The 199,396-nt window shown below is 61.0% G+C and carries 176 protein-coding genes, 2 tRNA genes and 2 pseudogenes; 86 read left to right on the forward strand and 94 right to left on the reverse strand.

All coding sequences use genetic code 11. From position 1 onward, the window contains the following. Positions 1–371: 371 nt before the first annotated feature. From IEX85_RS02155 to IEX85_RS02165, 3 genes are read left to right on the forward strand one after another with little or no spacing between them, the layout of a single operon-like run. Positions 372–1,523, forward strand: coding sequence for an efflux RND transporter periplasmic adaptor subunit (locus IEX85_RS02155; RefSeq protein WP_188857785.1), 1,152 nt, complete (start codon positions 372–374; stop codon positions 1,521–1,523). Between the two features lie 28 nt (positions 1,524–1,551). Continuing rightward, entirely contained in the window at positions 1,552–4,695 is a 3,144-nt protein-coding gene (locus IEX85_RS02160; protein WP_188857787.1) for an efflux RND transporter permease subunit, read from the forward strand. Then, complete coding sequence (locus IEX85_RS02165; protein ID WP_188857789.1) at positions 4,692–6,116, forward strand: efflux transporter outer membrane subunit; 1,425 nt, start codon at positions 4,692–4,694, stop codon at positions 6,114–6,116. Before IEX85_RS02160 ends, IEX85_RS02165 begins: the two co-directional genes overlap by 4 nt. 59 nt (positions 6,117–6,175) lie before the next feature. Here IEX85_RS02165 and gap read toward each other — a convergent pair whose 3' ends face one another. Next, the gene (gene gap, locus IEX85_RS02170; RefSeq protein ID WP_188857795.1) at positions 6,176–7,180 is read right to left on the reverse strand and encodes a type I glyceraldehyde-3-phosphate dehydrogenase; all 1,005 of its coding nucleotides are present in this window, start codon (positions 7,178–7,180) and stop codon (positions 6,176–6,178) included. A 152-nt stretch (positions 7,181–7,332) separates the two neighbouring features. Between gap and IEX85_RS02175 the strand changes: the two genes are divergently transcribed. The 8 genes from IEX85_RS02175 (at position 7,333) to IEX85_RS02210 (ending at position 13,867) form a co-directional block, all read left to right on the forward strand. Further along, positions 7,333–7,406, forward strand: a tRNA-Cys gene (locus IEX85_RS02175). A 185-nt stretch (positions 7,407–7,591) separates the two neighbouring features. Beyond that, on the forward strand, positions 7,592–8,347 hold the full coding sequence (locus IEX85_RS02180; protein WP_188857797.1) for a DNA-binding protein: 756 nt from the start codon (positions 7,592–7,594) through the stop codon (positions 8,345–8,347). A 75-nt stretch (positions 8,348–8,422) separates the two neighbouring features. Continuing rightward, entirely contained in the window at positions 8,423–8,896 is a 474-nt protein-coding gene (locus tag IEX85_RS02185) for a response regulator (protein ID WP_188857799.1), read from the forward strand. A 35-nt stretch (positions 8,897–8,931) separates the two neighbouring features. Continuing rightward, complete coding sequence (locus IEX85_RS02190) at positions 8,932–9,597, forward strand: response regulator (RefSeq protein WP_188857801.1); 666 nt, start codon at positions 8,932–8,934, stop codon at positions 9,595–9,597. Between the two features lie 120 nt (positions 9,598–9,717). Next, positions 9,718–9,999, forward strand: a complete 282-nt coding sequence (locus tag IEX85_RS02195; RefSeq protein ID WP_188857802.1) for a hypothetical protein — start codon at positions 9,718–9,720, stop codon at positions 9,997–9,999. A 149-nt stretch (positions 10,000–10,148) separates the two neighbouring features. After that, the gene (locus IEX85_RS02200; RefSeq protein WP_188857804.1) at positions 10,149–10,556 is read left to right on the forward strand and encodes a ketosteroid isomerase-related protein; all 408 of its coding nucleotides are present in this window, start codon (positions 10,149–10,151) and stop codon (positions 10,554–10,556) included. A gap of 94 nt (positions 10,557–10,650) precedes the next feature. Beyond that, entirely contained in the window at positions 10,651–12,699 is a 2,049-nt protein-coding gene (locus IEX85_RS02205) for a UvrD-helicase domain-containing protein (protein WP_188857806.1), read from the forward strand. A gap of 268 nt (positions 12,700–12,967) precedes the next feature. Next, positions 12,968–13,867, forward strand: coding sequence for a hypothetical protein (locus tag IEX85_RS02210; protein ID WP_188857808.1), 900 nt, complete (start codon positions 12,968–12,970; stop codon positions 13,865–13,867). Between the two features lie 9 nt (positions 13,868–13,876). Here the strand turns inward: IEX85_RS02210 and IEX85_RS02215 are convergent, their stop codons facing one another. The 3 genes from IEX85_RS02215 to IEX85_RS02225 form a co-directional block, all read right to left on the reverse strand. Beyond that, positions 13,877–15,157, reverse strand: coding sequence for an NAD(P)/FAD-dependent oxidoreductase (locus tag IEX85_RS02215; RefSeq protein WP_188857809.1), 1,281 nt, complete (start codon positions 15,155–15,157; stop codon positions 13,877–13,879). A 64-nt stretch (positions 15,158–15,221) separates the two neighbouring features. Continuing rightward, the gene (locus tag IEX85_RS02220; protein ID WP_188857811.1) at positions 15,222–16,688 is read right to left on the reverse strand and encodes a Na+/H+ antiporter NhaC family protein; all 1,467 of its coding nucleotides are present in this window, start codon (positions 16,686–16,688) and stop codon (positions 15,222–15,224) included. Between the two features lie 118 nt (positions 16,689–16,806). Beyond that, entirely contained in the window at positions 16,807–18,165 is a 1,359-nt protein-coding gene (locus tag IEX85_RS02225; protein ID WP_188857813.1) for a glutamine synthetase family protein, read from the reverse strand. Positions 18,166–18,554: 389 nt separating this feature from the next. On the opposite strand from IEX85_RS02225, the gene IEX85_RS02230 reads away from it, so the two are divergent. Further along, on the forward strand, positions 18,555–19,097 hold the full coding sequence (locus tag IEX85_RS02230; protein ID WP_188857815.1) for a cupin domain-containing protein: 543 nt from the start codon (positions 18,555–18,557) through the stop codon (positions 19,095–19,097). Positions 19,098–19,301: 204 nt separating this feature from the next. On the opposite strand, the gene IEX85_RS02235 is transcribed toward IEX85_RS02230, so the two are convergent. Then, positions 19,302–20,618: an ABC transporter substrate-binding protein gene (locus IEX85_RS02235; RefSeq protein WP_188857817.1), complete on the reverse strand. Its 1,317-nt coding sequence runs from the start codon at positions 20,616–20,618 to the stop codon at positions 19,302–19,304. A gap of 96 nt (positions 20,619–20,714) precedes the next feature. Here IEX85_RS02235 and IEX85_RS02240 point away from each other — a divergent pair, with 96 nt between their 5' ends. From IEX85_RS02240 to IEX85_RS02255, 4 genes are read left to right on the forward strand one after another with little or no spacing between them, the layout of a single operon-like run. Next, on the forward strand, positions 20,715–22,523 hold the full coding sequence (locus IEX85_RS02240; RefSeq protein WP_188857819.1) for an adenylate/guanylate cyclase domain-containing protein: 1,809 nt from the start codon (positions 20,715–20,717) through the stop codon (positions 22,521–22,523). Beyond that, the gene (locus tag IEX85_RS02245; protein WP_188857820.1) at positions 22,511–23,641 is read left to right on the forward strand and encodes an ABC transporter substrate-binding protein; all 1,131 of its coding nucleotides are present in this window, start codon (positions 22,511–22,513) and stop codon (positions 23,639–23,641) included. Before IEX85_RS02240 ends, IEX85_RS02245 begins: the two co-directional genes overlap by 13 nt. A 43-nt stretch (positions 23,642–23,684) precedes the next feature. Continuing rightward, positions 23,685–26,975, forward strand: coding sequence for an efflux RND transporter permease subunit (locus IEX85_RS02250; protein ID WP_188857822.1), 3,291 nt, complete (start codon positions 23,685–23,687; stop codon positions 26,973–26,975). After that, the gene (locus IEX85_RS02255) at positions 26,972–28,036 is read left to right on the forward strand and encodes an efflux RND transporter periplasmic adaptor subunit (protein WP_188857824.1); all 1,065 of its coding nucleotides are present in this window, start codon (positions 26,972–26,974) and stop codon (positions 28,034–28,036) included. Before IEX85_RS02250 ends, IEX85_RS02255 begins: the two co-directional genes overlap by 4 nt. Positions 28,037–28,078: 42 nt before the next feature. On the opposite strand, the gene IEX85_RS02260 is transcribed toward IEX85_RS02255, so the two are convergent. From IEX85_RS02260 to IEX85_RS02275, 4 genes are all read right to left on the reverse strand, one after another. After that, entirely contained in the window at positions 28,079–30,292 is a 2,214-nt protein-coding gene (locus tag IEX85_RS02260; RefSeq protein ID WP_188857826.1) for a dehydrogenase E1 component subunit alpha/beta, read from the reverse strand. Between the two features lie 111 nt (positions 30,293–30,403). Next, entirely contained in the window at positions 30,404–30,682 is a 279-nt protein-coding gene (locus tag IEX85_RS02265; RefSeq protein WP_188857827.1) for a hypothetical protein, read from the reverse strand. A gap of 361 nt (positions 30,683–31,043) precedes the next feature. Next, on the reverse strand, positions 31,044–31,232 hold the full coding sequence (locus IEX85_RS02270; RefSeq protein WP_188857829.1) for a hypothetical protein: 189 nt from the start codon (positions 31,230–31,232) through the stop codon (positions 31,044–31,046). 264 nt (positions 31,233–31,496) lie between these two features. Then, entirely contained in the window at positions 31,497–31,712 is a 216-nt protein-coding gene (locus IEX85_RS02275; protein ID WP_188857831.1) for an RSP_7527 family protein, read from the reverse strand. A 328-nt stretch (positions 31,713–32,040) separates the two neighbouring features. Here IEX85_RS02275 and IEX85_RS02280 point away from each other — a divergent pair, with 328 nt between their 5' ends. The 5 genes from IEX85_RS02280 to IEX85_RS02300 are packed head-to-tail and all read left to right on the forward strand — an operon-like array spanning position 32,041 to position 37,384. After that, positions 32,041–33,186, forward strand: coding sequence for an AI-2E family transporter (locus tag IEX85_RS02280; RefSeq protein ID WP_188857832.1), 1,146 nt, complete (start codon positions 32,041–32,043; stop codon positions 33,184–33,186). A gap of 6 nt (positions 33,187–33,192) precedes the next feature. Continuing rightward, on the forward strand, positions 33,193–34,758 hold the full coding sequence (locus IEX85_RS02285) for an efflux transporter outer membrane subunit (protein ID WP_229721752.1): 1,566 nt from the start codon (positions 33,193–33,195) through the stop codon (positions 34,756–34,758). Then, positions 34,748–35,890 (forward strand): HlyD family secretion protein, encoded by a 1,143-nt coding sequence (locus IEX85_RS02290; RefSeq protein WP_188857834.1) that lies wholly within the window; start codon positions 34,748–34,750, stop codon positions 35,888–35,890. Before IEX85_RS02285 ends, IEX85_RS02290 begins: the two co-directional genes overlap by 11 nt. Beyond that, positions 35,880–36,947 (forward strand): DUF2955 domain-containing protein, encoded by a 1,068-nt coding sequence (locus IEX85_RS02295; protein WP_229721753.1) that lies wholly within the window; start codon positions 35,880–35,882, stop codon positions 36,945–36,947. The genes IEX85_RS02290 and IEX85_RS02295 overlap by 11 nt, the downstream gene beginning before the upstream one ends. Next, complete coding sequence (locus IEX85_RS02300) at positions 36,941–37,384, forward strand: ion channel (RefSeq protein ID WP_188857837.1); 444 nt, start codon at positions 36,941–36,943, stop codon at positions 37,382–37,384. The genes IEX85_RS02295 and IEX85_RS02300 overlap by 7 nt, the downstream gene beginning before the upstream one ends. Positions 37,385–37,497: 113 nt before the next feature. On the opposite strand, the gene IEX85_RS02305 is transcribed toward IEX85_RS02300, so the two are convergent. The 5 genes from IEX85_RS02305 to IEX85_RS02325 form a co-directional block, all read right to left on the reverse strand. Continuing rightward, on the reverse strand, positions 37,498–37,914 hold the full coding sequence (locus tag IEX85_RS02305; RefSeq protein WP_188857839.1) for a hypothetical protein: 417 nt from the start codon (positions 37,912–37,914) through the stop codon (positions 37,498–37,500). A 96-nt stretch (positions 37,915–38,010) separates the two neighbouring features. After that, positions 38,011–39,198, reverse strand: coding sequence for a GAK system CofD-like protein (locus tag IEX85_RS02310; RefSeq protein WP_188857841.1), 1,188 nt, complete (start codon positions 39,196–39,198; stop codon positions 38,011–38,013). 115 nt (positions 39,199–39,313) lie between these two features. After that, the gene (locus IEX85_RS02315; RefSeq protein ID WP_188857843.1) at positions 39,314–40,423 is read right to left on the reverse strand and encodes an ATP-binding protein; all 1,110 of its coding nucleotides are present in this window, start codon (positions 40,421–40,423) and stop codon (positions 39,314–39,316) included. 101 nt (positions 40,424–40,524) lie between these two features. Beyond that, positions 40,525–41,301 carry a M48 family metalloprotease gene (locus tag IEX85_RS02320; protein ID WP_188857845.1) on the reverse strand — a complete coding sequence of 259 codons (777 nt, stop codon included), beginning with the start codon at positions 41,299–41,301 and terminating at the stop codon, positions 40,525–40,527. An 85-nt stretch (positions 41,302–41,386) separates the two neighbouring features. Beyond that, positions 41,387–42,604 carry an MFS transporter gene (locus IEX85_RS02325; RefSeq protein ID WP_188857847.1) on the reverse strand — a complete coding sequence of 406 codons (1,218 nt, stop codon included), beginning with the start codon at positions 42,602–42,604 and terminating at the stop codon, positions 41,387–41,389. Positions 42,605–42,853: 249 nt separating this feature from the next. On the opposite strand from IEX85_RS02325, the gene IEX85_RS02330 reads away from it, so the two are divergent. Continuing rightward, complete coding sequence (locus IEX85_RS02330; protein ID WP_188857849.1) at positions 42,854–43,117, forward strand: hypothetical protein; 264 nt, start codon at positions 42,854–42,856, stop codon at positions 43,115–43,117. Positions 43,118–43,209: 92 nt separating this feature from the next. Here the strand turns inward: IEX85_RS02330 and IEX85_RS02335 are convergent, their stop codons facing one another. From IEX85_RS02335 to IEX85_RS02345, 3 genes are all read right to left on the reverse strand, one after another. Further along, positions 43,210–43,353, reverse strand: coding sequence for a hypothetical protein (locus IEX85_RS02335; RefSeq protein WP_188857851.1), 144 nt, complete (start codon positions 43,351–43,353; stop codon positions 43,210–43,212). Positions 43,354–43,703: 350 nt separating this feature from the next. Beyond that, positions 43,704–44,135 (reverse strand): RNA polymerase-binding protein DksA, encoded by a 432-nt coding sequence (gene dksA, locus IEX85_RS02340; RefSeq protein WP_188857859.1) that lies wholly within the window; start codon positions 44,133–44,135, stop codon positions 43,704–43,706. A 104-nt stretch (positions 44,136–44,239) separates the two neighbouring features. After that, on the reverse strand, positions 44,240–44,515 hold the full coding sequence (locus IEX85_RS02345; protein WP_188857861.1) for a hypothetical protein: 276 nt from the start codon (positions 44,513–44,515) through the stop codon (positions 44,240–44,242). A 103-nt stretch (positions 44,516–44,618) separates the two neighbouring features. On the opposite strand from IEX85_RS02345, the gene IEX85_RS02350 reads away from it, so the two are divergent. The 5 genes from IEX85_RS02350 (at position 44,619) to IEX85_RS02370 (ending at position 48,544) form a co-directional block, all read left to right on the forward strand. Next, complete coding sequence (locus IEX85_RS02350; RefSeq protein ID WP_188857863.1) at positions 44,619–44,795, forward strand: hypothetical protein; 177 nt, start codon at positions 44,619–44,621, stop codon at positions 44,793–44,795. A 15-nt stretch (positions 44,796–44,810) separates the two neighbouring features. Further along, positions 44,811–45,044, forward strand: a complete 234-nt coding sequence (locus tag IEX85_RS02355) for a hypothetical protein (RefSeq protein ID WP_188857865.1) — start codon at positions 44,811–44,813, stop codon at positions 45,042–45,044. 316 nt (positions 45,045–45,360) lie between these two features. Continuing rightward, positions 45,361–45,666, forward strand: a complete 306-nt coding sequence (locus IEX85_RS02360) for a type II toxin-antitoxin system HigB family toxin (RefSeq protein ID WP_188857867.1) — start codon at positions 45,361–45,363, stop codon at positions 45,664–45,666. 86 nt (positions 45,667–45,752) lie between these two features. After that, positions 45,753–46,124, forward strand: a complete 372-nt coding sequence (locus IEX85_RS02365; RefSeq protein ID WP_188857869.1) for a helix-turn-helix domain-containing protein — start codon at positions 45,753–45,755, stop codon at positions 46,122–46,124. A 41-nt stretch (positions 46,125–46,165) separates the two neighbouring features. Next, positions 46,166–48,544, forward strand: a complete 2,379-nt coding sequence (locus IEX85_RS02370; RefSeq protein ID WP_188857871.1) for a TOTE conflict system archaeo-eukaryotic primase domain-containing protein — start codon at positions 46,166–46,168, stop codon at positions 48,542–48,544. Between the two features lie 134 nt (positions 48,545–48,678). Here IEX85_RS02370 and IEX85_RS02375 read toward each other — a convergent pair whose 3' ends face one another. The 4 genes from IEX85_RS02375 to umuD all read right to left on the reverse strand — a co-directional run bounded on the left by IEX85_RS02375 (position 48,679) and on the right by umuD (position 52,199). Next, the gene (locus IEX85_RS02375) at positions 48,679–49,947 is read right to left on the reverse strand and encodes a HipA domain-containing protein (protein ID WP_188857873.1); all 1,269 of its coding nucleotides are present in this window, start codon (positions 49,945–49,947) and stop codon (positions 48,679–48,681) included. An 11-nt stretch (positions 49,948–49,958) separates the two neighbouring features. Next, on the reverse strand, positions 49,959–50,219 hold the full coding sequence (locus IEX85_RS02380; protein ID WP_188857875.1) for a helix-turn-helix domain-containing protein: 261 nt from the start codon (positions 50,217–50,219) through the stop codon (positions 49,959–49,961). 498 nt (positions 50,220–50,717) lie between these two features. Continuing rightward, positions 50,718–51,770: a Y-family DNA polymerase gene (locus tag IEX85_RS24180; protein ID WP_308425617.1), complete on the reverse strand. Its 1,053-nt coding sequence runs from the start codon at positions 51,768–51,770 to the stop codon at positions 50,718–50,720. Between the two features lie 3 nt (positions 51,771–51,773). Continuing rightward, on the reverse strand, positions 51,774–52,199 hold the full coding sequence (gene umuD / locus IEX85_RS02390) for a translesion error-prone DNA polymerase V autoproteolytic subunit (RefSeq protein ID WP_188857877.1): 426 nt from the start codon (positions 52,197–52,199) through the stop codon (positions 51,774–51,776). Between the two features lie 545 nt (positions 52,200–52,744). Here umuD and IEX85_RS02395 point away from each other — a divergent pair. From IEX85_RS02395 to drt3b, 5 genes are all read left to right on the forward strand, one after another. Continuing rightward, complete coding sequence (locus IEX85_RS02395; RefSeq protein ID WP_188857879.1) at positions 52,745–55,162, forward strand: tellurite resistance TerB family protein; 2,418 nt, start codon at positions 52,745–52,747, stop codon at positions 55,160–55,162. Then, positions 55,162–56,481, forward strand: a complete 1,320-nt coding sequence (locus IEX85_RS02400) for an ATP-binding protein (protein ID WP_188857881.1) — start codon at positions 55,162–55,164, stop codon at positions 56,479–56,481. Before IEX85_RS02395 ends, IEX85_RS02400 begins: the two co-directional genes overlap by 1 nt. Then, entirely contained in the window at positions 56,482–58,674 is a 2,193-nt protein-coding gene (locus IEX85_RS02405) for a DEAD/DEAH box helicase (protein ID WP_188857882.1), read from the forward strand. 944 nt (positions 58,675–59,618) lie between these two features. Continuing rightward, complete coding sequence (gene drt3a / locus IEX85_RS02410) at positions 59,619–60,800, forward strand: antiviral reverse transcriptase Drt3a (protein WP_188857884.1); 1,182 nt, start codon at positions 59,619–59,621, stop codon at positions 60,798–60,800. Continuing rightward, positions 60,793–62,736: an antiviral reverse transcriptase Drt3b gene (drt3b, locus tag IEX85_RS02415; protein WP_188857886.1), complete on the forward strand. Its 1,944-nt coding sequence runs from the start codon at positions 60,793–60,795 to the stop codon at positions 62,734–62,736. The genes drt3a and drt3b overlap by 8 nt, the downstream gene beginning before the upstream one ends. A gap of 555 nt (positions 62,737–63,291) precedes the next feature. On the opposite strand, the gene IEX85_RS02420 is transcribed toward drt3b, so the two are convergent. Further along, complete coding sequence (locus IEX85_RS02420) at positions 63,292–63,804, reverse strand: hypothetical protein (protein ID WP_188857888.1); 513 nt, start codon at positions 63,802–63,804, stop codon at positions 63,292–63,294. A gap of 558 nt (positions 63,805–64,362) precedes the next feature. Between IEX85_RS02420 and IEX85_RS02425 the strand changes: the two genes are divergently transcribed. After that, the gene (locus tag IEX85_RS02425; RefSeq protein ID WP_188857890.1) at positions 64,363–64,767 is read left to right on the forward strand and encodes a hypothetical protein; all 405 of its coding nucleotides are present in this window, start codon (positions 64,363–64,365) and stop codon (positions 64,765–64,767) included. A 236-nt stretch (positions 64,768–65,003) separates the two neighbouring features. Here the strand turns inward: IEX85_RS02425 and IEX85_RS02430 are convergent, their stop codons facing one another. Beyond that, on the reverse strand, positions 65,004–65,495 hold the full coding sequence (locus IEX85_RS02430; RefSeq protein ID WP_188857891.1) for a DUF2938 domain-containing protein: 492 nt from the start codon (positions 65,493–65,495) through the stop codon (positions 65,004–65,006). Positions 65,496–65,571: 76 nt separating this feature from the next. On the opposite strand from IEX85_RS02430, the gene IEX85_RS02435 reads away from it, so the two are divergent. Both IEX85_RS02435 and IEX85_RS02440 read left to right on the forward strand, forming a co-directional pair. After that, positions 65,572–66,021: a helix-turn-helix domain-containing protein gene (locus IEX85_RS02435; RefSeq protein WP_188857893.1), complete on the forward strand. Its 450-nt coding sequence runs from the start codon at positions 65,572–65,574 to the stop codon at positions 66,019–66,021. 160 nt (positions 66,022–66,181) lie between these two features. Further along, entirely contained in the window at positions 66,182–66,508 is a 327-nt protein-coding gene (locus IEX85_RS02440) for an MFS transporter (RefSeq protein WP_188857895.1), read from the forward strand. Between the two features lie 96 nt (positions 66,509–66,604). Here IEX85_RS02440 and IEX85_RS02445 read toward each other — a convergent pair whose 3' ends face one another. Further along, positions 66,605–67,486 carry a competence protein CoiA family protein gene (locus tag IEX85_RS02445; RefSeq protein WP_188857897.1) on the reverse strand — a complete coding sequence of 294 codons (882 nt, stop codon included), beginning with the start codon at positions 67,484–67,486 and terminating at the stop codon, positions 66,605–66,607. A 106-nt stretch (positions 67,487–67,592) separates the two neighbouring features. Between IEX85_RS02445 and IEX85_RS02450 the strand changes: the two genes are divergently transcribed. The 4 genes from IEX85_RS02450 to IEX85_RS02465 all read left to right on the forward strand — a co-directional run bounded on the left by IEX85_RS02450 (position 67,593) and on the right by IEX85_RS02465 (position 70,741). Then, on the forward strand, positions 67,593–68,705 hold the full coding sequence (locus IEX85_RS02450; protein WP_188857899.1) for a hypothetical protein: 1,113 nt from the start codon (positions 67,593–67,595) through the stop codon (positions 68,703–68,705). Between the two features lie 273 nt (positions 68,706–68,978). Further along, entirely contained in the window at positions 68,979–69,707 is a 729-nt protein-coding gene (locus IEX85_RS02455) for an HNH endonuclease family protein (RefSeq protein ID WP_229721754.1), read from the forward strand. A 19-nt stretch (positions 69,708–69,726) separates the two neighbouring features. Then, entirely contained in the window at positions 69,727–69,861 is a 135-nt protein-coding gene (locus IEX85_RS02460; protein WP_505717482.1) for a hypothetical protein, read from the forward strand. Positions 69,862–70,177: 316 nt separating this feature from the next. Beyond that, positions 70,178–70,741 (forward strand): DUF6933 domain-containing protein, encoded by a 564-nt coding sequence (locus tag IEX85_RS02465; protein WP_188857903.1) that lies wholly within the window; start codon positions 70,178–70,180, stop codon positions 70,739–70,741. 399 nt (positions 70,742–71,140) lie between these two features. Here the strand turns inward: IEX85_RS02465 and IEX85_RS02470 are convergent, their stop codons facing one another. The 6 genes from IEX85_RS02470 to IEX85_RS02495 form a co-directional block, all read right to left on the reverse strand. Further along, complete coding sequence (locus IEX85_RS02470) at positions 71,141–72,433, reverse strand: tyrosine-type recombinase/integrase (protein WP_229721755.1); 1,293 nt, start codon at positions 72,431–72,433, stop codon at positions 71,141–71,143. A 94-nt stretch (positions 72,434–72,527) separates the two neighbouring features. Next, the gene (locus IEX85_RS02475; protein WP_188857905.1) at positions 72,528–73,424 is read right to left on the reverse strand and encodes a S8/S53 family peptidase; all 897 of its coding nucleotides are present in this window, start codon (positions 73,422–73,424) and stop codon (positions 72,528–72,530) included. A gap of 96 nt (positions 73,425–73,520) precedes the next feature. Continuing rightward, on the reverse strand, positions 73,521–74,579 hold the full coding sequence (locus IEX85_RS02480; RefSeq protein WP_188857907.1) for an AraC family transcriptional regulator: 1,059 nt from the start codon (positions 74,577–74,579) through the stop codon (positions 73,521–73,523). 145 nt (positions 74,580–74,724) lie between these two features. Next, positions 74,725–75,108, reverse strand: a complete 384-nt coding sequence (locus IEX85_RS02485; RefSeq protein WP_188857909.1) for a hypothetical protein — start codon at positions 75,106–75,108, stop codon at positions 74,725–74,727. A gap of 90 nt (positions 75,109–75,198) precedes the next feature. After that, positions 75,199–75,807, reverse strand: coding sequence for an OmpW/AlkL family protein (locus IEX85_RS02490; protein ID WP_188857911.1), 609 nt, complete (start codon positions 75,805–75,807; stop codon positions 75,199–75,201). Positions 75,808–75,936: 129 nt separating this feature from the next. Further along, positions 75,937–77,367, reverse strand: a complete 1,431-nt coding sequence (locus tag IEX85_RS02495) for an FAD-binding oxidoreductase (RefSeq protein ID WP_188857913.1) — start codon at positions 77,365–77,367, stop codon at positions 75,937–75,939. Between the two features lie 220 nt (positions 77,368–77,587). Between IEX85_RS02495 and IEX85_RS02500 the strand changes: the two genes are divergently transcribed. Beyond that, the gene (locus IEX85_RS02500) at positions 77,588–77,827 is read left to right on the forward strand and encodes a hypothetical protein (RefSeq protein ID WP_188857915.1); all 240 of its coding nucleotides are present in this window, start codon (positions 77,588–77,590) and stop codon (positions 77,825–77,827) included. Positions 77,828–78,095: 268 nt separating this feature from the next. On the opposite strand, the gene nagA is transcribed toward IEX85_RS02500, so the two are convergent. Together nagA and IEX85_RS02510 are read right to left on the reverse strand one after the other, a co-directional pair. Beyond that, entirely contained in the window at positions 78,096–79,262 is a 1,167-nt protein-coding gene (gene nagA / locus IEX85_RS02505) for an N-acetylglucosamine-6-phosphate deacetylase (protein ID WP_308425618.1), read from the reverse strand. Further along, complete coding sequence (locus IEX85_RS02510; RefSeq protein ID WP_188857917.1) at positions 79,259–80,149, reverse strand: glucosamine kinase nucleotide-binding domain-containing protein; 891 nt, start codon at positions 80,147–80,149, stop codon at positions 79,259–79,261. Before IEX85_RS02510 ends, nagA begins: the two co-directional genes overlap by 4 nt. A gap of 204 nt (positions 80,150–80,353) precedes the next feature. Between IEX85_RS02510 and IEX85_RS02515 the strand changes: the two genes are divergently transcribed. Next, on the forward strand, positions 80,354–81,202 hold the full coding sequence (locus IEX85_RS02515) for an SDR family NAD(P)-dependent oxidoreductase (protein ID WP_188857919.1): 849 nt from the start codon (positions 80,354–80,356) through the stop codon (positions 81,200–81,202). Positions 81,203–81,314: 112 nt separating this feature from the next. Here the strand turns inward: IEX85_RS02515 and IEX85_RS02520 are convergent, their stop codons facing one another. The 3 genes from IEX85_RS02520 to panP all read right to left on the reverse strand — a co-directional run bounded on the left by IEX85_RS02520 (position 81,315) and on the right by panP (position 87,767). Next, the gene (locus tag IEX85_RS02520; protein WP_188857921.1) at positions 81,315–83,681 is read right to left on the reverse strand and encodes an Ig-like domain-containing protein; all 2,367 of its coding nucleotides are present in this window, start codon (positions 83,679–83,681) and stop codon (positions 81,315–81,317) included. 276 nt (positions 83,682–83,957) lie between these two features. After that, on the reverse strand, positions 83,958–85,853 hold the full coding sequence (locus IEX85_RS02525) for a propionyl-CoA synthetase (RefSeq protein ID WP_188857922.1): 1,896 nt from the start codon (positions 85,851–85,853) through the stop codon (positions 83,958–83,960). 264 nt (positions 85,854–86,117) lie between these two features. After that, positions 86,118–87,767, reverse strand: a complete 1,650-nt coding sequence (panP, locus tag IEX85_RS02530; protein WP_188857924.1) for a pyridoxal-dependent aspartate 1-decarboxylase PanP — start codon at positions 87,765–87,767, stop codon at positions 86,118–86,120. Positions 87,768–87,988: 221 nt separating this feature from the next. Between panP and metH the strand changes: the two genes are divergently transcribed. After that, positions 87,989–91,723: a methionine synthase gene (metH, locus tag IEX85_RS02535; RefSeq protein ID WP_188857932.1), complete on the forward strand. Its 3,735-nt coding sequence runs from the start codon at positions 87,989–87,991 to the stop codon at positions 91,721–91,723. 213 nt (positions 91,724–91,936) lie between these two features. On the opposite strand, the gene IEX85_RS02540 is transcribed toward metH, so the two are convergent. The 5 genes from IEX85_RS02540 to IEX85_RS02560 form a co-directional block, all read right to left on the reverse strand. Next, positions 91,937–93,877 (reverse strand): aconitate hydratase, encoded by a 1,941-nt coding sequence (locus IEX85_RS02540; protein WP_188857934.1) that lies wholly within the window; start codon positions 93,875–93,877, stop codon positions 91,937–91,939. 69 nt (positions 93,878–93,946) lie between these two features. Then, on the reverse strand, positions 93,947–96,157 hold the full coding sequence (locus IEX85_RS02545; protein ID WP_188857936.1) for an acyl-CoA dehydrogenase: 2,211 nt from the start codon (positions 96,155–96,157) through the stop codon (positions 93,947–93,949). Positions 96,158–96,241: 84 nt separating this feature from the next. Beyond that, a complete protein-coding gene (locus IEX85_RS02550) occupies positions 96,242–98,377 on the reverse strand; it encodes a TRAP transporter permease (RefSeq protein WP_188857938.1) in 2,136 nt (711 codons plus the stop codon). Positions 98,378–98,649: 272 nt separating this feature from the next. Then, entirely contained in the window at positions 98,650–99,678 is a 1,029-nt protein-coding gene (locus IEX85_RS02555; RefSeq protein ID WP_229721756.1) for a TAXI family TRAP transporter solute-binding subunit, read from the reverse strand. 246 nt (positions 99,679–99,924) lie between these two features. Beyond that, on the reverse strand, positions 99,925–102,843 hold the full coding sequence (locus IEX85_RS02560) for an insulinase family protein (RefSeq protein WP_188857942.1): 2,919 nt from the start codon (positions 102,841–102,843) through the stop codon (positions 99,925–99,927). 390 nt (positions 102,844–103,233) lie between these two features. On the opposite strand from IEX85_RS02560, the gene IEX85_RS02565 reads away from it, so the two are divergent. After that, complete coding sequence (locus IEX85_RS02565; protein WP_188857944.1) at positions 103,234–103,689, forward strand: phasin family protein; 456 nt, start codon at positions 103,234–103,236, stop codon at positions 103,687–103,689. 97 nt (positions 103,690–103,786) lie between these two features. Here the strand turns inward: IEX85_RS02565 and IEX85_RS02570 are convergent, their stop codons facing one another. The 7 genes and pseudogenes from IEX85_RS02570 to IEX85_RS24285 form a co-directional block, all read right to left on the reverse strand. Beyond that, positions 103,787–105,016: a UbiH/UbiF/VisC/COQ6 family ubiquinone biosynthesis hydroxylase gene (locus tag IEX85_RS02570; protein ID WP_188857946.1), complete on the reverse strand. Its 1,230-nt coding sequence runs from the start codon at positions 105,014–105,016 to the stop codon at positions 103,787–103,789. A gap of 78 nt (positions 105,017–105,094) precedes the next feature. Continuing rightward, positions 105,095–106,369: a serine--tRNA ligase gene (gene serS / locus IEX85_RS02575; protein WP_188857948.1), complete on the reverse strand. Its 1,275-nt coding sequence runs from the start codon at positions 106,367–106,369 to the stop codon at positions 105,095–105,097. A 24-nt stretch (positions 106,370–106,393) separates the two neighbouring features. Continuing rightward, positions 106,394–106,765 (reverse strand): fluoride efflux transporter CrcB, encoded by a 372-nt coding sequence (gene crcB / locus IEX85_RS02580; RefSeq protein WP_188857950.1) that lies wholly within the window; start codon positions 106,763–106,765, stop codon positions 106,394–106,396. Next, complete coding sequence (locus IEX85_RS02585) at positions 106,765–108,117, reverse strand: replication-associated recombination protein A (RefSeq protein WP_188857952.1); 1,353 nt, start codon at positions 108,115–108,117, stop codon at positions 106,765–106,767. Before IEX85_RS02585 ends, crcB begins: the two co-directional genes overlap by 1 nt. Beyond that, positions 108,117–108,749 carry an outer membrane lipoprotein periplasmic chaperone LolA gene (lolA, locus tag IEX85_RS02590; protein ID WP_188857954.1) on the reverse strand — a complete coding sequence of 211 codons (633 nt, stop codon included), beginning with the start codon at positions 108,747–108,749 and terminating at the stop codon, positions 108,117–108,119. The genes IEX85_RS02585 and lolA overlap by 1 nt, the downstream gene beginning before the upstream one ends. A gap of 2 nt (positions 108,750–108,751) precedes the next feature. Continuing rightward, a pseudogene (locus IEX85_RS24280) lies at positions 108,752–110,251 on the reverse strand (DNA translocase FtsK); the annotation flags it as partial. Between the two features lie 714 nt (positions 110,252–110,965). Continuing rightward, positions 110,966–111,526: pseudogene (locus tag IEX85_RS24285) on the reverse strand (DNA translocase FtsK 4TM domain-containing protein); the annotation flags it as partial. 543 nt (positions 111,527–112,069) lie between these two features. Between IEX85_RS24285 and trxB the strand changes: the two are divergent. From trxB to infA, 4 genes are all read left to right on the forward strand, one after another. After that, positions 112,070–113,026: a thioredoxin-disulfide reductase gene (trxB, locus tag IEX85_RS02600; RefSeq protein WP_188857963.1), complete on the forward strand. Its 957-nt coding sequence runs from the start codon at positions 112,070–112,072 to the stop codon at positions 113,024–113,026. Between the two features lie 51 nt (positions 113,027–113,077). Next, positions 113,078–113,794 (forward strand): leucyl/phenylalanyl-tRNA--protein transferase, encoded by a 717-nt coding sequence (aat, locus tag IEX85_RS02605; RefSeq protein ID WP_188857965.1) that lies wholly within the window; start codon positions 113,078–113,080, stop codon positions 113,792–113,794. After that, a complete protein-coding gene (locus tag IEX85_RS02610) occupies positions 113,791–114,498 on the forward strand; it encodes an arginyltransferase (RefSeq protein WP_188857966.1) in 708 nt (235 codons plus the stop codon). Before aat ends, IEX85_RS02610 begins: the two co-directional genes overlap by 4 nt. A 195-nt stretch (positions 114,499–114,693) precedes the next feature. Then, a complete protein-coding gene (gene infA, locus IEX85_RS02615) occupies positions 114,694–114,912 on the forward strand; it encodes a translation initiation factor IF-1 (protein WP_106592099.1) in 219 nt (72 codons plus the stop codon). A gap of 376 nt (positions 114,913–115,288) precedes the next feature. On the opposite strand, the gene clpA is transcribed toward infA, so the two are convergent. Beyond that, the gene (gene clpA / locus IEX85_RS02620) at positions 115,289–117,559 is read right to left on the reverse strand and encodes an ATP-dependent Clp protease ATP-binding subunit ClpA (protein ID WP_188857968.1); all 2,271 of its coding nucleotides are present in this window, start codon (positions 117,557–117,559) and stop codon (positions 115,289–115,291) included. A 14-nt stretch (positions 117,560–117,573) separates the two neighbouring features. Beyond that, positions 117,574–117,912: an ATP-dependent Clp protease adapter ClpS gene (clpS, locus tag IEX85_RS02625; RefSeq protein ID WP_373290885.1), complete on the reverse strand. Its 339-nt coding sequence runs from the start codon at positions 117,910–117,912 to the stop codon at positions 117,574–117,576. A 313-nt stretch (positions 117,913–118,225) separates the two neighbouring features. On the opposite strand from clpS, the gene cspD reads away from it, so the two are divergent. Next, positions 118,226–118,438 carry a cold shock domain-containing protein CspD gene (gene cspD, locus IEX85_RS02630; RefSeq protein ID WP_188857971.1) on the forward strand — a complete coding sequence of 71 codons (213 nt, stop codon included), beginning with the start codon at positions 118,226–118,228 and terminating at the stop codon, positions 118,436–118,438. Between the two features lie 211 nt (positions 118,439–118,649). On the opposite strand, the gene icd is transcribed toward cspD, so the two are convergent. Then, complete coding sequence (gene icd, locus IEX85_RS02635; RefSeq protein WP_188857974.1) at positions 118,650–119,906, reverse strand: NADP-dependent isocitrate dehydrogenase; 1,257 nt, start codon at positions 119,904–119,906, stop codon at positions 118,650–118,652. A 145-nt stretch (positions 119,907–120,051) separates the two neighbouring features. On the opposite strand from icd, the gene IEX85_RS02640 reads away from it, so the two are divergent. Continuing rightward, a complete protein-coding gene (locus IEX85_RS02640) occupies positions 120,052–120,708 on the forward strand; it encodes a pseudouridine synthase (protein ID WP_188857976.1) in 657 nt (218 codons plus the stop codon). Between the two features lie 79 nt (positions 120,709–120,787). On the opposite strand, the gene moaE is transcribed toward IEX85_RS02640, so the two are convergent. Next, positions 120,788–121,240: a molybdopterin synthase catalytic subunit MoaE gene (moaE, locus tag IEX85_RS02645; protein WP_188857978.1), complete on the reverse strand. Its 453-nt coding sequence runs from the start codon at positions 121,238–121,240 to the stop codon at positions 120,788–120,790. A gap of 90 nt (positions 121,241–121,330) precedes the next feature. On the opposite strand from moaE, the gene IEX85_RS02650 reads away from it, so the two are divergent. From IEX85_RS02650 to IEX85_RS02680, 7 genes are all read left to right on the forward strand, one after another. Beyond that, on the forward strand, positions 121,331–121,798 hold the full coding sequence (locus tag IEX85_RS02650) for an NUDIX hydrolase (protein WP_188857980.1): 468 nt from the start codon (positions 121,331–121,333) through the stop codon (positions 121,796–121,798). After that, positions 121,795–122,925, forward strand: coding sequence for a tRNA 2-thiouridine(34) synthase MnmA (gene mnmA / locus IEX85_RS02655; RefSeq protein WP_188857982.1), 1,131 nt, complete (start codon positions 121,795–121,797; stop codon positions 122,923–122,925). Before IEX85_RS02650 ends, mnmA begins: the two co-directional genes overlap by 4 nt. A gap of 2 nt (positions 122,926–122,927) precedes the next feature. Then, on the forward strand, positions 122,928–123,605 hold the full coding sequence (gene hflD, locus IEX85_RS02660; RefSeq protein WP_188857983.1) for a high frequency lysogenization protein HflD: 678 nt from the start codon (positions 122,928–122,930) through the stop codon (positions 123,603–123,605). A 143-nt stretch (positions 123,606–123,748) separates the two neighbouring features. After that, the gene (purB, locus tag IEX85_RS02665) at positions 123,749–125,113 is read left to right on the forward strand and encodes an adenylosuccinate lyase (protein WP_188857985.1); all 1,365 of its coding nucleotides are present in this window, start codon (positions 123,749–123,751) and stop codon (positions 125,111–125,113) included. A gap of 285 nt (positions 125,114–125,398) precedes the next feature. Then, positions 125,399–126,127, forward strand: a complete 729-nt coding sequence (gene trmJ, locus IEX85_RS02670) for a tRNA (cytosine(32)/uridine(32)-2'-O)-methyltransferase TrmJ (protein ID WP_188857987.1) — start codon at positions 125,399–125,401, stop codon at positions 126,125–126,127. A gap of 78 nt (positions 126,128–126,205) precedes the next feature. After that, positions 126,206–126,457, forward strand: coding sequence for a hypothetical protein (locus IEX85_RS02675; protein ID WP_188857989.1), 252 nt, complete (start codon positions 126,206–126,208; stop codon positions 126,455–126,457). 60 nt (positions 126,458–126,517) lie between these two features. Continuing rightward, a complete protein-coding gene (locus IEX85_RS02680; protein WP_188857991.1) occupies positions 126,518–127,672 on the forward strand; it encodes a ribosomal protein uL16 3-hydroxylase in 1,155 nt (384 codons plus the stop codon). Between the two features lie 6 nt (positions 127,673–127,678). Here IEX85_RS02680 and IEX85_RS02685 read toward each other — a convergent pair whose 3' ends face one another. The 3 genes from IEX85_RS02685 to IEX85_RS02695 form a co-directional block, all read right to left on the reverse strand. Continuing rightward, a complete protein-coding gene (locus tag IEX85_RS02685) occupies positions 127,679–130,276 on the reverse strand; it encodes an EAL domain-containing protein (RefSeq protein ID WP_188857993.1) in 2,598 nt (865 codons plus the stop codon). Positions 130,277–130,435: 159 nt separating this feature from the next. Further along, a complete protein-coding gene (locus IEX85_RS02690; protein ID WP_188857995.1) occupies positions 130,436–131,794 on the reverse strand; it encodes an MBL fold metallo-hydrolase in 1,359 nt (452 codons plus the stop codon). A 38-nt stretch (positions 131,795–131,832) separates the two neighbouring features. Beyond that, positions 131,833–132,810 carry a D-2-hydroxyacid dehydrogenase family protein gene (locus IEX85_RS02695; protein ID WP_188857996.1) on the reverse strand — a complete coding sequence of 326 codons (978 nt, stop codon included), beginning with the start codon at positions 132,808–132,810 and terminating at the stop codon, positions 131,833–131,835. A gap of 59 nt (positions 132,811–132,869) precedes the next feature. Here IEX85_RS02695 and IEX85_RS02700 point away from each other — a divergent pair, with 59 nt between their 5' ends. Continuing rightward, positions 132,870–134,633: an ABC transporter transmembrane domain-containing protein gene (locus tag IEX85_RS02700; protein WP_188858004.1), complete on the forward strand. Its 1,764-nt coding sequence runs from the start codon at positions 132,870–132,872 to the stop codon at positions 134,631–134,633. Positions 134,634–134,753: 120 nt separating this feature from the next. On the opposite strand, the gene IEX85_RS02705 is transcribed toward IEX85_RS02700, so the two are convergent. Continuing rightward, positions 134,754–135,218, reverse strand: coding sequence for a ferritin-like domain-containing protein (locus IEX85_RS02705; protein ID WP_188858006.1), 465 nt, complete (start codon positions 135,216–135,218; stop codon positions 134,754–134,756). Positions 135,219–135,447: 229 nt separating this feature from the next. On the opposite strand from IEX85_RS02705, the gene IEX85_RS02710 reads away from it, so the two are divergent. After that, the gene (locus IEX85_RS02710) at positions 135,448–135,654 is read left to right on the forward strand and encodes an AbrB/MazE/SpoVT family DNA-binding domain-containing protein (protein ID WP_188858007.1); all 207 of its coding nucleotides are present in this window, start codon (positions 135,448–135,450) and stop codon (positions 135,652–135,654) included. 173 nt (positions 135,655–135,827) lie between these two features. Continuing rightward, a complete protein-coding gene (gene pbpG, locus IEX85_RS02715) occupies positions 135,828–136,724 on the forward strand; it encodes a D-alanyl-D-alanine endopeptidase (RefSeq protein ID WP_188858009.1) in 897 nt (298 codons plus the stop codon). A gap of 143 nt (positions 136,725–136,867) precedes the next feature. Here pbpG and pyrC read toward each other — a convergent pair whose 3' ends face one another. Beyond that, positions 136,868–137,914, reverse strand: coding sequence for a dihydroorotase (pyrC, locus tag IEX85_RS02720; protein WP_373290886.1), 1,047 nt, complete (start codon positions 137,912–137,914; stop codon positions 136,868–136,870). A 201-nt stretch (positions 137,915–138,115) separates the two neighbouring features. Next, entirely contained in the window at positions 138,116–138,727 is a 612-nt protein-coding gene (locus tag IEX85_RS02725) for a lytic transglycosylase domain-containing protein (RefSeq protein WP_229721758.1), read from the reverse strand. Between the two features lie 221 nt (positions 138,728–138,948). Between IEX85_RS02725 and IEX85_RS02730 the strand changes: the two genes are divergently transcribed. Together IEX85_RS02730 and IEX85_RS02735 are read left to right on the forward strand one after the other, a co-directional pair. Continuing rightward, positions 138,949–140,415, forward strand: a complete 1,467-nt coding sequence (locus tag IEX85_RS02730; RefSeq protein ID WP_188858019.1) for an SLC13 family permease — start codon at positions 138,949–138,951, stop codon at positions 140,413–140,415. A 66-nt stretch (positions 140,416–140,481) separates the two neighbouring features. Then, positions 140,482–140,955, forward strand: coding sequence for an aminoacyl-tRNA deacylase (locus IEX85_RS02735; protein WP_188858021.1), 474 nt, complete (start codon positions 140,482–140,484; stop codon positions 140,953–140,955). Positions 140,956–140,957: 2 nt separating this feature from the next. On the opposite strand, the gene IEX85_RS02740 is transcribed toward IEX85_RS02735, so the two are convergent. Beyond that, entirely contained in the window at positions 140,958–141,617 is a 660-nt protein-coding gene (locus tag IEX85_RS02740) for a TetR/AcrR family transcriptional regulator (RefSeq protein WP_188858023.1), read from the reverse strand. A gap of 164 nt (positions 141,618–141,781) precedes the next feature. On the opposite strand from IEX85_RS02740, the gene IEX85_RS02745 reads away from it, so the two are divergent. The 3 genes from IEX85_RS02745 (at position 141,782) to IEX85_RS02755 (ending at position 144,474) form a co-directional block, all read left to right on the forward strand. Further along, a complete protein-coding gene (locus tag IEX85_RS02745; RefSeq protein WP_188858025.1) occupies positions 141,782–142,435 on the forward strand; it encodes a phosphoribosyltransferase in 654 nt (217 codons plus the stop codon). A gap of 51 nt (positions 142,436–142,486) precedes the next feature. Beyond that, entirely contained in the window at positions 142,487–143,614 is a 1,128-nt protein-coding gene (locus IEX85_RS02750; protein ID WP_188858027.1) for an aminotransferase class V-fold PLP-dependent enzyme, read from the forward strand. Between the two features lie 173 nt (positions 143,615–143,787). Further along, a complete protein-coding gene (locus IEX85_RS02755; RefSeq protein WP_188858029.1) occupies positions 143,788–144,474 on the forward strand; it encodes a TetR/AcrR family transcriptional regulator in 687 nt (228 codons plus the stop codon). 14 nt (positions 144,475–144,488) lie between these two features. Here IEX85_RS02755 and IEX85_RS02760 read toward each other — a convergent pair whose 3' ends face one another. From IEX85_RS02760 to IEX85_RS02795, 8 genes are all read right to left on the reverse strand, one after another. After that, positions 144,489–144,698: a hypothetical protein gene (locus IEX85_RS02760; protein ID WP_188858031.1), complete on the reverse strand. Its 210-nt coding sequence runs from the start codon at positions 144,696–144,698 to the stop codon at positions 144,489–144,491. 409 nt (positions 144,699–145,107) lie between these two features. Beyond that, positions 145,108–145,887: a phasin family protein gene (locus tag IEX85_RS02765; RefSeq protein WP_188858033.1), complete on the reverse strand. Its 780-nt coding sequence runs from the start codon at positions 145,885–145,887 to the stop codon at positions 145,108–145,110. A 1,012-nt stretch (positions 145,888–146,899) separates the two neighbouring features. Then, complete coding sequence (locus IEX85_RS02770) at positions 146,900–148,414, reverse strand: PhnE/PtxC family ABC transporter permease (RefSeq protein ID WP_229721759.1); 1,515 nt, start codon at positions 148,412–148,414, stop codon at positions 146,900–146,902. Continuing rightward, a complete protein-coding gene (locus IEX85_RS02775; RefSeq protein WP_188858041.1) occupies positions 148,411–149,151 on the reverse strand; it encodes an ATP-binding cassette domain-containing protein in 741 nt (246 codons plus the stop codon). The genes IEX85_RS02770 and IEX85_RS02775 overlap by 4 nt, the downstream gene beginning before the upstream one ends. Then, positions 149,144–150,001: a putative selenate ABC transporter substrate-binding protein gene (locus tag IEX85_RS02780; protein ID WP_188858042.1), complete on the reverse strand. Its 858-nt coding sequence runs from the start codon at positions 149,999–150,001 to the stop codon at positions 149,144–149,146. Before IEX85_RS02780 ends, IEX85_RS02775 begins: the two co-directional genes overlap by 8 nt. Positions 150,002–150,020: 19 nt before the next feature. Beyond that, positions 150,021–151,127, reverse strand: coding sequence for a tRNA 2-selenouridine(34) synthase MnmH (mnmH, locus tag IEX85_RS02785; RefSeq protein WP_188858044.1), 1,107 nt, complete (start codon positions 151,125–151,127; stop codon positions 150,021–150,023). Further along, a complete protein-coding gene (gene selD / locus IEX85_RS02790) occupies positions 151,124–152,179 on the reverse strand; it encodes a selenide, water dikinase SelD (protein ID WP_188858046.1) in 1,056 nt (351 codons plus the stop codon). The genes mnmH and selD overlap by 4 nt, the downstream gene beginning before the upstream one ends. Before the next feature lie 155 nt (positions 152,180–152,334). After that, the gene (locus tag IEX85_RS02795) at positions 152,335–152,931 is read right to left on the reverse strand and encodes a glutathione binding-like protein (protein ID WP_188858048.1); all 597 of its coding nucleotides are present in this window, start codon (positions 152,929–152,931) and stop codon (positions 152,335–152,337) included. 196 nt (positions 152,932–153,127) lie between these two features. Between IEX85_RS02795 and IEX85_RS02800 the strand changes: the two genes are divergently transcribed. Beyond that, entirely contained in the window at positions 153,128–153,763 is a 636-nt protein-coding gene (locus IEX85_RS02800) for a DUF3047 domain-containing protein (RefSeq protein ID WP_188858049.1), read from the forward strand. A gap of 48 nt (positions 153,764–153,811) precedes the next feature. Here IEX85_RS02800 and IEX85_RS02805 read toward each other — a convergent pair whose 3' ends face one another. Both IEX85_RS02805 and IEX85_RS02810 read right to left on the reverse strand, forming a co-directional pair. Then, positions 153,812–154,273, reverse strand: a complete 462-nt coding sequence (locus IEX85_RS02805; protein ID WP_188858051.1) for a GNAT family N-acetyltransferase — start codon at positions 154,271–154,273, stop codon at positions 153,812–153,814. A gap of 12 nt (positions 154,274–154,285) precedes the next feature. Continuing rightward, entirely contained in the window at positions 154,286–155,239 is a 954-nt protein-coding gene (locus IEX85_RS02810; protein ID WP_188858058.1) for a type II secretion system F family protein, read from the reverse strand. Between the two features lie 139 nt (positions 155,240–155,378). Here IEX85_RS02810 and IEX85_RS02815 point away from each other — a divergent pair, with 139 nt between their 5' ends. Further along, entirely contained in the window at positions 155,379–156,008 is a 630-nt protein-coding gene (locus IEX85_RS02815) for an RT0821/Lpp0805 family surface protein (protein ID WP_188858060.1), read from the forward strand. A 151-nt stretch (positions 156,009–156,159) separates the two neighbouring features. On the opposite strand, the gene IEX85_RS02820 is transcribed toward IEX85_RS02815, so the two are convergent. From IEX85_RS02820 to ylqF, 5 genes are all read right to left on the reverse strand, one after another. Beyond that, entirely contained in the window at positions 156,160–156,729 is a 570-nt protein-coding gene (locus IEX85_RS02820; RefSeq protein WP_188858062.1) for a histidine phosphatase family protein, read from the reverse strand. A gap of 137 nt (positions 156,730–156,866) precedes the next feature. Next, positions 156,867–158,045 (reverse strand): BaiN/RdsA family NAD(P)/FAD-dependent oxidoreductase, encoded by a 1,179-nt coding sequence (locus IEX85_RS02825; protein ID WP_188858064.1) that lies wholly within the window; start codon positions 158,043–158,045, stop codon positions 156,867–156,869. Positions 158,046–158,104: 59 nt separating this feature from the next. Further along, positions 158,105–158,371 carry a CDGSH iron-sulfur domain-containing protein gene (locus IEX85_RS02830; protein WP_188858071.1) on the reverse strand — a complete coding sequence of 89 codons (267 nt, stop codon included), beginning with the start codon at positions 158,369–158,371 and terminating at the stop codon, positions 158,105–158,107. Between the two features lie 82 nt (positions 158,372–158,453). Continuing rightward, the gene (locus tag IEX85_RS02835) at positions 158,454–158,747 is read right to left on the reverse strand and encodes a hypothetical protein (protein WP_188858073.1); all 294 of its coding nucleotides are present in this window, start codon (positions 158,745–158,747) and stop codon (positions 158,454–158,456) included. Next, the gene (gene ylqF / locus IEX85_RS02840) at positions 158,744–159,655 is read right to left on the reverse strand and encodes a ribosome biogenesis GTPase YlqF (RefSeq protein ID WP_188858075.1); all 912 of its coding nucleotides are present in this window, start codon (positions 159,653–159,655) and stop codon (positions 158,744–158,746) included. Before ylqF ends, IEX85_RS02835 begins: the two co-directional genes overlap by 4 nt. Before the next feature lie 238 nt (positions 159,656–159,893). On the opposite strand from ylqF, the gene IEX85_RS02845 reads away from it, so the two are divergent. The 4 genes from IEX85_RS02845 (at position 159,894) to IEX85_RS02860 (ending at position 164,219) form a co-directional block, all read left to right on the forward strand. Beyond that, on the forward strand, positions 159,894–161,114 hold the full coding sequence (locus IEX85_RS02845) for an EAL and HDOD domain-containing protein (RefSeq protein WP_188858076.1): 1,221 nt from the start codon (positions 159,894–159,896) through the stop codon (positions 161,112–161,114). A gap of 78 nt (positions 161,115–161,192) precedes the next feature. Then, complete coding sequence (locus IEX85_RS02850) at positions 161,193–161,624, forward strand: MaoC family dehydratase (RefSeq protein WP_188858078.1); 432 nt, start codon at positions 161,193–161,195, stop codon at positions 161,622–161,624. Between the two features lie 11 nt (positions 161,625–161,635). After that, on the forward strand, positions 161,636–162,181 hold the full coding sequence (locus IEX85_RS02855) for a hydrolase (protein WP_188858080.1): 546 nt from the start codon (positions 161,636–161,638) through the stop codon (positions 162,179–162,181). An 85-nt stretch (positions 162,182–162,266) separates the two neighbouring features. Next, positions 162,267–164,219 (forward strand): acetoacetate--CoA ligase, encoded by a 1,953-nt coding sequence (locus IEX85_RS02860; RefSeq protein WP_188858082.1) that lies wholly within the window; start codon positions 162,267–162,269, stop codon positions 164,217–164,219. 22 nt (positions 164,220–164,241) lie between these two features. Here IEX85_RS02860 and dsbD read toward each other — a convergent pair whose 3' ends face one another. Further along, entirely contained in the window at positions 164,242–166,140 is a 1,899-nt protein-coding gene (gene dsbD, locus IEX85_RS02865; protein ID WP_188858084.1) for a protein-disulfide reductase DsbD, read from the reverse strand. A gap of 311 nt (positions 166,141–166,451) precedes the next feature. Here dsbD and IEX85_RS02870 point away from each other — a divergent pair, with 311 nt between their 5' ends. After that, the gene (locus IEX85_RS02870) at positions 166,452–167,519 is read left to right on the forward strand and encodes a 3-deoxy-7-phosphoheptulonate synthase (RefSeq protein WP_188858086.1); all 1,068 of its coding nucleotides are present in this window, start codon (positions 166,452–166,454) and stop codon (positions 167,517–167,519) included. A gap of 55 nt (positions 167,520–167,574) precedes the next feature. Here the strand turns inward: IEX85_RS02870 and IEX85_RS02875 are convergent, their stop codons facing one another. Genes IEX85_RS02875 through IEX85_RS02885 form a run of 3 tightly spaced genes read right to left on the reverse strand, consistent with a single transcriptional unit; the run spans position 167,575 to position 170,686 of the window. Further along, a complete protein-coding gene (locus IEX85_RS02875) occupies positions 167,575–168,810 on the reverse strand; it encodes an MDR family MFS transporter (protein ID WP_229721760.1) in 1,236 nt (411 codons plus the stop codon). Beyond that, the gene (locus tag IEX85_RS02880) at positions 168,807–169,631 is read right to left on the reverse strand and encodes an ABC transporter ATP-binding protein (protein ID WP_188858088.1); all 825 of its coding nucleotides are present in this window, start codon (positions 169,629–169,631) and stop codon (positions 168,807–168,809) included. Before IEX85_RS02880 ends, IEX85_RS02875 begins: the two co-directional genes overlap by 4 nt. Next, positions 169,631–170,686, reverse strand: a complete 1,056-nt coding sequence (locus tag IEX85_RS02885; protein ID WP_188858090.1) for a FecCD family ABC transporter permease — start codon at positions 170,684–170,686, stop codon at positions 169,631–169,633. Before IEX85_RS02885 ends, IEX85_RS02880 begins: the two co-directional genes overlap by 1 nt. Before the next feature lie 138 nt (positions 170,687–170,824). Between IEX85_RS02885 and IEX85_RS02890 the strand changes: the two genes are divergently transcribed. Beyond that, positions 170,825–171,907, forward strand: coding sequence for an ABC transporter substrate-binding protein (locus IEX85_RS02890; RefSeq protein WP_188858092.1), 1,083 nt, complete (start codon positions 170,825–170,827; stop codon positions 171,905–171,907). Between the two features lie 85 nt (positions 171,908–171,992). Here IEX85_RS02890 and IEX85_RS02895 read toward each other — a convergent pair whose 3' ends face one another. Together IEX85_RS02895 and IEX85_RS02900 are read right to left on the reverse strand one after the other, a co-directional pair. Continuing rightward, positions 171,993–172,139 (reverse strand): hypothetical protein, encoded by a 147-nt coding sequence (locus tag IEX85_RS02895; protein ID WP_188858094.1) that lies wholly within the window; start codon positions 172,137–172,139, stop codon positions 171,993–171,995. A gap of 206 nt (positions 172,140–172,345) precedes the next feature. After that, a complete protein-coding gene (locus tag IEX85_RS02900; protein ID WP_188858096.1) occupies positions 172,346–173,215 on the reverse strand; it encodes an NAD(P)-dependent oxidoreductase in 870 nt (289 codons plus the stop codon). A gap of 158 nt (positions 173,216–173,373) precedes the next feature. Between IEX85_RS02900 and IEX85_RS02905 the strand changes: the two genes are divergently transcribed. Beyond that, positions 173,374–173,862: a TlpA family protein disulfide reductase gene (locus IEX85_RS02905; RefSeq protein WP_188858098.1), complete on the forward strand. Its 489-nt coding sequence runs from the start codon at positions 173,374–173,376 to the stop codon at positions 173,860–173,862. A 236-nt stretch (positions 173,863–174,098) separates the two neighbouring features. Here the strand turns inward: IEX85_RS02905 and IEX85_RS02910 are convergent, their stop codons facing one another. The 7 genes from IEX85_RS02910 to IEX85_RS02940 all read right to left on the reverse strand — a co-directional run bounded on the left by IEX85_RS02910 (position 174,099) and on the right by IEX85_RS02940 (position 182,121). Then, entirely contained in the window at positions 174,099–175,274 is a 1,176-nt protein-coding gene (locus tag IEX85_RS02910; RefSeq protein WP_188858100.1) for an ABC transporter permease, read from the reverse strand. Then, positions 175,271–176,269, reverse strand: a complete 999-nt coding sequence (locus IEX85_RS02915) for an ABC transporter permease (RefSeq protein WP_188858101.1) — start codon at positions 176,267–176,269, stop codon at positions 175,271–175,273. Before IEX85_RS02915 ends, IEX85_RS02910 begins: the two co-directional genes overlap by 4 nt. Before the next feature lie 3 nt (positions 176,270–176,272). Continuing rightward, the gene (locus IEX85_RS02920; protein ID WP_188858103.1) at positions 176,273–178,180 is read right to left on the reverse strand and encodes an ABC transporter substrate-binding protein; all 1,908 of its coding nucleotides are present in this window, start codon (positions 178,178–178,180) and stop codon (positions 176,273–176,275) included. Further along, complete coding sequence (locus IEX85_RS02925; protein ID WP_188858105.1) at positions 178,177–180,054, reverse strand: ABC transporter ATP-binding protein; 1,878 nt, start codon at positions 180,052–180,054, stop codon at positions 178,177–178,179. Before IEX85_RS02925 ends, IEX85_RS02920 begins: the two co-directional genes overlap by 4 nt. Positions 180,055–180,186: 132 nt before the next feature. Next, positions 180,187–180,939, reverse strand: coding sequence for a 5'-methylthioadenosine/S-adenosylhomocysteine nucleosidase (mtnN, locus tag IEX85_RS02930; protein ID WP_188858106.1), 753 nt, complete (start codon positions 180,937–180,939; stop codon positions 180,187–180,189). Positions 180,940–181,193: 254 nt separating this feature from the next. Beyond that, entirely contained in the window at positions 181,194–181,931 is a 738-nt protein-coding gene (locus IEX85_RS02935; protein WP_188858108.1) for a pseudouridine synthase, read from the reverse strand. A 102-nt stretch (positions 181,932–182,033) separates the two neighbouring features. After that, positions 182,034–182,121 (reverse strand) — tRNA-Ser (locus IEX85_RS02940). A 241-nt stretch (positions 182,122–182,362) separates the two neighbouring features. Between IEX85_RS02940 and IEX85_RS02945 the strand changes: the two genes are divergently transcribed. The 7 genes from IEX85_RS02945 to IEX85_RS02975 all read left to right on the forward strand — a co-directional run bounded on the left by IEX85_RS02945 (position 182,363) and on the right by IEX85_RS02975 (position 186,677). Further along, entirely contained in the window at positions 182,363–183,037 is a 675-nt protein-coding gene (locus tag IEX85_RS02945) for a Bax inhibitor-1/YccA family protein (RefSeq protein WP_188858109.1), read from the forward strand. A 582-nt stretch (positions 183,038–183,619) separates the two neighbouring features. Continuing rightward, the gene (gene tusD / locus IEX85_RS02950) at positions 183,620–184,012 is read left to right on the forward strand and encodes a sulfurtransferase complex subunit TusD (RefSeq protein ID WP_188858111.1); all 393 of its coding nucleotides are present in this window, start codon (positions 183,620–183,622) and stop codon (positions 184,010–184,012) included. 1 nt (position 184,013) lies between these two features. Continuing rightward, positions 184,014–184,379: a sulfurtransferase complex subunit TusC gene (gene tusC / locus IEX85_RS02955; RefSeq protein WP_188858113.1), complete on the forward strand. Its 366-nt coding sequence runs from the start codon at positions 184,014–184,016 to the stop codon at positions 184,377–184,379. Position 184,380: 1 nt separating this feature from the next. Beyond that, complete coding sequence (tusB, locus tag IEX85_RS02960; protein ID WP_188858114.1) at positions 184,381–184,662, forward strand: sulfurtransferase complex subunit TusB; 282 nt, start codon at positions 184,381–184,383, stop codon at positions 184,660–184,662. A 2-nt stretch (positions 184,663–184,664) separates the two neighbouring features. Then, positions 184,665–185,000: a TusE/DsrC/DsvC family sulfur relay protein gene (locus tag IEX85_RS02965; RefSeq protein WP_188858116.1), complete on the forward strand. Its 336-nt coding sequence runs from the start codon at positions 184,665–184,667 to the stop codon at positions 184,998–185,000. Between the two features lie 6 nt (positions 185,001–185,006). Then, positions 185,007–185,939, forward strand: coding sequence for an NAD(P)-dependent oxidoreductase (locus IEX85_RS02970; RefSeq protein WP_188858118.1), 933 nt, complete (start codon positions 185,007–185,009; stop codon positions 185,937–185,939). 171 nt (positions 185,940–186,110) lie between these two features. Further along, on the forward strand, positions 186,111–186,677 hold the full coding sequence (locus IEX85_RS02975) for a chemotaxis protein CheW (protein WP_188858119.1): 567 nt from the start codon (positions 186,111–186,113) through the stop codon (positions 186,675–186,677). 19 nt (positions 186,678–186,696) lie between these two features. On the opposite strand, the gene IEX85_RS02980 is transcribed toward IEX85_RS02975, so the two are convergent. The 6 genes from IEX85_RS02980 to IEX85_RS03005 form a co-directional block, all read right to left on the reverse strand. After that, positions 186,697–187,116: a secondary thiamine-phosphate synthase enzyme YjbQ gene (locus IEX85_RS02980; RefSeq protein WP_188858121.1), complete on the reverse strand. Its 420-nt coding sequence runs from the start codon at positions 187,114–187,116 to the stop codon at positions 186,697–186,699. A 51-nt stretch (positions 187,117–187,167) separates the two neighbouring features. Further along, positions 187,168–187,497: a CUB domain-containing protein gene (locus IEX85_RS02985; protein WP_188858123.1), complete on the reverse strand. Its 330-nt coding sequence runs from the start codon at positions 187,495–187,497 to the stop codon at positions 187,168–187,170. Between the two features lie 272 nt (positions 187,498–187,769). Further along, on the reverse strand, positions 187,770–188,174 hold the full coding sequence (locus IEX85_RS02990; protein ID WP_188858124.1) for an H-NS histone family protein: 405 nt from the start codon (positions 188,172–188,174) through the stop codon (positions 187,770–187,772). 389 nt (positions 188,175–188,563) lie between these two features. Next, positions 188,564–189,103, reverse strand: a complete 540-nt coding sequence (locus IEX85_RS02995) for a YaeQ family protein (protein ID WP_188858126.1) — start codon at positions 189,101–189,103, stop codon at positions 188,564–188,566. A gap of 202 nt (positions 189,104–189,305) precedes the next feature. Beyond that, positions 189,306–189,770, reverse strand: a complete 465-nt coding sequence (locus tag IEX85_RS03000) for an aminoacyl-tRNA deacylase (protein WP_188858127.1) — start codon at positions 189,768–189,770, stop codon at positions 189,306–189,308. A gap of 74 nt (positions 189,771–189,844) precedes the next feature. Next, positions 189,845–191,170 carry a tetratricopeptide repeat protein gene (locus IEX85_RS03005; RefSeq protein WP_188858129.1) on the reverse strand — a complete coding sequence of 442 codons (1,326 nt, stop codon included), beginning with the start codon at positions 191,168–191,170 and terminating at the stop codon, positions 189,845–189,847. Between the two features lie 130 nt (positions 191,171–191,300). Here IEX85_RS03005 and IEX85_RS24120 point away from each other — a divergent pair, with 130 nt between their 5' ends. From IEX85_RS24120 to IEX85_RS03025, 5 genes are read left to right on the forward strand one after another with little or no spacing between them, the layout of a single operon-like run. After that, a complete protein-coding gene (locus IEX85_RS24120; protein ID WP_268238057.1) occupies positions 191,301–191,432 on the forward strand; it encodes a hypothetical protein in 132 nt (43 codons plus the stop codon). Between the two features lie 55 nt (positions 191,433–191,487). Then, entirely contained in the window at positions 191,488–191,799 is a 312-nt protein-coding gene (locus IEX85_RS03010; protein ID WP_188858131.1) for a BufA1 family periplasmic bufferin-type metallophore, read from the forward strand. A gap of 32 nt (positions 191,800–191,831) precedes the next feature. Next, positions 191,832–192,728, forward strand: coding sequence for an MNIO family bufferin maturase (bufB, locus tag IEX85_RS03015; protein ID WP_188858132.1), 897 nt, complete (start codon positions 191,832–191,834; stop codon positions 192,726–192,728). Beyond that, positions 192,725–193,495, forward strand: a complete 771-nt coding sequence (locus IEX85_RS03020) for an HvfC/BufC N-terminal domain-containing protein (RefSeq protein ID WP_229721761.1) — start codon at positions 192,725–192,727, stop codon at positions 193,493–193,495. Before bufB ends, IEX85_RS03020 begins: the two co-directional genes overlap by 4 nt. Beyond that, a complete protein-coding gene (locus IEX85_RS03025) occupies positions 193,495–193,986 on the forward strand; it encodes a DoxX family protein (protein WP_188858134.1) in 492 nt (163 codons plus the stop codon). The genes IEX85_RS03020 and IEX85_RS03025 overlap by 1 nt, the downstream gene beginning before the upstream one ends. Before the next feature lie 33 nt (positions 193,987–194,019). On the opposite strand, the gene IEX85_RS03030 is transcribed toward IEX85_RS03025, so the two are convergent. Both IEX85_RS03030 and IEX85_RS03035 read right to left on the reverse strand, forming a co-directional pair. Beyond that, positions 194,020–195,342 (reverse strand): hypothetical protein, encoded by a 1,323-nt coding sequence (locus IEX85_RS03030; RefSeq protein ID WP_188858136.1) that lies wholly within the window; start codon positions 195,340–195,342, stop codon positions 194,020–194,022. Positions 195,343–195,571: 229 nt separating this feature from the next. Beyond that, a complete protein-coding gene (locus tag IEX85_RS03035; RefSeq protein ID WP_188858137.1) occupies positions 195,572–195,895 on the reverse strand; it encodes a heavy metal-binding domain-containing protein in 324 nt (107 codons plus the stop codon). A 1,438-nt stretch (positions 195,896–197,333) separates the two neighbouring features. Here IEX85_RS03035 and IEX85_RS03040 point away from each other — a divergent pair. Then, positions 197,334–199,396: VCBS domain-containing protein (locus IEX85_RS03040; RefSeq protein ID WP_188858139.1), on the forward strand; the 2,063-nt coding region annotated here is incomplete at its 3' end.

Genomic DNA, 199,396 nt, shown 5'->3' on the forward strand with positions numbered 1-199,396 from the left:
TGGAAAAAGCCGGAAGGGCACAGCTCAGTGCACTGACCGGCATTGCATCCCTCATCTTCTTCTGAACGCAACCTAACGGCGCTGCCACTCTGGCGGCTGCTGTTCTAGTGCGTCGTTTTCCCACCTCTGCAAAGGTACGTTGTCGCGCTGGCGGCACCCGTCAGGTCCCAGCCATATCCGTTGTTGCATTCGTCAACCGAATTAAACTACACTGTGCAGTATATTATACACTGTACAGTGTAGTTTAATTCGGTGGCGTGCCACCGGAACCGGTCGGTTCTGGCGGCGTGTCTGCAACAACCATCCGGATGATCAGGTTCCGCCCGGGATTGCGGGCATGTCATCCCAATTCATTAACCAGTGGACGAACGATGAAACACAATCACGCCTCCGCCAGCCGGTCCGGCACCAGAAGGCACAACCGCTATGTACCGATGGGGCTTTTGCTGCTGGCCGGCTTGCTGGCAGGGTGCGAGCCGCAGGAGGTCACACAACAGGACCCGCTGGTACCGGTCAAGGCGATCAAGGTCGTACCGCAGGACGTCGAACTGCTGGATCAGTTCACTGGCGAGGTCAGCAGCGCGCAACAGATCGAACTGCGGGCCCGGGTATCGGGCGTGCTGGAACAGAAGCACTTTGCCGATGGCGCCATGGTGGAAGCCGGTCAACTGCTGTTCAGCCTCGACGACCGCGACTACAGGGCCCGACTGCAGAAGGCCAGGGCGGAGCTCTCCAGCGCCCGCAGCGATTACAACCGCGCCAGGCTCGACGTCGAGCGCTACAGGCCGCTGCTCAAGACCCAGGCCATCGCGCGCCGGGTATACGATAACGCCACCGCTGCGATGAACGCTGCCGCATCACAGGTCGAGAACGCCGAGGCGGCCGTCCGGCAGGCGGAGCTGTCGGTGGAGTACGCCGCGATCAGATCGCCGGTTTCCGGCCGCATCGGTGCCGCCGACGTCGATGTCGGAGACCTGGTCAATGCCAGTTCGACCCTGCTGGCCAGCGTGTCGACGGTTGACAGTTCCTGGATCTATTTCAGCGTCAGCGAAAGCAAGCTGCTGCAGTACGAACGGGTCCACGGTCGCATCGATATGGAGACCGGCGAACAAACCAGCGTGCAGCTGATTCTCGCCGACGGATCCCTTTACCCGTATCCCGGCCGCATCAACTTCGCCGACCGTGCGCTCAACGCCAGCACCGGCACCTTCCGTCTGCGTGCCGAGTTTCCGAACCCGGATGGCCTCCTGCGCCCGGGCATGTTCGCCCGTGTTCGCGTGGTGACCGAAGTCGCAAAAGACGTCATTGCCATCCCCGACAGGGCCCTGTCGCAGCTGCTGAACGACTACTTCGTGACGCTGGTGGAAGAGGGCGATGTCGCCCGGCAGGTCTCGGTGAAGCCGGGTCCGCGCCAGGACGGTCTCTGGATTATCGAACAGGGAATCGAAGCCGGCGACCGGGTCGTTATCGAAGGCATCCAGAAGGCGCGCGACGGTATGCGCCTTAAGGTCGAGCATCTCTGAGCCAGCCAAGCATCCGGAGTAATTTTCCATGGCACAGTTTTTCTTGCGACGGCCCGTTTTCGCGGTCGTCATCTCGGTTTTTCTGGTGCTGGCCGGCTCCCTGGTGATGCTCGGTCTGCCGGTGGCCCAGTTTCCCGATATCGCCCCGCCCACGGTGCAGATCAGCACCGCCTATCCCGGGGCCGATGCCGAAACCGTGACCGATTCCGTGGTCTCGCCGCTGGACTCCCAGATCAACGGCGTTACCGACATGCGCTATATCCGCGCGGTGGCAGGCAACGACGGCTCCGCCAGCATTCAGGTGACCTTCGCGCTGGAGCGCGACGCGGACATCGCCGCGGTGGAAACCCAGAACCGCGTCAGCCAGGTCACTTCCCGGCTGCCTTCGGAAGTCAACGATATCGGCGTCTCGGTAGCCAAGTCATCGCCCGATGTACTGATGTTCGCCACGGTGTTTTCGCCCGATGACAGCAAGGACCGTATCTTTCTCGACAACTACCTGAACAATTTCTGGGTCGACGAACTGAAGCGTATCCCCGGCGTCGGTGACCTGAAACTCTTCGGTTCCGAGTTCGGCATGCGCATCTGGCTGCGTCCCGACCGCATGGCGGCGCTCGGTCTCACCGCTTCGGATATCGTTGCGGCGGTACAGGAACAGAACAAGCAGGCCGCGGCCGGTCAGGTCGGCCAGCCGCCGGTGAAAACCGAAAGCGGATTCCAGTATTCGCTGTCGCTGAAAGGGCGGCTGGCGGATGTCGGCGAGTTCGAGGACATCATCCTGCGTGCCAACTCCGACGGCTCGCTGCTGCGGCTGAAGGATGTCGCCCGGATCGAACTCGGTGCCCGGGACTACAACATCTACGGCCGCTACAACGACAACGTCAGCACCGCCTTTGCGGTCTACCTGTCGCCGGGTGCCAATGCCATGGCGACCTCCGCTATGCTGCGCGACAAGATGGCCGAGCTCGCGATGGAACTGCCGCCGGGAGTCGACTATTCGGTGGTCTATGACACCTCGAATTTCGTCAAGGCTTCCATCGAGGAGGTTGTGCAAACCTTCATCGAAGCCCTGGTGCTGGTGACACTGGTGGTATTCCTGTTTCTGCAGAACTGGCGTGCCACGCTCATTCCGATGATCGCGGTACCGATCTCGCTGATCGCGACCTTTATCAGCTATCAGGTACTGGGGTTCTCGATTAATACGCTGTCGCTGTTCGGCATGGTGCTGGCGATCGGCATCGTCGTCGACGACGCAATCGTGGTGGTCGAAGCGGTAGAGGAAAAGATGACGGCGGAAGGTCTGTCGCCGTTCGACGCTACCGTCAAGGCCATGAAGGAAGTGTCCGGCGCGCTGATCGCGATGGCGCTGGTGCTGGCCGCGGTGTTCGTGCCGATGGCCTTCGTGCCCGGCGTGACCGGCCAGCTGTACAAGCAGTTCGCCCTGACCATCGCCGTATCGACGCTGTTCTCGGCGCTGGTGGCGCTGACCCTGTCGCCGGTGATGTGTGCCTTCATTCTCAAGGCCGGGCATGCCGGCAGCAACAGCCCGGGGCTGCTGCAGCGCTTCTTCGATCGCTTCAACCGCGGCTTCGATGCGCTGACACGCGGCTACCTGGGGATGACGCGATCGCTGGTCAATGGTCTCAAGCGGGTATTGCTGTTCCTCGCGGTCGTCGTTATCGGCATCTACGCGCTGGCCCGCATCACACCCACAGGGTTCGTGCCCGACGAGGACCAGGGCGCCTTCTTCGTACAGGCGCTGCTGCCGGAAGCGGCGACCACGACCCGGACCGAGGCACTGGTCGACGATCTCAGCAGCCAGCTGCAGCAATTGCCGGGCGTCGAGGGGGTACTGGGCATCACCGGCTTCGACCTGATCACCGGCGTGGCGGCGCCCAATGGCGGCCTGCTGGTCGTGCAGCTGGAGGACTGGGCCGAGCGACAGAATGCCGACGAACAGATCTCGGCGCTGCTGGCCCGGGCGCAGGCGATCGGGGCCGGGGCGGAAGAAGGTCTGGTGTTCGCCTTCAACCCGCCGGCACTGCCGGGCTACGGGTCGGTTTCGGGCGTATCGATGATGCTGCAGGCGCAGCGTGGCCAGTCTCCGGTCGAACTCGCGCAGGTAACCCAGGATTTTATCGCCGCGGCCAATGCCCGGCCGGAAATCGCCCAGCTCAGCACCACCTTCGCCGCGGCTACACCCAACTATCGCATCGAGGTGGATCGCGAAAAGATCAAGAAGTTGGGGATCCCGATCAGCGAGGTTTTCGACAGCATGCAGGTATTCCTCGGCAGCCTGCAGGTCAACGACTATACCCAGTTCGGCAAGAACTACCGCGTCAGCGTCCAGGCCGACAGTGAATTCCGCGAGGACATATCCACCCTGTCGCAGCTGCACGTGCGCAATGCCAAGGGGGAGATGGTACCGCTGGATACGCTGGTCAGCTACGAACAAAGCTCGGCGCCGCGCTTCGTGATGCGCTTCAACCTCTATCCGACCGCGGAACTGACCGGCACGCCGGCGCAGGGTTACAGCTCGGGTCAGGTACTGCAGGCACTGCAGGAAGTCGCCGGCGCCGAGCTGCCCAAGGGCTACGGCTTCGAGTGGTCGGGTCAGACGCGCGAAGAAGTCGAAACCGGCAATACCGGCACCTATGTGCTGTTGCTGTCGGTCGTAGTGGTGTTCCTGTTCCTGGCGGCACTCTACGAGAGCTGGAGCGTGCCCTTTGCAGTGATGATGGCGGTGCCCTTCGGACTGCTGGGGGTATTCGGCGGTCTGCTGGTGACCAGAATGGACTTCAACGTCTACGGCCAGATCGGTCTGGTGACCCTGGTGGGGCTGTCGGCGAAGAACGCCATCCTGATCGTCGAGTACGCCAAGATTCACTACGAACAGAAAGGCTACGCCCTGGTCGATGCGGCAATGGAGGCGGCGCGGCTGCGCCTGCGCCCGATTCTGATGACGTCCTTCGCCTTTATTCTCGGCGTGGTACCGCTGATGATCGCCAGCGGGGCGGGGAGTGCATCCAAGAACTCCGTCGGCACGGCGGTGTTCTTCGGCATGATGGCTGCGACAGTGTTCGGCGTGTTCTTCGTTCCCGCATTCTATGTGATGGTGCAGCGCCTGACCGAGCGCCTGAGCGGCAGAAAGCCGCAGGGAGGTGAAGGATGAAGCGCGCTCTGATGCTGTGCGCCGTGCTGGTGCTGGTCACCGGCTGTGCCGTCGGCCCCGACTACCGGCGTCCCGAACTCGGGACGCCCGACAGTTACCGTGCGCCGGTCGCTGCCGGCCAGACGGGATCGATCGCGAATATCGAATGGTTCGAGCTGTTTAACGACCCCTATCTGGAGCGGTTGATCCGAAGCGCGCTGGAGCAGAACACGGATCTGGGTATCGCGCTGGCGCGCCTCGAGGCGTCGAACGCCAGGCTGAGGGTCGCGCGCAGTGCCTTCGGGCCCGAATTACGCGGGACCCTGTCGCCCGGCTTCACGCCGGGCGAGGGTAACGATGCCGTATACAGCTCGGGTATCGGCATGTCCTGGGAGCTCGACGTGCTGGGCAAGATCCGCCGTGCCAGCGAAGCCGAACGGGCTGCGCTGCTGGCGACCGAAGACGGTACGCGCGCGGTGATGTCGTCACTCGTGGTGCAGGTGGCGCAGACCTGGTACAGCCTGCTGGCGCTCGACCAGGAGGCACGCGTCATCGAGCGCACGCTCGACAGCCAGCAGCGGTCGCTCGAGCTGGTCCGGGCCCAGCTTCAAAGCGGCGTATCCACCCAAGCCGAGGAGCAGCAGGCCACCGCCCAGCTGGCAGCGACCCGGGCGCAGCTGCCGAGGGTGCGCCAGCGCACCCTGGCGACCGAGAACGCACTGTCGATACTGCTGGGCCAGGCGCCGCAGTCGTTCATGGGTCGGCCGGCCATCGAGCCGCTGGCGCAGATCGACGACCGTGCGCTGAGGCTGGGCCTGCCGGTCGAGCTGCTCGAGCGCCGTCCCGATATTCGCGGGGCGGAACAGCAGCTCCACGCCGCCACGGCCAGGGTCGGCGTCGCCATCGCCAACCGTTTCCCGGTACCGACCATCGGGCTAACCGGCATCGTCGGGCGCTTGTCGACGGATTTCAGCGACATAGGGGGCGGCGGTGATTCCGTGAGCCTCGGCGGCTGGGGACCCTACGTCGACATCCCGATCGTCGACTGGGGACGGGCGAAAGGCAATGAGCAGGCGGCACGGGCCGGTGTGGAGCAGGCGCTGCTGGGTTATCGGGCGACGGTACTGAACGCCCTGCGGGAGGTATCCGATGCGGTCAATGCCTTCGTAAACGCGGGCGCGGTGATCGATTCGAACGCGGTCTACGCGAACGCCGCCGGCCGAAGCCTGCAACTGCAGCGTCAGCGCTTTGGCAGCGGTGTGGTGGGCTACCTCGAGGTACTCGACGCCGAACGCCAGCTGCTCAATGCCGAACTGGGACTTGCCCGGGCCAGGCTCGACCGTGTCATCGCCTATCTCGATCTGTACCGCGCGCTGGGCGGGGGCTGGAGCGACGCCGATCTCTCGGCTGCCAGGCTTTTGCGTGCGCCGGACCGCGGATAATGCCCTGACAGGTGCGTGCGCACCGGTGCCGGTACCGCGATACCGGCACCGCTGGCGTTTCACGCGCCCATGGCGCAGACCGCGGTATCGAGCATGCGGTTGGAGAAGCCCCACTCGTTGTCGTACCAGGCGAAGACCTTGACCATGTTGTCGAGGCTGCGGGTCTGGGTGCAGTCGAAAATGCAGGATGCGGGGTTGTGGTTGAAGTCGACCGATACCAGCGGCAGGTCGTTGCACTGCAATATGCCCTTCATCGGACCGGCTGCGGCCTCGCGCATCAGGCAGTTGATCTCGTCCGCCGTCACCGCACGGGCCGGCGTGAAGCTCAGGTCGACAAGAGACACGTTGATCGTCGGCACCCGTACCGCCATGCCGGTCAGTCTGCCGGCAAGTTCCGGCAGCACCAGACCCACGGCTTCGGCCGCGCCGGTCTTGGTCGGGATCATCGACTGCGTGGCGGAACGGGCCCGGTAGGGGTCCGGGTGATAGACGTCGGACAGATTCTGGTCGTTGGTGTAGGAATGAATGGTGGTCATCAGGCCTTCGACGATACCGACCTGCTGGTGCAGTATGCTGGCCATAGGCGCCAGGCAGTTGGTGGTGCAGGAGGCATTGGAGATAATTCGGTCCTCTGCTTTGAGCGAGCGGTGGTTGACGCCGTAGACAATGGTGGCGTCGGCGCCTTTGGCCGGCGCCGAGACGAGCACCTTGCGGGCCCCCCGGTCAAGGTGGACGGAGGCGGCGTCCCTGGCGGTGAATCGCCCGGTGCATTCGAGCACCAGGTCTATGTCCAGTTCGCTCCAGGGCAGCTTCCGTGCGTCTGGCTCGCTCAGGATCTCGATGGCATCGCCGGCGACGATCATCTGCCGTCCCTCGACCCGGACCGGGACACCGAAGGGCCCGTGCACCGAGTCGAAGCGCGTCAGGTGAGCGTTGATGGCGGCATCGCCGAGGTCGTTGATGGCGACCAGCTGAATCTGCTCCGTACGCCCCGACTCGTAGAGCGCCCGGAGAACATTGCGTCCGATCCGTCCGTATCCATTAATTGCTGCTCTGATGGCCATGCTGCTCTCTCCACTTCGCTATTGACCTGTGCAACCGGGGCTCCACCCCGGACTGCGCATTGCGTACAGGAAGTACGGTCACTTTTAGCATAGATGATTGCTCTGAACGGTTGACCCGACTCTGCATTGCTGTATGATGCTCGGCTCCTGAGGGCTGGATGGCAGAGTGGTCATGCAGCGGACTGCAACTCCGTGTACGCCGGTTCGATTCCGACTCCAGCCTCCATTCTCCCCCTGTCTGCGTTTTCACCGTTCCCCCCATGTCCCAAACTCCTGAAACTCGGCGAGTTCAGCGGGTCTATTTGTCATCTTTACAACGACGCCGATGCGACTTTTGGGTTATCCTGCTGTCTCGACCCGGCAGCTTGCCGGATTCCGAGTGTCTGTAATACGTATACTGTATCGTTTGATATGAAACCCGGATCCGATACCCGACAAAAAGTTTTCGTTGCCGCCGATCAGCTGCTGGAACAGGGGGTCCGTCCGACCCAGCAGAACGTTCGCGAACTGATCGGCAGCGGCAGTCTGACCACCATCAACAAAGCACTGGGCGACTGGTGGAAGACGTTGGGCGAGCGCATCAGCCGCCGCAACGACCACCCCGAGCTGCCGGAACCGGTGCTGTCCGCCGCGGGTAAACTCTGGGATCAGGCGCTGGCGTATGCCGAACAGCGCTTTGGTCAGCGGCTCGCCGAGGTCGAGCGTCAGCATCTCGGCCAGCTCGAACAGCTCAAGCACGAGGACCGGGCGCGCGGCGACGACGTGCGCCAGTTGCAGGAACAGAACGCCCGGCTGCTGGAGCGCAGCGAGCAACTGGCCGCGCAACTCGACGAATCCCAGCTCGAGCGTCTTCGCCTCGAAGAACGGCTCATACGCCTCACCGCCGAATACGAGGAAGCCGGTCGGCGCCTGAAGCAGCAGGAGCGTCTGCAGGCAGGTCAGGGCAGCGCCCGGGATGCCGAAGAGCTTCTCGATGCCCGTGTGCGTCTGCGCATCCAGGAGGAGGAGGTGCGTCGCCTGCAGACCAGCAACGATCGCCTGGCCGACGACAATGCCCAGTTAAGGCAGCAGCTTCAGGAACAGGAGCGCGCGTCGACGGCGCGCATCCACCAGCTCGAGCTGGAACTGGCGCGCCTGGAGATCCGGCGCGAGGCCCTGGCGCCCTAGAAGCCTGTCGGTCATTGTTGCCGGCCACGTCTTTCGCTAAGTTGTATTTTGATTTTTCGCTCTCGGGAAACACGCATGGATATTATCCTCGACAACGATGCCAGCTATGAACAGGTGGTCGAGGCGCTGAAGCGCTGCGGCGCCGAAGAAGCAGTCTGTTGCCGCACCGAAGCTCTGTTCGGTCTGGCCAAAAGCGCCCTGGTCAGGGAAAAGATCGCCGGGGTCACCATTCAGCTGCTTGACGCCGACGGCTACGCCATCCGGCAGGTCACCAGCCGCCGTCGCGACGAAAACGCCAGCCAGGGCGACGCTCTCAATGATCGTCAGGTCGCTGTGGTTAAGGCGCTGGAAAAGGTATTGGCTTATTGTCGCAAGGAGGGCGTGCAGCTGGTCGGCTACAGTGACGAACTGGTCGCGCTGCCCGCGCACGTCAAGCCGGAGGATATCGCTACGGCGTCGGCACGGGATATCGATACCCGGGGCGTCTATCGCGGCGCGGAAGCGCTGATGTTCGACCCGGGCTCGGACTTATGTAAGGTTCTAGGTTAGATTGATTTATTAAAGTTCTGAATTATGGGCCTTTTATGAGCGAAATTCGGGTGCTACTCGTTGACGACCATGCCGTGGTGCGGGATGGTTTTCAGCGCATACTGGAGTCGGATGAGCGTATTCGCATCATCGACAGCGCGAGCAACGGGCAGGAAGCCTTCGAGAAGTTTCGCACCTCCGAGCCCGATGTTGTGGTGCTGGACCTGACCATGCCGAATCACGATGGCGACCTTGACGGGTCCAGCATTTCAGGGGGCATGGAGGCCATCCGGCGGATTCTGGCCTACGACGGAAAGGCCCGCGTACTGGTGCTCAGCGGCTGCGAAACCAGGCCCTATCCAACCCAGGTGGTCGGCATCGGCGTCAGGGGGTATCTGACCAAGCACTGCGCGCCCGCGGAGCTGATCGAGGCGGTGGTGCGCATCGACAGCGGCGACAGTTACTACTCGCCGGTTATCCAGGAGCAGCTCGATCACCCGGAAAGCTGCGACGCATCGCCGGTCAACGTACTCAGCCCCCGGGAGCTGCAGATTTTCGTGCTGCTGGCGGAAGGCCTCCCGGTGAGTCGTGTGGCCGATCAGATGTTCCTGAGCCCCAAAACCGTGCATGCGCACCGCTCCAACATCAAGCGCAAGCTGGCGCTGCAGAGCAACTCCGAGATCGTTCACCTGGCATTGCGCCATGGTTTGATCGACCCCTGAGAACCCAAACCACGCCGACGTTGTCCATACTGTAGTCTGAGAAGGCAGTCGCCGGCGCGCGACGCTTCTCGGCGTGGCAATGCCCGGTGCCATTTATCCGGCCCACATCAGGACAAGCGAATGCATGAAATGGAAGCCTCCAGCGAAATGCTGCTGGAAAGCCATTTTATCTGGCATGAAATACGGGTTGGCGACCTGATCAGCCTGGAAGCCAATCTCGAAGACAAGGGCGAGGTGCTGCTGCATCGCGACAAGCCGTACCAGGTGCTGTCGAAGCTCGACCTGGCGCCCGGCAATCAGGTGTTTGTGGTGCAGTCCGACATCACCGGCGACCTGGTATACGTGCATCCTTTTCTCGTCGCCAGCTACGACAACAGCCACGAGCCCTCACCATTGATGTGAGTGGGATGACGTTGGAGTCACCACTCACCACTCACCATAACCACATGACGCAATTGCTGAACGGCAGGTCGCTCAGGGGCGCCCGAGCAGGGGCCCGGCCATGGTAGTCTCGGCGAACATTTTATCCCAACCGCACACGGAGCCACGGCATGCATGACGCTACCCGTCAGCTGATTCACGACTACTACGCGGCGTTCAACGCCGGTGACATGGACCGCTTTCTCGATCTTCTTACCGACGACGTCGTGCACGATATCAATCAGGGTGGCCGGGAAGTCGGCCGCGAAGCGTTCGCCGCTTTCATGACCCGGATGAACGACAGTTACCGCGAGCAACTGGTCGATATCGAGGTTATGGTCAACGACGACGGCACTCGCGCGGCGGCGGAGTTCGTGGTGCTGGGCAGCTACCTGAAATCGGACCCGGGCCTGCCCCCGGCGCGGGGGCAGCAATACCGCCTGCCAGCCGGTGCCTTCTTCGAGCTGCGTGACGGCAAGGTCGCCCGAATCAGCAACTACTACAACCTCGAGGACTGGATCCAACAGGTCAGCGCCTGAGGTTGCGTTCTGCCGCCCGAAGCCCTATAACGTTCCCAGCCCCGCTCACGGAAGCGCGGGCCGATCCATGAACGCCAGGGAGCGCGGCAGCCATTTGACCACTTCCAAACCCACCGCACGCATCAGCAGCCTGTTCGGACGGCGCCGGCTCGAACTCTGTAGCGACGGTCTGCGTATTCTCGACGCTGACAGCCGGCTGATCTCCTGGACCGAGCTGGCGCGTCAGGCGCAACTGGAGCCCGGGCTGCTGTTCAGGCACCTGAGACTGACGGGTGGCGATACGCGTCTGAACTGGCTGCCGCGCTGGCGCAGGCGCTTCTGGCGCCTGTATCGCCAGCAATTGCAGCTGCATTGCCGGCCGCTAATGGAGCGGGAGCTGCAGCATATCGAATCCGAACTGCAGCGGGTATATCCGCGCCAATCCCGCTGGCGGGCGCTCAGCGGTCGGGCGCAACAGGTGCTGCAACGCTTTCACGACCTCCCGTTCGACGACGATCCGCTGCTGCGACGCCTGCGCCTTGTCGCCGCGGCGGACGAGGGCCTGCTGGCGCGCTACCGGGAACACTTTGTCGAACAGCGCCAGAATCAGTTCCGCGATATTTTTGAAAAGGTTGAACGTCAGCCGCTGACCGAAGCGCAGCAGCGCGCCTGTATCGTCGATGATGATCGCAACCTGGTGCTGGCCGGCGCCGGCAGCGGCAAGACCAGCACCCTTATCGCCCGTACCGCCTATCTGGTCGCCAGCGGCCAGGCCAGACCCGACGAGATCTTGCTGCTGGCCTATGGCCGGGAAGCCGCAAGGGAGATGCGCGAGAGGTTGCAGCAGCGCCTGGGTATCGATGTCCCCGCCACGACTTTTCATGCGCTGGGCCAGCGCATCATCAAGACCGTCGACGGGGAAAGACCGGCTATCAGCAACCTCGCGTCCGAGGGGAGGGCGCTGGACCGCTGGGTTGCCGCGCAACTGGAAACGCTGCTCGTTGATCCGGGGTTCTGCCGCGATCTTGCGCATTACTGCAAGCATTTCCGCCGGCCGGCGGTCGATCTCGATGGCGTCGAAGAGCCTGAGGCGCTGCGTGCCCTGCTGAGCAAAACCCGGGTGCTGGACAGCCTTGCCGTACTGCTGACTCAGGCGCTGCGTCGCTATCGTACCGCCGCGCTGGACAGAGCGGCGCTCGAGGCAAGACTGGCTCAGAGTCCGCAACCGGACCATGCCCGGGCCACTATGGCGCTGCTGGAGCCATTGCTCGAGCGCTACAGCGATGCGCTCGCGGCCAGCGGAGAAATCGATTTCGACGACATGATTCGGCTCGCCTGCCAGGCCCTCGTGCAGGGGCGGTTCAGGCCGCGCTGGCGCTTTATCCTGGTCGACGAATTCCAGGATCTGTCAGCACCGCGCGCCGATCTGATCAGGGCACTGCTCGGCGCGGTGCCGGACGCGTCACTGTTCGCGGTGGGCGATGACTGGCAGTCGATCTATCGCTTCAGCGGCAGTGACCTGCGCCTGACAACCGATTTCGCCGCCTGTTTCGGCCCGGCGACCCTGAGTGCGCTGGACCTGACCTTTCGCTTCAACGACCGTATCAACGAGGTGGCCTCCGGCTTCGTGCTGCGCAATCCGTCCCAGCTTCCGAAAACACTGGCGACCCTCCGACACAGCGATGCGCCTGCGGTGACGCTGGTCGGCCATGTACGTGGCGAGGAGGATGCAGCGCTGACCGGGCTGCTCGGGGCACTGGCCCGCGAAGCGGCGCCGCAATCGAGGGTATTGCTGCTGTCGCGTCACCGTTTCCGTCTGCCGGAAGCCGACCGCCTGGCGATGCTCGCCCGCAGCTGTTCCGGGCTGCAGCTGGAGGCGCAGACCTGCCACGGCGCCAAAGGCCGGGAGGCCGATTACGTCATACTGCTGGGGCTCGATCAGGGCACCTGGGGCTTTCCCCAGGCGCAGTCCGAACAACCGTTGCTCGAGGCGTTGCTGGCACCGGCGGACCGCTTCGAGCACGCCGAGGAGCGCCGGCTGTTCTACGTCGCTCTGACGCGGGCAAGGTCGCATGTCTATCTGCTGTGCGATCGCGCCGCGCCGTCGGTCTTTGCCCGCGAACTGCTCGAGCAGGGGTATCCGGTCAATCGCGAAGGACTTTAGCCAGGCTTTGCAGGACCGGCGCCCCGCCGGGAAAAGGTTCCCGGGGTGCCGGATTGAACCGCCGCGGCGCGGTGCCTCTTGAGATTCATTGCGCGCCCAGACCATCCTGCCGGGGAATCAATTCGGCATTTGCCAACTCTAACGGCTGCACTGGCGAATCGTACGGATTCGTACAAAAATGAAGGAATACTGAGGTTACAGGAAGTACGTCCCGATGAATCACTGGTCAGGGCGCAGTCGACGGCGCAGGAGACCAGGGAGGTGGACCATGAACCCTGTTTGGGCGGCGCTGCTTGTCTGCTGCCTGATTACCACTCCAAAAGCGCTGGCCGAACTCCCGGTACAGCCCCCCGGTGCGGGCATTCACCCGCTGTGCTTCGTGCAGCTTTTTGCGGCGCTCAGAACCGAGGACCCGTTTCAGCCGGTGGCCTGCGATTCGCTGCCCGGCGGGCAGCCGGTCGAGATTTTGCCCGGCCAGGACGCCGCCGATCTGACCTATTCCTCGGAAATTTTCGGTGAAACCGGACGGACACGGGGCTTCGTCGCCTACACCGTCGCGGGACACTGGCCGAGCAGTAACAACGACAACCAGTGGACACTGTTCGAAGTCACCACCAACTACGGCGACGTCGGTCTTTACAGTTCTATCTGGCTGCTGATGCAGCCGGGCGATCGGCAGATTGTCGAGCCGTTGCTATACCTGCCCGGCGGCGATCGCTGCAATGACGGCGGGTTGCTGGTGTCGGAAGTGGCTTCGGACCGGCTGATTTTCATGTCGGCGGCGACGCCGTTTCGTCTGCTCAACCCCACCACCGATACGGACTGGCATCTGATCTCTCTGGGGCCTGGCGGTGAGCCGCGGCTCGAGAAAGGTCCGTTCATGGGCTGGCAGCCGGGCCGCGATGTCAGCGACGCGGCGACCGCCTGCGCCGGCCGGCTGGTCAAGTCCTACAACTTCAAGACCGATCGCCTCGATGTGCTGGGCGTGCATATCGACCGCCAGGCATTCCTCGATGCCCGCCAGGGCAGCAGGCAGGCCTGCATCAACGAGTGGCTCAAGCGCCAGCCCTTCGAACGCGCCGGTGCGCTCGAAGGACGCGTGCTGGACGTCGACCTCGATACCTGGAGCGAGATGCTGTCGAGCCTCGGCAGCGAATGCTCGGGCTGAGGAGAGCGGTCAGATTCCCAGTCGGTCGCGCAGGCTGTAGAACCAGGCGCCCATCGCGGTCAGGGGCACCCTGAACATACGTCCTCCCGGGAAAGGCATCTGCGGCAACCCGGCGAAAACGTCGAAACGTTCCGCCTGTCCGCTGATCGCCTCGCTGATCAGGCGCCCGGCCAGATGGGTACTGGCGATGCCGTGACCGCTGTAGCCCTGTGCGTAGTAGATATTGCTGCCGATACGGCCGAACTGGGGCAGGCGCATCAGCGTCAGCAGGAAGTTGCCGGTCCAGGCATAGTCCACTTTCACCCCCTGGAGCTCCGGGAAAGTCTTGAGCATGTTGGGTCGGATCAGATCCTCGATTCGGCTTGGATCCCGGGCGCCATAGGTCACGCCGCCGCCGTAAATCAGCCGGCCGTCGCCGGACAGGCGGAAATAGTCCAGCAGGTAGTTGCAGTCCTCGACGCAGTTGTCCCTGGGCAGCAGAGAGCGCTGAGTCTCCGGCGACAGCGGTTCGGTGGTGATGACCTGGGTGCCGCAGGGCATCGACCGCGAGGCCAGTTGCGGAATCAGCCCGCCAAGGTAGGCGTTGCCGGCCACCACGACGAAGTCCGCCGTGACGCTGCCGTTGGCGGTGTGCAGGCGCACCTTGTCGCCTTCCTCGACCCGCTCGACGGCGGAATCCTCGTAAATGACGCCACCGAGGCTTTCCAGTGCCGCCGCTTCGCCGAGCACCAGGTTGAGAGGATGGAAGTGGCCGCCACTGTGGTCGATCAGACCGCCGACGTAGCGGTTGGTGCCGACCCGGCCGCGGATCCCGGTTTCATCGAGCAGCTCCAGCTGTTCGTGACCGTGGGCTTCCCACAGTCGCTTCTTGGCTTCCAGCTCCCGCATCTGCTTATCGGTGCAGGCGGCGAAGATACCGCCGTCCTTGAGATCGCACTGAATGTCGTAACGGGCGACGAAATCGCGAATGACCCGACCGCCCTCGAACGCCATCTGCCCCATGGCGCGGGCGGTATCGCTGCCGTAATGCTGCTCGATGAAGTCGAGATCGCGGCTGTAGCTGTGCACGATCTGGCCGCCGTTGCGACCGGATGCGCCAAAGCCGATCCGGTTGGCCTCCAGCACGCGCACACGGTAGCCTTTTTGCGCCAGGTGCAGCGCACTGGAAAGTCCGGTGAAGCCTGCCCCGATTACACAGACGTCGGCGCTTTCGTGGCCCGTCAGCGCCGGACGCAGCCGGGTGTCGTTGGCGGAAGCGGCATAGTAGGAAGAGGTATGTTGCGTTGTCATCTTGAGTCTCGCCGGCAGCCCCGGAGGGCTGCCTCTTGAAATTGGAACTTGTGGATCGTCAGGCCTACGCGAAGCCCAGTATCAGAAAGCTCGCGATCGCAAGTACGCCGCCGAGCAATGCGTACGGCAACTGGGTGATGGCATGGCCCATGGTGGTGCAGCCGGACCCCTGGGAGGACAGCACCGTCGAGTCGCTGAAGAAGCAGGCGTGACTGCCGAAAGCAGAAGCCGACAGCAGTGCGCCGACGGTCAGCGGCATCGAGATATCGAGGCTCTGCGCCAGCGGTATCACGATCGGCAGGGAGACCACGAATACGCCCCAGCTGGAACCGGTGGCGAACACCACCGCTGCCATCAGGGTGAAGACCATGGCCGGCAGCAGCTCGGGGGACAGGTAGGGCGTCACCGACTCGATGATATAGGCGGTCATGCCCAGCTGGTCGTTGATTTCCTTGACCATGAAACCCGCGGCGACGACCGCGATCGGATACAGCATTACCTTGAAGCCATCCAGCATCGCATCGACCATCTGACCCAGGCTCTGAAGCCGCTGCCAGTAGTACAGCACCATGGTGAACAGCGACGCCACCAGCGCGCCCTTGAGCAGGTCGATCTCATAGTAGACGCTGGCGCCTACCAGCACGGCCATCGGCAGCAGGAAATTCAGCAGTCCGCGCAGTGCCGAGGTACGGGGCATCTGCCGGGTATCGAAGCCGTCCTGCGCTACGCCATCCGGAATCGTCTGACCGTTGCGCGCGCGCCGCTCGGCCGCCTTCATCGGGCCGATATCCGGTATCAGCCCCATCACCACCAGCCAGACGATCAGCAGCGCCGCCCAGCCATACGCCATGTACGGAATCGCATCGATATACAGCGACATGCCGCCACCCTCGGACACCGCATTGTTTTCCTCCAGCAGCGCGGCGAAGTAGACGGCCCAGGTCGAGACCGGTACCAGAATGCACACGGGAGCGGCGGTTGAGTCGACGACGTAGGCGAGCTTTTCGCGCGAGATGCGGTAGCGGTCGGTAAGGTTTTTCATCGATGCCGATACCGCCAGCGAATTGAGATAGTCATCGATGAACACCAGCAGGCCAAGCGCCGTGGTGCAGAGCAATGTCTGGCGGCCACTCTTGAGACGGCGTACCAGCAGCCCGCTGAAGCTCAGCACACTGCCGCCGCGCTCGAGCATATTGATGAGCCCGCCCATCATGCCGCAGACGAGAATGATCCAGGCGATGGTCTCGTCCATCATCACGCCCATTGAAAGGTCGCCAAGCCCCTGGATCAGATTGGACGGGTCGATCAGCAGCAGTCCGGCCACGACTCCGGTCAGTATCGATTCCAGCGGGCGCTTGCTGATGATCGCAACGATCAGAATCAACAGCGAGGGCAACAGGCTGATGGCGCCGTAGCCGTCATCGGCGGGGTGTTGCAGTGAGATATAACCGAAGCCCAGGGCCAGCAGGGCGCAGCAGAGCACCGGTTTCCATCGGGTGCTGCCGGTCAGCGCCATGGTAGTCGTTGTCATTGTCTTGCGTACTCCAGCTCTTTTATTGTTGGTATGCCTCCGGGCGGCAGCTGGCGCCCGGAGCAGGTGCAGACAGTCGGAAACCCCGGCGGACGTCAGTGGCGTCCGCCGCTGCCGGTCAGAGCGTCGACAGGTACCACTGGGTTTCCAGCTCGCTGACGTGGCGTTCGAACCGGCTCAGTTCGTCGGCCTTGCAGGCGTCGTAAAGATCGACGAAGTCGCGGCCGAGGTAGCTCGCCAGCGCCTCGTTCGCGCGGAAGGCTTCCAGCGCCTCCGACATTCGGATCGGCAGGCCGATCTCCTCGTCGGCGAAGGCGTTGCCCTCGGTCTCCGGCCCCGGCCGGCACTCGTTTTCCAGGCCGTAATGGATACCGGCCAGCAATGCCGCCATCACCAGGTAAGGGTTGGCGTCGGCGCCGGAGACGCGGTGCTCGATGCGGGTGGCTTCTTCCGGGCCTGCCGGAATACGTACCGCCACGGTACGGTTGTCGTAGCCCCAGTTAGGTGCGATAGGCACGTAGTAGCCCGGCTGCAGGCGGCGATAGGAATTGACGTTGGGGCAGAACAGCGCGACCGAGGCCGGCATCAGCGCCAGCAGACCGCCCACGGCCTGCTCGAGCAGGCGCTGATGCGCCGCGAACACATTCTTGCCGTTGTCGTCGACCAGGCTGATATGGATGTGCATGCCGTTGCCGGCCTCTTCCTCGTATGGTTTGGCCATGAACGAGGCTTCCATGCCGTGCTTGTCGGCTACGGCCTTGATGACGCGCTTGAGCAGCAGGGCGTTGTCGCAGGCGGCAATCGGATCGTCCTGATGCTTGAGGTTGATCTCGAACTGCCCCGGCGCGTTTTCGGCCACGGCGGTATCGGCCGGAATGCCCTGGGCGGCGGTATATTCTGCGATTTCTTCAAGCAGATTCGCGTAGTCGTCCAGGTTGTTGATCGAATACACCTGGGTATGCTCGTCACGCTTGCCGCTTTTCGGTGACAGCGGCGGCTGGGGGCGGCCGTCGGCGTCGCGCTGCTGGTCGAGCAGATAGAATTCAAGCTCCACCGCCACCACCGGCTTGTAACCCAGGGCGTCAAATTTTTTCAACACCCGCGCAAGCACGTGGCGCGGGTCGCCGAAGAACGGCGAACCGTCCTCCTCGTACATGTGCATCATCAACTGTGCCATCGGGCGGCGCTGCCAGGGCGCGATCTTCAGGGTGCCGGGCTCGGGATGGCAGGGAAAATCCGGCTCGCCGATCTCCAGGCCCAGGCCGCAGCTTTCGACGGTGGAACCTGTGATATCGAGGGAAAACAGGGAGGCGGGCAGGTTAACGCCGTGGGCATAGGCCTTGCTCAGGCTGTCGCGTTCGATTCGCTTGCCGCGTATGACACCGTTCAGGTCGGGGATCAGCAGGTCTACGGCTTCGACTTCGGGGTGTTCGCTTAAAAAAAGCTCGGCTTCATTGTTATGCATCTGGGAAGACATGGTCTTGTCCTTGGTTTTTTTTCTAACGTCAAAGACGCTGGTGCGGCCAACATCGGCCTAATTGCGTGTTTGTTATATCGAACAGTTTAGGCGTGAGCTTTCCCGGGGGTCAACCCCGTAATGATCAAATAAAACAACATAAATGCGCCCATTTACCCCCATGTAGGTATTTATGATTTTATATTCCACACAGATCCGCCTTGACCGGCACCATGTCGGATCACAGGCTGCCCCTGGCGCACCGATATGTCGCGAAATACTGATCACATGAGCGGCCACTCTGCGCATTTCGGGCTCCTGTTCGCGTTTTGCCGATCATGTCTTGATGTTATAGTGATCCGCGGCGTCACACGGACGATCAATATTCTCAACGCAGCAGGAGTTGCAGTGTGGATGTAGGGGATCGACTCAAGAAAATCCGTCAGATATACGGGTTTTCGCAACGGGAGCTGGCCAAAAGGGTCGGCATGACCAACAGCACCATTTCAATGATCGAGCAGAACCGCGTCAGTCCATCGGTCAGTTCACTCAAGAAGATCCTCGACGGCATCCCGATGTCGGTAACCGAGTTCTTTACCGCCGATTTCAGCGAGCACGACAAGGTCGTTTACCGGCCTGACGAGCTGATCGACATCGGCAGCGACGGCATCGAACTGAAGCTGGTGGGCAGCGTCGAGCAGAAATCCAACCTGGCACTGCTGATAGAAACCTACGCCCCCGGCGCCGATACCGGCACCGAAATGATGTCCCATGAGGGCGAGGAAGCCGGCACTGTCATAGAAGGCACCATCGAAGTCACCATCGGCGGCGAGGTACACAGCCTGAGCGCCGGCGACAGCTATTCGTTTTCGACCAAGATTCCGCACCGGTTTCGTAACCGCAGCAAGAAGGTCTGTCGCATCGTCAGCGCGCACACGCCGCCGACGTTTTGATGGTTAGCGGTTAGTGGATAGTAGTAAGGCGTCAAGCGTAAGGCGCGGTGGCCGACAGACCTGTAGGAGCTCGCTCCGCGAGCGAACCGAAGATTGGCAGCGTGCTGCAAGACTGTTCGCCCACAGAGTGGGCTCCTACGCCTGCGAACGGGTTTTGAAGTAACTGTTGACAGCGAACACCCGGCAATCACACTGATTCACGCCTCAAAGCCAGGGCGGGGCGATAAAGCGCTGGTCGGCGTAGCGGGGCGGCCAGATGATGCGCGCCTCGCCGTCCATCAACTGCGCCAGCGGGAAAAAAAAGCCTTCCATGAACGAGCCTGCCTGCACTTCGTTGGCGGACACGGTGTTTTCCATCGGCTCGCTGGCGAACTGGTAGCGATTCCAGACACCGCGGTACGGCAACCGGTATACGGTGCGAATCAGATCGTCGAGATCGAGGCTGGCGGTGGCGTTCAGAATCCGTATCGCCATGCGGGTGTAGTCGTAGTGAATGCCGGCGGCGGCGATGCTCGGCATGTCGCCGAACAGGTATCGATAACGCCTGACCCACCACTGCTGCCAGAGCGCCATCGGCATGGCGCTGTCCATGGCGATCACGTAGTTGGATGCCTCGCCTGTGGTCGCATACCAGTCGCGGCTCCAGCGCAGGCCGTGACCGACCAGCAGTGCCGGCACCTGATGCTCCCTGAACTGGCGGACGAAGGCGGTGGCCGCCTGTCCGTCGGTGGTGGACATCAACACCAGTGAGATCTTGTCACGCCGGTACGACTGCATCAGCTCGCCGAACTCCATCTGACCCGGACCGGTGAGCTGCGGCTGGGCAACGCTGAAGCCCGAGGACTGCAGACTGTCGAACAGCGCCTCGCCCCAACCCTGACCGTAGGCGGTGTTTTCCGCCATGATCGCGACACGGTCGTTGCGCGGTCGCCAGAGTCCCTGCCGACGAAGGTATCGCAGCGGTTCGCCATAACGGGCCCCCAGCAGCGCCGGCGTCGGCCAGCCCTTGAACCAGCCGCGATATTTTTGGTAGTCGCTGTTGATGCGCTCGGCGATTGACAGCGCCTCGCCGGCATGACCGAGGTGCATGACACCGTAGGGTGCTTCCGCATCCATTAGCGCCAGCGCCACGTCCGAGTGCCAGCCGCCGACGAACATTGCGGCATGATCACGGGTCAGCGCGCGTCGGACGGCGATCACCGCGCGTTCCGGATCCGACGCGCTGTCGACCCAGAGCGGCTGGATATCACGCCGTACGCCTTCAACCCTTGCCGGAATTTCACCTTCGTCGCGGGCATCCTTGAGGGCCATCAGTATGCCCTGACGTATCTCGAGGCCGGTATCCCGGGCCGGCCCCGAAAACGGGCCGACAAAGCCGATGTGCAGCGCCTGGGCGCCGATCTCGGCCGCCCCGGTCGCGGAGGATAACAGCAGTCCCGGGGCTGCACCGACGGCAAGCCGCAATAGCCGTCGCCGGCTCAGCGACGGGGAGGGAGGCCTCGCTTTTTCAGATTCATGCATCGCTGTTCCTCTTTCCAACAGCTTAGCAGGCTGTCGCAGACTGCCGGGAAGCGCTAACCTTTTAGCATTCCGTTAACTGCGAAAGGAAGCCGTAGCATGCAGCTACCCGGCCTGTCCCTGCTGAAACGGAGCCTCAAGGCCCGGATGACCGGCTATTTTTTGCTCGTGTCGCTGCCGGTTGCGGGCGCGCTGGCCGGGGCCTCCTATTGGCTGTCGGCCGGCACGCTCGAGCGCATGGCGATCGACCGTTTCGAGGTGATCGCCGATCATCGCGAGCAGGAGATCGATCGCTTCATTGCCGACCAGGCCGATATCATCCGCAAGATCGCCAATCTCGATAGCCTGCGCGATGGCGTCGCCAGACTGCTGGCGCTGCCCGAAGGCAGCCGGGAGTACGAAGCCGCTTACCTGGATATGGCCGACACCCTGTTCCGGTCGACCTTTCTGGATTATGGCTCGTCCGCGGCAACCGACATCACCGAACTGTTGCTGCTGCGCCAGGTCGGGGGCGAGGTGTTTTTCTCGACCAACCCCGACCATGAGCACCGCTATCACCTGAGCGACGCCTTTTTCGTCGTCGGGCGCGAACGCACCTACGTGCAGCCGGTGTACCCTGCCGCCGATACCGGGCTGCCAACGCTCACCATTTCGACGCCCCTGACCGGGCGCGACGGCAAGCCGCTCGGGGTACTGGCAGCCAATATCCGGGTGCCGGTACTGGTCGATATCGTCAGTGACCGCTCCGGACTCGGCACGACGGGCGAATCCTATCTGATCGATGCGCACAATCGCTTTCTCTCGGTGGCGCGGTTCGGTGACGAGGCGTTCCCAAGAGGTGCCCACAGCGAGGGCATAGACGCCGCCGTACAGGGGCATACCGGCGCCGGCCTGTATCGCAACTATGCCGGTCAGCGCGTCATCGGCAGCTATCGCTGGCTGCCCGAGCTGGGGCTTGCGCTGCTGACCGAAATCCGGGTCAGCGAGGCCCTGCGACCGGCAACCCGCCTTGGCTGGATGATTCTCGGCGTCGGATCGCTGGCGCTGGCGCTGCTGGCGGTTGGCATCTATCTGATCACCGCGCGGATCGCACGACCGATTCTGGAGGTCAGCGCCACGACCGAGCGTATTTCCGCCGGTGACCTGAGCCAGCGGGCGCCGATCATGACGGAAGACGAGACAGGTACCCTGGCGCGCAATTTCAACCGCATGATCGACCGTCTGCGCCAGACGCTGGACGACCTGGCCCGGGAACAGCAGGAGTCCGAGCGGCTGCTGCTGAACATCCTGCCTGGACCGATCGCCGAGCGCCTGAAGAAAGGCGAGGACAACATCGCCGACAGCTTCGCCGAAGTCACCATTCTGTTCGCCGATATCGTCAACTTCACACCGATGTCGGCAAGCCTCCCGGCGTCCCGGCTGGTCAGCCTGCTGAACGAGATTTTCTGCGAGTTCGACCGGCTCAGCGAAGTGCGCGGGCTGGAAAAGATCAAGACCATCGGCGATGCCTACATGGTCGGTGCCGGCCTGCCGGTGACGCGCGACGACCATGCCCGGGTCGTCGCCGAGTTCGCGCTCGACATGATCGACGCCATCCATGCCTTCAACCGGCGTCATGATGCCGATCTCGCGATGCGGATCGGCATCAACAGCGGTCCCGTGGTCGCCGGAGTCATCGGTACGCGCAAGTTCATCTACGATATCTGGGGCGACGCGGTCAATACCGCGGCCAGAATGGAGTCCCATGGCGTCGAGGGCTGCATTCAGGTGTCCGAGTCGACCTATCACTACCTGCAGGATCAGTTCCTGTTCGAGGACAGGGGCCTGATTCCGATCAAGGGCAAGGGACGGATGCATACCTATATCCTGAAGGGGCGCAGGCAACCGGAGGCCGAATGCGTGTCCTGAGATGGGCCGCGATAACGCTGTTGCTGTCAGCCTGCGGCGGCGAGCCGCAGCCGTTTCGCGTCGGACTGATTGCGCCGCTGAGCGGCGACCTTGCCGAAACCGGCCGTGCCACTGTCGATGCGGCGCAGCTGGCGGCAAAGCGGATCAACGACGCCGGCTCGCTGCGAATCGGCGGGCAGCCGACCCGCCTGGTACTGCGGGTCGAGGACAACCACGACAGTGCGGAAGCCAGCGTCGGCGCCGTGCTCAAGCTCGTCAACCAGGAGCGGGTCGCGGCAATTATCGGTCCCCAGGCCAGCCGCAACGCCATACCGGCGGCAGGCGCCGCCAATGACCTGTCAATCCCGCTGCTCAGCCCCGCCTCGACCCACCCCGACACCACACGCAATCGGCCCTGGGTATTTCGGGTTGCCTACACCGACGATTTCCAGGGGCGGGCGATCGCGCGCTTCGCACGGCGGGAGCTGGGGCTGCAGCGGGCCGCCGTGCTGTTCGACATCGCCAGCGCCTACAATCGCAATCTCGCCGCCGTGTTTCGCCACGAGTTCGAGGCCCTGGGCGGGCAGCTGGTCGCCTTTGAATCCTATACCCGCGACGCGCCCCGCGTGACCGCACAGCTGGGGCGCATCCGCGACAGCGGCGCCCAGGCGCTGTTTCTGCCGAACTATTACAACGAGGTCCCGGGCCAGGTGCGCCAGGCCCGGGAGCTGGGGCTGAATCCTGTCTGGCTGGGGAGCGACTCCTGGGCCACCATTCCGGCTGATCAGCTGACGGCGCTGGAAGGCGCCTATTTCAGCGCTGTTTACAGCCCCGACAGCGGTGATGAACAGGTCAGAGCTTTCGTCGACGCCTACCGCGCGGCTTACGGCCGCGATCCGGTCGATGTCGCGGCCCTGACCTACGATGCCGTCGGCCTCCTGGCGGCCGCGGCGGGCGCCGCAGACAGCGCGGGCCCTGCCGCGATCCGCAATGCCCTGGCGAAACTCGACGGCTATCAGGGTGTGACCGGAACCATTGCGTATACTGATTCGGGCGATCCGGTGAAGAGCGCCGTAGTGCTGCAGGTGCACGCCGGCGGCACGCGCCTGCGAACCCGGATCGAACCCGGCGATCAGTGATTACCGACAGGCACCTTCCGGGTTGAAACAGCAGGCCAGAACCATGCCGCCTTCACATCCGCTCGACAGACCGGTTCGCTTTGCCCTGAGGGGCGGCCTGCCGCTCATGATGCTGCTGCTGTCGCTGTGCGCCGGCGTGCTGGCACTGCAACTCACGCCCCGTGAGGAAGAGCCGCAGATCGTGGTGCCGATGGTCGATGTGCTGGTGGAGGCGCCCGGGCTCAGCGCCCGCCAGGTGGAACGGCAGGTAACGGTGCCGCTGGAAAAGCTGCTGACGCAGATTCCCGGTGTCGAGCACCTTTATTCGACCAGTCAGCAGGGCTTTGCCTCGGCAACGCTGCGTTTCCACGTCGGCGAAGACCGCGAGGTTTCGATCCTCAACACCTACAACAAGTTGTACAGCAACCAGGACCGGGTCCCGCCCATCGTCAGCCGCTGGCAGATCAGGCCGGTGGAGGTCGACGATGTGCCCATACTGATGCTGGGGCTCTGGAGCGATGATGCGCAACGCTACAGCGACTTCGAGCTGCGCCGGATGGCGGAGGAGGTCGCGATCCGGTTGCAGGGCATTGCCAGGACCAGCCAGGTCGAAGTGGTTGGCGGCCGTCCGCGCGTGTTGCAGGTGCACTTCGATCCGGAAAGTCTGGCGGCACGCAAGACCACGGCGCTCGATCTGGTCAATGCCCTGCAACTCTCGAACCGGCTGCTGCAGGCCGGCAACTGGACACTGAACAACGACAGCATTCTGCTCGAAAGTGGCGACTTTCTGCGCCGGCCGGATCAGCTCGCCAGCCTGGTGGTCAATGTGGTCGATGGGGCGCCGGTTTACCTTCGCGATGTCGCAACGCTGAGCGATGGCCCGGCTGAGCCGGACAGCTACAGCTGGATAGACTTCACCCCCCGGCACCCGGCCTATCGCCCGGATGCCCCGTACCGACCGCTGGTCACCCTCAGTGTCGCCAAGCAGCGCGGCAGCAATGCGGTGGGCGTGGCGCAGGCGGTGCATAGCCGTCTGGCGGCAATCCAGGCCGAACTGCTGCCGCCGCAGGTCCATCTGGAGGTACTGCGCGATTACGGTCGGACGGCCGACGCCAAGGTCGACAACCTGGTCTCGAGCCTCGCTTTCGCGGTACTGACGGTGGTGGTGTTCATCGGTGTATTCCTTGGCTGGCGTGCGGCGCTGGTGGTCGGGCTGGCGGTGCCCATCTGCTACGGCGTCACCCTGGCGCTGGACATGGCGTTCGGCTACACCATCAACCGCGTTACGCTGTTCGCGCTGATACTTTCGCTCGGGCTGCTGGTCGACGACCCCATCACCGGTATCGACAATATCGAGCGCTACCTCGAGCGGCGCAACGGCGGCATTGCCGATCGTATCGTCGGCGCCATGGCCGAAATCCGCGTCCCGCTGCTGATGTCGACGCTGACCATCGTACTGGCGTTCGCGCCGCTGGCATTCATCACCGGCATGATGGGGCCCTATATGGCGCCCATGGCATTCAACGTACCGGTCAGCGTTACGGTCAGCACTCTGGTGGCCTTCCTGGTGACGCCCTGGCTGGCGTCCAGGGTGCTGAAGCCGGCAGCGGTCAGAGACGACGCCGCTGCCGCCCCGGATGCCTACCGGCGGTTGCTGCAGCCGTTGCTGGCGAGCCGGCGGCGGGCGCGCTGGACCCTGCTGGTGCTGCTGTTGCTGTTCGTGCTGACCGCGCTGATGCCGCTTCTGCGCCTGGTGCCGCTCAAGCTTCTGCCGTTCGACAATCGCAATGAAGTCCAGGTATTGCTGGACATGCCCGAGGGCACCAGTCTGGAGCAGACCGCGGCGGTGACCGAGTCACTGGTGCAGCAGGTCAAGCGGCTGCCGGAGGTACGCGCTGTCGCCGCTTATGTCGGGGAGCCGTCGCCGATCGACTTCAACGGCATGGTGCGGCGCTACTATCAGCGTCAGGCGCCGAATCTGGCGGAACTGCGCCTGACGCTGGTCGACAAGTCCCGGCGTCTGCACCAGTCCCATGCGGTGGTGCTGCGGCTGCGCCAGCTGCTGGCGCCATTCGCCCATGACGGGCGCCTCGTGAAGGTGGTCGAAGTGCCACCCGGACCACCCGTGCTCAGTACCCTGGTGGCCGAAGTGTACGGCAGTGAGCTGGCGCCCTATGAGCTACAGCAGCAGGCAGCCAGGCAACTGATGGCCAGGCTCGGACGCGAGCCCCATGTCGTCGAGGTGGATTCCACCCTGGTCGCGGAGCAGTCGCGGTTGCGTTTCGTTACCGACAAGCAGAAGGCCGCGCTTTCGGGAATTGCCACCGACGACATCAACCAGACGCTGCGCCTGGCCAACGACGGTCTGGTCGCGTCCTGGCTCAACCTGCCTTCCGAGACTCGCCCGCTGCCGATCGAACTGCGGCTGGCGCAGGATCAGCGCGGCGCGCTCAGCGACTTTCAGCGCCTGCATCTCAAGGGCCGTCCGGGTTACGTCCAGCTGCAGGGGCCGGCCGGACTCGACAGCGCCCCCCAGCCGCTGGTCGCGCTCGGAGAGCTGGGGCAGTTCGAGCCGCTTGTCGCCGATGCGCCCATCCACCATAAGGACCTGCGGCCGGTGGTTTACGTCATGGCGGAGCTTAACGGCCGTACTCCGGCCGAGGTTATCGCCGACCTGGAGGCTGATCGCGGGGGCAGCGACATGGCACCGACGGACTGGCGGGCGCGCACCTTCCTGTCGCCGGGAGGCGGCGACAGCTGGTCGTTGCCGCCGGGCACCGAAGCGCTCTGGAGCGGCGAGGGCGAATGGCGCATCACGCTGCGGGTGTTCCGCGACATGGGGCTGGCATTTGCCTTCGCACTGGTGGCGATCTTCTTCGTGCTGCGGGTACAGACAGGCTCTGCAGCCCTTTCACTGATCATCATGTCGGCGATCCCGCTGACGGTGATCGGCATCATGCCGGGCTTCTGGTTGCTCAACCGCTTTGGCGAGCGCGTTATCGCCGGCGCGCCGGAACCGGTGCTGTTCACCGCCACAGCGATGATCGGCATGATCGCCCTGGCCGGCATAGTGGTGCGCAATTCGCTGATACTGGTCGAATTCATCAGTCAGGCCCGGTCCCGGGGGCTGGCGCTGCACGAGTCGTTGATACAGGCAGGCTCCGTGCGTATGCGGCCGGTGCTGCTGACTGCCGGCACAACCTTGCTTGGCAATCTCGTGATCACGCTTGATCCGGTGTTCAGCGGCCTGGCGCTTGCCATCATCTTCGGCATTATTGCCTCGACGCTGTTCACGTTGCTGGTGATCCCCATCGTCTATCTGCTGGTCTTCGACCGGCCGGAGGTCGCGTCATGATGCGCATCCGCATTCTGCTGCCGTTGCTGGCGCTGGTGTTCCTGGTTCTGATCGTGGCCTGGATGGCCGGCGTGTTCAGCGATCGTCTCGAGCCGGGCCTGGAATCCCTGCCGCAAAACACAGCGGGCGAAGGGGTCCCTGTGACGGTCGTTGAACAGCCTTTGTTCGAATCGGTGCCGGCGAGCGTCGGCGCCCGGGAGGCGACCGTCATTTCCTCGCGCATTCTTGCCCGCATCACGGCAATCGACGTGCGCTCCGGCGATGCGGTGAAACCCGGCCAGTTGCTGATCGAGCTGGAGCAGTCCGAGCTGCGCTCGCGCGAACTCCAGGCGCAGGAGCAGATACGGGCGGTCGACGCACGGCTGCAGGAGGCGGAGCAAAACCTCAAGCGCGCCCGCGAACTGATCGAGCGGGGCCTGCTGGCGCGGGCCGACCTGGACCGTGCGCGGGCGAATTACGACGCCCTGGTGGCCGAGAAAGCGCGGGCCGAGGAGGCGCTCGAAGAAGTGCGCACCGCAGTCGGCTACACCCGGATCCTTTCCCCGATCAGTGGCCGTGTGGTGGACCGCTTCGCCGAACCCGGCGATACCGCAACGCCGGGCGGCAAGCTGCTGTCACTTTACAACCCCCTGACGCTGCGCATCGAGGCCCAGGTGCGGGAGTCGCTGGCGCTCTCACTGGTCCCCGGGGCAAAACTCGGTGTCGAGATTCCTTCACTGGGTATCGAGCTTCCGGCAGTGCTGGATGAGCTGGTGCCGGCGGCGGATCCGGCGTCGCGCAGCTTCCTGGTGAAGGCGCAAATCGACTATGACAGCCGGCTGTTACCCGGGATGTATGCCCGCCTGCAGGTGCCGGCTGGGCACAGGCGCCAACTGCTGGTGCCGGCCGAGCGCATCGCCCGCGTCGGTCAGCTGAACCTGGTGTGGGTCGAAGTCGACGGCCGTGCGGAGCGGCGGCTGGTGCGACTTGGCCGCGAAACCGGGCTGGGGACATTCGAGGTCCTGGCAGGTCTCGAGCCGGACGACCGGCTGCTGCCGCCGCCGCTCGGGGACTTTCGGTAGAATGACCGCGCGTAGCAGGAAGCAAAACGGCGGCGTAACCCATCAATCGCTCCGTCCCAGCAACTCGAGCGCAGCAGCGATTATCGATGCCTTCGACGGCAGGGTTGCAGCGTACGCAGGCCCAAGAGGAATAAAGGAATCCTCGGCGCAGAGGCGGCGAAATGGCGGCAAGGGGGTGAGGCGCTCGCTGAACAGCGTCACCAGGGCTTCGCTCACCGAGCCGCTGCGCCGGCACTCGTCGACGATCAGCAGGTGCCGGCAATCCCTGACAGCCGCGACAATGGCGTCCCCGTTCAGCGGTGCCAGCCAGCGCAGGTCGATCAGCCGCAACGCCACGCCGTGCCGCCGTTCCAGCTCCCGCGCCGCCTGACAGCTGAGATAATGGCCGTTGCCATAGCTCAGAATCGCCAGTTCACGGCCATCTCCCCGGATACCCGGCTCGCCGAACGGGATAGGCGCCGCCTCCCGAACCCGGGGGTATTCAAAGCTCCAGAGACCGTCGCCTTCGCGGTGCAGATCGCGTGTCATATAGCGGGCAATCGGCTCGAGAAAGACCACCACACGCTGCTCCTCCCGCGCCAGCCGCACGCTTTCGCGCAGCATCGCCGCGGCGTCGCGACCGTTGCTTGGACAGGCCAGGATCAATCCGGGGATATCGCGAAACACGGCCAGGCTGTTGTCATTGTGGAAGTGGCCACCGAAACCGCGCTGGTAGCCAAGGCCTGCGATGCGAACCACCATCGGGTTGCTGAACTGCCCCCGGGAGAAAAACGGCAGCGTCGCCGCCTCGCCGCGCAGCTGGTCTTCGGCATTGTGTACGTAGGCCAGGAACTGGATCTCGGGGATCGGCACGAAACCGTTGTGGGCGGCACCGATCGCCAGCCCCAGGATACTCTGTTCGTCCAGCAGGGTATCGATGACCCGGTGTCGCCCGAACCGCTGCGATAACTTGCCGGTAACGTTGTAGACGCCACCCTTGATGCCGATATCCTCGCCCATCAGCAGTATTTCCGGATACTCGGCCATCAGTTCCGCGAGGGTCCAGTTGAGCAACCGGGCCATGGGCTGAGGCTCGCGCATCAGTACCCGGTCACGGGCAAACAGCTCCTCAAACCGAGATTCATCGACAACGCGGGCCGGAGCAGCCTGGCGCCTGGGCGGCAGCAGCGTGGACATGACATCGGCGGCATCGCGCAGGCTCTGTGGCTCGCCGAGCGAGCGGGCGCAGTCGTCGACGCGCGCCGCTACTTCGCGGTAACGGGCGACGACCTGCTGTGGCGACAGCAGACCAGAGTCGACCAGCAGGCGGGCGGAGTACAGCAGCGGATCCCGCGCTTCGGTGGCCTCGATCTCGGCCAGGCTGCGATAACCGGTTTCGGCATCGGAGCCGGCATGACCGAGCAGACGCACAGAGCCCATGTGCAGAAACACAGGCCGGTGGTGTACACGCGCCAGCCGTTCCGCTTCCTGGGCAGCCCGGTAGGTATCGACAAGATTGAGACCATCGCAGTAAAGGTAATGCAGTCCGGGGCGCTGTCCGAAGGCTGCGCGAATCCAGTCCGGGGGCGTCGGCGTGGAAATGCCGATGCCATTGTCCTCGCAAACGAAGATCAATGGCAGCGGCACCTGCTGGTGCGCGGCCCAGCAGGCACTGTTAATGGCGCCGAGGGCAGTGGAGTGATTGGCCGAGGCATCGCCAAAGCTGCAGACGATGAGACTGTCGGCCGGAAGCGGCGCGGCAAGAGAAAGCCTGCGCGCCAGCGGTATGCTGTAGGCGGCACCCAGCGCCTTGGGCAGATGCGAAGCCACGGTACTGGTCTGCGGCGGCACCGACAGCGACCGGCTCCCAAGCACCTTGTGACGACCGCCGGAGACGGGATCCTCACGCGAGGCCATGAACGACAGCAGCATGTCGGGCAGCGGATCCTGGCCTGCCTGAGAGGCTCGATGGATCAGAAAGGCGGCGTCACGGTAATGCAGGAACGCCATATCGGTGGGGCGCAAGGCCGCTGCGATGGCGGCGCTGCCTTCGTGACCGGCACTGCCGATGGTGTAGAACGATTGCCCCCGGGACTGAAGGCGGCGGGAGCAAAGGTCCAGATGGCGGCTGAGCAACTGACTGTCGAACAGCGCCAGCAAGGCCTCCGGCTCAAGCCCCGCCCCGGCCGGGGACAGGCTGGGGTCGACTGTGGGCAACTCCCGGGCCAGTACCCGGTGCTGAAAATTGGCGTCGACGATTTCCGCTCGGGTTTTCATGGCGATTCGTCTCGGGCTGATGTCCCAAGAGTATGGCCAGAATTCTGCGGCAACGCAGGTGACGGGCCCGAAAGCGCGCTCCGGTCGGGGCGTTCCCGGCTTTGAAAACTGTCAGTCGGCCACTACGGCTTCTTCGCCCTGGTTTTCCCTGAGCGCCGCCTGGAGCACTTCGATTTCTTCCTTGTCGAGCCACTCGTCGATCCATTCCCGGATATGGTTGCGCTTGTGCGGCGTTCTCGACCAGGCCTTGTATGCCTTGAGGTGCTCGGGGCAGACATGGGGCTCGCCATCGACGATGGACGAACAGTTGCACGGAAACAGCGAGTTGGTATCGAACTGATGGTCGATCCACTCGATCACGAATGCTTTCTGAGCCTTGCTGAACTTCATTTTCCGAACCGCTCCGCCAATGGGTTACAACAACGATTTCGCCACAGAAGTATGTCGCTTAAATGAAGATAGACAGAACTTGCGGAAACAGCCACAGCGAAACCTCCCGATGAGCGGGAAGCAGGGGCGGTCCTTTACCGCGAGGCGGACCGGAGTGGTGGGAAGCGCGAGCGGCACGGGGCTTTCAAGAACCCCGAACCGCGGGTTCCTCAGGCCTTCTTAAGCTTCTTCTTGAGCTTCTTCAGCTTGCTTTCGTGCTTGGCGATCTTGGCTTTTCGGGCCTTGATGTCTTTCTTGATTGCCTTGAGCTTGGCCATGTTACAGCCTCCTTGAGAAATGGGGTGTCAGTTTCCCGGCGTGCTCAGACGTTGTCGTTCGCATTTCCCGAACCCTGATCGTGTGAAGCCAGGAAGCGGCGTATAAACCGACGTACCTCACGAGCGGCACTGGTATCGAGTTCATCACAGAGGGCGACGAAACGGTCGCGTTCCTCTGAGTTAATGCGAATCACCAGCTGACTGTTCTTTTTTGCTCTATTTCGCTTATCCATGGATATGGGATCTCCCGTAAAGCAAAAAAGAACAACTGCAATGCCTATCGAGTGTACATCCAATGTATATACACAGAAACGTATAGGCCAGCATCGCTGACAGTTCCAGTCAGTTACCGAAATGTCATTAAACTGTCATTGAATGAATATGGCGGTTGCGTGGCTTGCAAGGGGGCAGCGGCAAAAAAGACAGGAAGAAAGCGGGAGAGGGGCGGGAGTTGTTATTGGAGCCGCCTTGGTCTCTCTGGGGAGGGATGGCCGTTATCAGGCGTGATGCAGACCGGACAGGCCAGCCGCGGCGGATTTCCTGCCGGTGAAAGCCGCCTTGATGCGGGCGGTGAGGGTCACGATGGCGCTGGAAATGTATTCGGCGCGCGCGGCTTCGGCCTTGAGGCGGATGATCTCGGTCTGCGGAAGAGCGGACAGGTCGATACGTTCGATAAGCGCTTCCAGGCCTGGATTCGATGCTTCGTTGCTCATGATGGTACTCCTTGATTTGGCGTTCATTGACGGTACCCATGATAGGGCCGATACCGCACTGCAGCAAACGACTTATACTTCATAATATGATGAACATTTCTCATCTTATATTTATTAAAGTGCCGCTATACGGGGCTTAATATCCATTTTGATGCAAATAAATCACCTTTGTGGTGCACGCCATACGACGCTACGCACCAAGAGCGCACAGCCCAAGGGCGGCCTGTCCCGTTGCGCCTCTGCAATTTTCATCCCGGAAGAGGGCCGATAGGCCGATTCTGTGCCTATTATTTAGCGTAATTCGTTGACTGCAGGGAGAACTGCTCGTATGCAACTGGACAGTGCCGAACTCAAGAAACTGGTCTCGCGGGACCTGATGGACATGTTTATCCGGCTCGGCGTGATCGTTTTGCTGCTGGTGCTGTGCGCCAGGATCTTCTCGCCCTTTGCCGGCCTGCTCACCTGGGCGCTGATACTCGCCGTCGCGCTCTATCCACTGCATCAACGAATGGCCAACGCGATGGGTGGGCGCCAGGGGCGCGCCTCGACGCTGATGGTACTGATCTTCGTGTTACTGCTGGTGGTACCCACCGCCATGCTCGGCACCTCCCTGGCCAACCATATCTTCGAGACGTATGCGGCGATCGAAAGCAAGACTCTGAGTATCAAACCGCCGGCGGAGGCCGTCGCCCAATGGCCGCTGATCGGCGAGCGGGTCTATCAGGCCTGGAGTTCGCTGTCCGCCGACATCCCGGCTTTCGTCGCCGCCCATCACGAACAGATCAGGGCCTACGCCAGAGCGGGGCTTTCCTTCGCCGGCGGCATCGCCGGTGATGTACTGCTGCTGCTGGGCGCGCTTATCGTGGCCGGCGTCATGATGGCCTACGCGGTGCCAGGCAGCGCGGCGATTGGACGCATCATCGGCCGCTTCGCCGGCCCCAAGGAAGGTCCGCGACTGCACAAACTCTCGACCGCGACCATTCGCTCGGTCGCGGTAGGCGTCGTCGGGGTGGCCTTTATCCAGGGCATCCTGATGGGGCTCGCCTTCCTGCTGGCCGGCATTCCGGCAGCCGGTTTCTGGGCCTTGGTGACCCTTATCTTCGGCATACTGCAGCTGCCCGGCCTGCTGATCGCCTTGCCCGCCATCGGTTATGTCTGGTCGTTGGGGGATGGCTCGACGGTGGCCAACGTCATATACACCGTGCTGATCCTCGGGGCCGCGCTGGCTGACAACTTCCTCAAACCCATGCTGCTCGGGCGCGGCGTCGAAGCACCAATGCCGATTATCCTGCTGGGTGCGCTCGGCGGCATGCTTGCGTCGGGCATCGTCGGCCTCTTCGTCGGGGCCACCCTGCTGGCGGTCGGTTACGTGGTCTTCATGGAATGGGTGCATTTCAGCGAAGAGCAGAAAGCCGCTCAGCAGCAGGCCCAGGATGAGCCCGCCACCCGGGCCCCGGACGATAGCGGAAACTGAGCCCTGATGCCCGGTATGCCGCTCAAGTGCCTGCGCCCCCTTGCGGTGCTGTCGACAACACTGCTGCTCGGCGCCTGTACCACGCTCGGCCCCGACTACCGGGAGCCCGAGGTGGAATGGCTGGCGCAGTGGCAGCCGGACCTGTACGGACAGGCCGTTGCGGCGCAACAGCAACCGTTCGAGCAACAACTGCAGTTCTGGTGGCGCCTGCTCGATGATCCGTTGCTTAATGATCTGATCGCCGAAGTTCAGGCCGCCAACCCGACGCTGCGAATCGCCGGTTTGCGAATACTGGAAAGCCGTGCCGCCCTCGGACGCGCCGGCGCCACCCGTTATCCGCAGCTGCAGGAATTGAGCGGCAATGCCGCCTACGTCGACAGCCGTCAGCATGGCGGCGCTCAGGATGTCGACCGCTCGTTCACCAGTTACGACACCGCTTTCAGCCTTGGCTGGGAGCTCGATTTCTGGGGCCGTTTCCGTCGCGGCATCGAATCCGCCGATGCGGCTTTCTTTGCCTCCGTCAGTAATTACCAGGACGTGCAGCTGTTGCTCAACGCCCAGCTGGTGGATCTTTACTTCAGGTACCGGACCACGCTGGCGCGCATCGACATCGCTCGCCGCAACAGCGAGATTCAGAAGCGCAGTTACGAGATCACCGAACGCATCTACCGCAGCGGGCAGGACTCGGAACTCGACCTGCAACAGGCCAAGACCCAGTACCTGGCGACCCTTTCGACTATCCCGGTACTCGAGGCCGCACTGATCAAGGTGCGCAACGCCATTGCCGTGCTGCTGGGACGTCCGCCCGGACCGCTACCCGAGCTGGCCGGGGCCAGGGCCTCGCTGCCGCTGCCGACCGCAGTTGACGTCGGTGCGGTGCCGGCGCGGCTGATGATGCGCCGTCCCGATATCCGCGCGGCGGCCTGGCAGGTGGCGGCGCAGTCGGCGCAGATCGGCATTGCCGAAGCCGACTACTACCCGTCGATATCACTGTTCGGCAGTCTGGACTGGTCCGGCAACAGTATCGACGGCAGCCCAAATACCGGCACCCTGGCGCTGGGTCCGGCATTCAGCTGGAACCTGTTCGATCACGGCCTGATCCGCAACAATGTTCGGCTCCAGGACGCGCGCCTGCAGCAGGCGATCGAAAACTTTCAGAACAGCGTGCTGCTGGCGGCAAAGGAGATCGACGATGCCGCCATCGACGTCGTCAAGACGGCGGAACGCCAGGCGGTGCTGCACGATTCGGTGGTGGCGGCGGAGCGCTCGCTGGAAATCGCCAATACGCTGTATCAGGAGGGTTATGCCGGATTTCAGCGCGTGCTGGACGCTCAGCGGGCGATGTTCTCCCAGGCCGAACGCGAGTTGCTGAATCAGGGCGATCACCTGAGCGCAGTTGTCGCGCTCTACCGCGCCCTCGGGGGCGGCTGGCAGCCGACGACGATCGACGACCTGATCCCGGCCCGGACCCGCGACACCATGGAAGAACGCACCGATTGGGGTGACATGCTGCGCGCGCCTCTGCCGCAGCAGATCGACAGCAGGACGAGCGAGACTTCAGATGAGCGATGACGAAAAACTGCCAGAAGAAGTGCAGCAGCAGGCGGCGGAGTCCGCCCCGGATCCCGCGCGCCCGGTGCGGCGCGGGGGCCTGGTGATCGGCCTGATCATCCTGGTCAGTCTTGTCTGGTACCTGCTGGCCGATCGCTACACGCCCTACACGGACCAGGCCCGGGTGCAGGGATACGTGGTCGGAGTCGCCCCCAAGGTCGGCGGCCTCGTCACCCAGGTCTGGGTCGACAACAACCAGCGCGTCGAGGCGGGGCAGCGACTGTTCGAGATCGACCCCTCGCAGTACCGCATCGCCCTGGAAAAGGCGCGCTCGGACCTCGAGAACGCGCGCAACCAGGTCGCCGCCGGGGATGCCGCGGTGGATGCGGCACGTGCCAGCCTTCGCGCGGCCACCGCCAACCGGCTCAAGGCCGAAAAGGATGTCACGCGCCTGACCCGGCTGCGCCAGCAGGATCCGGGTACCATCTCGGTACGGCGGCTCGAAGTCGCCCAGGCCACGCTGGAGCAGGCGAGGGCGCAGGTACAGGCCGCAGAAGCCGATATCCAGCGCGCCATCGAGTCCAAGGGGGGGGATGTCGATGAGATCAACGCCATTCTCAATACCGCCCGAACCGCTGTCGAGAAGGCCGAGCTGGATCTGGACAATACCACCGTGACCGCCGAAACCGACGGCATGGTCACGGACCTTCGCGCCGAGGTCGGCATCTTCGCAGGGGCCGGCAAGCCGGTCCTGACGATGATCGCGTTCGAGGACGTCTGGATCAGCGCCGAATTTACGGAGAACAATCTCGGTCACCTCTCGGCAGGCGACCCGGTGGAGATTCTGTTCGACGCCATGCCAGGCGAAGTGTTCGACGGCACCATTCGCAGTATCGGCGTCGGCGTCAGCGCCGGTCAGGCGCCGCCGGCGGGCACCCTGCCAACGATCCAGAACAGCCGCGACTGGCTGCGCCAGTCGCAGCGCTTTCCGGTGGTCGTCGAGTTCACCCTGACGGAGCGACCGGAGCTGCGCAGGCAGCTTCGGATCGGCGGCCAGGCCTCGGTCATCGCCTACAGCGAGGGGCACGGCCTGCTGTCGGTACTGGGGCGCCTCTACATCAGGCTGATGAGCTGGCTGTCCTATGCCTACTGACCGGCGCCGGCGCATGCCGGTGCAGAGCCGGCGCGTGTTCCGGCTCGCCTTCACCATGGCGCTGGCGCTGGCCTGGTCCTACGGCTCCGGCATGCCGTTGCCGTTTCTGGCGCCGATGTTTGTACTGATCCTGACGGCAAAGCCGTCTGCGCCGATGGGCGCCAAGGGGCTGCTGGCACTGATACTGCTGGTGTTGCTGACACTGGGAATCGGTCTGGTACTGGCGCCGATGCTCGACCAGTACAGACTCAGCGGGCTGTTGCTGATCGCCGTCGGGCTCTACGTCAGCAACCATCTGAGCATCAATCTTGGCAAGGGCGCGGTCGGCATGCTGCTGACGGTCGGTCTGACGATGATTCCGGCGGCCGGCTCCTTCAGCACCGCGCTGGCGCTGGCGGTGATCCAGGCACTGGTGTTCGGCATCGCCATGGCGGTGATCAGCAGCTGGCTGGTGTACCCCTTCTTTCCGGAAGACCCGCCGTCCGGCCCACCCCCGCCTGCCGCGCCGCGGCCGGATGTCACGGTCAATCGCTGGATCTCGCTGCGCGCTGCCCTGGTCGTGCTGCCGCCGTTCCTGCTGGCGCTGACCAACCCGTCGATGTACATGGCACTGATCATGAAGTCGGTCACCCTGGGGCAGCAGGCATCGCTGGTGACGGCACGCAGCGCCGGCCGGGAACTGCTCGGCTCAACCTTTGCCGCCGGCTGCTTTGCGATATTGCTGTGGGTGCTGCTGGACCTGGCGCCGACGCTCTGGTTCTATGCCGGCTGGATGCTGCTGTTCTTCATCTACTTTGCCGCCAAGCTCTACACTGTCTTCGCCAGCCGGTTCCCGCCGTCGTTCTGGCAGAACGTCATAACCACCATGCTCATTCTGCTGGGCTCGGCGGTCGAGGACAGCGCCAACGGACAGGATGTATACGCGGCGTTCGCGGTGCGTCTGGGGCTGTTCATCGCGGTGACCTTTTATGCCTGGCTGGCGATCGCGTTTCTCGAGTACCTGCGCGAGCGCCGCCGCCGAAGAGTGATGCCGGAAGGGGAGTTCGAGCGATGCTGATCAATCTGATGATGGGACTGCCGACCATGGTGTTCTGCCTGCTGATGCAGTCACTGCTGGTCATGGTCGTGGTGCGCTACTACGGGCGCCATCGCCACCAGATCGAGAATGACTCCTTTACCAGCAGCCTGATCGTGATCAATGTGGTGATGCTGCTGCTGGTGCTGGGCAACCTGGTGCAGGTGGCCATCTGGGCGCTGCTGTTCCTGTCGCTTGGCGAGTTCGAGGCATTCGCCGAAGCCTTCTATCATTCGGCGGTCAACTTCGCGACCCTCGGATACGGGGACTTCGTCATGTCCGAACGCCACAAGCTGCTTGGGCCGCTGCAGGCGATCAACGGCGTGCTGATGATCGGCGTGTCGACCGCGGCGCTGATGTCGGCGTTCCAGGACGCGATGAAGAAAACCCTGGAGGCGCGAAAGGGGGGAAGCGTTTAGACGACCAGCAAACAGGCCTCGGTGCCGGTCCCGTTGCCGGTGCAGCTTCGCTGCGCTCAGCCGCACCCTGCGCATACTGTTCAGGATCAACCGCCAACAGGGCCTGCAGAGGCTCAGTGATGACGCTGACCGGCCTTGATGCCGGCCTGTGCGAAGCCATTGTCGTCGGCGCTGAAGTAGCCCCGGTCCTCGCCGATGGCGACCAGCTCGTCCATGATGTAGGTCACCAGCAGAATATGCAGCAGCTCGTGGAAACAGAGGTGCTCGTACTCCCCGCGAACCGGCAGGATATCCGATAGCTCCATCGTCAGCAGCCCGTCCAGCTGCATGAAGGTCTCCAGCACCACGTATTTGACGCCGTAGACATCGTAAAGCTTGGTCAGGGTCTCGTTCAATACCCGCTCGACCCTCTGCTGTGCGCCCTGCACGTAGTCGTATTCGTGTTTCTGCGCAGAACTCTGCAATTTTTCCCAGTCGCTCAAAACGGATTGCTTGATGGCGGCAATGGCTTTGAGGATATCGGTATTCACTAGGCGCTCTCCACGAAAATCAGCGGCATCAGGGTGGACCATGATACCGGAATTGGCGCCGCTCCAACACTCGACAAGACGTATAGGCAGCAAGCCTCAGGCCAGGGACAACAGCGCCTCGACCAGGCGCTCGTTATCGTAGTGAGGGCCGGAGCGCGGGTCGATCAGCCTGAGATCGATCAGTTCGATGCCGAGCGAGGACAGCAGCTGCGCGGGAATACCGCCCGGGTAGCGACCGTGCCTGCTGTCGACGATGACGAAGTTGAGCAGATCGGCGGGCGCCGTCACGCCATCGCGACCCAGCGCCTCGAGCAGGGTGCGAATGCAGTCCTCCAGCGTCATGCCGATCTGCTCGGGGTCGTTTCCCTGATTGGGAATATAAACCTTGGGGCAATCATTGCGGGCGATCGCGCGTCCGACCCCCTCGGGTAAAAGATTCGCCACCAGGCTGGAGTAGAAGCTTCCCGGCGGATAGCAGATCAGATCGGCCTGCTGGATCAGCGTTCGATTGCCTTTGGGCAGCTGTGAGGTGGTCTCATCGGGCTTTTCCAGCGATTCGCACAGGCAGAGCCTGCGGATCCGTGAGGACACGGGTGCCACCTCCTTGCCGGTGAGGCGATGCTGGCCGATAACGGTACTGCCGTCTTCCAGCTCGGCTTTCAGGTGCAGATCGTCGTCGACGATGGCGCAGACGGTGCCCTGAACGTTGACCAGCTTGGAGAAGAGGAACAGGATCGGCTCAAGGTCGCGGTGGTGGTTGATGTATCCCCCGGAGAGCAGCAGGTTCCCGATACTGGCGCCTGACAGGTTGAACGCCTCCGGCATGGCATCCACGAAGTAGCCCAGGTGATTGCAGATCAGCCGGCGCATCGGTTGCGGGATCGCCCCGATCAGCGGGTCTTCGCCGCTCACCATCCGCTCCAGGCGGGCACGCAGCTCGCTGTCGGGCGGCTCGGATGGCAGACGGTAGCTGAAAAGCGCGAACACTTCCGGGTGTCCGAGCACGGTTTCATCCGCCAGGGCCATCAGGCGGCTGCGCAGGTCGCCGACCGCCGGCATCGAGAAGGCATCCCTCAGCTTGGCGGAACTGCCGCCGGAGTCGAAGGGGGTGACCAGATGAATGGAGTTGTGGGTGTAGTTTTTCAGCGTACGCGACAACCCGGTCAGTGCCGTGCCACCGCTGAAAAAGAGTATGCGCGGGCCCAGCTCCGGAATCTTTCGATAGCGGCTGACCTTGAGCGGATCCGGAATATTCAGACTGCGGCTCACGCGCACTTTCGGCATGGGAGATCCTCGGGGCTTTGCGACACGTCTCCAGATCGCAAGGTCCTGCAAGTTTAACTGTCACTATAGCGAATTAGGGTGCCCCAAAGGTACCGGGCACGCCTGCGCCGGCAGATTACCGCCGCTGGCGCAGATACTCGACGAAGCCTGCATTTTCGATCAGGTAATCGCTGCGGCCCATCTGCGAGATCAGGCGCTGGCGTTTCAGCTTCTTCAGCGACGCGGTTATGCCACTGACCTTCACCGACAGGCCGAATCGCTCCTTGATCAGCTTCAGTGTGTCCTCGGCGTAGAGCCGGTTGCAGCGCTCTCGAATCAGCGTCAGCACGGCCCTGTCGGTGGCATTGAGTTTCTGTACCAGCTGCTCGAAGCCGCCATCCAGCACCAGCTGGTCCTGCACCAGATCGGCCGCCTCGCGGACGCTGCACTGATTCATCACCAGATGCTGAATCAGCTTGCTGAGCCAGAACGGGGAATTGTCGAACTGACGCGTGAAAACGTCGGTGATCTCGCGTACGTCATAGTGCAGCTCGAAACGGGTCCGCAGTATGTCGCAACAATGACGCACCAGCTCCTCGCCCATGGCCGGAAACTCGACCATATACGCCGAGTTGTAGAACGGCATCTTGTCGTCGGCGAACATGGCCTGCATGCCGTTGCGCGAAGAGCCGGCATAGACCACGGGCAGCTTGTGGCCGTGAAGGTCAAAGGCGGTCCGGAGCGTGCCCTGCAGGGGATGGAAGGCCGGACTCTCGGCCAGGTGCTGAATTTCGTCGATGACCAGCAGCGGCCTGCAGTTTGGCGTTTCGACCAGCTGCGACAGCAGCTGACCGACATGGGTCAGAACACCGGGCGCGATGATCGGCAGCGGGCTGTTGAACTCGAACCCCATCTTGCCGATCAGGCTGTTGCCGACTTCGAGCTTCTTGACCTCGCTGGCCAGCACCGACTTGATGCGTTTGCGGTCCTTGAGGCCGGAGAGGGCCGCCTTCAGGGCTTCGATAATGGTCTCGTGCGGATGCTCGGGCGAGGCCCAGAGGTTGGCGTAGATCGGCAGATAGCCTTGTTCCAGGGCCAGCGGACAGAAATCCCGCAGCAGAAACTCGGTCTTGCCGACCCGCCGCACCCCCAGCAGCGCAATCCGGTTCATGATGCCCTGGGTTACGCCCTGGAGGTAGCGCTCGGCCAGTTCCCGGCGCGGATAGTGCCAATCGATAACGCTCACAAGCAGCCTCTTTTTCCATAATTTTACACGCCACGTAAAATTTTACGCGCTACGTATAAATATGGCAAAAAGAACCGCCTGCCGGAGATCGCAGACGCCGGTTATTCGCCACGCTCAAGCCGCCTGCGGATATTCTCGGCCCGCTCGCCGGCGCCGGGGTGGGTCGAGAGGAGGCTGCTTTGACTGCCGCCGAGCCCGGCCAGCTTCTCAAACCCGCTGACCAGCCCATCACGCGGTATGCCTCGCTCGCCCAGCAATTCGAAAGAGAAATTGTCGGCCTCTCGCTCCTGATACTGCGAGAACTGGGCGTTGACAAGCTGTTCGGCCAGATCGCCGATCTGGGAGCTCGACAATGCCACCGCGGTGGCATTGCCGGTCGCGGTGGCATTGCCGGTCGCGGCGATAGCGCCACGGGCGGCGGCGGTGGCGTAGGCGGTCTGCATCGCCTTGCGGGTATGACCCAGGGCCACGTGACCCAGCTCGTGCCCGAGCACGCCTTCGAGCTCGTTGTCGGTCATCAGGTCCATCAGGCCGCTGTAAACACGCACGCAACCATTGGCCATGGCCCAGGCATTCGGTTCGCTGTTCATGTAGACGCGGTAGTTGACGGCGGTTCCGTCGATCTGATGACCGAGCCGGTCGGCAATACCGGTCAGGCGCTTGCCGTACTTGCTGCTGACGTCGGCCAGCATATTATTGGCGTCCATCTGCGCACAGGTCTGGTTGGCGACGGTTTTTACCTGGGTATCGCTGAGCATATAGGACTGCGCGGCCAGCATGCCGGACTGCAGCATGGACTGCGACGACAGCGTCTGGCAACCGGCCAGCAGAGTGGCGCCGCAAAGCCCGATCATGGAGAAGGCGTTACGAATATGCATGAATCTCGTCCTTGTCGAAAAGCAGGGAAATCGCTGCCGAGTATACGCGTTTCAGACTGAACCTTGCATGTCCGGCTGACGGCAATCAAGCGCGCATATCCAGACGGTCGCGCCGGGCAAGGTCCGGGAACCAGCGCATCCACAGCGCCACCACGCCCAAGGTTCCGATCCCGCCGATCACAATCGCCGGCACGGCACCGACCCAGGCCGCGAGCACCCCCGATTCGAACTCGCCAAGCTGGTTCGAGGTGCTGATGAATATCGAGTTGACGGCGCTGACGCGGCCGCGCATCTCATCCGGCGTTTCGAGCTGCACCAGAGTGGAGCGGATCACCACGCTGACCATATCGGCCGCGCCCATCACCAGCAACGCCACTATGGACAGCCACAGCATTTCGGACAGCCCGAAGACGATCGTCATGGCGCCGAAAACCGCCACCGCGACGAACATCTTCGGCCCGACCCGGCGCCCGATCGGACGCCACGCCAGATACACCGACATCAGCACCGCACCGACCGCCGGGGCGCTGCGCAGTAACCCCAGTCCCCAGGGGCCGGTCTCGAGAATATCCCGGGCGACGATCGGCAGCAGTGCCGTGACGCTGCCCAGCAACACCGCGAACATATCCAGCGAAATGGAACCGAAAATCACCGGATTCCTCCAGGTGAAGCGCAGCCCGCCCAGAAGCGAATCGAGCGTGACCGGGCGCTTCTCGCGCCGGTCCTGCCGGTAACGCAGGTTGGCGAGAATCAGCGCCGAGAGCAGACAGCAAGCCGTACTGGTGCCATACAGCGCGCCGGCACCCAGGAGGTAGATAAGGCCGCCCAGAGCCGGGCCGACGATGGTGGTGGCCTCACGTCCTGACGCCGTCCAGGTCAGCGCCGGCGCCAGCAGATCGGCGCTGACAATATTGGGCACCATTGCCTGGGTCGCCGGCGCCTCGAAGGCCCGCGCCGTTCCCATCGCGATACAGCAGCCGTAAATGATCGCAGGCGTTATCAGACCCATGATGCTGGTAACCGCGAGCACCGCGATGGTCAGCGTCATGGCCGACCGGCACAACAGCAGGATCAGATGGCGGTCATGATTGTCGGCCACATGCCCGGCGTAGAACGTCAGAAGCAACTGGGGCAGATACCGCGCCAGACCAACCAGCCCCAGGCTGAGCGCACTGTCGGTAAGGTTGTAGATCTGCCAGCCAAGACCGACCAGCAGCATCTGGAACGCCAGCGAGAAAGCCATCTGACCTATCCAGAAGCGCATGAAAGAGCGGTGTTTGAGCAGCGAAGCATTCGACGTCATGGCAGTCCCTGGCAGCGTCGCCGGCGGTGCCGGGACTTGGGTGAAACGCAGTGGCCGTGAAAAGGGGGCTAAGGATAGGTCGCAGACGGCGCGGGGGCAACATTAACAATGTTCAGCCGTAACGGGCCAAAATATGACCGGGCTCAACCCCCTTTCGCGACAATTGATTAAACTGAAAGTGAAGAAGGAAAAAGCAACGGGACGGGAAGCCCCAGGGAAACCTTGGAAAATAAAAGGGGGAGGTGGATCATGTTAACCTATCAGGAATGCCTCGACATGTCGGGCTTGACCGAGGACGAGATCGAGGCGATCGCCGAACACGAACGGATGGATCCGATGATAGCGGCTGCGCTCGGGCAGTACCTTATCGTCAAAGACGACGAGGCACGTATCCGCACTATCATCTTGGACGATATCAAAAAAGCGGAGAAGGGAGGCAACGAAGCCCACGCCGAGGCCCTGCGAAAGGTACTGAAACACTTCCTCGCTACGCATCCGGATCGCAAGGACTGACGACGATGCTTTCCGAAACGCGCACCGGCGCGCCGCAAACCGACTTATGATGCGATGGCCCGGCCAGGTGCCGGGCCATCGACATAAAGCCCTTAACCGCCGGAGAGGTACAGATTCAAGTGCTCGGACGATGCAGGCTGCCAGCCATAGCCGTACAGGGTGCTGCCGACGGCAGCAACGCCGCTGGCAACCGCGAACAGCATGATCAGGACCAGTACCGGTATCATTATTTTCATTGTCGACCTCGTGTCCGGTTATCAGTAACCAGGCGATCCGACACCCCGGTCGCCTGGTCTGCATATGCTTCGATTGCGTCTGCACATGCATCAACTGCATCAGACGGACCAACAATAGCAGCCGCTTGATTCGATTGGACTTTGAGCGAATTTCCCGACAACAGCGAGTTGTACCTGTTCGGAAACGCCGACAAATTGTGTATCAAGGCCAGACGATACTGTCCGATAAACCGAACACCGGACCAGACTTGACCTATCGGGATAAGGACAGGCCGCCCCGGACATCCTGCCGCCTGGATGGCAACAGAACTCCGGTGGCGGTTTCACGCATCCTGGGGGGCTCAGGATCTCTAGCGCTGCGTGCGCTCCTTGATCTCCGCAATGTTCTTGCAATCCACGCAGAGGTCCGCAGTCGGCCTGGCTTCCAGGCGCCGGATACCGATCTCGATACCGCAGGTATCGCAATAGCCGTAATCCTCTTCGCGAATCCGCTCCAGGGTCTTGTCGATCTTGCGGATCAGTTTGCTCTCACGGTCACGGGTGCGAAGTTCAAGGTTCATCTCTTCCTGATGCGTGGCCCGGTCCAGCGGATCGGCATGGTTCATCGGTCCCTGCTGGAGGTGCCCGACGGTACCCGCGATCTCTTCCTGCAGCGCGGTGCGCCATTTCAGCAGGATCTGCCGGAAATGAGCGAGCTGCTCATCGTTCATGTAGTCTTCGTTTTCAGCGATGACGTAAGGGGTGAAGCTGATGTCACTGGACTGATTTGCGTTCTGTAGCATGTTAAACCACTGTTTTTCTGGTTTTTTTGAACGATCAGCGAAGCTACCAGAATTTACCCACCTGCGCCAGCGCTACCAGAGCGCCTTTGCCCCATGGGTCCGGGCTAGCGGCAAAACGTCTCGAGAAAGCGACTCTGGTCACTGCTGCAGTGGCCTTGCCGCGTGAACCGGCCAAAATAGTGCACCAACTCGTCAAAACAGCCGTCTGCTTTGCGGCAGAAGACCTTGCGCCCCCTGAGGCCCCCGGCGAACTGGGCATCCAGTCGATGAATGACATCCCCGGCGTCATCCGGGACCCTGAGATGGGCATCGTCGTCAACGTCAATCAGCACAAAGCGATCGTTTGCCTCGATGATCGAGTAGTCGGCATGCTCTAACATGATATGGCTCTCCGAAATACTCACACTCTAAAAGCATAGCCCCATAGCATAGCCACATTAACCGTGTGACAGTTTCCTTACCTGTGTGGCAAAGACAGGCAGGGTGAACAGCCAGAGCGAAGGCTTCCCAGGAAGCGTGCGCTGGTTCAACGACATGCTGATCAACGGCATGATAGAGATGGAATGCCCGCGGCCACACAAGGAGACGCTGAAGCTGCTTGAGCAGCTGCCAGCGCAGACCAAATGCTTGCGAAGAAAGTTAATTTTTGAATGTAACTAGCTGAAATTTAAGAGCATGGCGGTGAAATCAAAGTACTACATCGACTGGAATGTCGGCGGCTGGAACTGTGAGAAGAACGCCCGTAGCCGTGATGCGCTGGTGATTCTAGACCCGCAGCAGCAGTTGGTTGGCACGCCCTGGCGCGGCAACCTGCGAGCGACCATCCACGCTGCCATTGATGACCGGGATTGGATCGAGCGGCTTATTCACCTCGTGAGTTGTGTCCAGAAATATCCAGTTTTAAACTGAATTCTGGCCCTTTATAGATCAAAGACTTAACGGAATTTTTCCAGTTGGCAGCTGCTGACGTTTCCAGTTTAAACCTGAATTTTCCCGAAACGCCACATGAGGGGCTGCCCCCCTAATTTGATTTCCGTCCGTCGATTCAGCATGCGTAATAGGTAAAGATTATTGGCAGGTAGTAGGGGTGTCAATTTAATAGCTCCGGGTGCCAACGCCGACTCAATGCCGGCTCCTGAGTACAATCGCGCGGTGCTTTACCGGGTGTGTAGCTAACTCAATACTAGGGCTTGCCATAGTCCCATTTTGGGACTAGAGTTCGCCTATGAGAATCATCGCACTGTCGACATTGAAGTCCTTCTGGGAAGACAACCCTGCGTACGATGATGCCACGCAGCCGACGTTGGCGTGGTACAGGCACACACTGAAATCTGACTGGAGTTCACCCGCTGAGGTCAAGCAGGACTTCCGAAATGCCAGCATCCTCAAGGACGGGCGAGTGGTATTCAACATCGCCGGGAACAAGTACCGGTTGGTGGTCTGGATCAACTATGCCTACCGGGTGGTCTACATCCGCTTTATCGGCACTCATGCCCAGTACGACAAAATCGCCGGGAGCGATTTTGCATGAGCGCAGCGAGCCCGCCGGGTAAGTCCCAGGGACGGGACGAATAACAGATCGACGTCGAGACGATATAACGCCAGAGGTAACGGAAGATGGACATCAAACCGATCCGCACTGATGCCGACTACCGTGCGGCACTTAAAGAAATTGAAACGCTGATGATGGCGGAGCCAGGCACGCCCGAAGGTGAAAAGCTCGACGTCCTGGTCACGCTGGTCGAGGCTTACGAAAGTAAGCATTACCCCCTGGATTTGCCGGACCCGGTTGAAGCCATCAAGTTCGAGATGGAGCAGAAAGGCCTCACAGCAAAAGACCTGGAACCGATGATCGGCAAACGTAACCGTGTGTACGAGGTCCTTAACCACAAGCGTTCACTGACACTGAAAATGATCTGGAAGCTCCATCAGGAGCTCGGCATTCCAGCCGAGTCCTTGATTAAGCCGCCTTGCCAGCCCCATGCATAACGTAAAAAGGCGATCCGTCGTTGCGGTCGTCAGTTTTCTTCATGCCTGTATTTGATAGCCCTCCGACCGCACAGGATGAACTGAAAGCCATAGACAAGCGGCTAGCCGAGCTCGATGCCGAGAAGCAACGGCTGGTCCAGCGGAAGCAGGCGCTACTGCGGGCACATCCAGCCCATGCGCAGCTGATACTCAGCCCGGAACAAAAGGTCCAGTTGTTCCGCGATCTCTTCAGGGGTCGTACCGACGTGTTTGCCGTACGCTGGCAAAACGCCCAGGGGCGTCAAGGTTATTCCGTCGCCTGTCACAATGAATGGCTACCCGGCATTTGCAAGAAGCCGAAAGTCAAATGCGGTGACTGCGGCCATAAGCACTTCAAAACGCTCGATGAGCAGGCAGTATACGACCACTTGGCGGGAAAGCAGGTAGTTGGGCTCTATCCGTTATTGCCCGGGAGCCGCTGTCATCTACTGGCAGCGGACTTCGACAAGACGGGGTGGCAGGAGGCCGTTAAAGCGATGTCAAAAGTGTGCCATCAGGCGTCGATACCTCACGCAGTCGAAATATCGCGGTCCGGCAACGGAGCTCACCTCTGGATCTTTTTCTCTGAACCGGTGCTGGCCCAGGATGCGCGTCGTCTGGGCTTCACGCTTCTCGACAAGGCGATGGAAATCCATCCCGGTCTCTCATTCGACTCCTATGATCGGTTATTTCCCAATCAGGATCATATGCCGGAAGGTGGTTTCGGTAATTTGATCGCCTTACCGCTTCAGCACCAGGCGCGACGCCAGGGTAACAGCCAGTTCGTCGACGCCGATCTTCATGCGTACCCGGATCAGTGGCGCTTCCTGTCACAACTTGGTCGGCTGTCAGCTGACGATCTGTCCAGGTTGCTACGAGAGCTTGAGCCTGAACGTGCTGCGACGATTGACGAGCGCCCGCCCTGGGAACAAGGGCTACGTATTGACCATGGCCGAATTTACGGCTGCCCCGAGAGCGTCACGCTGACGTTGGCCAATCACATCTACATCAAACAGGACGCGATTCCGGCGCCCCTGATTGCAAGGCTGAAACGGCTCGCCAGCTTTTCGAATCCGGTGTTCTTCAAAACCCAGGCGCTTCGCTTTTCCACGCATGGCATACCGCGCTTTATCACCTGCGCTCGAATCGAGCAGGGGTACCTGTCACTCCCGCGCGGATGCCTGGATGATGTGAGAGACTTGCTAAAGGAGCAGCACATACAGATCGAAGTTGAAGATCATCGACACAGCGGTCAGCCACTTAACGACATGGCATTTCTGGGTGATTTGCGACCGGACCAGAGGCGAGCGGTCGAGGCAATGGCCGAGCACGATACCGGTATTCTGCATGCTCCCACGGCCTTCGGCAAAACGGTTACGGCGATCGGACTCATCGCCAAGCGTCGCGTGAACACCCTGATCCTGACCCACAGTCGTCAACTACTCGACCAGTGGAAAGAGCGCATCCAGTCATTCACCACCGGTGTGAATGTGGGAATCATCGGTGGCGGCAAGAAGAAGCCGACGGAAGAAATCGATATAGCGACGTACCAGAGCCTGATCGACAAGAAGGACAACACCGTCTCCGAATACGTTCAGCGATACGGTCAGGTCATCATCGACGAGTGCCACCATATCTCGGCACCGCGATATGAAATGTTGCTCAACGAAGTCCGGGCAAAGTACATAGCAGGTCTCACCGCGACACCGGACAGGCAGGATGGCCATCAGAAGATCATGTTCATGGTCGCCGGCCCCATCCGCCACAAGGTCAAAGCGGAGCAGGGTGCAAAATTCCAGCAAACGGTGCTTGTGAACCGACGCTATGATCAGCCTCCGGCCGAGCTGAGGCAGTCTGATGAGCGCCCGCATATCGCATCGGTCTATCGGTGGTTGGCGACAAACGAAGAGCGTAATGCAGCCATAGCCGAAGATGTCGTCACCGCAGTGGGATGCGGGCGCCATCCGCTGTTGCTGACCGAGCGGCGGGAGCATGCTGAAGCGTTGGCGCAGCTATTGGCGTCTAGAGGGCTCGAGGTCCTGGTATTGAGGGGCGCCATGCGCGCCACGGAACGCAAGCGTGCAAACGAGCAGCTGGCCTCGGCCCAAGTGGTCGTCGCCACGGGCAAGTACGTCGGTGAAGGCTTTGACCTGCCGCGACTGGATACGCTGTATCTCGCGCTACCCATCGCCTGGAAAGGTTCACTGGCGCAGTATGCCGGCCGTCTCCATCGGGCAGTGGAGGGAAAAGAGGCTGTCACGATCTATGACTACCTGGACTGCTCGTTACCGATGTTGCAGCGCATGTTCCAGAAGCGAGAGAAGGGGTATGCCGCGATGGGATATGACGTTAGATTTCCTGACCAGAACGACGTCAAAAAGACAATTGAGCTGGAGCTGTAAATAGCAGGCCTTCCTGGGTGAGGATTTATTCGATGAATCGTTCTAGGACGCTAACGATTTTTCCCTCTTGTACCGTCAGGCTATCATGTTCAAGGTTTCGACTTAGCTGTTCTCAGCAATGCTGGCTTTGGCGGCTAGCTTTCGAGTTGCCGAACTATGTCCTTCAATACGCCATGCTGGAACTGACGCAAATGGCGCAGTTCTCCTTGGCGTCCGGCACCTGGCAGGTTTTCCTTTTCCAGGCATTCGAGAAGCGTGCCCGTCACATCACCACTTTGTTTGATCATGTAGTTCACCGTGCGCTTGGCATAGGATAGGGACAGCTTCAGGGCATCCGCAAGCGCCAATACATCCGCCAGGCGAACATCACCCAGCCGCGTGGCACTACCCACCGCCCAGATCAAACGGGCATCGCCCCACTTGCCAGGCTGTTCGTACAGGGCTGTGCTGATCAGGTCGTAATGGGGCGCCAGATCAACAGCGGACGGCCCGGCAAAGAATGATAGGTTCTTCAAGTGATCATCGGTGTTGCCGATCAGCACGTTGAATAGCATCCACTGAAACAGCCGCTGGCGGGTACGGCCCTTGGTGCGGGACAGCTGCACCATCCGTTCCAGCGACGCTAGCGTGCACTGCTGATATTTGAAGGTGCGATCCAGTGACAGCAGCTGGCAACCATCGAGCACATGGCGACGGTAGAGCACCCCATTGTCGGACTGACGATCGAAGCGTTCGACCAGGTAAACCGGCTCCGGGACGTGCAGTACCCAGGTATCGGGAACGAGCAGACCCAGGCCCTTGGCCAGCTGCATCATGAACCACTCGTTGATGACCGTATGCGGATACTGCTCGGGATCGCTGTGCTCAGGCTTGAGAATATGCGTCGACGGTGTCGCTTCCTTGGGCTCAAACAGGGTGCCGTCACGATAGATCACCGGTAGCTTATGCTGCGCCCCGGCCAGGGACATGCGCTTGCTGGTGCCGGCTGAAAGGGCGATGTGGGGCAGGTGGCGAATACGGTTCGACAGTTCCTCGAACGGCAGCGGATGCTCCCCCAAAGTTGTCGGTACCTCGTCCTCATGAAGGAGCGTCAGGGCACCAGCGGATTCGGCGCCGTAATGCGTTAGCAGTCCGAAGGCATCCGCCTGGTCGAGCTTGGCATCCCGGGCCAGCAACGCCCGGGCATTTTCTTCTGGCAGAAGGTTGTCGAAGAACCACTGTACCGGGCGTTGGCTCGCACCGTCCTCGATGCGCCCGGACTCAATGGGCAGCTCCGGCGCCAGGTCGAAAGCGTTCCATTGCGGGTGGTATTCGAAATGCCATAGATTGCTGTACTCGCTGAGCGTCCCCACCTTGGCCTGGTTGCACCAGACGGTGAGCGAGCGTGTCTGAAGGTCTGCCATCGGTCCGTTCCTCACGCGTTATTGGTCAGCGATTCCTGCCACGCTTCTGCGACATCCTCGGGCAAGTCGAGGTGGACCTCGATACCCAGTTCCGCCAATAGCCTGAGGACGCGGCCGCACTCAACGGTCGGCTTGCCTTTCTCGACATCTCCGACGAACTTGTGGCTGCACTCAATCATGACGCCAAGATCATCCTGGCGGATGTGCTGGCGCTTTCGGGCCAGGCGGGCGATATGGCCGATCGCTTCGACATCTGTCACTTTGACTTTCATGGCACCTCCATTCGGAAAGAGTATAACTGTACGGTTATATTACTGCTGCTGTGCGTGGGATATCAAGCTACTATAACCGTTCGGTTAGTTTTTATCTGAACAATTGGCTATTTGATAAGAATATAACCGTTCGGTGATATGAGTTCCTCACCAACTCGTCGGCGTAACAGCGACGGTCATTGCGCTCATCACGGCGAAGAGCGCAAAGTTTCCGTCATCGTCATCGCCCGGACATTGGCCGCCTGAGACCGCCGTGAGCTGAGCCAGTGGTGGGAAAAGAGGCTGTCACGATTCACAAATCCGTGGGAAGACCAGCAGACTGAAACGTCACTTCTAAATTGCACCTTTTAGGGCTTTTTTCTCTATGGCGGCGCTAATCATGAGCGACCATACTGGGACCTGGAGAGGGTTCAGAGGGAACAGATGGCGGCGGATGAACGCCAGCGTCGGCACGGACAGTCAGCAACACAGCCCCTCGCACAGATGCCTCCGATAGCCTTAGTCAGTCTTCCTGCCGAAACTGAGTTCCTGAAGCTGATGGTAGTCCTCCAATACGATGGGGAAAGCCGCGGGATTTTTCCTTTCATCCTCATGGAGTGGCTCAGTGGGCACTTGCATCAGCTGTAATAGATAGATTGCTAACGCCCTGCGGGTCGGTATTTGCATGACTTCGTCATCAAAGCAGCGTTCCAACCTGACCATTGCTCGCTGCTCGGCAGAGAGAATCGGGTTCGTAATCAGTCTTAGCACAATCTCTTCATGCCAAAGCGAATCCTCGGACGCATCGATCAGTGGGGCTCCGTGCAATTCTCCACAGTGCAAAATACGCGCTAGCACAAAGTCACGAAACTCCCGGTTCCGCTCGCAGAAGGCCCGCACATGCCAGCGATACCCGCTTGATACCAATGTGTGGGGAGTTGCATCCGCCAGCTCAAGGGCTGTCCGAATTCCCACAGCATTCAGTCGAGGCGCTAACCGACGCCCGACTCCCCACAGTTCGTCGACGGGCGTAATTGCAAGCAGTCTCCGCTGTCGTTCAGAATCCGTCAGATCCACAACTCCACCTGTTTTCGGGTTGCGCTTCGCGGCGTGGTTCGCGAGCTTGGCCAGGGTTTTAGTCGGCGCGATCCCGACACATACCTGGATCCCAGTGTATTTCTGCACCTTGGTGCGTACCTGATGCCCGAATACGTCAAGCGCCGTACCGGCCGAAACCCCACCGAGGTCCAAGAATGCTTCGTCGATCGAATAGACCTCAACCCTGGGCGCCATCTGCTCTAGCAGACTCATAACACGGGCAGACATGTCACCGTATAGCGCGTAGTTTGATGAAAACGCCTGAATACCGTGCTCTCGGACCAGTTCCTGGATCTGGAAGAATGGCACCCCCATCTTGATACCTAGCGCCTTTGCTTCAGCGGAGCGAGCAACGACACAGCCGTCATTATTCGACAGGACGACGATGGGACGCCCCTTTAAATCCGGGCGAAACAGCCGCTCGCAGGAAGCGTAGAAGTTGTTGCAGTCCACCAGCGCAAACACACTTGGCATCGGTTACCTCAGCGCGTGAATGACGTTGGTCACAACACCGAAAATCTCCAGCTCGGATTCGTCCCTTAGCTCGATAGCCGAGTACGAGGCATTTGCCGCCTCAAGACGCAGAGAAGGCCGCAATGAAAGCCGCTTGACTGTGAACTCGCCATCGACACTCGCGATGACAATATCGCCGTGTACTGGGTCAAGCGAGCGGTCAACGATCAGGATGTCTCCCGAGAAGATTCCCGCCTCGATCATAGATTCGCCTTCAGCGCGCACGAAGAAGGTAGCGGCAGGGCGCTTGATGCAAAGCTCATTGAGATCCAGGCTTCGCTCAATGTAGTCCTGTGCAGGAGACGGGAAGCCAGCAGATACACGCTCGGCGAAGAGAGGGACCTCCAATGTCTTAGGTTCACCGCACCGTCCCAAAATTACTGCTGTCATATCAAAATCTCGAATACTGTATATATATACAGTATAGCGATCTCGCCAGGCGAGAATCCACCCTGACAACGTATCGGTCTTGCATTGAGAAGAAGCGAGGCGACTTGCGCACCTTCCATTTGGCTGTAATGTTGGCTAGTACGATAGGAAATCACACTGCGCCATGAAGGGAAAACGATGGCGGCCAAGAATCAAACAATGAACATGCAGGAGTTGCTGGTATTTGCCAAGCCGGTGGCCGCTCGACGCGCTCAGAGATGGTCTCAGCCTCTTTTTATCCGTCCGTGAAAATGGGGTAGCCCCCTCCACATATTTGGAGAAAGCAGAAATATCGGAAATAGCAGCAATTGCAATCAAAGGAAGTTAGGGTGACCGCAAGCGACCTGTGGCGGACATCAACTATACTAGCGGTTTGCCTTCGTCGGGATAGGAAATGAAGTGTCTAACCTAATTGACTGGTGCTAATCTGACCATGCTAATGTGATCTCAAGGAGCGAGCAGGTCAACGTTTAATAGCGTTACGCTATCAAGGAGTTTTGTAGTCTATGGAATGGATTATCGTTGCAGTCGTTCTCTATATCGTCTTCCAAGCTGCTCGCAAAAGTACGAAAAAGCAAACGGGCGGCCGAGCGAGTAGCTCACCAAAAACGGCTCGTAGCCGATCTGCTAAATCCTCTGGGATAACATTGACAGTCACGACTACCTCCAGCTTAGGCAGACCACGCAAAGATGATGTGTTAAGTGACTTTAAGCTGGTCGACACGCTCGACCAGGATATTGAAACACCGATTGCTGGACGTTGGATACCACTTGGGGATCCCGTCTCGATTGGAGGCTCGCTTATCAAGCGTGGTGGTTTCTACCTATGCGACACAAATAGTCTCAAGGGTAGCCGCAATGAACCTTCGCTGGTCGAGATTAACTCTCAGATAGTTGCCACAGATTACAGCTATGAAGATCCTGAGATAAGTTACTATCCTCGATTCTCTTCGCTGAATGCCCGGGCCAAAGGTGCATACATTACTTGGCTAGCGAGTAGTCGCGACGACCCGGACACGCCGATTACTTACGTATTTCTGTACTTCTATGGATTCGAGCGTAGATTTTTGGTTGACCACCTCAACGGCGAAAGACCGCTTGAAAAAGACGAATTACGTACATTGTTCAAAGAGCTAAACCGCCTCAAGGCCGTTTTTTCAAAGAACCGGTCGTTTAAGGGATATGTCTCCCGGCTTATGGATCTGATGATCGTGCTGGAGCCAGATCTGTTCGCCAACGTCAAACAGGCCTACATAAGCGGGCATAATTCACTGAGCCTTCGTTACCAAGTAGGGCTCTGTGCACTGAATAATACACCGGTAGGACCTGCGCTTGCGTACGGTTGGGCCCGCTATCATCCGAACTACTCCGTCCGAGCACCTGCTCGTCGTTGTGAAGACGCCTTCAAGTCACTCTTCAAAATCCGCTACCGAGAACAGTTCGGTGATGGTATTAAGGTAAAGGTCAATAAACGTCAACTTGAACTGCACTATCGGCCAGCCAGTGGGGCGTTACTTGGGGCTGACTTGCATTTGCCGCAGTTGAACGTACCGGATCCGTTTGAGCTAACAGGGCCACAACGGAAGCTGGAGGCCGTGGCTGAAGCCATCACGGAGGAGTTGGCGCCGCTGAGCCGGTATCTTGGCAAAGAAGGTCATCGGCCGGACGATATTGAGGCAAGCCTATTGCTGCCCAAGCCGCTACTCGAGCGAAGGCTACCACCTGCGCTCGCCAAAATTAGTACGGTCCTGAAAGCGCATGTCGAGACGCGTGACGAGATGTTACCGGTCGCTAGCCTTTGGAAACTAATGGGGAAGTCTGAGCCTGAGAAGCTGAACAAAGGGGAGCTAGAGCTCTTATCACGCACACTCGATAACCTGGACATAGGCTTCGCGCCAGACCCTCGCGTGCATCATGTGAAGCCGGACCCTAAAGGAAAAATCACACTTTTCCCTCAAGACGGTGCTGAGAAAACGGCGCTGACGCCATCGTTGCAAGAGTACGCTACAGTCGTGCGGCTTGGCACTATGGTCGCTGCACAAAATGGGGCTGAAGGCGAAGAAGCACGTGCTTTGAAGACCGTGATCGAGGAGAACGTGCACCTTAGCGGTGCTGACAAGAAATCGTTGCATGCATACCTGCGCTGGAGCTTGCAGGCACCAATCAACATGACTGGCGTCAAGAAGCGGATTGACAGTCTGGATCAGGAGCAGCGTGCGGTTCTGAGCAAACTCCTCATCGGAGTCGCCATGGCAGACGGACATGCCTCCATCGACGAGATACGGCAACTTGAGCGTATATACACAACGTTAGGCCTTGATAAAACTATGGTAACTCGAGACATCCATGAAGTTTCAAGTTACAGCGCTAAACAACGCGAGCAATCATCTTCTCCGACAACCTCGGTCTCGCCATTGGCACCAGCTGATGAACCGTCAGCCACGACAACAGTTGCCAAAGCGCTTTCTGGATTTATCTTAGACGAAGCGGTTTTGGCGCTACACGAGTCGGAGACGCGTCACGCCCAGTCACTTTTGGGCGACATTTTTGCCGATGACGCCGGTATACCAGAAGAGGTCGATGCGGAGCAGTCCCATGAGGAAACTCAAGAAGCTCTCGAGTATCCAGAGGTCGAGGAAACAGCATTAGAGGGGGGCGAACTTGAAGGAACTGAGGTTTTCAGTGGTCTTGACGTACCTCACCAGGCGTTGGCCGAAGACTTGATCTCCAGAATCAGTTGGCCACGCTCTGAGGTAGAGGCGCTAGCCTCGGCGCGAGGACTTATGACCGATGGTGCCCTTGAGGTGCTGAATGAATGGGCCTTCGACCAGTTTGATGCGCCGTTGATTGAAGACCAGGGCGATTTGATCGAGATAGACCAAGACACGCTCGATGAAATAAAAGCGGTAAGGGAGCAAGATTGATGACAACGAAGCGTATACGACCGAAAGAGCGAGAAGCGATCATCCAGTCATTGCGCTCCGGAGTCACGCCGAAGGTGGGTATCCAACACATCCAAGTTGGACGAATTCATGAAATCAGAGCCTTATACAGCGATATCGAACGGGTATCGGAGGGTGGCTCTGTCTTCCGGCTCATTATCGGTGATTACGGATCGGGGAAGACCTTCTTCCTGAGCGTGATTCGGCAGATCGCACTTGAGAAGAAGCTGGTCACCGTCAATGCAGACCTTGCGCCCGATCGCCGTATACACGCTTCTGACGGTCAGGCTCGTAACCTATATTCAGAGCTCATGCGTAACCTGGCTACTCGGAACAAGCCCGAAGGAAATGCACTTACGAGTGTGGTCGAGCGGTTCATTACCCAAGCTAGACAGCATGCCGACCAAGAAGGCAAGTCGGTGGATAGTGTCATCCAAAGCCGCCTTTCCGACCTGAACGAGTTGGTGGGTGGCTACGACTTCAGTAAGGTGATAGAGGCCTACTGGAGGGGACACGAAACGGACAATGAGTCGCTCAAAACTGCTGCCATCAGGTGGTTACGCGCGGAATACAGTACCAAGACCGAAGCTCGAAAGGACTTGGATGTCCGAAACATCATCTCTGACCACTCGTTCTATGACGCGTTAAAGCTGATGAGTCTTTTCGTGCGGCAAGCAGGATATGCCGGACTATTGGTCAATCTGGATGAGATGGTAAACCTATACAAGCTCAATAGTGGCCAGGCGCGTACCGCCAATTATGAGCAGATCCTGCGTATCTTGAATGATTGTCTCCAAGGCTCGGCTGAGTATCTCGGGTTTCTGCTGGGGGGGACACCTGAATTTCTATTGGACCCACGTCGTGGTCTATACAGCTATGAAGCACTTCAGTCTCGTTTGGCTGGGAATAGCTTCGCGAAGCAAGCCGGCGTCGTGGATTACTCTTCCCCAGCACTTCATTTAGCGAGCCTCACCCCTGAGGAGCTTTACATACTGCTGAAGAACCTTCGTCATGTATTTGCCGGGGGCGATGAAAGTGAATATTTAGTCGATGATCACGCGTTAGTAGCGTTCCTCAAGCATTGTAGCGAGACGATCGGAGAGGCCTACTTCCGTACACCGCGTAACACGATCAAGGCTTTCCTGGATCTCTTGGCGGTGTTGGAGCAGAACGATCACCTGGAATGGAAAAACCTACTCGGCAATGTAGCCATTGCGCCAGAAATGCCTTCAGGCATGCCCGAGTCAGATGAGCCCTTATCGATTTCAAGCGATGATGAGCTTGTGGGGTTCAAGCTCTAAATGAAACCGGAAGACCGACTTTCAGCAGGTGTGCAGCGCTGGATCTACCGGCAAGGGTGGAGATCTCTGCGCCCGGTCCAGGTAGAAGCCATTGAGCCGATCCAAGCGCGAGATCGCGACATTGTGATCAGCGCCTCTACGGCTGCTGGAAAAACTGAAGCATTCTTTTTACCAGCTATGAGCGTGGTGGATACAGAGCAGGATGGCTTCAGCATCATTTATATCAGTCCGCTGAAGGCGCTGATCAACGATCAGCATCGCCGACTCGAAATGTTGTCCGAGTTCACTGGTATCCCGGTAACCCCATGGCATGGCGATGTCTCTTCATCTTTGAAGGGAAAGGTTCGAAAGAGGCCAAAGGGGATTCTGTTGATCACGCCGGAGTCTCTCGAAGCAATGCTGATGCGCCATGTGGGGTGGTCTGAAGAAGCTTTTCGGCATTTACAATACTGTGTCATAGATGAGTATCACGCCTTTATCGGTACGGAGAGAGGCCAACAACTCGTATCACTGCTTGAACGAGTGCAGGCCTTGGTCCATGAAGTTGTGCCTCGTGTTGCTTTGAGTGCGACCTTGGGAGACCTGGCCACGGTTGTACAGACCTTAAGACCGGGGGCCGGAGTCCCGTGCCACATCATTGAGAGCAAAGGTACTCATTCCTCACTGATGTTCCGGCTTAAAGGCTATGAAGATCCTGAGATTGGCCCGCAGCCATCTAAGGATGTGTTGGAGAGGTTGGCGATTCCCAGAATCAACGGGGAAATTTTCAAGGTGTGCCGTGGCGGTTTCCATCTCATCTTTGCCAACAGCCGGCGCAACACTGAACTTCATGCCTCTTCATTGAGTGATATGTGCGAACAGGCTCATGTACCCAATGAGTTCTTTCCGCATCATGGGTCTCTATCCAAAGAGCATCGCGAATATGTTGAATCCCGAATGCAGAAAGGTGACCGGCCCACATCGACTATCTGCACAATGACCCTGGAACTGGGTATCGACATTGGGAAGGTGGATTCCATTATCCAGGTGGGTACACCACACTCGGTGTCCAGCCTACGCCAGCGGCTAGGTCGCTCTGGGCGGCGTGGCGGGCCAGCAGCATTGAGAATGCTGATTAAAGAATCGGAACTCTCCGCTAAGTCGACAATTCAGGACCGGCTTCGTCTTCACCTGTTCCAATCGATTGCACTCGTGCGCCTTCTACTGTTCAGCCGCTGGTATGAACCGCCGGACAGCACTCTCTACCACTTCTCGACACTTCTCCATCAGATCATGGCACTCATTGCGCAGTGGGGTGGTGTCAGAGCGGAGCAGCTTTACAAGCAGCTTTGTCGCCAGGGCCCCTTCGGTCGTGTATCCGTGACGCAGTTCACCCAACTACTTCGTCATATGGGCGAGACGGAACTGATCAGCCAGATGGGCAACGGCGAGCTGGTATTGGGACTGGCTGGCGAAAAGATGGTGGATGATTACCGCTTCTATGCGGCTTTCAAAACGCCAGAGGAGTTTCGGATTATTGCTAACGGCAAGACGCTGGGTACTCTAACCGCCAACGAACCGCTGATTGAAGGGCAGATGATTATCTTCAGTGGCAGGCGCTGGCGGGTCGACCATGTGGATACACAAGTACTGGCGGTGTATGTAAGTCAGTCTCGTCAGGGGCAACCACCTTTATTTGGTGGGAGCGGTGCGCCGGTGCATCGTCGCGTTCGAGAAGAGATGCTGGCGCTGTACCGGGAAGGACAATACACATTACCAGCCGGAGGCAGTGAGGTTGATTACCTAGATGATGAAGCCAAGCGCCTTTTTGAGCAGGGACTGGGGGCATTCCGGACGCTTAACTTAGCGGAAGACGTCCTTATTGAGGAGCGTGGCGCTACGTATGTTGTGCCCTGGCTTGGCGACAAGGAGTGCTACACACTTGCAGCTTGGCTTACTTCCCCGAGACAAGAGGTCGGCACTTTTGCCGGCATCATCGAGGTGCCTGGTATGACCAAGAAGCAGGTTGTTGATAGTTTCACTAGGTTCTCATATGCCACCATTACTGAGGCGAAGTTGGCGGAGCGTGTAGCAGATAAGCTGACGGAAAAATTCGATGAATGGCTACCTGAAGAGCTGCTCAATGAGGGGTACGGAGCAAAATTCTTTGATATTTCTGCAACGAAAGCTTGGATACAGGATTCGGTTTTTTAGGGGGCATGTAGCTTCGGAGTAGAGATTGTTCGGTGTTCCATATCAATCGGTAAATACGGCAAATATGTATGTATATGGAAAAGTGCGTAATTGACGTGATTGTTGAACTCAACTCTGATGACTGCTTAGTGCCCAAAGCGGACATTTCCTTTGTTGGAGTGAACAAGATAAAAGCTCTATGATGACCTCACGTTTTTTCTCTAGAACACTGGCAATTACGTCGAGTTTGTATAAGAATCAAACGGCCGCAGGAACAGATGAAGCTGACTTATCGTATGCCTCTTTGGTCGACTGATTGAAAGAAGGTATATTTTATAGAAGGAGAAAGATATCAATGGACGGATTTTTTATCCTTGTATTTCAGATAGTTACATATTTCCTATATAATCCGTTGAGGATTGTGTTGTATGCCTTTGGATAGGTAGTTTGAGATCGAAGACCTGATTAATGAGCTTTTAGCTATCAGGAAGATATCGGGCGTGAATTATGGATAAGATCCTAGATTTACATTACGAGCATAAGGCTGCTAATTTTCTACATGCAGCGTTGGCTGGTTGCTTTTGGGAAGTCCAATCGAAAAATCTAGGGATCGATAAGGAGAAGCTCGTGTCCATTTTTAGAGATATGTGTCGGCTTATTAATCAAGGTGACGCACATAGTAAGGAATATATGTGCGCCGAAGCAGTTATTTCTTCATGTATTAGAATAGTAAAATGTATATGCCTTAATGCTGAGGTGTCGTATACATTAATTCATGGTGGTTCTCGCGAAATAAATGCGTTAAGTCATTATGAAAATTCAGTGAAAAATTACGAACACATGAAGGAATTGAAAAAATGCTGACAAGGTTTTCAAAATCGCTCACGTCGCTCTCTGGGACCTAAAAAGCTTTGCTTATTTTGCCCTTTAACTGCAGTGTTAACTCTAATTGATAGACTGAGCCAATGCTAAAACAGGTTTTTGATAGAGAGCAACTTGCTAAAGTACTGACATCATCAGATGTTTGGCAGTGGGATTTATTATCTAGTTACGAAAATGTTGAAATAGCAGTAGATCACACTGTTCAATACTGGAAGTCAAATAACCTTACCTTATCCTCCTTAGAGAAAAGGACAGTAAAAGGCAAAACAGTCTTTATCCCGGCCAATATGGAAGATGCTTTTGCAATAAAACTACTCGATCGGTTTGTTAGAAGAATTTATAAAGTCAGGCAGTCGGATCGTAATCGAGTAGTAAGGCAGCTGAAAACGCTATTAAAAGACTCTGGAAATTATCATATCCTTCGATTGGATATAAAAGACTGTTATGAAGCCATACAGTTTGAAAATCTAATAGATAAGTTTGAGGATGATTTGATTCTCGCTCCAGAATGTATCAAATTGCTTAATGGTATTCTTGGTGATCTTTGGATTAATAATGGTATGCGAGGTTTGCCTAGAGGTTTGTCTATAAGCTCTACGCTTGCTGAGCTTTATTTAGAAGCGCTGGATAATAAAATAGCATCACATCCTGACGTGATATATAGCGCGAGATATGTCGATGATATCATTGTTCTAACACCAGCAGGTAAAGAAGTTGGAGTGCAGAGCGATGTTGAAGCCTTCATGAATGAAATGGGTCTAACCCTCAATAATAATACTAATAAGTACTATAGTGGCTCTTCAAACTCAGCAGAGTTTGATTACTTAGGTTATTCGATCAAGGTGGAGCCTAAAAGGGATAAGCCAAACGAAGTAGCTTTAAAAATCTCTCGTTCGAAGTTAAGCAAGCTTAAATCTAGGATTGCAATAAGCTTTTATGATTATAAAAAACAGAACAATATATCACTCTTAAAAAGAAGAATTGAATATCTTTGTATGCTTAAAACTGTACGAAAAGGTAAAAACGGAGATCTTTTAGCAGGCCTTGCTCACAACTATCAATATGTTACAGATAACTTTGAGTGTTTAAAGGCTCTTGATGGTTTTCTGTGCCAACAATTGGTCAACCCTAGGTTTGGGCTCAATCAACAAGAACAAGACAAAATCAAGAAAGTATCAATATATGGAAATGTAAAAAAGCGAAATGTAGGAAAGTTCAGCAAGAAGCAAACAGCTCTTATCGTACGGGTTTGGCAAAATGCCTGACATTATTAAAGTAGATACTAATGACAAATTAAGAACATTGCTAACTGATGTTCTTCCCTATGAGTTACCGCTATGGTTCTCTAATTTCACAATGTATCAAAGGTTTAGTACGTCAGTGCATATTAATGCATATAAGACTATATCGGGTCTAGATTTTGAAAGTGGAACTGGAGTCTATATTCCGTTAGATTACCTTATATGCAGAGGTGGTAACAAGACACCGCGTGCAATATCAATCATGCACCCAGTAGCTCAGTTGAAAGTTTGTGATTTTTATGATGAATACGATGATCTAATCGAATATTACTGTACAAAATCAAAATACTCTTTAAGACATCCTTATAGAAAATCAACCAAGTTCTACGGTAAAGCCCAGGAAGGATCAAAACTAGCGGATGGTGTTGAAAGTGCAGACGAAGAGCGAATTGTAGCAAGCTCCTACTTCAAATACAAAAAATATCCTTTCTTATATCGTTTTTTCGAGTCTTATGAGTATCATAAACTGGAAAAACAGTTTCACAGCATGCTTCAGGTTGACGTATCAAAATGTTTTCCGAGTATTTACACACATTCTATTGGATGGGCCGTAAAAAATAAGCGCTTGGCTAAAGCTAAGCCAAGGGCTCATGGGGATTTTGATGGGGAATTCGATAACTTAATGCAGCTCACAAATTATCGTGAGACTAACGGAATTATCATAGGGCCTGAAGTAAGTCGGATTTTTGCAGAAATTATATTGCAGAAGATCGATTTAAACTTAGTCGATAGAATGCTTCAAAACAAATATAAAATATCAAAAGACTATGATTTTAGACGTTATGTTGATGATTATTTTGTTTTCTTTCGATCAGAAGAAGTGAAAAAAAATTTCATAAAAGCACTAGAGTCTAGTCTTTTGGAATATAAGATGTATTTGAATGAGGCAAAAACTACAATAGCCTCTAGGCCTTTTGCAACTGACATATCTTTGGCTAAACATGCATTGAGTCATGCAGTAGGAGAGTTCTACAGTTCACGTTATAAAGAAAAGGACACAGACTCAGAATCTATTGTTCAATTAAGAAAGCCAAGTTCTAAAGCTAATAAGGCAATAGCTGAAATAAAAATGACTTTGGCTAATCACAAGGTTGAGTACAGTTCTATATCCAACTATCTCTTTAGTGCAATCACAAAGCGAATGCTTTCGTACTTGTCAAAAATAGAAGAAGTTGATTCAAAAGAAGAATTTCATTTAAATTGGTTATTAGTTGATCTGGATGTGCTGTTTTTTATTCATGCAATGGATATTCGGATAAGACCTACTGATAGATTGGCACGATTAATTCATGATCTGCTTGAAAGAACTTCGAATTGGTCGGAGAACTATAAGGAAATAATTCATAAAAAAGTTTTTGATCACGTTAAACAGGCAATAAATATATTTATTAATCATGCGAATGAAATGATTGGGCTTGAGACATTAAATCTCTTGATTATATTAACAATGCTTCCGTCTAAATATCAGTTGCCAGAGAATAAGCTAAAGGAGTACTTGGGTAGCTTGGAAAAGAGTTCAGAAACCAATGATTTCTATTTTCGTTGGATAACATTCATGCTATATATAGAAAGGAAGTCAGAGTATGATGAACTACGAGATGAACTTATTAAAGCAGCTGAAAACTACTTACTAAATAACGATCATATGTTTATCTCTTCTGAATATTTTATGTTATACTTTGATTACTTGGCTTGCCCGCACATCGATGAGGCAGTTAGAAGGGTGATAATGGGTGAAGTTAAAAATATCACCTTGGATAGCAAAAAAAAGTCAGTTCAGTTTAATGTAAATACGCAAAGCCAAATAGTGCTTAACAAAGACTTTATTGTTAGCTGGAGGGATCCTAAATATTTGAAAAATAGCCTAGAGAAAAAAGAGTATCTTTTTTCCTACAATTAGTTTATGTCGCCTGCCTCCGTAGGTTTCTGCACTCACTTCGGTGATTGTACGGGCTTTGGGAAACCTTAGCCACACACACGATGGGAGGTAGGCGGCACCAAAAAATACCAAGTTAACTTAGAATTCCGAGAAGGCTACGGGGTAGGTCTTGCCTTTTGCTCATTCTGCATCCTGTCGCTTTACGTCTACTTTGTGCCGGATGTGACGATCTTAGCTACCTCGAACATCCATCGGATAGTAGCTTGCGTACCATCCGAAAGCTGGCATCAGGTAGGGTACAAACGATAGCAAGATCCAAAGTGCACCGGGAGAGCGAAACGCCTACTTTCTGGCAATCAGTCACGAATCCTCTTTGAATTTAGTGGTGAAGTGTAGATGTTTACTTGGGGGCTTTCGATACGCTTAGCAGAATCATAAAAAGTGTCCACTTGAAAATAGATGGACGCTATCACCAGTGTATAGTAAGCGCCTGCGCAATATACGTTTTCCCGAGAGTTAAAATGCTCCTTTAGTGATGGCTCTTTCAAGAGCCGCCTGCGCTTGATCATTTAGCTTCTACACCGCAATCACTATTTCTGGCTTACACCAGTCAGCATGAAGCATCGCAACTATCTCACCACCTTTATCATTGTACCAATCGTGTATTTCCTGTACCAATTCTGGCCTGTTAGGTTCAACAATCCATACCTCGGGATTACAACGCTGGGCTGGAATTTTTGTGATGTCTAATATTAGTGACTTCCGTTTAGGGGTGTCTTGTTTTGGAGGCTTGTGACTCCAATGAAGCATTCTTAAATCGCCACCACCACCTGCAATGTGCCTTTTTCCTAATAACTCAGAAGGTCTATCGCCGGGTTCACCTATGCTACGCCATGGTGGTACTGGAATATGTAGATGGTTTTTACCGCTAGCATGGTAGCTAGTACGAAAGACTTTATTGTCATCTAAAGGTGAGGCAAATCGTGATCCCGTATATAAATCGAAGTTCCTAAGGGTCACATAGCGCATAGTCGCGTATTGTCCTTCCGCTGTCGCATAGACTCTTAACTCTGCCTTTATTCTTCCCATTCGCTAATCCTCAATTAAGCATACTTTTTGATAAGTATAGTCTGTAGAAAAAATAGGACGCGCCATTCTTTTTTATGCTCTACACCGCGACAACGGGATTTTACTTTTTAGCTCTGTCCGCTCTGTCCGCTTTGGCCGCTAGAGGCTTGTACCTTAATGCATGGCAAACAGGCAGGCGAAGGGGAGGAAGGCCGAGCCTATATACCTTGTAAACATACATGCAGTGACCTACCCTCGAGATTTAATCCAACTGCCCTCTAGCAATGTCGTTGGCTAGGTCTAGCAATACACGACGTGGCGGACTAGTTGTTGGCCTAAGGTGATAGACGCCAGCGACTCTAACGAGCAGGCTCGAGAATCAAGAGGACGGTAACTGGCAACCAACTGTTGGAGCACATCTCTCGATGTGTTGCTCTGTCCCTTCACAGCGGAACCAGCTGCCGACTCAGCATCCTAAGGTGTTAGCGCGTCACAGCTCTAGATAAAAACCTATGCTAAAATTATTAGCAACTGAAAAAATATAATGCTAATTAAATTTTATACATCTCGGTTATAGTTATGAAATATTTATTATTCTTAATGGTGGCGCCATTTACCTTGCTTTCTTATGGCGAGGAAGAAAAGTATGAGAATCTGTATATTGCGGTAGAGACTGATCCTGGTACTTATCCATGTATACTTACGGATTCAGTTATTTCAGGAAAAAGAAAATGGGAAGGTGTAAAAACAAAACCATTCAGCAATTCTGTTGTACGATGTGAATTCCATATACCTGAAGAAGAATTCCTAAAAACATACGAGGTCTGCTATTTTTCAGGGATAGTGTTATTGGACAATAACTTCACTTCGCACTTAAATTGCAGCTATAGGTATCCAAACTACTTTACGGCAGAGGTCGGGAAAGTAGATGAGTTGAAAGGAATTAACGGAATGACATGTCAATTCATTTGCAAGCTAAAGTAGTTTTAATTAGTGAGTGGACGAGCGGGGTCAGGTCTTGCCTTTTGCCTATCCTGTTTGCTCTAACCCAACGTCCGCTTTGTGCCGTTAGTCGACCTGGAGTTGATGTTGCAATTCGGTCTCTTTAATAACTGTTGGTCTGATGCGGGCTCCCTGTATCGTCGGGGCAGGTATTTGTTCCTGTATTACCTGCATACATGCCATCCATTCGATAAGTCGGCGGGTATAAAAGTAGTACTTTAAACCGGAAGCAAAAGGCGGATGACCCAGGCCGTCAGGTAGAGTCCGAGCCCGAAGACGGTATGGTTGAGCAGGCTCTGGAAGCGGGCGACATTGGGGCGGGGCGTACGGGATGCGGCGATGCCGGCACCCATACCGGGTTGCATCAGCAGAAAAGGTGCAGCAACGGTACCGATCCCGACGATCAGCGCGGGCCCGATCGACGGATGCGATATCCAGCCGGTTCCCCAGAAAATGGTCAGCAGCGTCGCGTACGCGATGCCTGTTAGGTAATGGGCGCTCCAGCCGATCAGCTGTTCGCCTTTTACTGCTGCGGACCGGGCGATGGCTTCGTGGCGAAAGCGGCCGTTGCGCATGTGACCGAGCCAGCGTCCAACCATACCGTAGTCGGCGGCAGGGATGCCGAACAGGCGGGCGCGGATGAGTCCCCACAGATCCATCACCAGGGTGGCGCCGATCCCGGTCAGCACGGTGAATGCCAGTACGTTCATGTTTCTCTCCGGTTTGTCCTGAGGTTGGCCTGATGCTAGCGTACAACTTCAAGTTAACTTTAAGTCAAGAGGCGTTATGGATATCGGCGAGGTGGCAAAACTGTCCGGCGTTCCGGCCTCGACATTACGCTACTACGAGGAGAAGTGCCTGATTCGTTCGGTGGGGCGGCGGGGGCTGCGCCGCCTGTTCAATGCCGGCGTGCTGGAGCGCCTGGCACTAATTGCACTGGGACGCTCGGCGGGATTCTCGCTGGACGAGATCGCCGGGATGCTGGGTACACAGGACGAGCTCCGGATAGATCGCCACCAGTTGAATGAAAAGGCCGACGAACTCGACGGGACTATTCGCCGGCTGACCGCGATGCGTGACGGTCTACGGCACGCCGCCGACTGCTCGGCGCCGAGTCACCTAGAGTGCCCGAGGTTCCGCCGCCTGATGGGGCTGGCGGCGGCCGGTGCTCTCGGGGACGGAAGCGATAGCAGGAAGGCTCGGGCACGGCGTCGTCGGTCGACCCCACCGGAGTGACCTGAGCGGCTAGCGTCAGGACAGTCTTCGTCTGCCGGCGTGTGGCGTGTGGTGGGTGGAGGGTGGAGGCAGACCTCTTTACCGGTCCGTCCGTCCGCGACGGATCCCCGCAATGCCGCTGAGGTCCTAAAATGCATCGTCGACGTCCCGGATCAGGCGATTGGCAATTGCTGTTACCGGAGTTAGCGAAGAGCGCACTGGCCAACCCGGCTTGACGCGGGTGGGCGTTTGGCTTGCCATCCTGGCCGCGCTGATGAGCAGCAGCCTGCCTTCTCCGCTATATGTGACTTATCAGATACAGTGGGGCCTCACCAGCTTCTGGGTCACTCTGCTGTTTGCTGTGTACGCAGTGGGCGTAATGGGTGGACTGATGCTAATGGTCCGGATCGGGGATCGGCTTGAGGATCGCCGATCCGCAATCGTCGCCGCGACCAGCCTGACGGCATCCAGTGCGCTCTACCCCTATTTCTTTACCGCTCGTAAGTAGAGGAATCGGGCACCGCCCCCCTTGTCGCGAGCCTGCTAGCACTGTGCTATGGGAGAGCAGGAGCCGTGTCATACGTACTCCTGCCGGTATCGTGATTTAGAATCGGACGTCTGTCACGAGGGCCTTCGGTGTGCCGTTTACAAGTTGGGTTTCAAACGTCAGCTCTGCCCATGCAGGCAGCGTTTGGCTTTCGAGGGTAGCAAGCAGTCTCTCCGTCAACTTGACTGGGATATTCTTCTGTTCGTACCCGCCGATAGCGTGTATCTGATAATTCTGACTGGGACGGTTCTCCAGCTCGACTAGAACATGGAGCGTCTGAAAGTCGAAGTTGGACTGATTCTTCCGAGAGTAACCACTGACCGCTTTGAATCCTACTACCAGATACTTGTCGTTCATCTTTGTGTCCTGCTGTTCGTCGTCGATAACCGTTACATCCGAGGCTTCCACCCATTCTCGAGGGGCTTCATAAAGTACTGCCTGGACCACGGACTCACGTGTCACCGAGCCACCCAGAAGAACCCCGGAGAGATCGATCTCCAGCATTAGCGCTTGGTTTTTGAGTACTCGCTCCTTTTTCTCGTCGTCAACTCCGTGCGTCACCTTGATCTCGATGTCAACCTCTTCCCCAGTGGCCTCGAGCACCGCACCCACATCAGCGATATAACCGAACCGGCGTCGTTCAACTGCTAAGTAGCAAAGCTGTCTGAGCTCATCGGTATCGGGCAACCTGACTTGCTTTTCTGTCATCAACACCTGCTTGCCAAGCAAATGGAGCGCTGTCTCAAGCCCTTTCCCACAGTTCTCCGCATTGTAGTGAGCAAAGTGGTGCTGCTTGATATCGCCCTTTTTCGCAATGAGTCGACCTCCGCAATGCGGACAGGAACATCCACAGTCGAGGCCACGCTCCACTTCATTGATGAACAAAAGTTGTCCATCTCGAAGCCCTACACTCAGGTCAATTTCGTCGTCTCTGCACATCATCTCGTTCCTCAGATTTATTTCGTTTTGTGCAGGACCATTGCAGCGGATAGCGTGCTAGGATTTCAGGGCCAAACATGGATGGAACGGTTAGGTGTGATTTTTTATGGATAAAAATCAATTAGATAACGCAATACGATGCGGCCAAGAGTTTCTAGCTTCCTACGCTGGACCGAAGGCCGGAACGCGGCCATACCAGCTTCTGGAGCGTCTGTTTGAGAATGCCACTCGTCGAACGGGGCCTGATACGTTTGAGTTCACCTGGAAGGACATTGCTGAGCCAGCTGACCATGAGGATGAAGGCAAGCAGTTGAAGAGGAATCTCTCTACTGCGATTCAACGCTGGGCTGGACATACCGATGCATTAAGCGAACTGGCGATTGATAGCGGTAGCTCCTGTATACCGGTCATAGAGCAGCTCACGCAGGGCGCAGGGGCTGGCATTATGAACCGCTATATCATTCGGACAGCGCCGGCCCGTAGTGATCTACAGTGCGATAAAGCCGACATTCCGGCTGGATATATTCGCTACACGCTGGAAATGGTGGATGGTCCAAACTGGGTCGGTAGATTGGTCAATGGCTTGGCGGCCAAAGGCTGGGTTTGGCGTTCAATGATCGGTACGATCGTAGCAGCAGTCACGTGCGCATGCTTTATGATCTATCTCGGGCTCTTAGCCCTCGTGTTGGAGAAAACTGCATTCGGCCTCATCAAGGCTCTGATCGACGTCCTAATAGTTCTAGCGGCGTTGTACTTTACATTTTCGCCGCTCTACTACTGCGTGACGCGCCGTATCATCAAGGCCTCCTTTCTCATGACTCCTCTTGATTTGCAAAGCACACAACTGGAGTACGTCGAGACTGGCCAGAAACATTCGAGCGGGCGGCCAATTCGGCAATTTCGTCTTGTTAGTTATTCGGCCACGTGTCAGCTGTGCAAAGCACGGGTTGAAATTGAGAACGGTCGATGGCGAATGTGGGGGCGCTTGGTGGGGCGTTGTGACTACAACCCTCAAGAGCATGTCTACAGTTTTGACTACACGACCCGGCTAGGGCGGCTGATCTACCCTGAGTACATCATGTTAGCTGATACCGGCTACTGCTCGAAGATAAATGATGAAAAGCTGCCGTCTGCCTCTTCGGCCAATGATACAAACTTCCGGGATAGCCAAGGTCTGACTGCTGAAGGGTGCGTGGCTGACGTACAGAACGGCGGATGAGCAAAGAGAGGCTCATTATCGGAATTTCGTTAAATCGGACGGGCCGGGCAGGGCGGACGCCAGGCTGGCGTGGTAGGCTGCCCAAAATCATCGTTTTGGGAGCCCGTTTTGACCCGGAATGCCTTGCCGGTGAAACTGATCGCAGGCGTAAAGAAGGCTCGGCGACGCCGGCGTCATCCCACGGCCGTCGGGTTGGTTGCGGTGCAGTCACGGCAATGCGGTGATAAGCCTTATCAAAGGGAATAGATCAGAAGCATGAAGACAGGAGGCCACTTGAAGGCAGCTTACGGTGTAACCGCAGTTTCAATTGCCATCGGCGCCTTTCTTATCGCGCCCACGGCGCTATCCGAGGTCATAAAAAAATCGTCCTCGGGTATCTGCCATTCAGCAGACAGCCCCTATTACGCGAAAACCAAGAATTTCACGGCCTTCAACACGCTGACGGCCTGCCTGGACAGCGGTGGGCGGATCCCGAAGGGGCAGAGACCACCGGTGCGCTCTACCCAGCCTGTAGCGGCCGGTACTAACTATGCCAGGGAGCGTTTCGGTCATGGCTGGGCTGATGTTGATGGAGACTGTCAGAACTCGCGCCAAGAGGCGCTGATTGCGCAGTCTACGGCGCCGGTGCGGTTCGCTAAATCTGATCAGTGCCGAGTGACCGCCGGCCGCTGGCATTCACCGTACTCCGGCGCAGTGATCCATGACGCATCGAAGATTGATATAGATCACGTGGTTCCCCTCAAATGGGCATGGGACCATGGCGCCAACAACTGGAGCCAGGACACTAGGGAAAGCTTTGCCAACAACCCGGCCAACCTATTCAGCGTTGAAGCATCAATGAACCGGCAGAAGGGCGCGAAGGGGCTTAATGAGTGGCTGCCACCTGCGAATCAGTGTCAGTACATCGCTCGATTCCTGCGGGTGATGAAGACCTATAAGCTGACACTCAGCGAGCAGGAGAGGCGGGACTACCAAGGTATCAGAACACAATGGTGCAGCTAGCACCCGAACTCTGACAGAGGTGCGCGAGATCACTGACAAGTGGCTCGTCGAATTCAACGAGGAGTGGCCTCATGAATCATTGGGCGACCTGACGCCTTGGGCCTTCCTGGCTCAACATAACGATCGGATGGACTCTAATAACCCCTGGCACTAAAACAGGGAGGTTTACATAGGGAGGTCAAATCTCAATAGCCCATGGACGTCAGCGACGCTATCGAACCAAGGCGGGAATCAAGCGGGCGGTAACCGGACGCCCTAAAGTGGGGGTGCTCGGTCTGTTAGCGCATCATCGATATGAGAAAACGCGGTACGTGCAGATACTCCGCAATCCAGTCGGTATGATTCTTACATGAGGGCTTCCTTGTGACGAACAGACAGCGACACTAGGCTATCAATTATATAGTTCTTGACACTTCCGATGAGCACCCGAATCCACAAAACCTCATAATACCAATAAGTTATATGACGTAATGAGAATCCACGTTACCAAAAAGCTCGCAGAGAAACTGAAGAAAGCAGGGCATGTCATTGCAGCAGAGCCTGCAGCGCCTGGCAGCTTGCTGGATGGCTGGCATTCTAATCTGGTCGTCATTCAACGCCGTAACTGCGTACTTTTTGTCCATGACCAGACGCGCTACGCAGCCGCGTTGATCGGGATGACTCTTAAAGACCTCAAACAGATTGATCGTTTGTTCGAGGATATCCTGATTAACAGCATGCTCAAACTCGGGTATCCAGCCGAACTCGTAGAACGAGCATCCAAATATCTGACGCCGCTGGAATTCGATACCCAATGTGATCGGTCTGTGCAAGGTACGCTGCGGGTCGCTGCGCTGGAACTGGAAGCCCAGTACTGGAACGGCAGCGATATCATGGAGATCGGGCCAATATTCAGTTTCGGCCTGGCTGACGGAGCAGCCACGCAGCACCAGAGACCTCAAAGAATCACGATACCTGTGGCCGAACAAAGAGATGCAAAAGCTGCTCGAGCAGTTTCCAGTTTAGGCCGGGCAACTGGCAACGGGCATTCATAAACGCGTCGATACACGTAGCAAAACAGCGTGCGGTACGTTGCGTTACGTGCCACTTATCCCGCAGAAAAGAAATCTTCGCGACTCTCCGCACCGGCAGGTGCCAGAACCGCAGAATCTCATCGTTAACTTGATTATGGGGTTTGAACCTGTTGCACGTGATAGCGCTAAAGCCCAGGGCGTACGAGGCCTGGAGGGAATCAAGCAACCATGAGATCGGATCTCATCCTTAACTTGAAATAACAACAACAGAAGCGATTGATCCATCTCGTCACATCCTTTATTTAACATAATATACATTATACGCATATCTATAATGTCGTATTTAAGGGGGCTTCAGGCGTGTTTGTACTTACGCCCAAAGCTGTCGAACTGGGCTTGCGGGCATCCGGGTGCCGAGGCCTAATCCGGGTTCGACAGGCGGTCCAGCGGTTTGCCGGCCGCCGACTCGTGACGCTCCGCCCGGCTGCTGTGCAGGTATTGCGATGTGGTCTCGATGCTGTCGTGCCCGGCGTCTGCCTGGACATGCGACAGCGGTCTGCCGTTGAAGTTGATGTCGTGGGAAATACCGGTGTGCCGGATGCTGTGCGGCGTCATGGCCCGCATTTCCCGGGCATCCTGCTCGAAACCGTCCCGCTCGGCCTCATCGGCGGCGCAGCCGATCACGTGCGAGATTTCGTCGCGCAGCTGGCGAATACCCAGATTGGCATTGAGTACACCGGCATCCCGTCCGCGCCCGGCAGCGCGGTGGCGTACGAATAATGGCGTGGTTTCATTGGGTGCCGGGAGATCACTGAGACCCAGATGGGCCCGATAGCGCTTTAATGCCTTCAGCAGCGCACGGGAAACCGCCACGGTACGCTTTTTTCCCCCTTTGCTCAGCGGTACGAAGTAGCCCCAGACACCGGTCTTGCGGTCGCGCCGAAACTGTCCCATGACAGGAGCGAAACCGGGCCGTGCGGCGACTTCGGAGATGCGCAGATAGCAGCCGTACATCAACGCGATCAGAAACCGGGTGCGCTCGTGTTCCTCGGGGGCTTCGGCGGCCAGACGATCAGCCGCGGACATTACATATGACCACTGCAGTTCGGTGAAGGCCTTCATGTCCTCCGCGTCATCCAGCGAACCCGGCTGGCCCGTTCTGAAGCGGTTATTACGGATCATCATCAGCGCCGGATTGCGCTCGGTGTACTCTTCCTGGATCAGGTAGCCAAAGAACGACGACAGTATCGCCAGCTTGGTTTTGAGGGCACGCTCGGTGATTCGGTACGGCTGCTCTTCGCCATCGATTCGCTTGCCAAGAAAGGGTCGCCAGTCCGGATTCGGCACCCGTTCGTCGAGTTGTTTGGAGTGCACGAACTGGGCGACATTGCGATATGCGATCAACCGGTTCGGTGGCGCCATACAGTAATCGACATAGGCACTGAGCTGACGCCGGCCCAGCTCGGCGACCGGTTGCCGTTCGACGTCGAAGCACCAGTGCAGAAAAGTGGTCAGTTCGCTGCGGTATGTCTTGTAGTTGTTTTCGCTGTGACGCTGCTCCAGCAGCCACCCGAGTGCATACTCGTAGATCAGCGCAGCATCCGCCACCGGACCGAGCATGACTTCGGCCAGGTACAGATTGACGTGAGGATTTCCATCCTCGACATGACGAAGCGAATCGAACAACGGCATCACCGGCGGCAGGTCGAGCATCGGAAACTTCCATTTATTCCAGGATGGATACCAATTAAATCATATAGTTACACCTATGTGCCGATAAATTGCGTTATCGGCATAGAAGACTGACTCAGGGCTGCTCCGCCTGCGCAAGACAGTGCCCTGCGGCGGCATCGCCAAGCAGTATCCGCTTCAGCGCCATAGGCGCTGCGAAGGAGGAACCTTTCAGCGGCGGCCAGGAGCGCTTCGGGTATTCCTTCCCGCTGACGACCGATAACGGGATATCGGCACAACCGTCGCCATTAATGTCGTAACCTTGCGGAATGCCGTCGGGATCGTCGATGCGCCTGGCAAAATACGCGGCCTGCTCGTGCCTGTCGACAAGCGCATTGTCACTGACAAAGTCGCCAAGCTCCGGCTCGAGGGCGCCGACGGTCACCACGCCCTGCGCGAAAGAGAACGTATTGACCATGCCGCGTCCGCCATTGCCGGCGATGGTGACGACCAGCACCCCCTGGCGCGAGAGCGTCTCCAGCTCATCGATAATCGCCAGCGTGCGACGCCAATCGCCGCCCTCCTCGGCCCACTGCCTCAGGCGCGACTTATAGCGCTCCCGCGCATCCGGTCGAAACGGCTCGTCGAAGGCACTGATCAGCGTTGACGACTCCCAGGCCAGAAGCACCGCATCAACGGACTGATGCGCCAGGCGGGCGCGTATCTCGCGCAGGTTGAGCAGTATGGCATCGAGAGGATGGATCCCCGCCGGGATCGGATAGAGCATAAAGGCGATATCGGGATGAGAGGCGATCAGACGCACCAGGTCGCCGTGGAAGTACGGCTCCCGGCGCCTGTCACTATCGACGTCCAGCAACCCGTACATCCAGAGCTGCACTTCCCTGTCCCGCTCACTTGCGAAGAATTCGGCAGGCGGGAAGAAGCGGTCGACGATCGCAACGCGTCGCGGCAGGCTCGCCACAGCCGGTTGCGCCGCCAGCAAAATAACAAGCAATAACAACAATGCAGGCATTGGCAGCACCCTGCCGGTCGTCCGGACCGACAGACTTCAGTATAGCCGCCGTATAACACGCACCCAGATTCGTACGAATAATACGCGATACGTATTCTAGGCGCCCTGCTCTATCGCTTCCTGCTGAGCGTCACGGTATGCGGCGGGCGTTACGCCGCTCCACTTTCGAAACGCCCGAACAAAGGCACTGGGTTCCGTAAATCCCAGCAAGGCAGCCACTTCCTGTACCGAGACATTGGGGTAGCTGAGGTATTCCTGGGCGGCATCGAAACGACTTTGATCCTTCAGGGCCTGATAGGTGGTCCCTTCCTTGTCGAGGTGCCGGCGCAGCGTGCGTGCCGACATATTGAGCGCTGACGCCACCTCCTGTATGGATGGCGGCGAGCGACTGAAGTCCCGGCCGATCAGGCCCTTGACCTGAGCGCTGACCGAGCGGTCGCCGTTGACCATCACCATCAGCTGATACGGCGCCGTACGCAAAAAGCTGCGCAGCGTCTCGGCGTTCTGCATCATCGGCATCGACAGCTGATCGGCCGGAAACGTGAGCCGGTTCTCCGATGCATTGAAATCGATCGGGCACTGGAACAGGTTCTGATAATCGCTGAGGTTGGGCTGCTCCGCGAAGGTGAAGCTGGCACGCAGCAATGGCAACCGGTAGCCGATCATCCAGCTCATGAAGTGGTGCCAGATTGATATCGATGAACGAATCACCGCCGGCGTTTCATTGGACACAACCCGGCGTACCGTATCGGCCGGCATTGAATTGAGCGCGACATAGTGAAAATAGGCTTTGTCGCCGTCGACCACGATCTCCGGCTTGACCCTCGGGCCTTTGCAGATCTCATAAAACTGGCTGCAACGTCGCACCGCGTCCCCGAGATTGGTGCAGGTAATCATCGCAAAGCACATCATGCGAAAGGTACCGGTTGGCAGGTTGCCGCCCGTAAGCAAGCCGAATGACTCGTCCTGAACCAGCCACATGACATGCTGGTATAGCAGATTGAACTGATCGGCCGGAAAGTCGCTACGCCCTTCAAGTTCGCTACGTGTCATGCCGACCGAACTGAGCAATGAGTCGAGGTTATATCCCTGTTGCTCGGCATGCAGCAGCAGGCTTTCGACGAAATCGATACTGACGGTCGCGGAACGGGACATGGGCGTAATTCAGATCAGGGGCAAGGAGATGCCGGTAACTGTTTGTTAGAAGTGAAAAATATAATAACCACTTCACGGACAAACACAGATTACCGGCTGCGGCAGGCGCTGTCATGCGTGACAGGACACCAACCTCGATTGCATCTTACTCCTGCATCATCGCCTGTAGCTGTTCCTTCTCCGCATCGCTTGGTGTATGCATCAGGTTGAGGAGTATCTGCGCCAGCGTTTTACTGTCCTCGCTGGAAGAGTCGCTTTCGACAATTTCCTGGAGGGCGGCGGCATCCTGGTCGGACACCTTGTGCTGAACGTTGGCGAGCGCGGAAGCGATCACTTTTTCGTCATCGCTGGCGCTGTCGCCGCCTGCGATCGCCTGCAGTGATGTTTTTTCTTCATCGGTGGGAAAATGATTGAGGCTGTAGAGCACGCTGGCAATGGTTTGGACTTCCTCGGTACCCGCCTGTCCAACGGGCGCCGTGAGTACTGAAAACGACAGTAGCAGCGCAAGACCAATGGCTTTCGGTTTCATCTATTGTCTCCCGGTCGGTGCTTGCCGGCCTTTCCGGCAAGCAACGCTGCAAGTATAGAGCCCGACCGGGAATCTGCTCTGAAAGCGATATCAGAAGCGGTAGCCAACACCTACCATGTACACCCAGGGATCGATTTCGACCGAGCCGATTTTGGCGCCATCCAGCTTGACATCGGTTTCGATGTCGATGTTCCAGACCGCGGCGTTCAACAGCCAATGCTGGTTGAACTGGTAATCGATACCGGCCTGCCAGGCAAGACCCCAGGAATCGTCGAGCTTGAGTTTGCCGAGGCTGGAGTCCTCGCTGAAGAAGGTGGTGTAGTTGATACCTACGCCGACGTATGGCTGAAGACCACCGAGATCGAGGTTCGGCAACCACTGCAGTGAAAGGGTCGGCGGCAGCTGGTCGGCATCGCCGATCTTGTTACCGCCCGCGGTGATATCGTGATTGAACGGCGTGGCCACGAGTAGCTCCAGAGCCACGCTGTCATTCAGCATATAGGCTGCGGTGATACCGAGCGCTTCGCCGTCATCGACGTCGGCGTCCAGCGCGTCCAGCACACCATGCGGGTTCGCATCCGGCTGTACCGAGGCATAACCGGCCCGCACAATCACATCGCCGGCATCGTAGGCCAGAGCATTACCGGAAACGCCGGCGAGACCGGCCACGGCCAAAACTGACAAAAGGTGCTTTTTCATTCTTCGACTCCCGAAAATGACTCCATGAATTTGTGGCGCCATTAAAGTTGCTTCCGGGAATCGAAACATTGATCTGAATCGTGTTTTGTCCGCAATCGGTTTTTCAGGTGGGGTTTCCGTTGCTCCAGGTCAGTTTTCGCTGCTGGGGTGGATATTCTGATTGATACGCAGCAGATTATCCGGATCGTAACGTTGTTTTAGCTGTATCAGGCGCCGCTGATTCGGGCCGTAGGCGGCTTCTACCCTGGCCTCCTCGTCCGCCGTCATAAAGTTCACATAGACACCGCCGGTCGCGTGTTCGGCAAGCGCGTCGAAAAGTCTTCTCGACCAGTCTTTGCAGACCTTGTCGTCATCCGCCGATTCCCAGCGGGCATGCATATTGATAACGAACTCTACATCCCGGTGCGGATAGGCGGTCGCCTGAGGCGCGCGTAAATTGATGACCCCGCCGAGCTGCCCGACGAAAATCTCGCAATGCTCGGACGGCAACATACCTGCGGCAGTGACCAGTTCGTCGATGACGGCGTCATTGAGTGCTCGGAAGTTGTGCGATTTCCAGTAGTTGCGCGCCCCGGGCGCAAGCAATGGGTCAAAGGTGGTTTGCCAGCCGGTGTAAGGCACGGGCCCCAGGTGCTCACCAAGGGGTGTACCGAAGTGACGCAGCGGCTCGATCAGCGCATCGGCTTCCTGACGTGCCCCGCTGTAGCAAACCGCCAACGCCAGCACCTCCCGGCCATGATCCGCGACTGACAGAAACGGCAGCGGCGGAGCCTTACGCAGAACACACCAGGCGCTGAGACAGTCCGGGGCTACGGCGGCATATTCGCGATACTGGCGCATCACGCTCGCGGCGTGCTCCAGCGGATACAGGACCAGACCGGCAACGACTTCGGGCTCGAACGGATGCAGCTTGAATTCGAAGCTGGTTACGATACCGAAATTGCCGCCACCGCCGCGCAGCGCCCAGAAAAGTTCCGGATGCTCATCTTCACTGGCATGCAGGCACTGGCCATCGGTACCGACAAGGTCGACCGACAGCAGGTTGTCAACGCTGAGACCAAAGCGGCGGGAGAGCCAGCCGAAACCGCCTCCGAGTGTCAATCCCGCAACACCGGTGGTGGAATTGATACCCAGCGGGGTCACCAGCCCGTGCGCCAGGGACTCTCGATCGAGGTCGCCCAGCAGGGCTCCGGCACCGACCTGTGCAACCTGTTTTTTCGGGTCGACTCGCACCCAGCGCATCGGCGAAAGGTCGATCATCAGGCCATCATCGCAAACGGCGTTACCGGCAACGTTGTGCCCGCCGCTTTTAACCGACAGCAGCAAGCCGTTTTCGCGCGCGAACTCCAGCGCGCAACGGACATCCTGCTGCACCACGCAACGGGCAATAAGTCCCGGGCGTCGGTCGATCATGGCATTCCAGACAGTCCGCGCCCAGTCATAGTGGGCGGAATCCGGGGTCAGCAATTCCCCTCTGAGCTCGGCCGCGAAGGTTTCGACAGCGGCTTCGGGAAGCATGGTGACTCCCCCATCCAGCCGCTTCAGGCTATAGTGAGACATGGAGGTCTCCGGTGTTGGTTTGCGATTGCCGTCCCTGCCCGTCCACAAGTCACGGGCCACAAACGAAGGGGATGGCGACGTTTCCGAAACAGCATGCCCCGGATACTGTTCTACAGCTTAGTCACAGAAACCGACAGGACACAGCCACAACCTGATCGGGCGAGGATCCAGCCCCGCAGGCACAACGTAAAAGGGACGTTCACTCAACGGAGGCAGCATCATGAAAGTTCAGTTGCTGGTCACCAAGACGGACTTTTCGGTGCCCAATATAGAGAGAGAATTCAGACACTTGGGGATAGGATATCAGGTCGATTATCTTGAGGATCATCCCGACCTGGTCGCCCGGCACAACATCCGGCACTCTCCAAACATTCTGATCGACGGCGAGATGGCGTTTCGTTATCACCCTACCGAGACCGAACTAAAGAAGTTCTTTTTCGAAAACAAGTTACGGCACTGATTCGTCACCGGACCCGTTCCGGCGCAACTCGCCGGAACGGGTATAAAGATCCTGGCGCCATTAGCCCGCAGCTCATACCGACATAAGCCGCCTCTGAGCATGCGTCCTCCCCCTCACCCGTCTAGCTGATTACAGATTTGGCACCAGTCTTCATAATGGTTGAAACGCTAGATAACGGTATAAATAAAATCTGCAGAATCATGTATCAGGGATATCGTATCGCGTTAGATATCAATAATATCAGTAGCTTATTTTACTTTCTAAATACTTAGCCTGATATAGGGAACGGCATAGCCGGGTCCGGTCTGCCGTCGATCCAGGTCTGCCGTACGTTCAGGCCTTCATCCAGCAGCACGAGGCTGGCGTCGTAGCCTGCCCGCACCCGTCCAAGGCGGGTCCCAAGCCCCAGAAACTCGGCCGGATAGCGTGATGCCATGCGCAGACTCTCCTCCAGCGGCAGGCCCAGCAGTTCGATACTGTTGCGCACTGCGCTGGCCATATCGAGATCCGACCCCGCCAGAACCCCTTCAGGGGAACTCACCTTGCCTCCCTCGCGTACGATCCGCTGTCCCAGCAGCTCGAATTCGTGGCCCCGGGCCCCTACGGTCTGAACCGCGTCGGTCACCATCATCATCTTGCCCGGCGCCTTGGCGCGAATGGCCACGCGCAAGGTTGCCGGGTGGACATGGTGGCCGTCGACGATAAGGCCGCACCAGCTGTCGTTATCGTCGAGTGCCGCGCCAACTGCACCGGGAGCGCGACTGGTCAGCGGTGACATGGCGTTGAACAGATGGGTAAAGCCCCGCAGCCCCTCTTCCAGCGCCGCGCCAATCTCGTCGAAGGTGGCCGCCGTATGACCCGCGGCCACCAGCACTCCTGCTTCATGCAGGCGCCGGATAAAACCCGGCGGTGTCACTTCGGGCGCCAACGTCACCAGAGTCACGCCGTCTCGGCCCAGACCGGTCAGCAAGTCCAGTGCGTCGGATTCGGGCTCGCGCAACACCGCCTCCGGGTGAATCCCGCTGCGCGCCCGATTGAGGTAAGGACCTTCAAGATGAATACCCAGCGCGCCGGGAACAGACTCGAGCGCCTCTCGCGCGGCCCTGATGGCCCGCTCCATCACTGCGCGGCGGTCGCTGATCAGGGTGGGCATAAAACCGGTGGTACCGAAACGGCGGTGGGCACGACCGATCGCGGCGATACCTTCGACATCCGGGCGGTCGTTAAACAGCACGCCGGCGCCACCGTTGACCTGGGTGTCGATAAATCCCGGCACCAGCAGGCCGCCGCCAAGATCGTAGGCCGGCAGTGCCGCGGGCACCGCTTGCTGCGGCAGCAGCGATTCGATGCTGCCGCCATCGATCAGCACCGCATGATCCTCGAGCATGCGTTCGCCGTCGAAAACCCGCCCACGGGTCAGTGCATAGCGCATCATTTCTGCCTCCCTGTTTCGAATCCACGCCGTGCCAGCAGCAGTGCTCCGTCCATGGCGTCGCCGGCGGCATCGACGAGGTGCGCGCGCTGCGCCGGTGACAGCCACGGCTCGATCGCAGCAGCGAGCCCGCCCATCAGGCAGATACGCTCCATGCCAAGCGCCAGCAGCCGTTCGACAAGGGCACCGGCCTCGCCTGCGCTCTGCCGGACCAGCCCCAGCGCCATCTCGTCGCCCGCATTCGCCTGCTCCAGCACCAGCGGCGCAAAGGCGCCGTAGTCGCCCGGCTGCGCCTGTTCCGACCAGTTCAGCAGCGCCAGGGGCGAATCATCGAATCGCGCCATCAGTGCTCGGCTGAGCGAGCCCGCCGCAATCACGCCTTCGTGGGCCAGCAATGACTGACGCACCGCGTTCAGCCCCAGCCAGGCGCCGCTGCCCTGATCCGATATCATGAACCCCCAACCGCCCACCGATAAAAAGCCGCCGTCGCGGTAGCCCAGAGCGCAGGATCCGGTTCCGAGAATCAGGATACCACCGTCGGCGCCGGCGTGAGCGCCCAGGCAGGCGGCGTGAGCATCGGTTTCGAGCACCACCCCCGCAAAAGGATTCGGGAAAGCCAGCACCTGGGATTTTCTCGCCTCATCGACCGCGCCAGCCAGGCCAAAACCGGCATAGATACGCGCCAGCACGCTGCGATCGAGCCCGGCGGCTCCGAGGGCCTGGCCGCAGGCCTGCAGAATGGACGCATAGGCCCTATCCACGCCAAGGCGAACGTTGGCGCTACCCGCCTGCCCCTCGCCAAGCACCCGGCCGTCAAGATCGGTCAGCCTGGCCCGGCAGGAGGTACCGCCACCATCGACTCCCAGCAAATAAAAATCCCGGTTTCCCATGCACAATCTCCCGTGAAAGGACGGATTGTAACCATTCACGCGGAGCGATGCCTGTATCGGTGGAATCAAGGGCCCTAAGTCCTGCTCGCGGCCATCATCATGGTTTCGACGCTGATTTCCCTGATCGCGGTGATGCGGCTATCCACGATTTACCTCTGACTCTGGTAGGATGGCCGCCTTCAGGATTCGCCAGGACAGATACGCATGGAGAAAAGCATACTGATCACCGGCTGCTCGAGCGGTATCGGCCATCATGCCGCGCTGGCATTGCGCGAGCGCGGTTACCGGGTGTTCGCCACGGCGCGCAAAAGCCAGGACGTTGCGCACCTCGAGGAACAGGGGTTCGAGTCCTGCCTGCTGGACCTCGACGATTCGGCGTCGATCGATGCCGCTCTCGCCTGGGTGCTCGCACAGACCGGCGGTACGCTCTATGCGCTGTTCAGCAACGGTGCCTACGGCCAACCCGGTGCCGTCGAGGATCTGAGCCGCGATGTGCTGCGGGCACAGTTCGAAACCAATCTGTTCGGCACGCACGAACTGACCTGCAAGGTGATTCCGGTCATGCGCCGGCAGGGTTACGGCCGTATCGTTCAGCACAGTTCCGTGCTGGGACTGGTCACCTTCAAGTACCGGGGCGCCTACAACGCTTCGAAATTCGCGCTCGAAGGGCTGACCGATACGCTCAGGCTCGAGCTCAGCGATACCAACATCCGGGTATCCCTGATCGATACCGGCCCGATCTTCAGCAAGTTCCGCGAAAATGCCTATCGCAAGTTTCGCGAGAATATCGATACCGTCAACAGTGCCCACCGCACGATCTATGAGGCGGTCGAACGACGCCTTGCGGCCAATGGCCCGCAGAAAAAGGACCCCTTTACCAAACGTCCCGAAGCCGTGCTGGAGAAGGTGGTGCTGGCGCTGGAGTCTCCCCGTCCCCGCCCGCGTTACTATGTGACGTCGTCGACGGTTCTGTTCGCCTACCTTCGACGCCTGCTGTCCAGCCGGGCGCTGGACCGACTGCTCAACGCGATTTCCGACCGCGAGAATCGGTAAGTTTGGTGAATGAGCAGGCGCGGCGCCCCTGCCGCGATCGCGACCCCGGACCGGTTCCGGTCCAGGGTCGAGCGCCGGCGTTACCGGCCTGCCTCAGACCTGGGACCTGGCATCAGCAGCCTTTCTTCGGATGGCATTTACCACCGCCTCCGGTGTCGCCACCGCCGTCACTGCCGCCGTTCGGACTCAGGCTGATGTTGACCGTGGCGGTTGCCGAGTGGCCGTTACCGTCGATAACGGTATAAGTAAAGCTGTCGCCGCCACGCTTGCTGCCGCTGCTGTAAACCAGCTGCAAACCGCCGTCCGACAGCACCACCGAACCCTTGCTGCCCTGAGTGAAACTGTCGATGATCAGCGTGTCCCCGTCCGGGTCGCTGTCGTTGGCCAGCACATCAATGGTCAGCGAGCTGTTGAGGGCGACATCGACGCTGTCATCCAGCGCCACCGGCGGGTCGTTCACTTCGTTGACGGTTACCGTGACCGTTGCCGGAGCTGAGTCGGCGTAGCCGTCGGTAACGGTATAAGTGAAGCTATCGACGCCGAAGAAGCCGTCCACCGGCGTGTACACCAGGCTGTCGCCACTCTGCGCTACGCTGCCGCTGCTTCCCTGCCCGAACGATTGGATGGCCAGCGCACCGCCATCCGGGTCGCTGTCGTTACCCAGCACGGCAATGGCGACAGCCTGGTTCTCGTCGGTGACGGCGCTGTCATCCGAAGCACTGGGGGCCTGGTTGGCCAGTGTCGTGGCGGAGCGAATGGCTGACCATGCGGTTTCGTTACCGGCCCCGTCCCTCGCCTTCACCTGGAAACCGTAGCTGGTATCCGGCTGCAGTGCGGTCGCACTGTAGGTGGTGCCGCTTTGCCAGCCACTGTCGCTGCAGCCGGGACCGGCAATCGCACACTGGAAGTAGTACTGCACGATCCCGGAATCGTCGGTCGCCGGATTCGCTTCCATATCGATCCGGCTGGCGCTTTGTGCCGTCGGCACGCTCGCCCACCAGCCAGCCTGATTCGGCGTCGGCGGTGTGGTATCGGCCATGGCCGGCTGCACCGTACCGGAAATAAAATACATGCCAAGGCTGCCGTAATCGCTGTAGGGGCTGTCAGCGTTGCCAACGCCGGTAACCGCCAGGTAATAGCGGCCGGCCGACAGGTAGGCGCCCATGATCTGCGCGATGGTCTCATCCTGCGGATCCGCGCCGGTGATCCAGTTGCCCTGTGCGTCAAAGAGGCTCAGCTCGATATCGAGGTTGGCGCCGCGCCGGCTGTCGCGGTAGAAGGCCTCCCAGGCCGGAATCGCATTGAAGCTGACGTAGCCCTCGGCGGTATCGAACCAGAAGTAATCGACATCGTCGCGGCTTTCGATCACACCCTTGTTGGCCGGATTGAGGTTGTGCGGGTCGATTTCCGGGAAAGTCACGTAGACGGTACCATCCGGGTCGATGTCCAGCGCCGTGGCGGTGCCGATGCTGTTACCGTGATCATCCTCGCGCAGGCCGAGCTTGCCGGTAATGATCGCCACATCGTCCTGGGTCTCGCTGGCGTCCGGGTATTCGCCCTTGCTCCACTGAGTGACGTTTTTCTGGTATCCCACGCCCATAATCGGCGCCCAGGATACGTAGCCTGTACCGTGACCGCTGTAGTAGCCCACGGAGGACGTCGCATCATGGTTGAGTCCCAGGTTGTGCCCGAACTCGTGACTGGCCGCCTCAGCCACATAGGGCGCAAAACCACCACCGAGGTTATCGAAATAGACCAGCGCGGGCTGATAATAGCTGTAGTAGGACGCGCCCCAGACGCCCACATAGGCCACGCCGCCAGCGCCCTGGGCCGGCATTGCAGCGCCATACTCGTCGGTGTCCTCGGTAATCAGCAGGTGCCCGGTGGTCGGACCGAAGCTGCCGGGATCCTCGGTGGTGACATCGATATCGAACGGCGCCATGTCCTCGGCGACGCGATGCCAGATTTCGGCGATGGCGGCTCTCTCGCTGGCACTGAAGCTTGCGGGATTGCCGTCGGTGTCGAAGGGGCGCGCGTACAGCGTACTGCCGCTCCAGGCCGTGCCGCTGATCTGATGACCGTCGAAATCAAGAAACACCACCTTGTCCGCACCGGGGCGGCTGTGCAGCACGAAGGTGTCCTCCGGCGCCACCGCCTGGGGCTCGAACGAACTGCTGCCGGACGCTCCATCGACCTCGTCGGGCAGGACGGTATCTTCGTAATAGATAGCCCCTTCTGCGTCGACGCGCAGGAATTCGTAGTCGACGGCCGGAATGTCGAACCGCTCCAGCCATTGCAGGGCCCGTTGCTGGGCCGGGTACGGCAGCCGCTCGATCTGACTCTTCAGCCGTCCGGGCGGCAAATGATCCGGGTTGCCATCGAAGCCGCTGCCCCCCGGTGCGGCCGCCACCTGGGCGCCTCCGGCCAGTAGCAGGGAGGCAAGACACCCGGCGAGCGGGGCTTTGCGTCTGCTGTTCATCCTGAAGTCTCCTTGCGTGTGCTGCCGCCGGAGGGCGGCATCGCTTTTCCTGGTGAGAGGTGTTCCGTATTTTCCGGCACTGCCGGATTCCGGCAACGTCCCCCGAATAATAGAACAATTACTCAACTATAAGTCGACCGGTGTTCACAAACCTTGACAGCCTGTCGCCCGAAAAAGGGGATAAATGCAGCGAGCCCCGCCGGTCAGGCAGGGCTCGGAGTCAGGAGCACTCATAAGGGGACTGCCGAACGGCAGCCTTTGCAATAGGCTGCGGCCTCAGCCCTTGCTGACCAGGCCGCGACGATCCAGCGCCGCTTCGATTTCGTCAAGGCTGGTCGGGTCATCAATGGTCGACGGGATGCTGTAGCTCTGGCCGTCGGCGATCTGACGCAGCAGCTTGCGCAGAATCTTGCCCGAGCGCGTCTTGGGCAGCCGCTGCACCACCAGCACTCGGCGGAAGCACGCAACCGCACCAATGGCATCGCGCACCCGGCCCACCAGCTCGGCCTCCAGATCGGCTTCGTTAACCTCGACGCCATCCTTGAGCAGCACCAGACCGACCGGCTGCTGCCCCTTGAGCGAGTCGGCGATGCCGATCACCGCGCATTCGGCGACCGCCGGGTGCCCGGCGACGACCTCCTCCATTTCACCGGTGGAAAGGCGGTGGCCGGCAACGTTGATGACATCGTCGGTGCGTCCCATGATGAACACATAGCCGTCCTCGTCGATATAGCCACCGTCGCCGGAGCAGTAGTAGCCGGGAAAGTCTCTGAGATAACCGCTGCGAAAACGTTCGAAGTCGCCCCAGACCGTCGGCAGGCATCCCGGCGGCAGTGGCAGTTTCAGCGCCACGCTGCCCTGCTCGCCGGCCGGCAGCGGCTTGCCTTCCGGATCGAGAATCTGCACGTTGAAGCCAGGAATGGGTACCGTTGCCGAACCCGGCTTGGGCTCGAAGGCTTCGATTCCCATCGGGTTGCCGCAGATGGCCCAGCCGGTTTCAGTCTGCCACCAGTGATCGACAACCGGCTTGCCGGTGACTTCCAGCGTCCAGTGGTAGGTCGGCGGATCGAGACGTTCGCCGGCCATGAAGATGGTCTTGAGCCTGGACAGGTCGTACCGCTCGAGCAGCTTGCCCTGCGGATCCTCCTTCTTGATGGCCCGGAAGGCTGTCGGCGCGGCGAACAGCGCCTTGACGCCGTAGTCGGCGCAGACACGCCAGAAGGCGCCGGCATCCGGCGTGCGTACCGGCTTGCCTTCGTAAACCAGGGTGGTGCAGCCGCTGAACAGCGGTGCGTAAACGATGTAGGAATGCCCCACCACCCAGCCGACATCGGACGCCGCCCAGAATACATCGCCCGGTTCCATGTCGTAGATGGCTTTCATCGAGTAGCGCAGCGCCACCGCATGACCACCGTTGTCACGCACCACACCCTTGGGCTTGCCGGTGGTGCCGGAGGTGTAGAGGATGTAGAGGGGGTCCGTTCCCTGAACCTTCACGCAGTCGGCGGGCTGCGCCTGCGCCACCGCCTCGTTCCAGTCCAGATCGCGGCCCGGCACCATCTGGGCGACGACCTGCGGGCGCTGATACACGACACAGCATTGCGGTTTGTGACTCGAACGCACGATGGCGTCGTCCAGCAGCGGCTTATACGGAATCAGCTTGTCGACCTCGATGCCGCAGGACGCCGTGACCACCACCTTCGGTTCGGCGTCCTCGATGCGTACCGCCAGCTCCGGCGCGGCAAAGCCGCCGAACACCACCGAGTGCACCGCACCGAGACGCGCCACGGCCAGCATCGCGATGACGGCCTGCGGGATCATCGGCATATAGATCACCACCCGGTCGCCCTTTTCGACGCCCTGCGCCCTGAGTACGCCGGCAAAGCGCGCCACCTCCTCGGTCAGCTCGAGGTAGCTGTAACGCGCAACGGTACCGGTGACCGGGGAGTCATAGATGATTGCGGTCTGGTCGCCGCGCCCCTGTTCGACATGAACGTCGAGCGCGAGGTAGGCGGTGTTGAGCTCGCCGTCGGCAAACCAGCGGTCGATACCGTTGTCATCCTTCGACAGCACCTGCCGAGGAGCCCGGTACCAATTCAACGCCCCTGCCTTGTCGGCCCAGAACGCTTGCGGGTTATCGATCGATTCTCGATATTCGGTCTGATAAGACATCTGAGGCCCCTTTATTGTTATCGCCTGTTTATCTGCGGGCCTAGGTATGATTGTTGACAGTTGGCCCTGAATCAAGAGCAACCTTAATCAAAAATGGCGGGTTTTTAACCTAGACGAAAGGCTAAAAGGGGTGTTTTTGTTGATCTGCAGCAACTGAGGCGCGGCCGGCGCTCGACAGATTGTCGACAATCTAATGATTTTAGGGACCTGTAAGGCCCGAGCCGCGCGCAGCCCCCTGCGCTCGCACAGAGCGCGCAGCCGGATTCACGCCACCGGAGAACCGAGCAGCCGGTTCAGCTCTATGACATCCTCGTGTTCGCCCATGCCCGCGATGATCTGCCGCTGCTCGTCGATAACGTCGCGCAGCACCTCGTCGGTGGTCAGGGGGTTGGCCAGTACCACGCGGAACACGGTGATGGCCTGGCGATGATAGCGCTCCGGCGTCAGCCGCGTACGGGAGACAAAGGCCTTGCCGTGTTCGCGCTGGGTCTTCTGCAGATGCCGGGTAATGCGATTGAGCGTTTCGTTGATGCGACGGCAGCTGTCGGCGTCGCCTTCGTTCAGCGCCTCGCGCGCCGCCGCCGGACACCAGCGATAGGTCAGGATATTGAGTTCGGGCTCTGTCACCAGCTCGAAGTCCTCGAGGGACTCGATGCGGTCGGCGAAGCGCCGCGCCAGATCGATGCCGTTGTCGATCAGCATGGCGTAGCCACGTTTGCCGATAATCTTCAGCGCCGAGTGTACCAGCATCGCCATGCCCGGACGGGAGCCCTCCAGCGTGGCGCTGCCAAGATCCTTGGAGCCCTCGCGGATAATGTACTGGGCGTGATGCTCGATGCTCTTCAGCGCCGCCGGGTCGCGGAACAGCACAAGCCCGACGCCCATGGGCACGTAGAGCTGCTTGTGGGCGTCTATAGTGACCGAATCGGCACGCTCGATACCCTTCAGGCGCTCACGGTAACGTTCGGAAAACAGCGTCGGGCCGCCCCAGGCACCATCGACATGAAAATGCAGACCCTCGGCGGCGGCGATGTCGGCCAGAGCGTCGAGGGGGTCTATATTGCCGGTTTCGGTGGTGCCCGCGACGCCCACCAGCGCAAAGGGGCGAATACCCCGTTGCCGCAGGCGGGTAATGGTGGCTTCGAGCGCATCCGGCCGGATGCGGTTGCTGTCGTCGGTTTCCACCGCGACGATCTGGTCGCGACCGATGCCGAGCACGTCCGCCGCCTTGGCCAGGGAGTAATGCCCCCGCTCCGATACCAGCACCGCGGCGCCTTCGCAGCCGTAGTGCCGCATTGCGGCATACATGCCGGCCTTCATGATGCCGGGAAAGTCGCCATCGGGACCGAATGCGCGGTTGCGCGCCGCCCACAGCGCGGTGATGTTGGCAACGGTGCCGCCGGAACAGAAAGCGCCGAGATGACGGTAACTGTCGTGCAGCCACTGGCCGTAGAATGCCTCGGGCTCGTCGTAGACCAGACGATGCAGCATGCCCAGCACCTGGCGTTCCAGCGGCGTGAAAGCCTTGGACGTTTCGGTTTTCACCAGGTTCTGGTTCAGCGCGATCATGATCTTCGACAACGGAATCATGAAATACGGCAGCGCCGACGTCATGTGGCCGACAAAGCTCGGCGAGGCGGTATGCACCGACTGCGCCACCACCTTGTCGAGCAGAAACTCGGTCTGTTCGGAGACGTAAACCGGTTGCTCGGGTATCAGGGTGTCGCTGAAATCGCGCTCGATTTCGACGAGGTCCGTCTCTTCGGCAACGATATGCTCCTGCAGAAAACCGGCAAGATTGGCCGATATGTCGTTTTCCAGTCGGCTCAGGGTAGACCCCGGCGCTTCCGGCACAGTGAAAATCCGCAGCAGATTTTCCATATTGACCTCGACAGCCTTCGCTTTCTTTTTCATCTGTTCCACCTTCTGCAACCACTGCGACTGCCGTCGCGGGCGTGCAGATTCTACCCGTTTTAGCGGGAAAATATCCCGCAGCACAGCAAATTTTCCCGCACTGCACAAATCCGACGGGGCCGCGACGTCTCTTCGGGCGCTATTTGCGGTTTTTTCAAGTGTCCTTGAAGAGCACTCAGGAAATCGGGCAAGTTTTTGATTTACAATAGCGGACTTCGTTTATGGATCGACACTGGACCGGGGCCGTACAGGTGACAGACAACAAGCGTTTCAAGACTCTGCAGGACACACTCGCCAACCGCATCATGATTATCGACGGCGGCATGGGCACCATGATCCAGCAGGCGAAACTCGAAGAGGCGGACTATCGCGGCGAACGCTTCGCCGACTGGCATACCGACGTCAAGGGCAACAACGACCTGCTGGTCCTCACCCGACCGGAGCTTATCGCCGACATTCACCGCCAGTACCTGAAGGCCGGCGCCGATATCGTCGAGACCAACACCTTCAATGCCACCCGTATCGCGATGGCCGACTACGAGATGGAGTCGCTGAACCACGAGATCAACCTCGAGGCCGCGCGCCTGGCCCGCAGGGCCTGTGACGAGGTGGCGGCCGAAACCGGGCAGCCGCGCTATGTCGCCGGCGTGCTGGGCCCGACCAACCGCACCTGCTCGATCTCGCCGGACGTCAACGATCCGGGCTTTCGCAACGTCAGCTTCGACGAGCTGGTCGACGCCTACCTGGAGTCGATCGACGGTCTGGTGCACGGCGGTTCCGATCTGATCCTGATCGAAACCATCTTCGACACCCTCAACGCCAAGGCGGCGATCTTCGCCGTCGAGCAGTACTTCGACGAGCACGATATCCGGCTGCCGGTCATGATCTCCGGCACCATCACCGACGCTTCGGGCCGCACCCTGTCGGGCCAGACCACCGAAGCGTTCTGGAACTCGGTACGCCACGCCCGGCCGATCTCCGTCGGCCTCAACTGCGCGCTGGGCCCCAAGGAGCTGCGCCAGTACGTCGAGGAGCTCTCCCGCATCGCCGAAACCCACGTCTCGGTGCACCCCAACGCCGGCCTGCCCAACGCCTTCGGCGAGTACGACGAGACGCCCGAGGAAATGGCCGTCGAGATCGCCGAGTGGGCCAACTCCGGTTTCATCAACCTGGTGGGCGGCTGCTGCGGCACCACACCCGAGCATATCCGCGCCATCCGCGAGGCGGTCGAGAAAGAGGCGCCGCGCGAGCTGCCCGACATCAAGCGCGAATGCCGCCTCTCCGGCCTCGAACCCATGAACATCGGCGAGGACACCCTGTTCGTCAACGTCGGCGAGCGCACCAACGTCACCGGCTCCGCGGTGTTCAAGCGTCTGATCAAGGAAGGCGACTACGAGACCGCGCTCGACGTCGCCCGCCAGCAGGTGGAGAACGGCGCCCAGGTCATCGACGTCAACATGGACGAGGGCATGCTCGACGCCGAAAAGGCGATGGTACGCTTTCTCAACCTGATCGCGTCGGAACCCGACATCTCCCGGGTGCCGATCATGATCGACTCCTCCAAGTGGGAGGTGCTCGAGGCAGGCCTCAAGTGCATTCAGGGCAAGGGTGTGGTGAACTCCATCTCGCTGAAGGAAGGCGAAGAGAAATTCATCGAGCAGGCGCGGCTGGTCCGTCGCTACGGCGCCGCGGTGATCGTGATGGCGTTCGACGAAACCGGCCAGGCCGACACCTTCCAGCGCAAGATCGAGATCTGCGAGCGCTCCTACAGGGTGCTGGTGGACAAGGTTGGCTTCGACCCCGAAGACATCATTTTCGACCCCAACATCTTCGCCGTCGCCACCGGTATCGAGGAGCACGACAACTACGCCGTCGACTTTATCGAGGCCACCGGCTGGATCAAGCAGCATCTGCCGTACGCCAAGATCTCCGGCGGCGTGTCCAACGTTTCCTTCTCGTTCCGCGGCAACAATCCGGTACGCGAGGCGATCCACTGCGTCTTCCTCTACCACGCCATCCAGAAAGGCATGGACATGGGTATCGTCAACGCCGGCCAGCTGGCGATCTACGACGACCTGCCCGAAGAGCTGCGCGAGCGCGTCGAGGACGTGATCCTCAACCGCCGCAGCGACGGCACCGAGCGGTTGCTGGAGGTCGCCGAGAAATACCGTGGCGACGGCGCGGCCGCCGAAGCGCCCGAAGCCCAGGAATGGCGCTCCTGGAGCGTCAACGAGCGTCTCGGCCATGCGCTGGTCAAGGGCATCACCGAGTTCATCGACCAGGACGTCGAAGAGGCGCGCCAGGCGCACGAACGCCCGCTGCAGGTGATCGAGGGCCCGCTGATGGACGGCATGAGCGTGGTCGGTGACCTGTTCGGCTCCGGCAAGATGTTCCTGCCGCAGGTGGTGAAATCCGCCCGTGTCATGAAGAAGGCGGTGGCCTACCTGATGCCCTTCATCGAGGAGGAGAAAGCCGACAACGCCAGCAGTTCCGCCGGCAAGGTGGTGATGGCGACGGTCAAGGGCGACGTCCACGATATCGGCAAGAACATCGTCGGCGTCGTGCTGCAGTGCAACAACTTCGAGGTCGTCGACCTCGGCGTCATGGTGGCGGCCGAGAAGATCCTGCAAACCGCTCGCGACGAAAACGCCGACCTGATCGGGCTGTCGGGTCTGATCACGCCATCACTGGACGAAATGGTCCACGTCGCCAAGGAAATGGAGCGCCAGGGCTTCGAGATCCCGCTGCTGATCGGCGGCGCCACCACCTCCAAGGCGCACACCGCCGTGAAGATCGAAAAGGGCTACAAGCGCGACCAGGTGGTACACGTGACCAACGCCTCGCGCGCCGTCGGCGTCGCCTCTGCCCTGCTCTCCAAGACCCGCAAGGCGGCTTTCGTCAGGGAGGTGCAGGAAGAATACGAGGCGATTCGCGAGCGTCACGCCGCACGTCAGAACGACAAGCGCCGCGTCTCGCTGCAGGCGGCCCGTGCCAACAAGTTCGCCATCGACTGGGACAGCTACACGCCGCCCAAACCGAAACAGCTCGGCATCCAGGTATTCGACGACTACGATCTGGCGGAGCTGGTCGACTATATCGACTGGACACCGTTCTTCCAGTCCTGGGAGCTGGCGGGCCGCTTCCCGCGCATTCTCGATGACGAGGTGGTCGGCGAGGAAGCCACCCGCCTTTACCACGACGCCCGCGCGATGCTCGCCCGCCTGGTCGACGAAAAGCTGCTGAAGGCCCGCGCCGTGATCGGTATCTTCCCGGCCAACAGCGTCGACGACGACGATATCGAGCTCTACACGGATGACTCGCGCAGCGAAGTGCTGATGCGACTGCACCATCTGCGGCAGCAGACCGAGAAGGTCGAAGGCAAGGCCAATATGTGCCTGACCGACTTTATCGCGCCCAAGGAAAGCGGCAAGCAGGATTACTACGGGGCTTTCGCGGTCACCGCCGGCATCGGCGTCGATGAGCTGGTGGCGAAATACGAAGCCGACCACGACGACTACAACAGCATCATGGTCAAGGCGCTGGCCGACCGCCTCGCCGAAGCCTTCGCCGAGCGCATGCATGCGCGCGTACGCCAGGAATTCTGGGGCTACGCCGCCGACGAGCAGCTCGACAACGAGGACCTGATCCGCGAGAAGTACAAAGGCATTCGCCCGGCGCCGGGCTACCCCGCCTGCCCGGATCACACCGAAAAGGGCCTGCTGTGGCAGCTGCTCGATGTCGACAACAAGGCCGGCATCAGCATCACCGAATCCTACGCCATGCTGCCGACGGCCGCGGTCAGCGGCTGGTACTTCAGCCACCCGCAGTCGCAGTACTTCGGCGTGGCGAAGATCGGCGAGGACCAGGTCGAGGACTATGCCAAGCGTACCGGTATGGAGAAACCGGTCGCCGAACGCTGGCTGGCGCCGAACCTCGGGTACGAGCCGGAGGAATAATGGTGGTGACGGCGCCGCGCAGAAGTGCCGGCGCCGGTCCTATGGCTGTGCGGCGCTCGAGCGCTTTTGTGGGAGCCGCGCCCCGCGGCGAAGCTTTTCACGGCGCTGGGCTGTTCGCGGCGCGGCGTCCCCGTCCAGCACAAGATGGGTTACGCCGCCTTACACTGCGTGCAGATCTACCGGCCGCTGTCTAGGGCGGCTCCACCCATCCTACTAGGCTTTCGCCTTCAACCAGTTGACCAGCCCACCGGCGAGGATCAGCTCGCACTGGCGCTGTGAAAGCGGGTGCGCCAGGTCGATTTCGCGATCATTGCCTTTGAGCCTGGCCTGGACCGCCTGTCCCGGCGCCAGCCTCTGCAGATTCTCCAGTACCAGCACATCACCCTGCGCCAGCCGGTCGTAATCGTCGCTATCGGAGAAGGTCAGCGGCAGCACACCGTAATTGATCAGGTTCTGCCAGTGAATCCGGGCGAAGCTTTTCGCCACCACCAGTCGCAGGCCCAGGTAGCGCGGTGCGATGGCGGCGTGTTCCCGGCTCGAGCCCTGGCCGTAGTTGCGCCCGGCGACAATGGCATGGCCGCCCCGCGCTTTCTCGTCACGGGCGCTGTCGACGTAACCGGGTGCCAGCGACTCGAATACGAAATCGGCAATCCTCGGCACGTTGCTGCGATACGGCAGCACCCGGGCCCCCGCCGGCATGATCTCGTCGGTCGAGATATCGTCACCGACCTTCAGCAACACCGGTACCTCGAGTCTGTCCGGCAGCGCCTCGAAATGCGGCAGTTCGACGATATTGGGCCCCGTCACCAGTTCGGCCCTGTCCGCGCCGTTGTCCCCGGGGGGCGCGACGAACTGCGTCGTGTCCAGACCGCTCCTGCCCGGCAGCTCGATGCGCGGGTACGGAATGCCGAGATTGCGCGGATCGGTGATGCAGCCACGCAGTGCCGATGCCGTCGCGGTTTCAGGACTGCAGAGCCAGACCCGGTCCTCCGGTGTGCCGGATCGCCCGGGGAAGTTGCGCGGTGTGGTGCGAAGGCTGTTCTGTCCGGTCGCCGGCGCCTGGCCCATGCCGATGCAGCCGTTGCAGCCGGCCTGGTGCAGCCTGGCGCCACTGGCCACCAGCCGCTCCAGGTCGCCGGAGCGGATCAGTCGCTGCAGCAGCGCCCGCGAACTGGGATTGATGTCGAAGGACACGCCAGCCGCCGCCTGCTGCCCCTCGGCCATGCGCGCCGCCATGGCGAAATCGCGAAAGCCGGGATTGGCGGACGAGCCAATGTAGGCCTGATAGATGGGCTCGCCCTCCACTTCCCTGACCGGCACCACCTTGCCCGGACTGGAGGGTCTGGCGATCAGCGGCTCGAGACTGCCAAGCTCGATGCGGTCCTGATGGTCGTAGTCGCAGCCCTGGTCCGCCGCCAGTGCCTGCCAGTCCGAATCCCGCCCTTCACTTGCGAGAAAGCGCCTGACCTCGGCATCCGACGGAAAAACACTGCTGGTGGCGCCCAGTTCCGCGCCCATATTGGCGATGACGTGGCGATCCATGGCGCTGAGGCCTTCCACCCCGGGGCCGTGATACTCGATGATGCGATTGACGCCGCCTTCGACGCCATGCCGGCGCAGCAGCTCCAGAATGACATCCTTGGCGCTGACCCAGTCGGGTAGCTCGCCGCTAAGCTCCACACCCCAGACCTCGGGCATCTGCAGCCACACCGGCTCCCCGGCCATCGCGGTGGCAACGTCAGCACCGCCGGCGCCGATTGCCAGCATTCCCAGGGCGCCAGCGGCCGGGGTATGGCTGTCCGAACCGATCAGCGTCTCGCCCGGCACGCCGAAGTAGAGCATGTGCAGCGGGTGACTGATACCGTTCCCGGGCCGGCTGAACCAGAGCCCGAAACGCTGCGCCGCGCTTTCGAGAAAGCGGTGATCGTCGGGATTGCGGTTGTCTTCCTGGATCAGGTTATGGTCGACGTACTGTACCGAAACCGAGGTCCTGACCCGCTCCAGGCCCATCGCCTCCAGCGTCAGCATCACCAGGGTGCCGGTCGCATCCTGACAAAGCGTCTGATCGAAGCGCATTGCCACCGGCTCGCCCGGATGCATCTCGCCGTCCACGCGGTGCGAGGCAATCAGCTTTTGCGTCAGATTGAGTGCCATGGGAGCCTCCGAAATTCCGTAAGCCCCCCGTTAGGCAACAGAGCGTCCTCGATGTTTCGTCGTTTTGGGTCAGAGCGAGTCGAAGGCATCGACTTCGATGGCAAGTGCCACCGCCGCGTCGGCGGCCTCAAGCTGCCCGGCCTCGGCCGCACTGACCAGGCCCTGCCGCAGCGCCTCGGACACCGAATCCACACCCGCGTGCCTGAGTCGCTGACGCAGAGGCTCGACCGCCAGCGTCTGCCGGAAAGCCTGCTCGACCCGGTCAACGCCGTCGTCGGGGTTGCCGTGAAAGATGCCGCCGGTCAGGCGCTCGCGCGCCGGGCCTTCGGTCATCAGCAGTTCGGCACAGGCGATGACCAGACTGTCGTCCGCGGGCTTCTGCCAGCGACCGAAGGGAAACAGTACCCGGCGAAACAGGAACGCCAGGGCGCGGGACGGGAAATTGCATATCACCGCATCGAAATGCTGTTCGATGCAGTGATAGCCCTGCTGCAGGCAGTAGCGCAGCAGCGGCCGCTCCTGTTCGGGTCTGCCGGCATCCTCGAAGCCCTTCAGCAGCATGCTCAGCAGATACAGCTCGCCGAGAATGTCCCCCAGTCGCGCCGACAGCATTTCGCGCCGTTTGAGCTCCCCGCCAAGCGACAGCAGGCACATTTCGCTGATCCAGGTCAGCCCGGCGGAGTAGCGGCTCAACTGCCGGTAGACAGGCTTGAGTTCGCCCGCCCCTTTGGGCGCCGCGGCGAAACGCCCGTAGCTCAGCCCATGTATCAGCGCACGGGCATAGGTGGCGCAAAAGAATTCCAGATGGTCCAGCAACAGCGCATCGAAACCGGCAAGCGCCGCCTCCTGGTCCTCATTCCGCGCCGCTTCGATCTCCTTGAGCAGAAAGGGGTGGCAGCGCACCGCGCCCTGCCCGAACACGATCAGACTTCGGGTAAGAATGTTCGCGCCCTCGACGGTGATCGCCACCGGGAGCGCGCGGAAAATGCCGCCGAGGTAGTTGTGAGGTCCGTCGCAGATCGCCTTGCCGCCATGAACATCCATGGCGTCGACGATGATTTCCCGCAGCCGCTGCGTGGCCTGCACCTTGAGCATCGCCGAGCACACGGCCGGATTGTGGCCATGGTCGAGCGCCTGCGCCGTCGCCCGCCGCGCCGCATCCAGCAGGTAGAGCTCGCCCGCCATACGCCCGAGCACTTCCTGAACGCCCTCGAATCGTCCGACAGGCAGACCGAACTGCTCCCGGATACGGGCATAGGCACCGGTCGTGCGACAGGCCAGCCGTGCGGCACCGACACTGAGCGACGGCAGGGAAACGCTGCGCCCGGCCGACAGCGCGCTCATCAGCATCACCCAACCGCGACCGACGCCGTCGCGCCCCCCGATGACCCAGTCCAGCGGCACGAACACATCCTGCCCCTCGTTGGGCCCGTTGAGAAACGCCTGCATCGCCGGATAATGGCGCCGGCCGATGCGCACGCCGGGGGTATCGGTGGGAATCAGCGCCAGGGTGATACCCGGGCAGGGTTCGTCGCCCAGCAGCCGATCGGGATCCTCGAGCTTGAACGCCAGCCCCATCAGCGTGGCCCTTGGCCCCAGGGTGATATAGCGCTTGCGCCAGTTGACGCGCATACCCAGCACAGGCTCGCCGAGGTAATCGCCCTCGCAGACCTGCCCCCGGTCCACCATCGACGCCGCATCGGAGCCCGCCTCGGGGCTCGTCAGCGCGAAACAGGGGATTTCGCGTCCGTCGGCGAGCCGCGGCAGATAGTGGTCCTTCTGCGCCTGCGTGCCGTATTCGAGCAGCAGTTCGCCGGGCCCGAGGGAGTTGGGCACCATCAGGGTCACAGCCACGGCGATACTGCGCGAAGCCACCCTGGCCACCACCTCGGAGTGCGCCTGCGCCGAAAAGCCCAGACCGCCATAGCTTGGCGGGATGATCATGCCGAAAAAGCCCCGGGCCGCGAGGAAATCCCAGATCTCATCCGGCACTGCCCGCTTCTCGAAGCTGATCTGCCAGTCGTCGATCATCGCGCAAAGCTGCTCCACCGGCCCGTCGATAAACGCCTGCTCGGTATCGCTCAGGCGCGTCGGGCCGCTGTCCAGCAGCCGCTGCCAGTCAGGCTTGCCGGACAGCAGCTCGGCGTCCCACCAAAGCCCTCCGGCTTCCAGCGCTTCGCGCTCGGTCTGCGAGATCGGCGGCATCAGCTTGCGCACGCGCCGCAGCAGCGGGCCACTGATATAACGCCGCCGCCACCGGCTCAAGGCGTTTGTGCTCATATTGCGCTCCCATCATTTCACCTCACCTAAGGATAGAGGCGAATAGCAGGTCGCGCGGATCGACCGGGAGCAGTAACCCCGCAGTCAGGCCGCAGGCGCTGCCTTGGCGATGCGTCGACTGTAGAGGAAGAGCACGACAAAGAGCGCAAGTCCGGCCAGATCGATCAGCAGGTTATGATGCGGCCACAGCATCGCCAGCGCGGCGATACCCGACAACAGCCGCAGCAACGGATTCAAACGCCCCTCCAGGAAGCCTTCCATAAAACCGACGAAGGCGTAGAGCCCGAATACGCCGAAGATGAAGACCCGCAGCACCTCTTCGGTACTGCCGCCGATCAGGTTGGTGTAGCCCAGCAGCAGCGGCACCACATAAAGCCCCTTGGCGATCTTCCAGGCGGTGAAGCCGGTGGCCATCGGCGGGGTCTTGGCGATGGCCGCGGCCGCAAATGCCGTCAGGCACACCGGCGGCGTGACGTTGGAATCCTGCGACAGCCAGAAGATGATCATGTGCGCCGACAGCAGCGCCATCGACAGCAGCGTCGGATCCAGCGCCTGACTCATCAGCTGACCGGTAAAGTCCTGTGGCACCTGCGCCAGCAGCGCCCGCGCCTCGGCCTCGGACATCGGCGAGGCCAGTGCCGTGACCTTTTCCGGGTCCACCAGCATGAAGATCATGCGTGCGGCCTCCGGCAAACCGCCGCTCATCATCAACTCGACCAGCCTGGTTTCGGCGATCAGGTTGTAGATCGCCGGCGCCGACAGCGTCGCCAGCACGATGTAGGCCGCGGTCACCGGCAGCCCCATACCGAGCACCAGTGACGCCAGCCCCACCAGCAGGATAGTGATCAGCAGGCTGCCGCCGGCCCAGTCGCTGACCATCAGCGAGAAGGTGTTGCCGATGCCGGTCATCGCCACCACGTTGACCACCAGCCCCACCGCCACCAGCAGCATCGCCGTGGTGGCCATGTTGCGCGCGCCCTGGGCCAGGGCGTCGCACACGGCCCTCGGTCCCATCGGGTTCTTCGACAGCCAGGACGCCACCACCACGGCAATGATGGAAACACCGGCGGCGTAGGTCGGCGTGAAGCCGTAGATCAGCAGCGCCACCAGCACGACCAGCGGCAGCAGGAAATGCCAGCCCTCCTTGAGCACCTCCTTCAGCGGCCGGGTTTCCAGCTCGACGGCATGGGCGTGGCTGCGCATCGCCTCGACGCGGACGTAAAAGCCCACCGAGAGGAAGTACATCAGCGCCGGCAGCGCCGAAAAGGCAATGATTTCGACGTAGGGTATCTGGGTATAGGACGCCATGATGAAGGCGCCCGCCCCCATCACCGGCGGCATCAGCTGCCCGCCTGTCGAGGCGGCGGCCTCGACGCCGGCCGCAAAGCGCGCGGGGAATCCCGCGCGGCGCATCAGCGGGATGGTGATGACGCCGGTGGACACCGTATTCGCCACCGAGGAACCGGACACCGACCCCATCAGTCCGGAGCCCAGCACCGCGACGAAGCCGGGACCGCCGACGAAGCGGCCGGCGGCGCAGCGCGACAGTTCGATGATGAAGTCGCCGGCGCCGGAACGCACCAGAAAGGCGCCGAACAGAATGAACATGAAGACGAAGGTCCAGGAGATCCGCGCGATCGAGCCGAACATGCCGTCCGAGCCGAAATAGGAGCGGTACAGCAGTGTCTCCAGGCTGAGGCCGGCGAAGCCGAACATGCCCTCGATATAGGGCCCCCACCAGAACACGTAGGTCATGGCGACGACGATCAGGCAGGGAATGAACCAGCCGGTGGTACGGCGCGCCATTTCCAGCGCCAGCAGAATCGCCAGTGCCGAAAAGAACCAGTCGGACGCCACGAAATTGACTCCGCGGTCGTAGAGGGCGTCTTCGTATCCGATCAGGTAGAGCGCGCAGGCGATCGCCGCCAGCCCCACAAGGATGTCGAATACCAGCACCGCCTTGCTGGTGGCGGCGCGGGCCCCCTTGATACCCGGAACCATCAGCGCGCAGATCAGCGCAAAACCGCCAAAGTGGATCGCCGAGACGTACAGCTCGGACCAGGTGCCAAGGGTATTGAAATAGATGTGCGCCAGCGAGAACAGCACGCCGGCCCAGTAGATGAAACGGCCGGGACCGGAGCCTTCCGGCCGCTGGACGAGTTCGAGGCTCTTGAGCTTGTCCGCGGTATCCCGATCGGTATCCAGGGGTTCGGTACTCATAGGTCTGTCCGTAGTCGTGAACGGGGCAAGAGGCCGGTACCGGAGGTACCGGCGAGCAAGTGGTAGACACTTTGCAGGATGGGTGGAGCCGCCATCGGAAGCTGCTCGCCGCAACGCACCTGGTCCATGGCGGCGCAACCCATCACAGGCGCCCCGGCCTCGTTCGGCACAGGCCGCGCCATGAACTCCATCGATGGGTGGCGGTGCGCGTCCAAGGCACGCAGGGCCGGCAAACGCGAAGCGAGCGCACCGCCACCCATCCTGCGTCCACCCTACTCGGCGATCAGGTGCTCGGGGATATCGATACCCGCTTCACGGTAGTAGCGTGCCGCGCCGGGGTGCAGGGGCACCGGCAGACCGGCGATGGCCTTGTCGAGCGCCATCGCCTCGGTGGCCTTGTGAATGCCGTTGAGGAACGCCAGGTTCTCGTACACCGTTTTGGTCAGCTGATAGACGTCCTCTTCGGAGACATCGTCACGCACGGCGAGGAAGTTCGGCTGCGCCATGGTCTGCACCTCCTCCGTCTGACCGGGATAGGTGTCGGCGGGAATGGTAAAGCGCGTCCAGAGCTTGTAGCGGCCGTTGGCTTTCTCCATCTCCTCGTCGGTAAAGCCGAGTATGCGGATATCGCTGCCGAGCGCCGCGAAGGCCCGGGTAATGGCGGAGGTCGGCACGCCCGAGGGGATATTCATGCCGTCGACGGTACCGTTCTGCATGGCGTCGGCAGAGGGACCGTAGCCCATGTAGGCCATGTCGAATTTCCCGGTATCGAGGCCCAGATTGTTCATTATGGTCAGACCCGACCCTTCGGTGCCGGAGTTCTTGGGTCCGATCGAGAATTTTTTCCCGTACAGGTTGGACAGATCCATGATGGTGCCGTTCTTGGCGTACTCGCTGCGCACCACGAACTGCTCCACGTTCTGCCACAGCATGGTGACCGACCGCAGCTGCTTCTGCGGCCCGGAGTTCGCCAGCGCACCCTCGCCTTCCCAGGCCCAGGCGCCGTAAAGCCCCTGCAGAATCGCGAACTGTGCCTCGTTCTCACGCAGCAGCTTGATGTTTTCGCCGGAGCCGGCCGAGTTGATCGCCGACATCGCCATGCCCTGGGTCGGCTCGAGCTTGACCTTCGCCAGCGTCGCCAGCGCCACGCCGACCGGGTAGTAGGTGCCGCCGGTCGAGGCCGTCGCCAGAATGTAACTGCGATTCTCCGCCGCCTGCCCCAGCGTCGCCATAGCACTCAGGGCACCGGCGCTCAGCACCAGGGACATGCCTTTGAGAAAGGTGCGTTTTTTCATGCTCATACCTGCTTGTTGCTGTTGTATTGGTAGGTCGTCATGACCTTCGGCAAGCGCGACGCCATCGCGCCAATGCTGCACTTAGTCCTTGTTTTGTATAGTGTATTTTTGGCAGATATGCGAAAAATCAGAGGCGTCGGCGGTCGATTGCCGACGTTTTCCCCGGATATCGGGGAGAAAGGAGTACCGGGCCGCGGACAACATCCGCGACCCGGTCGAGCAGGCAGTCAGGCCGTTGACCGGCCAACGGCCTCAGATGGCGATGTTTTCGAAGCCCTCGCCCAGCGCCTGCGCACGGGTCGGATTGGTGACCACGGCTATGCTGGCGTTGTCGCCCAGCAGATAACGCTCGGCAACCCGGCGCAAGTCGTCGACACCGACTTCGAGGATGCGCTGACGGAACGCCCGGCGCTGCTCCGGGGTACGGCCGAACAGGGTGCTGTGATAGGCCTGCTTGGCCTCGCCCGCCGGCGAGCCGGGGCGGTCGATCGAGCTGACGACACCCAGAATCGCCTCTTCGAGCTTCTGCGGATCCTGATCGCTGTCCAGCAGCCAGCGAATCGAGGCATCAAAGTCATCGAGGGTTTCCGCCAGTCGCGGATCGCGGTACGAGAAAAAGCGGAATACCGCATCGCCCGAGTCCTGACCCGCGCCGGAACCGTAGGCACCGCCTTTTTCGCGAATCGCCCGGTGCAGGTAGCCGTTGCGCAGATAATCACCCAACACCGTCAGCGCGGCGGCGTCCGGATGATCCACCGGCACCGTCGGGTAAGCCTTGGCGCAGAAGTTGACCTGGGTACTGGTGGTCCAGGCCTGGCGCACCGATTCGCGAACCGAATCCAGCGAGAAAGGCGCAAACTCCGGCGCCACCGCTTCCTGCTGCCAGCGCGCGAAGACCGCCTGCTGCATCGCCTCGCGATGCTCCGCCTCGCCCACCAGCAGAAAACGGCGCGGTGCGCGCAGGAATTTCTGTTTCATGCCGTCCAGACGCGCGGCGAGATCCGCCAGTGCCGGCTCCTCCTTCAGCGCCGCGTCGAGACGCTTGACGAAACGGATGCTCTCGAGGCCCCGGGACTCGTGCGCCAGCTGCGCAGACGGGCTCATGCGCGCGGTGGCGGCGGTCATTGCCAGGGCGTGCCCCTGCCCGGTAATGCTCTGCTCCTTGCGGGTGCGCTGCTGTGCAACGATTTCGCGCAGACGCTTGAGCTCATCGAAGCGCGCCCGATGCAGGGTTTCGTGCATCAGCTCTGCCAGTTCGTCCTGCTTCGCCGCCAGTGCCTTGCCGGACAGTACCAGGAATCCGCTGACCTGCTGCTCGTCGCTGATGGAACCCCGTACCTCCGTATAGGCCGTCAGGCTGCCGCATACCTGCGACTGATACTGCTGGTTCTGCTGATAGCTGCGCTCGCCACAGCCAAGTTCGGTCAGGCAGTGGCTGAACAACGGCAGCAGACGCCGCTCCTCGGCATCCAGTGCCGGCAGGTCGACCACCACCTGCTGATACACCAGACCGTTGGTACCCTGTTCGTAGCAATCCAGGCGCAGCGGTGACTCGACACTCGACTGTGCCTCGGGAATCTTCATCTGCGACGGTACGTCCTCGATACCGACCTTGGGCAGAATGCTCTCGTCGTCCTGTTGCATCTGGCGCGCCTCGAGCGCACTGCTCTGCTCGATCAGCTGCAGCTTTTCGCTGTCGCTAAGGCGCTGGCGCAGCGCTTCGAGATGTGCGGCTTCGGCTTTCTCGGCACGGGCGCTCAGCTCGTTGTCCGGTCGCAGGGTGAGCCTGACCCGATGCGCGTTGTCGAGCAGCATTTCACGAACCAGCGACTGGATGAAGTCGGGGCGGCGAATATCTTCGCGCAGTTTCTCCAGCACAGGGTCGAGATTCAGTACCGCTATGGGATCGCCGCGATGCACCGCCGCCGAGATCGACGACATGATCAGATTGAGCCCGTAGGGATAGCCGTCGCCGCTGATTTCGCGCTGCGACAGCTCCAGCTGATGCAGCTGCGCCTCGACCATTTCCTGTGGCACGCCGTTCTGCGCGACCTCTTCGAGTGTCTCGAGCACCAGCTTCTCGAACGCCGCCGCATGCTCGGGGTCGCTGCCTTCCAGACCGCACATGAAGCTCATTTCACGATTGGAATCCTCCAGCCCGCAGAGCGGCGACGGCGCGCTGCCAAGATCGCTCGATTCCAGCGCGTGGCGCAGCGGCGAGGCGCTGTTGTCCAGCAGCACCCGCGACAGCAGGTGCGCCTTGAGCTGCGCTTCCAGATCGATCGACTGACCCAGCAGCCAGCCCAGGACATGGTGCGTCTTGCCGTCGAGGGTTTCCTCGTCGAGGGCATAGGCCTCCTCGATGCGGATAGGCGCGTGCATGCGCTTCTCGTCCGTAACCTCGATACGTTCGTCGAGCAACTCGAAGCGCTTGAGCGCCTGCTCATTGAAACGCTCCTGCAGCTCGGCCGCCGGAATGTCGCCGAAAGTCATGAACACCGCATTGCTGGGGTGATAGTGACTGCGGTAGAACTCCAGCAGCTGATCGTACGAGAGGTCGGTGATGCAGGCCGGATCCCCGCCACTGTTGTAGTGGTAGGTAGTGGTCGGAAACAGGTACTTGCCCAGAGTCTGGTAGAGCGTCGACACCGCCGAGCTCATGGCACCTTTCATTTCGTTGAGCACCACGCCCTTATAGACCAGCGGCGACTCGGAATTGCCGCTCTCGCTGAACTCGAGCCGGTGCCCTTCCTGGGCGAAGTCCAGCGGGTCCAGTCGCGAAAAGAAGGTTGCGTCGAGATAGACGTCCAGCAGATTGAAGAAGTCCTTGCGGTTCTGGCTGGCAAAGGGATAAGCGGTCCAGTCCGAGCTGGTAAAGGCGTTCATGAAGGTATTGAGCGAACGCCGGGTCATCATGAAAAACGGATCGCGCACCGGGTAGCGTTCGCTGCCGCACAGCGCCGTGTGCTCGAGAATGTGGGCAACGCCGGTGGAGTCCATCGGCACCGTGCGGAAAGCGACGAGGAAAACGTTCTCCTCGATGTCGGCGCCGATATGGTAGTGGCGGGCGCCGGTCGCAACGTGCTCGAACTCGGCCACCTCGACATTCAGAGACGCGATGGTTTCACTGCGAAGAAAACGAAAACTGGAGTGACAGTGCTGTGTCTGCATTTAGTCCGGTATGCCTCAAGCTGTCCAGGGCCGCCCTGGCGACCTGCGTTGTGATGAACCCTCATTCTATCGAGTTGGCGGGCGGTTTCAAAAAACTGTTGCACAACGGCGCTATCCTGCTCCGCAGCGGTACGGGCAACGTGCTGACGCACAATCAGCACGCCACCTTATCGCAACTGCGTTATAATGAAGCACCATAGAGCTGCAACCGCCGCATGATCCTTCGGAAGATGCTGTTTTGATTAGAAATGCAGCCAAACTATTTATTTTGTGCACCGCACCATTTTTGGCTTGACAGTGTCCAGACCCGGGACTATATTGAGTCTAAATGCTGCAGCGCACAACAAACTGATTTTACTGCCGCAACAACCACTCTGAGGTAAATTGAACATGTACGAAGATATGATCAAGAACGTAAAAGACAAAATGCAGCCGGTCGTCGAGATCACCGAAGTCAACAAGAAGGCCGCTGAAAAGCTGATCGCTCTGCAGTCTTCCGCTCTCACCGACCTGTTCAACGCCGGTCTCGGCCAGGTCAAGGCTCTGAGCGAAGTTCGCGAGCCGAAGGCTGCTGTTGAGCTGCACGTCAAGTTCTACAAAGAAGTCGAAGCCAAGATCACCGACGTCGTCGAGCAGGAAGTTTCCACCCTGACCGAAGCCCGCGACCAGCTGACCGAGATCTTCGAGAAGAGCGTTGCAGACATCGCTGAACTGCCGAACACCTACTTCCCGGATTTCAGCAAGTTTGTACCGACCTTCTTCGAATCCGAGAAGGCTGAAGCCAAAAAAGCACCGGTCAAGGCTGCTCCGCGCAAGGCCGCAGCTCCGGCAACCGACGCCGCGTAACGATGCTCTCTGGGGGCTCCCTTGCCCCCAACCACTCAGGTCCGGTCTATCCGGATCTTTTTCAGGCTGCCTCCCGGCAGCCTTTTTTTGTTTTTGCCTATTCGCGGCGAGGCGCCGCTCCTACGGCCAGACGCGGCAAGTTGCCGTCGAGCCCCATCGCCAGCCGTATGACCTTGCGCTTGATGGGCCCCGCATGCTCCGCCAGTCCAAGGCCGACGTTGCGCAGCAGCCGCAGCGGCAGGCTGTCGTTGCTGAACACCCGGTAGAAGCTGTCCATCACCTGCATCATCAGCAGATTGTGATTGCGCCGGGCCTGTTCGTAACGATGCAGCACCTGCCGCTCGTCAATGCGCTCCCCGGCGGCCTGAGCATCCAGCAGCGTTTCGGCCAGCGCCGCGGCGTCCAGCAGTCCGATATTCACGCCCTGCCCGGCCAGCGGGTGAATCATGTGCGCGGCATCCCCCACCAGCGCGACACCGTCGGTGACATACTGCAGCGCGTGCTGGCGTCGCAGCGGGAAGAACCCCCGTGCCACCAGACGCTCGATGCGGCCGAGGCACTGCGGGAAGGCAGCGTGCAGTTCGTCGAGAAACGCCGTCTCGTCGAGCGCCATCAGGCGTTTGACCTGGTCGGGACGGGCGTACCAGACCAGCGAGGCATGATTGCCTCCCAGCGGCAGAAAGGCCAGCGGGCCCGTCGGCGTGAACTGCTGCCAGGTGATGTCCTGCTGCCCGTAGGCGGTCTCGACCGACGCCACCAGCGCGTGCTGATCGTAGTCCCACTGGTGCACGCCGATACCGGCCGCCTCGCGCACCCGCGACTGCCCGCCATCCGCCGCCACCAGCAGGCGCGCGACGATCTCGCGGCCATCCGCCAGGCGCACCAGGCTGCTGCCGGGGGCGTACTCGATCAGTTCGGTCTGCGACGGACAGATCAGGTCGACGTTGTCGAATGCCTTGAGGCGCTCGATCAGCGCCAGCTGGATGATGCGGTTTTCGACGATATGGCCCAGCGCCTCACAGCCGATTTCCTCGGCGCGAAATTCCGTAGCCGCGCGTTCGTCATCGGCTTCCCAGACCTTCATGCGCTGGTATGGGCAGAGGCGCCGGCTGCGAATGCCGTCCCAGGCGCCCACCGCCTGAAGGATATTGCGGGACGCGGCACTCAGCGCCGAGACGCGCAGATCGTAGGGCTGTCCGGTGTCGAACGGCGGCGGAAAATCCCGCTCCAGAACCGCCACCGACAGCTCACTGTTGCCCAGCGCACAGGCTAGGGTGGCGCCAACCATACCGCCACCGACGATCAGGATGTCATAGCGTGATTTCATTTCGGCTATCCGGGTTCCCGGCGATGCCCGCGGAGCGGGCCCGGGTCGAAGCGACGCCCGCAGTGCGGGCGCACGCGATCAGATCTCGGTAACGCCGCCCATGTAAGGCAGCAACGCTTCGGGCACCTCGACGCTGCCGTCGGCGCGCTGGTAGTTTTCCAGCACCGCCAGCAGGGTGCGGCCAACCGCAAGGCCGGAACCGTTGAGGGTATGCAGCAGCTCAGGCTTGCCGGTTTCCGGATTGCGCCAGCGCGCTTTCATGCGCCGGGCCTGGAAATCGAGCATGTTGGAGCAGGACGAGATTTCACGATACCGGTCCTGACCCGGCAGCCAGACCTCGATGTCGTAGGTCTTGGCGGCGCCGAAGCCAAGATCCCCGCCACAGAGCGTCACGACACGGTACGGCAGGTTCAGCAGCTGCAGAATCTTCTCGGCATGGCCGGTCAGCTCTTCGAGTGCATCCCAGGAACGGGTGGGCTCGACCAGCTGCAGCAGCTCGACCTTCTCGAACTGGTGCTGGCGGATCATGCCGCGGGTATCCTTGCCGGAGGCCCCTGCCTCGGAACGGAAACAGGGCGTATGGCAGGTGAAACGCAGCGGCATCTGCTCGGCCGGCACGATCTCGTCGCGAACGATATTGGTGACCGGCACCTCGGACGTCGGGATCAGATAGTAGTCGCGATCGCCGAACGGTACCTTGAACAGGTCCGCCTCGAACTTCGGCAGCTGACCGGTTCCGTAGAGGGAATCGGCATTGACCATGTAAGGCACGTAAATTTCGGAGTAGCCGTGCTCGCCGGTATGGGTGTCGAGCATCAGCTGAATCAGCGCCCGGTGCAGGCGGGCGATCTTGCCCTTCATGACCGCGAAACGCGAACCGGTCAGCTTGGCGGCGGTTTCGAAATCCAGCTCGCCGTTGCGCTCACCCAGCTCGACGTGATCCCTGGGCTCGAAATCGAAGGCACGGGGCTGCCCCCAACGGCGCACCTCGACGTTGTCGTCCTCATCGGCGCCAGGCGGCACGCTTTCGTGCGGCAGGTTCGGCACGCCGAGCAGCAGGTCGTCGAGCGATGCCTGAACGTCCGCAAGACGCTGCTTGGCCGCATCCAGCTCTTCGCCCAGCTGCTTAACATGCGCCTTGAGCGGCTCCGGATCCTCGCCCGCGCCTATGGCCTTGCCGATCTGCTTGGAGCGGCTGTTGCGTTCGTTCTGCAGGCTTTCGGTGAGGACCTGCACTTCCTTGCGCTGGCTTTCCAGTTCGCTGAACTGTTCGACCGGAAAGTCAAAGCCCTTTTTCTTCAGCAGCAGGGCGACTTCTTCGGGGTTCGAACGGACGTATTTGGGGTCTAGCATGGGTTCCTCAAATCACCTTGAATATCAGAACAGGCGGGTAATGGAGATGCCGGCATAGAGGGCGGCAATACACAGAATAACGCTCAATAATACATAGATTAGGGCGGACATGACATGCCCCTCCTGCAACATCGCCACCGTCTCCAGCGAGAAGGTCGAGAAGGTGGTGAAGGCGCCCATGAAGCCCACCATCAGCAGCGGGCGCAGCTCGGGACTCAGGCGGGCTTTTTCCAGTACCAGCACGAACAGCACCCCCATCATCAGCGAACCGCCGGCATTGCAGGCCAGAGTGCCGAGTGGCAGCCGGTGTTCGGCGTTGTTGAGCACGCCGCTGACCCAGTAGCGCGCCAGGGCGCCGAGGGCGCCGCCGCAGGCGATGGCAATCAGATGCAGCATCAGGAATCCTTGCTCCCGTAGCGTTTGCGCGGGCTGTTGCTGTCCAGCGTCGCCAGATACTCCAGCTTGTCGGCGATCTTCTGCTCCAGCCCGCGCCGGTTCGGCACATAGTAGCGACGCGCCGCGATCTCTTCGGGCAGGTAGACTTCGCCGGCGGCATAGGCGCCGTCTTCGTCGTGGGCATAGCGGTAGTCGTCGCCGTAGCCCATGTCCTTCATCAGCCGGGTCGGCGCGTTGCGCAGATGGGCCGGCACTTCGTAGCCGGGCTCGCCGGCAACATCGGCGCGACACTGGTTGAACGCCCGGTAAACGGCATTGCTCTTGGGCGCGCTGGCGCAGTAGATCGCGGCCTGGGCAATCGCCCGTTCACCCTCCGCCGGCCCCACCCGCTCGAAGGCATCCCAGGCGGACAGCACCACCTGCATCGCCCTCGGGTCGGCGTTGCCGATATCCTCGGAGGCAATGGCCACCAGACGACGCGCGACATAGAGCGGATCGCAGCCGCCGTCGAGCATACGACAATACCAGTAGAGGGCGCCGTCCGGCGACGAGCCACGCACCGACTTGTGAAAGGCCGAAATCATGTCGTAGAAGAGGTCGCCCTGCTTGTCGAAGCGCCGACCGCCGGCGCCCAGCACCTCGGCCATGACCGATTCGTCGACCACTTCGGCGTCGCCCTCGGGCTGGGCCAGGTCCGAAGCGATCTCCAGCAGGTTGAGCGCCCGCCGGGCATCGCCGTCGGCGGCCGCCGCCAGTTGTTCCAGCACACCGCCGCCGAAACGCAGCCGGCGAAGGCCAAGACCGCGCTCTTTATCATTCAGCGCACGCTGCAGCAGCCCCTGCAGATCGGCGGATTCGAGACCGCGCAGCAGATAGACGCGGGCCCGGGACAGCAGCGCGTTGTTGAGTTCGAACGACGGATTCTCGGTGGTCGCGCCGACGAAGATGACCGTGCCATCCTCGATGTAGGGCAAAAACGCGTCCTGCTGCGACTTGTTGAAGCGGTGAACCTCGTCGACGAAGAGGATGCTCTTGCGGCCCGACTGAGCCTTGACGGCGCGGGCTTCGTCAACGGCCGCACGGATATCCTTGACCCCCGACAGCACCGCCGAGAGCGTCAGAAAATGGGCGTCGACCTGGTGCGCCATCAGCCGCGCCAGCGTGGTCTTGCCAACACCGGGCGGCCCCCAGAGGATCATCGAGTGGGCCAGGCCCTGCTCCAGCGCCAGCCGCAGCGGTTTGCCGCTGCCCAGCAGGTGCTGCTGACCCGAATACTCGTCCAGACTCTGCGGTCGCATGCGTGCGGCCAGAGGCTGGTATCCGGGGCTGTCATCGGCAAACAGGTCCTGCATCAGACACCCGGGTCTATGATCAGGTCGACATCTTCCGGCACCTCGAAGCGGAAACGCTCCATCGGCAACTCCGGATTCTGCCGCTGATTAAAAAAGCGGATGGTGGTGCGCTGCCCCAGCGAGTCCTGCAGCATCAGCTCCGACACCTGCTGCTGCTGGAAGAACAGCCGGATTCGGGTGAAGGCACTCTGCTCGCTTTTGGGCAGCAGCTCGTACAGGGCCTCGGAGTCGCTTTCATGCACCAGGCTGATGTCGAAGTCGTCGTCCAGCCGGTCGATCTGGCCATTGAGAATCAGCGCCGGCGCACTGTTGTTGTTGCGGTCGAACGGCTTGCGCGTCACCTGCAAGAGGTCCGGGTCGTAGATCCAGAGATAGGTCCCGTCGTTGACGATAACCTGCGGGAAGGGCTCCTCGCTGGTCCAGCGGAACAGGCTCGGCTTGCGCAGCTCCAGGGTGCCGCGGGTGGCCTCTGTACGCTGGCCGTCGCTGACGGAATACTGCTCGAAATCGGCGCTGAAGGTTCGATAGCCCTGCAGCAGCCGCTGCAGACCGTCGGCCGCATCGGTGGCCTGGGAGAGCGTCGAGAGCAGGCAGGCGCACCCCAGTGCAAGGGCTTTTACTAGCTGTTTCATATTCAGTCTCTCGGTGGTGGCGGAGCGATGACTTCGCGCTGCCCGTTGCTGCCGGCCGGCGTCACCACGCCGGCTTCCTCCATGGTTTCGATCATTCGCGCGGCGCGGTTGTAGCCTATCTTGAGCTTGCGCTGCACGCTGGAGATCGAGGCCTTACGGCTCTCGGTGACGAAGGCCACGGCCTCGTCGTAGAGCGGGTCCTGTTCATCGTCGAACAGCCCGCCGCCACCGCCTCCGCCCGCGCCAGCCTCGGCGCCGGGCTCGGCCAGAATCTCGTCGATATACTCGGGGGCGCCATAGGCTTTCCAGGCCTCTACGATGCGGTGCACCTCGTCGTCGCTGACAAAGGCTCCGTGCACGCGATTGGGCACACTGACCCCGGCCGGCAGGTACAGCATGTCACCGTTGCCGAGCAGGTTTTCGGCGCCGGACTGATCGAGAATGGTTCGCGAGTCGATCTTGGACGATACCTGGAAGGCGATACGGGTCGGGACGTTGGCCTTGATCAGACCGGTGATGACATCCACGGAGGGGCGCTGCGTCGCCAGGATCAGATGAATGCCCGCCGCCCTCGCCTTCTGCGCGATACGGGCGATCAGCTCCTCGACCTTCTTGCCGACGATCATCATCATATCGGCGAACTCGTCGATCACGACCACGATGTACGGCATGGTGTCGAGTTCCGGCGCGGGGGTGTCCTGGGGCATGCCTTCCTGCTCCGGGTTCCACAGCGGGTCACGCAGCGGCTGGCCCTGGTCACGCGCCTTGACCACCTTGTCATTGAAGCCGGAAATGTTGCGCACGCCCATCTTGGCCATCAGCTTGTAGCGCCGTTCCATTTCGGCGACGCACCAGCGCAACCCGCCGGCCGCCTCCTTCATGTCGGTGATGACCGGCGTCAGCAGGTGAGGAATGCCCTCGTAAATCGAGAGCTCCAGCATTTTCGGGTCGACCATCATCAGCCGCACCTCGTCGGGCGTCGCCTTGAACAGCAGACTGAGGAGCATGGCGTTGACGCCCACCGACTTACCGGAACCGGTGGTACCGGCCACCAGCAGGTGAGGCATCTTGGCGAGATTGGCCACCACCGGATTGCCGGCGATATCGTTGCCAAGGCCAAGGGTCAGCTTCGATGACGCTTCGTTATAGGGCTTGGAGTTGAGCACTTCGCTCAGCCGTACCATCTGCCGGGACTCGTTGGGAATCTCGATACCGATCACCGACTTTCCGGGAATGACCTCGACCACACGTACGCTGAGCACCGCCATCGAACGCGCCAGGTCTTTGGAGAGGTTGGTGATTTTGCTGGCCTTGACGCCCGGCGCCGGCTGCAGCTCGAAGCGGGTGATCACCGGCCCCGGATTGACTTCCACCACTTCGGCGACCACACCGAAGTCCTTCAGCTTGCTCTCGAGCAGGCGTGACATATGCTCCAGCTGTTCATCGGTATAACCGGCGTCCTGGTGCAGTTCCGGCGGATCCAGCAGATCCAGCGACGGCACCGCTATCCGTGACGGGCGGGTCTGCCCGCGTGCCTGATCATGATCCAGTCCCAGGTCGCTGTCCTGCATTGGCCGGTGGGCCTCCGCCAGCGGCACGATACGCACCCCCTTGCGCGTCGCCTCGGCGACCGCGGCCGGGCGGGGCTCGGCTTCGGGTACCGGCGCAGCAGGACCTGGCGCCGGAGCGGCAACATCACCGGTGTCCGAGAAACGCTCGACAACCTCGTCGACCAGACCGGAGACCGCGCGCGGGCCGCCCTGTCCGGCCTCGGACGAAGGCGCACCTGCCGGCTGCGCTGCAGCGGCTGCGGGCTCCCGCACCTCTTCCGGAGCATACTGCGGCGGCGCCTGTCGCGGCTCCCGTGCCGGCTCCTCGTGCTGCGGAAACGGCTCCGCAGCCCAGGGCGGCACGTCCTCGGCCGCTGCAGACGCCGCCGGGGTTTCGACGGGCTCGCGTTCAAACGCAAAACCCGGCTCGATGCGCGCTTCGGGAACCGGCGCCTCGGTCAGGAACAGGGGCTCCTGCTCCGGCGGCTCCTGCCGGCGCACACGTACACTGGAGAGGCTGGTGCGCGGTGGCTCCTGACTGGGTTTCACTTTCGCGACGGGCCTTTCGGAGCGACGCGCGCGGCGCTGGCGCAGACCTTCGCCGGCTTCGGTGAACAGCGACTGTACGCGCTCCCAGCCCGATACCAGGCTGCCGCCCAGCCATTCCAGCGCCTGGCGCCAGGACACTTCCAGATACCAGGTCAGCCCCAGCAGCATCAGCGTCCAGAGCACCACCGAACTGCCGGCGATACTGAACCAGGACACCGTCCAGTCGGACAGCGCCTGCCCCACCAGCCCGCCGGCGGTGAAGGGGTATTCGAGTTCGCGGTTGGAAAAGTGCATTGACGCCAGAGCGCAAAAGCTGGCGAGAAACAACAGCGCGCCGCTGGCGCGCAGTATCAGAAAGGGAATGCCGTCGAGCAGCGACACGCCCCGGCGCATGAGGAAGCGCAGGCTCGGCCAGGCCAGCAGCGGCGGCACCGCCCAGGCCGCCAGACCGCAGACCGAATACAGCAGGTCGGCCACCCACGCACCCGCCGCACCGGCCAGGTTGTCGACCTGCGGCTGATAGCCCAGGTGCGACCAGCCCGGATCGCGGCTGTCATAACCGGCAATCGCCAGCATCAGGTAACAACAAACCCCCAGCACCAGGACCAGTGCCGATTCCTTGGCTATTCGCGCCAGCAGCTCGATAAAAGTAGGCGCTTTCAAATTCTGATCACTCAAACAACAAATCCTTCGCCCGAAAACCGGTGATTCCAGAGAAAAACTAAAGCTCGAAATTATATGTCCAAGCTAATTATTTGAAAACGAAGAGTTAAGAGCCCCGTAAAACCTGCCCTTCCCCCTTCACAAAACGCTTGTAATCCGGAGTGTTCGACGCCCTGAACAGGACGGCGTCGGCGCCAGACAACATACCATATTTGTGCGACTGCACCGAATCAGTTTTACCCGCAGCCGCACAATTCCAGAGCCGGCCACTATTGATGCATACTGGCGAATCGGCGATAGTTAGCCGCACCGAAGCGAGGGATGGCGACAGCCGCAGCGTCACCAGGACGGTTTCAGCTTACCGCCCGAGGATGACGGGAGCCTGAATACCGCAACAGCGGATTGAAAATGCACGCCGCAGGCCCCATCTTAAGCGGATGCGACGGCGTACTTCCCGCGGCGCAAACTTTTGGCGCCATGCGCTGTCAACCTGCACGCAGGAGCGGCCGCCAGAGCGATCCTCGCACGTCTTTACCGAAACACCGACACGGATTCATCATGAGCGAAGTCAAACACCACCGTCTTATCATTCTCGGCTCCGGCCCCGCCGGCTACACCGCCGCCGTCTACGCTGCGCGCGCCAACCTGAACCCGGTGATGATCACCGGCATGCAGGCCGGCGGTCAGCTGACCACCACCACCGACGTCGACAACTGGCCGGGGGATGCCGAGGGCGTTCAGGGACCGGAGCTCATGCAGCGCATGCAGGCACACGCCGAGCGCTTCAACACCGAAATCATTTTCGATCACATCAACGAAACCGATCTGCGCAGCCGCCCGTTCCGGCTCAAGGGCGATATGGGTGAGTACAGCTGCGACGCCCTGATCATCGCCACCGGTGCCTCGGCCCAGTATCTCGGCCTGCCGTCGGAAGAAGCTTTCGCGGGCAAGGGCGTATCCGCCTGCGCCACCTGTGACGGCTTCTTCTATCGGGGCCAGAAAGTCGCGGTCATCGGCGGCGGCAACACCGCGGTCGAAGAGGCGCTGTATCTGTCCAACATCGCCTCCGAAGTGACTCTGGTGCATCGACGCGACAGCCTGCGCGCCGAGAAAATCCTCCAGGACAAACTCTTCGAACGCGCCGAAAACGGCAACGTGCGCATCCTCTGGAACCATACCCTCGACGAGGTACTGGGAGACGATAGCGGCGTGACCGGCATGCGCGTCAAGAGCACCCAGGACGACAGCACCCGGGAGCTGGACCTGGCGGGCGTGTTCATCGCCATCGGCCATAAACCCAACACCGATATTTTCGAAGGCCAGCTGGACATGAAGGATGGCTATATCCGCATCCGCTCCGGCCTCGACGGCAACGCCACCGCCACTTCGGTACCGGGCGTATTCGCGGCAGGCGACGTCAGCGATCATATCTATCGCCAGGCCGTCACCTCCGCCGGCGCCGGCTGCATGGCGGCGCTGGACGTCGAACGCTACCTCGACGACCTCGAGAAGTAATCCCTCCAGGGCGGGCATGCCCGCCCTGGCTCCTTCACGAGAGGGCTCAGGATGATTTCGTGGCTGTCGCGGGACACCCTGCGCTTTCCGCCGCCGCAGACCGCACTGCAGGAACCCAACGGGCTGCTCGCAGCCGGCGGCGACCTCAGCCCACAACGCCTGCTGCAGGCCTATCGGCACGGCATCTTTCCCTGGTACAACCCGGGCGAACCCATTCTCTGGTGGACCCCGAATCCTCGCTGCGTGCTCTATACCGAGCGCCTTCATATTTCCCGCAGCCTGCGCAAGCGGCTCAAGCGTAACGACTACCAGGTCACCATCGACCAGGATTTCAACGCGGTGATGGACGCCTGCGCAGCACCGCGCGACAACAGCGCCGGCACCTGGATAAGCCACGAGATGCAGCTTGCGTACGCTCAACTGCACCGTCTCGGGCATGCCCACTCGGTTGAAGTCTGGCGCGATAGCCGACTTATCGGCGGACTTTATGGCGTTGCCATCGGTCAGATGTTCTATGGCGAGTCGATGTTCAGCCGCGAGACCGACGGCTCCAAAATAGCCTTCGCCTGGCTGGTCGAACAACTGAAAAACTGGGGCTATCCTTTAGTGGACTGCCAGGTTCACAACCCGCACCTCGTCACGCTGGGCGCTGAAACGATACCGCGCAGCCAGTTCCTGCACGAACTGGATAAGCTTGTCGGCGTCGCCTGCAGTCCGAGCTGGAATTTCGACATTGACGTCTCCGCGTTTGGAGGAAAAACGCCTTGACCACTCTTCGACAGTTGCATTTTTATTCGACGCCGGAGCACGAGTGCAGCTATATCAGCGGGCGCATGGCGCGCACCCTGTTCGTCGATCCCCAGGCCGTGATTACCACCGACGCCTACAGCCAGCTCTCGGACCTGGGTTTTCGCCGCAGCGGCCGGCACATCTACCGGCCGCACTGCGAGGACTGCCAGGCCTGCGTTTCCGTGCGCATCCCGGTCGAAGAGTTCTCGCCCAGCAAGAGCCAGCGCCGGGTGCTCAACCGCAACCGCGACCTCGTCGTCGAGCGAGTGGAACCAGTGCTGACCGACGAACACTACGACCTCTACGCCCGCTACATCCACAGCCGGCATTCGGACGGCGATATGTTCCCGCCCACCGTCGAGCAGTTCAAAGCGTTCCTGGTGGACGGTCACGACTGCAGCTTTTTCTACGAGATTCGCGACAACGACCGGCTGCTGTCGGTCGCCGTGACCGATGAACTGCGACGCGGCCTTTCCGCCATCTATACCTTTTTCGACCCGGATCAGCCAAAGCGCAGCCTGGGCGCTTTCAGCATTCTCACCCAGATAGAGCAGACCCGGCTACAGGGCCTGCCCTATCTGTACCTTGGCTACTGGGTCAAGCAATGCCAGAAGATGAACTACAAGATTGCCTACCGCCCGCTGCAACTGCTGCTCGACGGCCACTGGGTATCACTGCGCTGACCGGCACCGACATCGGCAAGGCTGTCGCGGAACCTGCCAGGCCGACATCGGACCGGGCAGCAGTCGCGAATCTCTTTGATATAGCACCGCTTTTAAGGCAAAATACTGCGCTTCTTCGGGGAAGCCCCGCATTGCCGACGCTGCAAACGGGATGCCGGACGCCCGGATACTGCGAATCAACAAGGTAGGTTTTGAATGGCTAAAGAAGACAGCTTTGAAATGGAAGGCACCGTGGTCGACACGCTGCCGAACACCATGTTCCGGGTGGAACTGGAAAACGGTCACGTCGTAACTGCCCACATTTCCGGCAAGATGCGCAAGAACTACATCCGCATTCTGACCGGCGACAAGGTCAAGGTCGAACTGACCCCTTACGACCTGAGCAAAGGCCGCATCGTCTACCGCGCCCGCTAACAGGCCGTTGAAAATCTATCTGCGTTGCCGACTGCTTCGTTAAAAACAGGCTCAAAATGCTCATTTAGCCCACTAAACTGCGCTTTTTCGCCTGTTTTTGCCTCGCCTCGGCTGCCTCGACAACGCTTTTCAACACCCTGCTAAGCCGTCCAAGCTCTTTTCCGCGATACAGTGGCACCCCGGGCGCGTCGGCAAGCCGTGTAACGCGTGACAGGTTACGCGTTACGCGCCAGGGCCTCAGCTGCCCTGCACGTCACGCGTAACACGCCACCTCTGCGTTACATCATCCCGCTGTCAGGGGATCCGTGCCGCAACTGAGGCAGACGCCAAGCGCGCAGCGCCGGGCTTCGGTCTGTCAGACCTCCGCCCCGCTTTGTCAGTGGCAACCCTCCGGCTGCTCCGAGACGACCTCGAGCGACAACCCACCATCGTCGGCGACACCGATTTCCACGGTACCGCCCTCCTCGGCCAGCTCGCCGAACAGAATCATCTCGGCCAGAGGCTTTTTCAGCTGCTCCTGGATAAGCCGTTTCATCGGACGGGCGCCCATGGTGTCGTCGTAGCCTTTTTCCGCCAGCCAGGTGCAGGCCGCATCATCGACATGCAGCACGACCTTTTTCTCGTCCAGCTGCGCCTGCAGCTCGGTGAGAAACTTGTCGACAACCCCGCGGATGATCTGGGGCGTCAGCGACTTGAACTGGATAATGCCGTCCAGGCGGTTACGGAATTCCGGCGTGAACATCTTGCGAATCGCCGCCATGCCGTCGGTCGCGTGATCCTGATGGGTAAAGCCGATCGAGGGCCGGCTCATCGCCTCGGCACCGGCGTTGGTGGTCATCACCATGATCACGTTGCGGAAATCCGCCTTGCGGCCGTTGTTATCGGTCAGGGTACCGTTGTCCATGACCTGCAGCAGCAGGTTGAAGACTTCCGGATGCGCCTTCTCGATCTCGTCGAGCAGCAGCACGCAGTGCGGCGCCTTGGTGATGGCTTCGGTCAGCAAACCGCCCTGATCGTAACCGACGTACCCCGGCGGTGCACCGATCAGACGCGAAACCGTGTGCCGTTCCATGTACTCTGACATGTCGAAGCGCACCAGCTCGATACCGAGGATCCGTGCCAGCTGGTTGGTGACCTCGGTCTTGCCGACACCGGTGGGACCGGCGAACAGGAAGCAGCCGACCGGCTTGTTGGGCTCCTTGAGGCCGGCACGCGAGAGCTTGATCGCCGCCGACAGCGTGTCGATGGCCTCGTCCTGCCCTAGCACCACCATCTTGAGGTTGGAGTCGAGTTTTTTCAGCAGATCCTTGTCGGACGCCGAAACACTCTTGGGCGGAATACGGGCGATCTTGGCGACCACCACCTCGACGTCACCGACATCGATCACGGCCTTGCGATGCTCCTGCGGCAACAGGCGCTGGTAGGCGCCGGCCTCGTCGATCACATCGATGGCCTTGTCCGGCATGTGCTTGTCGTTGATATAACGATCCGCGAGTTCCGACGCCGCCCGCAGCGCCTCGTCGGTATACTTGAGCTGATGGTGCTGCTCGAAGCGGTTTTTCAGCCCCAGCAGGATCTGATAGGTATCCTGCACGCTCGGCTCGAGCACGTCGATTTTCTGGAAACGCCGTGCCAGCGCGCGGTCCTTTTCGAAAATGCCGCGGAACTCCTGGAAGGTGGTCGAACCGATGCAACGGATTTCACCGGAGCTGAGCAGCGGCTTGAGCAGATTCGAGGCATCCATGGAGCCACCGGACGCCGCACCGGCACCGATGATGGTATGGATCTCGTCGATGAACAGGATGGCGTGGTCCTGTCCGCGAATTTCGCTCAGCAGCCCCTTGAGTCGCTTCTCGAAGTCGCCGCGGTACTTGGTGCCCGCCAGCAGCGCGCCAAGATCCAGCGAATAGACGACGCTGTGGGCGATGACGTCCGGCACCCGGCCTTCGACGATAAGCTTGGCCAGACCTTCGGCGATGGCGGTCTTGCCGACGCCGGCCTCGCCCACCAGCAGCGGGTTGTTCTTGCGCCGGCGTGAGAGTATCTGAACCACCCGCTCGATCTCGGCGTCGCGCCCGACCAGCGGATCGATACGTCCCTGCTGCGCCAGCGAATTGAGATTCACGGCGTACTTGGCAAGGGCGCTTTTTTCCTTTTCTTCGCCGGCATCACCGTCGACCGGCGCATCGTTTTCCGGCGCCTCGTGATCCGATACGCGGGAAATGCCGTGCGAGATATAGTTCACCGCGTCAATGCGCTCGATGCCCTGCTGCTGCAGCACATAGACCGCCTGACTTTCCTGTTCGCTGAAAATCGCCACCAGGACGTTGGCGCCGGTCACCTCGTGCCGTCCGGAGGACTGCACGTGAAACACGGCACGCTGCAGCACGCGCTGGAACCCGAGCGTGGGCTGCGTTTCCATGTTGGGAATGTTTTCGGGTAGCAGCGGCGTGGTTTCATCGATAAACGCCGTCAGTGCCTGACGCAGTTTGTCGATGTCCGCCCCGCAGGCTTTCAGAACGCCCTGAGCTTCGCGGTTGTCCAGCAGTGCGAGCAGAAGGTGCTCGACCGTCATGAACTCGTGCCGCTTGTCCCTCGCGGCCCGGAAGGCTGCGCTGAGGGTCTCTTCCAACTCTCGATTAAGCATGGCGGCCTCCTAAATCAGACACTCTCTACTTCACACAACAAGGGGTGCTTATTGTCCCTTGAGTATTGATTCACCTGGGCCGCTTTAGTTTCCGCCACGTCACGCGTGTAGATTCCGCAAACGCCCTTTCCCTGAGTATGGACCGCGAGCATGACCTGCGTGGCCTTTTCCTGGTCCATCGAGAAAAAAATCATCAACACCTCGACGACGAAGTCCATCGGTGTGTAATCGTCGTTCATCAACACCACGCGGTACATGGGCGGACGCTTGAGTTGCGGCTTCGCCTCCTCTGTCGCCAGGCCACCTCCGTGGTCCCGGTGATGCTCCTGATCGTTGCCATCATCCGATGACATCCTGACTGGTAGGGTACTGCTCATGCCTGAATTCTAGCCTTGTTCTGCTCGGAAGGTGAAAAAGAGAGGGGCAAGTAGCGCCGCGGACAGCCGGTGCTATACTGCCGAGGTGCAGGAGGGATCCAGTATCAGCAGTACCTGCCCCGATGTAAAGAAGTCGCGCTGAGGTCACTTCGACATTGTAGCAAGACCAAGGGAACCTGCGAACACGCCCAGCCAGCCTTCGGCATCCAGCGCAGGCTCCCAGACGCAGCAGTTGAGGCTTGTTTCCTGCAGACAAGCCCTCATAGGAGAATACCAGGGGAGTTACTGTATGCAGACAGGGAAAGTGAAGTGGTTCAATAACGCGAAAGGATACGGATTCATTCTTTCCGATCACCACAACGAGGATTTGTTCGCCCACTATTCCGCGATTCAATCCGAAGGATACCGCAGCCTCAAGGCAGGACAGCTGGTCGAGTTCGAAACCAAGGCAGGCCCGAAAGGCATCCATGCCGTCAATATCAAGCCGATCGAATCAAGCTGAAGGCTGGTTGGGTCTGAGGCCGGATCGGGGTCTTTGCCCGGGCTATGCCAACTTACACCAATCGATCTGTACTTCGATCGATTTGACGGGTTAAGCGATGCTCGCAACTCGACGCAAGTTTTAAAATGAGTGCCATTGCACCGCCAGACCCATCCTCCTCACTCACCACTCACCGAAGAAAGCCCCGGGCGAAGCTCGGGGCCCTTGTCGTCTACATGTGACCGATGATGGCGTCGCCGAACTCGGAGCTCTTGAGCAGCGTAGCGCCGTCCATCAGCCGCTCGAAATCGTAGGTCACGGTTTTCGCCGCGATGGCGCCATCCATGCCCTTGATGATCAGATCCGCAGCCTCCGTCCAGCCCATATGGCGCAGCATCATCTCCGCCGACAGGATCACGGAGCCGGGGTTTACCTTGTCCTGGCCGGCATACTTCGGTGCGGTACCGTGGGTCGCCTCGAAAATCGCTACGCTGTCGGACAGGTTGGCGCCCGGGGCGATGCCGATGCCGCCCACTTCCGCCGCCAGGGCGTCGGAGATATAGTCACCGTTGAGATTGAGCGTCGCCACCACATCGTACTCCGCCGGGCGCAGCAAAATCTGCTGCAGCATGGCGTCGGCAATAACGTCCTTGACCACGATGCGACGACCGGTTTTCGGGTTCTCGAACTGCATCCAGGGCCCACCGTCCAGCGGCTCGGCGCCGAACTCCTCCTGCGCCAGCTCGTAGCCCCAGTCCTTGAAGGCACCCTCGGTGTACTTCATGATATTGCCCTTGTGCACCAGGGTCACCGACGGACGATCGTTGTCGATGGCATACTGCAGCGCCTTGCGCACCAGACGCTTGGTGCCCTGCTCGGAAACGGGCTTGATGCCGATGCCGCACATGGTGTCGAAGCGGATCTTGGTGACCCCCATTTCCTCCTTGAGGAACCTGATCACCTTGTCGGCTTCCGGCGTGCCCGCCTTCCACTCGACGCCGGCGTAGATGTCCTCGGAGTTTTCGCGGTAGATCACCATGTCGACGTCGCCGGGATTGACCAGCGGACTGGGCACACCCTTGAACCAGCGCACAGGACGCTGGCAGACATAGAGATCAAGTTCCTGTCGCAGCGCCACGTTGAGAGAACGGATGCCGCCGCCCACCGGCGTGGTCAGAGGCCCCTTGATGCCGACCACGAACTCCTTGAAGGCCTCGAGCGTTTCCTCGGGCAACCAGGTGTCCTGGTCATAAATCGTCGTTGCCTTCTCGCCGGCGTAGACCTCCATCCAGGAGATGCTGCGCTGCCCGCCATACGCCTTCTCGACAGCGGCGTCCACAACCTTGAGCATCGGCGGCGTAACATCGACGCCAATACCGTCACCCTCTATATAGGGTATGATGGGGTTGTCGGGGACGTTCAGGGAGAAGTCAGCGTTTACCTGGATCTTCTGGCCTGCTGCCGGTACCTGGATCTTCTGGTATCCCATGCTTGGACTCCACTCGGTGCATTCATAGAATTATTGTCCGGTCGCGCCATCAGGCCTGCCCGCAGCGGCCCCGGAATGGCGCGTGCGCCAGTCAGTATATACCATGCCCCGGAAGTCGAAGCCGCCATCAAAAGAATTGGGACCAATGTCGAAACTCATCCTCTTCAACAAGCCGTTTCAGGTACTTACACAGTTCACGGCGGGCGATAACCGCGCCACACTGGCCGACTTTATCGACCACAAGGGCTTTTATGCCGCCGGCCGGCTGGACTACGACTCCGAGGGACTTTTGATCCTGACCGACGATGGCGCGCTGCAGCATCAGCTCAGTCATCCCAGGTTCAAAATGGAAAAAACCTACCTTGCGCAGGTCGAGGGCGAGATCGACGAGCAGGCGCTGACAAGACTGCGCCGGGGCGTCGAACTCAAGGACGGACGTACCCGTCCGGCAAAGGCCCGCCGACTGCAAGCCCCCTCGCTGTGGCCACGGACGCCGCCCATTCGCGAGCGCGCCAGCATAGCCACCAGCTGGATCGAACTTAAAATCAGCGAGGGACGCAACCGCCAGGTACGGCGCATGACGGCGGCGGTGGGGTATCCGACACTGCGGCTGATCCGGACCGCCATCGGCCCCTGGTCACTCGCAGGGCTCGGGCCCGGCGAGTACCGCATGGAAGAGGTCAATCGGTCGCTTGCATCGAAACCCGCCCCCAAGGGTCGCGGCAGGACGCCGGCCAAAGCCGCGCGATCACGGCAGCCAAACGCTCTTCGTGGGAGCGGCGCCTCGCCGCGAAGAGGCTAACGCGTCGCCAAACCCATTCGCGGCGAGGCAGTACCCTTAAGTTTGGGTACGCCACTCCCACGACCTTCCCACTCACCACTTACCATCTTTTGGCCGCATCGAGGTCGCTGGCCTTCTGTTCGACCCAGCGTTCGTCGTCGCTCAGCAGCTCCTTTTTCCAGAACGGCGCATCTCGCTTGAGAAAGTCCATGATGAAGCAGGCCGCCTCGAAAGCCGCCGCGCGGTGGCGGGAGGAAACGCCGACGAACACGATATTGTCATTCGCCAGCAACTCGCCGATGCGGTGTATCAGAATCACCTCGCCCAGCTGCCAGCGCTCTCGCGCCTGCAGCACGATGCGCCGCAACGCCTTCTCGGTCATGGCCGGATAATGTTCCAGAAAGATTCCGCGCAAATGCTCATCGCCGGCCAACTCGCGCACGATGCCGGTAAAGGTCACCAGGGCGCCGCAGCTGGCATCGTCGGCACGCAGCGCCTCGTGCAACGACGCGACATCGAAATCCGCGGTTTGAATACTGATCAGATCGGCCATCGGGTTCTCCTTGTTTTGGCATTGGCCAGGGCGGGCAAAATACTAGCATTAATGGTATCGTGTGCGCCTTTGACAGCGGGAACTTCTTTTATGTGCTGGACACCCCACGCCACCGTCGCCACCATCGTCGAGCAGGACGGACGTTTCCTCCTGGTTGAGGAGGTGTGCGGCGATCAGCGGGTGATCAACCAGCCGGCAGGGCACGTCGAGGAAAACGAGACGATCCGCGCCGCGGCCGTGCGCGAAACCCTCGAGGAAACGCGCTGGCATGTCGAACCGCAGTATCTGGTCGGGCTCTATACCTACCGGGCACCGGCCAATGGCGTGACCTACTATCGCTTCTGCTTCGCCGCGCGCGCTCTTTCGCATGACGCCGGCGCGACGCTGGACAGCGATATACTGCGCCCGCTCTGGCTCAGCCGCGACGAACTCGCCGCGCGCCAGGAACAGTTGCGCAGCCCGCTGGTGCTACGCTGTATTGACGACTATCTGGCGGGGCGGCGCTTCCCGCTCGACTTCGTGGTAGAACATTCAGAGACCCAATCGACACCTCTATGAGCGATCCCCAGAATACCCCCCTCCAGGATATAAAGGTTATCGTCGGCATGTCCGGCGGCGTCGACTCCTCCGTTTCCGCGCTGCTGCTGATGCAGCAGGGCTACCAGGTCGAAGGCCTGTTCATGAAGAACTGGGACGAGGACGACGGCACCGAATACTGCACCGCCCTCGCCGACCTTGCCGACGCGCAGGCGGTCTGCGACCGTCTCGGCATTCGCCTGCACAAGGCCAATTTCGCAGCCGAATACTGGGACAATGTGTTCGAGCACTTCCTCGAGGAGTATCGCGCCGGGCGTACGCCGAACCCCGATATTCTGTGCAACCGCGAAATCAAGTTTCGCGCCTTTCTCGACTACGCACGCGAGCTCGGCGCCGATCTGATCGCCACCGGACACTATGTGCGTCGCCTCGACCGCGACGGGCGCACCTACCTGCTGAAGGGGCTGGACAACAACAAGGACCAGAGCTACTTCCTGCACCAGGTCGGCGAGGCGGAACTGGCGCAGACGCTGTTCCCGGTCGGTGAGCTGGAAAAGCCGGAAGTGCGTCGCATCGCTGAAGAGCACGATCTCGTCACCCACGACAAGAAAGACAGCACCGGCATCTGCTTCATCGGCGAGCGCCGTTTCGCCGACTTCCTCAAGCAGTATCTGCCGGCCCAGCCCGGCAAGATCGAAACACCGGACGGCGACCTGATTGGCGAGCACGCGGGGCTGATGTACTACACCATCGGCCAGCGCCAGGGGCTGCGCATCGGCGGTCTCAAGAACTATCCGGAAGAGCCCTGGTTCGCCGCCGGCAAGGACCTGGAACGCAATGTGCTGATCGCCGTGCAGGGCAAGCAGAATCCGCTGCTGTTCACGGACTGGCTCGAGGCATCCGACATTTTCTGGATAAACGGCGAAGCGCCGGCGCTGCCGTACCGCTGCAGCGCCAAGGTGCGCTACCGCCAGTCCGATCAGGACTGCGTGATCGAGGACGACGGCAGCGGCGGTTACCGCGTTCGCTTCGATTCCCCGCAGCGCGCGGTAACGCCGGGCCAGTCAGTGGTGTTCTACAGCGGCGAAACCTGCCTGGGCGGCGGGGTCATCGAAAGCACCGGCAAAAGCGGCACGGAGCGAGCATAAGCATGTCAAGGCAACAGGATCAGCAGGCCATCGCGCTGGCCGCCATGTGCCAGGCAGCCAGCCTGGTGGACCAGATCGCGACCCGCGGCATGGTGCCGCAGAACAGTTACGAGACCTGCCTGCGCAGCATTTTCGTGACCAACCCGCGCAACACCGAGGAGATCTACGGCGGCGAGCGGGACTTGCCCTACAACCTCAGCCTCGGGCTCAAGTGCCTGTCGGACCTGGTCGAGAAGCGCCGCGGGGAACAGAACCGCAACCAGATCAACTATGTCCTCAGCATGCTCACGCTGCAGATGAAGCTCGCGGCCAACGACCAGATGATGGACACCCTGGGCAAACGCATCGAGCAGATCCGCCAGCAGGCGCGCTACTTTGCCGGCCAGGACCAGGAAGGCGACCCGCTCGACCATCCGGAAGTGTTCACCCACAGCAGTATCGTGGCCAATATCGCCAGCCTCTACCAGGAAACCATCAGCACCTTCAGCTTTCGCATCAACGTCGGCGGCGATCCGCGGCACCTGCAGAACGCCGAGAACGCCGCCAAGATCCGCGCCCTGCTGCTGGCCGGCATCCGCGCGGCCATGCTCTGGCGCCAGGTCGGCGGCCGCCGCTGGCACCTGTTTTTCTTCAAGCACCGCATAAGGCCGTCTCTGGCCCGCCTGCAGGCGCATGACTGAGAGCTGAGGTAACAGTTGTCAGCAGCCAGTGGATGGACCAGGGCACGCGATGTCGGATCCACCATCGGGCTTACAGCTTTCACCGCAGCTTTCCGGTATAATGCGCGCACTTTTTTGAACCCCTAGCTACAGCGAGACGATACATGGAGCTCTCTGCCCTTACCGCCCTTTCTCCCGTCGACGGCCGTTACGGCAGCAAATCCGCTGACCTGCGTCCCTACTTCAGCGAATTCGGCCTGATCCGCTTCCGCGTCGAGGTCGAGATCCGCTGGCTGCAGCAGCTGGCCGAGCATCCCGGCATCCAGGAAGTTCAGCCGTTCAGTGCCGAGACCAACGCCCTGCTCGACGCCATCGTCAGCAATTTCAGCGAGACGGATGCGGCGCGCGTGAAGGAAATCGAGCGCACCACCAACCACGACGTCAAGGCGGTCGAGTACTTCATCAAGGAGCAGTTCGGCAGCAACGGGGAACTGGCTGCGATCAGCGAGTTCGTGCACTTCGCCTGCACCTCCGAGGACATCAACAACCTGTCCCACGCGCTGATGCTCAAGAACGGTCTTGGCGTGCTGCGCGATCAGATGCAGCAGGTCACCGACGCCATCGCCCAGCTGGGACGCGACTTCGCCGCTCAGCCGATGCTGTCACGCACCCACGGCCAGACCGCCTCGCCGACCACCCTCGGCAAGGAAATGGCCAACGTCGCCTACCGTCTGCAGCGCCAGCTCAAGCAACTCGACAGCGTCGAGCTGCTGGGCAAGATCAACGGCGCGGTCGGCAACTACAACGCCCACCTGTCCGCCTATCCGGATGTCGACTGGCAGGCCAATGCCGAAGCCTTCGTCAAGCGTCTGGGCATCCAGTGGAACCCCTACACCACCCAGATCGAGCCGCATGACTACATTGCCGAGCTGTTCGACGCCGTGTGCCGCTTCAACACCATTCTGATCGACTTCGACCGCGACGTCTGGGGCTATATCTCGCTGGCGTACTTCAAGCAGAAAACCATTGCAGGCGAAGTCGGCTCCTCCACCATGCCGCACAAGGTCAACCCGATCGACTTCGAGAACTCCGAAGGCAATCTCGGCATCGCCAACGCCATCATGCAGCACCTGGCGGCCAAACTGCCGATCTCCCGCTGGCAGCGCGACCTGACCGACTCCACCGTACTGCGCAACCTGGGCGTCGGTTTCGGCCACAGCCTGATCGCCTACCAGGCCACCCTGAAGGGCATCAGCAAGCTGGAACTCAACGCCGCCCGTATCGACGCCGACCTCGACAGCGCCTGGGAAGTCCTGGCCGAGCCGATCCAGACGGTCATGCGCCGTTACGGCATCGAAGAGCCGTACGAGAAGCTCAAGGCACTGACCCGCGGCCGCGACATGAACCGCGACACCATCCAGGCGTTCATCGACACCCTGGAACTGCCGGACGCTGCCAGGGCAGAGCTCAAGGCCCTGACGCCGCAGAGCTACATCGGCAACGCCGTGGATCAGGCCAAGGCGATTTAAACCTGTAGGATGACCGCCAGGGACGGCGGAAGGCCGCCCCGCGGAAATCCGAACGCGGCCCGCCTGAAAACGCAAGGAGCTGTTTTCAGGCGGGGGGAGCGGCGCACCGGTAGATGCTTGCTGGTTGGCAGTTATTGCGGGCGCCGTGTAACCCATCAACGATCTGCTGATGGGTTGCGGCGCCCAAGCCTGTCAAGCACAGCAAAGCCGCGTGCAATGCGCCTCCACCCATCCTACTTTCGACCGGCCCACACCCACGCCACCCCAGCTTGAGACCCAGAGCTTGTGCTGAACAATATCCGTATCGTACTGATCAACACCTTCCACCCCGGCAATATCGGCGCCGCGGCGCGGGCCATGAAAAACATGGGCCTGTCGCAGCTCTGGCTGGTCGACCCGCTGGATTACCCCCATCCCGACGCCGAGTCGCGAGCCGCCGGGGCCAAGGATGTTCTCGCCAACGCCCGCGTGGTGCCGACGCTCGAAGAAGCCGTCGCCGACTGCCAGCTGGTGATCGGCACCAGCGCCCGCAACCGCAGCTTCGACCTGCCGCTGCTGGATGCCCGGGAATGCGGTCTCAAGTGCGCCGCCGAATCCCGTGACGGTGAAGTCGCGATCGTGTTCGGCCGTGAAACCATGGGCATGCACAACCACGAAATCGCACAGTGCAACTTTCACGTCTACATCCCGGCGAACCCCGACTATCCGGTACTCAACGTGGCGCAGGCGATCCAGCTGCTGTGCTACGAAATATGGATGGCCCACGACCAGGCGGAAATGCTGCCGGAGCGGCGTTCCGAATATCCGCGCCACGGCGAAATGGAACTGTTCTACCAGCATCTCGAGAAGGTGCTGCGACGCACGCGTTTCATCATCCCGCAGCACGAGGGCCGGGTTCTGGACAAGCTGCACCGATACTTCAACCGCTCGCGCCCGGAACGCGGCGAGCTCAACATGCTGCGCGGCATCCTGGCTTCGGTCGAAGAAGTGCTGGACGCCGAAGGCAAGGACTGACGCCGACGGTTGTCGGCTTCCGGCAGGCGGGTTAAGTTATCGACTCAGGACAACAGCCCCCGTATGCCGAGGTAGTCAATGGACAAACAACTGCAGCAACTCATGACCCAGGCCGACGAACTGCGTAACGGCATCCATGAGCTTGCCGACCAGAGCCGTAATTTCGAGTACAACCTGACCGGAATCGAGCGTTGCGTCGAGACCATCCAGCGCTGCGTCCGTATGGTCGGCAACAACCGTACCGCTGCACTGCCGTCACGCGATCAGCGCAAGATCATGGACGAGCTCGAAGGCGCCGCCAACGAGCTGCAGGATCTGATTAAAAGGTGAAAGCCTTCGCCGCGAGGCACCTCGCCTGCGGGTCCAAATTCAACCGGACATGATATCTGAATGAACACATTGAACCTGGGCGAGCTGACGCCTGAGCGCTTCCTGCGCGAATACTGGCAGAAAAAGCCCCTGCTGATCCGAAACGCCTTCGCGGACTTCCAGCCGGTGGTCGAAGCGGACGAGCTGGCGGGCCTTGCGTGCGAGGACGAGGTCGAGTCGCGGCTGGTCGTTCAGTCGCCTGACAGCGATGACTGGAGCCTGCGGCAGGGGCCGTTCGGCGAGGACGATTTCGCCTCACTGCCGCCATCCCACTGGACGCTGCTGGTGCAGGCCGTGGATCACTGGGTGCCGGAAGCGGCCGAACTGATGGCGCAGTTCGATTTCATCCCCAGCTGGCGACGCGACGACCTGATGATCAGCTACGCGGTCGACGGCGGCGGCGTCGGGCCGCACTACGACAACTACGACGTTTTTCTGATTCAGGCCTCGGGCCGGCGCCGCTGGGAGCTCGGCGGGCGTTACGATGAAACGTCACCGCGGCGCGAGGATGCACCGGTGATGATTCTGCCCGACTGGCAAGCCGAGGAAAGCTGGGTCCTGGAGCCTGGCGACATGCTCTACGTGCCGCCTCAGGTCGGCCATAACGGCTTTGCCGTCGGCGATGACTGCATGACCTACTCGGTCGGGTTCCGCGCTCCGTCCCACGCCGAAATCATGCGCCATTTCACCGACTTTGTCGGCGAGCGGCTGCGCGGCGAAGATCGCTATCGCGATGCCGACCTCGGCGTTGCGGCAAATCCCGCCGAGATCGGCCCGGACGCCATACAGCGGCTGCGCGAAATTCTGCACCGCTATATCGACGACGATCGCCTGCTCGGCGAATGGTTCGGCCGCTACATGACCGAACCCAAGTACGCCGAGCTGGACCAGGCGCCAGAGGAGCCGGTCACCGTGGCCGAGCTGCGCGAGTTTCTCGATACCGGCGGCTCTCTGAGCCGCAACGAGGGCACGCGCCTGGCCTACCGGCGCCAGGGTGACGGCTGGCAACTGTTCGCCGACGGCGAGCTCTACCGGGGCGACGACCGCCAGGGCGCGCTGTTCGCCAGCATCTGCGGCGGCGGCGGACTCGAGCTTGGCGAGGACAGGGAATTCGCTTTCGAGCTGCTGACACAGCTGGTCAACCAGGGTGTATTTTTCGCCGACGAGCCCGACTGAAGCCGGTCAGCCCCGCTCGCCGGCAACCGTCAGCCCGACGCTCGCCGGCAGCGCCTCGACCGGGCCCGGATGGCCGAACAGGTAGCCCTGAAACTGGTCGCAGCCAAGCTCCAGCAGGCGCCGCCACTGCGCCTCGGTCTCGACACCCTCGGCGATAACGGCAAGGTCGAGGCTGCGGCCGAGCGCGATCACCATGCTGACAATGGCCTCGTCGTTGCAGTCGGTCAGCAGATCGCGCACGAACGACTGATCGATCTTGAGATGATCCAGCGGCAGGCGCTTGAGGTAACTCAGCGATGAATAGCCGGTGCCGAAGTCGTCGAGCGAAAAATGCACGCCCCTTGCCCGCAAGCGCTGCATCTTGCCGATCATGGCCTCGACGTCTTCCACCAGGTGGCTCTCGGTCAGTTCGAGTTCCAGCCGGTCCGGGTTGGCTCCGGTTTCGTCCAGCACCTGCAGGACCTCGGCGACGAAATCGGGATGATGCAGCTGTTTGGCGCTGATATTGACCGCCAGTTTCAGCCCGGCCATGGCGGGCTGCGCCGACCAGGCCACCAGCTGGCGGCAGGCGCCGCGCAGTATCCAGCTTCCCAACGGCAGAATCGCGCCGTTGTCCTCGGCAAGCGGAATGAACTCGGCGGGCGATACCAGCCCGCGCTGTGGGTGCCGCCAGCGTACCAGCACCTCGGCGCCAAGCAGCCGCCCGCCGGCATCGACGAAAGGCTGGTAGGCCAGAAAGAACTCCTCGCGCCGCAGGCCTTCGCGCATATCCGATTCCAGCTCTGCCCGGGCATCGACATCGGCCTGCATCTTCGGATTGAAAAAGCGCACGCGATTTCGCCCCGACGCCTTGGCCTGGTACATCGCCAGATCGGCGCGTTTGAGCAGCTCGTCGACCGACGAGAAATCGTCCGAGAACATCGCCACGCCAATACTGGCGCTGCTGCTGTAAACCTTCCCGGGCAAGGTATAAGGCTCGGCCAGCAGCTGCAGCAACTTGTTTGCCAGCGTCTCGACCTGGCGTGCCGCTTCGTCAGCCGCGATCGCCAGCCCCTCCAGCATCAGTACGAACTCGTCGCCGCCGAGCCGGGCCAGGGTATCGCTGTCGCGAATATGGCGTTTCAGCCGCTCACCCACCTGCTGCAGCAGCCGGTCTCCCATATCATGGCCGAGGCTGTCGTTGAGATTCTTGAAGTTGTCCAGATCGATGAACAGCAGCGCCCCGTTGCAGCGCGTGCGCGTTCGGGTCGCCAGCGCGTGTTCGAGACGGTCGATCAGCAGACGGCGGTTCGGCAACTCGGTCAGCGGGTCGTAGAAAGCCAGCTGGTGTATCTCCTCGCGATTGCGCTTGTGCTCGGTAATGTCCGTGGAGATGCCGCACAGCGCGTATATACGGCCAAGGGCATCGCGCAGCGGTATCTTGACGGTGAGAAAAACCCGTTCGCCACTGCCATCCGACATCGGCAGCCGCTCCTCGGTCACGATCCGTTTGCCCTGTTCGATCACCTCGGTATCGCATCTGCGGATTTCACTGGCCGCATCCGCTGAGAAGAAGTCCTCGTCGCTACGCCCCTGGAGCCCCGGCTCGTCCAGCCCGAACATTTCGCATAGCCTGCGATTGCCGTAACGATAGCGCAGATCCTGACCCTTGATGTAGATCGCCGATTCGACGCCGTTGAGAATGGTTTCCAAGCGGCTCTGGCTCTCGGTCAGCTGCGCGGTACGCCGGGCGACCTGCCAGCGCAGCAGCGCGGCGCCTGCCAGCGCAAGCGCCAGCAGCGCGGCGAGCCCCGCCAGCCAGCGGCGCGCCGACCGCGGCAGCACCGGACTGGCGGCCGGCTCCCCCCAGCGGTTGAGTATGGTGATGTAGGGGGACGCAGGGTTGTCGACCCAGTCGGCGAGGTAACGATCCAGAGTCGCCAGCAGATCGCCGTTACGTCCCTTGCCGGTGGCGTAGTAGAGTCGCGCCGGCTGGAACATCACCGGCGTGCTGCCGAGCCCGTAGCGCAGCGAAACATAGTCGCCGTAATGCCGGTTCGCAACCACGGCGTCGGCATCGCCGGACGCCACCAGCTCGAAGCCCTGCGCCAGACTCTCGACCTCGACCAGCCGGGCCTCGACGCCGAAACTGTCCAGCATGCCCTGCAGATACTGCTGCTGCACGGCTCCGCTCAGCACCGCCAGACGCCGGCCGTTAAGGTCCGGCGGCGCATGGATGCCCGATCCCGGACGGGCGTAGAGCCCCGACCAGCTGTGCAGCGAAGGCTGGCGGTGAAAGTCGAATCGCAAGGCACGCTGATCGCTGTAGGCGACATCCGGCATCAGATCGATGGTGCCCCGCTCGAGGGCCTCGAGGCACTGTTGCCAGCGACAGGGAACCGGCTGGAGGTTCCAGCCTTCACGCTGGGCGATTTCGACCAGCAGGTCGCCGAGAATACCGGACGGCCTGCCATCTCGGCCAAGCATCAGCTTGGGCGCGTTCTCGTATACGCCGACCCGTACCACGCCGTCCCCGTCGCCAGGCGCCGCGGCAGCGGGCAACGACAACAGCAGGGCAAGCCCTGCGATGACCGGTGAGACGCCAATCGAATGAAATCGCTGCATGTACCTTCCTTGGGAAACCGTCGCGCACCTGACAGCCGCAAACGCCGGTTCCATTGCCGCCTTGACTGTCTTCAGCATAATGCGCGCGGGAAGATGCCGCCACCCTGCCTGTTTATATCCGCAGGATGCCAGCTTTGTGCTCGAGTCAGCGCTAGCTGTTTACGCCAGCGTCAGTATATGCCGGTATCCGGCGACCGCGACGTCGTATTGGGTGGTGCGCCTCAAATGATCGCGCAGGCCCTCCAGCGCCTCTGACTCGCCGTGCACCAGCTGAATCCGGGTATCCGGCGCCAGGCTGGAGCGCGCCAGCCAGGCCGACAGCTGACGATAGTCGGCATGGCCCGACAATCCGGCGATGAATCTGATATCGGCCCGATTCTGCACCCATTCGCCATGGATTCTCACGCAATCGGCCCCCTGCTGCAGCTTTGCCCCCCGGGTGCCGCCGGCCTGGTAGCCGCACAGCAACACCGTGGTGCGGGGGTCCGGCAGCAGCCGCTTGAGATGGTGGAGAATGCGACCGCCGGTCAGCATGCCGCTGCCGGCAATGATGATATGGGGATAGGTCAGATCCGCCAGCGCCTGGGAATCCTCCACCGTCCTGACTTCCTGCACCAGGCGGTCCAGACGTTCGCAGTCGGCGCGGCTGAGGCGATGTTCGCTGTGGAAGCGCCAGTAGATATCCGTCACGTCGATCGCCATCGGGCTGTCGAGAAACACCGGAAGCTTCGGGATACGCCCGTCATCGATGAGACGTGCCAGCATGTGCTGCAGCACCTGCGCACGGCCAACGGCGAAGCTGGGAATGAGCAGTACACCGCCCCGGTGAGCGGTGTCCCTGACCGCCGAGGCCAGCTCATCGTATGGGTCGGCGGTATCGTGAAGACGGTCGCCGTAGGTGGATTCGAGCATCAGCAGATCCAGCGGCGGCAGTGGATCGGGCGGATGCATGAAGATGTCGTCGGGCCGCCCGACGTCGCCCGAAAAGCCGACCCGCCTGCCCTCGCCCTCGATAATCACCGAGCCGGCGCCGAGGATATGCCCGGCGCGCTGCAGATGCACGCTCAACGAGCCGATCCGGAACGGCCGGTCGAAGGGTACCGACTGCAACAACGCCAGACTCTGCTGCGCGCAGTCTCTATCGTACAGCGGTTTCGGGTGGGCATGACGACCGATGCGGTGACGGGCGTAATAGCGCGCGTCCTCTTCCTGCAGGTGACCGCTGTCGGGCAACAGCACGCCGCACAGCGCCACGGTGCCGGCGTGTCCGTAGACCGGCCCCCGGTATCCCCGTTGATAGAGCACCGGCAGATAGCCGGAATGGTCGAGGTGGGCGTGGGTCAATACCACGGCATCAAGCCGGTCGATATCGAACGCGGGTGTTTCCCAGTTGCGCTCGCGCAGCCACTTGTACCCCTGGAACAGCCCGCAGTCGACCAGCAGCCGGGTATCGCCGCTGGCCACCAGGTACTTGGAGCCGGTCACCGTTTCGGTGCCGCCGAGAAAGGTAATCTTCACCGCAGTCTCCGGAGCCTTGGTACCCTCGAAGCTTAGTTCTATCCATGCGTCTCGCCCAATGCCGCGGGATTGATCACCGCATCCCGGCGCCCTTCGAAGAAGGCCACGACGTTGGCAAAGGCCGTGCCGAAGTAGAGCTCGTAACCCTGCCTCTCGACATAGCCAAGATGCGGGGTACAGAGCACCTGGGGCATCTGCAGTGCCCAGTGGAGGGGGTCTGTCAGCGGCTCCTGCTCGAAGACATCGAGCGCGGCCCGTCCCGGACGCCCGCTCTGCAGGGCCTGTCGCAGCGCATCGGGCGCCACCAGTTCGGCACGGCTGGTATTGACGAACAGCGCGTCGGGCTTCATCCGGCGCAGGTCCTCGAACCGCACCAGCCCCCGGGTCGCGTCGTTCAGGCGCAGGTGCAGGCTGAGCACATCGACGCTGGCGAAAAAAAGTTCGCGATTTTCGGCAGCCGAGTGGCCATCGCTCACAGCAGCGGCACGGGACGCCTCGCTGCCCCAGACCACCACCTTCATGTCGAAGGCTGCCGCGTAGCGGGCGATGCGCCGGCCAATCTTGCCGTAACCCCAGATTCCGAGCGTTTTGCCGGCGAGGCAGTCACCGATATTGACCTGCCAGCGCCCCGCTTTCATCGCGTCGATGGCGGGCAGCAGCCGCCGCATCCCGGCCATTATCAAGGCCCAGGTAAGTTCAGCCGGAGCCACCGGCGAGCCCTGCCCTTCGGTCACGGCAACGCCCGCAGCGGTGCAGGCCTCGAGGTCGAGGTGCGCCGCGATCTTGCCGGTCTGGCTGATCAGTTGCAGATCCGGCAACCGTGCCAGCAGCCGGGAATCGATAGGGGTGCGCTCGCGTGTCAGCACGAGCGCCTGGGCGCCGGCGAACCGCCTTGCCAGCTCGTCGATGTCGCTGCAGGCGTCACGATAGACCGCGACCTCGAAAGCGTCCAGCAACGAGAAGCAGTTCAACGTCCTCACCACATCCTGATAATCATCCGGTATCACGACTTTCACGATTCTCTCCTCGCCTCAGCTGCTAAGCTGCCCCAATGTCATAACCGGGATTACAGTGAATGTCGACAGATTCGGAGCCGCCCTGGCAGGTTGCGCGCGCCCTGCTGGGTTTCATCCGCCCCTACCGCCGCCAGGTGACCTACGCGCTGCTGGCGCTGATGTTTACCGCAGCCGTCACGCTCAGTATCGGACAGGGTCTGCGACTGATCATCGACAGGGGCCTGGTCACGGGCTCCGCCGAGGGGCTCGCGCACCATGTGCTGCTGTTTCTGCTGATGGTTCTGTTGCTGGCCACGGGCACCTTCGCGCGCTACTACTGGGTGACCTGGATCGGCGAGCGGGTGGTCGCCGATATTCGCATGCGGGTGTTCGAGCACCTCATCTCGCTGCATCCGGGCTTTTTCGAGCGCAACCGCAGTCTCGAGATCCAGTCCCGCCTGACCGCGGACACCACCCTGCTGCAATCGGTCATAGGGTCGTCGCTGTCGGTGGCGCTGCGCAACCTGCTCCTGCTTGCCGGCGGCATCGTCTGGCTATTCCTGACCAACGCCCGACTCAGCCTGCTGGTGCTGATCTCGGTGCCGCTGGTGGTGGTGCCGATCCTCTACTTCGGACGACGTGTGCGCCAGCTGTCACGACACAGTCAGGACCGGGTTGCCGATGTCGGCGCCTACGTCGGCGAGGTGCTGTCCCAGATCAAGACAGTGCAGGCTTACAATCACCAGCCGATCGACCGGGCACGCTTTGGCGATGTGGTCGAGCGGGCGTTCGCCATCGCTATCCGGCGCACGGTGCAGCGCGGCCTGCTGATCACCGCCGTCATCCTGCTGGTGCTGGGCGCTGTCGGTCTGATGATCTGGGTCGGCGGACTGGACGTCGTCGCCGGCCGTATCAGCGCCGGCGAGCTGGCGGCCTTCGTGTTCTACAGCGTCATCGTCGGCGCCGCGGTCGGCGCCCTGAGCGAAGTCATCGGCGAGCTGCAGCGTGCCGCCGGCGCTGCTGAACGCTTGATCGAACTGCTGGCGGCACACAACGAGATCAGCGCCCCGTCGGCGCACGACCGCGCCGCTCTTCCCGCCAGGGTACTGGGCGCAATAGCACTCGAGGAGGTACGCTTCAGCTATCCGATGCGACCCGAGCTGCCCGCCGTCGACGGGCTTACGCTCAGCGTCCGTCCAGGCGAAACCCTGGCCCTGGTGGGGCCGTCAGGCGCTGGCAAGTCGACGGTCTTCGATCTGCTGCTGCGCTTCTATGACGTCAACAGCGGCGCTATCCGCCTGGAGGGCATCGACATTCGGCGGCTGGATCCGGCACAATTGCGCAGCTGCTTTGCGCTGGTGTCCCAGCATCCGGTACTGTTTCGCGGCAGTATCATCGACAACCTGCGCTATGCCCGGCCGGATGCGAACCGGGACGCGGTGATCGCGGCGGCGCGGGCCGCCTACGCCCACGATTTTATAGAGGCGCTCCCGGCAGGCTACGACACGGAGCTGGGCGATACCGGCAGTGGTCTGTCGGGCGGTCAGAAACAGCGCCTGGCGATCGCCAGGGCCCTGCTCGCCGACGCTCCGGTGCTGCTGCTCGACGAAGCCACCAGCGCACTGGACGCCCAGAGCGAGCGTACCGTGCAACAGGCACTGGACGGGCTTATGCGCGGGCGCACCACCCTGGTGATCGCGCACCGCCTGGCGACGGTGCAGAACGCCGACCGCATCGCGGTGCTCGATCAGGGATGCCTGATCGCCGTCGGCTCGCACCGCGAGCTGATGATCAGCTGCCCGCTATACGCCAAACTCGCGCGGCTACAGTTTGAAACCGAGTAAAGCGTTTAAATCCGGTGAACAGTTGCAAGTCGACAGCCTGCAGGTCGAGGTTTGCGGCACCGAGGCGCGAGCCGAACAATGCCTGTTACTGTTTACTGTTAACTCATTACTGTTAACTCTCTAGATCGTTTCCTTGCAGTACGGTGCCACCTCACCGGGCTTGCGCAGCATCTTGTCGACTTCCGCCTGGTGCAGGGTTTCGGTCTGAATCATCTGGCGCGCGAACTCCTCCAGCGCCACCGACCGGCCCTCGACCAGCGACAGCAGCTCGCGATAGAGCGCCAGCGCCTCGCCTTCGTGTTCGAGCGATTCGCGCAGGATGGCGCCGATATCGGTCTTGTGGGAGTCGAGCAGGGTACCGATTTCGAGCGACGGATAGGCGCCCAGCGTCGTTATCCACTCGCCCACCAGCTGCGCATGGGTCAGGGACTCGTTGGCCTGCTCCCGAAGCCAGGAAACAATCGGGATACGGCCGTAACCGAACACCAGCAGCGAGTAATGGGTGTAGCGCACGACCGACGCCAGCTCCGCCTCCAGCAGGCGATTGAGGACGTCGACGACCTGATTCTTATCGAGTTCAGACATGGCTAGGATCCCCGGCGCTTCAGCGCCCCGTTGTGGTCAGGACAATGTCGATCAGAGTATAGACGACCGGCCTCAGGGCCCGGTGCCAGGGCAATACCGGCCACGCCGGTTACACTTAAGGTGTCTGCCGGCAGACGCAGAAGCGCTGCGTCAGGCTTCAAGTGCCTGCGCGACCTGCCTCGCCTTTGCGCAGACGATCCGATGCCCACAACCCCCGACGGAGGCCGCCATGATCGAACTCAAGCTTCGCCAAGCCGCAGACGGACTGGCAGTGGTATTGCCGCAGGAAGTGATCGACAACCTCGGTGCCCGCGAAGGCGACACCCTCTATCTGATCAACATGCTCAACGGCAGCTACCGCCTCGCCCGCCACGACGACCGTCTGGTCGAAAAGATGGAACTCGTCGACGGAATGATGCACGAGGAGGACGCCTGAAACCCGAAGCGGTTTCACGCTTTTTCCGCTAAAGCCCTGATTAAGCGCGAGTAAAATAGTATTCAGTGGCCGGCATGAAAAATTCGCAGGCGGCGGCCTGCGCCGCAATGCAGTATCATTGCCGGCTCATTTCCCCGTGCACAATCAGAAGTAGAGCACTATCAAAGGACGACATGAAACGATTCAGAAAACTCTCGGCAACCCTGTGTCTGGCCGCAGCCTCGACGCTGGCCTCCGTGCAGATCGGCGCCGCCGAGCGGCAACCCCAGCTGGCGTCCGTCAGCACGTCCGTCATCGACCTCGAGAGCGGCAAGTCTCTGGTCTCCAAGAACGACGACCTGGTCGTTCCGATCGCCTCGATCACCAAACTCATGACCGCGATGGTTATTCTGGACGCAGGACAGCCTCTGGACGAACCGGTGCGCATCGACCAGCGTGACCGGGAACTGGCGCACAACTACTACTCACGTATCCGTACCGGTTCCGAACTTCCCCGCGGCGACCTGCTGCGCATCATGCTGATGTCATCCGAGAACCTCGCCGCCACAACGCTGGCGACCCACTACCCCGGCGGCTTCGACGCCTTCGTCAAGGCGATGAACGCCAAAGCCCAAAGCCTTGGCATGACGCACAGTCGCTTCGTCGGCCCCAGCGGCCTGTCGCCGGACAACGTTTCCAGCGCCTCGGACCTCGCGCGGATGGTAAAGGCCGCCGTCGACTATCGCCTGATTCGCGAGTACTCCACCACCAGTGTCTATACCGCCAACTTTGACCGGCCGCGCTACCGCGTCGGCTATACCAACACCAATGCCCTGGTCCGGGCCGGCAAATGGGATATCCGTCTCAGCAAGACCGGATACCTGGACGAAGCCGGGCGCTGTCTGGTGATGGTGGCCTCTGTCGACGGGCGCCAGGTGGCGATGATCATGCTGGATTCATTCGGGAAACTGTCCCCGGTGGGCGACGCCAACCGCATTCGCAAATGGCTCGAAACGGGCAATGTCAGTGAGATAGCCAGCGCTGCCGCCAACTACGAGCGCAGGAAAACCGCAACGCTGATGGCGCGGTGAGAAGTGAGTGGGTAGAGTGCTGATGAGCGAAGCGCACCGCGAGCCTTGAGGCGTACCGCCAGGCCAGGGGCTCATCTCTGCCCCTGGCCCCTGCTCAGGCAGGGGCCAGGGGCTTCTGCTGACCGCCGAAGCAGTCTGCCCGATCAGGCTTCGCGCACGCGCCAGTGCAGCGGGAATCCGGGGTCGAACACTTCTATGGTTTCCCCCATCGCCGTTACCGGCTGCGGCAACGGCTGCGCCTCTTCATGCTTCTCCAGCAGCAGGTAGTCGCTGTTGGCCTCGATCCCGTAGAAGGCCGGGCCGTTGAGCGACGTGAAGGCCTCCAGCTGGTCGAGGGCGCCATCCTGCTCGAACGCGCCCGCCAGTGTCTCGAGACAGACCTGAACGTTGAAAATACCGGCACAGCCGCAGGCGGTTTCCTTGGCCGAACGCAGGTGGGGTGCGGAATCGGTGCCGAGGAAAAAGCGCGAATCGCCCGAGGTGGCCGCCTCGCGCAGCGCCAGGCGATGACTTTCGCGCTTGGCCACCGGCAGGCAGTAGTAATGCGGCTTGATACCGCCGACCAGCATGGCGTTGCGGTTGATGACCAGGTGATGCGGCGTGATGGTGGCACCGGTGTAGGCGTCGCAGGACTTGACGAACTCGACACCCTGGCGGGTGGTAACGTGCTCGAGCACGATCTTCAGTGTCGGGAAACGCTCGCGCACCCGGCTCAGGGTGCGCTCGATGAATACCGCCTCGCGATCGAAGATATCGATGTCCGGATCAACCACCTCGCCGTGGACCAGCAGCGGCATGCCGATCTCCTCCATGGTCGCGAGCACGTCGAAGATCGCTTCGACGTTCTTGACCCCGGCCGCCGAATTGGTGGTGGCGCCGGCGGGATAAAGCTTGGCTGCGACGATATGACCGCCGGTGTAACCCTTGCGCACGTCCGCCGGATCGGTTTGCTCGGTCAGGTAGAGTGTCATCAGCGGCGTGAAGCGCGCGTCTGCCGGGGTCGCTGCGTCGATACGGGCGCGATAGGCAATCGCCTGGTCGGTGGTCACAACCGGCTGCTTGAGATTGGGCATGATGATTGCACGGCGAAACCAGCGGGTGGTCTCGGGCAATACCTGCTTGAGCACCTCGTCATCGCGCACGTGCAGGTGCCAGTCATCCGGACAGCGGATACGCAGTTGGTTCAGAATGGTCACGAACTCCCCCAGGAAAAACGATTGCGCCGGCAGCGGAGGCCGGATCAGGAAACGGAACGGACGGTCTGTTAGACGCAGCGGACAGCTCCAAGTGCCCGCCATCCGACAGCTAACGAGACAGGCGCGCTAAGGTTACCGCCAACGGCGTCGCGACACCAGCGCCAAGGGCAACTCACCCGCGCCCGCCAGCTGGAATCAGAAACGGATACCGGCGTTGCGGTAGCGATCCCGCAGAATCGCCACCCGCTGAACGTAGACGCGGGTTTCGGCGTACGGCGGCACACCGCCGTATTTCTGGACGGCGCCGGGGCCTGCATTGTAGGCCGCCACCGCCAGTCGCGTATCGCCGCCAAAGCGCTTCAGCAGACCGGCAAGGTAGCGCACCCCGCCGTCGATATTCTGCTGTACATCCAGCGCATTGGTAACGCCAAGCTCCGCCGCGGTTGCGGGCATCAGCTGCATCAACCCCTGCGCCCCTTTTTTCGAGACTGCCGTGGAATTGAATGCCGATTCGGCGTGAATCATGGCGCGAACCAGCGCCGGGTCGACGCTGTGACTGCGCGCCGCAACCTCGACCGCAGCGTTGTAGGCCGTGAGATTGAGCCGGGTATTGTGCCAGTTGACCGACGACGTCGGATTGCAGGCATAACACTCGACCTTGACGATTTCGAACTCCCGGCCCACCGGCTTCACGTCGGTGAAGGTGAGCACTCCGTCCTGCTTGCGGTATTTGTAGATGGCGCCGCCGGCGGCGCCAATGGAAACCTTCTCGCCCGCGGCAGAAGAACCCACGTTGGTGTATTCCACGCGCCCGTCGGGGTGCGTGATGCGTCTAATGTCATCTGCCCATCCTGGAGCCGCCAGGGTTCCCAGCAGGAACAGGGGAATCAATCCGTGTTTCAGCATAACTGGAAGTTTCAGTCATTGGCGGAATAATTCAAGCCTTTTCAGGCAATTCCTTGCGTGACTACGGCGCACTGCGGCGCTGCTATGCTTGTCCCGACAGTATCAGGCGGAGGAATGCCACCATGGCCGAGCAAGCCAGATCCGAAAGCGCCATATCACCGCTGCGCCTTGTCGCGCTGTGCGGCGGCCCCCTGTTCTCACTTCTGCTGATACTGCTGCCCGCCCCCGGCGGCATGGACGACGGGGCCTGGCGACTGGTCGCGCTGGCGGCCTGGATGGTGATCTGGTGGCTCGGCGAGGCGGTACCGATTCCGGCCACGGCGTTGCTGCCGATACCGCTGATGCCAATTTACGGCATCGGCGAGATGACGCCGGTCGCGGCCAACTATGCCAACCCGCTGATATTCCTGTTTCTGGGCGGCTTCCTGCTGGCCGCCGCCATGCAGCGCTGGGGTCTGCACCGTCGTATCGCGCTGAAGATCGTCAGCCTGGTCGGCACCAGTCCGGGCAGCGTCATCGGCGGCTTTATGCTGGCGACCGCCTTCCTGTCGATGTGGATATCCAATACCGCGACCACCATCATGATGTACGCCGTCGGCCTGTCGGTGATCGACTTCGTTGCGCGCAAGAGCGATGACGACCAAATGGTCCGAAACTTCGGCGTCGCCCTGATGCTCGGCATCGCCTACAGCGCCTCCATCGGCGGTGTCGGCACCCTGATCGGCACGCCCCCGAACGCGCTGCTGGCCAGTTTCCTGGCCAGCAATTACGACATCCGGATCGACTTCTTCACCTGGATGCTGTTCGGTATACCGGTGGTGCTGGTAATGCTGCCGCTTGCCTGGCTGCTGCTGACGCGCCTGATCTTCCCGTCACACCGTATCCGCATCGGCGACGCCAGCGCGGTCATAGATGAGGAACTGCAGGCCCTGGGACCGATGAGCCGGGCGGAAAAGGTGGTTGCCGGGGTATTTATCGGCGCCGCCGCCGGCTGGATACTGCGCAAACAGCTCGTCGAGCTGACCGGCCTGCCGCTGAACGACACCAGTATTGCCCTGATCGCGGTGCTGGTGATGTTCGCCTGGCCGCTTTCACGCAGCCGGGGCGAATTCATTCTCGACTGGAGCGCCGCCCGCGAACTTCCCTGGGGCGTGCTGCTGCTATTCGGCGGCGGTCTGGCGCTGGCCGGAGGCTTCAAGGAGACGGGACTGGCCGACTGGATCGGCTCCCAGGTCGCCAACTTCGATATCAGTGTCTGGCTGCTGGTACTGGTGGTGGCGGCGGCCATCATCTACCTGACCGAAATCACCTCCAATACCGCCTCGACGGCGACCTTTCTGCCGATTCTCGGAGCCGTCGCCGTCGGGCTGGCGCTGGACCCGAGACTGCTGACGATTCCCGTCGCGGTAGGCGCCTCGATGGCCTTCATGATGCCGGTGGCGACACCGCCCAATGCCATCGTGTTCTCGTACGACAAGATGCAGCTCAAAGACATGGTGAAAGCCGGCTTCTGGCTCAACATCACCGCCGTCGCGGTCACGTTCCTGGCGATGTATTGGCTTGCCGGCCCCGTGTTCGATATCGGCTGAGCAGCGGCAGAATTGCGGCTTGTTGGGCTACGCTGAAGACAGTATCAACCCGCAGGAGGCCCTTCCATGCCGATCGCGAAAACACTAGAGGCGTTTCTGGAGCAGAAGTCTGCGAGCTACAGCACCCGGACGCACAGCTACACGCCCTCGAGCGCGAGGGCCGCGGAATCCGCCGCCGTACCCGGCCACAGACTGGCCAAGGGCGTGGTGCTGAAACGTCCTGACGAGGGCTATTTGCTGGTGGTACTGCCGTCGGACTATCGGGTACACCTGGGACGACTGCACCAGTTGCTGGACGAAGAGGTCTGCCTGGCCAGCGAGGACGAGCTGGGCGCCCTCTTCCCCGACTGTTTCGAAGGTGCGATTCCAGCCCTCGGCGAGGCCTACGGGCTGGAGACGCTGGTCGACAGAGGACTGCTGGAACAGCCCGAGGTGTATGTCGAGTCAGGGGATCATCAGACCCTGCTGGTGTTCGACGCCGACACCTTCGCTCGTCTGATGCAGGACGCGCGCATCGTCGATGCAGGCAAGCGCATCTGACGTCAGGCGGCGCTGCTGGATCCGGAATCCGTGGCGCGGCGATACTCGGCCCGCAGATCAAGCAAACGATAGACACCCTCGTGCAGATCCGTCAGCAGGCTGTCGATGTCATTGTAGATGCGGCAGTAGATCAGCAGCCCCTGAATGTACTGGTACAGCATGCGACCGACCTGATCCGGATCGGGATCGCCATTGAGCAGCCCTTCCGCCTTGAGCCGGGCCACCATGGCGGTTTCATAGGCAATCTTGTTGGCGGCCATCTCCCGCGCCGCCTGCTGCACCTTGTCTTCCTCGCAGCCGCACTGCCCGCCGGAGGTGAACACCGGACAACCCAGCGCCAGCCGGCCACCGCCTTCGTGCGCCACCGGGTCCTTGCCCCGGGCATGGTCGACGACCATGTCGATATAACCGTAGAGCTGCTGCAGCGCCGAACGCGCCGGGTCGAAGTTGCGGTCCAGGTCTTCCTTTATCTGCGCCCAGTGATGGAGCACGGCGGCGTAGTAAAGGTCGGCCTTGGTGTCGAAGTAGTGGTAGAAGCTGCCCTTGGTGACCCCGGCCTGCTTGCAGATCTCATTGACGCCCACGCTGGTATAGTTGCTCTGCCAGATGAGCTCCATCGCGGTACAGAGAAGCTTCTCGCGTGTATCTGTCTGCCTGCGCACCACTGTCGCAACCTCTTGACTGTTGAGTCAGATGACTATAACAAACCAGTTGGTATGGGCTCAAGGCAGCCACCGCCTGTCCGCCTGGGTGCTCAGGCGCCGCCCGCCAATCCCGTCGAGCGGGACTATGCTGAAGGTAGACAGAGCCCCAGCGAGGTGCGCCCATGAGATTCCACGACCGCCGCGATGCCGGCATTCAGCTGGCGACGGCACTGGAGCGTTATCGCGACCACCCGGGCATCGTTTTCCCCCTGCCCCGCGGCGGCGTCACCCTCGGCGTCGAGGTAGCCCGCGCGCTGCAGATGCCGCTTGACCTGATCGTACCGCGCAAGATAGGCCACCCGGCGAATCCCGAGTATGCCATCTGCGCCGTCGCCGAGTGCGGCGAGCTGCTGTGCAACGAAGCGGAGCGCGCCCGCGTCGACCCCGACTGGCTCAGGCAGCAGGTCGAGCGCGAACAACACGAAGCACGGCGCCGGCGCGCCCACTACATGGACGGTCGGGAGCCGCTGAACGCCAGCGGCGCCACCGCGATACTGGTCGATGACGGCATCGCGACCGGCCTCACCATGGAAGCGGCGATACGGGACGCCCGACAGCGCAACGCCGCGACGATCGTCGTGGCGATACCGGTGGTCCCCCCCGACACTTACCGGCGCCTGAAAACCGAGGTCGACGATGTCGTCGCGCTCGAGGTACCGGAAGTCTATCGCGGCGCCGTCGGCGCCTATTACGATGATTTCGAACAGGTGACGGATGCCGAAGTGATCGTTATGCTCGAAGACCTCAGGCGCGAACAGCTGGCGGCACGGCATTGACGCCAGCCATAGCGGCCTTTGTATCGTTTATTGCTATCAGGAGGATACCCCATGCCCGGACTGCTACCCGACGTCGATCCGGACGGACTGCTCGAATACTCGGTGGTGTACACCGACCGCTCGCTCAACCATATGTCCAAGGCCTTCCAGTCGGTGATGACCGATATCTCGGCGATGCTGCGCGAGGTGTACAGGGCGCACTCGGTGGCGATCGTGCCCGGCAGCGGCACCTTCGGCATGGAAGCGGTGGCCCGTCAGTTTGCCACCGGCAGCAAGTGCCTGGTGATCCGTAACGGCTGGTTCAGTTATCGCTGGACGCAGATCTTCGAAATGGGATCCATCCCGGCGTCCAGCACCGTGCTCAAAGCCCGCCCGGTACAGGACGGCCCCGAAGCCCCGCTGGCACCCGCGCCGATCGAGGAAGTCGTCGCCACCATTCGCGACGCCAGACCCGAGCTGGTTTTCGCACCCCATGTGGAAACATCGTCGGGCATGATGCTGCCGGACGACTATATCCGGCAGATGGCGGACGCCGTTCACGAAGTCGGCGGCATGCTGGTGCTCGACTGCATTGCCTCCGGCTGCGTCTGGGTCGACATGCAGGCCACCGGCGTCGACATCCTGATCAGCGCACCGCAAAAGGGCTGGAGCGGTTCGCCCTGCTGCGCCATGGTGATGCTCGGCGAAACGGCGCGTGAACGCATCGAAAGCACCACCAGCACCAGTTTCGCCTGCGACCTGCGCAAATGGCTGCAGATCATGGAGACCTACGAAAACGGCGGACACGCCTATCACGCCACCATGCCCACCGATGGCTTGCGCACGCTGCGTGACGTCATGCAGGAAACCCGCGACTACGGCTTCGACGATGTGCGCGAGGAGCAGATCGAGCTCGGCCTGCGGGTCCGCGCGCTGCTCGAGCGCCACGGCTTCACCAGTGTCGCCGCAAGCGGCTTCCAGGCTCCCGGCGTCGTGGTCTGCTATACCCGTGACAGCGATATCCAGAACGGCAGCCGCTTCCTCGGCGAGGGCATGCAGATCGCCGCCGGCGTTCCGCTGATGTGCGACGAGCCGGAGGACTTCCGCACCTTCAGGCTGGGCCTGTTCGGACTCGACAAGCTGCACAACCCCGAACGCACCGTCGAGCAGCTGGAAGCCGTGCTCGACAAGGTGCTGTAGCCCGGCGACTGCGGTGGAGCGAGGCTTGGCCGCCTGTAATGCAGCCAGGGCCTCGCGCAACCCGCACCCGCATCGCGCTCACCCGCTGTTGCTCAGGTCGCCGGCTTCACTGAAGCATCGCTGCGCCCCGCCTGCCCTTACAACGCCGCGCAAGTTGTGCCACCATGCGCGCTATGTCGAGCAAAACAACCCAAGCCAACCCAAGCCAGGCCAGCGGCGAACGCCAGCGCACCGCACGCCGCATCTACGGCGGCAGGACCTCGCGCGAACGCACCCAGGCGCGACGCGAACGTCTGATCTTCGCCGCACTGCGCCTTTACGGCGATGCCGGATTTCGCACCACAACGGTGCGTGCGATCTGCCAGGAAGCCGGACTCACCGAGCGCTATTTTTATGAGTCGTTCAGCAACAGCGAGGAGCTGCTGTGCGCGGTTTGCAGCTGGTCAATGGGCAGACTCCGACAGCTGGCCCGCGAGGCCGTCGCAGCCTCAGGCGCCGACCCTGCACAGCGCCTTAGAGCCAGCACCCGGGCCTACTTCGATTATATCCAGGCCAATCCCGGCCATGGCCGTATCGCCCTGTTCGAAATGGAAGGCACGAGCCGGACAACCAGCGATCATTTGCGCGCGGAACTCGATCAGACCATAGAGCTGATCGTTGAACTGCATTTCGAACCGCTCGGGACAGCACCGTCGGGCCTGCAGCCGGAGCTGCTGGCCCGCGCACTGCTCGGTGCCACCTATCAGCTGGCCAAGGAGTGGCTGCAGTCCGGCTTCCGGCAGCCATCCGACACCCTTGCATTGCAGGTGGAGGCGCTTTACGCCGCACTGACCCAACGATGGTCGGATGCCGGCCGCTGAGGCCGGCACCCTTCTCAGGCGGAACTGTCCGTAATCTGGTCGTCGATCCAGTCGAGCGCTTCGGCTTCGCTGCGGCAGTAATGCACCACCTGCCCCCAGGGCAAGGGACTGCCATCGGCGCCGAGGCTGTGGCGATAGACCCACCAGCTGTCCGGCGCGGCGGCACGGCAGGAATGAGCGGGCGGGATACTGAGCAGAGGCTCATAGGCTGCGGTAGTCATCATACGACTCTCCCTTTTGGGGCTGCTCGACCGCCGGTTGTCGGCGGACATTCGTTGAACCGGCGGCCTTCCGGCCGCCTGCCTGCCCGCTGCGGGCCGGGTGAGACGCTGCAGGGACAGGCAAATAGCTTCATGCATACAAATCTTATGCAGAAAGTGCGCCAGCTAAACCTCTGTCGGTACGTGCGGGTGCCAGGCCTGTGTCGAATCGGCCGGAGGGCATGAAATAGGTTCTTCGCGCTCAAAGCGGGAAACTCACCTGGGGTGGCACTGAGTGAAACGAAGCGCAGCGACGCTCTGCAAACAGGGTTCGGGTAATGGACCGGGTACGACCGGCAGGCGGCGGGAAGATACTGACGTTTTAGGTCGTAACAGCGCCGGCCCGGGCGGGCCGGCGCTGAGGAGACTCCGATCAGGCGTCGGAGTCGGTTTTGCTGGTAGCGGAAGCCGTTTTGGCGGCAACCTCGACAGATTTCTCTGCCGCGGCCTTGGGCGCTTCGGGCGCGCTTGCAGCGGTCGACGTCTTGGCCGGAGTGACCGGCTCTGCTGCCTTCTCGACCGGGGCGGTGGCAGTCGCCGGGCTCAGGGTCGGAATGGCTTCGCTGGCGACGGCGCTCGCCGCGGGCTTGGCACTCGTTTTCGGCGCTGCGGGAGCAGTCGCGGTCTTGGCTGCGCTGCTGGCGGCCGTCGATCCGGACTTGGCGGTGCTGGCGCGGGCGCTTTTGCGGCGGGTTTTCGGCGCAGCCTTCTTCGCCGCCGGCTGTTTGGCCTCTTCGGCAACGGGCGCCGCCGGCGCCGCCGGTTTTGCAGCCACCTCAACCGGTTCCGGCTTGACTTCGGCCACCGACTTGACTTCGGCGACCGGCTTCGCAGCCGGTGCTTCTTCCGCCTTTTCCTGGCGCAGCAGCGAACTCAGGGTCGCAATCTGGCCGGACAGCGTCTTGTGCGCCAGACGGGTTGTACCGAGCAACCCCTCGCGTGCCACCTCGCCGCAATCCTGCAGGAAGTCGGCCTGCGCCGACAGCAGATCTGCCGGGGTTTTGACATCGCCCAGGGCTGTACCGAAGCGCTTGCTCGCTTCCTGCAGTCTGGCGGCGGAATCCTGCGCCGACTCTCCCAGGGACTTGATAAACGTTACGCTATCCTGTGCGCTCTGACGGGCGGCATCCACCACTTCTTTGCCTGCAAACATACGACTCTCCTCATTCGGGCAATACGCTGAAATTGCTGCACCGCAAAACGTACCCTGTTGGCGCTTTTTCTTCAATAGAAGAAACAGGTACAGGCAACCGTGCCGCGTTCGGATCTGAAGCCGTCTGTTCAATCGATCAGAGTGATGCAGCGCATCAAGGACAGGCGGCGCCGGGTCAGCGCAGCAGAATCAGGCCGAAAGAGATAAGAATCGCGCCGTGAAAGAGCTTTTCGAGCAGCTCGGGATCTAGCTGGAGTTGGGGTTGCGGGTGTGCCATAAGGCGTTGGTGTCCTGCCGGTTGGTCAATTGCTGTGTAAGAGAGAACAGGTTCGCCTGAAACAGTGGTCCGTTGAGGCCGTCTGCACAGGAATCAGCTGCGGTTTCGAGGCTCGCAATTCTAGTGAATCCGCGCCCTGGGTCAATGTTTATAATCAGTAGAAATTTTCACCTGACGGGTGACTTTGGCTCAGCCATTCAAAAGCCGCCAAACACGGCTTCAATGCACGTATTACGGGCACTTTTACCAAGGGAAAAAGTTCACCCGAAAATTTCACAGAGCTGTAATAGTTGAGCTATATCTAAAAATAACCCCCTAAAACCAGAGACCGAAAAGGGCCGAAAAGGGCCGAAAAGCGGCTCCCTACAGGCAGAATATCGGGTCCTTTTTCAGGTTCATCGCGCTTTAGCAGGGTGTTGAAAAGTGCTTTCGAGGCCGCCGAGTCCAGCGGAACGCCGCCCCACGAACTGCCGCCCAGACCCAAACTAGCGAAAACGCGCAGTCGTAGGATGGGTGGAGCGACGCCCCGGTACGGCGTATCCGCCACTAATGCGGCCAGGGCGTCGTGCAACCCATCTTGGACGTCGGTTCGGCACTATGCCTGTAGCCGACTCATTGATGGGTTGCGCCGCGTCAACCTCGCTGAAAGCGTTAACATTGCGCCAATGCGGCTCCACCCATCCTACTTTTGACCCCTGGATTAATGCTGATCGGCGACGAACCCTTTTTCAGCGCTCAGTAACGGCATGCGCGGTCGGTGCGGGCAAGGCGGCGCAGGCGGCGCGAGAGACTGTCGACAACCATGTTGAGCAGCGCCGTCACCAGAATCAGCAGGAAAGCCCGGTCGTAGCGGATCTCCTCGAACGCCGAATCGATATAGAACCCCAGGGTGGCGATACCGAGGATTCCCATGATGGCGCTCTCGCGCAGGATCACCTCCCAGCGATAGAAAAGCAGCGCCAGCAGCGCTGGAAATCGGCGCGGGGTTTCGATGTAGGCGTAGCGCTTGAGCCCTGTGGGATCGTCGGGCCGCCTGATCGGGCTCTTGAACTCGGCATCGCTGCCATTGGCCACCAGGAATGCGATCAGTCCGCCATTGTGAAGCGCCAGAGCCAGCACCGCGGGCAGCCCTGAGGGCCCGAACAGCAGCAGAAATACGTAGGCCAGCACCATTTCCGGGGTCGAGCGCAGCACCAGCAGCACGAAGCGACCGGGCCAGCGCAACACGGGTCCGGCAAGGGCACGACTGGCAAAGGGATAGATCAGCAGGATCACGAAGCCCGTCAGCACCAGCGCGATCTGGGTCAGCAGCAGCGTTTGCACAAGTCCAGGCCAGACCTGTTCGCTGAACATGTCGCCATACCAGGCCTGCAGTGCCGCCCAGTCGCCCTCGAGCAGCGCCGCAGGCCAGATGTCCTGGCTGATGAAACGCCACAGATAGCCGCCGTTGCTGAAACCCACCGTTTCCGGCAGCAGCCAGCACGCCGCCAGCAGATACAGTGGCACAAGCCGCGGGCGCAACCACAGGCGAATGCCGGCAATCAACAGCAGAAAAGCCCAGAGCAGCGCCCCGGCTTCAGGGTACTGCCCTTGCCGGAAAGCCGTTTCCAGATGGAAACCCAGTGTCGGCAGCCCGATGAAACCCAGGATGGCACTCGAGCGCAGCGCACATTCGAAACGGTAGCGGGTGTAGCTGACAAGGGCCGGCCAGGACTGCGGTATCAGGGTATACAGGTGACGTTTGAGGCCGCCGGTGCCGGGCGGCAGTGTGCGCGAGGGCTCCGCAGCCTGCTGCTCGAATATCTCCGCGAACACCTTGGCGAAGACACCGGTAAAGGGCACCAGTATGGCCAGCAAACCGGTGGTTGCGCCCAGGCCGTACAGTTGCATGAAGATCAGGCCCCAGAACAGCTCGTGCACCGAGCGCACCGCCGCGCACAACAGCCTTACCGGCAGCCAGCGGAATGCCATCGCCAGCAACAGCCCGAGCGGCGCCGCCAGGGCCACCGCCAGCAACGCGAAGGCAATGGTCTGCCCCAGCGCCTGCGCAAGGCCCGGCAGATCGTGCCAGGCCGGCTGCACCAGTCCCCGCCCGATACGCGACAGTTCCTGCCAGGGATCGACGCGGTAGACCTCGATGTCGGCGCCCATAAGCGCCAACAGCGCGGCGAGTATCAGCAGCAGGCAGACGCCATTGAGGATTCGGGCGCTGGAGCCCCGCCCGCTGAGAATAAGACTGCCGGCGATCATGAGGTGCGGATAACCCAGCCATCGCTTTCCGGGGCCGGCTCGCCGGCCTCCGGAGTGCCATCCTGCTGGTAGAACTGATCAAGGGCCGCGGCACTGAGTTCAGCGGCGGCGCAGTCGCAGCAGATACGCCCTTCACGCAGCACCAGGATGCGATCGAAATGGTCCAGCGCCTGCTGCCGGTTGTGCAGGCTCACCACCGCCGTTTCGTGCTCTGCCAGAAGATGCTTCAGCAATGCGTCGGCCTGCAGCGGATCGACCGACGACACCGGCTCGTCGCCAAGGAAGATCGGCTGCCGGCGGTAGAGCGCGCGGCCAATGGCGACGCGCTGGCGCTGACCGCCCGAAAGCCGGTCCGCCGACTGCCAGAGCTGTTCTTCGAGTCCCAGCCTGCGCGTCAGTTCCGTAATGTCCCGGCGATGGGACGGCAGGGGCCGCAGCAGATTCCACAACGCCGGCAGATTGCCGACCCGGTCCAGCGCGCCGATGAAGATATTCTGGTACACCGACAGCAGGTCGACGATGCCGCCGCCCTGGGGCTGCAGCGCGGTACTGGCCGCCTGCTGGCCATACAGCAGGTTAAGCAGCGTCGACTTCCCGGCACCCGAAGGCCCCAGCAGCGCCACCCGCTCGCCGCGCCGGATGCTGAGACTGATGCTGTCCAGCACCCGCGTGCGGCCGTAACTGAGGGACTGCGCGCTCAGGCTGAACAGCGCCGGCCCCCGTTTGCCATCACTCATCCAGCAGTCCGATAGCCCTGGCGGTGTCTTCGATCGGGCCATAGTCGTCGTTGCTCGCCGGCACGAAGCTCTGGCGCGGGAAGCTGGCCAGCAGGTCCGGGTCCTTCATCTCAAGCAGCGACTGCCGAACCTGGTCCTTGAAGCCCTCCCCGAAGCGCTCGTCGACGTCGCCGCGAATCGTCCACTGGTAATCGGGATAGGTCGGCGTGGTCCAGATCACTGAGACTTTCTGTGGATCAACCTTGCCCTGCTCGAGCTCGCTCTCCCAGACCGAAAAGTTGACCGCGCCGATCTGATAGGCGCCGGACTGCACCTGGGCGATGGTGCGGCTGTGGTCGCCGGAGAAGCCGACGCGGGAGAAGATATCCTCAGGCGCGGCCTGGAAACGCTCGCGCAGATAGAACTCCGGCATCAGCCGGCCCGAAGTCGAGCCCTTGGAGCCAAAGGTGAAGGTCTTGCCGCGCAGGGCGTCGCTGAGCGTGTCCGACGCGTCCACCCCGGCGCTCTGGTGCGCGATGAAGTAGGTCTTGAAGAACTGATCCTCATAGCCCTGCGCCAGTGCTTCCGAGCCGGGTACCAGTCGCCGCGCCTGCACCCCGGACAGTCCGCCGAACCACGCCAGCTGTACCTGGTTGTTGCGAAACGCGGTGATCGCCGCGGCATAGGATTTGACCGGAATATACTGTACCTCAACACCGAGCTGTTCGCCGAGATAGTCGGCCACCTTGCCGAAGCGCTCCTGAAGACGCGATTCGTCCTCATCGGGAATGGCGGTGAACACGAAGGTCTCGGCCTGTGCCAGTGCGGGCAGCAGCAGGCCCAGGGCCAGGAAACGACGCAGAATCGGCATAGTTGGGCTCCTTGTCCGTTCAATCGGAAGTCGAAGTCAGGTAGTGGCGCACCGCGGAGCGGTCACCGCGGAACAGGATCTGCCCGGCACGCTTGCCAAGCTGATAGTCGTACATGGGATCGTAGTAGTCCTGCAGCAACAGCCGGATCCAGTCCCGGTGGGCGTCCGGCCGGCCGCCACGGTGCGCCTCCAGCGCCCGCGCCAGCATCGCGGCAAGTTCGCGGTAGCGCACGCCGCCAAGACGTTTGCGCACCCGGTAAAGCGACTGCGTCAGGTCGTCGGCAAACGCATCGAAACCCTGCTCCTCCCCGGTCCGCTGCTGCCACTCCTCCAGTTTGTGCAGAATATAGTTGCGGTAGCTGTGTTCGATGCGCTCCTCGAGCGGCACCTCCAGCACCACGATGGGGCTGGCCTCCATGACACGCTGCAGCAGCGGCGGCAGGGCGCAGCGTCCGACCAGGCGTCCTTCGTCTTCCAGCAGGATCGGCCGACCATCCCGAACCGGTGCCCGGTGTTCGGCCTTGAGCAGGTCAATGGCGAGAGCATTCTCGAAATCGAGCTGCGTCGGCTGCCCTCCGGGCCGGCGTCCGAAACTGGAACCGCGATGATGCGCCAGCGCCTCCAGATCCACCGCCTGGGGCAGTTCTTCGATCAGCGCGGTCTTGTTGCAGCCGGTACGCCCCCCGAGCAGCAGAAAGGCGCGCTGGGCGCAAATGCGCTCGAACTGCTCGATCAGAAAGCGCCGCATCGCCTTGTAGCCACCCTGGATGCGCGGGTATTCGCGTCCGGCCTCACGCATCCACTGCTGACAGGTCTGGCTGCGCAGCCCCCCGCGCCAGCAGTACAGGTAGCCATCGGGATGGCGTCGGGCAAAATCCACCCAGGCCGCCACCCTCTGGTCCTTGACCTCGCCGCTGACCAGCCGGTGGCCCAGTTCGATGGCCGCCTGCTGGCCCTCACGCTTGTAACAGGTGCCCACGCTCGCCCGCTCATCATCCGTCATCAGCGGCAGGTTGACGCTTGCTGGAAAGGCGCCCTTGGCGAACTCCACCGGGGCGCGGGTGTCGATCAGCGGCACATCGTCAAGGAAGATCGACAGGAAGCGATCGGTATCGGATCGACTCACGACGCGACCTCGCCACGAACCCGAACCGCGAACTCATCGCTGCGCGGCTGCAATTCGCCGATACAGCCATGCGCAACCCCCTGCTCCACCAGCAGGGTTTCCAGCGCAGCGGCCTGTTCCGGCCGCACCGCAATCAGCAAACCGCCGCTGGTCTGGGGATCGCACAGCAAATGCTGCGCCTGCTGCGCCATTGGCGCCAGCTTGTGACCGTAGCTGTCGAGGTTGCGTCCGGTGCCACCCGGCACGCAGCCCTGGCGCAGATACTCCAGCGCCTCGGGTATCACCGGCACCGCGGCGGCATCGACCAGCGCCTGCACACCGCTGCCTTCGCAGACCTCCAGCAGATGCCCCATAAGACCGAAACCGGTGACATCGGTGATCGCCGTGACACCTTCCAGATCCGCGGCAAGCTCGCCGACAGTGTTCAGGCGGCACATGATGTCGCGTCCAAGCGAGGCGTGTTCGGGCCGCAGCTTTTTCTGTTTCTGCGCCGTGCTCAGAATCCCGATGCCGAGCGGTTTGGTGAGATAGAGGCGATCGCCCGGGCGGGCGCGATCGTTTTGCTTCAACCGGGCCGGCGTGGTGAGTCCGGTCACCGCCAGTCCGAAGATCGGCTCCGGCGCGTCGATACTGTGACCGCCGGCCAGCGGAATACCGGCATCGGCACAGGCGCGGCGTCCGCCATCGATGACCTGCTGCGCCACTTCCGGGCCCAGCACATTGATCGGCCAGCCGAGAATGGCGATCGCCATCAGCGGCGTGCCGCCCATGGCATAGATATCGCTGATGGCATTGGTTGCGGCAATGCGGCCGAAGTCGAAGGGGTCGTCGACGATCGGCATGAAGAAGTCCGTGGTGCTCAGCACCACCTGGCCGTTGCCAAGATCGTAGGCGGCGGCATCGTCCTTGCTGCTGTTGCCCACCAGCAGCTGGGGCGACTCCGGCAGCTGCAACTGAGATGCCAGAATCCGGTCGAGCACCTTGGGGGAAATCTTGCAACCACAGCCGGCGCCGTGACTGTATTCGGTCAGGCGTACAGGGGACTCGGACATGCCTTGGGCTCCGCATTGAAACAGGGGGAAGGAATGATACGAACAACGCGGGGATTTGTCAGGCGCGAACACGCATAAGGGCCCGGCCAGCCCCCGCGTTTCTGGCCGGGAGCCGGGCCGGGTTCTGCGCCGCTCGGGCGCCTGTGGCGACGCGGCTAGGCGTGACGGACCAGCTTGACCGACGGACGGTCGCCGACACGCTCCTGGAAGGCCACCAGATTGAGGTAGCGATTGATATTGATCTCCAGCATCGGGCACCAGCTGAGCACCACGTAGAGGTAGGCATCCGCCACGCTGAAGCGATCGCCGACCAGGTAATCCGACTCCTGCAGAACGCCGTCGAGATAGCTGGCACGCTCGGCGAACCGCTCCAGCAGCACGGCTCTGGCCTCCTGCGGCCAACGCGGATCGAAGAAGGCTCCGAGGGTCGGATGCAACTCGGTGCCAACGAAGCTCAGCGCCTCCTGCAGGCGCACGCGGGCAAAGGTGTTGCTGGCCGGCGCCAGGCCGGCTGATGGCTTGAAATCGGCAATGAACTGCAGAATCGCTGCATTCTCGGTGAGTACCTGGCCGTTATCGAGTTCCAGCACGGGTACTGCGTTTTTCGGGTTGAGGTCCTTCAGAAATCGTCCGTCGGGCAAGCGGCGGTCGCCACGCAGATCCACCTTGACGAGGTCGAAGGGAATATCCTCCTCGACCAGGCAGATGTGAGCGGCGCTCGAACCGGAACCGGGGGCGGAATACAGCTTCATGGCAACGTCTCCTTATGCAACCTGTACAGGCCAGCCTGCAAAAACCATAGTTCGCCCCCGCGATTAGCGCCAGCAACGAATATGCCCGCTGCCGCCGAATCAGATCCGCTGAGCGCGCTCCACCCGATTCCCCGGCATACGCGGCGCACCCAATCATGCTATTTTCACCTCAGGGCGGGCTCGTGGCGGTGACAGTATGAAACGATACATTGCTCTGGCGCTGATACTGGTTCTGACATGCGCCCGGGCCGAGAACATTGCTGTGGGACTGTTTTCGCGGGGGCAGCTCGGTGACTGGAACAGCAAGGTCTTCGATGGCGTCACCGAGTACCGGCTGGTAACGGATAACGGCGACCAGGTCCTGCAGGCAACCGCCCGCGACTCGGCCTCCGGGCTGTACCGCGAACTCGAGATCGACCTTGGGCAAACGCCCGTGGTGGAGTGGTCCTGGAAGGTGGGCAACCGGCTGACAGGCATAGACGAGCGCACCAGGGCCGGCGACGATTACCCGGCACGCCTCTACGTGGTGTTTTCCGGAGGCCTCGCCTTCTGGCGCACCCGTGCGATCAACTACGTCTGGTCCAGCACCCAGGCCGCCGGTAGCGAGTGGCCCAACGCCTATACCGCCAATGCCCGCATGATCGCGGTGCGGGGCCGCGACGATGCCGTTGCGACCTGGATCAGTGAGCGTCGCGACGTGCGCGCCGACTATCGCCGCCTGTTCGGTGAAGAGCCGCCGGCAGTCGTGGCCATCGCGCTGATGACCGATACCGATAACAGCGGTCGCTACGCACGCGCCTGGTACGGCGATATTCGGTTTGTCAGCCGCTAAGGCGACACCACGCTCGGCCCGGAGCGTCGGCGTCCGCGTCCGCGTCGCTCAAAGCATTTTCTCCATGGCGAAATTCACCAGCCCCTGGCCGCTGCGTCGCACTTCGTTGCGGCACAGCACACGAAACCCCTGGCGCTCGAAGAACGGACGCGCGATCAGAGACGCCTCGACGTAGAGCCGGCCAATCCTCTGCTCCCGGGCAGACACCTCGAGATGTGCATACAGCAACGCGGCTACCCCGCGGCGCTGATAGCCGGGATCGACATAAAGACAGTCGATATGACCGTCCCTGTCGAGCTCGATAAATCCCGCAATGCGCTGCGCGTCGATGGCGAGCCAGGGCTTCTTGGCATCGAGTCGTCGCTGCCAGAATTCATAGTCCGGCGGCGTCGGGGCCCAGGCTTCCTGCTGATGCCGGTTATAGACCGCCGGGTCGATGCCATGCACCGCGCGATGGAATAGGTCGGCCAGCGCCCGCGCCTGTTGCGGCTCGTAGAGAGATATTCGCATGCAGTCTCCGATTCAGATCAGCGTGCCGAGCCCCAGGCTCAGCACGGCCAGATAATAGATGCGCGGCAGCCACTCGTAAAACGCGTCCAGGCACAGATCGAGGCCTGCACCTTCGACCTCGAGCCTGTGCCCGATGGCCTCGGGCAATCTGCCGGCGGCTTCCGCCGCCGCCAGTTGTTCACGGCTCGACGCCGTCATCAGCAGCGCTTCGTTTGCAAGGCTTGGCACCAGCGCCTCTCCGGCATCCAGGCGCCGTCTGGCAGAGGCCAGTTTCCGGCGATATGCCGGCAGATCGAGCATGCCACCCGCAAGCCGCGCGGCCTCAGCGGCACTAACCCCGGCCTCGAACGGCCAGCGCAACAGCAGCAGAAAACGGTAATCGAACCAGCGCCGGTACAATGCAAGCCGTTGCAACCCGAGCCGCCAGCCCCAACTCAGCCAGAAACCGCTGTCGCGACGCAGCAGCCTTAGCATCAGCGTTGTCGCCGCCACTGCCGCGCCAAACGGCAGCGTCACCGCCAGCAGCGCACCCCCGGCCGGCTGGCCGTACCAGTGCATCCGCAGCAAAAGACCGGCCAGCGAAGCCAGCAGCAGCATCGCAAGCGGTAGCCAGAGCTGCGCTCTGAGCCGGGCTTGCAGGCGTCGCTGGCGCTCACCGGCGGTCGCGATCAGCCGCAAGGCCTCTGGCTGACGTCCGGCGAGGCCTGCCGCCTCGAGCAACAGCAGCGCCTGCCGGTCATAAAGGTCCAGCCCCCGCAGGGCGTCGGCCAGCGGGCGCCCCTGCCGTAACCTGCGCAGCAGTTTGGCCAGCAGCCAGCCGTGCTGCGGGTACTGCTGGCGCAGCACCTCGACCGCCTGCACCGGCGACAGGCCTGCACCGAGCAACGCCGCCAGGCTGCGACTCTGTTCCGCATCCCAGTCGCCGGCATGCCGGCTGTCCGTCTGTCGGGCGACGCCTTCGACCATGGCCAAGCTCCGGCGGTAGCATTGAGCGAAAGTTTAATGCAGATTGCAGGGAGCCTGCGCGATTCTGCGGTGCAGTTAAGGCTGTGCTGGTCCATAATAGACCGTCATGCACACCTCTCATGACAGAAGGATTCCGCCAATGAGAAAACGCCTGCTGATCGCCGCACTGCTGACGCTCCCTGCCCTGACCCAGGCTGCCAACGTCCGCTTTCTCGGCAACTCGATATTTGCCCAGCTCAGCGACAAGGACGCTGCCGCGATCAAGGCCAGCGTGGCGCAGGCACTGGACGAAGAACCCGATCAGAGCCGCACCGTCTGGCACAACGAGAAAGGCGACATCCGTATCGCCATCACGCCCAAACTGAGCTACGAGCTCGACGGGCAGACGTGCCGGCGCACGGAACTGCGCATGGCAGGCGATCACCGTGCCAATGAACGTTACGTCTTCGAACTGTGCAAGACCGAGCAGGGCTGGGCCTTCTCGCCCTCGCCGCTGAACAGCTACAGCGACAAGGACCGGGAAATCTTCAGCGCCCACCTTCAAGACACCCTGGAATCGGGCGTCGACGGCGTGCCCGCCACCTGGATCAATCCGCAAACCGGCAACTCCGCCGTGGTGGTACCGCTGCGCACCGTGCCTGCCGCGGGCAAGCAGTGTCGTGAAGCCGCGGTCAGCCTGATCGACAGCCGCAAGCGTACCGTCGATGGCCGCTATACCTTTTGCCGCAGCGACGACGGCGCCTGGGAGCGCGCCATCAGCGGCCAGTGACCCGGGAGCGCTGAAACAGGCCTCGCATGACCGGGCCCGTTACCGATGGCGGGTTCGGGCATGATGACCGGTACCGGCAGACAGCCTAGCGGGGCTGACAGCCCCAGCAACCACCTCGTTCCGGTCAGTCTTCCGCAAAGGTACAGCGACATCAGAACTCATCGGTGCGGATGCGCCCGACCAGTTCGATAGCGCCGTCGTCGAGACGGCGCAGCACCAGCATCTCGCCCGACGCCGGATAAACGCCGGTCAGTGCAGTGATGTTCACCTGGTGGGTCACGAGAATCAGTTTCGCGTTCTGCGGCTGTTGTCCGAGCCATTGCAGGATCTCCCGCGTCTGGTCACCGCCGCGGGCAGCTTCGCCATAGAACGAATTGAGCGCCGGAAGAGGTAACGGGTTACCCACCCCCAGCAGTGAAGCCGTTTCCATGCAGCGACACCACTGGCTGGAGTATACCGCCGCCCGGTCAAGGCCGTTGGCGCGAAGACGCTCGCCCATGCGTTGCGCCTGTGCTCTTCCCGCCGCGGAGAGGTTTCGCTGCGTTGCACACTCATCCAGTCTGAAACCCTTGGGGTCACCTGTACCGGGGGCGATTGCATGTCGCACCAGCACCAGATGCCCTGGTTCGGCCAATCGTTGCCAGACCGCCGCCTCTGCGGCGGTCAGCGGCAGCGCGACGAACAGCAGGCACACCGCCAACAGCCATTGACAACGGCCCATCGGCGATCCGCCCTTCGTAGCGGGACAGTGCATTTTGTGCCCCCTTATCCAGTCTGGTTGCTACCTTTATAGCCCGGTGCGTCGCGTCCGGATCACAATCCCCCGCGCACGCCCGCGCTGCTGTGGCATGGGTTGCTTCAGACATACTGGCCGGCACAGAAGCCGGCGGCCCAGGCGAACTGGAAGTTATGGCCGCCCAGGTGCCCCGTCACATCGAGACATTCGCCGATGAAGTAAAGACCGGGCGCCTTCCTGGCCTCGAAGGTTTTGGACGAGACCTCGTCGGTATCGATGCCGCCACGGGTCACTTCCGCTGTGCGGTATCCCTCGGTGCCGGAGGGTTTGATGCGCCAGTGATGGAACTGCTCGGCGAGCGCTTCCAGACGACTGTTGTCGAAGCGGTTGATGGCACCCTCGAATCCCCAAAGCGTGCAAAAAGCCTGGGCAATACCCTTGTGCATCTTGCGGCTGATCAGGGTGCGGATATCGGCCCTCGGATGCTTCTCGCGCTGCAGCTTCAGCCAATCGAGCAGATCCAGCTCCGGAAACAGGTCGATCTCGACCTCGCCCCCCGGATCCCAATAGGAGGAGATCTGAAGAATGGCGGGACCGCTGAGACCACGGTGAGTGAACAGGAGGTTTTCGACAAAGGATGCCTTGCCTATGCTCGCCCGGACCCGGTGAGAGTCCCCCGCAAGGGGCTTGAAGATTTCCAGGTCTGCCGGCTGCAGCGTGAAGGGAACCAGCGCCGCCTGCAGCGGCGTAACCTCGAGCCCGAACTGTCGCGCGAGCTCGTAGGCGAAAGGCGTGGCGCCACCGTTGGGAATCGACAGCCCGCCGGTGGCGATCACCAGTGACTCGCACTCCCAGGTACCGAAGGTGGTCTTGACGCGAAAGCCGCGCTCCAGCGCGTCCACGCGGTGAATCCGGCAGTCGGTGCGGATATCGACACCGGCCCAGTCACACTCGGTCAGCAGCAGCTGCACGATTTCCTTGCTGGAAAGGTCGCAGAACAGCTGGCCAAGCGTTTTCTCGTGATAGTCGATGCCGTGGCGCTCGACCAGCTCGATAAAGGCCTGAGCCGGATATCGGCTCAGCGCCGACTTGCAAAAATGCGGGTTGGCCGACAGGTAGTTCGCCGGCGAGTTGTGCAGGTTGGTGAAGTTGCAGCGACCGCCTCCAGACATCAGGATCTTGCGGCCGATCTTGTTGCTGTGCTCGAGCAGCAGCACGTTGCGGCCGCGGTAACCGGCGGTCGCGGCGCACATGAGACCGGCGGCGCCGGCACCGATTATGATCACATCCGGATTTTGCATCTGACTGGGTTTGCCCGCATTCGAAAAAAGGCGCCCATACTACCATAGCGACGGCGTCATCAGTCCGGCTTGTCCGGTTTGCAGGCCTTGTTGTGGGTCCCGTCGCACAGCGGCGGGGAACCGGTCGACTTGCACAGACACAGAAACACCGTATCGTCGCGCTCGGCGACAAAAACGACTGGATCGATGCCGGTCCCCTGATGGGAACCGTCGCACCAGGGCTGGTTGGCCGAGCGCCCGCAGGCGCACCAGGTGTAAGTCTGCCCTTCCCTGAGCTCGACACGTGCCGGCCGGTTGCCGGCACGATGGACGGGAGAGTGTGACATGGCGCGGACCTCCGCAGTCGGGTCACCCCCAAAGCTAGCAGCCGCTTTGCCCGTGCGCCAATGCATGTTGCACCACCCGGACTCAGTCGTTTTCGTCGTCGCCGGCTTCGAGCTCGCGTTTTTCCTGGTTCAGGCGTCGAATCTTCTCCGCCAGACGGCCGCCGCGGGCGCCCTTCTGAGCCGCGCGCGCCTCCTCCCGCTCCTCCTGCTCGAGGTGCTTCTCGTAGACCGACTTGTGCTTCTTGCGCTTCTCATTCGCGCGCTTTTTCCGGCTTTCGTAGCTGTCCGGATCGGCCAGTTTCTCACTGCGCCTGGGCGGGCGCTCCCCCCACTCGATTCGGTTGGCGTCGGAGCGCTTCTTTTTCACGCGTGTCATTTCGAATCCTGCTGTTGCTCATCTTCCGCCGCCAGCCGCTCGGCTTCTTCCAGCGCGGCCTGACGTCTTTTTTCATCCCACTCGGCGACTGTCTCGAAACTGATGCGTCCGAGCTTGCCGCTACGCATTTCGTTGAGCAGTATCTCCGAGGCCTTGTGCCGGTCGACCACGCCGCCGGGACGCAGACAGCCGCGTTTGCGGCCAATAGCGTCGATAAGTTCTTCGGCGATCGCGGGTACCTCGGCGAGTCTGTAACGCTCCTGAATGCGGTCCGGGTACTGGCGCAGCAGGAAGCCGGCCGCGAACAGCGCCACATCCTCGAACTCGATGGCAGTATCGCGGATTGCGCCGCTTGCCGCCAGACGGTAGCCCGAGTCCGGATCCTCGATCTTCGGCCAGAGAATACCCGGGGTATCCGACAGCGCCATCCCGCCCTGCAGCGAGAAACGCTGCTGCGAGCGCGTAACCGCCGGCTGGTTACCGACCTTGGCGATACGCTTGCCGAGCAGCGCGTTGATCAGCGTGGACTTGCCGACATTGGGAATGCCCATGATCATCGCCCGCACCGGCCGTCCCGCATTGGCCCGCGACGGCACCAGCTGCCGGCACAGCTCCGGCAGCCGCTTGATCAGCTTCTTGTTCTGGTAATCCAGCGCCAGCGCCTGTACGGCGTCCATGGCATTGAAAAAAGCCAGCCACTCTTCGGTCAGTGCAGGATCGGCAAGATCCGCCTTGTTCAGCAGCTTGATCACCGGCTTGCCCTTGCGCAGGCTGTCCACCAGCGGATTTTCGCTGGATTGCGGCAGGCGTGCATCCAGCACCTCGATCACCACATCGACCTCGTCCATGGTCTTGGCGATCTCTTTACGGGCCTTGTGCATGTGCCCGGGAAACCAGTTGATACTCATTGTGAAGCCTCAGTTCGACAGCCGCTCATTATAGCGCGAATCGAGCTCCTGCGAGTCCTGCATATCTGCAATAAAGGCCTGTTTTTCAAATCTTTAAGCATTAAACACAAGAATCGGTGTCAAGCAACGACGCTTTGCCGCACCCAGCTGCGCAGACAGCGAAGTCGGGGTACCTGCCAGGCCCCTTTACGTATACACTCGCGAACTGAGACCCAATTCACAGGACGAGCGAGTGGACATGGATTCCAAGCCCGGCGGCCAGCAGATGCTGATGGCCCGACAGCCGATATTCGACCAGCACCAGAAGGTCGTTGCCTATGAACTGCTCTACCGACTCGAAGACAGCCCGGCCCCGGGCGTCGCAGGCGCCGAGCTGAGCGGGGAGATGATCCTCAGCGTATACACCAGTATCAGCGATGCCGGCGCCGTAAGGCGGGTGCCGGCGTTTCTGCCGGTCGGGCGCGAGCTGCTGCTGTCCGGCGCACTGCCGGAACTGCCGCTCAAGCAGGTGGTGATCGAGCTCGATCCCGGGCCCAAGCCGGACGCAGACTACGACAGGGCCGCATTGCGACTGATGAAAGAGGGATACCGCATCTGCCTTCGGGGCCTGAGCTACAACCCGCGGTACGACAACCTGCTGAAAATGGCGCAGATCGTGAAGCTCGATGTGCGCGAGTTCAGCGAGTCCGCGCTCGCCGGGCAGCTCGAAAGCATTCGCCCCTTCAAGGTGGCTTTTCTTGCCGAAGGCATCGACGAGTTCAGTCAGCTCGAGCGCTGCATCGACATGGGCTTCAAGCTCTATCAGGGCGGTTTTCTGAGCAAGCCCAAGCTGGTCGAAGGCCGCCGCGTCAGCGCCAACCAGGTCACCATGATGCAGCTGATTCAGGAGCTGCAATCCCCGGTCGCGACACCGGAAAAGCTCGAGGCGCTGATCCTGCGGGATCCGGTACTGACCTTCAAACTGCTGCGCATCGTCAACTCGGCCGCCTATTCGCTGGTGCGCAAGGTCGATTCCATCGCCCAGGCGGTGGTGCTGCTGGGGCTGGAACAGGTGCGCAAGTGGGCGACGCTGATTGCCATGTCCGCCAATGGCGACAAGCCCGAGGAGCTGTCGCGACTGCTGCTGATCCGGGGCCGCATGTGCGAACGGGTCGCGGAAGGCCTGAAACAGCCCAACGCACCTTCTTATTTCATTGCCGGCATGATGTCGGGGCTGCACGCCATGCTCGATATCCGGCAGGACGCGATGCTCGACCAGGTTCCGCTGGGCGAAGATATCAAGGACGCCATCCGCGCCGGCAGCGGCCCGATCGGCGCGGTGCTGGCCAATGTCATCCACTACGAGAGCGGCGACTGGCACCTGCTGCCGCCCGACTTCGACGCCAATCTCTACGAGCGGGCCTACCGGGAAAGCCTGAAATGGACCCAGGAGTCGATGCAGGCAATGCATGAAGAGTAAATTCTATCTTTCTGTTTTTATTATCTAAACTTTAGATCGAATACCCGATGCGGGCTCGATAATGACTGGAGAACACGGATGAACGTGGTTGAGCACCTCTACATCGAGGATCTTGAAATCGGCCAGAGCGTCGTGGTCAGCAAACGCGTCTCGGACGAGGATATCCGGCGCTTCGCCGAGGTGACCGGCGATACCAACCCGGTACACCTCGATGACGACTACGCTGCCGGAACGGAATTCGGCGGCCGTATCGCCCACGGCATGCTCAGTGCCGGACTGATCTCGGCGGCTATCGGCACCCACCTGCCGGGGCCGGGGTCCATCTACCTCAACCAGTCGCTCAAGTTCCGTCACCCCGTCAGCCCCGGCGACGAGGTCGAAACCCACGTCACCATCACCGAAATCAACCCGCGGCGCCGCTGGGTCACCCTGTCCACCGACTGCTTCGTCGATGGCCGCCGTGTGACCCAGGGCGAGGCCGTGGTCATGGTCCCGCGCCGCCCCGACTGAGGAAAAACGCCATGTTGATCGATGCCGAAAAGTCGCTGCTGCTGATCGTGGACGTTCAGGAACGTCTGGTTCCGGCCGTCGAGGCGCCGCAGCAGCTGCTCGACAATTGCCGCTGGCTGCTGGAGATTGCGCGTTACCTGGAAGTGCCGGTACTGGCATCGGAGCAGTACCCCCAGGGAATCGGCCCCACCTGCGATCGCCTGCGCGAACAGGTCGCGGACGACGAGGTGATCGGCAAGACCTGGTTCTCGTGCATGTCGGACCCGACATCCGGCCCGCTTATCGATGACCTCTGTCCGCAGCAGGCCGTTGTCGTCGGTATCGAGGCGCACGTCTGCGTATTGCAGACCGCGCTGGAACTGAAAAGCCGGGGGCGCGAAGTCTTTGTGGTCGCCGACTGCATCGCCTCGCGCAATCCCGCCGACAAATTGCTGGCGATCGAGCGCATGCGCCAGGCCGGCATACAGATCGTCAGCCGCGAAATGGTGGCCTTCGAGTGGATGCGCCGTGCCGCGACCGACAGTTTCCGCCATATCAGCAAGCACTACCTGCGCTAGCACCGGCAGGCGGTAACGCACTGGCACCCTTGCGGCGGCTTGCTTACCTTTAAGGTAACGCAAGCCAACGAATCAGAGGCCTGCCATGGCAAAACCACTCTGGACGCCGAACCCAGAACGCATCGCCGTAAGCCGGATCAGCCATTTCATCGACTACCTGAATGGCCGGCATGCACTTTCCCTCGATGGCTACGACGCTCTTTACCGATGGAGCGTCGAGCATAGCGACGCCTTCTGGAGCGGGCTCTGGGACTGGTCCGGCGTCGTTGCTTCCGCCAAGGGAGAGCGGGTGCTGCTGCGGCCCGGGCAAATGCCGGGGGCACGCTGGTTTCCGGACGCCCGCCTGAACTTCGCCGAGAACCTGCTGCGCGACCGAGGTCCGGACACCGCCGTGGTGTTTCGGGACGAGTCAGGCCGGCGCCATGAACTGAGCCATGCCGAGCTCTTTCGGCGCGTCGCGGCGCTTGCCGGCGCCCTGCGACGCCACGGCATCCTTCCGGGGGATCGAATCGCGGGCTATATGCCCAATATCCCTGACACCCTGATCGCCATGCTCGCCGCCAGTGCGGTGGGGGCGGTCTGGAGTTCCTGCTCGCCGGATTTCGGCGTGCACGGGGTCGTCGAGCGTTTCGGCCAGATCAGGCCGCGAATTCTGCTCAGCGCCGATGGCTACCGCTACAACGGCAAACGCCTGGACTGCCTGGCGCACGCCGCGGACATCGCCCGCCAGATCGACTCGGTCGAGCAACTGCTGATCGTGCCGTACCTCGACGATGACCCCGATCTCGGCGCCCTGCCCGCTGGCACCCTGCAACTCGGGGACTTCATCGACACCGGCGTCGACGAGATCGAGTTCGAGCAGTTGCCGTTCGACCATCCGCTATACATTCTCTATTCCTCCGGCACGACCGGCGTACCCAAGTGCATCGTTCACGGTGCCGGCGGCACCCTGCTGCAGCATCTCAAGGAGCATCGCCTGCATACCGATCTCGGCCACGGCGATCTGCTTTTCTATTACACCACCTGCGGCTGGATGATGTGGAACTGGCTGGTCAGCGCCCTGGCGTCGGGCAGCGCAATACTGCTGTACGACGGTTCCCCCACCGCACCGACCCCGGCACAGCTGTGGCATATCGCCGAAGCCGAGGGCATCAGCGTTTTCGGCGCCAGCGCCAGATACTTCGCGGCGCTGGAAAAGGCCGGCGCCAGACCAGGCGCCAGCCACCGCCTGCCACGGCTGCGCGCGGTGCTATCGACCGGTTCGCCACTGAGCCATGAAAGCTTCGAGTACGTCTATCGCGACATCAAGCAGGATCTGCAGCTGTCCTCCATCTCCGGCGGCACCGACATCATTTCCTGCTTTGCCCTCGGCTGCCCGGTACGGCCGGTCTACAAGGGGGAGCTGCAGTGCCGCGGGCTTGGCATGGCGGTCGATATCTTCGATACCAACGGCCAGGCTTTGCCCCGCGGCAAAGGGGAGCTGGTCTGCACCCGCCCCTTCCCGTCAATGCCGCTGGGGTTCTGGGACGATCCCGGGGGCGAGCGCTACCGCGATGCCTATTTCAGCCGATTCGACAACGTCTGGGCGCACGGTGACTTCGCCGAGCTGACCGAACACGACGGCCTGATCATCCATGGCCGCTCCGACGCGGTGCTGAATCCCGGCGGCGTCCGCATCGGTACCGCCGAGATCTACCGCCAGGCGGAATCCCTCGACGAAGTGCTGGAGAGTCTCTGCATCGGCCAGCCATGGCAGGGCGACGTTCGGGTGGTACTGTTCGTGCACCTGCGCGAGGGCGTGACGCTGGATGAGGGTCTGCGCGACCGCATCCGCCACCGCATTCGCGAGAACACCACACCGCGGCATGTACCGGCGAAGATCGTTCAGGTCAGCGACATCCCGCGCACACTCAGCGGCAAGATTGTCGAACTGGCGGTGCGCAGCGTCGTCATGGGTGAGACGGTGGCAAACCGCGACGCCCTCGCCAACCCCGAGGCGCTGGAGCTCTACCGCGATCTGCCGGAACTGAAAGCATAGCAACGAGCGGCTGGCTGGCGCCTCAACCTTCGAGACGCTGCAAATGGCGAAGAAAGTCTTCGGGCTGGATGACACCGATCAGCGTCAGCTGCGGCTTGAGCGTACCCTGGGCGTCGTAAAACAGCAGCGCAGGCGGCCCTACGACCCCGTATTCACGGCTGAGGCGTTGCGCCGCGTCGTCATTGGCGGTGACGTCGACCTTGATCAGCTGGAAACCGGACAGCGCCTGCCGTACCCGGTCATCGTCGAAGGTGACGTACTCCAGTTCATAGCAAGACACGCACCAGTCAGCGAAAAAATCCAGCATCACGGGCTGCCCGCTGCGCTGCGCCTGTTCCAGCATCGGTTGCAACTGATCCATCGAGGTCACCTTGCTGAATGCAAGCGAGGCCCTTTCGGTCTGGCCTCCGGCCAGGCCCTGCAGCGGGTACACCAGGCTGCGGCTGCCGGCGAACAGGCCCACCATCAGCGCCAGGCCGTACACCAGCAGGATCAGACCGACCCCTTTCCACAGCCGGTGCCAGCCGCCGGACTGGTCCGGCAGCCGGTCCAGGGCGTTCATGTAAACGGCGGACACGATCAGTACCAGCGCGGTCAGCGCCATGGTGGCGCGGGTCGGAATGATGCGATCGAGCATCCAGATCGCCATCAGCAGCAGCGCGACACCGAATGCCGCCTTGACCGCCTCCATCCAGAGCCCGGCCTTGGGCAGCAACTTGCCGGCCGACGCGCCCACCAGCAACAACGGCACGCCCATGCCAAGACTCAGTGAAAACAACGCCAGGCCACCCAGTACCGGATCCCCCGCCTGGCCGATATAGATCAGCGCGCCGGCGAGCGGCGCCGCCATGCAGGGCCCGACGATCAGTGCCGACAGCAGACCCATGGCCGCCACGCCGATGATAGTGCCGCCATGACGGCGGTTGCTGGCGCGGGTCAGACGGCTCTGCCAGCTGGAGGGCAGCTGCAACTCGTAAAAGCCGAACATCGACAGCGCCAGCAACACGAACAGCATGCTGAAGGCGGCGATGATCCAGGTATTCTGGAACGCCGCCTGAAGGTTGGCGCCGAACAGGCCGGTAAAGACCCCGGCCAGGGTGTAGGTGACCGCGACGGCCAGCACATAGACCAGCGACAACCCCAGCGCCCTGGCGGTGCTGATACGGTGTCCGTGACCGGCAATGATGCTGGAGATGATCGGGATCATCGGAAAGACACAGGGGGTGAACGACAGTGCCAGCCCCGCGACGAAAAATGCGCCGAGCGTTACCGCAAGACCTGCATTGCGCAGCAGGCCGACGAAACGGTCCTGCTCGCTGACCGGCTCAGACCCGACACCATAGCTGACCGCGGATGCCGGCGCGGCGGCGGCCACAGCTCCGGCGGCGTCGCCCGGGCCGGCATCCGTTCCACTGCCGGCTACCGGCGTGCCGACGCCCCCGATGTCCCGGGACGGAATGCCGGCCAGGCTGATTTCCCGCGTGACCGGCGGGTAACAGATGCCGCCCTCCCAGCACCCCTGGTAGCTGATCGAGATACGATCGTCGACCGCCTCCGTGCTCAGGCTGGCCAGTTGCAGCTCGACTTCGGCGAATTCGTGATACACCTGCACCTTGCCGAACAGCGGGTCGTCTTTCTCTTCCGACGGCGCGTCGATGCGCCCGACAACCTCGCTGCGGCCATCGAGACTGCTGAACTCCATGCGGTCCCGATACAGATAATAGTCGGGTTGAATGGTCCAGAGCAGCCTGACCTTGCCGGGTTCCAGTTGCTCGAAATCCATGTGAAAGGCGTCATCGACCTGCAACGGCCCGTCTTTGCCGAACGGGTTGCTGTCGAACAGCCCCGCCTGAGCCTGAAAGCCGAGTCCGGCCAGCAGCAGCAGGCCTGCGAAAAAGCATCGGAAAGAATTGAAGCGCACGGGATTCCAGTTCCACGAATTTACATTTTGGCAGCCGGTAGACCACGCCACCGGCGCCGAGTTCGCATGCCGGCAAGGACCGGGCGGGCGCCATTGTACCACCCTGGCGCCGCGGCGGCGCCCGCCGCGGCCGCGTCCGGACTTATAACCATCTGATTAATGTGATAAAAAGGTTCGCAGATGCACAAAGCGCCCGCTTCCGCCACCACCCGACCGGCTTTCCGGATACTCAGGCGGAACCTGCGCCCTGCACACCAAGGTTATTTCCCATTGCCAAGGGCACGGCGCCCGTTCGCTGTAGAGACAAGTCCATGACCGACAAACGCTTAGACGACCTCAATATCGAATCCATCTCCATCCTGACCACGCCGGAAGCGCTCAAGGCCAAGCTGCCGATCAGCGAAACCGCCGCCGCCACCATCATGGAAGGCCGTGAAACCATTCGCAATATCCTGGACGGCAAGGACAAGCGTCTGATCGTGGTTGTCGGCCCCTGCTCCATCCACGACCCCAAGGCAGCGCTGGAGTACGGCCGTCGCCTCAAAGCCCTGGCGGATGAGGTCAAGGACAGCCTCTACCTGGTAATGCGCGTCTATTTCGAAAAACCGCGTACCACCGTTGGCTGGAAAGGCCTGATCAACGATCCGCACATGGACGACTCCTTCGATATCGAGCAGGGCCTGCATATCGCCCGCAAGCTGCTGATCGACCTCTCGGAACTGGGCCTGCCGCTGGCCACCGAAGCCCTGGACCCGAACAACCCGCAGTACCTGCAGGACCTGATCTCCTGGTCGGCCATCGGTGCGCGCACCACGGAATCCCAGACCCACCGTGAAATGTCCTCGGGTCTGTCCTGCGCCGTCGGCTTCAAGAACGGCACCGACGGCAGCCTTGGCGTGGCCATCAACGCACTGCAGTCGGTCAGCCACCCGCACAGCTTCCTCGGTCTCAGCGAGAAAGGCGAAGCGGCGATTATCCGCACCACCGGCAACCGGTACGGTCACGTGGTACTGCGCGGCGGCAACGGCAAGCCGAACTACGACTCTGTCAGCGTCACGCTGTGCGAGAAGGAACTGGCGAAAAACAACCTGCCGCTGAACATCATGGTCGACTGCAGCCACGCCAACTCCAACAAGGATCCTGCGCTGCAGCCGCTAGTGGCCGAAAACGTCGCCAACCAGATCCAGGAGGGCAACACGTCGCTGATCGGCCTGATGATCGAGTCCAACCTCGGCTGGGGCAATCAGTCGATTCCGGCCAATCTCGATGATCTCAAGTACGGCATCTCCGTCACCGATGCCTGCATCGACTGGGACACCACCGAGCGCACGCTGCTGAAGATCAACGAACAGCTCCGGGACGTGCTGCCCAAGCGCTGAGCCATCACGCCGGGACGAGCCACGCTCGTCCCGGCGCCCATAGGGCCGTCTCGGCTCAATGCCTCTCCCCTTCGGGACGCCCGACCTTCTCCATCTGACGATAAAGACCGAGCCCTGCTATCAGCCCGATTGCAGCCAGCCCGCCCCAGATCCACTCCCGCTCCAGGCTTTGCGACGAAAGCAGGGCCCCCAGCACCAGATGCCCCGAAAAGGCGGCAAGCCCGCCGATGCAGGAATAAAGGCCGTAGTGGCTTCCCAGCTCCGAGCGCTCGCAAAAACGCGGTACGCTGGCGGCCAATAGCGGCATCACCAGCATGGATCCAAGGCTAAAGGTCACCGCGAAACCGACGAAACTCAGGCGAACTTCCGTGGCGAAGTGCGTCAGAAACCAGAGAAAGGAGCTCCCCATCAACACAAGACCCAGTCCCATGGTCCTGCTGCGTCCCAGCAGCCCGGGTACCCGGCGATTAAGCGGCACCTGCAGACATATCCCCAGCACCGACGAAATCATGAAGACCGCCGTGATCACGCCCGCATCCAGGCCCCGCGTCTTCACCTCGTTCGGCAGCGACAGGTACAACTGATGAAAGAACAGGTGAAAGGCACAGGCGAAGACAATGAACCCCATGAAGCGCGGGTTGCGCAACATCGTCTGCCACTGCCGCCAGAAAGGCGAATCGGCGCCCTGTCGCTTTTCCTGCGACGTCAACTCCGGCAGAAAACGCCACTGTATCCAGAGCAGCACCAGAAACAGCAATGCCGCGCCAAGACCGACCAGCGCGAAGTCGAAACTCAGCAACGCTATGCCGACCAGGGGCCCAAGGAACATACCCGCCTCGCTGCTCCAGTTCTGCAGCGCAAAAATACGGTCTCGACTGTCGCAATCGGGCGCTTCATAGGCCAGATAGGCATTGCTAGAGGGCGTAAATAGCGCGCCGGCCAGACCGGTCAGAAAAGCCCCCGCCAGCAGAGCCGGAAGCTGCTGCGCTATCGCCAGTAGCGCAAAGCCGGCGACCCGGACCATGCACCCCAACAGGATCAGGCGCTTGTAACCGAGATAGTCCCCCAGAGTGCCACCGACCAGAAACAGACCCTGCTGGCTCAGAACCCGCAACCCGATTACCAGCCCCGCATACCAGGGACTGAGACCCAGGGTTCGCTGCAAATGGTCCGCCAGGTAGGGCAGCAGCATGTAGAACCCCAGATTGAAGGTAAATCCGTTGGCGATCAGAATACGACCTGCGACCGACACTTCGCGCCAGTCGTGCATAAGATGAGAGGCGCGCATCATCCGGCCAGCGCCGACCGAGCCTGCGTTTCGGGCACCGCAACCGACTGCCCGGAACGGCTGCGACGCGGTGTTCGTACGAACGGCACTCCCTGTTGATCGTATGCCACCTCGGCGCTGACACCGTAGACCTCATGCACCAGCTCGGGACTCAGAATCGCAGCGGGCGCGCCTTGCGCGATCAGTCGGCCGCCTTTGAGAACCAATAGATTATCGGCATACTGCGCGGCCAGATTCAGATCGTGCAGAACCATGACCGACACCCAGTTCTGCCGGTGCGTCTGCTGATCGAGATGATCCAGCAACACCTGCTGAAAATGCAGATCGAGGGCACTGACCGGCTCATCCAGCATCAGGATACGCGGATTGCGCATCAGTGCCTGGGCGAAGAGAATCATCTGGCACTGGCCGCCGCTCAGGGTGCGCACATCGCGATGGGCTAGATGCAACAGCCCTATCCGGTCCAGCGCCCTGAGGGCGGATTCGATCAACGGGTCCCGGAGCTTCAGGGACAGGGCATCCAGTTGCCCCAGCAACACGACCTCGAGCACCGTCAGCCCGATATCGAGCCTGATATCCTGGGGCATATAGCCGAAGCGCTGACGCCAGTGACCGGTCTGGCGGTAGTCCAGACGCTCGCCGTCGAACAGCACTTCTCCGCTTTGCGGTCGGATATCACCGAACAGCACTTTCAGCAAAGAGCTTTTGCCGGTACCGTTCGGCCCGATAATCACGTGGGTTTTCCCCGCCTGCAGCTGGAAACTGAGCCGGTCGGCCAGTAGCAGGTCGTCGAATGCCAGCGACAAGTCCCTTATTTCGAGCATCAGTGCGACCTCTTGCCGATAATCATCCAGAAGAAAAACGGCACTCCGATGATTGCTGTGACGATACCGATGGGAAACAGTGCGCCCGGCACTATGGATTTTGACAACACCGATGCACTGGACAGCAGAAAGGCCCCGACGAGAAACGACAGCGGCAGAAAATAACGCTGATCCTCGCCGACCAGCATACGGGCGATATTCGGAGCGACGATGCCGATAAAGCCGATGATGCCGACAAAGCTGGTTACTGTGGCGGTCATCAATGCCACTATCACCAGGATTCTCAGGCGCAACCGCGCAACATTGACCCCGAGGCTCTTTGCCCGTGACTCCCCCAGTCTCAGTGCAGTCAGCTTCCAGGCATCCCGCATCAGCAACGTCATGCAGACCAGGGTAACCGACGCGGTAATGCCGACGTTCGTCCAGGTTGCCTTGGTCAAACTGCCAAAGAGCCAGAACAGTATCTGCTGGCTGAGTTCTGGAGAGGAAACGAACTGCACCAGCGACAGTAGCGACTGAAACAGGAACAGCAGCGCAATGCCCGCCAGAATAAGCTGACCGGAGGTGATATGGCGCATCATCGCCAGGCCAAACAGCAGCCCTGCCGACAACATGCAGCAGACGAACGCCCCCACAGGCACGGCAAGCTGGGCGCTGAGTCCGAAGGAACCGGCATACAGCATCAGGGCCGCGCCAAATCCCGCCGCCGCCGCCATGCCCAGAGTGTAGGGACTGGCCATGGGATTGTTCAGCAGGGTCTGCATCTCGGCGCCGCCGACACCCAGCACGCCACCGACGATCAGCGCCATCAAGGCGATCGGCAGGCGAAGACTGATAACGATGACCTCGGAGGTGGGCTGCACCCCGACAGGCACACCGACCAGTCGCAACAGTACATTGACCACTTCCTCCACCCCGAGCATCGAGGGACCGGTGGCGATATCCATCACGAAGGACGCGACCAGAACACAAAACAGCGCCAGTAGAATCCAGGTACGCCGTTGCTCGTTACGACGCTGCAGACTGAGCGTCTGCGCAACAGTAGTGTTTGTCATCTGACAGAATGTGACTCCAAGTGAAAATCATTTGCATGCGCATTTTAATTAAATATATTATCCACACAACCTCCCGGCCTGAACAATTGCCCCATTCGCCGGTTTTTCTTTCAATAAAACAAACAGTTAGGAAATCTCATGCTGAAGAAACTGCTGGGCCTGACCGCCCTGATCTTCTCGTCGATGAGCTTTGCGCAAATGACGACTGTCACGGATGTGCTGGACCGCGAGGTCACCTTCGATGCGCCGGCCCAGCGTGTCGTGGTGGGCTTTTATCCCGAAGACTACATGGCGATCGGTACCGAAGCGGCCTATGACAGGGTTGTCGGCATGTCCAAGTACATCTGGCAGGCGCGCGAGGCGAACTGGGAAATGTACCTCGAGCACCGCCCGTCCCTTGATCGGATTCCCGGTATCGGCCGCGTCGATACCAAGACATTTTCCGTCGAAAAGGTTATCAGCCTGCAACCGGACCTGATCCTGCTGGCCGAGTGGCAGTTCAAGGGGCTGGGGAGTGAGATCGAGCGCCTGGAAAGCGCTGGTATTGCGATCGTCGTCGTCGACTACAATGCCCAGACGCTTGAGCGCCACGTTCAGAGTACCCGGCTGATTGGCGTCATCACGGGACAGGAACAGCGCGCGGAGAAGATTTCCGCCGAGTACACCCAGATTGTCGAAACCATCACCGGCCGCCTGAACGAGTCACAACTGCCGATGCCGAAGATCTATACCGAATTCGGCTCGGCCGGCGTTGACGAGATCGGTTATACCTTCGGCAAGAACATGTGGGGAGCCATTTCCAAAATGGCCGGCGGTGACAATATATCCGCGCCTTTTGTCGAATGGTGGGGCAAGCTGAATCCGGAACAGATCATCGCGGCCAATCCGGACATCATCGTCATCACCGGCTATGAAACAGCGGGAAGTCACAACGGCATGATCATGGGTCAGGGAGTTGCGGAAAAAGACGCCAGAGAGCGCCTGGCAGGATTCAAGCAACGCCTGGGCTGGTCCACGCTGGACGCCGTCCAGAATAATCGCCTCTATGCCGCCTATCACGGCGCCTGTCGCACCATCCTCGACGGCGCCATGATCCAGTTCTACGCAAAAGCCATGTATCCGGAACTGTTCGAGGATCTTAACCCGGAACAGGCCTACAGGAAGTTTTACGACGATTACCTTCCGGTAACACCCGAGGGCACTTTCGTTACTGCGCTCTGAAGAGCGATCGTCGGAAACAAAAAAGGGCCCGTGATTGCGGGCCCTTTCCTGTTTGGCAGCCGACAGCCGGCTGTTGTAGCTGCCGTTAGCGGCTTTCGCCGGCAGCGGCGGAATCCTTGGCGATCTGCTTGCGCAGGAAGCCGATACCGAAGACGACCATGCCGATGCAACCGGCCACGATCAGAATGCTGGGCGCAAAGGAAACCAGGCTGTATTTGTCGATACCTGTCATAGAACTGTACCTGTGATGCTGTGCCCTATTCCGGGTCCGGCGGTTTCGCTCTGTCGGCGCGTCCGGCCCGAGGGCATTAAATTTCCGCTTGCCGGCAGGACGATTCCTGCCGCGAGCAACCTCGAAGACGGTTGCGATTCTAACCGCAAGGCGAATAAATGACCAGCATCAATGCGTCAGGCAGATTCCCCGGCCGGGCCAGAGCCTCAGTCGTCCCGCTCCAGGCGCCGCACCAGGCTGCAGGTGTCCCAGCGTCCGCCGCCCATGGCCTGAACATCGGCGTAGAACTGATCGAGCAGCGCCGTGACCGGCAGGCTGGCGCCGTTGTTGCGCGCCTCCTCCAGCGCGATCCGAAGATCCTTGCGCATCCAGTCGACGGCGAAGCCGAAATCGAACTCGCCATCGAGCATGGCTTCGTGCCGGTTGTCCATCTGCCAGGATCCGGCAGCACCATGACGGATAACGTCGAATACGGCGCGGCCATCTAGCCCGGAACGTTTGATGAAATGCACCGCCTCCGCCAGCCCCTGCACCGCACCCGCGACGCAGATCTGGTTGACCATCTTGGCCAGCTGACCGCTGCCGGCCTCCCCCAGCAAGCGCGATGATTTCGCGTAGGCGGCAATCACCGGCTCGACGCGGGCGAAGACGCTTGCCTCGCCGCCACACATGATGCTGAGCACGCCGTTCTGGGCGCCGGCCTGCCCACCGGAAACCGGCGCATCGAGAAAGTGAAGACCACGCTCTTTAGCCGCCTTGTCGAGCTCGCGCGCCACATCGGCCGAAGCGGTGGTATGGTCGACCAGAACGCAGCCCTGCCCCATTCCGGCGAAAACGCCGCCATCTCCCAGCACCAGCTGCCGAAGATCGTCATCGTTGCCTACACAGGTGAAAACGATCTCGGCGCCGGACGCCGCCCCGGCCGGTGTTTCGCTCATTCGGCCGCCAAATTCCGCAAGCCACTGACGGGCCCTGGCCGTGGTACGGTTGTAAACACAGACATCGTGTCCCTTGCTCAGCAGATGCGAGGCCATGGGGTACCCCATGGTACCCAGCCCCAGAAATGCGACCTTCATCGTGACTCCTTCCAGCTCTTAAACGGTTGAAAAGCGTATTCGTCTGCCCCTTTATGCCACAGCTAGGCGACCCGTTGCCAATCCCGAAGCCGAACCGCTGGCCATGCTGGCGCAGCATTTCTGTTAAGCTTGGCTAAAACGTACAGACCGGAGGCACCATGCGGGCTTTGATCGGGGGCGTACTGCTGGCATTCGGGCTGGCAACGACAGCCGCGCCGGCCACTGAGGCCGTCTATTCACTTGAGTACAGGGATCTCGAGCACCAGCCGGCACCGCTTGCGGAATACCGCGGCAAGGTGCTGCTGCTGAATTTCTGGGCCACCTGGTGCCCTCCCTGTGTGCGCGAGATGCCGTCGATGGACCGTTTGCAGCAGCGGTTTTCTGCCGACGAACTGGCGGTGATCGCGGTCAATGTCGGCGAGAACCGGGAGGGCATCGAGGACTTCCGGCAACGCCTCGACCACCCGCTGCGCTTTCGCATACTGCTCGATGAAAGCGGCAGCGCCTTTACCGAACTGGGCATCCCCGGCCTGCCGATGACCTTCCTCTACGACCGGGACGGCAACCTTGTCGAAACCCACGCCGGCGCCGATGACTGGGACTCGGATGCGCGGGTCGAACAGATAGAGGCGTTGCTGAAACCGTAGGATGGGTCAAGCGATGCAGCGGGACAAATCTTCCGTCACCACGTGGCCCGGGGATCGCGGCCCCATCATGTCGATCGTATTGCAGATCGACTGGCCTCGGCGGGCACTCAACTTTCGGTTCCCAGTGGGTTCGATGCGGCGCGAACCATCAATCCGCCACAAGATGGGTTGCGCGACGCCCTGCATCGCGCCGGGGACGGATTGACTGCTGCCAAGCGTCGCTACATTAGCTTCACTCAATGCTTATAGGGATCCGCGGCATCGAGCAGACCGTCGCCGAGGAACTGGTAGGCCAGCACTACCAGAATCACCGGTATCACCGGATACAGCAACCAGGGATAGAGCACCACATAGTTGATGTTCTGCGCCTCGTTCAGCAGCACCCCCCAACTGGTGACCGGTGGCCGAAGCCCCAGCCCCAGAAAGCTCAGCGCCGTCTCGCCGAGAATCATGGTCGGGATCGACAGCGTCGCCGAGGCGATCAGGTGACTGACGAAACTCGGCATCAGGTGCTTCATGATCACGCGTCCGGGTTTGGCCCCCATCAGCTGAGCCGCGACGCAGAAATCCTCCTCACGCAGGGCCAGCAGCTTCGAGCGCACGGCGCGCGCGAGCCCGGGCCAGTCGAGCAACGCCAGCAACACGGTGATGCCGATAAAGATCAGCGTCGGCGGCCAGGTCACCGGCAGTATGGCCGATAAGGTCATCAGCAGAGGCAGCATCGGGAAAGAGCGTATGATCTCGATTACGCGCTGCACCACCGTATCGACCATGCCGCCGTAGTAACCCGCCACCCCGCCGATGGTAATGCCGAGAAAGAAGCTGATGGTGATGCCGATCAGCCCCAGGGTCAGCGAAATCCGTGCGCCGTAGATGATGCGCGACAGCATGTCGCGGCCGAGCCGGTCGGTGCCGAGCAAAAACAACTGCCCGTCCTGCGACGGACAGACCAGGTGAAAGCTGCCCTCCACAAGCCCCCAGAAACGATAGCCGGCGCCGGGATAATCGTTGCCCGAACAGAAGAAACGCAACGGATGGCGCTGGGTGCGGTCCTCGCCGTATACCCACCGCAGGTTTTCCATATCGAGGCTTACCTCGATGCCGTAGACGAAAGGCCCGACAAACTCGCCATCATCGAAAAAATGCAGTTCCTGCGGCGGCGCGAACAGATAGCGGGTATGACGCTCTTCCAGGTCGTACGGCGCAACAGCCTCGGCGAAAATCACCACCAGGTACATCAGGGTCAGAAAGCTGGCGCTTATCACCGCCAGCCGGTGACGCTTGAGCTTCCACCAGGCCAGGCGCCACTGCGAGGCCATGTAGTAGCGCTCCTGCTCCGGCGTCAGCTCCAGCACCGAATGCGGGTTGAAGGGCTCCGGGTTGACGTAGTGTTCCACTGGCCGCCGGCTCATCGTTTGCGTCCTCCTTCGAGCCGGATGCGCGGATCCAGCACCGCCAGCGCCAGGTCCGATATCAGGGTGCCAACCACCGTCAGCAGGGAAATGAACATCAGGAAGCTGCCGGCCAGATACATATCCTGCGACTGCAGCGCCTTGAGCAGCATGGGCCCGGTGGTCTCGAGCCCGAGTACCACCGAAACGATCACGGCGCCGGAGATCATTTCCGGCAGCAGATTGCCGATGTCGGCGATGAAGGGGTTGAGCGCCATGCGCAGCGGATACTTCACCAGTACCTTGCCGGGCGCGAGCCCCTTGGCCTTGGCGGTCACCACATACTGCTTGTGCAGCTCATCGAGGAGATTGGCGCGCAGACGCCGGATCATGCCCGCGGTACCCGCGGTGCCGATGACGATCACCGGCACCCAGAGATGCTCGAGCACCGACATCGCCTTGCCCCAGGTCCAGGGCTGGTCGATGTAGCGCGCATCCATGAGACCGCCGATATCGGTGCCGAAATAGGCCTTGGCGAGGTACATCAGTATCAGCGCCAGCAGGAAGTTGGGCGTCGCCAGGCCGATAAAGCCTAGAAACGACAGCGCAAAATCGCCGGCGCTGTACTGACGCACCGCCGAATAGACGCCGATCGGGAACGACATCACATAGACGAACAGCGTGGTGACGAAGGCGACCACCATGGTCATGAACATGCGATCGCCCACCACCTCGCTGACCGGCTTGTCGTGCTCGAAGGAGTGCCCGAGATCCCCCTGCAACAGGCCGCCGACCCAGTACAGGTACTGTTCCACGGGGTTGCGGTCGAGACCGTACTCCTCACGCAGATAGGCAATGCGTTCCTGGCTGACGTTTTCGCCCTGCGACTGCAGTTCGTTGACCATGGTGGTGAGATAATCGCCGGGCGGCAGCTGAATGATGGTAAATACCAGCACGCTGATCACCAGCAGCGTGGGTATCATCATCAGGACGCGACGCACGATATATCGCAGCATGAATCAGGGCTCCGGTTTAAGCCAGAAGGTATCGGGTGAATACAGCCCGAAATGGGCGCCCGGATCCCAGTTCCATATCCCCTCGTCCGGCACGTTCTGCAGCTGGCTGTCGATCGCGATCGGCTGCATCACCCCGGCCAGGATTCCGATGGAGAAGACATTGTCGGCGTGTACGTCCAGCATCTGCTGCCAGGCTTCCCTGCGACCCTGTTCGCTCTCGGCGCCGTACCAGCTGCCGAGCAGTTCCATCAGATGCTTGGCCTCCGGCATGTCGATGGGCGAACCGGCCGCACCGTTGGTCTCGTAGTACTGGCCGAACTTGGGCCACTGGTAATATTCCTGCTTCACAGGCGCCAGTTCATAGGGTGAGTTGGCGACCGTGGCAATACCGTTCTCCAGGCCCGACGAGATCGTCATCTGGGCTTCGCCGGCATAAACCCGGCGCCGGACGTTATCGAGGTTGGACGGCTTGATATGCAGCTGCACGCCGATCTGGCGCCAGGAGTCCGCGATCAGCTGCAGTACGTCCGCCTGCTCGCTGGTGCCGTCGAAGGTCTCGACGATGATCTCGAGCGAGCGGCCGTCCGGCAGCTTGCGGATCCCGGCGTTATCGCGGTCGGTCAGGCCGATGTCGTCGAGCAGCGCATTGGCCTTGTCGATATCGAACTCGGCCCAGCGCTCGCGATACTCGGGCTTGTAAAGCGGCGACCGGGGCAACAACGTATTCTGCCCGGTCACGGCCATGCCGTAGTAAATGACCCTGTTGATCTCGGCACGGTTGATGGCCAGCGACAGCGCACGCCGAAAGCGCACGTCCCGGAACAGCTCGCGCCATGCCGGATCCTCGTGGTTGAGATTGGGGAACAGCGCCTGGTGCGCTCCCTTGGCGATTTGCCACAACGCTACGCGGAAGCCGTAATCCGGCGCGTTGCGCTTGAGCAGCGTATAGTCGCTGAAACGCAGGTACTGGGCCTGCAGGTCGGTTTCGCCGGTCGCCGCCTTGGCGGGGATCAGCTTCGATTCGGTGATACCCATGACGATCGAATCGATATAGGGCAGCTGATTGCCCTCGGGATCGACGCGATGGAAGTAGGGATTGCGCTCGAAGAGGTAACGGCTGCTGGGGCTCGCGGTGGTCTGATGCCAGGGCTGCAGCACCGGCAGGTCGGGATTGTCATTGCGATACAGGCGCCCGAGCGAGGTGTGCAACGCCGACCAGTCGCGCTTGTGCTGCTGCTCGACCCGCTGCGCCAGCTCTCCGGCATCGGCGTACTTCTCGTGGAACTGCTTCATGTAGTGCGCCGGCGCATAGATATAGAGCGGTGCCGCCGCCGCCAGCGAGGCGAGAAAGTCGGGGTTGGGGTCCTGCCACTCATAGCGCACGGTGGTGGCGTCCGGGAAGGTGACGGTGGGAAAGCGGCCATTGACCTTGAGCAGCGCAGGCGGGCCGACAGGATACAGCTGCTCGTTGTTGGCAACATCCTCCCACCAGTATCGAAAATCTTCCGAGGTGAAGGGTTCACCGTCGGACCAGCGATGCCCCTCGCGCAGATGCAGCGTGAAGACCCGCTCATGGTCGACCTCGACCGACTCGAGGATGTCGGGCACCAGCTCGAGCTGCTCGCTATAGCCGACCAGACGCGCGTAACCGTAGACGGTCATGCGACGGGTGTCCTTTTCCTTGCCCATCAGCATGCTCAGCTTGCCGCCGTACTGGCCGACCTTCCTGCCAAGCGCCTCGTAGTCGAGCTGCAGCGGCTTTTGCGGCAGCCGCTGCTCCAGGGGCGGCAGCGTCCCGGCCGCCACCTGCTCTGCCAGCGCGGGCGCCTCGTTGTAGGCAGCCGACACCGGCGCGTACAGCGCCATCGACAGCAGCATGGCAGCGGCACTGCAGTTGTAAATAGACTTCATGCAACCAACTCCTCTCGGCGCGTTCCCGCAGCGGCCCTGACGTAGTGTCCGTCCTCGACCTCGATCAACGAAGCCGGCGCGTCCGGATGGTGCGTGAACGGTGCGGGCCAGGCCAGCGGATCGGATGCCCGGTCCAGCATCAGGCGTTCGAAATCCAGCAGATGGTCGGGATTCGGATCCGGCACCGCACTCAGCAGGGCCTGGGTGTAAGGATGCAGCGGCCTGCGGAACAGCAGTTCCTTGGGCGCCAGCTCCACCAACTGGCCACGACACATCACCGCGATACGATCCGCGATATAGTCCACCACCGCCAGGTTGTGACTGATAAAAAGATAGGTTAATCCCAGCTGTTTCTGCAGGTCTTTGAGCAGATTGAGTATCTGCGCCTGCACCGAAACATCGAGCGCCGATACCGGCTCGTCGCAGATAATCAGTTCCGGACTCAGCGCCAGCGCCCTGGCAATGCCGATACGCTGGCGCTGACCACCGGAAAAGCTGTGCGGATAGCGCTGCAGGTAACGCACATCGAGCCCGACCAGTTCCATCAGCTCGCGCGCGATGGTCTGACGCTGCCGGCGCGTGCCGACTTTATGGATCACCAGCGGTTCGGTAAGGATGTCATAGATGGTCATGCGCGGGTTGAGGGACGAGAACGGATCCTGAAAAACGAACTGCATGCGCTGGCGGAAATCCGTGAGCTCCCTGCCGTCGAGCGCCAGCAGGTCGATATCCCGATAACCGTCATAAAAGCTGACCTGCCCCTGATCCGGTTTCAGTGCCTGCATCAGAATCTTGCTCAGCGTGGTCTTGCCGCAGCCGCTCTCCCCCACCAGCCCCAGACACTCCCCGCGCATGATGTCGAAGCTGACATCGTCCACGGCCTGCACGCGGGTTTCGTGACCGCCGCCGGTGGCGCGGATTCGAAACTGCTTGCGTACGTTGCGGACGCTGAGAATCGGCCGGTGGCGGTCGTAATCCGCCGGCAGCGGATGCTGTGGCGTATGCAGGTTGTCGGTATTGGGCTTGATCTCGCGTATCGGTACCAGGCGCTCGTCCCGGGCCATGTCGAAACGCGGCACCGCACGCAGCAATGCCTTCAGGTAGGGATGGGACGGCTCGCGGAAGATATGGTCCAGCGTGCCGTATTCCATGACCTCGCCGTGATAGATCACCACCACCTCTTCCGCCATATTGGCCACCACACCGAGGTCGTGGGTGATCAGCAGCAGCGCCATATGCAGCTCCTGCTGCAGATCGCGGATCTGTTTGAGGATTTGCGCCTGAATGGTGACGTCCAGCGCGGTGGTGGGTTCGTCGGCTATCAGCAGCGCCGGGTGGCAGACCAGCGCCATCGCGATCATGGCGCGCTGACGCAGCCCCCCGGACAACTCGAACGGATAGGTACGCAGCGCACGCTGCGGGTCCGGAAATCCCGCCAGGCGCAGCATCTCGGCGGTCAACTCCAGCGCTTCCGAACGGGTGACCGCGCGATGCAGGCTGAGCGCCTCGGAAATCTGATCGCCGATGGTATGCAACGCCGAGAGCGAGGTATTGGGTTCGGGAAAGATGATCGAAATGCGCCCGCCGCGAATCTCGCGCATCTGCACGCTGTTGCGGTCCAGTGCCGCAATATCGGTGATCTGCCCCGAAGCCGGGTCGCGCAACAGAATCTCGCCGGTATCGATGGTGCCGGCCTTGGGCAGCAGCCCCATGATGGCCTGACTGATGACCGACTTGCCGGAGCCGGACTCACCGACGAGCGCCACCGAAGCGCCGGGGTCTATGGTGAACGAGACGCCCTTCACCGCCTCGACCACCCCCTCCGGCAGACGAAAGGAAACCCGCAAATCCCTGACCGCTAATAGGTGATCCAAAACCCGCTCACTCCCTTCCTTATTAATAACCTAGTGTAGGTTATAGTCAGAGGAGCGGGCGGCGTCCACGTTCAGCTGTCGCAAGGGCGCGACAATTGATACTCAGAGCGCCGCTGTTGGCCGACCCGTGGGTCAACCGGAGGGCTGACGGGCGATGGCGTCGACGATATCCATCACCATCTCGGCGGAGTGCCTGGCCGCCGTTTCGAGGAACTGCTCGAACGACAGGTTCGACTCCTTGCCGGCAATGTCCGACAACGCCCGGATGATAATGAAGGGGGTATCAAAACGATGGCAGGTTTGGGCAATCGCCGCCGCTTCCATCTCCACCGCCTTCATGGCCGGAAACAGCACACGCGTCCTGGCAACCCGCTCGGGGCAGTTCATGAAGCTGTCGCCGGTGGCAATCAGGCCGCGAACGGTTTTCACACCCTGGCGCTTGCCGATGCAACGCTCGGCGATCTGCGCCAGCAACGGGTCCGGCTCGAAAGCGGCCGGCAGGCCCGGTACCTGGCCCGGCTCATAACCGAACACGGTGACATCGACGTCGTGGTGCCGCACCTCGGTTGAAATGACCACATCGCCGACATCCAGCGCCGGATCGAAACCGCCGGCCGAGCCGGTATTGATAACGCAATCAGGCGCGAACACCTGCAACAGCAGTGCCGTGCTGATTGCCGCATTGACCTTGCCGATACCCGATTGCAGCAGCACCACCGGCTGGCCGTGCAACTTGCCGGTATAGAATGAATAACCGGCAAATCGCTGTTCCTCACAGCCGTCGATGGCCGACTTGAGCAGTTCGACCTCCTGATCCATGGCACCGATAATACCGATGCTGACCCTGTCCTTGCGCTTGATGATATCTGCGAGGCACTTGCTCATCTAATGTGACTACCGTCTTGCTTTATATGTTGTTGTAGGATGATGTCCGATGCGCGCACGGCACTGGCCGCTCTTTGCGGCACGACCGACACGGCGAACAGCCGGCGGCGGGTGCAAAAACACTGACACGCACGGTTCTTCTGCTCTCTTCAGGCGTAAGGATACGCAATTTGAAACCCATACAGAATAGTACAGGCCATGAATTTACAGCTAAATATCGCCTATCTGCATCGATCTGAGTGGTAGCGATAACGTCAGTCGACGGGATACAGCCCGGCCCAGCCGAACTCGGTAAACAGGCCGTCGCAGTAGGCGTCGACACCGCTGCGCAATTCGACCCTTGCCCCGCTGACCGGATGCTCGAATACCAGGCCTGTCGCCATCAGCAGCAGGCGTTCGAGGCCGAAACGATCGCGAAACAGTTGATTGTGCTTGCCATCGCCGTAGCGGGTGTCGCCGACCAGCGGGTGAAAGATGTGCTTGAGGTGGCGACGGATCTGGTGCTTGCGACCGCTTTTGGGCCGTACTTCCACCAGCGAGTAGCGCGCGGTCTGATAACGGCCGACCGGAACCGGCAGTTCGACCGTTCCCAGGCGCCGGTATTCGCTGACGGCTTCCTTGGCGGGCTTGTCGGGGTCGGCAAAAGGGTCGGCCTTCTTGTCATGAATCGGCTTGAGCGGATAGTCGATCACCCCCTCCTGCTCGGTATAGCCGCGCACCACGCACAGATAGGTCTTTTCCACGCGCCGCTCTGCAAAGGCGGCATTCATCGCCTGAGCGGCTTCTTTCTGCTTGCCGAACAACAATACCCCGGAGGTGGCGCGGTCGAGACGGTGGATGGTATAGACCGTCGAATCGAGATACTGCTTCAGCAAGCTGACTGCGTTGGGGGTTTTTCGCGGCGCTATCCAGCTTGGATGAACCAAAAGCCCGGAAGGCTTGTCTATGGCAATTAGATAATCGTCCTCGAAGAGGATTTTAAGATCTGACATCGCTCGGGAGACTTAGTGGAGTCGCGTTTCGCCCCACCGGGTCCGAAGCACGGGGCCGGTCCAGACGAATGAGGAAAAACCGAGACTTGAACAAGAGAGAAGTGGCGGTAGGGCAGGGATTTGAACCCTGGGAACCTGACGGTTCGCCGGTTTTCGAAACCGGTGCTTTCGGCCACTCAGCCACCCTACCGCTGAATGCGGGGCGTAGTTTACTTGGAATCATGCAGATGTCAAACAAGGAATGGAGGATACTGCCTATCGACACCTACAATGCTGTGATTTGGCACCCGAGCCGGCTGCACGCTGTAACATCGAGCCCGACACCGGGCGTTATCAGCGTTGCTGAGCCGGTTGCGTAAGCCGGTTCGCTTGAAATTTAAATTTTTACCGTCATTATCAATCCCAGTAGCAAGAAATCTTCGAGGGAAACCATGCGAAACGTTCGTACCGTAAACAACGATGCCTATCGCGCAGAAAGCGCAGGCGCGCTATCGACCAACAAGGTCCTGCGCAACACCTACTTCCTGCTCGGCCTGACACTGGCCTGGTCCGCGCTGATTGCCGGCGTCTCCGCTGCGTTGGCGCTGCCCCATCCGGGCCTGATCATTACACTGGTGGGCTTCTACGGACTGCTGTTCCTGACCGAGAAGAACCGCAACAGCTCGCTCGGCCTGCTGTTCGTATTCCTGCTGACCGGCTTCATGGGCTACACACTCGGCCCGATCCTCAACATGTTCATGGCCCGCGGCGGCACGGACATCGTGATGATGGCGCTGGGCGGCACCGCCCTCACCTTCTTCACCACCTCCGCCTACGCCCTGACCACCAAGCGTGACCTGTCCTTCATCGGCGGCATGCTGATGGCTGGTTTCGTGGTGCTGCTGGTGGCGGTAATCGCTAACATCTTCCTGCAGATGCCGGCACTGTCGCTGGCGATCAGCGCGATGTTCATTCTGTTCTCCTCCGGCGCCATCCTGCTGACCACCCAGCAGATCGTGCGCGGCGGCGAGACCAACTACATCTCCGCGACCGTGACCCTGTACGTGTCGATCTACAACATCTTCATCAGCCTGCTGCAGCTGCTGGGCCTGAGCAGCAGCGACTGATCCTGAGGTTCCAGGGCCTTCCCAACCCCGCCATCTTTGCTAAGATGGCGGGGCTTTTGTTTACTGTTTTAGAAATCCGGCAATACCACGGTAGGGTGGATCAAGGCGCGCAGCGTCCGATCCACCATAAAGCCTTCGTCGCCCGAGGCTAGCAACGGTCCGAGCCCAAGAGCCGGCTTAGGTTACAGTCGGATGTTGCGATAACCGGACAGCGCGGATTTCGCCTGTCGGCGACTTACTTTTCTTTGCTCGTGCAAAGAAAAGTAAGCAAAAGAAAGCACGCCCGAAGACGCCTGTTCGCTGCGCGCTGGAAGTCTTTTCCGGGCGCCGCTCACGGCACATCCCTGTGCCGGATCGGCGGCTCGGCATCCATGCCTCGCCCCTTACGGGCCTGATCGCAAAAGACTCCCAGTGCTCGCCGGCGCCTTACGGGACCTCAGTACCAGCATAAACAATCTGGAAATGCTGCGGTAGCGGTCCAGGGCATCCAAAGCACGGAGGGTTTTCAATTCAAATGTGCGAAATGATCCCCCATTCTCGATCAGCCGCAAGAATTTTTTTACCTGAACACAACGAGTTGCCATGAACTTTTCACTGCTCGTATACGCCGCTCCCCACAGCCGGCAGGCCGCCGAGACCGCCTATCGCTTCGCCGTCGCCGCACTCGCTCAGGGCCACGGAATCCACCGCGTATTCTTCTACGGCGATGGCGTCCACAACGGCTCGGCACTGGCATCGCCGCCACAGGACGAGTGTGACCTGCCGGCACGCTGGCAGGCACTAGCCAAGGAGCATGAGCTGGATCTGGTGGTGTGCATCGCCGCCGCGGTCCGGCGCGGCGTACTCGACGCCAACGAGGCCCGCCGTTACGAAAAGCCCGGTCACAACCTGCGCGAGGGCTTCGAACTTTCCGGACTCGGACAGCTCGCCGAAGCGGCGATCCATTCGGACCGGCTGATCACCTTCGGAGCCTGATATGAGCCATTCGAAAACCTTCCTGATCATCAGCCGCCGCCCGCCCTACGGCAGCAGTCATGCACGGGATGCGCTCGACACCGCGCTGACAACGGCAGTGTTCGAGCAACCGGTGGCCATGCTGTTCCAGGGTGATGGCGTCCTTCAGCTGCTCAAGGGCCAGGAGCCCGCCGCTGTCCGGCAGAAAAACCTTGGCGCGACGCTCAGCGCCCTGCCCATGTACGACATCGAAAATCTGTACGCCTGTGCCGACGCGCTGGCGCAGCGAGGCCTGACGCAGGACGATCTGATCCTGCCGGTGCAGCCGCTCGACCGGGCCGGTATCGCCGCGCTGATCCGAAACCATGATGTGGTATTGAATTTCTGACATGACCCTGCACACCCTGAACCGCCCCCCCTCCGACCGCGCGCTGCTGGACGACTGCATCGCAGCGCTGGTCGCCGACGACACCCTGCTGTTGCTGGAAGATGGCGTCTACTGCGCCCTCGCGGGTCTCGAACTTCCCGCCGGCGTGCGCTGCGTGGCCCTCGCCGCCGATGTCGCCGCCCGCGGCATCGGCGATCGCCTGGCGACGGGCATCGAGGTGGTCGACGACATCGGTTTCGTCGAACTCTGCTGCCACCACAGCCGCGTGGCGAGCTGGTTCTGATCATGGCGACGCTGGAGATCGAAGGCCGGCTCATCGAGCTGGACAACGAAGGCTACCTGCGGGACCTCGACTGCTGGTCCCCGGCTGTCGCCCGGGCGCTGGCGCAGCGAGAGCCGCTCGAACTGACCGACGCCCACTGGGAAGTGATCGAGGTACTGCGGGACTTTTACCTGCGCTTCGAGCACGCACCGGCGATGCGCCCGCTGGTCAAGGCGGTGGCGCAGCAACTCGGCCCCGACAAAGGGCGCAGCATATACCTGATGAAGCTCTTCCCCGAGAGCCCGGCCAAGGTCGCCGCACGCCTCGCCGGGCTGCCCAAACCCACCAACTGCCTGTAGACCACCATGACACTACCCCGCATCGCTTTTCTCGGCATCGGCCTGATGGGTCGCCCCATGGCAACCAACCTGCTGCGCGCCGGCTACCCGCTCAACGCCTGGAACCGGTCGCCGGCCAAGGCCGAAGCTCTGACCGGCGACGGTGCCCGCGCCTGCGCCAGCCCGGGCGAAGCAGTCGCCGATGCCGATATCGTCATCAGCATGCTGGAGAACGGCCCGGTGGTGGAGGCGGTGTTACTGGCGCCGGAAACCCTCGAAGCCCTGAAACCCGGCTCCCTGGTGATCGACATGAGCTCGATACCGCCTGAAATGGCCAAGCGTCACGGCACCCTGCTGACCGGGCGCGGCATCGGCTACCTCGACGCGCCGGTTTCCGGCGGAACCGTTGGCGCCGAACAGGCTTCGCTGTCGATCATGGCCGGCGGCAGTCGCGAAGACTTCGAGCGCGCCCGCGCCCTGTTCGACGTCCTCGGCAAGGCCGCAACCTATATCGGTCCGACCGGTTCGGGTCAGCTGGCAAAGTGCGCCAACCAGGCGATCGTCGGTATAACCATTGGCGCCGTAGCCGAAGCCCTGCTGCTGGCGGCCAAAGGCGGCGCCGACCCGGCGGCGGTACGAGAGGCCTTGCTCGGCGGGTTCGCCGGCAGCCGGATCCTGGAGCTACACGGCGAGCGCATGATCGAGCGCGCTTTCGTTCCCGGCGCCACCGCCCGGGTTCAGCTCAAGGACCTGACCACCATCCTCGATACCGCCCGGGATGAGTCGCTGCATCTGCCGCTAACGCAGCAGGTCTTCGAGCAATACCGCCAGCTGGTCGACAGCGGCCTGGAGGGCGTCGATCACAGCGGCCTGCTGCTGCAACTCGAAGCCCTCAATACACCGGCACGCCTCAACGACAAACCCACCCGCGGCGCCGGCAGCGATGGCGCGCAGGGCTGAGCCGCTGTAGCACGGGAAGCCAGCCCGGTTATGCCAGCTGTCGAATCTTTCAAGGCTTGCGCGGCTGTGGGATACTCCGGTATCGCAAGCCGGCAACTGATTCCGTAACAGGGAACGTCGAAAACCCGGCGACCACCGCGGTTTTCACACAGAACAACGGGAGTTTTCGCTATGAGTCTCGAAGCAGCAGCCGCACAACTGCAGGCACTGGAAAAGCACAACGGTCAGCTTCGCAAAAAGGATGACAGCGACAGGCGCGCTTCGGGGCAGGAAGACGTCGCCTACCACCAGTGGGCGACCTTCAAGGTCGACGACGAACTGTTCGGCATCGACGTCATGCAGGTCAAGGAAGTGCTGCGCTTTTCTGAAATCACGCCGGTTCCCGGCGCCGAGCACTTCATCCTGGGCATCATCAACCTGCGCGGCAACGTGGTAACCGTGATCGACACCCGGCGCCTGTTCGGGCTGCCCGATACCGACGTCAGCGACGAGACCCGCGTCATCGTCGTCGAGTTCAACGACCAGGAAGTGATTGGTCTGGTGGTCGACAGCGTCGACGAAGTGATCAACCTGCCTCAGAACGAAGTCGAACGGGCACCGAACGTATCCGGTGACGAGACCAGCCGCCGCTTTGTCCAGGGAGTGTGCTACCACAACGACCTGCTGATCATTCTGCTGGACCTGAGCAAAATGTTGCTGAGCATCACACCGGACAGCAACGAAGACGCGGCCTACTGAGACCGGCCTCGGCCCCGTCCTACTCCCCCTGCAGCGTCACCACCAGGCGTCGGCTGCCCCCGTGGTCGCGATGCTCGCACAGGTAGATGCCTTGCCAGGTCCCGAGGTTGAACCGGCCATCGGTGATCGGAACCGTCACCGATGACCCCAGCAGGCTCGCCTTGAGATGGGCCGGCATATCGTCCGGCCCTTCGTCGCGATGACGATACCAGGACTCGTTCTCCGGCACCGCACGGCTGAAATGACCCTCGAAATCATCCCGCACGCTGGGGTCGGCATTTTCATTGATGGTGAGAGACGCCGAGGTGTGCTGAATGAATATATGCGCAAGGCCAATGCGCAGTTGCCGCAGATCCGGCAGTTGCTGAAGGATTTCCTCGGTCACGATATGAAAGCCCCGCGACCGGGGTCTGAGTCGGATTTCGGTTTGTTTCCACATCGAGCTGTTTCCGCAGCGCGCCCGGGAGGCGCAGGTTTGACCTGGCAATACTCAGGGGTTTTCGAAGCGATAATGCATTCGCCAGCCCGCATGCTGATTGGAACCGTCGGCCAGAAACCAGACCAGCACGCGATTGCTCCAGGTTCGCAGCTCGGGCGGGATATCGGGGCCACTGAAGATCGCCATCATACTGGCGGGGTTGGTGCCTTCGCCGTTAAAGAAATACAGCATATCAGTTCGCGCCTCGGTGTCGAAACGGTCGAACCAGAGTCTAACCACTTTGCCCGGCGGGGCCGTGATCAGCCATTTGCAGTCGGAGTTGAAGGCGTAATCGTCGGCTCCGCTGCCATCCTCGATCATGCCTTCGGCATGCAGCCGCACCGTCCCGCTGCAATAACGCCGGATAAGTTGAAACGCGCAATTAGCTATCCTCCCCGTCCGCACGATCGGCGGACTCCGTCCATATAGAGGGACAACTGTTGAACCGTTCAACCCCCCGCGTACTGATCGTACCATTCAGGCCAACTCGCCTGCGGCTCCCTGACCAGATTCGCAACTAACTATAGCCGAAGATACGGGCAAGGGAATATAAGGCTGGGCAGGAAAGCAGATAAACGGAGGCGCCATGCCGGACAGCACGGCGCCGGAGGGCCTTAGTTGACGATCAGGAAGTCTTCCTTACTGGCGCCTTTATTAATGCGCTCCTCGAAAACCTTGGGCATGCGGCCGCGTCCCGACCACTCATGCGGTTTGCCGTCAGCGTCGATAAGGCGATACTTTGCAGGCACCTTGCCCTTTTTGCCGGTCTTGCCTGCGGTCTGCGCCGCGATATCGTCTGCTGACAGCCCAAGCTCCGCCATCTGCTCCTGAATTTTCTTGATCGCTTCGAGACGTTCCGCTTCAGCCGCTTCTTCAGCTTCCTTCTGAGCGAGTTTTTCAGCCTTGATCTCGGTCAGATCGGCCAGTACCTTTTCAAGGTCCGCGATCGAGGCTTCTTCTACAGCTTTGCGAAGGGAGTTTTTGCGCAGCAATATGGAGGTAAAGTCGAGTTCACTCATCTTTTGTCTCTCTGGCCTGATAAAACGCTATAAGTGTTATTTAACGCCTGAACTGTAATATAGGCGAATTTTAAAACCGGTAAAAGAATAACCTAAAAATAATACGGCGTCATGAAAATATCATCAACGCAGGGGTTATAAGTGCCGCTGACCGACATACCCGCCGGCCGTTAACCGAGGCTGAACGGGGAAAGGCGCACTTGGTCCCCGGGTCATCGATAAAAGGCCCCTCGCCGACTCGCTTGAAAGTGAATGTTTAGAATGGGTAAGGCGGGAGGACCGGAGGCATGAGCACTGAATGCTCACCTCCTTCGTAATAGCGACATTGCGTAAGCCATAAGTGCTTTCGGTCAACGCAATGTCGTCACGATACTTCGGGCGTATAAGCTTCAACGCTCGCCCTGGAGGCACTCCCACTCAACCTCCACTGTTCCGGAAGGCGCCGAGACATAAGCGGAGGTACCGCTCAGGGTTATACTGAAGTCCATCGTGCGCTCGACCAGTTGTGACAGCGCCTCTATCTGCTCCGGACGAAAGCGGTAAAACTCGGCATCGAGCTGCGCGAACTTGCTGCGGCCCTGTTCCCACCAGACATCGGACTTGGAGTTGAAGCTATAGACTTTCACATTGCCAGCCAGGCGCGTTGCCTTCTTTATACGCTCCGGCGCAGGCTCACCAACCTCGATCCACAGTGCGATCTTGTCATCCAGGGTACGCGCCCAAATATCGGGCTCTTCAGTAGAGCTCAGGCCTTTGGTAAACGCCAGCTCTGCACTCGCATTCAGAGAATAGGACAGTATCCGAGCCATCATGCGCTGCAGGTTCTCCGACGGATGCTGAGCCACGGTAAGGGCCAGGTTGTCGTAGTAATCACGGTTGAGATCGGATAGTGCAATCCTGATTTTGTAAATGGTAGGTTTCAGTGCCACTGTTATTTCACCGGTGCGTACGATGGGAGTCGTGCAAGTCAGACGACGGGCACCCATTGTGCATCAGTCGGTTGCCCAAAACCACAGCGAAACCTGCCATCACTTGGTGCAGCGGGCCCTGATACCGCCTTTTGCACATTCCCGCACATACTGCACGGCCATTCACCGCATACCTGCAAAAAGCCTGGTAAACGACGCGGGCCTATTGTGCATCGCAGAAATGTCCATGCCGCACGCCGCTGAGCAATTCAAGAAAGTCCTGACCCGATACCTTGACCAGACTACGGTGATCGCCGGCTTCGAAATATACGTATGCCAAACTCAACAAGGACTCATCCAACAGCGTTTCAACATCGTACGCCGGTCCAATCGGCGGTATCGCACCCGTCTTGCAGTCGGGGAAAAAGCACATGGAATCCTGCTCTGCTGTCAGCGTAAGCTGTCGATTCAGCTCTCTGTTTACCGCAGCAAGCCTTACCCAGCTGTCGCCCGGTATTACGACCATCACGGGACCGACCCCATCCTGGAGCATTACCGCCTTGGCTATATGACCCTGATCGATCTTTGCCGCCCGGGCACTTTCCTCGCTGGAGCCGGTTTCCGAATGCTTTAGGGTTTCCCAGCCAACATTCCTTTCTGTCAAATAAGTACTGACCGTTTTCGACATTGTCATTACCTGCCCCCTTATCGACACTGGATTTATTGGTTTTCTGTCGGTTGGCAGCGATGGCGCACGCCCACTCATGCCGCTGTCATTTGTTTCACCCGGGCTGAGAATCCGATATTGATCCGACTGTGCGGTTTGAGAGCCAGGCGTTCGTTACTCATCGCCTCTGCCAGATCGCGCAATCCACCGCGTAGCGCAGCTTCCGTTAACGTCCAGTCGATAATGTCCCGCTGAGCGTGGCTGCCGCCGAAACTGTTGGCGATATAACGGGCATTATGCAAGAGCTCAGCGGACAGAGCATAATCGCCCCGCCAGAAGGCGACAAACCCCTCGACCAGCGGCAGCCCGGTTTCCCGCGCCCAGCGGGTCACGTCCGGTTGATTGCCATTAGCCGTGCGCAGTGCACTTAGTATCCGATCGACGTCTCTGTCTCGCCCCGCTCCCAGGTAAGCCATGACTGCGTGCCAGTCGTTGAACGGGTAGAGCCGGCCATCGGCATGCAGGTCCCAGGTATCGGCCAGCTCCTGCCATCGGTTGCCGACCTCCACTCCCAGCATCGATAGCCGCCACAGCAACGCCGAGCCATCGACCATATCCAGAGCCACCTTACTGCGGTCTTCCCTGACCGGACCATCATAGAGCGCCACGGCTTCGTCGACCCTGCCAAGGTCCAGGTGATAAAGGGCGCTATGCCACCAGTTGTGAACACGGAAGAAGTTGTCGTCACCAGACCAGCACGGCTCGCGGGTGGTCATCCAGCCGATGCCATCCTCTGCCCGCCCCTGCATTTCCATGACATGGGCTACCGCGTGATGCGCCCAGCAATCCAACGGCTCCAGCGCCACCGCCTCGCGTCCCACCGCTTCGGCACGGCCATAATCACCGCACTCCTCGAGTCCAAAAGCCCGCATGCCGAGCACGATCGAATAGCCCGGCACAGAGGCCGACCATTTCGGCAGCGCGCGGTGAATACGGTCCCGCAAATCCCGCGCGCTGGCACGGTAGAAGTCCAGCAGGTGCCCGCACTGCAGTGCCACAATATCCAATGGGTAGCGCGCGCTGTGCAGGTCGAGACGTTGCGCAGACTCGGTCCAGTTGCCCGCTAGCAACGGGCGCAACGCACCGGCCAGGGAAGCTTCGCGCTCATTGAGCGAAAGCCCATCGAGCCTGTCGACAAACCCCTGCGCCGCAACATTGGCCTCTGGCTCCGTGGCGACGGCATAGAGCCAGGCCTTGAGCAGCAGGGCCATGCTGAATTCAGGTGCTTGTTCGATGGCACTGTCGATTAGCGCGACAGGATCACCCCGATAAATATTAAAGGCCCTGACAGCTGCCTCATAGTCTTCCACCGCTGCCAAACTGGCCCCGCTGAGTGGATGGCCCTGCAGATCGCAATTCATGATGAAGCCTCCCGGGTAGTGCCCTCCCTGACGACTTACCATCTCTACCGGAAGTCTAGCAGGCTATCGGTCTTGACCGACCGTAGCGAGGAAATTCCGTTTTGTTCAGCACATCCTTGGGAACCTGCGCTTGGATGAGTCGGTTATTGGATCTTTTCAGGTGAATCGTGATGTTACTCCTGAAAAGGCCACAGGCATCGACTCCGCTTTTGCAAAACAGTTGGCTTTTTCATTTGGGTTTCAGTTTGCCGGCATAAAGTGAATTCCGGGTTCAGAACCCGAACAACAAACCGCCCGGACATAATCGAGGATTAGCCATGAACAAGCAGACTACCGCCGCAGCCCTTGCCCTTGCACTGTCGACCGGCCTTGCGGCTCTCTCCGCCCAGGCCGACGAAATGAAAGAGGGAATGGACAAGAGCGATATGGAAAAATGCTTTGGCGTCGCAATGAAGGGAAAGAATGACTGCAAGGCCGGTGCCGGCACCACCTGCGCAGGCACCTCCACGCATGACTATCAGGGCAATGCCTGGTCGCTGGTACCGGCCGGCACCTGCACGGAAACCGCGTCACCGACCTCGCCGACCGGCTTCGGTCAGCTCGAAGCCTTCGAGGAAAAACAGTCCTGATTCCCCGCTGAGACGCCGCCGGAGCCCCTGTCATGACAGTTGCCATTTCCCCCGGATCAACTTCGGACCGCGCTCCGGCGAAACCCGCCCTGCCTCCGCGGGCGGGTATCAGCCTGAAACCGGAACACTACCGGGACATACTCGACTCGCGCCCCGATATTGGCTTCGTCGAAGTCCATGCCGAGAACTATCTCGTCGACGGCGGGCCCTATCATTATTACCTGAACCGTATACGCGAAGATTATGCGCTGTCGATTCACGGGGTCGGGATGAACATCGGCGGCGAACAACCACTCGACGCTGCGCACCTAGATCGCATCGCCGGACTGCTGGAACGCTATCAGCCCGCCTGCTTTTCCGAACACCTGGCCTGGACCTCGCATGGTGGCATCTATTTCAATGACCTGCTTCCGCTTAACTATGACAGCGAAGCACTGCAACGTGTCTGCGAGCATATCGATCAGGTACAGAACCGCCTGCAGCGTCAGATACTGCTGGAGAACCCCGCGACCTATGTGGAATTCGGGCGTTCGACAATGGCCGAGGCCGAGTTCATCGGCGAAGTGGTAATGCGCAGCGGCTGCGGCCTGCTGCTGGACGTCAACAACGTCCATGTCACCTGCACCAACCACAATCTCGATCCCGATACCTATATCCGGCAGCTTCCGCTTGGCCAAGTCGGCGAAATTCACCTGGCGGGCTTCTCCCGCGAACAGGATGCCGACGGCGCGACTCTGCTGATCGACAGCCACGACGCGCCGGTCAGTGAAGCGGTATGGACATTGTACGAGGACGTGCTTGGCCGTTGCGGCGCCAAGCCGACCCTTATCGAGCGCGACGGCAACATCCCGCCACTGCCGACATTGCACGCCGAGGCCCGCCACGCCGAATCATTGCTGAAGGCCTGTCAGGAGATCGAAGGATCATGACTCAGCACCTGTTTGCGGCGGCGCTGCTCGATCCGAATCGAGCAGCTCCGTCGGATATCCGTACCTGGAACGGCTCGGATCCGGTGCGGCGCTTTGCCGTCTATCGCAACAACGTCATCGCCTCGCTGATCGAGGCACTGGCGGATACCTTCCCTGTCTGCCGGCAACTGGTAGGTGATGACTTCTTTCGCGCCATGGCGCTGGAGTTTGTGCGTGCGTCTCCGCCCAGCTCGCCGAGAATGAGCGACTACGGAGAGGAGTTCCCGTCGTTCATCGAGCGTTTTACCCCAGCCGCTTCCGTGGCTTATCTGGCCGATGTCGCAAGGCTCGAGCGGTTGCGGGTGGACGCCTATCACGCGGCGGACAACGAGCCGCTCGACGTTACCGCCGCCGCTGACTGTCTTGCCGATACCGCACAGTTACCGCTGCTGCGGGCACGGCTACACCCCTCCGCAGGCCTGCTGCGTTCGCGCTTTGCCGCGGTTTCGATCTGGGCCGCGCACCAGGGCCGGGGGACCATGAAGTCGCTCAAGATCGACCAGCCACAGCAGGCGCTCGTAATACGGCCATCGCTCGATGTCGAGGTGGTACCACTGGATCTTGCCAGCTGGACTTTTGCCACAGCACTGAACCGGCACGAAACGCTCGGCGCGGCTCTGGAATCCACCCGGCAGACCCACGCCGACTTCGATGTGGCTCAAAGCCTTGGTCTGCTGCTCAGAGCAGGCCTGATCATCGCACTGCAACCTGGTATGGAGCCATCATAATGAACCCGCAACCGCTTGCCGACCGTATCACTTCCACATTCGAGCGCATTCCACACTCGTTGATCGCTCTGCTGGCGCGTTTTTCCATCGCCGCCGTGTTCTGGAAGTCCGGACAGACCAAAATCGAGGGACTGGCGATCGATATCGTCAGCGGGCAGTTCGAGTTCGGAGTCCCCAGGCTCGCCAGCTCTACGCTCTACCTGTTCCGGGAGGAATACCGGCTACCGCTGATTCCTGCCGAAGTCGCCGCTGTGCTGGCGACCTTTGCCGAGCACCTGTTCCCGGTACTGCTGCTGATCGGACTTGCAACCCGTTTCTCGGCACTGGCGCTGCTTTTGATGACGCTGGTTATTCAGCTGTTCGTGTATCCCGATGCCTACCCGACCCATGGCGTCTGGGCCACGGTGCTGCTCTACCTGATGGCCCGGGGTCCCGGCAAGATATCGCTGGACCTGTGGATCGCCCGCTGGCTGCGGCCCGAAGGCAGTTGACCGACCCGCCGCAGCGCACGGGCGGCGCGCCGGTCAGTTGGACCGCCGGTCACGAATCGCCAGTCGGTAAGCCGTCAGCAATACGAAGAACAGCAGGATCAGACCTGCGGCATACAGAAACAGCCGCAACTCCTGCGCGCGCAACCGCGCTTCGATATCGTCTAGCAGCAGCGCCGACGCACCGCCGGTAGCCAGTGATTCCAGGTTGCCGGTCAGCAGATTGAGCTCGACGGCGGCGCCGGAGATATTGCCCAGCGTGCGGTCCAGTGTTTCCAGCCCGGAAGGCTCGCCCGGCGCCGGGGGCGGTTTGTCGCCACCGAAAAGCGTTTCCAGCGACTTCGCCGTATCACGCAACACCGTACCCGACTGTTCGACACTCTGCAGCAGCTGTATCAACTGGCTACTGCCTTGCTCCAGGTCCCTGAGCAAATCTGCCCGCTGCTCATCGAGACTGAGAAACAGCTGATTGAGAGTCTGCTGACGCTCCGCGGCGACTCTTAGCGCCAGATCCTCGAGCATGGCGGCCCGCTCGAGCGACAGACGGTCCGGCAGCGCTTCCATGGCGTCAGCCAGGCGGACACTGGTAGCGACAAACTCATCACTGTCCTCGGCAAGGCCCGTGAGCAGGGGCGACATTTCGATCTTGGAGAACAGGTGCTCCATCTGCCACTCCATGACGATGGGAAAATGGTTGGCCAGGAAGATACCCCGCTCCGCCAGCAGCTTGATCTCTTCGACCTCCCTGGCAGCCTTGCGCACCGGCGCCAGCAGGCCGCCCTCCTGCGCCAGCTCCGCCTGCAGGTTCTCGCTCTGGGAATGCGGGAAATCGTTGAAACGCACGAAGGCGACGTAGAGCTGTTCGGGGTTGCGCTGGCGCCAGTCCTCGACCAGCGCGCGCAGCTGTTCGAGCTGCAGCGGTTTCAACACCTTCCCGGCGATCTTATCCAGTTCGCGATGGAGCCGTGTCAAGGCTCGTGCCATGGTGGCGGCATAGTCCGGATCAACCTGGCCCGACCAGGCCTCAGTCCAGACACTCCGCTGCAGACTGACCATCACGTACATATCAAGCAACGCCGCGCCGGTATCGGACTCGGCGGCGATATTGAGCGCCGACGAAACATAAATCACCTTGGTACCCAGGAACAGCGAACGCGTTGCGGGGTCAGTCTCCTGAGCCACCACACTGTCGGCCGCCTCCGCGATGCCTTCCATATAGCGGTCGGCGTACGACAGCAGCTCGTTCTGCAACTCGAGCGGTGTCAGCTCTCCCCACTCGGGTGCCAGCGCCTGCGCATCGGCCCCACTCCGGTCGTCACTGACTACCCCCGCTCTGTTGAAGCGGTCCTCGGTGATCATGATGCAGCCGCTTAGCGAAAGCACCGCAAACAACGGACCCGCCGAGCAAAGGACCTTCAAGAACCTCGCTGTATTTCGCACCGTCCCGGCATCCCCTCGTTTTCATAGTCCCGGCGACATACCCTATATGTCGATGGCGAACGCCCTACTTACAAAGCAGAGGATAGACGCCTGTCGCGACTGCGCATCGAATAACGCTTCAAGCCTGCAAAGCGACCGCAGCAGGAGGCTAACGGCGAAACTTCACCGCGGTGCCGCTGACGCTGACCATCATCATCGCGCCCTGGCTGCCGACGACCTCGTAGTCGATGTCGATGCCGACGATGCCGTCGGCACCGAGCGCGCGGGCCTTTTCCTCCATCTCGGCAAAGGCGATGTCACGCGCCTTGCCCATCTCCTTTTCATAGGCGCCGGAACGCCCGCCGACGATATCCCGGACCGCACCGAACAGATCCTTGAAGATATTGGCGCCAAGGATCGCCTCACCGACGACGACGTCCAGATAATCCGTAACCTCGCGCCCTTGTACGACCGATGTTGTGGTTTTCAGCACTTTGACCTCCCGCCAGAGTTTGCATGCCCCCAGACTGAAATATCTCTTCGCAGAATCGCCAAGAATTCAATCTTCAACAAGCAGGCTTTCGTTCAAGACCTAAAACTGTAGTACTGATCCCGAACCAAATGTTTGGTCATTGCGTAAAATTGAAGCATGGCGGGCGTAGGGTTATATTCGAAAATCAGCGCAAATTCGCTTCTGGCGGGCAACGAGAACAGGGATCAGAACGTCCGCCCGACAGTACGCAGCGACAAGACGGTCGAGATGGAGTTCCAGCATGAAAGATCCAGAGCGGTCCACTAGAGCCGCAGGCAAAGCGGTGCGCAAGCCTGCAGATGTCTACGACGCCAATGAATCCGATCCGTTGAGTGCCAGGGAAAAGGCCCAGCTGCGAACCGAGCAACCACAGGTCGCCGAAGAGGCGCCGATCGGCTGGACCACCACGCTGGACGGTTACCTGCCGAAAGATAGCCCGTTGCAGGAGGAACAGCAGGGTACCGGCGCCCCGGCGCCACACCCGGGCGCTGCTGACCAGGAACCTGCAAACCCTCGTCACTTCGACGCTCCCGGCGCCCCCCAACGCGGTGCAGCCGAAGCCGCCACGGGCATGACGGAAAGCGCTGCGCCCCTGGACGCCGGCTCCCGAGTCTCCGGTGTCGCCGGGACTTCCGGTCGGGACGCCCGCATCGACACTCGCCAACCCGATGACCCCGGTGCAGGCAAGGCCTTCGACACCACAGCACCGCACGCAAGGGCAGTTGACCCGGCACACAAGCCCAGTGATACGCCCAAGGATGGCGACACCCCGGGAAGCGTCACCCAGATAGGCACGGGGCCGGCCACAGGCGAATCAAGACCCGCCGGAACAGGCACGAGTACACAGCCTGGTACCGCGAACCAGGCACTTACCGAACAGATTGGACCTACTGGCACAGGAATCCAGCCGGGCACAGCAACCCAGCCACCGACCGGGCAGACGCCGACCGTCGGAACAGGCACCGGGACACAGCCAGGTAGCATGACCCAACCGCCGGCTGGACAGACGCCAACCGGCGGCACAGGACCACAACCCGGTTTCACAACCCAACCGACGACCGGTCAGACTCCCTCCTCTGTCAACGGACCGCAGCCAGGCAGCACGGCCCAGCCGCCGACGGGACATACGCCGACCGGCGGCACCGGACCACAACCCGGTTTCACAACCCAGCCGCCCGCAGGAAATCCCCCCACCGGTGGCGCTGGATCACAGCCCGGCAGCACCACCCAAGCGCCGACGGGACAGACGCCAACCGGCGGCACCGGGCCAACACCCGGCACCACAGCCCAGCCGCCGACCGGACAGACGCCGACCGGCAGCACCGGGCCAACACCCGGCACCACAACCCAGCCGGCGGGCGTACAGCCCCAGACGACGGTAAGCGGCTCGACGGGCCATGTGGCCAACCATGCGCCGCAAATCGACAGCATCACCGCACAAGGCACCAGGGAAGATGCTCAGGTACTGCATGGCCATGTTACCGCCACCGACACCGACTCCGGCGACCACCTGACGATATCGGCGTCAACGCCCGTCGCGGGCTTCCAAATCGCGCCGGACGGGCACTACACCTTCGATCCGTCGCATGCCGCCTATCAGCACCTGGCCGAAGGTCAGCAGTTGATCCTGCAGATTCCCATTACCGCCACCGACAGCCAGGGCGCCACGGACACCCGCGACCTGGTGCTGGTACTCACCGGCACGAATGACACGCCAGACCTTGGGCAACTTCCGGCAATCGCCCGGCACGAGGATGACCGTGCCTTTACCGGCCAGATCACCGCCACCGATGCGGACAGCGGCGAGCAGCTGAGCTTCAGCCTCGCGGCACCTGTCAGCGGCTTCAGCCTGGATCCAGATGGCCATTATCGCTTCGACCCCTCGCATCCCGATTACCAGCAGCTGCCGGAAGGCCAGCAGCTGCAGCTTACGTTGGGCATTACGGTCACTGACAGTCAGGGCACCACCGATACCCGGGATCTGGTCATTACCCTTACCGGTACCAACGACCACCCCGTCCTGCAACGGCCGCCGATACTGCAGCCGCACGAGGACGACCCATTGGTGCACGGACGACTCGCCGCCACCGATGTCGACAGCGGGGACCGGCTGAGTTTCAGCAACCCATCGCCCGTGGCGGGCTTCAGCCTGGCACCTGACGGCCAGTACAGCTTCGATCCGGCCCACAGTGCCTACCAGCACCTGGCCGCCGGCGAGCAGAAAATTCTCACCATCCCGGTCACCGTCACCGACAGCCAGGGCGCCACCGACGCCCATGATCTGATCATCGTCGTCACCGGCACCAACGACTCGCCGGTTCTGAAGGGCGTTCCGGCCCTCAGATTCGACGAGGGCGATCCGCTGTTCCACGGTCAGTTGCGCGGGTTCGACATCGATAGCGGCGACAGGCTCAGCTATAGCATCCAGAGCCAGGTCCCAGGACTGACCCTCAACAGTGACGGCAGCTACAGTTTCGACCCGGGTCACGGCGCCTATCAGCACCTCGTGGCAGGACAGCAGCAGACGCTGACCATCCCGGTGACCGTCACCGACGGCCAGGGCGCCACCGATAGCCGCGACCTCGTCATCACGCTGACGGGGACCAATGACCATCCGGTCATGGGCAAGATACCGGCGCTCAAGCTTCACGAAGACGACAAGGCGTTCCACGGTCAGCTACAGGCCACCGACGCCGATACCGGCGCGCACCTCGGCTACTCCATGGCGGCCCCGGTACAAGGCCTGACGCTCAACAGCGACGGCAGCTACAGTTTCGACCCGTCCCATGCGGCCTATCAGCACCTTGCCGCCGGCCAGCGGCAGACCCTCTCGGTACCGATAACCGTCACCGACGAGCATGGCGCGAGCGATACCCGCAACCTGGTAATCCATCTCACCGGCACCAACGACCTGCCGGTGCTGCGCCAGGTTCCGGCCATGCAACTGCACGAGGATGATCGTGTCATCCATGGCCAGTTGCAGGCCACCGACCCGGATACCGGCGACAGCCTGCACTACGCCCAGACGGCGCCGGTGCCCGGTTTCAGCCTGCTGCCAGACGGCAGCTACACCTTCGATCCGTCGCACCCCGACTACCAGAGCCTGGCCGCCGGCGAGCCCCGCGACATAACAGTTCCGGTTACCGTCACCGACAGCCAGGGCGGCACCTCCGCGAGCCTGCTCGTGTTCCACCTGACCGGCACCAACGATATGCCGGTGGTCAATGCCGTGCCGGTCGTCAGCGCCACCGAAGACGGCCATACCGTCAGCGGCACCCTGACCGGCACCGATATCGACAGCGGCGACACCCTGACCTACAGCATCGCCAGCCCCGTCCCAGGCCTGACCCTGAACACGGACGGCAGCTGGACCTTCGATCCGACCGACGCGGCATACCAGTCCCTGGCCGAAGGCCAGCCGCACCAGATCATCGTGCCGGTCACCGGCACCGACTCCCAGGG

It is taken from the genome of Marinobacterium nitratireducens (genome assembly GCF_014645375.1).
GTDB lineage: Bacteria > Pseudomonadota > Gammaproteobacteria > Pseudomonadales > Balneatricaceae > Marinobacterium_A > Marinobacterium_A nitratireducens.

What these genes read in the sequence shown, in the direction of transcription:
- IEX85_RS02155 (WP_188857785.1), top strand. Translation starts at nt 372, where the DNA reads ATGAAACACAATCACGCCTCCGCCAGCCGGTCCGGCACCAGAAGGCAC.
- IEX85_RS02160 (WP_188857787.1), top strand. Translation starts at nt 1,552, where the DNA reads ATGGCACAGTTTTTCTTGCGACGGCCCGTTTTCGCGGTCGTCATCTCG.
- IEX85_RS02165 (WP_188857789.1), top strand. Translation starts at nt 4,692, where the DNA reads ATGAAGCGCGCTCTGATGCTGTGCGCCGTGCTGGTGCTGGTCACCGGC.
- gap (WP_188857795.1), bottom strand. Translation starts at nt 7,180, where the DNA reads ATGGCCATCAGAGCAGCAATTAATGGATACGGACGGATCGGACGCAAT.
- IEX85_RS02180 (WP_188857797.1), top strand. Translation starts at nt 7,592, where the DNA reads ATGAAACCCGGATCCGATACCCGACAAAAAGTTTTCGTTGCCGCCGAT.
- IEX85_RS02185 (WP_188857799.1), top strand. Translation starts at nt 8,423, where the DNA reads ATGGATATTATCCTCGACAACGATGCCAGCTATGAACAGGTGGTCGAG.
- IEX85_RS02190 (WP_188857801.1), top strand. Translation starts at nt 8,932, where the DNA reads ATGAGCGAAATTCGGGTGCTACTCGTTGACGACCATGCCGTGGTGCGG.
- IEX85_RS02195 (WP_188857802.1), top strand. Translation starts at nt 9,718, where the DNA reads ATGCATGAAATGGAAGCCTCCAGCGAAATGCTGCTGGAAAGCCATTTT.
- IEX85_RS02200 (WP_188857804.1), top strand. Translation starts at nt 10,149, where the DNA reads ATGCATGACGCTACCCGTCAGCTGATTCACGACTACTACGCGGCGTTC.
- IEX85_RS02210 (WP_188857808.1), top strand. Translation starts at nt 12,968, where the DNA reads ATGAACCCTGTTTGGGCGGCGCTGCTTGTCTGCTGCCTGATTACCACT.
- IEX85_RS02215 (WP_188857809.1), bottom strand. Translation starts at nt 15,157, where the DNA reads ATGACAACGCAACATACCTCTTCCTACTATGCCGCTTCCGCCAACGAC.
- IEX85_RS02220 (WP_188857811.1), bottom strand. Translation starts at nt 16,688, where the DNA reads ATGACAACGACTACCATGGCGCTGACCGGCAGCACCCGATGGAAACCG.
- IEX85_RS02225 (WP_188857813.1), bottom strand. Translation starts at nt 18,165, where the DNA reads ATGTCTTCCCAGATGCATAACAATGAAGCCGAGCTTTTTTTAAGCGAA.
- IEX85_RS02235 (WP_188857817.1), bottom strand. Translation starts at nt 20,618, where the DNA reads ATGCATGAATCTGAAAAAGCGAGGCCTCCCTCCCCGTCGCTGAGCCGG.
- IEX85_RS02240 (WP_188857819.1), top strand. Translation starts at nt 20,715, where the DNA reads ATGCAGCTACCCGGCCTGTCCCTGCTGAAACGGAGCCTCAAGGCCCGG.
- IEX85_RS02245 (WP_188857820.1), top strand. Translation starts at nt 22,511, where the DNA reads ATGCGTGTCCTGAGATGGGCCGCGATAACGCTGTTGCTGTCAGCCTGC.
- IEX85_RS02250 (WP_188857822.1), top strand. Translation starts at nt 23,685, where the DNA reads ATGCCGCCTTCACATCCGCTCGACAGACCGGTTCGCTTTGCCCTGAGG.
- IEX85_RS02255 (WP_188857824.1), top strand. Translation starts at nt 26,972, where the DNA reads ATGATGCGCATCCGCATTCTGCTGCCGTTGCTGGCGCTGGTGTTCCTG.
- IEX85_RS02260 (WP_188857826.1), bottom strand. Translation starts at nt 30,292, where the DNA reads ATGAAAACCCGAGCGGAAATCGTCGACGCCAATTTTCAGCACCGGGTA.
- IEX85_RS02265 (WP_188857827.1), bottom strand. Translation starts at nt 30,682, where the DNA reads ATGAAGTTCAGCAAGGCTCAGAAAGCATTCGTGATCGAGTGGATCGAC.
- IEX85_RS02270 (WP_188857829.1), bottom strand. Translation starts at nt 31,232, where the DNA reads ATGGATAAGCGAAATAGAGCAAAAAAGAACAGTCAGCTGGTGATTCGC.
- IEX85_RS02275 (WP_188857831.1), bottom strand. Translation starts at nt 31,712, where the DNA reads ATGAGCAACGAAGCATCGAATCCAGGCCTGGAAGCGCTTATCGAACGT.
- IEX85_RS02280 (WP_188857832.1), top strand. Translation starts at nt 32,041, where the DNA reads ATGCAACTGGACAGTGCCGAACTCAAGAAACTGGTCTCGCGGGACCTG.
- IEX85_RS02285 (WP_229721752.1), top strand. Translation starts at nt 33,193, where the DNA reads ATGCCCGGTATGCCGCTCAAGTGCCTGCGCCCCCTTGCGGTGCTGTCG.
- IEX85_RS02290 (WP_188857834.1), top strand. Translation starts at nt 34,748, where the DNA reads ATGAGCGATGACGAAAAACTGCCAGAAGAAGTGCAGCAGCAGGCGGCG.
- IEX85_RS02295 (WP_229721753.1), top strand. Translation starts at nt 35,880, where the DNA reads ATGCCTACTGACCGGCGCCGGCGCATGCCGGTGCAGAGCCGGCGCGTG.
- IEX85_RS02300 (WP_188857837.1), top strand. Translation starts at nt 36,941, where the DNA reads ATGCTGATCAATCTGATGATGGGACTGCCGACCATGGTGTTCTGCCTG.
- IEX85_RS02310 (WP_188857841.1), bottom strand. Translation starts at nt 39,198, where the DNA reads ATGCCGAAAGTGCGCGTGAGCCGCAGTCTGAATATTCCGGATCCGCTC.
- IEX85_RS02320 (WP_188857845.1), bottom strand. Translation starts at nt 41,301, where the DNA reads ATGCATATTCGTAACGCCTTCTCCATGATCGGGCTTTGCGGCGCCACT.
- IEX85_RS02325 (WP_188857847.1), bottom strand. Translation starts at nt 42,604, where the DNA reads ATGACGTCGAATGCTTCGCTGCTCAAACACCGCTCTTTCATGCGCTTC.
- IEX85_RS02330 (WP_188857849.1), top strand. Translation starts at nt 42,854, where the DNA reads ATGTTAACCTATCAGGAATGCCTCGACATGTCGGGCTTGACCGAGGAC.
- IEX85_RS02335 (WP_188857851.1), bottom strand. Translation starts at nt 43,353, where the DNA reads ATGAAAATAATGATACCGGTACTGGTCCTGATCATGCTGTTCGCGGTT.
- dksA (WP_188857859.1), bottom strand. Translation starts at nt 44,135, where the DNA reads ATGCTACAGAACGCAAATCAGTCCAGTGACATCAGCTTCACCCCTTAC.
- IEX85_RS02345 (WP_188857861.1), bottom strand. Translation starts at nt 44,515, where the DNA reads ATGTTAGAGCATGCCGACTACTCGATCATCGAGGCAAACGATCGCTTT.
- IEX85_RS02355 (WP_188857865.1), top strand. Translation starts at nt 44,811, where the DNA reads ATGGCGGTGAAATCAAAGTACTACATCGACTGGAATGTCGGCGGCTGG.
- IEX85_RS02360 (WP_188857867.1), top strand. Translation starts at nt 45,361, where the DNA reads ATGAGAATCATCGCACTGTCGACATTGAAGTCCTTCTGGGAAGACAAC.
- IEX85_RS02365 (WP_188857869.1), top strand. Translation starts at nt 45,753, where the DNA reads ATGGACATCAAACCGATCCGCACTGATGCCGACTACCGTGCGGCACTT.
- IEX85_RS02370 (WP_188857871.1), top strand. Translation starts at nt 46,166, where the DNA reads ATGCCTGTATTTGATAGCCCTCCGACCGCACAGGATGAACTGAAAGCC.
- IEX85_RS02375 (WP_188857873.1), bottom strand. Translation starts at nt 49,947, where the DNA reads ATGGCAGACCTTCAGACACGCTCGCTCACCGTCTGGTGCAACCAGGCC.
- IEX85_RS02380 (WP_188857875.1), bottom strand. Translation starts at nt 50,219, where the DNA reads ATGAAAGTCAAAGTGACAGATGTCGAAGCGATCGGCCATATCGCCCGC.
- IEX85_RS24180 (WP_308425617.1), bottom strand. Translation starts at nt 51,770, where the DNA reads ATGCCAAGTGTGTTTGCGCTGGTGGACTGCAACAACTTCTACGCTTCC.
- umuD (WP_188857877.1), bottom strand. Translation starts at nt 52,199, where the DNA reads ATGACAGCAGTAATTTTGGGACGGTGCGGTGAACCTAAGACATTGGAG.
- IEX85_RS02395 (WP_188857879.1), top strand. Translation starts at nt 52,745, where the DNA reads ATGGAATGGATTATCGTTGCAGTCGTTCTCTATATCGTCTTCCAAGCT.
- IEX85_RS02400 (WP_188857881.1), top strand. Translation starts at nt 55,162, where the DNA reads ATGACAACGAAGCGTATACGACCGAAAGAGCGAGAAGCGATCATCCAG.
- IEX85_RS02405 (WP_188857882.1), top strand. Translation starts at nt 56,482, where the DNA reads ATGAAACCGGAAGACCGACTTTCAGCAGGTGTGCAGCGCTGGATCTAC.
- drt3a (WP_188857884.1), top strand. Translation starts at nt 59,619, where the DNA reads ATGCTAAAACAGGTTTTTGATAGAGAGCAACTTGCTAAAGTACTGACA.
- drt3b (WP_188857886.1), top strand. Translation starts at nt 60,793, where the DNA reads ATGCCTGACATTATTAAAGTAGATACTAATGACAAATTAAGAACATTG.
- IEX85_RS02420 (WP_188857888.1), bottom strand. Translation starts at nt 63,804, where the DNA reads ATGGGAAGAATAAAGGCAGAGTTAAGAGTCTATGCGACAGCGGAAGGA.
- IEX85_RS02425 (WP_188857890.1), top strand. Translation starts at nt 64,363, where the DNA reads ATGAAATATTTATTATTCTTAATGGTGGCGCCATTTACCTTGCTTTCT.
- IEX85_RS02430 (WP_188857891.1), bottom strand. Translation starts at nt 65,495, where the DNA reads ATGAACGTACTGGCATTCACCGTGCTGACCGGGATCGGCGCCACCCTG.
- IEX85_RS02435 (WP_188857893.1), top strand. Translation starts at nt 65,572, where the DNA reads ATGGATATCGGCGAGGTGGCAAAACTGTCCGGCGTTCCGGCCTCGACA.
- IEX85_RS02445 (WP_188857897.1), bottom strand. Translation starts at nt 67,486, where the DNA reads ATGTGCAGAGACGACGAAATTGACCTGAGTGTAGGGCTTCGAGATGGA.
- IEX85_RS02450 (WP_188857899.1), top strand. Translation starts at nt 67,593, where the DNA reads ATGGATAAAAATCAATTAGATAACGCAATACGATGCGGCCAAGAGTTT.
- IEX85_RS02465 (WP_188857903.1), top strand. Translation starts at nt 70,178, where the DNA reads ATGAGAATCCACGTTACCAAAAAGCTCGCAGAGAAACTGAAGAAAGCA.
- IEX85_RS02470 (WP_229721755.1), bottom strand. Translation starts at nt 72,433, where the DNA reads ATGCTCGACCTGCCGCCGGTGATGCCGTTGTTCGATTCGCTTCGTCAT.
- IEX85_RS02475 (WP_188857905.1), bottom strand. Translation starts at nt 73,424, where the DNA reads ATGCCTGCATTGTTGTTATTGCTTGTTATTTTGCTGGCGGCGCAACCG.
- IEX85_RS02480 (WP_188857907.1), bottom strand. Translation starts at nt 74,579, where the DNA reads ATGTCCCGTTCCGCGACCGTCAGTATCGATTTCGTCGAAAGCCTGCTG.
- IEX85_RS02485 (WP_188857909.1), bottom strand. Translation starts at nt 75,108, where the DNA reads ATGAAACCGAAAGCCATTGGTCTTGCGCTGCTACTGTCGTTTTCAGTA.
- IEX85_RS02490 (WP_188857911.1), bottom strand. Translation starts at nt 75,807, where the DNA reads ATGAAAAAGCACCTTTTGTCAGTTTTGGCCGTGGCCGGTCTCGCCGGC.
- IEX85_RS02495 (WP_188857913.1), bottom strand. Translation starts at nt 77,367, where the DNA reads ATGTCTCACTATAGCCTGAAGCGGCTGGATGGGGGAGTCACCATGCTT.
- IEX85_RS02500 (WP_188857915.1), top strand. Translation starts at nt 77,588, where the DNA reads ATGAAAGTTCAGTTGCTGGTCACCAAGACGGACTTTTCGGTGCCCAAT.
- nagA (WP_308425618.1), bottom strand. Translation starts at nt 79,262, where the DNA reads ATGATGCGCTATGCACTGACCCGTGGGCGGGTTTTCGACGGCGAACGC.
- IEX85_RS02510 (WP_188857917.1), bottom strand. Translation starts at nt 80,149, where the DNA reads ATGGGAAACCGGGATTTTTATTTGCTGGGAGTCGATGGTGGCGGTACC.
- IEX85_RS02515 (WP_188857919.1), top strand. Translation starts at nt 80,354, where the DNA reads ATGGAGAAAAGCATACTGATCACCGGCTGCTCGAGCGGTATCGGCCAT.
- IEX85_RS02520 (WP_188857921.1), bottom strand. Translation starts at nt 83,681, where the DNA reads ATGAACAGCAGACGCAAAGCCCCGCTCGCCGGGTGTCTTGCCTCCCTG.
- IEX85_RS02525 (WP_188857922.1), bottom strand. Translation starts at nt 85,853, where the DNA reads ATGTCTTATCAGACCGAATATCGAGAATCGATCGATAACCCGCAAGCG.
- panP (WP_188857924.1), bottom strand. Translation starts at nt 87,767, where the DNA reads ATGAAAAAGAAAGCGAAGGCTGTCGAGGTCAATATGGAAAATCTGCTG.
- metH (WP_188857932.1), top strand. Translation starts at nt 87,989, where the DNA reads ATGGATCGACACTGGACCGGGGCCGTACAGGTGACAGACAACAAGCGT.
- IEX85_RS02540 (WP_188857934.1), bottom strand. Translation starts at nt 93,877, where the DNA reads ATGGCACTCAATCTGACGCAAAAGCTGATTGCCTCGCACCGCGTGGAC.
- IEX85_RS02545 (WP_188857936.1), bottom strand. Translation starts at nt 96,157, where the DNA reads ATGAGCACAAACGCCTTGAGCCGGTGGCGGCGGCGTTATATCAGTGGC.
- IEX85_RS02550 (WP_188857938.1), bottom strand. Translation starts at nt 98,377, where the DNA reads ATGAGTACCGAACCCCTGGATACCGATCGGGATACCGCGGACAAGCTC.
- IEX85_RS02555 (WP_229721756.1), bottom strand. Translation starts at nt 99,678, where the DNA reads ATGAGCATGAAAAAACGCACCTTTCTCAAAGGCATGTCCCTGGTGCTG.
- IEX85_RS02560 (WP_188857942.1), bottom strand. Translation starts at nt 102,843, where the DNA reads ATGCAGACACAGCACTGTCACTCCAGTTTTCGTTTTCTTCGCAGTGAA.
- IEX85_RS02565 (WP_188857944.1), top strand. Translation starts at nt 103,234, where the DNA reads ATGTACGAAGATATGATCAAGAACGTAAAAGACAAAATGCAGCCGGTC.
- IEX85_RS02570 (WP_188857946.1), bottom strand. Translation starts at nt 105,016, where the DNA reads ATGAAATCACGCTATGACATCCTGATCGTCGGTGGCGGTATGGTTGGC.
- serS (WP_188857948.1), bottom strand. Translation starts at nt 106,369, where the DNA reads ATGCTAGACCCCAAATACGTCCGTTCGAACCCCGAAGAAGTCGCCCTG.
- crcB (WP_188857950.1), bottom strand. Translation starts at nt 106,765, where the DNA reads ATGCTGCATCTGATTGCCATCGCCTGCGGCGGCGCCCTCGGCGCCCTG.
- IEX85_RS02585 (WP_188857952.1), bottom strand. Translation starts at nt 108,117, where the DNA reads ATGCAGGACCTGTTTGCCGATGACAGCCCCGGATACCAGCCTCTGGCC.
- lolA (WP_188857954.1), bottom strand. Translation starts at nt 108,749, where the DNA reads ATGAAACAGCTAGTAAAAGCCCTTGCACTGGGGTGCGCCTGCCTGCTC.
- trxB (WP_188857963.1), top strand. Translation starts at nt 112,070, where the DNA reads ATGAGCGAAGTCAAACACCACCGTCTTATCATTCTCGGCTCCGGCCCC.
- aat (WP_188857965.1), top strand. Translation starts at nt 113,078, where the DNA reads ATGATTTCGTGGCTGTCGCGGGACACCCTGCGCTTTCCGCCGCCGCAG.
- infA (WP_106592099.1), top strand. Translation starts at nt 114,694, where the DNA reads ATGGCTAAAGAAGACAGCTTTGAAATGGAAGGCACCGTGGTCGACACG.
- clpA (WP_188857968.1), bottom strand. Translation starts at nt 117,559, where the DNA reads ATGCTTAATCGAGAGTTGGAAGAGACCCTCAGCGCAGCCTTCCGGGCC.
- clpS (WP_373290885.1), bottom strand. Translation starts at nt 117,912, where the DNA reads ATGTCATCGGATGATGGCAACGATCAGGAGCATCACCGGGACCACGGA.
- cspD (WP_188857971.1), top strand. Translation starts at nt 118,226, where the DNA reads ATGCAGACAGGGAAAGTGAAGTGGTTCAATAACGCGAAAGGATACGGA.
- icd (WP_188857974.1), bottom strand. Translation starts at nt 119,906, where the DNA reads ATGGGATACCAGAAGATCCAGGTACCGGCAGCAGGCCAGAAGATCCAG.
- IEX85_RS02640 (WP_188857976.1), top strand. Translation starts at nt 120,052, where the DNA reads ATGTCGAAACTCATCCTCTTCAACAAGCCGTTTCAGGTACTTACACAG.
- moaE (WP_188857978.1), bottom strand. Translation starts at nt 121,240, where the DNA reads ATGGCCGATCTGATCAGTATTCAAACCGCGGATTTCGATGTCGCGTCG.
- IEX85_RS02650 (WP_188857980.1), top strand. Translation starts at nt 121,331, where the DNA reads ATGTGCTGGACACCCCACGCCACCGTCGCCACCATCGTCGAGCAGGAC.
- mnmA (WP_188857982.1), top strand. Translation starts at nt 121,795, where the DNA reads ATGAGCGATCCCCAGAATACCCCCCTCCAGGATATAAAGGTTATCGTC.
- hflD (WP_188857983.1), top strand. Translation starts at nt 122,928, where the DNA reads ATGTCAAGGCAACAGGATCAGCAGGCCATCGCGCTGGCCGCCATGTGC.
- purB (WP_188857985.1), top strand. Translation starts at nt 123,749, where the DNA reads ATGGAGCTCTCTGCCCTTACCGCCCTTTCTCCCGTCGACGGCCGTTAC.
- IEX85_RS02675 (WP_188857989.1), top strand. Translation starts at nt 126,206, where the DNA reads ATGGACAAACAACTGCAGCAACTCATGACCCAGGCCGACGAACTGCGT.
- IEX85_RS02680 (WP_188857991.1), top strand. Translation starts at nt 126,518, where the DNA reads ATGAACACATTGAACCTGGGCGAGCTGACGCCTGAGCGCTTCCTGCGC.
- IEX85_RS02685 (WP_188857993.1), bottom strand. Translation starts at nt 130,276, where the DNA reads ATGCAGCGATTTCATTCGATTGGCGTCTCACCGGTCATCGCAGGGCTT.
- IEX85_RS02700 (WP_188858004.1), top strand. Translation starts at nt 132,870, where the DNA reads ATGTCGACAGATTCGGAGCCGCCCTGGCAGGTTGCGCGCGCCCTGCTG.
- IEX85_RS02705 (WP_188858006.1), bottom strand. Translation starts at nt 135,218, where the DNA reads ATGTCTGAACTCGATAAGAATCAGGTCGTCGACGTCCTCAATCGCCTG.
- IEX85_RS02710 (WP_188858007.1), top strand. Translation starts at nt 135,448, where the DNA reads ATGATCGAACTCAAGCTTCGCCAAGCCGCAGACGGACTGGCAGTGGTA.
- pbpG (WP_188858009.1), top strand. Translation starts at nt 135,828, where the DNA reads ATGAAACGATTCAGAAAACTCTCGGCAACCCTGTGTCTGGCCGCAGCC.
- IEX85_RS02730 (WP_188858019.1), top strand. Translation starts at nt 138,949, where the DNA reads ATGGCCGAGCAAGCCAGATCCGAAAGCGCCATATCACCGCTGCGCCTT.
- IEX85_RS02735 (WP_188858021.1), top strand. Translation starts at nt 140,482, where the DNA reads ATGCCGATCGCGAAAACACTAGAGGCGTTTCTGGAGCAGAAGTCTGCG.
- IEX85_RS02745 (WP_188858025.1), top strand. Translation starts at nt 141,782, where the DNA reads ATGAGATTCCACGACCGCCGCGATGCCGGCATTCAGCTGGCGACGGCA.
- IEX85_RS02750 (WP_188858027.1), top strand. Translation starts at nt 142,487, where the DNA reads ATGCCCGGACTGCTACCCGACGTCGATCCGGACGGACTGCTCGAATAC.
- IEX85_RS02755 (WP_188858029.1), top strand. Translation starts at nt 143,788, where the DNA reads ATGTCGAGCAAAACAACCCAAGCCAACCCAAGCCAGGCCAGCGGCGAA.
- IEX85_RS02760 (WP_188858031.1), bottom strand. Translation starts at nt 144,698, where the DNA reads ATGATGACTACCGCAGCCTATGAGCCTCTGCTCAGTATCCCGCCCGCT.
- IEX85_RS02765 (WP_188858033.1), bottom strand. Translation starts at nt 145,887, where the DNA reads ATGTTTGCAGGCAAAGAAGTGGTGGATGCCGCCCGTCAGAGCGCACAG.
- IEX85_RS02770 (WP_229721759.1), bottom strand. Translation starts at nt 148,414, where the DNA reads ATGATCGCCGGCAGTCTTATTCTCAGCGGGCGGGGCTCCAGCGCCCGA.
- IEX85_RS02775 (WP_188858041.1), bottom strand. Translation starts at nt 149,151, where the DNA reads ATGAGTGATGGCAAACGGGGGCCGGCGCTGTTCAGCCTGAGCGCGCAG.
- IEX85_RS02780 (WP_188858042.1), bottom strand. Translation starts at nt 150,001, where the DNA reads ATGCCGATTCTGCGTCGTTTCCTGGCCCTGGGCCTGCTGCTGCCCGCA.
- selD (WP_188858046.1), bottom strand. Translation starts at nt 152,179, where the DNA reads ATGTCCGAGTCCCCTGTACGCCTGACCGAATACAGTCACGGCGCCGGC.
- IEX85_RS02795 (WP_188858048.1), bottom strand. Translation starts at nt 152,931, where the DNA reads ATGAAGCTGTATTCCGCCCCCGGTTCCGGTTCGAGCGCCGCTCACATC.
- IEX85_RS02800 (WP_188858049.1), top strand. Translation starts at nt 153,128, where the DNA reads ATGAAACGATACATTGCTCTGGCGCTGATACTGGTTCTGACATGCGCC.
- IEX85_RS02805 (WP_188858051.1), bottom strand. Translation starts at nt 154,273, where the DNA reads ATGCGAATATCTCTCTACGAGCCGCAACAGGCGCGGGCGCTGGCCGAC.
- IEX85_RS02810 (WP_188858058.1), bottom strand. Translation starts at nt 155,239, where the DNA reads ATGGTCGAAGGCGTCGCCCGACAGACGGACAGCCGGCATGCCGGCGAC.
- IEX85_RS02815 (WP_188858060.1), top strand. Translation starts at nt 155,379, where the DNA reads ATGAGAAAACGCCTGCTGATCGCCGCACTGCTGACGCTCCCTGCCCTG.
- IEX85_RS02820 (WP_188858062.1), bottom strand. Translation starts at nt 156,729, where the DNA reads ATGGGCCGTTGTCAATGGCTGTTGGCGGTGTGCCTGCTGTTCGTCGCG.
- IEX85_RS02825 (WP_188858064.1), bottom strand. Translation starts at nt 158,045, where the DNA reads ATGCAAAATCCGGATGTGATCATAATCGGTGCCGGCGCCGCCGGTCTC.
- IEX85_RS02830 (WP_188858071.1), bottom strand. Translation starts at nt 158,371, where the DNA reads ATGTCACACTCTCCCGTCCATCGTGCCGGCAACCGGCCGGCACGTGTC.
- IEX85_RS02835 (WP_188858073.1), bottom strand. Translation starts at nt 158,747, where the DNA reads ATGACACGCGTGAAAAAGAAGCGCTCCGACGCCAACCGAATCGAGTGG.
- ylqF (WP_188858075.1), bottom strand. Translation starts at nt 159,655, where the DNA reads ATGAGTATCAACTGGTTTCCCGGGCACATGCACAAGGCCCGTAAAGAG.
- IEX85_RS02845 (WP_188858076.1), top strand. Translation starts at nt 159,894, where the DNA reads ATGGATTCCAAGCCCGGCGGCCAGCAGATGCTGATGGCCCGACAGCCG.
- IEX85_RS02850 (WP_188858078.1), top strand. Translation starts at nt 161,193, where the DNA reads ATGAACGTGGTTGAGCACCTCTACATCGAGGATCTTGAAATCGGCCAG.
- IEX85_RS02855 (WP_188858080.1), top strand. Translation starts at nt 161,636, where the DNA reads ATGTTGATCGATGCCGAAAAGTCGCTGCTGCTGATCGTGGACGTTCAG.
- IEX85_RS02860 (WP_188858082.1), top strand. Translation starts at nt 162,267, where the DNA reads ATGGCAAAACCACTCTGGACGCCGAACCCAGAACGCATCGCCGTAAGC.
- IEX85_RS02870 (WP_188858086.1), top strand. Translation starts at nt 166,452, where the DNA reads ATGACCGACAAACGCTTAGACGACCTCAATATCGAATCCATCTCCATC.
- IEX85_RS02875 (WP_229721760.1), bottom strand. Translation starts at nt 168,810, where the DNA reads ATGATGCGCGCCTCTCATCTTATGCACGACTGGCGCGAAGTGTCGGTC.
- IEX85_RS02880 (WP_188858088.1), bottom strand. Translation starts at nt 169,631, where the DNA reads ATGCTCGAAATAAGGGACTTGTCGCTGGCATTCGACGACCTGCTACTG.
- IEX85_RS02885 (WP_188858090.1), bottom strand. Translation starts at nt 170,686, where the DNA reads ATGACAAACACTACTGTTGCGCAGACGCTCAGTCTGCAGCGTCGTAAC.
- IEX85_RS02890 (WP_188858092.1), top strand. Translation starts at nt 170,825, where the DNA reads ATGCTGAAGAAACTGCTGGGCCTGACCGCCCTGATCTTCTCGTCGATG.
- IEX85_RS02895 (WP_188858094.1), bottom strand. Translation starts at nt 172,139, where the DNA reads ATGACAGGTATCGACAAATACAGCCTGGTTTCCTTTGCGCCCAGCATT.
- IEX85_RS02900 (WP_188858096.1), bottom strand. Translation starts at nt 173,215, where the DNA reads ATGAAGGTCGCATTTCTGGGGCTGGGTACCATGGGGTACCCCATGGCC.
- IEX85_RS02905 (WP_188858098.1), top strand. Translation starts at nt 173,374, where the DNA reads ATGCGGGCTTTGATCGGGGGCGTACTGCTGGCATTCGGGCTGGCAACG.
- IEX85_RS02910 (WP_188858100.1), bottom strand. Translation starts at nt 175,274, where the DNA reads ATGAGCCGGCGGCCAGTGGAACACTACGTCAACCCGGAGCCCTTCAAC.
- IEX85_RS02915 (WP_188858101.1), bottom strand. Translation starts at nt 176,269, where the DNA reads ATGCTGCGATATATCGTGCGTCGCGTCCTGATGATGATACCCACGCTG.
- IEX85_RS02920 (WP_188858103.1), bottom strand. Translation starts at nt 178,180, where the DNA reads ATGAAGTCTATTTACAACTGCAGTGCCGCTGCCATGCTGCTGTCGATG.
- mtnN (WP_188858106.1), bottom strand. Translation starts at nt 180,939, where the DNA reads ATGAGCAAGTGCCTCGCAGATATCATCAAGCGCAAGGACAGGGTCAGC.
- IEX85_RS02935 (WP_188858108.1), bottom strand. Translation starts at nt 181,931, where the DNA reads ATGTCAGATCTTAAAATCCTCTTCGAGGACGATTATCTAATTGCCATA.
- IEX85_RS02945 (WP_188858109.1), top strand. Translation starts at nt 182,363, where the DNA reads ATGCGAAACGTTCGTACCGTAAACAACGATGCCTATCGCGCAGAAAGC.
- tusD (WP_188858111.1), top strand. Translation starts at nt 183,620, where the DNA reads ATGAACTTTTCACTGCTCGTATACGCCGCTCCCCACAGCCGGCAGGCC.
- tusC (WP_188858113.1), top strand. Translation starts at nt 184,014, where the DNA reads ATGAGCCATTCGAAAACCTTCCTGATCATCAGCCGCCGCCCGCCCTAC.
- tusB (WP_188858114.1), top strand. Translation starts at nt 184,381, where the DNA reads ATGACCCTGCACACCCTGAACCGCCCCCCCTCCGACCGCGCGCTGCTG.
- IEX85_RS02965 (WP_188858116.1), top strand. Translation starts at nt 184,665, where the DNA reads ATGGCGACGCTGGAGATCGAAGGCCGGCTCATCGAGCTGGACAACGAA.
- IEX85_RS02970 (WP_188858118.1), top strand. Translation starts at nt 185,007, where the DNA reads ATGACACTACCCCGCATCGCTTTTCTCGGCATCGGCCTGATGGGTCGC.
- IEX85_RS02975 (WP_188858119.1), top strand. Translation starts at nt 186,111, where the DNA reads ATGAGTCTCGAAGCAGCAGCCGCACAACTGCAGGCACTGGAAAAGCAC.
- IEX85_RS02980 (WP_188858121.1), bottom strand. Translation starts at nt 187,116, where the DNA reads ATGTGGAAACAAACCGAAATCCGACTCAGACCCCGGTCGCGGGGCTTT.
- IEX85_RS02990 (WP_188858124.1), bottom strand. Translation starts at nt 188,174, where the DNA reads ATGAGTGAACTCGACTTTACCTCCATATTGCTGCGCAAAAACTCCCTT.
- IEX85_RS03000 (WP_188858127.1), bottom strand. Translation starts at nt 189,770, where the DNA reads ATGTCGAAAACGGTCAGTACTTATTTGACAGAAAGGAATGTTGGCTGG.
- IEX85_RS03005 (WP_188858129.1), bottom strand. Translation starts at nt 191,170, where the DNA reads ATGAATTGCGATCTGCAGGGCCATCCACTCAGCGGGGCCAGTTTGGCA.
- IEX85_RS03010 (WP_188858131.1), top strand. Translation starts at nt 191,488, where the DNA reads ATGAACAAGCAGACTACCGCCGCAGCCCTTGCCCTTGCACTGTCGACC.
- bufB (WP_188858132.1), top strand. Translation starts at nt 191,832, where the DNA reads ATGACAGTTGCCATTTCCCCCGGATCAACTTCGGACCGCGCTCCGGCG.
- IEX85_RS03020 (WP_229721761.1), top strand. Translation starts at nt 192,725, where the DNA reads ATGACTCAGCACCTGTTTGCGGCGGCGCTGCTCGATCCGAATCGAGCA.
- IEX85_RS03025 (WP_188858134.1), top strand. Translation starts at nt 193,495, where the DNA reads ATGAACCCGCAACCGCTTGCCGACCGTATCACTTCCACATTCGAGCGC.
- IEX85_RS03030 (WP_188858136.1), bottom strand. Translation starts at nt 195,342, where the DNA reads ATGATCACCGAGGACCGCTTCAACAGAGCGGGGGTAGTCAGTGACGAC.